The sequence below is a fragment of the Salininema proteolyticum genome (genome assembly GCF_042685645.1).
In the GTDB taxonomy this organism is placed as follows: Bacteria; Actinomycetota; Actinomycetes; order Mycobacteriales; family Micromonosporaceae; genus Salininema; species Salininema proteolyticum.
The window spans coordinates 1,129,238-1,357,962 of record NZ_JBHUNX010000001.1 but is presented as its reverse complement, the minus strand read 5'-3'; the positions used below and the strand labels follow the sequence as shown (position 1 = coordinate 1,357,962).

Here is a 228,725-nt window from a genome sequence, read left to right as displayed (position 1 = left end):
CGCGGAACGGCACACCCTTGCGCACCAGCCAGTCGGCGATCTCGGTGGCCAGCGAGAACCCGGTGGGGGCGGAGGCGGCCGGCCTCTCCGTGTTGAACCGCAGCGTGGCGACCATGCCCGTCGTGGCGGGCAGGAGCAGCGCCAGGTTGTCGAGCGTGTCGAAGACCGGCTCCTTGTCCTCCTGGAGGTCCTTGTTGTACGCGAACGGAAGCCCCTTGAGCGTCACCAGAAGCGAGGTCAGGTTCCCCACGAGGCGCCCGGCCTTGCCGCGGGCCAGCTCGGCGACGTCGGGGTTCTTCTTCTGCGGCATGATCGAGGACCCGGTGGAGAACGCGTCGTCCAGCGTCACCCATCCGAACTCCTGGCTCGACCAGAGGATGACCTCCTCCCCCAGCCGGGAGAGGTGGACGCCGATCTGCGCCCCGATGAAAGCCAGCTCGGCGGCGAAGTCCCGGTCGGCGACCGCGTCGACGGAGTTGGGCGCGGGAGAGTCGAAACCGAGCTCGGCCGCGACGGCGGCGGGGTCGAGCGGCAGGGAGCTGCCGGAGAGCGCGCCCGAGCCCAGCGGGCAGACGGCGGCGCGCTTGTCCCAGTCGCGCAGGCGGTCCAGGTCGCGCAGGAAGCCCTGGGCGTGGGCGAGGAGCTGGTGGCCGATGGTGATCGGCTGGGCGTGCTGCAGGTGCGTCATGCCCGGGGCCGGGTCGTAGAGGTGCCCCTCGGCCTGGGCGGACAGCGCCTCGACGAGCGCGACGAGGTCGGCGGTGAGCCCCTTGGCCGCGTCCCGAGCGTAGAGGCGGAGGTCGGTGGCGATCTGGTCGTTGCGGCTGCGTCCCGCACGCAGCTTCCCTCCCAGATCGCCGAGCTTCTCGACCAGCCCGCGTTCGAGCGCGGTGTGGACGTCCTCGTCGCCCGGCCTCGGGGCGAAGTCGCCGGAGGCGACCTCGGCGCCCAGGACGGCGAGCGCCTCCACGAGAGTGTCGCACTCCTCTTCGGTGAGGAGCCCGGCCCGGCGCAGCACTCGGGCGTGCGCCTGCGAGGCGGCGATGTCGTAGGGCGCCAGGCGCCAGTCGAATCCGATGGAGTCGTTGAGGGCCTGGAGTGCTTCGGCGGGTCCGCCGCTGAAGCGCCCTCCCCAGAGTGCTGCCATGGTGGGTGTCTCCTCTATGTCACTTGTCGTCGCGGACGTGGGCCGGTTCGGCCGGCGGGCTTCACCGGCCGGCGAAGGCGCGGGCGTCGGGCCGATCGAACGAATGGTCTCCGCCGCAGGCGGCGAAGGCTGAGTCGTAGAGGTCCTCCTCGCTCCTCCGGCCGGTGACGGCGATCCGTCCCCGGTGGAGGGTCAGGCGGACCTCGCCGGTGACGCGCCCCTGGGTCTCGTCGATGAACGCCTCGAGGCTGTTCTTCAACGGGGAGAACCAGAGGCCGTCGTAGACCGCTTCGCTCCAGCGCCGGTCGACCGTGCGCTTGAAGCGGGCCTGCTCTCGTTCCAGGGTGACGCTCTCGAGCGCCATGTGAGCGGTGGTCAGGGCGATTCCCGCGGGCGATTCGCCGGCCTCGCGGCCCTGGAGGCCCGCTGGGCGGTCCGAGGCCGCGCCGGTCCGGCCCACGCCCTGGGCCCCGGCCCTGCGGTCGAGGTCGTCGACCAGTTCGCGGGGAGTCTTGGTCTCCCCGTCGAGGGCCACGGGGCGGCCGCCGTCGAAGGTGACGGCGACTTCGTCGGGGTCGAGGTCTTCGGCCGGGTTTCCGGTGCGGGAGAAGAGGTCCTCGAACGAACCGTTCCACCGGTCTTCACGGGGGCCGTGTTCCGCGGCGCGGCCGCGGGGGGTCCCGGTCGGCGGGGCAGGGGGACTCGGCTGCCGCGTCGATCGGGAGGCCCCTCTCCTCGGCGAAGGCGACGGCCTTGTCGCGCGTCCAGCCGGTTTCGGGTACGGGGGCGACGATCTCGAGGTCGGGGGCCAGGGCGGCGAGGCCCGCCTCGAAGCGGACCCGGTCCCTCCCCCGGCCGGCCCAGCCGTGGCCGACGGCGGTGGCGCCGTGCCTCGTCGCGGCGGCCGCGAGGTGCTCGGCGATCAACGGCCCCAACAGCGCCGAGGCCAGCGGACGGTCCATGCCGAGGGAGTTGGCCGCCACCGCCGGAAAGCAGTACTCGGAGGCGAACTCCTCGCGCGCGTCGACCACCTCGGCTTCGACCGCACCGCAGCCCAGCGCCCTCTCCCGCACGGCGTCCAGGCTCGCGCCGCCCCGGCCGACGTCGACGGCCACGGCCACGACCTCGGCGCCGAGCCGCTCGGAGAGGCGGGGGATGGCGACGGAGGCGTCCAGTCCGCCGGAATAGGCGAGGACGATGCGGTCTTTCACGGTGGAGTCCTGTGCGCTCAGTGGTCGGTGTGGTTCTCTTGGGACCACGCCAGCATCTTCCCGGCGATGGTCCGGCCGGTCACGCCGTCCTTGGCGATGACGGCGACGGTGTCGTCCCCGGCGATGGTCCCGATGATGTCGGACAGTCCCGACCGGTCGATGGCGCTGGCCAGGTACTGGGCGGCGCCCGGCGGGACTCGCAGGACGGCGAGGTTGCCGGAGTGGTCGGCGCCGGTCAGCAGTTCGCGGAGGAGGCGTTTGAGCCTCTCGGAGGGGTGTTCGGTGTCCCGGAGGGGGCGCGAGCCCTCCGGGAAGATGGCGTAGACGGGCGTGGACCCGTCGGCCCCCCGCACCTTGACCGCTCCGAGCGCCTCCAGGTCCCGCGAGAGCGTGGTCTGGGTGACGGTGTGGCCCTGCTCGGCGAGGATCTCCTGCAACTCGGTCTGCGAGGAGACCTCGCGCGAGTCGATGGTCTCGGTGATGAGGGCCAGGCGGGCGGCCTTGGTGGGTGAGACGGCCATCAGCGTTCTCCTGTCAGGTAGGTCAACAGCGCTTTCTGCGCGTGCAGTCGATTCTCCGCCTGGTCGAAGACGCGCGACGAGGGGCCGTCGATCACTTCGTCGGTGATCTCCTCGCCGCGGTGCGCCGGAAGGCAGTGCAGCACCACCGCTTCGGGGGCGATCGCGAGGACCTGCTCGTTGAGCTGGTAGTTCCGCAGGTTCGCGAGTTGCTCGGGCGAGGTGGCCTGTCCCATGGAGCTCCACACGTCGGTGTAGAGGACGTGGGCGCCCGTGGCGGCCGTCTCGATGTCGCTCGTGATGTGAACGGCCCCACCCGTTCGGGCGGCGATGGCCTCGGCGCGGGCGACGACCGCCGGGGCGGGGGCCTGATCCTCGGGCCCGCAGACGGTCACCTCGATGCCGGCGGTTGTTCCGGCGACGAGGAGGGAGGCCGCGACGTTGTTGGAGCCGTCCCCGAGGTAGGCGAGCCGGGTGCCCGCGAGGGGCCGGTTCTCGGCGACGGTCTGGAGGTCGGCGAGGGTCTGGCAGGGGTGCCAGCCGTCGGTGAGCGCGTTGACGACCGGGACGCCCGCGCCCTCGGCGAGTTCGGCTATGCGGTCGTCCTCGAAGGTGCGCAGGACGATCGCGTCAACATAGCGGGAGAGGACCTTGCCGAGGTCGCCGATGGTCTCCCCGCGGCCCAGCTGGGTGGTCTGGGCGTCGATCATGACAGGGTGGGCGCCCAGCTGCCGCACGGCCACTTCGAAGGACACGCGCGTGCGGGTCGAGGGCTTCTCGAAGACGACGGCGACGCTGCGGCCCTCCAGCGGCCGGCCGGTCTCCTCGCCGCTCTTGTAGTCGGCGGCCAGCCGCAGGACTTCGGCCTGCTGCGAGGGGGAGAGGTCGCCGTCTTCGAGGAAGTGGAACGGCGCGGGCGAGTCCTTCTCCGGGTGCGGTTCACTCATGGTTCGGTCCTTCCGGGGCGGTGGAGAGCACGTCCTTGAGGATGTCGCAGAAGAGGTCGACGTCCTCGGCGGTGATGGTGAGGGGCGGGGCGATGCGGATGGTGTCGGGGCGGACGGGGTTGGCCAGGACTCCCCTGGCCGCCAAGGCGTCGCACACGGCGGCGGAGTCGGCACCGGCCAGGCCGATGCCCCTCCACAGTGCCTTGCCGCGGACCTCGGTGACGGCGGGGTGGTCGGCGAGGTTCGCCTCCAGCCTCTCGCCGAGGGCGAGCACGTTCTCGAACAGGCCCTCGTCCTCGACGACCCCGATGACGGCCAGGGCGGCGGCGCAGGCGATCGGGTTGCCGCCGAAGGTGGACCCGTGGTCGCCGGGGCCGAACACGTCGCCCCACTTCCCCACTCCGATGGTCGCTCCGATGGGGACGCCCCCGGCCAGTCCCTTGGCGAGGGTCACGACGTCGGGCGTGATGGCGGCGGCGTGGTGGGCGAACCAGGCCCCGGTGCGCCCGAAGCCGGACTGGATCTCGTCGAGGACGAGCGCCGCGCCGTTCTCGCTGGTGATGCGGCGGGCGGCCTTGAGGTAGTCGGTCGTGGCGGGGTGGACGCCGGACTCGCCCTGGGTCGGTTCGAGGAAGACGGCGGCGGTGGAGGCGTCCACGGCGGCCGCGAGCGCGCGAGCGTCGCCGTAGGGGACGAACTCGGCCTCCACTCCGAAGGGCGCGAAGGGCTCTCGGATGGCGGCCTTGCCGGTGATGGCGAGCGCGCCGAGGCTGCGGCCGTGGAAGGAGTTCTCGGTGGCGACGATCTTGGTGCGCCCGTAGGGCTTGCCGGCCTTGAGGACCAGTTTCACCGCCGCCTCGTTGGCCTCGGTGCCGGAGTTGCAGAGGAAGACCTTGCCCCGCGCCTCGACCAGTTCGAGGAGCTTTTCGGCCAGTTCGACCTCTCCGCGGTGGAGGTAGAGGTTGGAGGTGTGGGCGAGGGCGGCGGCCTGGTCGGCGATGGCCTCGACGTAGCGCGGGTGGCCGTGTCCGACGGTGGAGACGGCGATGCCGCCGATCATGTCGAGGTAGACGTTGCCGTCGGCGTCGGTGACGCGGACGCCGGAGCCCGACGCGATGGGCACGGCGGGGAGGCCGTAGTTGCCCATGAGGGCGGCCTCGAACCGGGTCTTGATCTCCTTGTTGGAGAGCGGGGGCCCTATTGCTCATCGGGGACCACCATCGTTCCTATTCCCTTGTGCGTGAAGACTTCGAGCAGGGTGGAGTGGGGGGACGCGCCCGTCGATGACGTGGGCGGCGCCGACTCCCCCCTTGACGGCGTGGAGGCAGGCCTCCATCTTGGGGATCATGCCGGACTGGAGCCCGGGAAGGAGCGCGGCCAGGTCGTCGGCGCCGATCTGGCTGACGAGGGACTCCTTCCTCGGCCAGTCGGTGTAGAGCCCCTCGACGTCGGTGAGGATGACGAGTTTGCGGGCGCCGAGCGCGGCTGCGAGCGCCCCGGCGGCGGTGTCGGCGTTGAGGTTGTAGAGCACGCCGTCGCCGTCGAGGGCCACGGTGGAGACGACGGGGATCCGGCCGGCGGCGATGAGGTCGTCGACGGCGGCGGTGTTGACCCCGGCGACGTCGCCGACGCGTCCTATGTCGACTTTCTCGCCGTCTATGTCGGCCCACCGCCGTTTGGCGGTGAAGAGCTGGGCGTCCTCGCCGCTCATGCCGACGGCGTAGGGGCCGTGGCCGTTGATGAGGCCGACCAGTTCCCGTCCGACCTGTCCGACGAGGACCATGCGGACGACGTCGGCGGCCTCGGGCGTGGTGACGCGCAGGCCGCCCTTGAACTCGCTGGCGATGTCGAGTTTGTCGAGCATGGAGGAGATCTGCGGCCCGCCGCCGTGGACGACGACGGGTTTGAGGCCGGCGTAGCGCAGGAAGACCATGTCGGCGGCGAAGGCGCGCTGCAGTTCGGGCTCGACCATGGCGTTGCCGCCGTACTTGACGACGACGGTGGCGCCGTGGAACTCCTGGAACCAGGGCAGCGCCTCGACGAGCGTCTCGGCCTTGGCGAGGGCCTCGGAGAGATTGCTGTTCATGCGGGACACCTTCAGGTGGAGTAGGCGGAGTTCTCGTGGACGTAGTCGTGGGTGAGGTCGGTGGTCCAGACCGTGGCCGAGTGGCCTCCGGCGTCGAGGTCGACGGTGACGTCGACGGCTCGGGCGGAGAGGTCCACGAGGGACCGGTCGGCGGCGGCGCAGCCGTTCTCGCAGATGCGGACGCCGTTGATGGCGACGGCCAGCCGGTCGGGGTCGAAGGCGGCGTCGGTGCAGCCGACGGCGGCGAGGATGCGGCCCCAGTTGGGGTCCTCGCCGAAGAAGGCGCACTTGACGAGGTTGTCGCGGGCGACGGCCCGGCCGACCTGGACGGCCTCCTCTTCGGTGGCGGCGTTCTGGACGGTTATGGCGATCTCCTTGGTGGCGCCCTCGGCGTCGCCGAGCATGCTCTGGGCGAGGCTGTGGCACACGGAGGCGAGGGCCTCGGTGAACTCGACGGGGTCCGGGGTCACGTCCACGGCCCCGGAGCTCATGAGGAGCACCGTGTCGTTGGTGGAGGTGGATCCGTCGGAGTCGAGGCGGTCGAAGGTCCGGTCGCAGGCGGCGGCGAGGGCGGAGTCGGCGGCGAGGGCGTCGACCTTGGCGTCGGTGGTGACGGTGACGAGCATGGTGGCCAGCGAGGGGGCGAGCATGCCCGCGCCCTTGGCCATCGCGCCGATCGTCCAGCCCTCGTCGGAGACGTACGCGGCCGTCTTGGCGGTGGTGTCGGTGGTCATGATGGCCTCGGCGGCGGCCCGTCCCCCGTCGGCGGCGAGGTTCTTCGCGGCGTCTTCGACGGCGGGCAGCAGTTTGTCCATGTCGAGGCGTTCGCCGATCAGTCCGGTGGAGCAGACGGCGACTTCGACGGCGCCGCAGTCGAGCGCGTCGGCGGTCTTCTCGGCGGTCTTGTGGGTGTCGGCGAAGCCGTCGGGCCCGGTGCAGGCGTTGGCGCCGCCGGAGTTGAGGACGACGGCGCGGAGCGAGCCGGTCGTCATGACCTGTTTGGTCCACAGGACCGGGGCGGCCTGGACGCGGTTCTTGGTGAACCTGGCGGCGGCGACCTGGCTGGGGCCGGTGTTGACCACCAGCGCGAGGTCGGGTTTGCCGCTGGGCTTGAGTCCGGCGGTCACGCCGGAGGCGGTGAATCCCTGGGGTGCGGTGACGCTCACGGGGCGACTCCTTCGGCGGCGAGCCCGGCGGTCTCTTCGAGGCCGAGCATGAGGTTGAGGCACTGGACGACCTGTCCCGAGGCGCCCTTGCCGAGGTTGTCGACGGCGGAGGTCGCGATGAGGCGGCCGGAGTCGAGGTCGGCGGCGCCCTGGAGCTGGGCGGCGTTGGAGCCGTAGACGGACTTGGTGGCCGGCTGGACTCCCTCGGGCAGGACGTGGACGAACGGCTCGTCCTTGTAGGCGGTGGCGAGCGCCTCGCGGACGTCGGCCGCCGTGGCGGCCGGGTCGGCCGGCAGCGCGGTGACGGCGGCGAGGATGCCCCGCGGCATGGGGGCGAGGATCGGCGTCAGGGAGACCGAGGCGGCGCCGGTGGCCTGTTTGATCTCGGGCACGTGCTGGTGGGCGCCGGTCTTGTAGCTGGTCAGGGACCCGGCCACCTCGCTGGCGAGGAGCCTCTTGGAGGGGCTGTTGCCCGCTCCGGAGGTGCCGGAGGAGGCGACGACGACCACGTCGTTCGGGAGGGCCAGGCCGCCGGCGATGAGCGGGGCGAGGGCGAGGATGGTGGCGGCGGCGTAGCAGCCGGTGGCGGCCACGCGCCGGGAGGCGGCGATCTTCTCCCGCTGCCCGGGCAGCTCGGGGAGGCCGTAGGTCCAGGCGCCGGCGTGGGCGCCGGGATAATACTTCTCCCAACCTGCGGAATCCTCGAGACGGTGGTCGGCTCCGAGGTCGACAATGGGGAGGTCGGCGGGAAGCTCGGCCGCGAGCGCGGCGGACTGGCCGTGCGGGAGCGTCAGGACGACGGCGTCGGGCTCGGACTCGAGGATCGCCTCCGGCGTGGTCGGCTGGAAGCGGGTGTCGGCGTATCGCGGCAGGTGCGGGTGGACGTCGGGGATCGGTTTTCCGGCCTGGCTGTGGGCGGTGGCGACGGCGAGCTCCAGCGACGGGTGGCCGGCGATGAGGCGCAGGGCCTCTCCTCCGGCGTAGCCACTGGCTCCGGCGACCGCGATACGGTAATTCACTGACAACCTCCATGTGCATGATTATGCAATAGATTGTATTAGTATGTGATCATTGCAGTCAACAGAGTATTGATATGACACGGAGCACAATCGGAGGACCACCCCCGAGTCCGGATCCTGGGACATAGGCCCCTCGCTCGATATCAGGAATCACCTTGGGTGACAAGCAGTTTGCCGGGAACTTTCCACTGTGATCTTTAATAGAAAACTTTGCTAAATAGTTAAAAGAGCCGCACCATTGTGGAAGTACCACTGCGACAACGGCGTCGGCGACGGCCGCCCCGCGCGGCCACCCCTCACCCATTGCGAACTCCCTCCGTCCTCCCTAGGGGGCACCATGTCCCAGCGTCCCGCACCCGTCACCCCACCCGCACCCCAAACCGGAGCAGGCTCCGCCCGCACAGACCAGACCGCACCCGTCACCCCACCCGCACCCCAAACCGGAGCAGGCTCCGCCCGCACAGACCGAACTGCGGCCGCCGTCCCACCCGCGCCCCGAACCGCGGCCGGCTCCGCCGGCGCCGGGCTTCCCGCACCGCCCGACGACCGCGAGCTGTACTACTACCTCGGACCCCAGCGCCGCTGGGTCCTCCTCGGCATCGCGGGCTCCTACCTCTTCACCGCCGCTAGCCTCTTCCTGTTCTCCCTGCGCACCCCGCTGCTCTGGCCCTTCCTGGCCGTGCTCGGCGTCAACCTCGTCGCCTGGACGCTGGCCCTCCTCGACGGCCAGCGCACCCGCCGCGTCACCGAGGAGGGCCACAAGCTGCTCCTCGCCAACTACCGGCCCGGCACGGCCCCCTCCGTCGACGTCCTCCTGCCCACCTGCGGCGAGGACTTCGACATCCTCCGCAACACCTACCGCCACGTGGCCGCCCTCGACTGGGACGGGCCGGTCGACGTCCACGTCCTCGACGACGCCGACCGCGCCGAGGTCAAGGCCCTGGCGGAGAACTACGGCTTCCACTACTCCGTGCGCGACGACCGGCCCCGGTGGAAGAAGGCCGGCAACATCAACCACGGCTACCGCCTCGGCGACGGCGAGTTCATCGCCGTCTTCGACGCCGACTTCTGCCCCCGGCCGGACTTCCTGCGCCACCTCATGCCCTACTTCGGCGACGAGGACACGGCGATCGTCCAGTCGCCCCAGCACTTCCGGACCACGTCCGGCATGGGCTGGCTCGAGAAGGCCGCCGGGGCCGCCCAGGAGCTGTTCTACCGCTGGATCCAACCCTCCCGCGACGCCGACGACGCGGCCATCTGCTGCGGCTCGTGCGTCGTCTACCGGCGCGAGGCCCTCAAGGAGCTCGACGGATTCCCCCGGATGGACCACTCCGAGGACATGTTCACCTCCATCGAGCTGTCCAAGACCGGCTGGCAAACCGCCTACGTTCCGGTCAACCTCGCCACCGGCGCCTCGCCCGACACGACCTCGGCGTACGTCAACCAGCAGTACCGCTGGGCGATGGGCAACCTGGAGCTCCTGGCCGACAAGGGGTTCCACCGCCGCCCCATGAAGCTGCGCACCCGCCTGTGCTTCTGGAACGGCTTCGCCTCCTACATCGTCAACGCCGTCAACGTCTTCGCCGTGCCGATCCCGGCGATCATCATGGCCGCGGCCTACGCCGACCAGGTCCGGCCCTGGCACATGCTGGCGTTCATGCCCACCCTGTGGGTCTGGTTCGTGCTCCTGCCGGCCGCCCACAACACCAAGTGGAGGCTCGGCGTCGTCCGCGCCCAGCTGCTCTACAGCTACACGCACGTCGTGGCCCTCGCGCACCTCCTCCGGCGCCGGACCGCCACCTGGTCGCCGACGGGCATCACCAAGGGCCGCAACAAACTGGCCACCACCGTCGCGCGCCTGACCATGACCTGGTCCAGCCTCACCCTCCTCGCCCTGTGGGGGTCGCTCCTCTACGGCGCGGCCACCACGCAGCCGCTGAACTACTGGCCCGCGGCGGTGTTCATCGCCATCCACACGGTGCTGCACGCCCCGCTGATCGCCGAGGCGTGGCGGACGCTCCACCCGCCCGCGAGCGAAGAACCGGACTCCCCCACTCCCCTGTCCGCACCGTTGGACACCGACCGCGACCGCGCCGTCGCCGCGAACTGACGAAGGACCGACCCGCATCATGCACGAACCGACCACCGCACGGAAGGACACGGGCCCCGCGCCCGAGACCGACGGTTGGAAGCGCCCTCCCATGGGCGCCGTCCGCCGTTCGGACCGCCCGAACCCCAACTCGCTCGGACCGTCCCAGGGGCTGGCGATCTCGCTGCTCCTGGTGCTGTTCGCCCTGCTCGCCTCCGGACTGCTCGACGGGATCCTGCCATGGGCCGACTGACCGCGACCTCCCCGGCCGTCGCCGGCGGCGGATTCCGCCCCGACATCGAGGGCCTGCGCGGCGTCGCCGTGGCCTCCGTCCTCCTCTTCCATGCCGGAGTCCCCTTCGCCCAAGGGGGCTACATAGGCGTGGACATGTTCTTCGTGATCTCCGGATTCCTGATCACGGGGCTGCTCATCCGCGAGAAGGAGCGCACCGGACGCATCCGGCTCGGCGCCTTCTACGCCCGCCGCGCCCGGAGACTGCTCCCGGCCGCCGGGGCGGTCGTCCTCGCGACCGTCGCCGCCGCCTGGCTGATCTTCCCGCCCCTGCGGCTCAAGGAACTCGCCTACGACGCCGTGGCCTCGGCGCTCTCGGTCGCCAACTGGCACCACATCGGCCGGCAGACCGACTACCTGGCCGGGCACACCGACCCCTCTCCGCTGCTGCACTTCTGGTCGCTGGCGGTCGAAGAGCAGTTCTACCTCGTGTGGGCTCCCCTGGCGGCGCTCTGCGTCCTGGCCGCCTCCTGGAAGAAGGCCCTCGCCCTGGCCATCGCGCTCATCGGCGCGGCGTCCTTCGCGGTCAACCTCTGGTGGGTCGAGGCCTCCGGGCCGCTGGCGTACCTCGGAACTCCCACGCGCGCCTGGCAGTTCGCCCTCGGCGCCGGACTCGCGTTCGTGCCCGCGCTGGCGGCCGCGTGGCCCCGCCGGGCCCGGGTCGGGCTCGCAGTCCTCGCCGGCGCCGGCCTCGCGGCGTCCATCGTCGCCTTCGACTCCGGCACCCCGTTCCCCGGCTACGCCGCTCTCCTCCCCACCCTCGCCACCGGCGCCCTCATCGCTGCCGGAGGCGACTCTGCCAAGCCGCTGTCCTGGTCCTGGCTTCGTCGGGCGGGCCGACTCTCCTACGCCTGGTACCTGTGGCACTGGCCGGTCCTCGTCCTCTTCGAGGCCGCCGCCGGACCGCAGCACTGGGTCGCGAAGCTCGGCCTCGTCGCACTCGCCGCCGCCCCCGCCTGGCTCACGATGAAGCTGGTCGAGGAACCGCTGCGCTTCCGCGCGCCGACGGTCAACCGCACCTCGGCGGGCCTCTCCGTCGGGGCCTCCTCGGTCATCCTCCCCGTCATCGCCGCGCTCATGGTCGGCAGCGGGGCCGTCACGGTCCTCTCGGAGCAGAGCGACCGGGCCGAACTCCAGGCCGGCGAGGCCGGAACCCGCTGGGCAGCCGGACTGCCGGCTTCCACCGACACGACGCTGCCGCTCTACCCCTCCCCCGGCGACGCCGCCGAGGACTACGGGACGGCCGGGGAGTGCCAGCTCGAACCCGAAGAGACGGGCCACCCCGACTGCGTCCGGGGAGAGGGCGGCGGCAGGATAGTCCTCTTCGGGGACTCGCACGCGAGCCAGTGGCTGCCCGCCTTCGAGGCCATGGCCTCCGAGCGCGGGATGTCCGTGGAGGTGCTCGCCAAGTCCGGGTGCCCCGTGGCGGACATGACCGTCGGCAACGACCAGCTGGGCCGCGAGTACCGCGAGTGCGACCGGTGGCGCGAGGACATGGTCGAGCGCATCGAGGACGGCCCGGCCCCCGCGCTGATCGCCGTCGGCACGCTCAACCGGTACACGTGGGACGCGGCGGAGGCAGAGAGCGCCTGGGAGCGGTCGTTCGAACGGCTGACCGCCACCGGGGCGCCCGTCGCCTACCTCCGCGACACCCCGTTCCCCGGTTTCGACGTGCCCGCGTGCCTCTCCGACGAGCCCTCCGACTGGGGCGCCTGTTCCTTCGAACGCGCCGAAGCGGTCTGGGACGACCCCGTGGCCGACGGCATCGCGTCGGGAGGGTTCGACGGCGTCGGCATCGCCGACGTCAGCTCCCTCGTCTGCTCCACCGCTAGCTGCCCGGCCGTCGTGGACAACCTCCTGCTCTACCGCGACGACTCACACCTGACCACCGCCGCCGTCCGCGCTCTCGCTCCCAGGTTGGAGCACGAGCTGGTCACCAGCGGCCTGCTCGCACCCGCCCGGCCCTCCGCGCCGACCGTCGCTCCCGGCGACGGCTGGGAGGTCGCCTTCCGCGACGACTTCACCGGAGAGGCCGGCGAGAGGCTCTCCGACGAATGGGTCTACGACACCGGGACCTGCTACCCGGGCTGCCCGGCCGACAACTGGGGAACCGGGGAGGTGGCCGTCCACACCGACTCGACCGACAACGTCGCCCAAGACGGCAGGGGCAACCTCGCCATCACACCCCTGCGGGACGAGGACGGCGGCTGGACGTCCGGGCGGATCGAGACGGCGAAGGGCGACTTCCTGCCGCCCGAAGGGGGCGTGCTCCGCATGGAGGCGTCGCTGCGGTTGCCCGACGTCGACCCCGCGGACGGCATCGGCTACTGGCCCGCCTTCTGGGCCATGGGGGCCGACCTGCGCGACGGCTACACCGGCTGGCCGGCCACCGGCGAGGTGGACATCATGGAGAACGTCAACGGCTCCGGCGAGACCTGGGGCGCCATGCACTGCGGGACCGTCACCGGCGGTCCCTGCCAGGAGGAGACGGGAGGGCTGGGGTCCGAACCGCAGACCTGCGAAGGCTGCTCGGCGTCCTTCCACTCCTACGCGGCCGAAGTGGACTACGGCGCGGGCGAGGTGCGCTGGTACCTGGACGGGAGCCGGTTCTTCACCGTCACGCGGGAGCAGATCGGCGAGACCGCCTGGAACGACGCGCTGGGGAACGGACTGTTCCTCATCCTCAACGTGGCCGTCGGCGGGAACTTCCCCGACGCGTTCCACCGCGGTCCGGGGTTGACCCCGGACGCCGACACAGTTAGCGGAGAACCCATGCTGGTCGACCACGTCGCCGTGTACACGCGGGGCCCGCGCTAGACCGGCTCCGCCGCGGCCGCGCCCCCTTCCACCGGGGCGCGGCCGTCGCCGCGGGCCCTCCCCTTGCCGGCCGCGTATCCTTTTTCATATGTGGCCCTTTCGATGTAGAGTTCGGTCATGAAACCCGAAACACATCCTTCCGTTGCCGCCTGGATCGAGTCGGCCGAAGAGGGGGACCTCGAGAAGGCCCTGTCCGTTGTCGCCGAGGACTGCACGTTCACCTCGCCCCTGACCGGACTCGTCCGGTTCGAGGGCCGCGAGGCGCTCGGAGAGCTGATCAAGGCCGTCCACGCCTCCATCGACGACATCCGCTTCACCGCCGTCGGCTCCGACGGAGACTCCACGTACTTCCTGCGCGAGACCGCCACCGCGCGGGGCGTCCCCTTCGAGGAGTCCCAGATCGTCGAGCTGAACGACGCGGGCGAGATCGCCGCCGTCACCGGCTTCATGCGGCCGCTGCCGGGCGCCGTCGCCGCCATGGAGGCCATCGGCGGTGCCATAGTCGAGGCTCACCAGGGCCCGAAGGCCGCCAAGAGGCTCTCGTCCAAGTCGAAGTTCGTCGCCAAGATCATCGGCTACGCCGACAAGCAGGGCGCCAAGATGGCCGAGGAGACGGTGGGCGCCGAGCGCACCGCCTAGTCCGGTCGGGAACGCTCGGAGTACTCGCGCGCCAGCCTCTTCGGGGCCCTGGCGAACCAGGCGTCCTCGACGATCTCCGCGAGCCGCTCGCGGGAGGCCTCCTCCAGGCGGACCAGGATCGCGGCGTGGCCGTCGAAATGCGAGACGGTGAAGAAGAGGCGCGGATCGGACTGGAGAAGCGCCTCCTTCTCCCCCAGGTCGGCGACCGCCGCCCCGAGCACCGGCCCGCCGGGCGGGTCGTCCAGCTCCTCCTCGTCTTTGGGGCGCAGCGGCCTCTCCCAGCAGAACTGCCGGCCCCGCACCTTCCACGACGGCAGGCCGCCGTAGCTCGGACGCTCCTCTGACTCGGGCAGCGCCGCGACGATCTCCCGGACGTCGTCCCAATCGGCCATGATCACACCTCCCGCCCCGATCCTAACGGGAGGCACCGACCGTCGGGCCCGTTCGCCCGACGGGTTATGCTCGCCTCCATGACGACAGCCGCTCTCAGAAGCGAGACCGACCGCCTCACAACGGAATTGAGGACACTCTCCGAAGAGGATTGGGGCCTGCCGACCCGGTGCGGGCCGTGGACGGTCGCCGACTTGGTCGCGCACGTCTCCCGGGGAATCGCCCGCGTCTCGGACTGCGTCGCCGGACCCGAACCCCTGTCCTCCGACACCGACGCCGTCGGCTACTTCCGCCCCGGCGACCGATTCTCCGCCGCCACGGACGGCGAGCGCCTCGCGAGCGCCCAGCGCGCCGCCGAGGGGATGACCCCGGACGAGCACGTGTCGCTCTTGGAGCGCCGGCTCTCCGCGGCCCTGGCCGACGCCTCGTCCCGGCCCGGGGGCCGCCGCGTCGTCACGCGCCACGGAGACCGCATGGAGCTCGGCCAGTTCGTCCTCACCCGCGTCATCGAGGTCGCCCTTCACGGAATCGACGTCGCCGACGCGGTCGGCCGGCCGCGCTGGACGACCGACGAGGCCGCCGACGTGCTCTTGCCGCTGTTCCTCAAGGGGCACAATGATATCGACATTCCCGAGGCGAGCGAGTTCCTCGCTCGGGCCTCCGGACGCGCCCCTCTCGGCCCCGACCTGGCCCGCCGCCTGGAGGAAGCCGGAATCGACCTGCCCTCCTTCGGGTGAGGCCGCGTGTATCCGCCCAGACGGCCCCTGCCGCCCAAGCCCGTACGCTGCCGACCGACACCACATAAAGGACGTCCGATCCGTTCCGGCGAGCGCCGCCGCCCTAACCTTCTACACATGGCAGTCGACGCGGGACGGAAGCCGGCGGCGTTGGTCGACCTTTGCCGCCGTATACGGGACTCCAAGCAGTTCCAATACCTTTCCATCAGCATCATCATCCTCAACGGGGCGGCGCTCGGCGCGCTCACGTTCCGGCCGGTGGCCTCGGAGTACCGACCCGCCCTGGAGAGCCTCGACCACGCCTTCCTGGCGTTCTTCGTCTTCGAGCTGGTCGTGGGGATCGTGTCGTACGCGCCCCGGTCCTGGAGGTTCTTCACCAACGCCTGGAACGTCTTCGACTTCGTCATCGTCGTCGCCGCGTTCGTCCCCGGCATCCGCGAGAACGTCACCGTCCTGCGCCTGCTGCGGCTGGCCCGCATCGCCCGGCTGCTGCGGAACATCCCCTCTCTGCGGATCATCCTCCTGGCCGCCAAGAAGGCCATTCCCCAGTCGGCCGGGCTCTTCGCGCTCATGGGCGTCATCATGTACCTGTGGGCGATGGTCGGCTGGATGGCGTTCGGCGGGGAGAACCCCGGCCAGTTCGGCTCGGTCGGACAGTCCCTCCTGACGCTCCTCCAGCTGGTCGCCCTGGACAGCATCGGCGCGGTCATCCGCGAGGCCATGTCCCACAGCCTCTGGGCCCTGCCCTATACGCTCGTCTTCGTCGTCCTGGGGTCGTTCCTGCTGCTGAACATTCTCATCGGCGTGGTCCTGGCCTCCATGGAGGAGGCCCAGGCCCAGACCGCCGCGGAGGACGAGGCCGACGCTAAGGCGGCCCGCGAGGAGGCGGAGAGCTCCTCGGAGCGTTCGCCCGAGGGCTCGGAGGCGGCCGTCTCGGCCGACACCCGGCTCCTGCTGGCGCGGATCTCCGAGCTCCAGTCGACCGTCGACCGGCTGGCCGCCAAGGTCGACGAGCGCGAGTCCGAGGTTCCGGTCCAGACGGCCGGCTCGTCCTGAGCCGCTTCGCCGCGTACGGCCTCGTCCTGGGAGTTGAGGGTCAGCAGGAAGGCGATGGACATGAGCACCACGAGCATGGCGCGCTGCGGAACCCCGCGCCACTCGCCGCCGTCGGCGATCCACGGCAGGAACGTGTTGACCACCGTGACCACGAAGCCCAGGAGTGCCGCATAGGTCGTCACGGCCATGGCCCGGCGCCGCCATCGGGGGCCGTCACCGCCCTTCATGGCGCGGTGGGCCAGGACCCCGACGACGATGAGCAGGACGAAGGCCGCCCCGGCCGCGTAGCGGTGCACCTGGGCCTCCATCGTCACCGGCGCGTCGGGGGCGTTGGTGCGGAAGGCCGCCGTCAGCACGAGCATGCCGGCGGTGGAGGCGAGCAGGAACCGCATGAAGCGGTCCCGGGCCAGCCCCACGCCGCGTACCGCGAGGATGGCGCATGCCAGGGCGAGCCCCAGAACACCGGCGGGGAACAGCACGTTGCCCGGCCGGTAGAGGGCGTAGTTGGAGACCGTGTCGAAGACGGGGTCGACCTCCGCGCCGAGGGCGAAGTGGACGTAGGTGAAGCCCAGGGCCCCCGCGACGATCGAGACCAGGGCGAGGAGGGCGGCTCCCGGAGCGGCGCATGCTTTCTTGACCATGCCTCAAGGCTTCTGCGCGCGGGGCATAGTCGACCTCGGGCGGCGGAGCCGAATTTCCCTCCCCTACGCCGGGGTGAGTTCCCTCCGCCGACCCCCTACCCCGGATCGAGGCGGAAGGGGCTCGGAGCGCCTAGCCTGGAGTGGTGAGCAAGAAGAAGGCGTCTCCCGAACCGCCGGCCAAGCCCCGGCGGCAGGCGTTCCGCCGGGTCGTGTCCGTGCTGATCGACACCGGCCCGGTGTGGGACGGGACGTGGAAGTGGACGTGGCGGCGGTTCCTGGCGATCGTCGGGCCGGGGTCGGTCCCGCTGGCCTACATCCTGACCGTCGGCCAGTTCGACATGGTCCTCGGGTCCTACCACGTGGCCTTCCCGTTCCTGCTCCCCCTGATCCCCGGCGCCGCGCTCGTCCTCGCGCGGTGGCGCCCGATCTCGGCCTGGTTCCTCAGCCTCGTCGGCATAGTCTGGGTCGCGCTGGCCTCCCACCCCTTCGACCCCGCGGACGCCCTGCTGCGCAACCCGGACCAAATGGAAGACCTGGGCAGTCCGCCCTTCATGGTGCGCGAGGACCCCTATTCCCCCCACCCCGCCTCCGAGATAGTCATCCATCCCTACGGCGGCGAACTCTGGCCGGTTTCGCCCAACGCGCTGATCTCCCTGATGATCGTCCAGTTCGCCCTCGCGCGCCGCCTGCGGGTCGCGACGGCCGTCGGGTCCTGGGTCACGTTCGTCGGGCTCATGACGGTGCTGTGGTACTTCGCAGACTATCGCGACCTCGGGTTGCAGCATCTGGCCACCGTCCTCCAGCTGACCGCGCTGGCCACGGTCATCGGCATCACCGTCCGCCTCATCGGGCGCTCGCGGGCGCGGGTGGCCGAGGAGGAGAAGGTCTCCCAGGCCGAGCGGTGGCAGCGCCAGGTCCTCGAGGAGCGGGCGCGGATCGCGCGCGAACTGCACGACATCGTGGCCCACCACATGTCGGTGATCTCGGTGCAGGCCTCCACGGCCGAGTACCGGATCCCCGGTCTGGAGGAGGCGGTCCGGGAGGAGTTCCGGTCGATCGCCGGCCAGGCGCGCCATTCCCTGTCCGAGATGCGCCGCCTGTTGTCGGTGCTGCGCAACGACGACGAGGGCGTGCTGCGCGAGCCGCAGCCCAGTGCCGAGGGGATCGAGGAGCTGGCCGAGTCGGTGCGCCGGTCGGGCACTCCGGTGGAGACGCTGGTGTCGGTCGACCTGGCAGTACTGCCCGAGTCGCTGTCGCTCTTGGTCTACCGGATCGTCCAGGAGGCGCTGTCCAATGTCGTGCGGCACGCGCCCGGAGCGGACACGACGGTCGCCGTCGGGCAGGTGGGGCGGACGCTGCACGTCAGGGTCGAGAACGGTGATCCGCCAGGCCTTCCCCCGTCGGCCGATCCGCAGGCGGGCTCCGGACTCGGACTGGTGGGCATGCGCGAGCGCGTTGCGCTCCATGGCGGTACGCTGGAAACCGGCTCCCGCGGTCTCGGCGGTTTCACTGTCGCGGCGGAGCTTCCCGTGGACGACGACTAGAGAGGCTCCCGGTGGCGACTCGCATCCTCATCGCCGACGACCAGGTCATGGTGCGCGCCGGCTTTTCGGCGCTGCTCGACGCCCAGGAGGACCTCACGGTGGTCGGCGGCGCGTCCGACGGCAGGGAGGCCGTCTCCCAGGCGCGCGAGTTCAAGCCCGACGTGATCCTCATGGACGTGCGCATGCCCGGGATGGACGGTCTGCAGGCGGCCCGCGCGGTCCTGGAGGAGGGCTCCTCTCCCCACGTGCTCATGCTGACGACCTTCGACATCGACGACTACGTCTACGAGGCCCTCCGTATCGGCGCCAGCGGTTTCCTGCTCAAGGACGCCCCGCCCGAGGACCTCATCTCGGCGGTTCGCGTCGTCGCCTCCGGAGAGGCGCTGCTGGCTCCCGCGATCACCAAGCGGCTCATCGAGGAGTTCTTCCGCGACCGGCCGGTCCTCTCCGCCTCCTCGCGCCTGGACCGCTTGACTCCCAGGGAGATCGACGTGCTCCGGCTCGTGGCGCGCGGCCAGGCCAACGGCGAGATCGCCGCGACGCTGTACGTCTCGGAGCAGACGGTGAAGTCGCACGTGTCGAGCATCTTCTCCAAGCTCAGTCTGCGCGACCGGGCCCAGGCGGTCATCGTGGCCTACGAGTCGGGGCTCGTGACGGCCGGCGATCCCAAGGGTTGACCCTCCCGGTGGCTGCGCACGGGACGCCCGCTCACCCGGAGTCCCGGCGGGCCAGGAGGCCCACCGGGAGCGCCGTCAAGGCCCGCGCGTAGAAGGAGACCTGCATTCCCGCCGGGTAGGAGGCCATGCGGCCGTGGTAGGAGACCTTCCGGTCGCCCGAGCGGTGGATCGTCATCTGGAGGTCCTCGGCCTCGAAGACCTCTATGCGGTCGGAGTACACCTGGAAGGTCCATCCTTCGCGCTCGATCACGGACTCGGGCTCTTCGGGCGGTGCGGCGGCCATGGCAACTCCCCTTCTGCGGACGCCTCGGGCGGGCCGGCCGCCGTTCGCGGCGCCGGCGCGGTTCGTCCTCATTGTTCAGGGTTCCGCCGGATTCCGCTGTCGGCTTGTTGTCGCCCTCCTCAATCGACGGGGCGGGGCGTAGCCCGGTCGATGATCGCGTCGAGGTCGAGGCCGTCGCCGAGTCCTCCGTAGTTGAGGCTCCGGTCCTCGCCGAGACGGCCCTCGCAGAAGGCGTCTGCCACGGGTTTCGGCGCGTGCAGGAGCAGGAGCGAGGACTGGAGCGCGAGGCCCATCGCCTCGGCGAGGCGGCGCGCGCCGGCCTGGTCGGCCGAGGGGAGGGCGTCCGCGAGCTTTGTCAGATGGGCGTCGAAGAGCGGGTGGAGCCCGGCCGCCCGGCCGACCTCGGCCATGAAGTCGGATCCGCACCGCGGGTCCTTGGCCAGCGCCCGCAGGATGTCGAGGGCTATGACGTTCCCCGAACCCTCCCAGATGGACATGAGCGGCTGCTCGCGGTAGCGGCGCGCCAGCGGGAAGTCCTCGGTGTACCCGTTGCCGCCGAGGCACTCGAGCGCTTCGGCCGCGTGTCCCGGTCCTCGTTTGCAGATCCAGTGCTTGGCCACCGCCGTTGCCAGGCGGCGGAAGCCCGCCTGGCCGGGGTCGTCGTAGGCGGCGGCCAGGCGCATCATGGTCACGGTGGCCGCTTCGCTCTCCAGGGCGAGGTCGGCCAGAACGGCGCGCATGGCGGGCTGTTCGCGCAGCGGCTTCCCGAAGGCAGAGCGGTGGGAGGTGTGCCAGACGGCCTCGGCGACGCTCTGGCGCATGCCGGCCGCGGTGGCGATGACGCAGTCGACGCGGGTGTGGTTGACCATTTCGATGATGGTTGGCACGCCCCGCCCCTCCTCTCCGACGAGCCAGGCCTCGGCGTCGTGGAGTTCGATCTCGCTGGAGGCGTTGGACCTGTTGCCGAGCTTGTCCTTGAGTCGCTGGATCCTGATCGGGTTGCGGGTGCCGTCGGGAAGGACGCGCGGCATGAGGAAGCAGGAGAGGCCGCCGGGTGCCTGGGCAAGGACGAGGAAGGCGTCGCTCATGGGCGCCGAGCAGAACCACTTGTGGCCGCGCAGAACGTAGTGGTCTCCTACCGGAGTGGCCCTCGTCGTGTTGGCGCGGACGTCGGAGCCGCCCTGCTTCTCGGTCATGGCCATGCCGATGGTCGCGCCCCGCTTCTCCCCCAGGGGTTTCAGTTCGGGATCGTAGTGGCGCGAGGTGACGGTCGGCTCCCAGGAGGCGGCCAGTTCCGGGGTGGCGCGCAGGGCCGGGACGGCCGCGTGCGTCATGGATATGGGACAGCCGTGGCCCGGTTCGACCTGGCCCAGAAGGGAGAAGAGGACCGTCCTCGCCGCGTGGGCGCCTTTCCTCTCCTCCTCCCAGGAGAGGCTGTGCGCTCCGTACTCGGTCGACAGTGCCATGAAGCGGTGGTAGTCGGGGTGGAAGTCGACCTCGTCGACCCGGTTTCCGTAGCGGTCGTGGGTTCTCAGGACGGGTCCGTGGCGTTCGGCATCTTCGGCGGCCCGCCGGATCTCCGCGGTTCCCAGGGTCGCTCCCAGCTTCTCTGCCTCGGCGGCGATCCAACCCGCGCCGGTCCATTCCAGCGACTCGCGCAGTGCCGGGTCGTCCAGGAACGGGTTGTGGCCCTGCAACGGGCGGGACTGGTTGAGCACTTCGTGGGTCTCGAACGGGGCCATGGGCTCTCCTTTCGGCCGCCGCGGCGCCGGCCGCGCTGCCGGGACTGGGAATTACCGATTGGTAGGAGACTAGCAGCCGACCCCCGTCCCCAGTCAATTAAAGAAATCTTCCTATCGGTATTGATCCCGGCGCCGGCATCATGCAATTATCAATACATGGTGAAACGACTATTGAGTGGAGGCGTCCTCTCCCTCGCCGCCGCGGCGGCCCTCACCTTGTCGGGGACCGCGGCGAGCGCCGACCCCGGCGTCCAGTCCGTCCCGTTCCGCGAGTACTTCGACACCTATGCGGAGTGCGACGCGCGCGCCGCCGAGATCGAGGCCGAGGGCCGGTTCGACGTCTGGGTGCGCTGCGAGATCGAGAACGGCCGCTACGCCCTCTACTACTACCGATGAGCTCCGTCGGCTCCGGTCACGGGGAGCCGACGGCCTGAGAACTCCCCTTCTCCGGGGAACGGCGTCACTCACAGCGAGGGGTGCGGAGGTCGGCTCCGCGCCCCTCCTTCGCGTCGCCACCCATAGGCGGCTTCCTGCGGGAACAGGAGCTCGTGCCGACGCGTCGCGGTGCCCGCCGATATGCGGATTCGGCCGGGGCGGGTCCGGGGCGCCTCTAGAATACTGACTGTGCTTCAGAGGCGACGCCAGGCAAGGAGCGCCCCTCGCGAGCAGGGGCGCGGCGGTTCCGAGCGCCGCTACCCCGAGGCCGGCGGCTGGACCTTCCACGGCGACCGCGTGGCGCTCTGCCTGCGAATTCTGCCGCTGATCCTCGTCGCCGTGTTCGCCGTCCTCAATACCATCAATGACGACTTCGTGTGGCTGACCTTCGTCCTCGCCTCGGCGCCGCTGCTCGTAGCGCTGATCAATGGGCCGGTGGTCACCGCCGTCGCCTCAGTCGTCGCGTTCTCCCTGCTGGGACCGGCCGCCACGAACCCCACGCATGTCGAGCAGACGGGGGTGACTCTGCTGAGGCTGTCCACCATCGTGCTGCTCTACGTCCTGGCCGTGTTCTTCTCCTGGGCTCGCGGCAGGTCCCTCCGGCGATTGACAGGCATCACCGAGGTCGCCGAGGTGACCCAGCAGGCCATCGTCCCCGACGTGCCCCGCAAGGTCGGTCCGTACCGCATCGCCACCTTCATGACCACGCCCGAACGGGGGTACAACCTCGTCGGCGGGGACTTCTTCTCCGTGGGCCGGTCGCGAGGTGCGGTCCGCCTGGTGCTCGGCGACGTCCAGGGGCACAATATGGACACCATCATGCTCACCAACGTCCTCATGGGAGCTTTCAGCGAGCGGGTTTCCGACGCCGAAAGGCTGGAGGCCGTCGCGGTGCGCATGCACGAGCGCGTCATGGCGGTCAACCGAGGCCTCGACGATTGGGACGGCAGATTCGCCACGGCCGTTTTCGCCGAGTTGCGTCCCGATGAGGGGACTGCTCGCATTCTCGCCTGCGGGCACCCCGCGCCCCTGCATCTGGGCGAGGCGAGCTGGCCCGTGGAGTTGAGGCCGTTGCCGCCGCTGGGCGTCTCGCACACCCTGGACTTCTCGCACCACACCGTGGAGACGGCGTTTGAGAAGGGCGACATGCTGCACTTCTTTTCGGACGGACTGGTCGAGGCAAGGAACAGTCGAGGGGAGACGTACCCGCTGAGTGAGGCGATAGCCGCCTACCTGGCCGAGGGCAGGACGCGTGATCCGGAGGCACTGGTCTCCTACCTCAGCGCGGACTTCACGCAGAGGGGCTTCACCATCTCGGACGATGTCTCAGCGCTTTCGGTGCTCTTCGGGGAGGGCGAGGAGACGCCGGAGGCGGAGCCGAGGTTAGGCATGCCGGGCTTCTCCGCGCCCTCTCGCCGATCCTCGTTATCTGCACTGCAGGTCTTGCCGGCAAAGAAAGGCCCGCAGAACCTGTACCTGCTCAGGGCCTCGGCATAGCAAAGGTCGCGGAATCCCTCTCCTTATTCTGCGAAACTTGTAGTCATCGACCAGGACCCCATAGTCGCTATCTCAATGATTAATCTTCGACTTCACAATGGTTCCCGCGTGGCGGCTGATGTCACTGAGGCATCCCTCGGAATACCGCATCAATTTCGTCGATCGGTACCCCGACTTCCGCACAGATCAGTTCGATATCGCCACCGCTTCGCCGTAGCAGTTCCAAGCTCACTACCACTACACCCGACAGAAGGGAGTTACCGACGGGATGGCGATAGAGCCCCGACGACACTACGGCTCGAATGAACGCGTCCAGAACGTCCCTGTCAATGTAGATGAAATCATCATGGTTGTCCCGGACGCCCGCAGGCTGCCCGATTTCCCGTTCCAGACCCTCGACCGCGTGCACGTACCACCTTCCGACGCGCATACTTGGAGCCCATATAGTCTCGTCTCCGTGCTCGAACAAGTAACCCATGGTTCACCATCTCACCTTGTCACCCGAGTCCATCACTTCAGCCTTCGCTCAAAATGAAGGGCGAGCGGTACAGTATATACTCTCGCGTTATAATTATGTAGCGCGGGTGAACTCTACCCGGTCTTGCGCCTCAAACTCGTCGGGCGTGAGTCACCCCTGTACTTTCTGCATCCAGTGGCGGTTGCGATCGGCTTCAATGAACTCGAACTGTGCGAGGCGAACCCGGCCCAAATCCTTCCGTTCTTGATGGCTGATCACCTCTTTCTATCGTCGCGTTCGTATTCCCGGCAGTCACGGAATCCCGCGATGGAGAACAGAGATGTCCACAGGGCGTTCATGAAACTCTGATCCCCGGCAACGCGGAACCGAACTGAATTATGCCTGCCCCAGCTCGAAAAGTCGAATAAACATCCAGATGGCAGCAGTAGCTGATACGAGAGCGCCCATCCCGTACAAGCCGGCAGTCTTCGCATATCCGGCCTTGTGGGCGATGCGAGTGACGAGGCTGGGCATGGCGATAAACACTATTCCGGTCCCTGCGGCGAAAACGAGAATCATTAGCCACTGATAATGACGGGACTCTTGGACGATACCGGCCATCGAGAACATTATTGCGAAAGCAAGGAAACCGATAATCGGAGTGAGAATCCATAGAACCGTCAATTGGCTGATCTTTGACACAGCAGTGGGGAATCTGCGTCTGGCTATTGCCTTCTCAAAGCTGGAAATTTCCTCAGAGTGGGGCATATATCGAGAGTACCAGCCGGAAGATATATTGACCGCGCAAGCGTTGCTTACATATTGTCACGATTTAATATATTATGCCATGAAGTGCAGCACCCGGGCTTCGTGCGGCTTCAAGAGGTCGCCGACGTTCTCGTCTACTGTAGGCCTTGGTGTCGACACGAGACTCACGTTCCCTATTTCCATCCCCAACTCACGGGTGCGAATCGAGCTGTGCGGCGGCGAGCGCCTCGCGGCGGAGGCCGTCCCGCCATGCCCGGCTCCGGTTTTTGATTGCCAGGCCGTAGGTGGTGGTCGGCAACTCCCGGCCCTCGAAATTCACCGACAGAGCGAAACGGCAATCAGTGGTGAGGACGGAGACCATGGTGAGATTCTCCTCGGGGCGGAGCACGCTCACCTCGAACTTCTGGCCCTCGTAGGTGATTATCGTCGAGTCAGACACGCGAGCCTCCGTCGACCTGAACGCCGGTCTGGACGGACACAGTGCCGTCTACAGCCACCGTCACCGGCCAGTCCTTGTAGCTGGGCTGGTCGGCATCGAGCCATGCCTGTAGGGCGTCCTCGATGTCCTGCCAGAGCGGCTCGTTGGCGGTGCAGACGTTCCACCAGCTTTCGCGGAGCGGTTCCCGCTCCAGCACCGCCCACTTCTCGCCGCGGGTAAACAGCAGATCCGAGCCGGGCCCATTGAGCGGCCACATGTGCAGTCCCGGGACGCGGTCGGCGATCCACAGGTCTATCGAGGCGACCTCTCCAAAATAATGCGGAGGGATGCGGGTGGTCATCGCTCGGCCGTCCTCGATGCTGACGTGTGGGATCGGTTCGTCTTGCGCGCGGTCCCACATGAACGCGCATTCCCCCACCATCCAGCCCTTCGCTGTCCCGTCGTCGAGTTTCACCAGGCGGAGGATCGTCTGCGACATGAGCGTGTTCTCCCACGGCACGACCAGGACACCACCCGGCGCGAGTTGTTCCAGCCATGCCGGCGCGATCGCGGATACCGCGTGTGTGACGATCCCGCGCTGGTAGGGTCCGGCCCCGGCGTAGCCCTTGGTGCCGTCGCCGGTGAGCACGGCGACTTCGGGGAATCCGGCGGCGGTCAGGTTGGCGACGGCCATGCGGGCGACGCTCGGGTCGATCTCGATTGACAGGACGTGCGCGCCGCCGGCCCGGTGCGCCAGCAGCGCCGCGTTATAGCCCGTTCCGGTACCGATTTCGAGGACGTCCTGCCCGCGTTCGAGGTCGAGTGCCTGGAGCATTTCGGCCATGACGATGGGGTCGGACGACGAGCTGAGCGAGCGCCGATCGTCCGAGCGCTGGGTCACGATGGGCGCCAGCTCGTAGGCGCGGTGCTTGTCCACGTTCGGCACGAAGTAGACTCGATCGACCTTCGAAAACGGTTCCTCCCATTCGGGAGAGAGGACGCCTTCGTCTCGGAGTCCGTCCACCATCGCGGCCCAGTGCTTATTCATAAGGGGTTCACTTCTTCCTGTGTCGTCCTTGGTTGCCGCCCTCGTCGCGGCGGGGGTTCACGATCCGCCCGTGCTCGCGTTTCGAACCGCCCGAGCGAGGGTCGCGGTTGTTCGCGCCTTCGCCCCCAAATTTGCGGTCACCTCGTTTATCCATCGACGAGCCCTCTCAACTGAGGGTGATCGGACAGGGCCAGGCCCAGCGCCCGGGAAAACTCCCTCCGCCACGCGTCGTAGCTCGGCTGGCCCCACTCGCCGTACCAATGCGGGGGTCGGGGCTCATCCAGGACAGCACTCATCACCAAGCGGCTACTGCCCGCAGTCCAGACTGTCAGCCGGTCGGGAATCGCGTTCCATTCGAACCACGTGCCATCGTGCGAGAGCTCACCACGAGTAATCTGTACCTGTCCCATGGGTCTATGATTGGGTAAAGGTGTGATGCCGGTCAACGGAACGACTGCTAAGGAATGCTAATGGCGAGCTTCCCAGAGACCTTGCGGCGGCTGCGAAACGGCCGAGGGCTGTCCCAAATGGGACTTGCCCAGCGGTCGGGATGGTCGCGACAGTACATCGGATTCTGGGAGACGGGCAAGTACACCCCGAACCCGCAACAAGTCCAAGACCTCGACAAAGCGCTCCAGGCAAAGGGCGAACTCGTCGGCGTGGCGCACCTCGACAACATCGACGCCCGAGACATGAGCCCTTTGGAAACAGTGGAGCTTCTCGAGCGGCTGAAAGCGAGCGACACATCGACCCAGACTCTGGAGCAACTCGAAGCGACCGCCTTCGAACTGTGCTGCCGCTACAAGGACACGCCGGCGCCTGTTCTCCGAGCAGAAACTCAGAGGGTCATAGCTGAGGCCGCGGGCCTCCTCCGTCGGCCAGTCGGCTTGAAGGAGCATCGAGAGCTACTCGCCTCTACCGGGTGGCTCGCACTCCTGGTCGGGTGTCTCGAATACGACATGGGCCTTCGCCGAGGAGCTGAAGCAACTCGCCGCGCAGCACACGATCTAGCGCGGGAATCCGGCCACCGAGAAATCGAAGCATGGTCGTATGAGATGTCCGCATGGTTCAAGCTCACCCAGGGCCGATACCACGAAGTTCTAAAGGAGACGAAGGGCGGACTTCATGCCGGGCAGGGCTACTACGTCTCCGCTCAATTGCTATCGCAGGAGGCTAAGGCTCTTGCTCGTCTAGGCGACGCTCGGCAGGTTAGGCAAGCGCTGGAGGCTTCGCGCCGGGTGTTGGAGTCAATGCCGTTGCCCGAGCGTCCAGAGAACCACTTCGTAGTGGATCCCGCCAAACATGACTTCTACGCGATGGACACTTACCGCCTCGCAGGCGCCCATGACCTTGCCTCTGATCACGCTCGCGAGGTTCTTCGGCAAGGCACTGGACCGAACGGCGAAGACCTCAGCCCGATGCGCATGGCGGAGGCTCGACTAACCCTGGGCGTGGTCGCTGCGCACGGAGGCGAGACTGATGAGGCTCATTCTCTTGGCATGCAGGCGCTCGACGGAGCTCGAAAAAGCCTACCGTCACTAGTCATGGTGGCTGCAGAGCTCGAATCGGTGCTGGAGGAACGAGCGCCGACGCTTGCCGCTGACTTCACCGCCAGGATTTCAGCACTCCGCTAGTAGGTCGGCCCTTAAACCGACTATTTATTATGGATATCGAGGCTGCCCAGAGAGGCAAAACTATGCATGATTACACAGGTATCGCCAATTTCCTGTTCGAGATGGGGAACCTGAAACGCATCAAGCGCACTGGCTGGTGGATAGCCGGAGTGAAGGATCCCGAGACGATCGCCGAGCACTCTCACCGCGTGGCACTCCTCGGCTCCATCATCGCCAGCATGGAAGGCGCGGACCCGGCCCGCACCTGCTACCTCGGCACGGTCCACGACATCCCCGAGACCAGGATCGGCGACATCCCCCACGTCGGCCGCGCGTACCTCTCCGCGAAGCCTGCCGAGGACATTACTGCCGACCAGGTCTCCGGGTGCCCGGATGAGCCCGCGCTCGCAATTAAGGGAGCGGTCGAGGAGTTCGAGGCGAACGAGACGCTCGAAGCCCGATGCGCGAAGGACGCCGACAAACTGGAGTGCCTGGTGCAGGCCATCGAGTACAAGCACACCGGCCTCCAGACCACGGAGCCGTGGGTGCAGAACTCGCTTAAAGCTCTCAAGACCGAATCGGCGAAGCGGATCGCGGAGGCCGTCGTCGACGGTGACCCGCTCGCTTGGCAACACACTCGCGCAAACGATTAAAGCAGTCGTGTCCGTGCCACAGGGGCACGGACCCTGCACCTCATGCTCGACGACGTCCAGAACATGTAGAAGCGCGGTCTCCGCCGCGGCTCTTGCGGTGCTGGCCGAATCCATATGAAGACAGGCTCAATGCTCCTGAGGTCTGCCTGGCTCCCTTGCTTTTTGGGCTTCTGAAGGACAACCTCGGCCATGAAGAATAGGTCGGCTAGCTGTCATCCTCGGGACGTGCCTCCTCCCATGTGGCTCAATCCGCTGCGCCCCAGAGGACATCAGAAAAGCAGTGATATCGGGTAACCAATCGCTAACGCTGGCACGAAACTTGCGATCGCCGCCAGGATATCGGCTCTCCGCAAATAGAGCGGCCCTGGGGATCGGTGAAATAGGGACGGTGACAGGTTCCCATCGAACCACCTCTCGTCCGCTCCGCTGTCACCCTGGCCATCCCGCATTCACTCGGGAATGCCGTCGTCACGGAGCCGTAGGGTGACAAGGTCGGCCCACCTACCGGTATCCAGTACTGGTTTACGGGTTAATACCGGTGACCGGTACAAACACTTCGCGAAAAATCGGCAAAGAAAAACAGGGACGGCCGTAACCAGACCGCATCCCGCTCGTTGAACCTCTAAGCAATGAAAAAGGCGCCCAGGTCTTGTCGCCAAACTAGGTCCTGGACGCCTCCACCAAATCAAACTGGTCGCGCGATGCGCGGCCAGAAAGGAGTTCAAATCTATCATGCGTCCAGACCTGATTTCCGCATGCCGTGATCGTGTCCTCAAAAGCCGCGAAAAGGTCGTCCTCCTCATCCTCGCCACCTTCGCCGACGGCGACTCGACTACGCCCCGACTGCTGGTCACGACCCTCGCCGAGCTCTCTGGATTCTCCAAGCGCACGGTCCAGCGAGCGCTCAACGGACTCGCCGACGAAGGCCTCGTCCAGCGACACAGCGCCTACCGGCGCCCCAACAGCTTCACCATTTCGATCGATCTGCCGTCCAAGCTCATTCCGATCATGGGTTCCGCCGAAATGGACCGCACACTGCCGACGTCCGCTTCAGAGTGGGAACCGACAACGCCGCAATCTGCTGATGGTCCGACTCGGGAACCAGCCCGGAACGCTTCCCCAGCGGCAACCCACGAGCCGAAACCCGGTTCGGAGGAAACGCCTGCATCAGAGCCTGCCAGCGAGGCAATGCCAGCGGCAGCGACCAAGGGCGAGGCCGATCCCCAGGTAGAGGCTAAGGTCGAGGTCAGATCCGAGGCAGATCCCGAGATCGAGGTCGATGAGGGTGCTCTCGCGGAAGCGCTCCAGACGGTCGGGGAGTTCTGGGAGATCCATGGGCGCGGCCGGAGATTCATCCGCGACCACGTCGCCCGACTTGTGTCGGCCGGGTGGGACAGCGCCTCCATCTGCCGGTGGCTCGGCCCACGCACCGAAGACGTCCGCAATCCCTTCGGCGTCATCAAACACCGCCTCGACCGCCTCCGAAACCTCGAACCACCCTTCAAGGACGGCCGACTGCCCCAACGCCGCCACCGCTGCTGGACCTGCAACACCCCCACCGACAACGACACCCGCTACTGCGACGTCTGCACCGCCGAACAAACCAAACCACGCACCAAGAACCGCAGCTGGCGCGACATCGCCGCACAGGAGAACCTGGACTTGGACAGGTTAGAGGCGGCCCAGACTCGAATCGGCCCCAGATTCTCCCCCGCCCCGTCAGGTCGACTTGTACGCATGAGAACGGGGGCAAGGCCTAAGCCCTGCCCCCGTTCACCCGAGCGTTCGGCGATCAGGCCGTTCGCACAGGTCCTCCCCGGAGCGTCAGGCCACGGAGATCTCCACGTCGATGTTTCCCCTCGTGGCATTGCTGTACGGGCAGACCTGGTGAGCCTTGGCAACGAGTCCTTCCAGAGCCTCACGCTCTACCTCGGGCGCCGAGACGCCGAGAGCGACGGTCAGGCCGAAACCCTCGCCGTCCTTTCCGATGCCGACAGTGGCGCGAACGGTCGACTCGCCGAGCTTGACCTTGGCCGCACGGGCCACTGTCTGCAGGGCACTGTGGAAACAGGCGGCGTAACCGGAGGCGAAGAGCTGCTCGGGGTTGGTCGCCCCGCCGGGTCCACCCAGCTCCTTGGGGATGGCGAGGTCGAGTTCGAGCCCATCCTGGGTCGCGACCTTGCCGTCGCGGCCGGCGCCGGTGGCGGTAGAGGTGGTGTTGTACAGAACGTTCATGAGTGTTCCCCTTCGGTGTGCGCGGTGATGGATTCGGTCAGGGCGTCCAGTGTTCTCTTCAACTCGCGCAGGTCGTCCGGCGCGAGTCCGGCGGCCTCGGCGATCTGGCCGGGTACGCAGCGCATCTCGTCGCGCAGGTCCCGGGACCGATCGGTGAGGTGCACGGTGACGCGGCGCTCGTCGGCCCCGCCACGCCTCTTCTCCACCTGTCCGGCGGCTTCCAACCGCTTGAGCAGAGGCGAGAGGGTGCCCGAGTCGAGCCGCAGGGCCGAGCCGAGTTCGGAGACGGTCCTCCCGTCGGACTCCCAGAGTGCGAGCAGGACGAGGTACTGCGGATAAGTGAGGCCGTGCTCGTCGAGCAGGGGCCGGTACACGGAGGTCACGGCCCGCGACGCCGAATAGAGCGCGAAGCAGACCTGGTCGCGGAGGAGAAGGCTGTCGTCCATGGTCTTAATGATTGCACACAATTTAGTTGTGCACAACTTAATGAGGGTCACAGGAACCTCAGACCGGCCCGACCACGGTCGTCAGCGCCTTGGATCGTGGCCGGGCCGCCGATTCACTCGCAAAAGAGTGGCTACCAGATGGCGACAGCGTCGGGATCAACCGCACTGTCGCAGTCTAGGTTGATGTGGTTGAGCATCTACGGTGTCGACTAGCCAGCAGAGCCATGACCGAAGGCGCGAGAGTGCCGCGCTGGAGACAAGGAAAAAGCCCTCCTCCGCCGAAGCAGAGAAGGGCAGGACATAATATGGGAGCTGTTATCCGGCCCGACCGGGGGCGCCATCACGTTCAGCGAGTGACCCGAAGTAACCTGCCGCGCCCGGCGCGCCAGCGCTGTCTCCGAGGGCGCCGAAGTGCCCTACTGTGCCCGGCGAACCGGCGCTGTCACCGAGGGTGTCGAAGACACCCGAACGCGTCAGAGACGGCATCCTGACCGACCAGCACGCGAAGGAACTCGCCAGAGTTCGAGTTGACCTGTATGACGGTGCCAGCCGCGCCTTTCCAGGGGCTGAGACCGGTCGGGGTTCATGGGAGAATTCGACCTCCTGGCGGTCCTCGACGATCCTTCGCCTCGGCTTCCCGTCAGGCTGGACTGGGAGTTCGGAGGAGACTTGACGGTGGGCGGTGGCGGGCGCGCCTTCCGGCCACAATAGGGCCTGGATCCTCTCGTGGGGAACGGGTCGGCCCCACTCCAGAGCCAGAAGCGCGAGGATCCGGGGCGCCTGCGTCCCGGACAGCTTCACCGGTCGGCCGTTGACGGTCGCGGAGAAGGAATCGATCATCCGGACGTGCATTGTTCCAAGCTACGCGGATGCCAGAGAGGGATTGACAGTCATCTCCCCAGGGGATTCCCGTCGATGGACAGTCAGTCACCCTGCACGGCAGAATACTCCGTGTCAACGCAGCGGCCACTCGTCCTGACCTTGCCGGTCTGGACGTCGATTCCGGACAGTCGATGTCCGTATACACAGGACGGAAGCACGATAAGGTCGGCTCTGCGACAGCGCAGAGCCGACTTCGGTGCGTCGGGGAAAGTCAGGTCTGCTCTTCTCTGAAGATCTCTTCCGCCTCCGCTGCCACGGCAGCATTGGCGATCCAGCGCTGGAGCTGGTCCACGTCCTCGCTCTCGGAGATCGTCTCCACGTGAGGTGCGGAGAGTTCGATCCGTCGGCGTTGGGCCACGCCGAACAGCACGGTGCGCAGGGATGCGATGCCATCCCTGCGGGCTTCTTCCCGGCCTTCGCTGCGGAGTTGATCGCTCCAAGCGCTGTGATAGGTAGCTGTCATGGTCTTCATAATGGCCTCCAAAAGCTCGCTGGATGGCTTATTCAGCTGGGAACACAGGTGAAGCGCGTAATCCGAGGCGCGACCTGGTTCGATTTTACGGAGCAACTCATCGATTGTCGACAACTGCCGCTCGGTAAGGTCCTTTCGGCGGTGTAGCAGGGCCGCCATCACCGCGCTTTCGGCGCTGGCTCCGTCCTGATCGGCGTCTTCGATCAGAGGCATGTCGGTCGGTCCCACAGCCTGCACCGGCACCCAATGCATGTCGCCGACATGGATTCCCTTGCGGAACCTGGCCGCCAAGTCGTCGCTGGGACAGACCACCAAGGCCTCGACCGAACAGCGATGGTCTTCGAACGCCCGCCCGATATACCCGGGTAGACGATAATATTTGTCCTCGCTCCAGGCGTTCTGGATCTCTACTATGACGGCGATCTCGGACCCGTCGTCGAGTTCAAGGACGATGAGGTTGTCGGCACGGCGTTCCGTGATTCCCACAGAACCCACTGAGGTGCATCCTCCCACCGCACCGACGACCTTCAACTCCCCGAACCGTCCGGGTTCGGCCTTTCGCAGAAGTTCTCCTCCGAACTCCGGCCGGTCCTGGACGACCTTGACGAGGGCCTCATGAAACTCTCCCGGCATCTCACCTCCATCGATTTCATTCCTGTTTAGAGAAACGATCGAGTTCCACCGAAGGTGTGCAATAGTCGGAATCCCGACAGAATGCCGACGCCGCCTCAGGGAGCAAGGTGTCCTTATCAGTAAGGGTGGCAATAAGTTCGCAGAGAACCCCGAGTTCGACCACCTGCTGCACCGCGTCCCCGATCTCGATCGCACGGTGTTGCCCTGACCGCCTCGGGCGGAGATGCGTTCAACTCAGCGGTCAACGTCCGTGACGTCGAGACGACCGCGATCCGAGAACGCGAGCGGATGCTTCGGTATGCCGCGTTCATGCCGGATTTATGCCGCCGTCGATCACTGTGTCGGCATGGCAGATCACGTTCACATGCAGTGCGACGACGTCCGCACCGTCGCCAAGGCCGTCAAGTCCACCGGGTCGGGCCTGAGCGCCGCGGCCGAGTACGCGAAAGAGGCCGATCCGGACCCTTACATGTGGGGAGCGGTGGGAGCGCCGCTCGGCATCGTCTACGAAGAGGCCGCCACCACGGTGCAGGACATGCTGTCCCGGCTTCCCGACGCGCTGAACGGAGTCGCGGACCGGATCAATGCCGCCGTCGACAAGACCGAGGACTGCGACGGCAAAGCGGCCAGGGACCTCGACGGCATCTTGAACGACCTCTTGGAGGCCGGATGACCGACACTTCCTACTACGACAAGGGTCCGCGGCATTCCGGGTTCGGCCAGAACTCGGACGGCTCGGTGTTCAACGATCCCGTGGAGGCGGCCTGGAGCGCGTTGAAAGGGATGCCCGGGCTCAAACAACAGTTCGCGGCCATGGACTTCGTAACCCAAGCGGGCCCCGCCGCATTGAGCCTCTTCGACGGCGAGAACACGTTCGACGAGCTGTTCACCATCTTCGACCAGGCCTTGAACCTGGCGGTCAACGCCATCGAGGCGATAGAGATGATCAAGATGGGAGCCACCGGCACCGATCCCGTGGACTTTCTCGGATTCATACTGTCGACGATGACGACCGCGGGACTGACCTTCGCCATCGAGGCCTTTCAACCGTTGGAGGACGTCGTCGGCCTGGTCACCGGAAACGCCGACCGGATCCGGGTCTCCAAGGACATGTGGGCCTACCTGGTCGAGGGCCTGGTTCCCGTCGCGGAGTCGCTCAAGTCCGGAGCCGCCGACCTCGGGACTGCGTGGGAGGACGACGGATCCACGTCCGCCCGGCTCCGCCTCCTGGAGGGCGCCGACATCGTCACCTACGCGGCGTCCGTCGCAAAAGGCCTCTCGGGGGCGCTGGAATTCTGCGCCGCGACCTTCGACCTGGTCGAGTCCTACCTCATCGCGCGACTCACCGACCTCGCCTACGGGATCGGGCCCATCATCGCGGACTTCCTGACGGGCAAGGTCGCCAACGCCGTCGCCGACCTGATCCTGATGGTCTCGAAGATCGTCCTGGAGCTCACCCGGATAGGCCTGAACATGGCACGGGCCTTCGGCGCCCTGGTGGGCATCATGAACGGCGTCAACGACGCCATGGGGAGGATCGCCCCCTACCTCGACACCATGAGCGGCGAGTGCGGGAGATGAGAAGAGCGGACGGCCCTCGGGGCCGCCCGCTCGCGTGCTTTTCCGAAGGCGCTCTCTACGGCACCCCGGGCGGCACCTCGTCGGGCGCCCGGCGCAGCAGTCCCTCCTGCATCGCCGTGGCGAGATGACCGCCGTCGGCGTCGTAGAAGCTGCCCTGCGCCAGCCCGCGCCCGTGCGAGGCGACGGGGCTGTCGGAGTCGTAGAGGATCCACTCGTCGGCGCGGACGGGCTTGTGGAACCACATGGCGTGGTCCAGGCTCGTGCCGAGGTAACCGCCGCGGCCCCACACCTCGCCGTGCCGGTTGAGCACGGTGTCCAGCAAGGTCAGGTCGCTGGCGTAGGTGAGGACGCAGGCGTGGATGAGCGGGTCGTCGGGCAGCTTCCCGTCGGCCTTCATCCACACGCGCTGGCGGTTCTCCGCCGGGCGGTCGCCGCGAGGGGCGAACCCGGACGTTCCCACGTAGCGGACGTCGATCGGGCGCGGCACGCGCGACCAGATGCCCAGGCGCTCGGGGTGCGTCTTGAGCCGCTCGGGCAGCGTCGGGACGTCCTCGGGCGCGGGAACCTCGTCGAGCGGTCCCGGGTCCGAGTGCTCCATGCCCTTCTCCCCCACGTGGAAGGAGGCGGACATGAAGAAGATCGTCTTGCCGCGCTGCTTGGCGACCGTGCGGCGCACGGAGAACGAACGTCCGTCGCGGATGTTCTCCACCTCGTAGACGATCGGGCGCTCGGAGTCTCCGGGGCGCACGAAATAACCGTGCAGGGAGTGCACGTTGCGCCCGGGGGCGACGGTGCGGCCGGCGGCGATGAGGGCCTGCCCGGCGACCTGCCCGCCGAAGGCGCGCTGAGTTCCCGCCTTCGCCGCCTCGCGGCCGCGGAAGAGGTCCGAGTCGATCTGTTCGAGGTCGAGCACTTCCAGGAGGTCGTCGACCGCCTCCTGTCCGACCAGTACTTCGGGTGCCAAGGGCTAGCTTCCTATCTGGTGGACCCGGACGGTGTTGGTGGATCCGGGCTTTCCGGGCGGGGACCCGGCCACGATGACGACGGTGTCGCCGACCTCGGCCAGGCCCTGCTCCTGCATGGCCTTGTCGACCTGCTGGAACATGGCGTCGGTGTGGTCCACGTACTCGACGATGTAGGCCTGGGTGCCCCAGGACAGCGCCATCTGGTTGCGGACCGACTCGATCGGCGTGAGGCCGATGATGGGGATCTCGGGCTTGAGGCGCGCCAGGCGCTTGACCGTGTCGCCGGTCTGGGTGAAGGCGCACAGGGCCTTGGCGCCCAGGGCGTCGGCGATCTGCACGGCGGCGGCGGTGACCGCGCCGGGCTTGGTGCGCGGGTCGTGGTCGAGGGTCGGGGGCTGGATGGGCCCCTCCTCGGTGGTGCGCACGATCTTGGACATGGTGCGCACGGTGCCGATCGGGTACTTGCCGACCGAGGTCTCGCCCGAGAGCATGACCGCGTCGGAACCGTCCAGGACGGCGTTGGCGACGTCGGAGACCTCGGCGCGCGTCGGGCGGGCGTTGTCGATCATGGAGTCGAGCATCTGGGTGGCGACGATGACCGGCTTGGCGTTGGCGCGGGCCAGGCGGATGATCTCCTTCTGGACCAGCGGCACCTCGTCGAGCGGCATCTCGACGCCGAGGTCGCCGCGGGCGACCATGATGCCGTCGAAGGCCAGGACGATGTCCTCGAGGCGCTCCACGGCCTCGGGCTTCTCGATCTTGGCGATGATCGGGCGGCGCACGCCGACCTCGTCCATGACCTGGTGGCCCTGGCGCACGTCGTTGGGGTGGCGGACGAAGGACATGGCGATGAGGTCGACGCCCAGGTTGAGCGCGAACTTCATGTCCTCGATGTCCTTCTCCGACAGCGCGGGGACGGAGATCTTCACGTTGGGCAGCGAGAGGCCCTTGTTGTTGGAGACGGGGCCGCCCTCCACGACGAGGAGGCGGATGTCGTCGCCCTCGACGCCGGTCACCTCGAGCGCCAGCTTGCCGTCGTCGACCAGGAGGCGGTCGCCGATGGTGACCTCCTCCGGCAGCTTCTTGTAGGTGCAGGAGACGCGGTCGGCGGTGCCCTCGACGTCCTCCGAGGTGATGGTGACGTGGTCACCGGTGTTCCAGACGGCCTCGCCCTCGGCGAAGGTGCCGAGGCGGATCTTGGGGCCCTGCATGTCGGCGAGGATCGCCACGGGGCGACCGGCGGCGGCCGAGGCCTCGCGCACCATCTGGTACACCGCCTCGTGGTCGGCGCGCTTGCCGTGGGAGAAGTTCATTCTGGCCACGTTCATGCCGGCGTTGATGAGGGCGCTCATCCGCTCGGGGGTGGCCGTGGCCGGGCCGATGGTACAAACGATTTTAGCTCTGCGTGTCACTTGTCCAAGTGTATTCCCTCCGCACGTCACCGTGCGGATTCCGGGCCCTCTAAGAGGTCGAGTTCACTGGTGTGATCTTTCTACCCGCACAGCGCCTGACCTGCGAATACACGCACTGACAGCCGCGGGTGGAACACCCGCGGCTGTGCGAACCTATGAAATTCCCGTCGATATCCCGGCGCTGCGCCGGGGCTCAGGCGCGGAGGTCCTGACTGGTCGGGACGACCGGCGCGGGCAGTTCGCTGCCCGAGCCCAGATAGGAGTGTGCGGCGGCCGCGGCGGCGCGGCCCTCCGCGATGGCCCATACGATGAGGGACGCGCCCCGGTGGGCGTCGCCGGCGACGAACACACCGGGCGCGTCGGTCTGCCAGTCGGGGCCGCAGTCCAGCGCGCCCCGTGCGTTGCGCTGGAGGCCCAACTGGCCCAGCATGGGCTGGTCTTCGGTGCCGGAGAAGCCGATGGCGAGCAGGACGAGGTCGGCGGGAACGGTCTGATGAGTGCCCTCGACGGGCTGGACCACGCGCTTGCCGGTGGACTTGTCGACGGTCACCTCGCTCATGCGCATCTGGCGCACGTGCCCGTGCTCGTCGCCGACGAACTCCAGCGCGGCGGCGCCGAAGTTCCGCTCGCCGCCCTCTTCGTGGGCCGGGTAGTTGCGCACGACCAGCGGCCACGTCGGCCACGGGTCCTTGACGCCCTCGCGGACCTCCGGCGGCATCGGGTAGAGGTCCAGCTGGCGGACCGAGGCGGCGCCCTGGCGGTGGGCCACGCCGAGGCAGTCGGCCCCGGTGTCGCCGCCGCCGATGATCACCACGTGCTTGTCCTTGGCGTCGATGGAGGCGAACGGGGCCTTGCCGGCCTGGACGCGGTTGGACTCGGTCAGGTGCTCCATGGCCTGGTGGATCCCGGCGAGTTCGCGGCCGGGCTGGTCGGTCTCGCGGCCCTCCAGGGCCCCGGTCGCGATGACGACGGCGTCGTGGAACTCGCGGATCTCCTCGGCGGAGACGTCCACGCCCACGTTGACGCCGCAGGCGAACTCGACGCCCTCGGCCTCCATCTGCTTGACGCGGCGGTCGACCAGGTGCTTCTCGATCTTGAAGTCCGGGATGCCGTAGCGCAGGAGGCCGCCGGGGGCGTCGTCGCGCTCGTAGACGATGACGGCGTGCCCGGCGCGCGCCAGCTGCTGGGCGGCGGCCAGCCCGGCCGGCCCGGAGCCGATGACGGCGACGAGCTTTCCGGTCTTGCGCGCCGCCGGCTGCGGCTCGAGCGGCGTGTCGAGCCCACCGTGGTCGATGATCGCCTGCTCCATCGTCTTGATGGAGACCGGGTCGTCGCCGATGCCCAGCACGCAGGCGCCCTCGCAGGGCGCCGGGCAGAGCCGTCCGGTGAACTCGGGGAAGTTGTTGGTCGCGTACAGCTGCTCCAGGGCGTCGCCCCAGCGGTCCTGGCGGGCCAGGTCGTTCCATTCCGGAATGCGGTTGCCCAGGGGGCAGCCGTTGTGGCAGAAGGGGATGCCGCAGTCCATGCAGCGGGAGGCCTGCTCCTTGAGCAGTTTGCCGTCCGGCTGCTCGTACACCTCGCGCCAGTCGCGCAGGCGGACGGGGACCGGCCGCTTCGTCGAGGTCTTGCGCGGGTACTCGAGGAATCCGTTCGGGTTAGGCACGGGCGGTCTCCTTCTGCTGCGCCTGGAGTACCGCTTTGTACTCGGTGGGAATGACTCTGGTGAACGCGCGGACGGACTGCTCCCAGTCTCCGAGCAGGCGTCCGGCCAGCGGCGAGCCCGTCTCGGCCACATGGCGGGCGAGGCGCTCGCGCACGTACTCGGCGTCCTCGCCGTCGAGCGCCTCGCACTCGACCAGGGCGGTGTTGGTCTTGGTCTCGTCCAGGCGCCACACGTAGGCGATGCCGCCGCTCATGCCGGCGGCGAAGTTGCGTCCGGTCGAGCCGATGACGATGACGCGGCCGCCGGTCATGTACTCGCAGCCGTGGTCGCCGACGCCCTCGACGACGGCCTCGGCGCCGGAGTTGCGCACGGCGAAGCGCTCGCCCGCGCGGCCGGAGATGTAGGCCTCTCCCCCGGTGGCGCCGTAGAGGAGCGTGTTGCCCGCGATGACGTTGGACTCGCGCTGGAAGGTCGCCGCCTCGTCGGGGCGGATGACGACCCGGCCGCCCGAGAGGCCCTTGCCTACGTAGTCGTTGGCGTCGCCGAAGAGGCGGAAGGTCGCGCCGGTCGGGAGGAAGGCGGCGAAGGACTGGCCGGCGGAGCCGCGGAAGGCCAGGTCCACGGTGTCATCGGCCAGGTCGTCGATCCGCAGGCGGCTCACGGCGGCGCCGAGCAGGGCGCCGACGGAGCGGTCGGTGTTGCGGATGGCCATCTCCGACTTCAGCGGGGTCCGGTTCTCGACCGCGCTCCGGGCGAGGTCGACCACGTGCCGGCCGAGAGACTCCTCGACGCCGTGGTCCTGGACGCGCCTTTGCGTCCGGGGCCCCGCGTCGGGCTCGGCCAGCACGAGGCCGAGGTCGATGTGCGCCGCGGCGTCGGCGGCGTCGGGCCTGCCCTTGAGGCGGTGGACCTTTCCGGTCGCCTCGTCGAGGCTCCGGTAGCCCAGCTCGGCCAGCAGCTCGCGGACCTCTTCGGCGATGTAGCGGAAGAAGTTCTCCACGAACTCGGGCGAGCCGTTGAAGCGCTTGCGCAGCTCCGGGTTCTGGGTCGCCACGCCCACCGGGCAGGTGTCGAGGTGGCAGACGCGCATCATGACGCAGCCGGAGACGACCAGCGGGGCGGTGGCGAAGCCGAAGCCCTCGGCGCCGAGCAGCGCGGCGATGACCACGTCGCGGCCGGTCTTCATCGCGCCGTCCACCTCCAGGCGGACGCGGTCGCGCAGGCCGTTCTTGACCAGTGTCTGCTGGGCCTCGGCGAGCCCGATCTCCCAGGGCGTCCCGGCGTGCTTGACGGAGTTGGCCGGGGCCGCGCCCGTGCCGCCGTCGAAGCCGGAGATGAGGATCGAGTCGGCCTTGGCCTTGGACACTCCCGCGGCGACGGTGCCGACGCCGACCGCGCTGACGAGCTTCACCTGGACCTCGGCGTCGCCGGCCCCGGCGTGCTTGAGGTCGTGGATGAGCTGGGCGAGGTCCTCGATGGAGTAGATGTCGTGGTGCGGCGGCGGGGAGATGAGGCCGACGCCGGGGGTGGCGTTGCGGGTCTCGGCGATCCACGGGTGGACCTTCTGCCCCGGCAGCTGGCCGCCCTCGCCGGGCTTGGCGCCCTGGGCCATCTTGATCTGGATGGCGTCGGCGCTGGCCAGGTACTCGGCCGTGACGCCGAAGCGGCCGGAGGCGACCTGCTTGATGGCGCTGCGGCGCTCGGGGTCGTAGAGGCGGTCGCGCGACTCGCCGCCCTCGCCGGAGTTCGAGCGCCCTCCCAGGCGGTTCATGGCGATGGCGAGGGTCTCGTGCGACTCGGCGGAGAGCGCGCCGTAGGACATGGCGCCGGTGTGGAAGCGCTTCACGATCGACTCGACCGACTCGACCTCGTCGATCGACACCGAGGGGCGCGAGCCGCGCTCGAAGTCCAGCAGCCCGCGCAGGTTGCCGCCCTCCGAACCGAGGCCGTCGACCTTCTCGGTGTACTTCTTGAACACGTCGTACTGGCCGGAGCGGGTGGCGTGCTGGAGCAGGAACACCGTCTCCGGGTTGAACAGGTGGACCTCGCCCTCGCGGCGCCACTGGTACTCGCCTCCCGGCGGCAGCGGGGTCTTCTCCGAGACCTCCGCGTCGGCGTAGGCCTTGCGGTGGCGGGCGGCCACGGCCTTGGCGATGGTCGACAGCCCGATCCCGCCGATGCGGGAGGCGGTGCCCTTGAAGTAGCGGTCCACGAAGTCCGCGTCGAGGCCCACGGCCTCGAAGACCTGGGCGCCGGTGTAGGAGGCCACCGTCGAGATGCCCATCTTCGACATGACCTTCACGATGCCCTTGACCAGGGCCTGGGTGTAGTTCTCGATGGCCTGGGCCGGCTCCTCGGAGAGGACGCCGTCGGCGCACAGCCGCTCGACGGTGTCGAAGGCCAGGTACGGGTTGACCGCCGCGGCTCCGTAGCCCAGCAGGACCGCGGCCTGGTGGACGGTGCGGCAGTCGCCGGACTCGACCACGAGGGCGACCTTGGTGCGGGTCTGCTCGGCCACCAGGTGCTGGTGGACGGCGGCCGTCAGCAGCAGCGACGGGATCGGCGCGAGGTCGGAGTTGGAGTGGCGATCGGACAGGACCAGGATGCGCACGCCGTCCTCGATGGCCTCGGAGACGTGGCGGCGGATCTCCACCAGCCGCTCGCGCAGGCCGCGGGCGCCGTGGCGGGCCTTGTAGAGGCCCGACACCCGGACCGCCTTGAGCTGGTCGCGGTCGCCGTCGTCGTCGATGCGGAGGATCTTGGCCAGCTCGTCGTTGTCGATGACGGGCCGGGGCAGCTCGATCTGGCGGCACGAGTGCGGACCGGGCTGCAGGATGTTGCCCTCGGGGCCGATGAGGTTGCCCGTGGCGGTGACCATCTGCTCGCGGATGGCGTCGAGCGGCGGGTTGGTGACCTGCGCGAAGAGCTGGGTGAAGTAGTCGGCCAGCTGTTTGGGCTGCTTGCTCATGCCCGCCAGCGGCGTGTCGGAGCCCATGGAGACGATCGGCTCGGCGCCGCTGCGCGCCATCGGCTCGATGAAGAGGCGCTGCTCCTCGTCGGTGTAGCCGAAGGTCAGCTGCTGGCGCCGGAGGCTCTCGGAGTTGAAGACCACGCGCTTGCGCTCCGGCAGCTCCTGGAGGCGGGTCAGCTCGCTCTCGAGCCAGTCGCCGTAGGGGTGCTCCGTGGCGAGCGCGTCCTTGATCTCGTCGTCGTCGATGATGCGGTTCTCGGCGGTGTCGACGAGGAACATGCGGCCCGGTTCGAGGCGGCCCTTGGCGGCGATGCGGGAGGGCTCGATATCGACGACGCCCACTTCGCTGGAGAGGATGACGGTGTCGTCGGTGGTGCGCCACCAGCGGGCGGGGCGCAGTCCGTTGCGGTCGAGGACGGCGCCGATCTGGGTGCCGTCGGTGAAGGTGACGCAGGCGGGGCCGTCCCAGGGCTCCATGATGGCCGAGTGGTAGCGGTAGAAGTCGCGGCGCTTGGGGTCGAGGTGGGGGTTGCCCTCCCAGGCCTCGGGCATCATCATGAGCATCGCGTGGGGCAGGGAGCGCCCGCCGAGGTGGAGCAGTTCGACGACCTCGTCGAAGTTCATGGAGTCCGAGGCGTCGGGGGTGATGACGGGGAAGAGCCGGCGCAGTTCGCCGGGCAGGGTGTCGGTGGCCAGTTCGGCCTGGCGGGCGAGGATCCAGTTGCGGTTGCCGCGGATGGTGTTGATCTCGCCGTTGTGGGCGACCATGCGGTAGGGGTGCGCGAGGTGCCACGACGGGAAGGTGTTGGTGGAGAAGCGCGAGTGGACCAGGGCGATGGCGCTGGTGAGGCGTTCGTCGCGGAGGTCGGTGTAGAACTGGGGCACCTGGGCGGGGGTGAGCATGCCCTTGTAGACGATGGTGCGGGCCGAGAGGGTGATGATCGCGCCGCGCTCCAGCGCGCGTTCGCGGATCTCGCGTTCGGCCTGTTTGCGGACGGCGTAGAGGGCGCGGTCGAGGTCGAGCCCGGTCTTGCCGGAGGAGGCGATGAAGGGCTGGCTGACGCGCGGGGCGGTGGTGCGGGAGGCGGCGCCGAGCCCGGCCGCGGCGGCGTCGGTGGGGACGTCGCGCCATCCGAGGACGGTGCAGCCCTCGGCGAGGGCGAACTTCTCGATGACGCGGCGGACCTTGGCGGCCTCGGCGTCGGCGGAGCCGGAGAAGACGAGCCCGGTGGCGTAGGCGCCGGCCTCGGGCAGGTCGAAGTCGACCGCCTCGCGGTAGAGCGCGTCGGGGATCTGGATGAGGATGCCGGCGCCGTCGCCGGAGTCGGGGTCTGGCGCGGTCGCTCCGCGGTGCTCCATGCGGTGGAGGGCCTCGAGTCCGTCGGACACCAGGCCGTGGCTTCCCTTGCCCGTCATGTCGACTACGAAGGCGACGCCGCAGGCGTCGTGCTCGTAAGACGGGTCGTAGAGGTCGGATGCAGGGCGCAAGAGCGGGCCTCCTCGTCGTCAGCTCACCGGGTCGCCGGGGCAGGGCGCTCCGGTGGAGTAGCGGTTTCACGGGACGACGTCGGCCCGAAGTTCTCGTGCAGTGTTGAGCGATCGCTGTGTTCGCCGTGTGACGGGAACGTGACAGGGGTCAAATTCTGCAGTTCGTCGTTTGAGTGTAATCCATGGCTCATCGGTTGGAAACACCGGTCCTACTATGCGGACCACTGCTCAGCGCGGTCGCGGCCTCACCTGGGACGATGTCTACTCATCGGTAACAACCGGCGCCCGCGCGGCCCCTTCGCCGCGAAACTCCATTCTGACACGCGGACGGCCGCGGCACCGAGACGAGTACGTTGGGGATCACCGCTTACACTGTTAAGACCATTCATGTTCCCTTTGCCGGTTTTCGCCAGCCACGGAGTGCACCATGTCCTACCCGCCCCAGCCCTACTCCTCGCCCGACCCGAACCAGCCGGGCGGCGGGCAGCCTTACTCCCAGGACCCCTACCAGCAGCCCGGGGGCGGACAGTACTACACCTCCGACCCCTATCAGCAGCCCGGCGGAGGACAGCACTACTCCTCCGACCCGTACAACCCCGCCGGACCGGGCCCCTCGCAGCCGCAGCACGGCCCGACCCCCTACAGCCCCGGCGCGGGAACGCCGTACAACCCCTCGCAGCCCGGCGGGAGCCTTCCCCCGGCCAGTCCCCCGCCGCCCTACCAGCAGGCCCCCGGCACGCCTCCTCCCGGAGGCAACGGCGGGTCCAGCTTCGGGCTGGTCCTGACCCTCTGCGTGATCGGCCTCGTGGCCGTCGTCGGCATCGTCGTCGCGGCCGTCGTCCTCACCGGCGACGAGGAGACCCCCACGGCCGCCGACCCCACCGAGTCGGCCTCCGCCGAGCCGTCGGAGGAGGAGTCGCCCTCCGAGGAGCCCTCGCAGGACCCCTCTCCCAGCACAGAGCCCGAGGAGAGCGGGGAGCCCGAGGTCGAGGTCCGCCTCCCCAAGGTCGACGAGTGCATCACCGACGCCGTCGAGCAGGTCGAGGTCATCGACTGCGACGAGCCCGAGGCGGCCTTCAAGATCGTCAAGGACGTCTCCGAGCCCGAGGACCCCGACCCCCAGGACCCGGCCCACGCCAAGGCCGCGGCCAAGGCCTGCGAGGGCACCGACTACGTCGACTGGGTCTACCAGGACACCGCCCTCATCTCGGGCTCCGAGTGGGACCCGGAGTCCGACTCGATCATCCGCATCCTCTGCGCCGAGCACAACGACTGAGGCGCCGTCGGGCCCGGAGCCCGGCGGAAACGACGGAGAGGAGGGCCCCGGAGCGATCGCTCCGGGGCCCTCCTCGTCTTCTCCCCCGGCCGAGCCGGGCGCCGCGGACATCGCCGCACCGCTCCGGCCGAGCCGGAGCGCCGCCTACTCGGCGGCCACGATCCCCGGCTTGAGGTCCGCGGCCGGCGGCGTCCACGAGTCCAGGTCCACCGGCTCCTGCTCGCCCGAGCGGATGTCGCGGACCTCCGGCCCGCCCTCCTCGGTCGCGGGGAACAGCACGAACGGAATGCCGCGCTTGTCGGCGAACTTGATCTGCTTGCCGTACTTCTGCGCGGCCGGGGCCACCTGAGCGGCGATCCCCCGCTCCCGCAGCTTCGCGGCGACGTCGGAGGCCTCCCAGCGGCTCTCCTCGTCGCTCAGGGCGACCAGGACGCACGTGGGGACCTCGCGCGAGGCGTCCAGCCTCCCGGCCCGCAGCATCGGCACCAGCAGGCGCGAGACGCCCAGCGAGATGCCCACGCCCGGGTACGACGTCTTCCCGTCGCTGGCGAGGGTGTCGTAGCGGCCGCCCGAGCAGATCGACCCCAGGTCGCGCTGCCCGTCGATGAACGTCTCGTAGACGGTGCCGGTGTAGTAGTCCAGTCCGCGCGCGATCGACATGTCGGCGCGCACCAGGCCCGGGGCGCGCTTGTTCGCCACCTCGACCAGCTCGGTCAGCGCCTCCAGGCCCTCCTCCAGGACGTCGCCCTTGACGCCCAGGGCGCGGACCTCGTCGGCGAACGAGGTGTCGGTCGAGGAGATCTTCGCCAGCGCCAGGCACTTCTCGGCCTGGTCGAGCGAGGCCCCGACCTTCTCCTGCAGCTCGCGGACCACGGCCTCCTCGCCGATCTTGTCGAGCTTGTCGACGATCCGCAGCGTCTCCTCCGGATCGCCGATGCCCAGGCCCTCGTAGAAGCCCTGGGACAGCTTGCGGTTGTTGACGTGGATGGTGATGCCCGGCAGCGGAAGCCCCCGCAGCGCGTCGGCCATCACCAGCGGGATCTCGATCTCGTAGTGCGCCGGCAGGGTGTCGCGGTCGACGATGTCGATGTCGGCCTGCCAGAACTCGCGGTAACGGCCGTCCTGCGGGCGCTCGCCGCGCCAGCAGGGCTGGATCTGGTAGCGCCGGAAGGGGAACTGCAGCTTGCCGGAGTTCTCCAGGACGTAGCGCGCGAAGGGCACCGTCAGGTCGAAGTGGAGCCCCAGGCCCGCGTCCGAGTTCGCGTCGTCGGCCTGCAGGCGGCGCAGGACGTAGACCTCCTTGGAGGTCTCCCCCTTGCGCAGCAGCTGGTCCATCGGCTCGACCGACCGCGTCTGGACGTTGGCGAAGCCGTGCAGTTCGAAGGCGTGCCGGAGATGGTCCACAACCTGCTGCTCGACGATGCGGTGGCGCGGCAGCAATTCGGGGAAGCCCGACAGCGGCTGTGGTTTGGACATGCCTTCTCCTCACAAGTGGACGCGGGCCCGCCCGGGGCCCGTCAGACGAGATTTCTCAAGAACTGATTATTCCTGCGCTCGGCCTCGATGGTGGACCGGGGTCCGTGCCCCGGGAGGATGACGACACCGTCGTCCAGGGGGAGGACCTTGGAGCGCAGGGACTGCGACATCTGGTCCATCGATCCGCCGGGCAGGTCGGTGCGTCCAATGCTACCGGCGAAGAGGACGTCCCCGGTGAAACTGTAGGGCGGTTCATCCCCGCGCTGCGAGGCGTGGAACATGACCGAGCCCGGCGTGTGGCCCGGCGCGTGGTCGACCGACAGGCGCAGCCCCGCCAGCTCGATGTCGGTGCCGTCGCCCATGACGGCCACGTCGTCCGGCTCCGTCCACTCGAAGCCCGACCCCATCAGGCCCGCCATGTTCGGCCCGAAGCCCTTCATGGGATCGGCCAGCAGCTCGGAGTCGTCGGCGTGGATGTAGGCGGGAATGTCGGCGTCCTTGCAGACGGGCGTGACCGAGAAGGTGTGGTCCAGGTGCCCGTGCGTCAGCAGGACGGCGACGGGCTTGAGGTGGTGACGGTGGAACACCTCGTCCAGGCGCGGCGCGATGCCGATGCCCGGGTCCACGACCAGGCACTCGCTGGACCGCGCGTCGGCCACGACGTAGCAGTTGGTCCCGAAGGCGTCGGCCACCAGGGTCTCGATGAGCATGGGCGTCCTCTTCCCGATTGGTTCTCCGGCTCGTTCTTCCGCGCCAATCCACCATACGCGGGAAGGCGCTGAGAAGTGCGCGACAGGCCTCTTATAGACTCCTTGCATAGACCACCTGTTCGCGTGACCCGAAGGAGGAGTGCGACCGTGCCCGCTAAATCCCGGCATATGCAGCGTCGCAAGGAGCGCATCACCGAGGCGAAGAAGAACACCAAGCTCGCCCGGAAGATCCGCCATCGCCGCCAGTGGCAGGCCGGAGGCGGCCTCATCGCCATCGGCGCCGGCGTCACCCTTCTGTTCCTATTCCAGTCGGGTTTCTTCTAAAAAAGGCGCGTTCATCAGCAATTTCCGAGCCGGAGTCGGCCGGCGGTCCTCGCCGGATCCGCCCGTAGCCACTAGACTCGAACAAGCCCGCGAACAGACGGATGAGAAGCCCACAGCATGAACAGATCTAAGAGCAAGAACGACATCACCAAGCGCATGTCGGCCAAGCGCGCCGAGCTGGCCCGCCAGGCCGAGGAGAACCGCCGCAAGGAGCAGCGCAAGACCCGCCTGGCCTATGTCGGCATCGGAATCGTAGGAGTCCTCGTCCTCGGCCTCATCACGTGGGGCGGCTACCGCGTCGCCACCCACGAGCCGGAAGTCCCGGACATGGCCGCCGACGGGGCCGACGACGCCGAGACTCCGGAAGAGCAGGAGATGCCGGAGCCGGAGGGGCCGCAGTTCGACGAGGGGCAGGAGTACACCTCCGTCGAGGCCGGCGAGTGCGCCGTCGACGTCTACACCACGCTCGGCGAGAAGCCGCTGCTGCGCTCCCCCGAGGACTGCGCGGAGCCCACCGAGCTGGTCCGCGAGGTCGTCGGGGAAGGCGACGTGAAGGGCCCCGAGGCCGCCGCCGGCGACCCGATCCAGGCCCAGTACACGCTCGTTCCGTGGGGCAAGGACAAGCAGCAGGAGTCCTCCTGGGACGCCCAGCCGTTCACCATTCCCGCGCTGGGCGAGGGCAACGTCATCCAGGGCTGGGACGAGGGCCTCATCGGAGCCCAGGCCGGCCAGCGCATCCTGCTGGTCGTCCCGTCCGACCAGGCCTACGGCAACGGAGCGCTGACCTTCGCCGTCGACATCCTCGCCGTGGGCGACGACGTCGAACAGCAGGAACAGCAGTAAGACCGCAGTTTAGAGGCCGGCGTCCCGCGCGTCGGCCTCTTTCTCTGCCCCGGGGCCGTCCCGCACGGAAACTCCGTTCGCGGACTTGAGCCCGAGCACGGGTCAGGGCCGTCCCGCACGGAAATTCCATTCGCGGGCTTGAACCCGAGCACGGGTCAGGACCGTCCCGCCCTCGCGCACGGAGGCTCCGCCGGCCGCTCCTGCCAGGCCGCGCGGGCTCCGCACAGCCCCTTTCGCGCGCACGTCCGACGCCCCGCGCACGGCTTGTCGGGAAGGTCACGCACCCGGCGCGCGCCGGGCTGCCCGTCACCTGGGAAGATGATTCCTAGACTGGAGTCCCCCGCCCGGACGGCCGTCATTCCCGCCGCGGCTACGGCGCCGGCTTCCCGGGGGCTACCCTTTAATACATAGTTTCCGCTTATCGAGGGGGCACAGTGGCGACCGACAAGGCCGCGAACACCGGTACCGCCAATGGCGACAAGGACCCGGGTCCGCACACCGGCAGGCGTATGCGCGCGCGGCTGGCGCGGTTCAACTCGCCGTGGCAGTCGCCGAGCGTACCCGAGGTGCTCGAACCGCTCGTCGCCTCGCACCGCGCCGCGCACCCCAGGGCCAACGTCCAGGTCCTGGAGAGGGCCTACGCGCGCGCCGAAGAGCTGCACCGCAAGCAGTTCCGCAAGTCCGGCGACGCCTACATCACCCACCCGCTGGCCGTCGCCCAGATCCTCGCCGACCTCGGCATGGACACCTCGACCCTCGTCGCCGCCCTGATGCACGACACCGTCGAGGACACCGAGTACACCCTCGACGAGCTCTCCGAGGAGTTCGGCGACGAGATCCGGCTGCTGGTCGACGGCGTGACCAAGCTGGACAAGGTGAAACTCGGCGACGCGGCCAAGGCAGAGACGATCCGCAAGATGGTCGTCGCCATGGCCAAGGACCCCCGCGTGCTGGTCATCAAGCTCGCCGACCGCCTGCACAACATGCGCACCCTCATGTTCCTGCCGCCCAAGAAGCAGGAGCAGAAGGCCCGCGAGACGCTCGAGATCCTCGCGCCGCTGGCCCACCGCCTGGGCATGAACACCATCAAGTGGGAGCTGGAGGACCTCTCCTTCCGCACCCTCTACGCCAAGCGCTTCCAGGAGATCAAGCGCCTGGTCGCCGAGCACGCCCCCCAGCGGGAGAAGACGCTCCAGCAGGTCACCGCCCAGGTGGAGGACAAGCTCAAGGAGTCCCACATCAAGGCCGACGTCACCGGGCGGCCGAAGCACCTGTACTCGATCTACCAGAAGATGATCGTGCGCGGCCGCGACTTCGAGGACATCTACGACCTCGTGGGCCTGCGCATCCTGGTGGAGTCCGAGAGGGACTGCTACGCGGCGCTGGGCGTCATCCACGCCAACTGGAAGCCGGTGGCGGGGCGGTTCAAGGACTACATCGCCATGCCCAAGTTCAACATGTACCAGTCGCTGCACACGGCGGTCATCGGGCCGGGCGGGAAGCCCATCGAGCTGCAGATCCGCACGTGGGCCATGCACCGCACCGCGGAGTACGGCATCGCGGCGCACTGGAAGTACAAGGAGTCTAAGAACTCCACCGTGGCCGGCCCCGTCGCGCACATCGACGACATGGCCTGGCTGCGCCAACTCCTGGACTGGCAGCGGGAGGCCAGCGACCCCTCCGAGTTCCTCGACGCGCTGCGCTTCGACCTCGCCTCCAGCGAGCTCTACGTCTTCACGCCCAAGGGCGCGGTGATAGCGCTGCCGGCCGGGTCGACCCCCGTCGACTTCGCCTACGCCGTCCACACCGAGATCGGGCACCGCTGCATCGGCGCGAGCGTCAACGGCAAGATAGTGCCCCTGGAGTCGACCCTGTCCAACGGCGACGTGGTCGAGATCTTCACGTCCAAGAAGTCGGAGTCCGCCTCGCCGAACCGCAGCTGGCTCAACTTCGTCAAGTCCCCCCGCGCCCGGACCAAGATCAAGCAGTTCTTCAACCGGGAGCGCCGCGAGGAGGCCATCGAGAACGGCCAGGACGAGCTCGCGCGCCTCATGCGCAAGCGCCGCCTGCCCGTCCAGCGGCTCCTCTCCGGCGAGAACCTCGTCACCGTCGCCCACGAGCTCAACCAGCGCGACGTGGAGAGCCTCTACGCCGCCATCGGCGAGCACCAGGTCAAGGCCAGCCAGGTCATCACCAAGCTCCTGGAGACCCAGGGCGGATCGGAGGGCGTCACCGAGGACGTCGCCGAGGCCACCCGGCCGACCGAACCGGAGCGGATCGTCCCGGAGGCGCACGGCGACCTGGGCGTGAGCGTCCGCGTCGCGGGCATGGAGAAGGGCGAGGTGCCCGTCCGGCTGGCGCAGTGCTGCTCCCCCATCCCCGGCGACCAGATCATCGGCTTCACCACGCGCTACCACGTCATCAGCGTGCACCGGCGCGACTGCGAGAACGCCGAGGAGCGCATGGCGTTCCAGCCCGACCGCGTCGTGGACGTCTCGTGGGGCGACCGCGGCGACGACTCGACGTTCATCGCGACCGTCCAGGTCGAGGCGCTCGACCGGCACCGGCTGCTGGCCGACGTCACGCAGGCCCTGTCGGGCGAGCGGGTCTCGATCCTCGCGGCGTCGGTGACCACGACCCGCGACCGGGTGGCCTTGTCGCGGTTCACCTTCGAACTGGCCAATCCGGAGCACATCGACCACATCGTCAAGGTCATCCGCAAGATCGACGGGGTCTACGACGCCTACCGACTGCGCGGGGAGGACGGCGCCGAGAACGCCTAGGCGGCTTGGCCTTTCCCGCCGGCGGGAGCCGCCACCGCGGCGCCCGCGTCCGGACCGCTTGGCCCGCCCCGTTTATAGTGGGACCGTTCCCCGATTACGAGGAGGTCCGCCATGGGTTTCGGAAACAAGCTCAAAGGCATGAAGAAGAAGGCCGGACGCGCTGCCGCCGGAGCCGGGAAGAAGGCCGGAGGCGCCGTCGAGTCCGCCAAGAAGGAGGCGTCCGCCAAGGCCGCCGGCGCGGCCGCGGAAGCGGGCGCCCAAGCCCGGAAGCAGGCGACCGAGCACGGTGAGAAGCTGGCCGACAAAGCGACGGAAGCCGCCGCCGCGAAGGCGCAGGAAGCCGTGGAGAAGAAGCTGGGACGCTGAACCCCGCAGCGAAGAACGCCCCCTCCCGTCCCGGGAGGGGGCGTTCTGTCCTCTCCGTCCGATCGGCCGGCCGGAGACGGGGCCAGCGGGCCCGGGAGAACCGCCCGTGCCGCCGCAGAACCCTGACCGGATTTCCGTCAAAACGCCCATCGCACCATGGCGCCCGCTTACAGTGAGGGCAACTCACCTACTAGGAGGTTCGCCGTGGGAATCGGAGACAAGTTCAGGGAGATGAAGGACAAGGCCACCGACAAGGCGTCCGAGGCCAAGGACAAGGCCGAGGACATGGCCTCGGAGGCCAAGGACAAGGCCGAAGACGTCATGGGGTCCGTGAAGGACAAGGCCGGGGACATGATGGGCTCCGCCGAGGACAAGGCCGAGGACGTCAAGGAGAAGGCCGAGGACGCCGCCCCGGACTCGGGCGGCAAGGGCGACGATCTCATGAACAAGGCGAAGGACACCGCGTCCGAGGCCAAGCGCAAGGCCGAGGACGTGAAGGACACCGCCGCCGAGAAGGCGAAAGAGGCCAAGGACAAGATGACCTGACCGGCGCCGGTCGCCCGCACAGCGAAGAGCGCCCCCTCCCCGACGGGAGGGGGCGCTCTCACGCTTGTCCGGTCAGCGCCGACGGCGCGACTTGCGGTTTCCCGCGCTGCCGCCCTGTCCGCCCGCGCCCGCGGCGACCGGCTCGTCGGAGACGGTCACCTCGAAGTCGTCCTCTCCGCTCGCGGAGCGCTCGGCCTTCTCGCCCGACTCGGCCGAGGAGTCGCCCTCCTCGGAGCGGCCGGCGCGCTTGTTGAGCACCTTCTTATTGTGCCGCTTGTACTCCGGCGACCGCTCTGCCAGGTCCACGACCATCGGCGCGGCCAGGAAGATCGAGGAGTAAGTACCGGTGATGATACCGACGAACAGCACTAGGGCCAGGTCCTTCAGCGTTCCGACCCCGAGCATGCCCACGCCGATGAACAGCAGTCCCGCGACCGGCAGCGCGCCGATCAGCGAGGTGTTCAGCGAACGCATGAGGGTCTGGTTGACCGCGTCGTTGGCGGCCTCGGCGAAGGTCTGGCGCCGGGTCGACAGGATGTTCTGCGTGTTCTCCTGCAACTTGTCGAAGACCACGACGGTGTCGTAGAGCGAGTAGCCGAGGATGGTCAGCATACCGACGATCGTCGAGGGCGTGACCTCGAATCCGACCAGCGAGAAGATGCCCGCGGTCAGGACGAGGTCGTGGGCCAGGGCGATCAGGGCCGCCGCGGCCATGCGCCGCTCGAAGCGGATCCAGATGAAGATCGTGACCAGCACCAGGAACACCGCGAGGGCGACGAGGGCCTGCTGGGAGACCGCCTGTCCCCACGTGGCGGACACGGACGTCTCGGAGACGTCGCCGGACTCGACCCCGGCCTCCTCCGCGATGGCGGCGCGGATCTCGGCGGACTCGTCGGCGCTGGTGGCGCCGGTGCGGATGATATAGCCGGTTTCACCGCCCTCGCCCTGGACCTCCTGGCCCGACCCGATCTCGGCCCCCGCCTCGGTGGCGGCGTCCTCGACCTCCACCAGGGTGGACGAGTTGGCCGGGGTCACCTGGAACTGGTTGCCGCCGGCGAAGTCGATGCCCAGGGAGAAGCCCTTGATGAGCATGATCGCGATACACGCGACCATGACGACGCCCGAGAAGACGTACCAGCGCTTCCGGCTGCCGATGAAGTCGAAGTCGTTGCGGCCCCGGTAGAGCTGAGACCAGATGGAGAGTTTCTGATTGCGCGTCATGTCTTCCCCCTAGGACTCGGCCCGGGCGGTCTTGCCGGCCGGCTTCGCGTCGCTCGTGGTCAGGTTGAGCCTCGTGTGGAGGCCGGAGAGGAACGGGTTGTTGAGAACGCGTCCCCGCGCCAGCCACTCGGCGATCGGGTGGGTGAACAGGAAGACCACCAGGATGTTGACCAGGGTCGAGACACCGAGCGCGAAGGCGAAGGCGCGGACCGGTCCGAGCGCGAGCAGGTACAGCACGACCGAGGAGATGATCGAGACGGCGTTCGCCGACAGGATCGTTCTCCTGGTGCGCTCCCACGCCCTGGGCACGGCCGAGCGCGCCGACCTGCCGTCCTTCATCTCCTCCTTGATGCGTTCGAAGTACACCACGAAGGAGTCGGCGGTGATGCCGATCGAGACCACGAAGCCCGCGATGCCCGCGAGGGTCAGCGTCAGGCCCGCCTGGTTGCCCAGGAGGGTCAGGAACGGGTAGAGCACCAGCGTCGCCGAGGTCAGCGAGCCGAGCACGATGAAGCCGAGGATGCGGTAGTAGGCGAGGCAGTAGAGGAAGACCAGCGCGAGGCCGATGGCCCCGGCGATGAGGCCGGCCTTGAGCTGCTGGACGCCGAGCGTCGCCGTGACGTTGTTGATCGTCTCGGTCTTGAAGTTGATGTCCAGGGAGCCGAAGTTCAGCTGGTCGGACAGGAGCTTCGCCTCCGTCGGCGTGAAGTCGCCGGAGATCTGCGTCTGGCTGGTGGAGGCCTCCTGGATCACCGGGGCGGAGACGACCTCGTTGTCGAGGACGATCGCCACGGAGTTCTGGACGTTCTCCTTGGTCAGGGTGCTCCACTTGTCGGTGCCGGCCCCGGTGAACTTGACGTTCACGACGTACTCGTTGCCGCGGTTGGGGTCGGTGCCGATGTCGGCGCTGTCCACGTCGGAGCCCAGGACCTGGGCGGGGGCCATCAGGTACTTGGCCTTGGCATCGTTGCCCATGCCGTCGTCGACGCTTCCGCAGGCGGCGACGGGCTTGGCCGGGTCCTGCACCGATCCGGGCGGGCGGTTGTCCAGCTGCTCGCAGGAGACGGTCGGAACGTAGTACTGGACGGCGGAGGGCAGGAGCGCCACCTCGTCGGCGGTCAGCTCCGCGAACGGCTTGAGCGCTTCGAGCGTGGCCGCGTCGGCCGGGGCGGCGGTGAGGCCGAAGGCCGCCTGCGCGGCGGCGGGACCGACCTTCTCCAGGACGTCGACGAGGGTGTCGCCGGTCTCGATCTGCTCGAGGTTCGAGGAGTCCTCGCGCTCCTCGGCGGCCAGGGCGGCGAGGTCGACGCCCTCTCCGTCGGGCGCGACGCCCTCGGATCCGGCCTCGGTCAACTGCGCGATGGACTCGTCGATGGTCCCGGAGGTGTCCTGGGCCGAAGCGGAGACGATGCGGAACCGCAGGGCCGCCGGAGCGCCGACGGAGCGGAGGGACTCCTCGTCGGTGTCGTCGCCGGCGACGTTCACGATGATGTTGTCCTGGCCCTCGACGAACACCTCGGGCTCGGCGACGCCGGTGGAGTCGACGCGCTCCTCGATGATCTGCCGGGCCTGCTCCATGTCCTCGGCGGTCGGCTCGGCCCCGCCGTCGTCATAGGCGGTGAGGGTCATCGACAGGCCGCCCTGCAGGTCCAAACCGAGCTTCGGCTTGGGGAACGAGTTCCAGGAGCCGCTTCCCGCGAGGGCCGCGACCCACAGGAGCGCGATCACGACCGCCAGAGACAGGAAATAGGGCGCCAGCCGCAGGCGTTTGCCCTGAATCTTCTTCTGCGGGCGTCGTTTGCCCGTTTCACTAGCCAATGCTCAGTCTCTTCCTTGATCCAATTCGACAGACCGGGGGGCGCCGACCGTCTGAGGGGCATGGCCGCAGGCGGTGCCGTAGGCAGTTGTAAGGCGCGCCTCAATGTAACCACAGCCACCTTGCGGCCGCTTCGGCGGCCCGCCTGGGCCGCCGGACCGGATGACCGCGGTGGCGTCGCGTCAACGCCTTAGAATCCCCTAATCGTAGGCCGTCTCACCCGCGCGCCGCCGTGCGGCGGACCCGCGCGCAGGCCCCGATCTAGTAGTCCTTGCCCTTGTCCTTCTTCGGGTCCTCGTCCGCGCTGCGGAGTTTGTCGAGGTCCTCGTCGGTGAGGGTGGGCTCCTCCTCGTCGGAGTCGGCGGACGACTCGGCGGCGGCCTCCTCCTCCGGCGGGATCACGCGGCCGATGGCCTGGCGGGCGAAGACGAGGAAGACGCCGTCGCTGGCCTCGAGGGTGATCGTCTCGTCGTCGGACTCGACGACGGTGCCGTAGAGGCCGCCGATGGTGATGACCTTGGTGCCGGAGGCGACGGTGTTCTGCATTTCCTGCTGCTCCCGCTGGCGCTTCTTCTGCGGGCGGATCATGACGAAGTACAGCAGGGCGAAGATCGCCACCATGAACAGCAGAGTGGGGATCATGCTGCCTCCGCCGTCCTGGGCGAGAGTGGTTGGAACGTCGAGCACGTCTGAGCCTTTCGTTTTGTCAGAATGCGGGCGTGGCCGCAGTCTACCGCGCGGGACCGGCCCGTCTGCGGCAAGGTATTCAGTGGAACGGCAGCTGCTCCGGGGGGTTCTTCCCCATGTGCTGCCAGGCCGCCGCAGTCGCAACCCTACCCCGCGGCGTACGGGCGACCAAACCGGTGCGCACCAGGTAGGGCTCGCAGACCTCCTCCACGGTGTCGGGTTGTTCACCCACGGCGACGGCGATCGTCGTCAACCCTACCGGCCCTCCGCGGAAGGTCCCGGTAAGGGCCTCCAGGACGGCGCGGTCGAGGCGGTCGAGCCCCAGGCGGTCGACGTCGTAGAGCTCGAGCGCGGCGTCGGCCATGGAGCGGTCGACCGATCCGTTGCCCTTGACCTGCGCGTAGTCGCGGACCCGGCGCAAGAGGCGGTTGGCGATGCGGGGCGTGCCGCGGCTGCGCCCGGCGATCTCGGAGGCGCCCTCGGCCGTCACGGGAACGTCGAGGATGGCCGCCGAGCGCGTGACGATGGAGGCCAGCTCGTCGGCGTTGTAGAACTCCAGCTGCCCGAGGAAGCCGAAGCGGTCGCGCAGGGGCCCGGTGAGCAGTCCTGAGCGGGTGGTGGCCCCGACGAGCGTGAACGGCTCCAGATCGAGCGGGATGGCGGTGGCGCCGGGGCCCTTGCCGACCACCACGTCCACGCGGAAGTCCTCCATGGCCGTGTAGAGCAGCTCCTCGGCGGGCCGGGCCATGCGGTGGATCTCGTCGATGAAGAGCACCTCCCCCGGCTCCAGGCTCGTGAGGATGGCCGCGAGGTCGCCCGAGCGCTCGATCGCCGGGCCGGAGGTCTGGCGCAGGCCGACGCCCAGCTCGGCGGCGACGATCATGGCGAGGGTGGTCTTGCCCAGGCCGGGCGGGCCGCTGAGCAGGAGGTGGTCGGGGCTCGCCCCGCGCCGCAGGGCGCTCTCCAGCAGCAGGTGCAGCTGTTCGCGGACCCGCTCCTGGCCGATGACGTCGTCGAGCTTGCCCGGGCGGATGGACGCCTCGAGGTCGGACTCCTCCGGCGACGCGGTGGCCGCCGTCAGGGCCCTGTTCCAGTCCTCTTCGCTGATCTCGTCGGTCATCTACTTCTTTCCCAGGAGTCGGATGGCTTGCTTGAGCAGGGCCGGCACGTCGCCGGGGGTGGCGCCGTCCGTGTCCAGCTCCTTGATGGCGGCCTCGGCCTCCTTGGCGCTCCAGCCCAGCGCCTGGATGCCCTGCGAGACCTGGAGGCGCCACTCGTCGGGCCGGGGCCGGGCCTGCTCGGGGACGTCGGAGGGGAGCGGGCCGATCTTATCGGCCAGGTCGAGGACTATGCGCTCGGCGCTCTTCTTCCCCACCCCCGGAATGCGCGAGAGGGTGGCGGTGTCGCCGCGGCCGATGGCGGTGCGCACCTTCTCAACCCCGAGCGAGTCGACGGCGTCGAGCGCGATCCTCGGGCCTATCTTCTGAGCGGTCTGGAGCAGCTCGAAGAGGTCGCGCTCCTCCAGGCTCAGGAAGCCGTAGAGGGTGATGGCGTCCTCGCGCACGCGGGTGGAGACGTGCACGACGTGCTCGTGCCCGACGGCGAGGTTCGCGAGGGTCGAGGATCCGCAGTGCACCGCGTAGCCGACTCCGCCGACGTCCACCGTCGCGTAGGCCGCCGCCACGGCGGCGACCCTTCCGGTCAGTTGCGCGATCATCGCGGGCTCCTCGCCTGTCGTGCCAGTCGGTTCTTCAGGGCGCCCCTCCACAGGTGGCAGATCGCCAGGGCCAGGGCGTCGGCCGCGTCGGCGGGCTTGGGCGGAGCGTCCAACCGGAGTATACGGGTGACCATCGTCGTGACCTGCCTCTTGTCGGCGGTTCCGCTGCCGCACACGGCGGCCTTCGCCTCGGAGGGCGTGTAAGTGGCGGTGGGCAGGCCGCGCTTGGCCCCTGCGAGCACGGCGACCCCGGAGGCCTGGGCGGTGGGGATGACGCTGGCGAGGTTGTGCTGGGAGAAGACCCTCTCCACGGCGACCTGCTCCGGCTCGTGCTCCTCCAGGAACGCCGACAGGCCGGCGTCCAGGGCCCGCAGCCGTTCGGGCAGTTCGGCCTTCGAGTCGGTGCGGATCACGTCCACGGCGACGAGCCTCCCGGCCTTGCCCGGGCTGCCCTCCACGACGCCGACTCCGCAGCGGGTGAGTCCCGGGTCGATTCCCATTACGCGCATGAGGTTCCGTTCTAGTCAAAGAGTCCGGTCAAGTCTAGTGACCTCGGGCGACACTCGTCGGGCTAACAGTGGCCGGGCACACCGCGGTGTGAGGTAGAAGGCCCCGGCGACCGTCGAAAACTACTTGCCGTCCGGCTAGTTCATTAGTAACCTTCATACAGGGCCTCGATCGGCGGCAGGATCGGCCTTCTCTCAAAACCGACTCAACACTCATACCGGGCCATCACTGCGTCCGGTATCGCGGGGCCGTGTTGGACGCGCCCCCACCCCGAACCCGAACACCACGACCGGAGCGAGCGTAATGACCGTCCAAGCCTCCCAGAGCACCAGCGTGTCCGAGAACGAGATCCCACTCAGCGAGCGCGACCACCCCAAGCGCTACGTCGTCCTGCTCGTCGTCGTCCTCGGCATCCTCACCGCCGTGGGCCCCCTCTCCACCGACATGTACCTTCCGGCGTTCCCGGCCATCGCCGACGGCCTGGGCACCACCGAGGCCTATATCCAGCTGACGCTGACGGCGTCGATGGTCGGCCTCGCCGTGGGCCAGGCGCTCATCGGCCCGCTGTCCGACCGGTTCGGGCGCCGCGGCCCGCTGCTGATCGGGATGACCGTCTTCACGCTGGCCACGGTCGCCTGCGCCTTCGCCCCGACGGCCGGGGCGCTCATCGCGGCCCGCGCCGTGCAGGGCCTGGCGGGCGCCGCGGGCATGGTCGTCTCGCGCGCGGTCATCCGCGACCACTTCACGGGCGACGCGATGACCAGCTTCATCTCCAAGATGATGTTCATCACGATGCTGGCCCCGATGCTGGGGCCCATCATCGGCGGGCAGATCATCCTGGTGGCGCCGTGGCCGGTCATCTTCCTGGTCCTGGGCGCGGTGTCGCTGGTGGCGACGCTCTTGATCGCCAAGTTCCTGCCCGAGAGCCTGCCGGCCGCGCAGCGCCGCGAGATCCACCTCCGGTCGCTGATGTCGGACGTCGGGGTCCTGGTGCGCACCCCGCAGTTCATCTTCCCCGTCATGACCGTCTGCTTCACCTTCGCGACGATGTTCGTGTACATCAGCTCGTTCTCGTTCATCTCGCAGGAGGAGTTCGGCGCCTCGGAGACGGTCTACTCGATCATCTTCGCCATCGGCACCGTCGCGGTGCTGCTGGGCAACCAGGTGAACATCTTCTTGATGAAGAAGGTGAAGATCCCGTCGACGCGGCGGATGATCATCGGCGCGAGCCTGGCGACCGTCGGCGTCCTGGCCCTGTTCGGGCTGTGGGCGACCGGGACGGCGACCCTCGTGTCCATGACGGCGGTCATCGTGGTGATGATGTTCGGCAACGGGATCGTCTTCCCCAACACGGGGGCGCTGGCGATGAGCTCGCAGCCGCCGAACACGGCCGGGACGGCGTCGGCGCTGATGGGTTCGCTGCAGATGGCCGCCGGCGGCGCGCTTCCCGCGCTGGTCATGTTCGGCCAGGTGAACCTGCAGCACATGGCGACCGGCATGCTGATCCTGTTCGTGGGGGCGCTGGTGATGATCACGCTGACCGTCCGGGCGTACCGCGAGCCGCAGGCCCTGGCCGCGTGACCGGTGGGCCCGGGGCGCGCGGCTTTGGAAACGCTTACCGTGTGACCGGTTGAGGCGCAGGCGGAACGCCTGGAACCTGCCGATCGTTTCGGGGCGGGGAGTCCCTCGAGGGACTCCCCGCCCTTTCTGTATCTTGCTGTACAGCGCCGAAATACAGGAGGTTCCCTCATGTCCTTGTCCCTCGGAGTCGCCGGGCTGGGGCTGCGCCGGTCCCTCGCCGTCGAAGCCCACCGCCCCGACCGGGACGTCCTCGTCACCGACGTCTGCGACCCCGACACCACCGTCTTCGACTGGGCGCGGGAGGCATTCGGCGCCTCGGTCAGGACGCACTCCTCCTTCGACGGGCTGCTCTCCTCCTCCGTCGACGCGGTCCTCCTGCTCACCCCCGACCACACGCATATTCACCTCGGGCTGCAGGCGCTCGCCGCGGGGAAGCCCGTGTTCATGGAGAAGCCGCTCGCGATCACCACCGCCGACTGCGACCGCCTGCTGAACGCCGCCCGCACCTACGGCACGCGGCTGTACGTGGGGCACAATATGCGGCACATGCCGGTCGTGAGGACCATGCGCGACCTCGTCCTGGACGGGGCCGTCGGCGAGGTCGAGGCGGTCTGGTGCCGGCACTTCGTAGGGCACGGCGGCGACTTCTACTTCAAGGACTGGCACGCCGAGCGCGCCAACACCACGGGTCTGCTGCTGCAGAAGGGCAGCCACGATATCGACGTCGTCCACTGGCTCGCGGGGGCGTCCACCGAGCGGGTCACCGCCATGGGCAAGCTCAGCGTCTACGACCGCGTCGAGTCGCGCCAGGCAGCGCCGGGTTCCAAGGCCCCCGACTGGTTCTCCCCAGAGACCCACTGGCCGCCGCTCGCCCAGAAGGAGCTCCACCCCGTGATCGACGTGGAGGACCTCTCCATGGTGCTCATGCGGCTGCGCAACGGGGTCCAGGCCTCCTACCAGCAGTGCCACTACACTCCCGACTACTGGCGCAACTACACCGTCATCGGGACCGAGGGCCGGATAGAGAACTTCGGCAACGGGCCGGGCGGGCACGTCAAGGTGTGGAACGCCGGCAGGCGCGGCTGGGATCCCGAGGGGGACCTGACCGTTGCGATCCCCGAGGCCGAGGGCGGTCACGGCGGTGCGGACGCGGCCCTGATCGACGAGTTCCTCCGTTTTGTCGTCGAGGGTGGGAAAACCGATACCTCTCCCGTCGCCGCGCGCGACGCGGTCGCCGCGGGAGTCGCCGCCACAGAGTCGATTCGCAACGGCAGCGAGCCCGTGGACGTCGCCCCGGTGCCGGAGGAGCTGGATACGTACTTCGCCGCGGGACAGGATTAGGGCCGGGCGCTCCCCCGCCCTCGGCCGGTCCCGTTTCGCGCCGAGGGATGCGGGAACGGCGCCCGTGCCGAGGCCGAGTACGGCCCTCCCCCGGATCGGAGTTCAGCCCTCGGACAGTGAGGGCTGTTCGACCGCGCAGGAAGAGGTCAGGGGGCTCGCCTGACCGCGCCCCCCTGACCTCAACTCGCTCGCCTAAAGAGTGCGGGCATACACCTTGATGTTGCTGGTGCCGGAGACGGTCCGGGACCAGATCTCCCGTTCCCCCGAAGGACAGGCCCTGGGCGTGATGAACGAGTTTCCCGATACCGAGCCGTAGACCTGGACGCAGCGGCCGTCGGCCTTGGTGTCCTTGTGCCATCCCGAGATCGTCGTCTCGCCACCGCTGCAGTTGATGGTCCAGTGCGCTTCCCCGCCGTTGATGTAGACGTCCTCGGTATCACCGCAACTGGCCTGTGTACCGATGTCGCCGCCGGTACCCTGAGCCGCCAGCGCGGTAGACGGGCCGGCGACGGCCACCAGTCCTATCACGGCGGCGACCAGCCTTCCGGCAAGACGCCCTCTTCGCCTATCCTTGGTGTGTCCGACCATGGTCTGTCTCCCTTCCGGAGTGATGGCAATGGTTCAGTCCGGTCGGCGGGCTAAAGTCGCAAGCTCGGTCCCGTCGACCGCCATCATCGTATTGATACGTATGACGAGAATGCAATACCGTGCGCACGGAATCGAGCACCAGAGTTCAGGTATTCACTCAGCATCTCGGGTTGCCACTCGGAGAACTCCTCGCTATGGTGTCCACAACGTCCCGAACCCCGAATGCCGAGAACCGAGGACTCCCCCGATGAACCGCACATCCTCGCCGACTTTTCCGTTCACAACGATGCAGCGGCGGACTCTGGAGGCGTATATCGCCGCCGACGACCTCACCGAGGCCGGGCTCTGGCTCGGGGTATCGGAGAGCACGGTCAGACGCCGCCTGGGCGCGATGCGGGCGGCATTTGACTCCGAGAACAACAGGCAGCTGATCGCCAAGGCCACCGCGGCCGGCATGGTCAGCGAACGGGCGTTCCGGTAAGCCCGGCTCGTAAGGCCGTTCCGTCGGCTACGGGCGCCCGGCGCCGGAGGGCTTATGCCGGCGGCTGTTCGACCGCGCAGGCGGGCGTGCCGCCGGGCATGCGGTGCCGATTGCGGGCCACGAGACGGTAGACCGGCCAGGCCAGCCGGGAGACCAGCGAGAGCGACAGCAGCGCCCCGATCGGCTTCCAGTACCACTGGGCCCGGCGCAGCAGCACCGCGATCGCGTCCGGTCCGGCCGCTCGGATGTCGGAGTCGACCCATTGGACGGCGCCCTCGACGTCCTCGAGGGACAGTCCGAGTTCGCCGAGATCGGCCTCCTGCCAGGGAAGCACCTCGGCCTCGGTGCGCACACGCCGCCTAACGAACTCCGCGCACCTGGTGCAGAAAGCACAGTCGCCGTCGAAGACGAACACCGGTCTCACGGTCGCCCTCCTTCCCTGCGGGGTCTCAGTGCCGACTGTACTCCCGGGCGGGCGGCGCTACCAGTCGAGCGCCTCCAGTATCCGCTCCTCCAGGTAGGGCCTCAAGGTCTCGGCGAACGTGGCCGTCATGTGCGCGTCGTCCCGGTAGACGAGCACGTTCCCCACCACGGGACGGCAGACCGACTCGTCGCAGATGAAGTCGGTCAGGTCGATCTTCGACACGCCCTCCAGGATCCCGACCTCGTAGAACTCCTCGGGATCGGGATAGTAGGAGTCGCGGTCGACCGTGCACTCCCCGCTCTCGGGCCCGTTGATGTCCACGCAGGCCGGAATGTCGAATCGGGGGCTGGGGGTGTCGCGCACCGCCACGACGTCGATGTCCCGCTCCATGAACGGCTCCCACCGCTCCTCGAAGTCGGGATGGCTCTCGACGGCGTCATACCCGACGCGCGACCCCAGCATGAACACCATGTCCGGATCCTGCTCCAGGATGGACTCAGTCGCGTCGTCGTTCCACGCGTCGCAGGACTTGTAGCGCTCTTCCCTGTCGTTGGGCTGGTCGATCACCGTCCGGCAGGCGTTCTTGATGTAGGTGACCAGGTGCCAGCCCCGGTCCTCGGCGATCTGCTCCATGGCCGGGAACCAGTGCCAGATCTTCGAGGCCCCGTACATGACGACGGTCTTCTCCGCCGTCTCCCGCTCCGCCCCGAAACGGCACTCGACGACCTCGTAGCCGACCATGCTCTGGTTGCACTCGTCGGAGCGCTTCGGCATGTCGTCCGCGGCGGCGAGGGTCGTGGGCCGGAAGTCGTCCACCGCTTCGGGCTCCTCCTCCGCCAGTTCCTCCGCGCCGGGGTACTCGTGCCCCGCGGCCGGCACCATGCCGTCCTTCGTCTTGACGTGGACGGCGGCGGCGAAGCTCACGCCGACCATCAGCACCGCGGATATGGTCGCTGCGCCGAAGGCGTAGGCGCCGAGGAGGGACCGCTGCCCCCACCCGAGTTTCGGAATGCGCCGGTCGAACAGCCACCGGGTGCCCGCAGCCAGCACCGTGGCGGCCAGGATGATGGCGATCCCGGCGGGAACGGTGGCGGCGTCGCGCCCGGTCCGCGTCAGGTAGAGGACGAGGAGGGGCCAGTGCCACAGGTACAGGGAGAAGGCGTGGTTCCCGAGCCACCGCATCGGCCCGGTCGACAGCAGTCTTCCCGCGCCGGACCGCGGCGCGGCGAGCGCGGACACGAGGATCAGCGAAGCGGCCCCGACGGGGACCAGCGCCCCGACGCCGGGATAGGCGCGTCCCTCAACGAGGAACCCCGCCGCCAGGAGCCCGGCGAGCCCGATCCAGGACAGCGCCCCGGCTCCGCGGAAGGGCCTGACCTTCACCGCGGCCAGCGCCAGAAGCCCCCCGAAGGCGAACTCCCACAGGCGGGCGCGGGTGTCGAAATAGGTGTAGGCCTGGTCGAACCCGATGGCCCACTGGGCGAAGGCGAGGGAGGACGCGAGGATCGCGGCGAACGCGACGGCCGTGACGACGCGGAAGTTCCAGCCCAGGCGCTTCGCCCCGAAGTACAGGGCGCCCAGGAGGAGCGGCCAGATCAGGTAGAACTGCATCTGGACGGCGAGGGACCAGTAGTGCTGGACGACGCTGGCGCCGTTGTTGGTCGAGAGGTAGTCCACCGACTGGTCGGCGAACCACCAGTTGGAGGTGAACAGGGCCGCCGAGAGGGCGTCGCCGATGGTCTGCTCCCACGTGGAGGCGGCCAGCCAGAAGAAGGCGATGGCGAGGCAGCAGAGGACGACGAAGTGGGAGGCGGGGAGGATGCGGCGGACGATGCGGGCGAGGAAGCGGCGGTAGCCGACGCCGCGACCGGACTCGAGGCCGCGCAGCAGGCTGGCGGTGATGAAGAAGCCGGACAGCAGGAGGAAGACGTCCACGCCGCCGGACACGCGGTTGAACCATATGTGGTAGACGGCGATGACGAGGATTGCCAGGCCCCGCAGGCCGTCGGCCTCGGTCAGGCGTCGGTGCTCGGCGGGCGGCCGCGAGTGCTTCGCGACGGAATCCGCCTGGGCGGACTGGGTCATGGGGATACCACCGGGTTCTCTCGGGTTCGGCCCGATAATATCGTGGATTCCCCTTTCCGCCTAGGACATTTTCCCAGTTCAGAAAGTATTTACCGAGTTTTCGTGACCACTCTGTTACCTACTCGGGATCTGCCGGGAGCGGGCGTGCGGGGTGGGTCGCGGAGCGGAAGACCCGCGCCGCCGGACGGTCGTCGGCGACGCGGGTCGGGGCCTCTCCGCTCTATTTGTCGGGGTTGACCGCCATGCCGGCCGTGAAGGGCTTCTGCAGGGCGATGAACACCAGGATCGGGGGGATCGAGGCCACCAGGGCCCCCAGCAGGAGCGGACCGTACATCTGCCCCTCCCCCGCCTGTTGCAGGGTCGCGAGTCCGACCTGGACGACCTGTTCGTCGCGGTCGGTCACCGTCAGCAGCGGCCAGAGGTACATGTTCCATCCGAAGAGGAACTGCAGTACCGCCAGGGCGCCGATGACGTTCCACGACAGCGGGACGAGCACGCGCGTCAGGAACTGGAAGGGGTTGGCCCCGTCCAGTTGCGCGGCCTCGACGAGGTTCCCCGGCAGGTTCGCGAAGTGCTGCCGGAAGAGGAACGCCGCCGTGGCCGAGGCGAGGAACGGGACGGTCAGACCGGCGATGTTGTTGGTCATGCCGAGGTCGTCGGTGATCTTGAACAGCGCCAGGATCGACACCTCGGTGGGCATCATGAGGGTCACCAGGACGAAGAAGAACACGATCCAGCGCCCGGGGAAGCGGAAGTAGACGAACGCCAGTCCCGCCAGGATGCCGGTGACGACCTTGCCCGCGGCGATGATGAGCGCCATGATCAGTGAGTTGAGCATGTAGCGCCACAGATCGCGGTCGCCCCACACCACGGACCAGTTGTCGGCGAGCTTGTCGCCGGGATAGAGCTGGAAGCCCAGCAGCTGCGCGTTGTTCTGGGTGGCGCCCAGGACCGCGTAGAGGATGGGCGCGCACAGCAGGAAGCAGATGAGCGCCAGCGCGAGGTGGACGAGCCAGTTTCTTCTAGTGGCCATAGTGCACCTTTCGACCGGTGGAGCGGAACTGCCAGGCGGTGACGGCGAGGACCATGGCGAACAGGACCAGGGAGCGGGCGGCGCCGGCGCCGATCCACTCCTGGGACAGGTAGACCGAGGTCATCGCGTCGGTGGTCGCCCCGTTGGGACCGCCCTTGGTGAGATAGTCGATGGTTCCGAAGATCTCGAAGAAGGCGTAGGTCACGGTGGTCACGATGAGGAAGAACGTGATCGGCGAGAGGGAGGGGATGATGAAGTGCCGCAGGCGCTGCCAGGCGGAGGCGCCGTCGATGCGGGCGGCCTCGATCATGTCCCGCGAGACGTTCTGCAGTCCGGCCACGTAGAAGACGATGATGAATCCCAGCGTCTTCCACACGCTGGCCATGATGACGAGCGTCCGCGCCAGGGCCGGCTCGGTCCGGTAGTTGGGCATGTCCCACGGCGTCAGGCTCTCCCAGGCGTGTCCGACGATGCCGGTGGCGGGGTCGAACATGACGAAGAAGAGGATGCCCGCGATCGGAGGGCTGATGGCGAAGGGCCAGATCAGGAGCACCCGGTAGACGCTCCTTCCCCTGATCGGCCGGGACACCAGCAGGGCTATGCCCAGTCCTATGGCGAGGGCCAGGACGACCGTTCCCCCGGCCAGGACGAGCGTCGTGAGGAAGACGCCGCGGTAGTCGGGGCCGAAGACGCTGGCGGCCACGGCGACGACGGCCGCGACGACCGCCAGTCCGCTGAAGGTCTTGAGCTTCGGCAGCGGGCTGAGGAAGGGGTCGCTCTGGCGCTTCTCGACGACGACGGTGGCGAGGACGGCGGCCACGGCCAGGGAGGCCAGGGCGACGGCCCACCACTCGAAGCTCGGGTCGAGCAGGGCGGTGTAGTTGTCGACGCAGACGAACCGTTCGACGGCCGTGCCCCGCTTGGTCAGCTGGGTGGAGAGCCGCAGCGTCTCCAGCAGGGGCCAGTAGAGGAACAGGACGAGGACGGCCAGGGTCGGGGCGAGGAAGAGCCAGGCGCTCCGCGAGTGGCGGAAGGTCGGCCCGTGTTCGCCGCTGTCCAGGTTGGCGGCCCCGCCGGGCGAGGTGAGGGCGCGGCCGAACCAGACGGCCAGGGCGGTGAGCACCGCCGCCGGGGCCAGGAACGCGACGACGCCGACGGAGTTGTCCAGTCCGGTGCGGTCGGGCTCGAAGGTGCAGGATTGCAGGGGGATCATGGTCAGGAGGGGGCCGAGGGCCCCGGCCGCGGCGCCGACGCCGGCTCCCGCCCAGGCGCGCGGAAGGCCGGCGCGTCTCCACGCCAGCCATCCCGCCGCGCCCCCCGCGATCGCCGTCGCCGCGAAGAGCGGCAACATGATCGGGTAGATAGGCACTGTGTTCGTTTCCCTCTACTACTCGGTGTAGAGCGTGTTGTAGTCGTCGAGGAGCTTCTGGGACTTCTCCTGCGCCTCCTGGAGCCGCTCGGCCGGGTCGACGTCGGTGGTCAGGACGGCCTCGACGGCCTGGGTGACCTCTTCGCGGATGGAGACGAAGGAGCCCATGAGGGCGCCGGCCGAGGCGGGCGAGCCGTCTGCCAGGGCCAGCTGGTCGTTGGCGGTGCGGTGGTACGGGTTCTCGTCGAACCAGCCCTCGTCCTCGAGCAGCTGCTCGGACTCACCGGTGATCGGGATGTAGCCGGTGGTCCGGTGCCAGGAGGCGGCGTTCTCGGCGTTGTTGAGGTACTGCATGAACGCCAGGGCGCCGTCCTCGTTCTTCTCCGAGAGGCCGTTGGCCAGCCACAGGGTGCCGCCGCCGATGAGGTTGCCGCCGTACTCCTTGGCGTCGTTGTAGGGCATGCGGGCGACGTCGACGCCGTAGCCGGCCTCGGCGCCGGTGTCCACGACGGCGGTGGCGTCGCCGGAGGAGGTCAGCAGGAAGGCCGCCTCCTGGGCGCCGAAGGCGTTGACGGGGCCGTCCCAGTCGTTCTGGACGCCGGAGTAGTACAGGTAGCCCTTGTCCACCATGTCCTGCAGCCAGGTCAGGTAGTCGACGGCGCCGTCGCTGGTGAGGTCGACCTCGCCGGCGCGCCCGGAGCGGCCGTTGTCGTTGTCGGCCAGCAGCTCTCCCTGCTGGGCGAGGGACTGCTCGAAGAACCAGCCGTGGTTGGGCTGGGTGATGCAGTGCTTGGGCGCGTCGTCGGAGGCCATGATCTTCTCGCAGGCGGCCTCGATCTCGGCCCAGGTCTCGGGCATGGCATCGACCCCGGCGGCCTCCATCCGGCTCTCGTTGCCGTAGAAGAGCGTGGTGGAGGTGTTCCACGGCATCGAGGAGAACTCGCCGCCGGTGGTGTAGTAGTTCTGGACGGCGCCGACGACGTCGTCGAGGACGACCGGCTCGTCGAGGATCTCCTCGCGGCCGTCGATGGCCTCTTCGAGCGACTTGAACAGCTTCTCGCCGTCCTGGTCGACCGCGTCGCGGGCGTCCTGGGTGGCCGCCTCGAAGTAGTGGACGATCTCGGGGGTGTTGCCCTGGGCGGAGGCGTTGGAGACGGAGTCGAAGAGCGGCTCGTAGTCGTCGTACCCCTGGACCTTGACGGTGTAGCCGTCGTGGGCGTCGCTGAAGGACTTGGCCACGTCCTTGGCCCAGTCCAGGCGGTAGTCGGTGAACGCGATCCAGACGTCGATCTCTCCGTCGGCGGAGGGTTCGCCGCTGTCGGAGCAGGCGGCCGTGGCCGCCAAGGTTATCGCCGCGGTCGCGGCTAGGGCTGCGCGGTTGGCCTTCATTGGTCTACCTCTTTGCTAATCCGGGTTCTTGCACTGGAGCGATCCTCGTCGACCAGGGAGACGGGTCGGCGAACATCGGGTTACGTGCAATCTACTAGTTAGTAATACCAACTGGGTCACAGCCGTGAATAGCCGGGTATGCGAAATTTACGTCAACTGTACGGAATTAAAACGAATACTCGATAGCCCCGGGCACGCGAAAAGGGCCGGGGCAGTACCCCGGCCCTTCGATGTCTCTCGCCCCTAGGCGTCGAGCTTCGCCAGCACCTCGTCGGGGACGTCGGCGTTGGTGTAGACGTTCTGCACCTCGTCGGAGTCCTCGAGGGCGTCGACGATCTTGAAGACCTTCTTGGCGCCGTCCTCGTCGACCGGGACCATTGTCGAGGCCTGGAAGCCGGCCTCGGCGGAGTCGTAGTCGATCCCGGCCTCCTGCAGGGCGGTGCGGACCGCGACCAGGTCGGTCGGCTCGCACAGCACCTCGAAGCCGCCCTCGCCCAGGTCGTTGACCTCCTCGGCCCCCGCGTCGAGCACGGCCGAGAGGACGTCGTCCTCGCCCAGGCCGTCGGCGTTGGGCACGAGGATGACGCCCCTGCGGCTGAACAGGTAGGAGACGCTGCCCGCGTCGCCGGGGTTGCCGCCGTTGCGCGTCAGGGCCACGCGGACCTCGCTGGCGGCGCGGTTGCGGTTGTCGGTGAGGCACTCGATCAGCAGGGCGACGCCGCCGGGGCCGTAACCCTCGTACATGATCGTCTCGTAGTCGACGCCGCCGCCGTCGAGGCCGCCGCCGCGCTTGACCGCGCGGTCGATGTTCTCATTGGGGACCGAGTTCTTCTTCGCCTTCTGGACGGCGTCGTAGAGCGTGGGGTTGCCCTCGGGGTCGGGTCCGCCCGTGCGCGCCGCGACTTCGATGTTCTTGATCAGCTTGGCGAACAACTTGCCGCGCTTGGCGTCGATGGCGGCTTTCTTGTGTTTGGTCGTCGCCCACTTGGAGTGGCCACTCATCCAGGCAGTTCCCCTCAGTCGGAAATACGGGCGCTCACTCGCGCACCAGGTTCAGGAAATAACGGTGGACTCGCAGGTCGCCGGTCATCTCCGGGTGGAACGACGTGGCGAGGCAGGAGCCCGAGCGCACCGCGACGATACGGTCCTCGTCGGGGCGCGGAGCAGTGTCGTCAACGCTAGCATCCACGGAGTCGCCACTGCGTACAGGCCGTGCGCTCCCGTTCCGGGAGGCCCGCACGACGCCCAGCACCTCGGTGCCCTCGCCGACCTGCTCGACCCACGGGGCGCGGATGAAGATGCCCGGGTACGGCCCCTCCTCCAAACCCTGGAAGTCGATGTCGGACTCGAAGGAGTCCACCTGGCGTCCGAAGGCGTTGCGCCGGACGGTCATGGGGATCGCGCCGAAGGAGCGCTGGTCGGGGCGCCCGTCGAGCACCTGCGAGGCCAGCATGATCATCCCGGCGCAGGAGCCGTAGACCGGCAGGCCCTTCTTGATGAGCTCGGCGAGGGGCTCGAAGAGTTCGAAGACGGAGAGCAGGTGGCTCATGGCGGTCGACTCGCCGCCGGGGATCACGAGCCCGTCCAGGCTCTCGATCTCGGAGAGGCGGCGGACCGACCGGGTCTCGGCGCCGGCGCCCTCGAGCATGCGCCTGTGGTCGACGACGTCGCCCTGGAGGGCCAGGACACCCACGGTCGGTTTCACTTCCACCTCCGGGTCGCGGAATGTGCGCTAACCCCTCAAGGATAGTTCCCACCTGGGCCTAGAGCCCATAACCGCGGCCGGGGAGCGAGATCCCTCACGTTCAATCCACCAGGCGGGGAGGCTCCTCCTCCGCGTTCTTCATCAGGTAGTCGATGAACTCGGCCCTCGCCAGCGGTTCTATGTCGCCCCAGGTGCCGGCGCTGGCCTGGCGCCACATGCCGACCAGCTCCTCGACGGCGTTGCCCACCTCCGCCAGGTCGCTGGTGAGGTCCTCCGTGTCCTTCGCCGCCCCCGTATGGCGCATGAGGTCGACGAAGAAGCGCCAGTCGCCCTTCTCCCGGGCGACGGCGAAGGCCTTGGACTGGAGTTCCGGCGTGGACAGCGCGTCGAGTTCCTCGAAGTTCATACCCTCAGATTAGGCCCGGGACCGGATTCCGAGGCCTGTTCACGGCAAAACGGCGCGCCCCTCGGGGACGCGCCGCCTCGTTCTCGGGCCGTGCGGGCCGGGACTACCAGCCGCGCTTGGCCAGCTTGTCCTCTTCGGGCATCGTGTCGACGTTCAGGCCGACCATGGCCTCGCCCAGGCCGCGCGAGACCTCGGCGACGACCTTCGGGTCGTCGTAGAAGCTGGTGGCCTTCACGATGGCGGCGGCGCGCTTGGCCGGGTCGCCGGACTTGAAGATGCCGGAGCCGACGAAGACGCCCTCGGCGCCCAGCTGCATCATCATGGCCGCGTCGGCCGGGGTGGCGATGCCGCCGGCGGTGAACAGCACCACCGGGAGCTTACCCGTCACGGCGACCTCCTTGACCAGCTCGTACGGGGCGCGCAGCTCCTTGGCGGCGGCGTACAGCTCGTGGTCGTCGAGGATGGTCAGGCGGCCGATGTCCTGGCGGATCTGGCGCATGTGGCGGGTGGCCTCGACGACGTTGCCGGTGCCGGCCTCGCCCTTGGAGCGGATCATGGCCGAGCCCTCGGCGATGCGGCGCAGGGCCTCGCCCAGGTTGGTCGCGCCGCAGACGAACGGCACGGTGTACTTCCACTTGTCGACGTGGTTGGCCTCGTCGGCGGGGGTCAGGACCTCGGACTCGTCGATGTAGTCGACGCCGAGGGACTCCAGGACCTGGGCCTCGACGAAGTGGCCGATGCGGACCTTGGCCATGACCGGGATGGAGACGGCGTCGATGATGCCCTCGATCATGTCGGGGTCGCTCATGCGGGAGACGCCGCCCTCGACGCGGATGTCGGCGGGAACGCGCTCCAGAGCCATGACGGCCACCGCTCCGGCGTCTTCGGCGATCTTGGCCTGCTCAGGGGTGACGACGTCCATGATGACGCCGCCCTTCAGCATGTCGGCCATGCCGCGCTTGACGCGGGCGGTTCCGATCTGGTTGTCGTTGTTCGCTTTGTTCTCAGACACGCTCGTGGCTCCATCCGACGCAGAGTATCAACGGTAGGTTCACTCTCATTCTACGCGGGGAGCGGGCCCCGGCCCGCTATGACGGAGGCCGCGACGTGACCGGCCCAATAGGGAGGCCCACCCCTCCCGACCCGCTTTTTCGGCCCCTGGGACGGGACCGCGCCCGATTCAGGCCGCTGGGTCCTCGATGTCCCAGTACTTCGGGCGCTCCAGGCGGCGCAGCAGGCCCAGCAGCCGGGCGGAGGGGAGGTCGCGGGAGGCCACGGCGTCGCGCACGACGTCGGTGTGGATCTGGCGGGCCAGGGAGACGCGCCGGTTGACCTCGGCGACCTGGTCGAAGCCGGGGGCCCGCTCGTCGACCTCCCGCAGGGCGTGGGTGAGGTCGTTCTCGGCGTACTCCCTCATCTCCCGCTGGGAGGAGGTTCCCACCGGCACGGCCACGACCGACAGCGCGATGGCGCAGGCCTTCTCATAGGCGGGCTGGCCTATGTACTCGAGGATGAGTTCCGCGCGCGAGTCAAGGGCGCTCAAGAGCGCCGACTCCGCGTTGCGGGCACGCTTGTGCAGCCTCTCGACCCGACCGGCCGTCCAGGTCAGGTACGTCCCCGCGGTGGCCGCCAGAGCGACCACGATAATGAGCCACCACATCCCTTACAGGGTAGACGGTTCGGTCGCTCCCCCGTCCGAGCGGCGGGCCGCCTTCGATCCCCGTCACGATCCCCGGTAGACCATGGAGTGGTGTTTTATATTGTGCGGCAGTGGATTTGAGCTATCCGGCGTCGATCGCGGCGCGGTAGACCTCCGCGACGCGCGCGGCCACCGTGGCCCAGTCGTAGCGCTCGACCCACTCGTCGGCACGGTCGGTGTAGCCCTTGCGGACGCCCTCGTCGCCCAGGAGCTCGTCGAGGTTCCGAGCCAGGTCCCCGACGTCCTCGGAGGCGAAGAGCCGCCCGGCGCCACCTCCGTCCAGAACGGACGCGAAGGCCGGGATGTCGCTGGCCAGCACGGCCGCGCCAGCGCTCATGGCCTCGGTGAGGATCATTCCGAAGGACTCCCCGCCCGTGTTGGGGGCCACGTAGACGTCCAGTGTGGAGAGCATGGCGGCCTTGGCGTCGTTGTCGACCGCTCCCAGCAGGTCCACGCGCTCCGCGGCCGGACCCGCGAACATCCTCTCCGCGGCGGCACCGTCCCCGCGGCCCACCACCAGCAGCCGCGCTCGCGGATGGTCCGGGGCGACCCGGTTGAAGGCCTCCGCCAACAGCGGAAAGCCCTTGCGCGGCTCGTCGAAGCGGCCGACGAAGCCCACCGTCGGGACGCCCCCGTACTCCGCCATCGGCCGCGCGCCGCGGAAATAGGGCACGTCGACCCCGTTGGGGATCTCCACCGCGCCCCCGCCCAGGTGCTCCACCTGGACCCTGCGGGCCAGCGGGCTGACGGCTATGCGGGCGCTGATGCGCTCCAGCACCAGCTGCGCCAGGTACTTCCCCGCCTGCAGCATGCGCGAGCGGGTGATCGAGGTGTGGAAGGTCGCCACGACCGGGGTCTCCTTGGCCGCCAGGACGGCCAGGCACGACAGCGAGGGGCTGAGCGGCTCGTGTACGTGGACCACGTCGAAGCGCCCCTTGGCCAGCCACCGGCGCACCTTCGCCGCCGAGCGCGGACCGAACGCCAGGCGCGCGATGGACCCGTTGTAGGGCACCGCGACCGACCGTCCGGCGCCGACCACATAGGGCGGCAGGGAGTCGTCGTCGGCCCCGGGAGCCAGGACGGAGACGGTGTGGCCGGAGGCCATGAGCGTCTCGGCGAGGTCCCTGATGTGGAACTGGACGCCGCCGGCGACGTCGAAGGAGTACGGGCTGACGATCCCGACGCGGAGGGGTCGGCCCATCAGTCCACCCAGAATCTCTGCAGCATGTGCCAGTCGGCCGGGTAGGCGGCGATGGACTTCTCGAAGGCGCGGGCCAGCTCCTGCGTGGTGTGGTCGAGCCGGTCGCGGAAGGGGCCGGTGCCGGTGTCCACCGGCCCGCTGATGTGGCAGACGGCGCGCGGGCCCTCGTAGTGGATCTCCGCGGTGTAGAGGGGGCGGTCGTGGCGCACGGCGAGGTAGGCGGGACCGACCGGGAACGACGCGGTGCCGTCGAAGAAGTCGACCTTGATACCCCTCTCCGAGAGGTCGCGGTCGGCGACCAGGGCGATGACGTCGCCCTCCAGGAGCCTGTCCCCCAGGATCTGCAGGGGCGGCCGGGAGGTGCCGTTGGTGGGGACGACCGTCATGCCCAGCTGTTCGCGGTACTCGAGGAAACGCTGGAAGACGCCCTCGGGCTTCAACCGCTCCGCCGCGGCCGTGACTCCATAGCCGTTGCGGGCCGCCCAGGCCCCCGCGAGGTCCCAGTTGCCCATGTGGGGCAGCGCGATGATCGACCCCCGGCCGCGCAGGGAGTCCTCGGCGACGGGGTCGAACCCGTTCATCTGGAAGGCGGCGTCCTGCTGCTCGCCGCTCATCGACGGAAGGCGGAACGCCTCTTTCCAATAGCGCGCGTAGGACCGCATGGCGTCGCGGACCAGCTCGTCGCTCGCGGGCGAGCCGACGACTCGCGACAGGTTGGAGCGCAGGCGGTCGACGCTCTTGCCGCCCTTGCGGACGGCCCGGTCGGCACCGTATCGGAAGAGCCGGTCGGCAAGGCCCTCCGGCATGAGCCGCACGGTCCTCCACGCGGCCAGGTAGGCCATCTCGTTAATTCTGTCGCGCATCCGCACTGTCCTCGGCTTCGTCCTCGCTCATGGCCTTGTGGGAGTGGATGAGGCGCTGGGCCACCGTCACGGTGGACAGCACGCCCAGAAGACCCAGGCCGACCTCCCAGGCGTACGGGACACCCGCGACCGCCGCGATCGTGACGAGCCCGACGCCGATCAGCCTCTCGGGACGTTCAACTATACCCACCGGGCACTCGGTGCCCAGGCTCTCGGAGCGGGCCTTCACGTAGGAGACGACCTCGGAGGCGATGAGGCACCACAGGGCGAAGGCCCCCGCGAGCGCCATATCGTTGCGCAACAGGTAGAACGCGATTCCCGCGAGGACGGCGCCGTCCGCGACGCGGTCCATCGTGGAGTCGAGGAGCGCGCCGAAGCGGGAGGTCTTGCCCGAGAGGCGCGCCATCGCGCCGTCGAAGAGGTCGGTGAAGGCCGCGCAGGTGATGACGATCGTCGCCGCCACGAGGTGGCCGGAGGGAATGAGCCACACCGAGGCCGCCACGATGACGGCCGTTCCGATGAACGTCATGGCGTTGGCGGTCAACCCGATCCGGAGCAGCCCTCGGGCCGCCCCGTCGAGGAAGCCGCGGAGGCCCGCCCGGCCGGAGGTCTTGAGAAACTTTGCCATGGGTATCCTGCCTAGCGCAGAGGCGACGCTGGGTACGTGAACACTCTAGCTCCCTGGGAGGCCCCGGCGACCGGGTATGGCGCATACGCCGTGCGAAGACACACCTCGTTCACCCGCGCGGATCAGCCCCACTCGGCGGCGAGGCGCTCCCGGGTGTCCTCCAACATCTCCGGAATCGTCTTGGTGCGGGCGATGACCGGCATGAAGTTGGAGTCCCCGCCCCAGCGGGGGACGATGTGCTGGTGCAGGTGCGCGGCGATGCCCGCTCCGGCCACCTGACCCTGGTTGATGCCGATGTTGAAGCCGTGGGGCCCGAGGACGGCCCGCAGCGCCTCCATCGCCCGCTGAGTGAGGGCGCCCATCTCGGCGACCTCGGCGGGGTCGATCGCGGAGTACTCGGCGACGTGCCGGAACGGCACCACCATCAGGTGGCCCGAGTTGTAGGGGTACTTGTTGAGCACGACGTACATCTTCTCGCCCCGTGCCACGATGAGCCCGGACTTGTCGTCGGCCTTCGGGATCTCGCAGAACGGGCAGCCGTCCTCCTCGCCCGGACCGGTCGGCTTTCCTTCTCCCTTAATGTAAGCCATCCTGTGGGGAGTCCAGAGCCGCTCGAATCCGTCGCCGTTGTCGTCTGTCATAGAACGATCGTATGCCACTCGTCTCCCTGCGGCGAACGGAGGAGGCTCGGCCCACAGGGCCGATATCATGACCCTGTGTCGCTCTCCATGCTCTATCTCGTCATCCTCGTCGCCGCCGCCACCGCCCTGGTCGCGGTGGCGGTCGTACGGGCCACGCACCGGCTGGGGCTTCCCGCCCTGCTGGTCTTCCTCGGGATCGGCCTGCTGCTCGGGGAGGGCGGACTGGGCATCGAGTTCGACGACATGGCCGCCGCGCAGACTCTGGGCACCCTGGCGCTGGCGATCATCCTCATCGACGGCGGCCTCTCCACCCGCTTCTCCACGATCCGCGACCAGCTCAGGCCCGCCTCCGTGCTCGCCACCGTCGGCGTCGGGGTCAGCGTCGCGGTCACCACTCTCGCCACGCACTTCGTCCTGGGGTTCAACTGGCAGATCGCGCTGCTGCTCGGGGCGGTCGTCGCCTCGACGGACGCCGCGGCGATCTTCAGCGTCCTGCGGGGCGTCTCACTGCCGCGCAAGGTCTCCGGCGTATTGGAGGCGGAGTCGGGTCTCAACGACGCGCCGGCGTTCATCCTCGTGGCCACCTTCGCCTCCACCGCCGCCACCGGACAGTCCGACGGGTGGGCCGTCCTCGGCCTGATCGTGTGGCAACTGGTCATCGGCGCGGCGATCGGATTCGCCGTGGGGTTCGGGGGCGCGGCGCTCGTGCGGCACCTGGCGCTCCCCGTGGCGGGGCTGTATCCCCTGACGGTGTTCTCCCTCGGCCTGTCGGCGTTCGCGCTCGCGGGGGTGTCGAACGCGTCGGGGATCCTGGCGGCCTACATCGCGGCGCTGATCCTGGGCAACTCCTCGCTGCCGCACCGGGCGGCGACCGCGTCGTTCGGCGTCGGGTTCGGCTGGGTGGCCCAGGTGGGGCTGTTCACCATGCTCGGGCTGCTCGCGTCTCCGACTAGCCTGCCGGCCGCCATCCTCCCGGGCATCGCCGTGGGACTGATCCTCACGCTACTGGCCAGACCGCTGTCGGTCTTCATCTGCCTGCTGCCTTTCCGGTTCAGCCTTCCCGAACAGGTGCTGATCTCGTGGGCGGGACTGCGCGGGGCGGTGCCCATCGTGCTGGCGACGATTCCCGCCGCAGCCCATTTGTCGGGCGCGGGGTACCTGTGGGACATCGTCTTCGTGCTGGTGGTCGTCTTCACCCTCGTGCAGGGCCCCACCCTGCCCTGGGTGGCCAAGCGGCTGACCCTGTCGGGGAAGCGGCACGTCCGCGATCTCGACATGGAGGCCGCGCCGCTGGACACGATCGACGGGGAGGTCCTCTCCGTCGCCGTGCCGCCCGGTTCGCAGCTGTCGGGGATGCACCTGTTCGAATTGCGGCTGCCCGAGCCCACCGCCGTCGTCGGCGTCGTCCGCGAGGGCGTCCTGACGCGCCCCAACGCGGACTTCCGGATTAAAGTGGACGATGAAATGCTGGTCATCACGCCCGGGAGGTTGCGCGAGACGGTCGAGGACCGGCTCGAAGCGCTGTCGCAGGGAGGCCGCCTCACCCGGTGGCACCTGGGGGTCGAGAAGTCCGCTCCGCCAGCGCGGCGCCGCTTCTGGCAGCGCGCCGACCGCAACGGCGACCAGGACACCGCTTCGAACAGGAACGGCGTTTGAGGGGGATCCGGAGCTTCCGGGGCGGTCCACCACAATGCCGCTTGCGCTCCTTGCCGACCGCTCACCGGGCTTTCTCCTCCTGGCGGGAGACTGGGGCCGCCATCGCGCCGCCCGGCGGTTCCAGGCGGTGAGTCCGGGTTCTCTCAGGCGACCGACGCTTCAACCCACCGGCCGCTCCATCGACGTCTCCCTAGGTTCGAAGCCCTCGCTGCGATAGAAGGCGAGCGCCGCCTCGTTGGAGGCGAAGGCCGTCACCGCGATCCGGTCGGCCCCCTTCTCCTCCGCCCAGGCGCCGAACACGCGAACGAGCTCGCGGGCGGCGCCCCGCCGCCGTAGAGTTTCATCGACGTACAGGCTGACCAACGTCGCCACTCTGACCGTCCGCATGCTCGTCGGACCGCCCACCTCGCCGGCCAGGTACCCCGACGCTCCTCCCCCGGGGCCCTCGACCACGCCGAGAAAGGCCTCGTCGTCGCCGATCAGGCCTCTGACCCACCGTCGACCGAACCGTTCCGGCCAGCTCTGATCGACCGTCCCGTCGCGGACGCCGGAGTCCTCTCGGAACAGGCGGCGGACCAGCTCGGCCACCCTTCCGACGTCGTCCGCCGCTGCCCGCCTCACTGCAATGACACTCATATAGGGCACACTACCAGGTGAAATATATATTTATTAATGAAAGGGGGAGGGGTGCGCACCGCATGCGGTGCGCACCCCTCCCCGACAGATGTTCCGGTCAGTCCTCGGAGGACTCCACCTCGGCGCTCGGACCGTGGTTCTGCCGGGTCTCCACGACCTCCACGATGTGCTCGACCGCCTCGGGGATCGGCACGCCGTTCCAGGTCGAGCCGTCCCGGTAGCGGAACGACACGGTGCCGGCGTTCTCGTCCTCATCGCCCACGATCACCATGAACGGGACCTTCTGCAGCTGGGCGTTGCGCACCTTCTTCTGCATGCGGTCGTCGGACATGTCGACCTCGGCGCGGACGCCGCTGACCTTGAGCTGAGCGACGAAGTCCTCCAGGTAGCCGACGTTCTCGTCGCGCACCGGGATGCCCATGACCTGCACCGGGGCGAGCCAGGCCGGGAAGGCGCCGCCGTAGTGCTCGGTGAGGACGCCGAAGAAGCGTTCGATGGAGCCGAACAGGGCGCGGTGGATCATGACCGGGCGCTTGCGCGTCCCGTCCTTGGCGACGTACTCGAGCTTGAACAGCTCGGGCTCGAAGAAGTCCAGCTGGATGGTCGACATCTGCCAGGTGCGGCCCAGCGCGTCCTTCGCCTGGACGGAGATCTTCGGGCCGTAGAAGGCCGCGCCGCCCGGGTCGTCGACGACCTCGAGGCCCGCTCCGGCGGCCACGTCGGCGAGCACCTGGGTGGCCTCCTCCCACGTGGCGTCGTCGCCCACGTACTTCTCCGGGTCCTTGGTCGACAGCTCCAGGTAGAAGTCGTCGAGGCCGTAGTCCCGCAGTAGGTCCAGGACGAACTCGAGGATGGACTCCAGCTCGCGGCCCATGTCCTCGGGGGTGGTGTAGATGTGCGCGTCGTCCTGGGTGAACCCGCGAGCGCGGGTCAGGCCGTGGACCACGCCGGACTTCTCGTACCGGTAAACCGACCCGAACTCGAACAGCCGCAGCGGCAGCTCGCGGTACGAGCGGCCCCGGGAGTCGAAGATCAGGTTGTGCATCGGGCAGTTCATCGGCTTGAGGTAGTACTCGGCCCCCTCCATCTCCATGGGGGGGAACATGCCCTCGGCGTACCACTCGAGGTGCTTGGAGGTCTCGAACAGGTGCTTCTTGGTGATGTGCGGAGTGTTGACGAACGAGTAGCCCGCCTCCACGTGCTTCGCGCGCGAGTAGTCCTCCATGATCATGCGGATGATGCCCCCGTTGGGGTGGAAGACCGGCAGGCCGCTGCCCAGCTCCTCCGGGAAGGAGAACAGGTCCAGCTGGGTGCCGAGCCGACGGTGGTCGCGCTTCTCGGCCTCGGCGAGGCGGGCGAGGTACTCCTTCTGCTCCAGCACGGACGGCCACGCGGTGCCGTAGATGCGCTGCAGCTGGGGGTTCTTCTCCGAACCCATCCAGTAGGCGGCGGCCACGCGCATGAGCTTGACCGCTCCGATGAGCCTGGTGCTCGGCAGGTGCGGCCCGCGGCACAGGTCCGACCAGACGACGTCGCCGGTCTTCGGGTCGAGGTTGTCGTAGGCGGTCAGTTCGCCGCCGCCGACCTCCATGACCTCGTCGGCGTCGATGTCCGAGCCCTTGGTCTCGATGAGCTCCAGTTTGAACGGCTCGTCGGCCAGCTCCGCGCGGGCCTCCTCCTGGGAGCCGTAGCCGCGGCGGCGGAACTTCTGCCCCTGCTTGATGATCTGAAGCATGCGCTTCTCGATCTTCTTCAGGTCGTCGGGGGTGAACGGCTCCTCCACGTCGAAGTCGTAGTAGAAGCCGTCGGTCACCGGCGGGCCGATCCCGAGCTTGGCCTCGCGCAGTTCCTGGACCGCCTGGGCCATGACGTGCGCGGCGGAGTGGCGCATGACGTTCAGGCCGTCGGGGCTGTTTAGCGGGACGGGCTCGACCTTGGTGTCGGCCTCGGGGGCCCACTCGAGGTCCTTGAGCTGCCCGTCGCTGTCGCGCACCACGACGATCGCGTCATTGCCCTTCGTGGGCAGTCCTGCTTCGGAGACGGCATCGGCACACGTAGTGCCCGCACTCACCCAAAGGGGCTCGTACACTTGCGGGCTGACTTGAGAAGGTGCGGATGCCACAGTTCTCCCTCGCTCTCGGCGTTCGGTGAAGATTCGTCCGGCGGGCGTTCCCGCCGCTTGAACCATGATAGACCGTCCACCGGTGTATTCCGAAACAGATAAACCCGCCGTGACGTGTGCGGTGGGCACCGCCGTTGGCGGGGCCGGGGCGCCGACGCAGACGGGGGCCGGAGCACCGACGCGGGCAGAATGGTGTTCACAGCTCTGAGGCGTGTCCTGTCCGCCGTCCCGAGCCGGATCCGAGCACCGGCACCAGCGTCAGTGCCGGCACCAGCACCAGCACCAGCACCAGCACCAGAGACTATCCCGTCGGCCCGGGCCGCGGCCCGTCCACCCCGTTAAGATGGCGGCATGAATTCCGATCGCATTCTGCTCACCGGTTTCGAACCCTTCGGCTCGGACGACTCGAACTCGGCCTGGGACGCCCTCGCCCACGTCACCGAGCTGATCCCCGGGCTGAAGCCCGTCCTCCTGCCGGTCACCTTCGCCGATGCCCAGGTCCGGCTCTTCGAGGAGATCCGGGATCGGAACCCGTCGGTCGTCATCGCCTGCGGACAGGCCACCGGCCGGGCCGCCCTGACCATCGAGCGGGTAGCGGTCAACTTCGCCCAGGCCCCCATCCCGGACAACGCCGGCGAGCAGCCCGGCCCCTCGCCGATCGTCGAAGACGGCCCGGCCGCCTACTTCACCACGCTGCCCATCGATGACTGCGTAACCGCCGGCCGCGAATCCGGCGTACCGACGGCCGCGTCCACCACCGCTGGGACGTACGTCTGCAATTCCCTCTTCTACCACCTCATGCATTTTGTTCAAGGGGAGAATGTTCGAAAAGGCCGACCCGCGAACGAAATAAGCGCGGGTTTCATTCATATTCCCGCCTCCCCCCGGCAGGCCCTCAACGGCTCGGTGGCCACGATGGACTCCCGGCTAGCGGGAGAGGGGCTTGCGGCGATCGTCCGAGCGGCTTCGGACGGCGGCCGGCCCACCGACTCAACGGACGCCGGACGAGACGCGCGACGCGGCCAGGGCACCGCCGGCGGGTCCATCAGCTGACTCACTCATTGGCGGCCATCGTCAACCGATGGGCCTAGGGAACCGGGTCCCGGAACGAAAAGCTTCGAGTCGGCGGAGTCTGTTCGAAGGGATGGACGATCCGCGCCGTCCAGACCGCCAGAGGCTTTCCCCAGGTAATGCGGAACAGGATTCCGCGCCGTAAGAACCGGCACCAAAGGTCCTCTAGCGCGGCGTCCGCCGCGCTACGGGCACTGGGTTCTCGCGCCCCGTACCGAGCCGAAAGACTTTCGATCGCCGGGTGGCCCTCCTGCCGACTTCACCCTCGGGCTTTCGAGCGACCGTCCTTGCCTTCCGCCTTGTGTTGAGCCGCCTTTGCCCTTCCTCCTTAGGATGAGGAGACCGGGAAGCCGACCCGGCGAAACGGCGTCGGCGCGTATCCGGCCGAGGGAAGGGCGATCGGTGAAACTCGACGGACGGAAATGGCGCACCCTCGTCGGCCATGCGCGCCTCGGCGGCGACCGTTACCGCGTGGTCAGGCCCGCCCGCCGCCTTCGCCATTGCTCGCTGCACGAGGGGCGCCTCGGTGCCCAGCTCTCCATCGACAAGGGCGCCGCCAAGGAACTCGCCGCGGCTTGGTGGCTGGCCTCCCGGTCTCCGCGCAGCCTCGTCCACCTGCCTCTCCGCTCGAGCGGTGCGACGTGCGGAGAAGAGTACGGCGGACGCCGCCTCGACCTGGTGCTGCTGCACCACTCCCTGCAGTTCCCCGTCTCCCGTTGGAAGGAGGTCCGCTCGCGGCTTCGATCGCCCCTCCCCCGCACGGTCCGGCTACCGCCCGGCGCCTTCCCCCGGTTCCCCGCAGAAGCGCACCATCGGAAGTTCCACTCCGACTTCACAGACCGCCTCCTGTGGTCCATCGCCGCCGACACGCTCTTCCTCATAGGCAGCCGCCGGGCCTTCGACCTGGAAGGCGACAGCGTTCGCGCTCTCGCCGAAGAGTGCCCCGCGCACCTCGCGGAAGTACCCGGCTCCCATTGCTGCGCCGAGATCGACATGGGACGCAGGGGCACGGCGGCACTCCACGAGCGCCGAAGTCCGCCCGCGACCCTTCACGTCGAGTACTGCAACCGCCATTGCTGAAGACTCCGCCCCGCCGATCGACGGGGCGCGAACGGTGCGTGAAAGGCCCGGGAAGGACCCCGAATCACGGCGAAGGCGGACGGGGACCGACGCCTCACCCACGCACCTGCGGGGAGAGCGTCGCGTGGGAGACGGGGCAAAGCGCATCCGCGCCTCACCCACGCACCCGCGGGGAGAGCTGGCGGCCCACTGGCGCTCGGTGAAGACTTCATTCCTCACCCACGCACCGCGGGGAAAGCTGCCGGCTGAGAGCGATGTCGTTTCCGACGGCCGTTTCACCCACACACCCGCGGGAAGAGCCGGGTTACCGAGGTCGCGGACTATCTCGGGGTTCAACTCACCCACACACCCTCGGAAAGAGCCGGCTTGCCGAGGTCGCGGACTATCTCGAGTGTTCGACTCACCCACGCACCCGCGGGAAGAGCCGTCCGGCCAGGTCCACGCCGGTGACGGAGCCGTCCTCGCCGCGCGTGAAGAAGCCGCGCTGCCCTTCGAACGCGCCGTCGGTGAGCAGGTACTCGTCGCCGGGCCGGTCGAGCAGGCCCAGTGAGAAGGGCTCGTAGTCGGGGACCTCGGCTCCCATGGCCTCGCGCATCTCCGGTTTGAGGACGACCTCCATCGTCGCCTTCCGGCCGGCTTCGGCGATGACCACGTGGAACGCGTCGTTCTCATACTCGCCCAGGAAGTCGGCCATGCGGTCCGCGTCGTACGGCAAGGGCTCGGGGTCGCGGTCGACGACGCCGAGGAATCGCTCGAGGGTCCAACGGACGACGGCCCGGTTGAAGGGGAGCCCGCCGGGATTGGCGTTGGCCACCGACACGACGGCGAAGTCGTGCTCCGGAACGATGAGCAGGTCCCCGTACTGACCGTCGGAGGAGCCGGCGTGGCCGAACGAGCGGACTCCGTCGATATCGCGGACGAACCACGGCATTCCGATCGCGTCGCCCAGCGCGCTGGCCCGCAGTTCGACGGTGGGCCCCTGCATGAGCCGCATCGTCGCGGCCGTCAGCAACCGCGTCCCGTCGGGGGCCGTACCGTCGCCCAGTTGGAAACGGGCCCACTTGAGTTGGTCTTCGACGGAGGAGACCAGCCCTCCGCCCGGGCGGTTGTTCCGGGGCAGCGCCCAGGGCCGCACGACCGCGGGCTCTCCCCCCTCGTCGGGATTGTGGCTCTGGGAGAAGCGGTGGGTCATCACGGTGCTCGGCTCGAAGAAGGTGCGGTCGAGGGAGAGCGGATCCAGGACGAGCTCGGAGACGGCCTCTTCGTACGTCGATCCGGTGGCGTTCTCGATGATCCGTCCGATCAGGTTGAAGCCGATCTGGCTGTAGGAGGCGCGCTCCCCCGGCTCCCCGATCATGTCGAGCTCCCCCATGGAGCGCACGAGTCTCTCCAGAGCGTCGTCGCCGTCCCCGGTGTGGGTCAGGAGGTTCCAGTCGAGGCCCGCGGTGTGGTTGAGCAGCCGGCGCGGGGTGATCTTCTCGCGGGCGCCCTCGTCCTTGAGGCGCAGTTCGGGGACGTAGCGGACCACCGGCGCGTCGAGGTCGACACGGCCGTCCTCGACCAGGCGCAGGAGTGCGGTGGCGGTGTAGGTCTTGGTGATGGACCCGAGTTGGAAGAGGGTCCCGGAGTCGACGGCGAGCGGGTTCTCGACTCCCGTGACACCGCTGCTCGCGTACGTCTCGCTGCCTGCGTGCCAGACGGCGACGGCGGAACCGGGGATGCGGAACTCCTCGGCGGCCTGCTCGAGGAAGCGGTTCAGTTCGCTGTGGATCATGGCCTTCTCCTTGGGACGAAGCTACTTTAACTAAGTTAAATTCAACCGTACGAGCCTTCCCTGGAAAAGGCAAGGGGTTGGCTTAACTTTGTTCAATTCAGTTCGTATACTGGTCGCATGGTTCGAAGGTCACTGACGCTGGAACAGATCGTGGAAGGGGCCGTGGCGGTCCTGGACGAGGAGGGGGTCGAGGGGCTCAACATGCGCCGCCTCGGCAAGCAGCTGGACACCACGGCGCCGGCCCTCTACTGGCACGTCAAGAACAAGGACGACGTCGTGGCCCTCGCCATCGACGCCGTCTGGGCGGAGGTCGAGCTGCCCGACTCGGAGGGCCCCTGGAGGGAGTCGGCGACGGCCCTGGCCTCCAGCGGCTACGCCATGATCGTCGGACACCCGTGGATGGTGACGGCGATGAGCACGACGGCCGGCTACGGCCCCGGGAAGGCCCGCCACGACGACTGCTGCATCGCCGTCTACCGCAAGGCCGGCTTCGCCGGAGAGGAGATCGACCTGGCGATGAACACGGTGTTCTCCTTCCTCCTAGGGCATGCCGTGGGCCCCGCCTCGGAGAAGGCTCTGCGCCGCAAGCTGGACCGCACCGGCAACGCCGAGGAGGAGTTGAAGGTGCTCCTCACCTCGGCGGCGGAAGTGGCGGAGGGCTTCCCCCGCCTGTCGGAGCACCTGGAGTCCTTCGAGGCCGAAACCTTCCACGCCCAGCCGGACGGGGGCTTCCGCTGGGGCCTGGAGAGGGTGCTCGACGGGCTGGAGGAGAGGCTTCGGAAGCCCTGACTGCTCATTCCCCGCGACGGGCCCTCAACCCCGTCGCGCGAGATCGCCGGAACGGGCGGCCGGGGCCGGCGTGCACTGCCGGCAGGCACCGCGCCGACGCCGGTGGTAGGCGATCGCGGCGACGAAAAGGGCGGCGCCCCACAGCACCCACAGCGTCTCGGGGAGTTCCAGCGGCCACGTGCTCGACGTGACCCCGCCCCGGGCGAGGACGACCCGGATGTACATGCCGCCGGCCGACGCGACCAGGACTGCCACGAGGATCGCGGGCACCACCGCCAGCAGCGGGGGAACCCGCCTGCCGCGCAGGCCGACCATCCAGCGGGGGAAGACCTCGCCCCACCGCTGGACCAGTCCGAGGGTGAGGACCGATCCGACCGCGCCCAGGGTCGCCAGGGCCGCTCCGAGGAGCCACAGGCCGCTGTCCCTGCCCTCCTGGTAGAACTCGGGGTCGATACCGAGGCTGAACCCCAGTGCCCAGGCCCACCGCGTCACGCAGTAGGCCAAGGGGATGGCGAAGGCGACCCAGGTGGCCGGACGTCCGATGCGCTCCAGCAGGTCGGCCCGCCCCTCGGACCCGGCCCGTGCCTTCGCCGCGCCGACGGGGCCGCGCCCGACAACCGCGGCTTGTGCGACGCGCCCGCACGAGGTGCAGGCCCCGGTGACCGCGCGCCGGTAGGCCACCGCGGTGAGCGCCCAGGCGATGCCGGCGAGCAGGCAGACCAGGAGGTTCAGCCGGGGCACCAGGAGCAGATCGCTCCAGCCGCTGCCCTCGAACAGGCCGAAGGCCTTGCCGACTAGCATGATCGGGGCGTAGGCGACGACGATGAGCGTGCGGTAGTCCTGCACGACCAGGGCCAGTCCCACGGACATGGTCCAGGCGAAGGCGGGCAGGAGCCACCGGGCGGGGCCGCGCGACCAACCGCGGGCCATGAGGACGCCCGCGCCGGCCCCCAGCAGCCCCAGGACAGCGATGACCGGTCCGGCCGCCTCGGGAGTGGCCTTGCCCAGCAGTGAGACTTTGAAGGCGAAGTCGGGTTCCGCCATGAGTTCCGGGTCCCCGGTGCCGAAGGGGAAGCCGGCGCCGCCGAGGGCCCAGTAAAGTCCGAGCAGTCCGTAGCAAAGGGACCAGGCGGCGGTCGCGTATCCGATCCATTGGTGCCGTTTCATATTCATGATTCCATGGTCGGCCGGGGCGGGTCGCGGGCACAGATGCCGCAGGTAACGGTTCCGCCCCGGACTCGTCCGAAGGGGTGCCGATCGGCACGGGGCCGGAGTGCCGCTACGCCGGTAGACTCTGCTTCGTGTCAGCGAGTCAAATGGAAGACGGCGGTCCCCGAATCCGTTGCCGGGCTTGGGTTCACTTCCCGGCGATCGGCGCCGCGGCAATGTCCGCGACGGCGAGCGCAGCCGTGCTCCACTGGAATGCCCCATGGACGTCGGAGTCGGTGTGGGTGCTCGCCGAGCCGGTTTTGCTGGCCGTGGCGGCCTACTGCTCCGCGCGGTGGTCTTCGTCGGCTCGCGCGGCGGGCTGGGCGGTGGCCGCGACGTGCGCGGCGTCGGGGATGGTGATCCTGCGTTTCTCCGACCTGTCGGTGAGGGAGACGGTCTTGGCGGCGGTGATTTGGGCCCTACTGCCGGCGGCGTTCGCCGGGGCGGCCTGGTATCAGCGTCTTCAGGGCCTGAGGCGGCGGCGGGCCGTCGCGGAGGCGCGGCGGGCGCAGCGCCTCGAACTGGCCCATGACCTGCATGACTTCGCTGCCCATGACATCAGCGAGGTGGTGGCCCAGGCGCAGGCCGGCCGGATGGTGTTGCCATTGGACGATCCGCGCGTCGCTGACCTGCTCGAACGCATCGAGTCGGCGGGGCTCCGCGCTTTGGGCTCCATGGACCGCACCGTGCGTCTTCTGCGCGAGACGGAGGAGGTGGACGTGTCCCCGGTTCGCGGCGTCGCCGACCTGCCCGGCCTGGTCGAACGGTTCAACGCGGCCGGCCGGCCTCGGGCGGTCTTCGACTCGCGTCTGTGCGGGGAGGTCGGCCGGGAGGCCGGGGCGGTGATCCACCGGCTGGTGACCGAGGCTCTGACGAACGTGCGGCGCCATGCCCCCGACGCCGCGGAAGTCAGTGTGGCGTTGGAGGAGTCCGAAGGCATGCTGTCGGCCGTCGTCTCCGACGACGGGAGGGCGAGGCGCCCGCGGGGGCGCTCGTCGTCCGGTTCGGGCCTGGCGGGCCTGTCGGACCGTGTCGAGGCGCTGGGCGGGACGTTCCGAGCGGGGCCCCGCGAAGGAGGAGGCTGGCTGGTCGAAGCACGTATACCGTGGGGGCGGCCAGTGTCGCAGAAGGGAGCGGTATGACCATTCGCGTGCTCATCGCCGACGATCAGTCGGGGGTTCGGGAGGCGTTCCGCATGGTGGTCGACGCGCAGCCGGACATGGCCGTCGTGGCCGACGCCGCCGACGGGCTCAGTGCGCTCGACCAGGTCCGCCGGGTCGGGACCGACGTGGTCCTCGCCGATATCCGCATGCCCGGCCTCGACGGCCTCGAACTGAACCGTCGGCTCGCCGGGGAGGAGGTCCGCGTCATCGTGGTGACGACCTTCGACCTGGACGAGTACGTGCACACCGCGCTGCGCGACGGGGCCTGCGGGTTCATTCTCAAGCGCTCCGGACCCACGCTCCTAGTGGAGGCGATCCGGGCCGCGATGGAGGGAGACGCGTTGATCAGCCCCCGTGTGACCGTCCGGCTGCTCGAGAGGATGGTCCCCGCCGAGGCCTCCGCGCCGGCCGGGAACCTGACCGGGCGGGAGCTGGAGGTGGCCCGTCTCGTCGCCGAGGGACTCACCAACTCCGAGATCGCCGAGCGCCTTTTCATCAGCGCCGGAACGGTCAAGAACCATGTCGCCGCCGTCCAGAGGAAGCTCGCCGTCCGCAACCGCGTCGCGATCGCGGCGTGGGCGTGGTCCAGCGGCCAGATGCCGTCGCTGCCGAGGGGCCGGGAGGCGCCCGGTCCCTCGGAGGGCGGCGGCATCAGCTGACCACGAGGACCGTCTTGCCCCACTGGCCGCCGGTCTCCAGGCTCTGGAGCGCCTCGGAGGCCTGTTCCAGGGGGAGGACCTTGTCGACTTCCGGCCGTATGCCGCGGCCGATGAGGGGCCATACCTCGTCGCGAACGGACGCGATGATCTCGCGCTTCTGCTCGATCGGGCGGGCGCGCAGGGTGGTGCCCCGGACGGTCAGGCGCCGGGGCAGGAGCTGTCCCAGGTTGAGGGTTCCCTTGGCGCCCTTCTGCAGTCCTATGATGACGAGCGTCCCGTCGGGGGCGAGGCCGGCGATGTTCTGCTCCAGGTAGCCGGCGCCGATCACGTCCAGGATGACGTCGGCGCCGCCCTCGGCCTGGATCCTCGGTCCGAAGTCGTCGGTGCGGTAGTCGATCACCTCGGTGGCGCCCAGGTGCTTCAGCCTCTGTGCGAAGTCCTCCCGGGCGGTCGTCCAGACCTCCCCGGCGCCGCGCGAGCGCGCGTACTGGACCGCGAAGGTGCCGATCCCGCCGGATCCGCCGTGGATCAGGACCCGCTCGCCCGTGCCCTCACCGCCCGGGGTTCCGATGAGGTCGCCGAGGTTGGAGTGGACGGTCGCCGCGACCTCCGGCAGTCCGGCGGCCTCGACGAGGTCGACGCCCTCCGGACGGGGCAGCACCAGGTCCGCGTCGACGGTCACGTACTCCGCCCATCCGCCGCCGGGCAGCAGGGCGCAGACCTCGGCCCCGGTCTCCCATCCGGCCCCCTCTCCGCAGGCGACGACCGACCCGGAGACCTCCAGCCCCGGCCACGGGACCGCCCCGGGCGGCGGGGCGTAGTTCCCCGCGACCTGCAGCAGGTCGGCCCGGTTGACTCCGGCGGCCTTCACCTCGATGAGCACCTCGCCCGGCCCCGGCTCGGGGTCGGCCACCTCGTCGACTCGGACTCGTCCCTGCGAAATAGTCATTGCGCGCATGGCGATGATGGTAACGCGCAGGGCGTCCGCGGCCCTCGATGCGCTAGGATGGTTTGCTCATGTCTTCCCGCGGGCCGTTCGGGTCCCTGGACCCCGAGGAGTATCTGTGACCCAGAAGTCGGCCCTGATCACGGGCATCACCGGCCAAGACGGCTCGTACCTGGCCGAGTTGCTGCTCGCCAAGGGCTACGAGGTCCACGGCGTGGTGCGCCGCTCCTCGCAGATCGGGTCGACGACGCGCATCGACCACCTCTACCAGGACCCCCACGAGGCCGGCCGGCGCCTGTTCCTGCACCACGGGGACGTGACCGACGCGGGGTTCCTCGTCAACCTGATCCGGGACGTGCGGCCGGACGAGGTCTACAACCTGGCCGCTCAGAGCCATGTCCGCGTCAGCTACGAGCTGCCCGACTACACCGCCAACGTGACGGCGCTGGGCACGATCCGCCTGCTGGAGGCCGTTCGCGCCTCGGGCGTGGAGACGCGGATCTACCAGGCCTCGACGTCCGAGCTCTTCGGACTGACCCCGGCTCCCCAGAACGAGGGCACGCCGTTCCACCCGCGCAGCCCCTACGGCGTGTCGAAGCTCTACGCCTACTGGTCGACGGTGAACTACCGCGAGGCCTACGGCATGTTCGCGGTCAACGGGATCGCGTTCAACCACGAGAGCCCGCGGCGCGGGGAGACGTTCGTGACCCGCAAGATCTCGCGGGCCGTCGCCCATATCAAGGCGGGCCTGTGGCAGGAGGTCTACCTGGGCAATCTGGACGCCGTCCGCGACTGGGGCTACGCGCCGGAGTACGTGGAGGGCTACTGGCGCATGCTGCAGGCCGACGAGCCGGAGGACTACGTCCTGGCCACGGGCGTGCCGGCGACGGTCCGGGACTTCGCCGAGGCGGCCTTCGCCCACGTGGGGCTGGACTGGCGGGACTACGTGAAGCACGACGAGCGCTATGAGCGCCCCGCCGACGTGCCCGAGCTCACCGGCGACGCCTCGCGCATCCGCGCCGACCTGGGTTGGGAGGCTCGGACCAAGTGGGCGGACCTGGCCCGGATCATGGTCGACGCGGACCTGGCCGCCCTCAAGACGCGCTGAACGGGTCGACGCGGGCCGGTCCGGGCCTAATATCGGAGGCATGGCTGATTTGAACGAACCCATGGAGCTTTCCGACGGGCTGCGCATGCCGCGCATCGGCTTCGGCACTTGGCGGTTGACCGACGAGTCGGCTCCCGCCGCGGTCGCGGCGGCGCTGGAGGACGGCTACCGGCTGATCGACACCGCCGAGCTCTACAAGAACGAGAAGGGCGTGGGCGAGGGGGTCCGCGCGAGCGGCCTGCGCGAGGAGGTCGTCGTCCAGTCGAAGGTCTGGAACGACCACCACGGGACCGAGGAGCCCCGCCGCGCGCTGGAGCGTTCCCTGGAACTCCTCGGGCTGGACCGGATCGACGTTTACCTGGTCCACTGGCCCGCGCCCGCGCAGGACCTCTATGTGGACACGTGGCGGGCGCTGGCCGAGGCCAGGGAGGAGGGCCTGGTGGCCTCCATCGGCGTGTCCAACTTCCTTCCCGCGCACATCGAGCGGCTCATCGCCGAGACGGGCGTGGCGCCCGCGCTCAACCAGATCGAGCTGCACCCCTACTTCAACCAGGCCGCCCTCCGCGACTGGCACGCCGAGAAGGGCATCGCCGTCCAGGCCTGGGGGCCGCTGGGGCAGAGGTCGGGCAGCCTCATGGACGAGCCGGTCCTGCGGGAGGTCTCCGAGGCGCACGGGAAGGACGCCGGGCAGGTCATCCTGCGCTGGCACCTGCAGCACGGGACCGTTCCGGTCCCGAAGAGCTCGAACCCCGAGCGGATCCGCTCCAACCTGGAGGTCTTCGACTTCGAGCTGTCGGACGCGGAGATGGAGGCGATCGACGGGCTCGACACGGGCGTGCGCCAGGGCATGGACCCCGAGACCGTGAACTGACGGCCGACGGCACGCGCTACAAGGGGGCCTCCCGTTCGGGAGGCCCCCTTCACCTTGCCAAAGGTCTCTTCGCCAGCCCTAGTCGACGTAGAGGTCGGGCTGGAAGTCGGTGTTGCCCTCGACCGCGGCGTACTTCGCGAGGTCGGTGACGCCGTTCTCGGCCATCACGTCCTCGGCGAGCATGGCCCTGCCGGTGTGGTCGGCGGGTTTGCGGGAGAGGACGGCCAGGGCCGCGTCGGACATGAGGTCGACGGTGCGGCTGCGCTCCATCATGTCCTGTCCGCCGAGGCCGAACTCGACGGCGGCGGTGGCGATGGTGGTCTTGGGCCACAGGCAGTTGGCCGCGACGCCGTTCTCGCCCTCGCTGACGGAAACGCCGAGCGTCATGATGGTCATGCCGTACTTGGACATGGTGTAGGGCCCCATGGCGAACCACTTGGGGTCGGTGTTGAGCGGCGGCGAGAGGGTCAGCACGTGGGCGTGGGAGCTCTCGCGCAGGTGGGGCAGGGCGGCGTGCGTGGCCACGTAGGTGCCGCGCGCGTTGATCTGCTGGATGAGGTCGTAGCGCTTGACCTCCATCTCCCCGAGCGTGGAGAGGTTGAGGGCCGAGGCGTTGTTGACCAGGATGTCGATGCCGCCGAACTGGGAGGCGGTGCGGTCGACGGCCTCCTGCACGGAGTCCTCGTCGCGGATGTCGCCGACGATGGGCAGGGCGCCGGCTCCGGCGGCCTCGACCTCTCGCGCGGTCTCGTAGATGGTGCCCGGCAGCTTCGGGTGCGGCTCGCCGGTCTTGGCGAAGAGGGCGACATTGACGCCCGACTTCGCGAGCGCCACGGCGATCGCCTTGCCGATCCCGCGGCTCGCCCCTGAGACGAACGCGGTCTTGTCCTTGAGAAGTGCGGTGTCGATCAACTTGTTCTCCTTCGAACTGGGCCTGCCGACGTCGTGCGCCAACCCTTCCGCCCCTAATTTACCGGTCGGTAACTTGAGGGTGTGACGCACCCCCCGGTCCGGTCCTTCCTGCGGTCGCGAAGCTGTGAGCTTGCTGAAAACCCCATGGGAAAACGGATGGAAAGGGGCTCGGCGCCTTTTTACCACCTCCGTAGGGAGTTACGATGGCGGAACGGCCGTCCGCCTCCCCTGCGCGCCGCGGCCTCCGACCAGCCGTCCCGAGAGCGAACGAGAGTGCAGTGACCGACAGCAACACGCCGCCCGAGGCCCTCACCAGGCCCGACGGGTCCCCCGCCAAACTCCTGGTCGTCGACGACGAGGACAGCCTGGCCCACCTGCTGGTGGAGGCGCTCGCCTTCCAGGGGTACGACGTGTCGGTGGCCCAGTCCGGATCGGCCGCGCTCGAGGCGGTCGAGGAACACGACCCCGACCTGGTCGTCCTGGACGTCAACCTCCCCGACTACGACGGCTTCAGCGTCGCCGGCCGGCTCCGGGAGGCGGGCAAGGACGTGCCGATCATCTTCCTGACCGCCCGCTCGGGCACCGACGACCTGCGCGACGGCTACGACGCCGGCGGGGACGACTACCTGACCAAGCCCTTCCGCCTGGAGGAGCTTTCGCTGCGCGTGGCCGCCGTCCTGCGCCGAACCCTGGCCGTCTCGGCCGCGGGACGCGAGGGCGACACTGTCACCGTCGCCGACCTGACGCTCGACCTCGCCACGCACACCGTCACCCGCGACGGGAACACGGTGGAGCTCTCGCCGACCGAGTTCCGGCTGCTGCGGTACCTGGCCGGGCAGGCCGACCGCGTGGTGACACGCCCCGAGCTGCTCAAGCACGTCTGGGGCTACCACTTCGAGGTGGAGACGAACCTCGCCGAGACCTACATCTTCTACCTGCGCCGCAAGCTCGAGAAGCTCGGCCCCCGCATCATCCACACCGTCCGCGGCGTCGGCTACATGCTTCGCACCCCGAAGGACGCGAAGGAATAGCCCCTTGTCGATCAAAGCCAAGATCTCCGCTTCGATCGCGCTGCTGGTCATCGTCGCGGTGACGGCCATCGGGCTGGTGACGGTCAACGTCGTCTCCACCCAGCTCACCCAACAGGTCGACGATCAGATCCAGAAGTACATCCAGCAGAGCTTCGAGGACAGGAAGGTGAGCCCGGACCTGATCAGCAAGGAGGACGGGCGCGACTACAGCGTCTTCGCCCTCATGCTCTTCGAGGGCGACGAGCTGGTCGGCCTGGTCGAATCGGGCTACGTGGACCAGTCGGACCCCGCGCCGGACATCCGCTCGGCGCCCGAGCCCGGAGAGTTCTTCACCGCTCCGAGCGTCGGTCACGGCCCCGGATACCGGGCGTACGCCATGTACGACCCGGCCTCGAACCAGACCCTGGTCGTCGCCGAGTCGCTGAGCAATGTGGAGAACGCGGTGAAGGCGCTGACGGCGACGATCGTCATCACCGGCTCGCTCGTGGCGCTGGCGACGATCATGATAGCCTGGATGGTCATGCAGCGCGGCTTCCGCAGCGTCGACCGGATGGTCCAGGACGCCGAGACCGTGGCCGGGGGCAACCTCGACCACCGCATCACCCCGCAGCCGCCGGACTCCGAGATGGGGCGCCTCTCGGCCGCCCTGAACCTCATGGTCAACCGGCTCGCCTACTCGATCACCGAGGGCGAGGCGCAGCGCCAGCGTCTCAAGCAGTTCGTCGCCGACGCCGGCCACGAGCTGCGCACTCCTCTCACCGCGATCGGCGGTTACGTGCAGCTGTACCAGAACGGCGCCGCGCGGGAGGGAGAGAAGCTGGACCGGGCCATGGACCGCATCGGCGCGGAGAACGCGCGTCTGGCGCACCTGGTCGACGACCTCATGGTGCTGGCCCGCCTGGACCGGAACGTCCAGGCCGAGCAGACGCCGGTGGACCTGTCCCAGCTGGCCGCCGACGCCGTCGACGACGCGACCGCCGCCGACTCCGGCCACGTCTTCGAACTGGGCGGCCCCCCGGCCGACCCCGACGCGGACCCGAGGATCGTGGTCCTGGCCAACGAGGGCCAGATCCGCCAGATCCTGGTCAACCTCATCACCAACGCCCGGGTGCACACGCCCGAGGGCTCCACCGTCTCCGTCACGGTGCGCGACGAGGGGGAGACGGCGGTGATCGCGGTGTCCGACAACGGGCCCGGCATCCCCGAGAAGCACCGCAGGCGCATCTTCGACCGCTTCTACCGCGCCGACCCGTCGCGGTCGCGCAACACCGGCGGCACCGGCCTGGGCCTGTCCATCGTGTCGGCCATCGTGGCCGGGCACCACGGGACGATCGACCTCGACTCCCGGGAGAACGAGGGCACCACGATCACCGTCCGGCTGCCGAAGGTGTGGATGGGCGCCCCCGAGGCTTAGGGGAACGGCCGTGCCCCGGGGCTGGCGGCCGGTCGTCCAGCCCGCGAGTGCCCACTGGCCATGTATCGACGTCCATGACATCCTGTAGGGCATGGATTATTCGGAATACCGGAAGTTCGACGCGATCGGCCTGGCGGATCTGGTGCGACGCAAGGAAGCGCGCGCCTCGGAACTGCTGGACTGCGCGCTGGAGCGGACGGAGCAGGTCGACCCGGTCCTCAATGCCGTCGTGCACCGCATGGACGGCGTGGCCAGAGAGCGCGCCGCCCGTCCCCTCTCCGGGAAACTGGCCGGTGTGCCGTTCCTTCTGAAGGACCTCCACCAGGACTATCGCGGCGAGCCCACCGGCTCGGGCACGAAGGCCACGCGCGGCAGCGTCGCCGACCGCCATTCGGCGGCCGTCGAGCGGTGGCTCGAGGCCGGGCTGATCGTGTTCGGGCGGACCAACACCCCCGAGTTCGGCGCCAAGGGGATCACCGAGCCGACGGCGAACGGCCCGTCGCGCAACCCCTGGGACACCTCGCGCACGCCCGGCGGATCCTCCGGCGGGAGCGCCGCGGCGGTGGCAGCCGGGATCGTCCCGGTCGCCGGCGCCAGCGACGGCGGCGGGTCGATCCGCATCCCCTCGGCCCTGTGCGGAGTGTTCGGGCTCAAGGCCGGGCGGGGGATCGTCCCGGCCGGACCCGACTTCGCCGAGCTGCTGCACGGTACTGCCACCGACGGAGTCGTGTCGCGGACCGTCCGCGACAGCGCGCTCATGCTGGACGTGCTGACGTCCAAGGTCGACCGGGGAGGGCCGTACCTGCCCGCCAGGCCCCGCGACTCCTACCTCGAGCTCTCCCGGCAGCGTCCTCCGCGCCTGCGCGTCGGGTACTCCTGCAAATCCCCCCTGGGCTCCCCGATCAGCGAATCGGCCGAGGCGGCCGTGCAGCACGCCGTGACGCTATTGGGCAACCTCGGGCACGAGGTCGTCGAGTGCGAACCGGAGATCGACGGCCTCCAGATGGCGCGGGACTTCCTCACCTTCTGGTACGCGCAGCTGGCCGGCACGGTCGAGCGCCACCGCGAGGAGCACGGCGCCCGCATCAGAGACTTCGAGCTGGACACGCTCATGCTGGCCGCCGGCGGACGGCGCACCCGCGCCGTCGAGTACGCGGCCGTCATGCAGCGGTGGAACGACTACAATCGGGCGCTCGCCGCCTACCACCAGCGGTTCGACCTCTTCCTGACACCGACCGTCGCCTTCCCTCCCGCCGAGATCGGATCGCTCGACCCCTCCCCCGCCCTGCGGGCGAGCATGGCCGTGGCGCTGCGTCTCGGCGTGGCCGGCCTGATCTCGCGCCTGAGCGTTGTCGACAAGGTCGTCCTCCGCAACCTCGAACAGGTCCCGTTCACCCAGCTGGCGAACACCACCGGGCGCCCGGCCATGAGCGTCCCGCTGTACTGGACTCCCGGGGGCTCCCCCTCGGAGTGCAGTTCGTCGGCGGCCTCGGGAGCGAAGGGCTGATGCTCTCGCTGGCCTCCCAGCTCGAAGAGGCCGAGCCGTGGGCGCACCGGGAGCCCGAGCTGCCATGACATCACCCCTGCTCATACCCCTAGGGGGTATGTTATCATCATCGCGATGACTGACCTCCGCTCACTTTCCGCCTCCGACTACGTCGGCCCCCGCCTCCTCTCACCCGAGGACGGCGACCCCGCCGACTGGTTCACCCTGACCGAGCTCTACGAAGGACCCGTCCGCGACCACATGCGGGCCTTCTCCGAGAGATCGCAGGCGCCGGCCGACACCACCGCCGCCTACTTCACCGGCTGGATCGCCGGACTCTACATCCGGCCCGCCGTCTGGGCGTGGACTCGGCACCGGGTCCTCCCCGACTACGACCCCGACCGGATCGCCGCACGGCTCAATGCCGGACACTGGTACGACGCCGTCTCCCTCGGCGAGGGACGCGACCTGTCCGGGCACGCGCCCGACGTCGCCCGCAAGGCGCTCGCCGAGGCCGTGAAGGGGCTCGGGACCGACCTCGTCGCGGCCATCGGACCGCACGCCCGCCTGGGCAACCGGGCCCTGTGGGCCCACGTCACCGACACCTTCGCCACCGCGTTCCTGCCGCGGCCGCCGCTGGGCGAGGAGGCCGTGACCGCCGCCGCGGAGGCCGACCGGATCCTGGCCGCCGCGTCCTTTCCGACACCCGGACCCCGCTGGATCCACTACGAGGGCGCGACCACCTCCGTCGGCCAGTCCTGCTGCCTTTCGTACAAGGTTCCCGGCGACTCCAACTGCGCCCCGGTCTGCCCCAAGATCAAGGACGAAGACCGCCCGGCCGACCTCGCCGCCTGGCGGGACGGCCTGCCCGACCGCAAGGGCGGCGGCGAGAGCTGCCACTGACCGGATCGGCGGCGCGTCGAAGCACCTCCGATCGAACCGGTGACCCCTGCCGCGTGAAGGCAGAAGGCACTGGTTCGGCAGAGCGCTCGTCCGGAAAGTGTGGCCTGCCTCCACTTTCCGGACCCGTTGAGAGGGCGACCGGCCGGGTGCGGTACAGTAGTTGTCGTTGAGGACGATTAGCTCAGCGGGAGAGCACTGCCTTCACACGGCAGGGGTCACTGGTTCGATCCCAGTATCGTCCACCATGTATCAGCCGACTTATGTCGGCTCTCAAACGGGGCGGGGACTCGATATCCCAGCCCCGTTCGTCATTCCCGGTGGAAGCCGCAGTCGGAATATTGCGGGCCTCGTCATTTCCGGCAACTCAGATCTCTCCGAACCACCGATGACCGCGTTTTCTTCAGGACTCCCAGAAGGCGATAGCCTCGATCCGCCACTCGATCGCGCGGATCGCCGCCCTTCTGCCATCCCGGAGAACGCCGAGACCGTCGTCGAGATCCCGCGTAAGCTGAACGCGCACAACCGGGTCGCTCTCGCTTCATGAATCCCGTAGTCCGGACGGAGGCGGCCCCTCTCCCGAAAGGCCTCGCCGATGAGCCTATCTCCCCGACTGTCCCCCTATTGGTCAGGTTTCGACGGCACTGTCGCTGCTCAGCGACGGACAACTGGGCGAGCTGGTAGACGGGGAACGACTCTGTTGCACCGATTTCGGCCTCGCACTGAGCTCCCGTTTCGATCTGTCCACCGCCGAATCGGCGTTCTTCGCCGAGCATTCGGCCTACGATCGGTGCGAAACGGCCACGACTCTGATGAACACCCTCGTGAGGAAGTTCTTCGGCCCCTCGGACCAGGCACGGACGTTCGAGTTGGTCCGCGAATGCGCACAGGGGGAGACTCGAAGAGCTGCCGCCCAATGCCTCGAGCATCATCGGCCGTTACGCCCCGATGCCCGCCCTGGGCAATGAGTTCGTCCACCGGCTGCTCACCGAAAGCAGACGCACCGAGTACCCCGCCGAAGAGATCCATGCGATCGAGGCCGACCTTCGAGGAGAATGAAGTCACCGACCTCATCACTCCGAAGTGGAAGCGACCGAGAACGCGGAGCGCGGGCCTGTTATCGAAGTGTTTCACCGGAATCCGTTTCGTTCCTGATCAGCGCCCCTGAACACCGGGCACTGAGAAGTGAGCGGCGCGGGAGCGAGGGCCCGAGCGGCATTTCCCGCAAGGCGCCGAATCAGAACACAGTGGAATTGCGAAGACGGGCCGCCGCGTGATTCCGGCGTGCCCGGCCGCCGCCGAACGGGCTCGCCCCGACCGGGTGCGTACACCCCGCACCCGATCGTCGCATACAGCCTTTTCCATAAATATTGCCGGAAACGCCATTGCCCGTCCGAACCCGGTTCACGTGGGGGTCACGTCCTGCGGACACTCTGTGTCACATGGATATCCCGTCTCAAACACGCGCACCGGGACGCCGGCGGACCGCCTCGGTCGCGCTCGTGTTCGCGGTCCTGTTCGCCGCCTTCGCCGTGCCGGGCACGGCGCTGGCCGACCCCGATCCCACGGTTCTCGTCAGCGAAGTGAGCAACGCCGGCCCCGACGGAAGCGCCGACGAGATCATCGAACTGACCAACTACGGAGACGCCCCGGCCGACTTGAACGGCTGGGGCGCCTACCGTTGCACGGCAGTGGGATCCCGTGCCTACGACCCGCAGATCCCCCTGCTGGAGGGCGTCACGCTCGCCCCCGGCGAGACCTACCTGATCGCCAACCGGAACGGCACTGTGCCCGACGCGGACGCGTACTACGACGTGAGCCTGGCCAATGCCGGCTTCGGCGTCCGGCTGGAGGACGAGCGGCGCGCCATAGCGGACGCGGTCGCGGTCTACGCCTCCCCGACCGACAGCGAGTGCTCCCTGGACGACGAGCCGCTTCCCAACGACCTCAACGGCGTCCGGAACCAGACCTGGCAGCGGACCGGCCACACCGGGACCGACGCCGACGACTTCATCCGCGCCGAGCGCACCGCCGGCGAGCCCAACGCGACCGAACCGGACGAGGGCGTGCAGCCCGGCGACGTGCTCGTCAGCGAGCTGACCAACCTCGGACCGAACGGGTCCGCCGACGACTTCGTCGAGTTCGCCAACTACGGCGACGAGACCGCCGACATCGGCGGCTGGGAGTTCTACCGCTGCTGGGGAAGCGGCCGCACCACCCCCGGCAGCCTGCAGGCGACCGTCCCCGCCGGCACCCGCCTCGCCCCCGGCGAGGTCTTCGTCGCCGCGCACGACTCGGTGGAGGTGCCCGAGGGCGTGCCGCACGCGCGCTACCCAGTGAGCCTGTCGAACGCCGGGTTCGGAGCCATGCTCGTGGACACGTCGGGAACCGTCCGCGACTCGGTCGGCGTCTACGAGACCGACGGAGTCCACCAGGCGTCCACCGGAAGCCCCTGCACGCGGGGCGAGGCCCTGCCCAACCGCCTCGACGGCGGCTCCGGCCAGAGCTGGCAGCGCACGGACGCGACGGGTGACAACGCCGCCGACTTCGTCAAGGGCGAGCGCACCATCGGCGAACTGACCGAACCGGTGGAGGTCCCCGACCCCGAACCCGTCGAGACGGGCGTCCGCGTCACCGAGCTGGTCAACGCCGGCCCGGGCGGCGGGGCCGACGAGTTCTTCGAACTGGCCAACCTGGGCGAGGAGGCCGTCTCCCTTGAGGGGTGGAGCCTCCACCGCTGCCAGGGGGACACGCGGCGCAACCCGGGACGGCAGGCGGAGATCCCCTCCGGAACCGTCCTCGAACCGGGTGAGACGTTCACCGCCGTCCACAGCGGATCGGACTACGAGGGCGACGCCTCGTACGATACCGGGTTCGCCGCCGAGGGCTTCGGCCTCATGGTGCTGACCGGGGACGGCGGCCTCGCCGACTCGGTGGGCGTCTACGACGACGGCTACAGCCCCTGCACCCGGGGCCTGTCGATCCTCAACCTCGTCGACACCGCTGACGGCGAGACGCTGCAGAGGGTCGACTCCACCCGGCGCAACTCCCGAGACTTCACCGCCGCCCCCGCGAGCCCCGGCACCCTGCCCGACGACCTGCGCCGACCCGCCGACGTCGAAGAGGGCGAGCTCGACGACGTGGCCGTGGAGCCCGCTCCCCGGCCCCTCTCCCCCGAGGCGTCGGACGAGGTCGACGGGACGTCGGCGAGCCTGACCGCCGCCGCTTCGCACACCACGGGCGGCGACTCGGAGGTCGGGTTCATCGGCGCCGAGGCGATCGACTTGAGCCGCAAGGCCTCGCGGGTGTTCACGGGCGTCTCCGAGGACCCCGTCCCCCAGAGCCGCAAGATCGCCGAGGAGGAGGCCCGCAAGGACGGCTGGGACGCGCCCGTCGTGACGGAGGCTGTGGACGGCTACCCCTTCCAGCGCTTCGAGCTGACCCTGGCCGAACGCCCGAAGGAGGACTTCTCCCTGACCTGGAGCGGTTCCTCCACCGGCACCAACGAACTGCAGATGTACGCCTGGAACAGGCACGCCGACCGGTGGGACCCGCTGACGCACGGGGGCGGAGTCACCGGCGGCGCCATCACCCTCACCGGCGAGGCGAGCGCCTCCGACCACGTGCGGGGCCGCACGGCCGACATCCTGGTGATCGACGGCCCTGCGGTGGGGGCGGCCTTCTCCGACGACGGGGCGGAGCCGAACCGGTCCTTCAAGGATCCCGCCGAGTACGACGTGGCCTTCGGGCACGTCTCCGACACCCAGTTCCTCAGCGAGGGATACCGGTCGACCTACACCGACATGGTGAAGTGGCTGGCGGCCAACGACGAGGGCCGCGGGATCGCCTACACGTCGCACACCGGCGACGTGGTCGAGAACTGGCTCAACGGCACCCATTCCGAGCGGAGGGCCGTCGACGAGTTCGAGTTCGCCTCGGAGGTCATGTCCCTGCTGGAGGAGTCCGACCACCCCTACGGGATCCTGCCGGGCAACCACGACAACAAGTGGGGCCGCGACGGCGGCCTGTACGAGGAGTACTTCCCGGCGGAGCGTTTCGAGGACGAGCCCTGGTACGGCGGGTCCTGGAAGGACGGCGACGCGCAGAACCACTACGACGTGGTCGAGGAGGGCGGGGCGAGGTTCCTCTTCCTCTCCCTGGGCTATCTCGGCGGCGACGAGTCGGTCGAGTGGGCCAACGAGGTCATAGCCGCCCACCCCGACCACAATGTGGTGCTGGCGACGCACGAGTACCTCAACACCGACGGGTCCCTGTCCACTCCGGACAGCTACCGGTGGACGTCCATGGCCGACCGGTACTGGAGCGAGATCGTGGAGCCCAACGCGAACGTGTTCATGGTCCTCTCCGGACACCACTACGGCACGGCCACCAACGTCAAGGAGGGCGTCGGTGGCGACGAGGACCGCAAGGTGGTCGAGATGATGGCCAACTACCAGGGATTCCAGGACGGGGACCACTTCGACACCGGTTTCCTCCGCCTCCTGCAGTTCGATCTGGACGCGAGCCTGATGGCCGTGAACACCTACTCCCCCTCGCTGGGGGAGCACAACGCGTGGAACTACGGCAAGGACGAGGAGGGCCTGCCCGAGTACACCGACGCCGACGACGAGTTCACGGTCGAGGTCAGCCTGACCTCGGGCTATGACAAGCGGGTGGCCACCGAGTCGCTCGTCCCCCACGGCGCGCCCACCGACCTCGGCGGCGCGGCCGCCGGCGACGGGGAGTCCGCCACCGTGGTGTGGGACGGGTTGACGCCCTGCGGGACCTACCTCTGGTACGCCTCCGCGGAGGCCGACGGCCGGTCGGCGCTCTCGCGGGCGCGGACCGTCGCCGTCCCCGCGAGGGACGGTCGCGGCTGCTGAGGGAGCCGTGGAGGGGACCGCCGGGCGCCGCCAGCGCCCGGCGGTCCTTTTCTCTGCCCCGACCGGGACCGGAACCGTTCGGGAACCTTTCCGCAACCGCTTCGGGCGACAGTCGTACCAGTTCGACAGAGCACCGAAGAGAAGGAGACCGAGCATGTCCGCCGACGAGAAGATCCGAATCGCCGTCATCATCGGAAGCGTCCGCACCGACCGCTTCTGCCCCACGCCCGCCCGTTGGTTCGCGGGGCTGGCCGGTTCCCGCGACGACGTCGAGGTCGACCTGATCGACCTGGCCGAGCTGGAGATCCCGACCGTCCTGGGCGGTGACGACCCGGAGTGGCGGACTCCCCGGCCGGTCGAGGAACTGGGGCGCCGTCTGGAGGCCGCCGACGCCTTCACCGTCGTCACTCCCGTCTACAACCGCAGCTACCCCGCCTCGCTGAAGAACGCCGTCGACTGGTTCTACGGCGAGTGGGTGCTCAAGCCGGTGGCCTTCGTGTCCTACGGCGGCATCACCGGAGGCCTGCAGTCCATCGACCACCTGCGCGGGGTGTTCACCGAGTTCAACGCCGTGCCGCTGCGCGACTCCATCATGTTCCCGAACTTCTGGAAGACGTTCGACGAGGAGGGCCGCGTCGCCGGCGACCCGGGCGCGGACTCTCGCGCCTCCAACCTGGTGGACCAGCTGCACTGGTGGGCCGTGTCCCTCAAGGAGGCGCGCGCCGCCCGCAAGTACCCCGAAGCCGCCGGGGAATAGCCCGGAATCCGAGAGCCCCGAGGAGACGACCATGCCTTCCACCGAATCCAATCCCCGGGCGGGCCTGCGCGAATGGCTCGGCCTGACCGTCCTCGCCCTGCCCGTCTTCGTCCTCGCCCTGGACCTGACCGTCCTCCACCTGGCGCTGCCGCACCTGGTGGAGGACCTCCGCCCCAGCGGATTCCAACAACTGTGGATCCTGGACGTGTACGGATTCCTGGTGGCGGGCTTCCTGGTCACCATGGGCGGCCTCGCCGACCGGATAGGGCGGCGGCGCCTGCTGATGATCGGTGCCGCGGCCTTCGGACTCGCGTCCCTGGCCGCGGCCTACGCCCCCAACGCCGAGGCCCTGATCGCGGCCCGGGCCCTCCTGGGCGTCGCCGGGGCCACTTTCACGCCCTCCAGCCTCGCGCTGATCCGCGACCTCTTCCGCCATCCCGGCCAGCGCGGCTTCGCGATGGCGGTGTGGATGGCGTGCTTCGCCGGCGGCGCCGCCCTGGGACCCTCCATCGGAGGGCTCCTGCTGGAGAACTTCTGGTGGGGCTCGGTGTTCCTGCTGGGCGTGGTCGTCATGGCCCTGCTGCTCGCCACCGGCCCCTTCCTCATCCCCGAGCACCGCACCGCGGCCGGAGGCCGGATCGACCTGTACAGCGCGCTGCTCTCGCTGGCCTCCCTGCTCCTGATCGTCTTCGCGGTCAAGGACTCCGCCAAGAACGGAGTCGGGCCCGCCGCGGCCGCCGCGCTGGCGGCCGGGATCGCCCTGGGGTGGGTCTTCGTCCGGCGCCAGAGGCGCCTGGAGAGCCCGCTGGTGGACGTGCGGCTGTTCCGCATCCGCGTCTTTTCGCTCGGACTGGTCTCCCTGCTGGCCTTCGGACTGTCCGCCGGGGCGCTGACCATGCTGTTCGCCCAGTACCTGCAGTTGGTGGAGGGGTTCTCGCCGTTCACGGCGGGCCTGTGGATGCTGCCGCAGGGGTTGGCGAGCGTGGTCGCCTCCCTGGCCGCGCCCGGCGTCGCGGGCCGGATCGGTCGAGGCAGGACGGTGGCGCTGGCGGCGGGCACCTCCACTCTGGGGCTCGTCGTCTTCGCGGCCGCGGGACTTTCGGGCGGATTCACCGCCGCCTTCGCCGGGGCGCTGGTCTTCGCGATCGGCATGGGCGCCATGTCAGCGGTCCTGGTGGACCTCGTCGTCAACTCCGCTCCGGAGGAGCACAGCGGCTCGGCCTCCTCGATCTTCGAGACGGTGGGCGAACTGGGGCAGGCCGCCGGCATCGCGATCCTGGGCGCCGCGGCCACGGCCGTCTACCGGGGCGGTGTCACCGCGACCATGCCCGACGAGGTGCCCGACGGTGCCGCGTCGGACGCGAGTGAAAGCCTGTCCGACGCCGCCGCGGCGGCCGACGGGCTGGCGCCGGAGGCGGCGGAACGGCTGATGGAGACCGCTCGGGAGGCCTTCTCCGGCGGACTGGCGGCCACCATGCTCGCCGCCGCGGCGGGGCTCGGCGTCATCACCGTCCTCGCGTGGCGGACGCTGCCGAACACGCCGTCCGGCGGGGAGGAGCCCGCCCCCGAGTCGGAAAGTCCCTTGTCGACGCAGTTATTCGTACAGGTGTTTGCATGAAATCATATGCCCCGCAAGCACATACGAAACAATGACATTTAGTATTGGTGATGCGTTGGATAGTCGATATTTCCAATGTCGAAATCGCGGTCGCACGCACGAGCGCGCGACCGTTTTACCCATTGACCATCCCAAAGGGGAGACATGCGACGAACTGCTGTCGGACTGGCCGCGGCCGCGACACTGATGACTTCCGCCTGTGTTCAAAGCTCATCGGGGAAAGCCGAAGAAGACGACACCCTCATCGGCACGGGGACGGGCGCCAACTGCACCATCGACGAAGTGGTGAAGATCGGCGCCGTCCTCAGCCTCGACGGAGGGGCCGCCTTCGCCGGCTCCTACCAGCAGCAAGGCCTGGAGCTGGCCATCGACGAACTCAACCAGAAGTCGGGCATCACCTACGAGCTCATCCTGGAGGACGACAAGACCGACCTCCAGACGAGCATCAGCGCGACCGAGAAGCTCCTCGAGCGCGACGAGGTCCACGCGATGATCGGTCCCACCCTCTCCAACATGGCCTTCTCAACCTACGAGGACGCCCAGGACGCCGGCGTCCCGACCGTGGGCATCTCCACCACCGCCGCCGGCATTCCCGAGATCGGCGAGTACATCTTCCGCGTCTCGCTGCCCGAAGAGGTCGCCCTGGCCTCCTCCATCCCCGCGGCCGAGGCGTCGCTGGAGTTCGAGACGGCCGCCGTCATGCACGACAACGAGGACGAGTTCACCACCTCGGCCTTCGAGTCCATGCACCAGGAGCTGCAGGACCTCGGGACCGAGATCGTGGCCAACGAGACCTTCCCGACCTCGGAGACCGAGTTCCGCGCGCAGCTGACCAAGATCGACGAGTCGGGCGCCGACGTGCTGGTCCTCTCGGCCCTCCCGGGCGCCACCATCCCGCTGGTCAAGCAGGCCCGCGAGATGGGCATCGACATTCCCATCGTGGGCGGCAACGCCTTCAACTCGCCGGTCATGATCGGCAACCTCGAGGACGCCTCCGAGAACCTCGTCGTGGGAGGCGCCTGGAGCGCCGAGGCCGACACCGAGGGCAACATCGCCTTCACCGAGTCCTTCCAGGACGCCTACGACCGCCCGGCCGACCAGTTCGCCGCCCAGGCCTACACCGCGGCCTACACCATCGACGAGGCGATCCGCGCCTCCTGCAACGCCAACCGCGACTCGATCCGCACCGAACTGGGCCGCCTCAGCGACTTCGAGACCGTCCTCGGCCCGATCACCCTCTCGCCCGACGGGGAGATCACCCAGGACCCCTACATCCAGATCGTCAAGGACGGCGAGTTCACCCTGCTCAACGCGGAGTAGACGCCCCCGTGCGGCGCCTTCCGGAAAGGCGCCGCACGGTCCTCCCCGCACGGCACTCTCGGATTGGACAAGTCCTCTTCTCATGCTGCAACAAATCGCCAACGGGCTCTTCCAGGGCTCGATATACGCGCTGTTCGCCATCGGATTCACTCTCGTGTTCGGAATCCTGCGACAGCTGAACCTCGCCCACGCCGCGGTCTTCACGGCCGGGGCCTTCGCCGCCGTCGAGGCCACCGACCAGGGCTTCCCGGCCTGGCTGGTCTTCCCTCTGGTGGCCGTCGCCGGACTGGCTCTGGGAGCGCTCCTGGAGACGGTCGCCTTCCGGCCGCTCGCCGGCCGACGCGACGAGCACTTCGCCGGACTCATCTCCTCGGTGGCCTTCGGCGGCATGCTCATCGCCCTGCTGCGCGGCTACTTCGGCTCCGAGCCCGGCTCGCTCCCGTCGGGGACGCTCCCCAGCACGGTGCTGGAGGTGGCCGGAGTGACGGTCACGTTCACCCAGCTGCTCACCCTCGCCTGCTCGCTGGCGCTCATGGTGGCACTGACGTGGCTGGTGCGGCGGACGACCTTCGGCTCCTCCATGAGGGCCGTGGCCGAGAACCCGGAGGCCGCCAAGGTCCTCGGGGTGAACGTCCGCCGGGTCACCCTGTCCACCTACGCCCTGTCGTCCATGCTGGGCACCCTGGCCGGGACGCTCATGGCCGTCAACGTCGGCCAGGCCGACCTCGACATGGGCCTCAACATCGAGCTGACCGGCTTCGCCGTGATCATCCTCGGCGGCCTGGGCTCGCTGTGGGGCGCGGTCGCCGCCGGGCTCCTCCTCGGCCTCGCCGAGGCCCTCACCATCCACTTCATCGGCGCCTCGTGGCAGGACGTCGTGGCGTTCTCGCTCCTGTTCGCCGTCCTGCTGATGCGCCCGCAGGGCCTGTTCGGCGCCGGCAAGACAAGGGAGGTCTTATGATCAGCGGATACGACAACCTCCTGACGATCATCGCCCTCACGGGAATCCTGGGGTACTCCTTCTACATCGTCCTCAAGGCCGGTCAGCTGAGCCTGGGCCAGGCCGGGTTCGCGGCGCTGGGCGCCTACTTCTCCACCCTCGTCGTGCCCGAAGAGCCGCTGTTCGGCGCTCTGAGCCCGGCGCTCATCGGCATCCCCGTCGGCGCGCTCGTCGGCGCGGCGGCGGCTTTCCTGCTGGGACTGCCGGTGCTGCGGTTGAGGGGCGTCTTCCTCGCCATCTCCACCATCGCCTTCACCGAAGTGGTGCGCATCCTGATCCTCAACGCCGAGTGGACCGGCGGCCCCAAGGGCATGCGCCTGGAGAAGTGGGTGACCGTCGACCTCGCGTGGATGGCGCTCGCCCTCCTCGCCTACGCCCTCTGGCGGTTCGGGCGCACGCGCACCGGCCGCGCCTTCGACGCGGTGCGCGAGGACGAGACCGCCGCGAGCGCCATGGGCATCAACGTGGCCCGCACGCGCATGATCTCGTTCGTCATGTCCGGAGCGGTGGCGGGGACGTACGGAACGCTCTACGCCTACTTCGTCCGGCGCCTCATTCCGGCGGACTTCGGCTTCTCCATGATGCTCGACGGGCTCGTGACGGCCATCGTCGGCGGCATCGCGGTGTTCCTGGGGCCGATCCTGGCGTCCCTCCTGTTGACGCCGTTGCCGGACGTCCAGTCGGCCATGGGGATCGAGGCGGGCTGGATTCCCGCCTTCGTCTCGGCTGCCATCCTCCTGCTGATCATCCTGTTCCTGCCGGGCGGGCTGTCGAGCCTCCTGGCGAAGCTGCGCCCCCGGCGCACGCCGCCCTCCGGCGAGGCCACCCCCGACCTGCCGGACCTTCCCGAGAAGGGGACGGTGCTGGTCGACCTGAAGGGCGTGTCCAAGCATTACGGCGGCGTCAAGGCCGTCGACGGCGTGGACCTCCGCCTGGAGGCCGGCGAGGTGCGCGGGATCGTGGGCCCCAACGGGGCCGGGAAGACCACTCTGGTCAACATGGTCAGCGGGCAGATCGCTCCGACGGCGGGCACCGGCACGGTGGCGGGCGTGGACCTGTCCGGGTCGGCCGCGCCGCACAAGGTCGCGCGCGCGGGAGTGGCGCGGACGTTCCAGCACTCGCGGCTCTTCGAGCGGCTCAGCGTGCTGGACAACGCCCTGTCGGGGACGCACAAGTTCGCGCCCTCGACGTTCTGGCGGCGGCTGGTGTGGCTGCCCTCGGCCCGGGCCGACGAGCGGAGGCTCGCGGCGCAGGCGATGGCGCAGTTGAAGCGGGTCGGCCTGGAGGAGAAGGCGTCCCTCGACGCGGCGCAGTTGTCCTACGGGGACCAGCGGCGGCTGGAGATCGCGCGGGCACTGGCCTCGCACCCGTCGGTTCTGATCCTCGACGAGCCCGCTGCCGGGATGAACCCCAGCGAGGTCGTGGAGTTGGGCCGCCTGATCCGCTCGATCGCCGACGAGGGCGTCGGAGTGATCCTCATCGAGCACCGCATGAGCATGGTCGCCGAGGTCTCCGACCAGGTCACCGTGCTCGATTTCGGAAAGTGCATCGCCGACGGCGACCCGGAGGAGGTCCTGTCGGACGCGAACGTCGTCGAAGCCTACATGGGGAGTGCCGCTGATGAGTGAACCGCTGCTTTCGGTGGAGGGCCTGGAGGTGTCCTACGGGCGCGTCCGGGCCGTCCAGGGCGTGTCCTTCGAGGTGGAGGCCGAGTCGCTGGTGGCCCTGATCGGCGCCAACGGGGCGGGGAAGACCTCCGCCATGTCCGCCGTCGCGGGGCTTCTGAAGCCTTCCGGGGGACGGATCCTGTTCCGGGGCAAGGACGTCACCAAGACCCCGGCGCACCGGATGGTCGCCCAGGGGCTCGTGCTGGTCCCGGAGGGCCGCCAGATCCTGACGACGCTGACGGTCGAGGAGAACCTCAAGCTGGCGCGGACGGCGCGGACGTCGGGGCCGGGCAAGATCGACGACGTCTACGGGATGTTCCCCATCCTGGGCGAGCGCCGGTCGTTCTCGGCGGGCTCGCTGTCGGGCGGCGAGCAGCAGATGCTGGCCATCGGCCGGGCCCTGGTGGCCGAGCCGGAGATGATGCTGCTGGACGAGCCGACTATGGGGCTGGCGCCCAAGATGGTCGACGTGGTCTTCGACGCTGTCGAGGAGATTCGGGAGTCCGGTGTGACCGTCGTGCTGGTGGAGCAGAACGCGCAGCGCGCCCTTCGCGCGGCCGACAAGGGTTACGTGGTCGAGGGCGGCCGCGTCTCGCTGTCGGGCGATCCGGAGGAGCTCTTGGAGTCCGACGAGGTCCGCAAGGCCTATCTGGGCCTGTAGAGGGCGAAGAATCGAGGGCGGTCCCGGTCGCGGGGCCGCCCGTTCCCGTACCACGCGGGTTCACAGGTAGCGCCAGCACACCGTGTAGCTGAAGTCGGAGACGGTGTTGCTCTCCCACCACGTGCTCCCGTGGTCGCCGCAGAAGCCCTTGTCCACTCCGGAGGTCCGCCCGGTGACGTAGGCGTCGGCGCGGTCGCAGTCGTCGAAGTAGAAGTAGTTGCCGTCGATGCGCAGGCACTCGTTGACCTTGGCGTAGCCGGCGTCGTCCGGATAGACGAATTTGAGGCAGAGCGTGCGGTCAAGAAAGCCGTAGGCCGTCTCGTACCAGCGCATCCAGTGCAGCCACCGGTCGTCGGTGCAGGCGTCGCCGTCGGCGGTGCCCTCGATCCGCTCGACGACCTCGAAGGTCCCCGTCACGCAGGAGGAGGCGACGACCCAGTCGCCGTCGTCGGGCTGCCAGACGCAGTCGCCCGTCCGGGCGTGGTAGGCGGCGTCCTTGCCCAGGTACGTCAGGCACAGGACGCGGTCGTAGGCGGACAGTGAGACGCTGTAGTCGAGTTCGTCCCCTGAACAGCGCGAGAGGTCGGTCGTGCCGTCGTGGTAGTCGATGACCTCGAGGTAGCCGGAACCGCAGGAGACGGAGACCAGGTCGGGGCTCGTCTCGGTACCTTCGTTGTCGAAGCAGTCGCCGACGGCGGCGTCGCGGTAGGGGTCCGGTTCGGGGGAGCGGGTCGTCTCGCGGTCGTCCGAGTCCTGTTCCGTGTCGGTGTCCGGCCTGCCGTCGTAAGGGTCCGCCTCTTTCTCCTCCGACGAGGTGGTCTCCTCGGCCCCGGAGGAGTCGTCTTCGCCGCCGCCCCCTCCTCCGTCGGCGGAGTTGACCAGGCCGATGACGAGGAGGAGGGCTCCGATCACGCCCGCGACCACCTTGGCCGCCGTCGTGTCGCGGCCGGGCGCGGGACCTGCGCCGTCCATGTCGGACGAGGTGCGGACGTCCTCCTTCTCGCCGTTTTCGTCGTCCTCCTGGTTCTCGTCGTTCGCCGGCTCCGGTCCGCTCTGGGCCTGCGGGTCCACTCTGGTGGGCGGCACCCGCTCCTCTCGGACGGTCTCGGGTTCCTCGGCGCCGACTCGCCCGGCGCTGAAGAACGGCCCCGTGGGGCCGTCGTCGACCGCGAACCCCGCTTTTGCCACGATGTCGGCGACGGCGGACTTCTGCCGCGCCGCCTGCCGCCGGACCGAGCGCGGCCAGGGGTCGGCCGTCGGTGCGACGGCTCCGATCAGTGCCGCCAGCTCACTCGTGCGGGGGCGGTCGGCCGGGTCCTTCTCCTGGCAGGCCTCCACCGCCTCGCGGAGGCCTGCGGGCAGGACGCCGAAGTCGGGGCGCTCGTTGACGACGGCGTTGAGCGTCGGGAACGGGCCCTCCCTCTCGTAGGGGTTCGTGCCGGACGCCGCAGTCAGGAGCATGGTGCCCAGGGAGAAGACGTCGCTCGCCGGGGCGGCCGTCCGGCCCTGGACCTGTTCGGGGGCCATGCAGGAGGGCACGCCTATGAGGAAGCCCGTGCCGGTCAGGGTCGTCTCCCGCACCGTGTCCGTGGCGCGGGCGATGCCGAAGTCGATGACCTTGACCCCGGAGGAGGCGAGGATGATGTTGCTGGGCTTGAGGTCTCTGTGGACGAGGCCCTCGCCGTGGACGTGGTCGAGGGCCGAGGCGAGGCCGGCGGCCAGGTGGCGCAACGGGCGCTCGTCGAGCCCGCCGGACTTCTCCAGGGCCTCGCCGAGGGTGGGGCCGTAGAAGAACTCCGTGGCGAACCAGGGGATGTCGTCGTCCACCCCGTCGTCGACGACCGCGGCGGTGTGGACGCCGGCCGCGACGCGCCGCGAGGCCCGCACCTCGCGGCGGAACCTCTCGCGGAACTGGGGCTCGTCGAGCAGGTGCGGGTGGACGACCTTGAGCGCCACCAGGGCACCGTTCTCCGCCCCGGCCAGGAGGACGCGTCCCATGCCGCCCCGGCCCAGCTCGGCGAATATCCGGTAGCCGCCGAGAGTCCGCGGGTCTCCTTCTTCGCGCCGCCTCATGGTCCCCCCTTCTCGCACTGCCGACCCCGAAAGTGGAAGGTCGTTCTACTCGCAGTGTAGGGCGGGGCGGCCAGTCCGCCTCGGCCTCAGCGCCTCAGGCGGAATCCTCCGTCGGTGCGGTGGCGGCCCTCCGGCGGCAGCGGGCAGCGGACGGCCGTCTCGTCGAAGTCCGTCCACGGCACGCGAAGCGCTCCCCTCCCTCCGCGCAGGACGTGTTCCACGACGGCGGAGACTCCGACGGGATAGGTCCCCGCGTCGGCCTCGCGGAGGCGGTCGGCGCTCATCCACGCCCAACCGGTGGACTCCCCGTCCTCGGCCTGCTCCATCCCGCCGAAGTCGGGTTCGAAACGATCCACCCGCAGGGCGTAGAAGTGCTCGTCGTTGCGGTAGCGGCGCCCGTCGGAGCGGTTGTGCCAGGCCCCGGCGGTGCGGGCCACCGGATCGCCCAGCCGCTCGGGCGTCGTCCGCAGGCCGGTCTCCTCGAAGACCTCCCGGACGGCGGTCTCCACAGGGGACTCGCCGGGTTCGGCCGCGCCGCCGGGGACGAGGAAGTACTCGATTCCGGGGCCGTAGTACTCGCTGGAGTGCAGCAGGAGCGTGCGGTGCTCGCGATCGATGAGGAGCACGCGGGAGCAGGGGCGGGGGATCGGGCCGGGTTCCATCGCGACAGGGCCTCTCTTCTCGGCTTCGGGCCGTGCGCGGCGCGGGCCCGGCCCGTCGGGGAATTATCCGTTCCGGGCGACACCCGGAACCCGCCAATAGTAACCTCCAGGGGACGCAGGCCCGCCACCTCGACCGATGAGAGAAGGACACCATGAGCCCGACACCCTCGCTCTCGCGCAGCGCGCGAAACCGGTCCGAAGTGGGCCCGGTCGAGCTGTTCTTCGACCTCGTCTACGTCTTCGCCATCATCCAACTCTCGCACCTGCTTATCGAGCACCTCTCCTGGACGGGCGCGGCCCAGACGGCCATCGTGTTCGCTGCGGTGTGGTGGGGGTGGAATTACACCGCCTGGGCCATGAACTGGCTCGACCCCTCGCGGACCTCCGTGCAGGTAATGTCGGGAGCGCTGATGCTGGCGGCGCTGGGCATGGCGACGGCGATCCCCGACGCGTTCGGCGACGGCGCGTGGCTCTTCGTCGGGTCCTACCTCTTCATGGGCGTCCTGCGGCCGGTCTTCATGATGGTCGCCTACCGGGGACAGCAGCTCGGCTCGAACTACCGCATGCTGCTCATCTGGACGCTCGGCGCGGGCGTGTTCTGGGTAGCGGGCGCCTTCGCCGAGTCCGAACTGCGCCTGCTCATATGGGCCGTCGCCGTGATCATCGACTATCTCGCCCCCAAACTGGAGTTCCGCGTGCCGGGCGTGGGCATGGCCCCGTCGGAGACCTGGGACACCGACGCCGAGCACCTGGCCGAGCGCAACCGGCTGGTCTTCATCATCGCCCTGGGCGAGTCGATCCTCCTCATGGGAGGCGTCATCTCCGTCGCCGAACTGGACGCCTCCCTCGCACTGAGCGTCTTCGTCGGTTTCGCCGGCCTCTTCGTGCTGTGGTGGAACTACTTCGCCCTCGCCGGACCGGAGACCCAGGGCGGGGACGGCTCGACCGCCGCCTTGCGGGACGGGTACGCCTACGCGCACGCGTTCATGGTCCTGGGGGCGATCCTCGTCGCCGTCTCGACCGAGCTGCGGCTCTCCCACGAGCACCTCGACACGGCGATCGTCCTGGTCACCGTCGCCGGACCGCTGGTGTATCTCGTCGGCAACGTCCTGTTCCTCCGTTCCCGCTTCGGGAAGATCGCCCAGTCCCGCTTCATCGCCATGACCGTGCTAGTGCTCATAGGGGCCGTCGGCATCGTCCTCGTCGACTCGCTGCCGACCATGGCGCTGAGCCTCGCGGTCCTCGCCGTGACGTCGACTCTCGCCGCCCTCACCGTTCGCTCCCGCCGGACTCGCACCGCCTGAGGGCCGTCCGCGGCGGTGTCGCTGTGTCGGCACCCGGTGATATCGTCGGGCGCGATGGTTAAGCGGAACGGGGCCGCCGAGCGACCGCGCCTGGAGCGCGATCTGCTGGTAGAGGCCGAGATGGAAGCGGAGATGGAGGCCGACGAGGCGCTCCTGTCGGGTCTCGAGTGGACGGGCGGCGAGGTCTCCGGCCACTGGCGCTCGGTCCTGGCGGAGAACTCCGACTTCTCCGGCTCGGTCTTCGACGGCATGGAACTGGCCGACACCGCGTTCGAGAAGTGCGTGCTGTCCAACTCCGCCTGGAGGGAGGCGACCGCCCGGCGCGTCGCCCTCTCTCACTGCCAGGCCATCGGCTGGGAGGCGCAGCTCGACGTGGCCGAGGACCTGGTCGTCACCGACTCGCGCCTCGACTACGCGGGGCTGTCCCTGGACATGGTCCGCGGCGCGGTCCGGTTCGAACGCTGCCGGTTCAAGGGCGCGCGGTTCGTCGGGAACCTCTCGCGGGTCCGGTTCGTCGACTGCGACCTCGGCGAGGCCGACTTCTCACGCGTCAATCGCGCCCGGGACCTGGACCTCCGTGGAACGTCGATGGACGGGGCCACGGGCGTCATGGCGCTCAAGGGGGCCGTGATCTCACCCGACCAGGCCATCGCCATGGCGGGAATGCTCGCCGCCGAGGCGGGTTTCACGATCGCCGGCGAGGACGGACATGAGCGGTGAGGCGCTCTTCCCGCTTCCCGGGACCTCACGGCGCACGCCCGGCCCGGGATCCCTTGCGCGCCGGGACGCTGACGCCGGCGTCCCCTACGCCGACTGGGCCGTCATCGACTTCGAGACGCTCAACAGGCATCCCGCCAGCGCCTGGGAGGCCACCGTGGTCCTGCCCGGCACCGACCCCGAGGTCCACCACCTCTACATCCGCCCCGACACGCCGTACCTGCGCCGCCGCGACTGGGGCCCGGACTACCCCAGCCCTCCCGCCGAGTGGGACCGGGAGGCGGTCGACTTCGCCGAGGCCTTCGACCGGCTCCACGAGCTGCTGGACGGACGCCTCGTCCTGGCGCACAACGCGCGCTTCGAGATGGGCGTCTTCGAACAGGCCGCCGCCGCGCGCGACATGAAACCCCCGGCGCTCGACTTCGGATGCACCGTCCGCATGTCGCGGCGCGTCTGGCCCGGGCTGGGGCGCTACGGGCTGGGCGCGCTGTGCCGCACGCTCTGCATCGCCAACGGCGACGCGCACCGGTCCACGGGCGACACCGTGGCCACCTACGAACTCGCGCTGCGGGCAGCCGGCTCGTCCGCCTGCGACGTGCCGGAGCTTTTCGACCCGTGGCGGCTCGACCCGTCGCCCGCCCTGCAGGAGCCGGACGCCGGCTGGAGCGGATTCGGCCGCTCCCAGGCGCCCACGCGCGGCGCTCCGGACTGGATGGACAAGGTCGGCGGCTCGGGGCCCCTGGCCGGCAAGCGGATCTTCGTCAGCGGGAACCCCGGCGGGATCGCCAAGGAGAGCTGGTGGGAGGCGCTCGGCAGGGCCGGCGCGACGGTGGCGTCCAATCCGACGCAGAAGGACGACTACTTCTGCACCGACGGCGTGGCCCCCGGCCGGATCAAGGTCTTCGAGGAGAACAACGCGAAGCGGATCGCCCGGGGCCGCAGGCCGGCGGAGCGGCTGCAGCCCGAGGCCCTGCTCGCCCTGCTCAAGGAGCACGCCGCCTGAGCGGCTGCGACCCGAGGCTTTGCTCGCCTTACTCAAGGAGCACGCCGCCTGAGCGGCGGACGGACTCCCCTCGGCCGCCTCGGCCCTCACTTCGCGTCGGCGTAGCTGCGGACGGTCTTGGGGCGCAGCGGTATCCGGACCGGAATGTCCCCGAACAATGTACGCGTGGCCTCCTCGGCCGACTCGGTCACCGCCCGGCCGACGGCCTCGGCCCTCTCCTCCGGACAGTAGACCATGACCTCGTCGTGGAGGAAGAACACCAAGTCCCCCAGGCTCTCCTCGTACAGGCGGCGGCGCAGGGCCGCCAGCACCACCAGCGCCCATTCGGCCGCCGTGCCCTGAACGATGAAGTTGCGCGTCAGACGCCCCCTCCTCCGGGCCGCCTGGAGGCCGTCGTCGGAGTAGATCCTCTTCCACCACTTCTCGGAGGGCGCCGGCACGGTCCTCCCCCACCAGGTGCGGACCTGGCCGCCCCGCTCTCCCGTCCGCGCGGCCGACTCGACGGTGTCGAAGGCGCGCGGGAAGCGGCGGCGCATGAGCACCACGAGGGACGCCGCGTCGCCGGCCATGCCGCCGTACATGGCCGAGATGAGCGCGATCTTCGCCTTCTCCCGTTCCCCGCCGAGCTGCGGCGCCAGCTCCGTGTAGAGGTCGTCGGCCGCCGTCGCCGCGATCATCTGCTCGTCTCCGCTGATGGCCGCCAGGAGCCTCGGCTCCAGCTGGGCCGCGTCGGCCACGACCAGGGCCATGCCCTTTTCCGCCCGGAAGGCCTCCCTCACCGCGTGCGGCAGTTGCAGCGCCCCGCCCCCGTCCGTGCCCCAGCGGCCCGTGTCCGCGCCGCCGACCGTGTACACCGGGTGGAAGCGGCCGTCGCGCACCCATTCGTCGGCCCATTTCCAGCCGAACGCCGTCCAGATGCGGGCCTGTTCGCGGTAGGCCTTGAGCGCCTTGACGCCCGGGTGGCCGTGGTCGTGCAGCTCCCACGAGTGGGTCGAGTGGACCTCCAGCCCGTCGGCGCGGAAGGCCGCGAGCATCTGCTTCGGGGAGTCGGGGTTGACCGGGCGGCCGAAGGCCTCATTCACCTTGTCCGCCAAGGCTTGAAGCTTGCGCGGGCGGAATCCGGCGGTCGGTTTGGGTCCGATGAGCTCGGTGAGGACTCGGTTGTGGACGGTCTGGTCGAAGGGGATGCCCTGAGCGGCCATCTCCACCGCGACCAGTCCCCCGGCCGACTCGGCCGCGAAGAGGCGCGGGAGGGTGGCGATGCCGGTGGACTGGGCCCGGCGCATCTGGTCGAGGTGTCGGGATTGGAGGTCGACCAGGAGGGACTCCCCGTCGAGGGGCTCGGGTTCGCGTTCGAACAGGGTTCCGGCGTCGGTGTCGACCTCTTCGGGGGCGAAGCGCGGTTCGCGGTTCTCGGCGCGGGAGGCGATCCGCTCGACGAGGCGGAGGTCCCAGGCCCGTTCCAGGCGGGCGCCGCGCCGGTGCAGGAGGGCGTAGTCCTTCGAGAGGTCGGCGAAGATCCAGCGGGGCCGGTCTCGCTCCTCCGCCTCGGTCAGGGCAGCGACGAGGTCCGGGTGGTACTGCGCCGCGCCCCCGGGGATCTCCATGGTCCAGCCGTCGCCTCGGTGGCCGACGACTACCGCCTTCTTCACCCCTCCATCTGAGCACAGGAGTACGACAGCGGGCGTTCGATCACCGAAAGCCCAGTAGATGCGGGGTCCGCGCGCAACGCGGGGAACGCGCCCCGCGCCGCTGGGTCCCGTCTCCCACCGCGGGGGATTCCGCATGGGCCGCAGGGAACGCGGCGGCCGGCGCCGGAACGGGCGCCGGCCGATCTCTCAGCCCGCCGACTCGCCGTGCGGCGCTCGGCGGGCCGCCGCGAAGCCGGCTGTAGCTCCGCGGCGGTCTCCGCTCACCGGCGGCCGATGACGGCCTTCCAGTCGGCGGCCGAAACGCTCAGGACCGGGCTGTCGGTCAGCTTCGAGTCCTTGACCTGCACCGCACCGGTGTCGGTCACGCGAGCTTCGACGCAGCCTCCGCCGTTGCTGTAGGACGATTTCTTGAAAGTCCCCGTCAACATGTCTGTTCCTCCAAAATAGATTCCGGCGGCACGCCCGCTCCCGGCGATGCCGGGGTCGGTATCGGCGCGCCTCGGGCGCGACGCGGCCGCTCTGATGTTGTGTCGCGGAGCGGAAGGGGTCCGGCAGCGGTGAGTCGGTTCCGCCCGGGACCCCGTCCGGCGCGTTCGATCCGTCCCGACCCGTTCACGGGCTTGGGATCGGTGCGGTTCGGCTTTCCGGACCGGGCCGGAAAAGACCCCTTCTTTGAGCTCCGGTGCGCATCATTACATGCCGCCGGTCTCAATGCAAGCAAGGAGATTCCACAGGATTCGAGTGTCATGTTCACGTCAACCCCAACGCGGTCCGCCCACCGCCCGAACGCCTTTGGCGACCAGCGCCTCTCACCGCCATGGAGACGGCTTGCGCGCCGCGGGATTTCCCTCGAACGATGCACGCCGCCCGCGACGGGCCCTTCCGCCCGACCGGCCGTCGGGACGGGTCTCAGGCGGGGCAACGCGAACGCCGACCCGCTTCCCCTCCGGGCGGCGGGCCGGCGCGGAATTTCGGTCCGGGGGCCGGCCCTATCGCTGTCCGGCGTAGTTGCAGGCGTGCCTCTGGTGGAAGGCGGAAACCCCGGCCCGGTCCAGGTAGTCCAGGCACTCGGAGAACGACGGGGAACCGCAGCCGCGAACGATGAGCTCGCCGGCGGGGTAGCCGTTGTCGGACAGGTACGACTCGCAGGTGACGGTCGGCTGGGAGGCGTCGTTGCAGGCGTGGCGCTGGTCGAACTGGGCCACTCCGGCAGCCCCGAGGTGGCTCTGGCACTGGGAGAACGAGGTCTCCCCGGCCTCGCACCCGTCTCTGACCCCGGCCGAGATCTCGTAGCCGCGGTCGGCGAGGTAGGACTCGCACTCGGCCGCGGCCGCCTGGGCCGGAGAGGCGGAGAGGAGCGGGAGGGCGAGGGCGACGGCGGCGACCGCGAGCAGGGCGTAGAGGGTCCGCTTGAGGGACAGGGACATGGGGTCTCCTTCCAGGTGAGGTGACAGTGGACCCAGATAGATAATAGGAAACTTACCAATTTGTCAAGACCGCCGTCGGAAACCCCTTTGCGATGAGAGCGAAAACTAGGTACTCTAGTTTTATTCCTAGTAGCTCTAGTTTCGGGAGGTTCCATGCCCCGCGCCGGTCTGACGAGGGACAGCGTCATCGAGAGCGCCGCCGCCCTGGCCGACGAGAGAGGACTCGACCGGCTCAGCATGTCGGCGCTGGCCCGGGAACTCGGCGTCAAGGACGCCAGCCTCTACGGGCACGTCAAGTCGCTCGCGGACCTGAAACTCGGCATAGCCCTGTCGACGGCGGCCGCGTCCGCCGAACGTCTCGCCGCGGCACTGGCAGGCCTGTCCGGCGCCGACGCCCTGCGGGCCTTCGCGAACGACTACCGCGCCTTCGCCCGCGAGCACCCCGGACGGCACGCCGCCACCCGCCTCCCCGTCCCGCTCGACGAGGTCTCCGACCTCGCCGTGTTCCGCCGCTACGTCGACCTCGTCCACTCCGTCCTGCGCGGATACGGGCTCGACGAACCCGACCGCACCGACGCCGTCCGCTTCATCCGCAGCATGGTCGACGGGTTCACCGGGCTGGAGGCGAGCGGCGGCTTCAACGATCCCCGCGCCGCCGACGAGTCGTGGCAGGCCTGCGTGGAAGCGCTCGACGCCGCCCTGACGCACTGGCCGATACGAACCGCCCCCTGAAGCCCCCTCCGACACCGATCCGCACCTTGGAAAGGCCTACCCGTGACCACAGACCTCAGAACCGGACGCCTCCCCGTCCCCGGAGCCGACCTCTACTACGACGTCAGCGGCGAGGGCCCTCCCCTCGTCCTCGTTCCCGGTGGGGGCGGCGACGCCGGAGTCTTCGACGCCATGCGCCCCCTGCTCGACGAACACCACACGGTCATAAGCTACGACCCGCGCTGCTGTTCCCGCTCCACCGAGCACGACCCCGCCACGCAGGACGTCGCCGTCCACGCCGACGACGTCCGACGCCTCATCGAGCACACCGCCGAGGGGCCGGTCCGACTGTTCGGCACCAGCGCCGGCGCCATCGTCGGCCTCGCCGCGGCCCGCGACCGCCCCGGCCTGTTCAAGCGGACCGTCCTCCACGAACCGCCGCTGTTCGAGCTCCTCCCCGACGCCGAGAGCCACCGGGCCATGGTCGACCGCACGGTCGAACTTTTCCACGCCGAGGGCCCCGGACCCGCCATGGCCCACTTCGGCGAGGCCAACGGCCCCGAAGAGAGCCCGGAGCCGGTCGCCCCTCGGCTGAGCGGCGAAGCGGCGACCCGACTGGCGGGGAACACCGAGGCCTTCCTCGCACGCACCCTGCCGTCCTTCACCCGGTACCTCCCCGATCTGGATTCCCTGCCGAGCACGGGGATCACCGTCGGAGTCGGCCGGAACTCACGGAACCAAACGGCCGGCCGCGCCGCGGTGGAACTGGCCCGCCGACTGGGCTCCGATCCCGTCGTCTTCCCCGGGGGCCACCTGGGGACCGTTGAACACCCGGAGCGGTTCGCCCGCCTCCTCCTGGACCTCTTGAACGGCGCTCCCTCCCGGCCTTCCTGAAAGGCAGCCCCGAACGGGCGCGGCGCTCGTCCGGGGCTAGGCCCCGAGCCTTCCGCAGCCCGGGAAAACGACTTGCCGGTCGACCGTCCGGTCCGGAGAATGGTACGGATGCGCTTCTGGAAGTCCTCCACCATCCCCTACCGAGATCCGGGCAGCCCGCCGCGCTCGCTCAGCGCATGGGGGCTCTTCCGCTGGGTCGGCCGGAAAGAGCCGTTCCTGGCCACCGTCTCCATCGTCAGCGGCGCGCTCGGACTGGGCTCCATCCCCCTCATCTCGCTGTTCCTCAACGGCGCGGTCGACTCCGGACTGGGAGCCCGCGACGGTGACGCCCTCGTCCGGTGGGTCGTCGGGCTCGTCCTCGCCGGGGCGGCCTCCTCCGCCCTCATCCTCGTCAACGAACGCTCCCGCACCCTGTGGACCATAAAATCGGCCTCCCGCGTCATCCAGCTGGTCGACCGGAAGGCCAACCGCCTCGGCTCGGCGCTCACCGGCCACGCCGACGCGGGCAAGGTCGTGGCCGTGGGCGTGGTGGACGCCACCGCGATCGGAGCCGGCCTCAACAGCCTGGGAGTCCTGGCCGGGGCGGTCTTCTCGATCGCCCTGGTGGGCGGGCTCCTCTTCGCTATCTCCCTGGAACTGGGCCTGACGATCTTCGTCGGCACGGCCGTTCTGGCGGTCATCAACGGCCCCCTCGTCAGCCGCCTGCGAAAGAAGCAGGCCGGCTACCGCGAGGCCAAGGGAGAACTGGCGTCCACGGCGAGCGACATAGTCGCCGGGCTGCGCGTGCTGCGCGGCATCGGAGGAGAGGACCGGTTCTCGGCGCACTACCGGAACCGGTCGCGGTCGATGATGCACTCCGGGATCCGGCTGGCCAAGACCGACGCGACGATCCGCTCGCTCACCGAGGCGGGCCTCACCGCCCTGCTGGCCGCCGTCGTCTGGGTCGGCGCGCGCCAGGCCGTGGCCGGGGACATCACCACCGGCCAGCTCATCGCCTCCTTCTCCTACTGCACGGTCCTGCTCCTTCCGGTCGCCTGGAGCACCTACGTGCTCCGCAACGTCCTCGAAGGGGGCGTGGCGGCGGCCAAGCTCAGGGACTTCCTGGCCCTGCCCGAGCCGGAGACGCCGGCCGAGCCGGCCGCGTTCCCCGACGGGGCGCGCGTCCACGAGCCCGAGTCCGGGCTGGAGCTGACCGACGGGTTGACCGTGATCGCCGCGGAGTCGCCGCGCGAGGCGGTGGAGGCCTTCGCCCGCATCACGGCGCACAGCCCCGGCGCGGCGACCGTGGACGGCGTGAAGGCCACCGATATCGACCGGGCCGAGCTGCGCCGCCACGTCCTCCTCGGCGACCACGACGCCTACCTCTTCGCCGGAACCGTCGGCGAGAACATCGCCGAGACGCCCGGAGGGGTGAAGGCCGCGCTGGAGACCGCGAACGCGTCCGACATCGTCGAGGCGCTCGCCGAGGGCACCGACACGAAGGTCGAGAACCAGATCCGCACCGTCTCCGGGGGCCAGCGCCAGCGCCTCCGGCTGGCCCGCGCCGTCGCCTACGACTCGCGCGTCCTGCTGCTCCCCGAGCCGACCTCGGCCGTCGACTCGCACACCGAGGCTCGGATCGCGCAGCGGGTGGCGAAGGCCCGCCGTGGGAAGACGACGGCCGTCGCCTCCACGTCGCCGCTGTGGCTGGCCGAGGCCGACCGCGTCGCCTTCCTCCGCGACGGGAAGGTCGCCGCGACGGGTACGCACGCCGAACTGCTGCGGGACTGCGAAGAATACCGCCGACTCGTCGCGAGGGAGAGCCGATGAGCACCGAGAAGCGCCTGCCCGTCGCCGACCGCCGACAGACCCGCCGCGCCTTCTGGCGCGCCTTCCGGCAGGAGAAGGGCCTGGTCGCGGTGGCGTTCCTGTTCAACGCCCTGTCGACCGGCGCCGCCATCGTCGCGCCGCTGTACCTCGGCTACATCGTCGACGACATCGCCGCCGGCGCCTCTATGTCCACAGTGGACGACAAGGCCGTCGTCCTGCTCGCCTCGATCGCCGTGAGCGCCGTCTTCACATGGCTGGGCACCTGGGCCCTCGGCATGCTAGGAGAGAGGATCTCCGCCTACCTGAGGGAGCGGTTCATCGACTCCTCCCTGGCGCTGCCGCTCTCGGTCGCCGAGGCCGGCGGCACCGGAGACCTCCTGACCCGCACGGTCAACGACGTTCCCTTGGTGGCGTTCCTGTTCCGCGACGGGCTCAACCGCGTCGCGTTCAACGGCATGAAGGCCGCCGCCTACCTGGGGGCGATGCTGTGGCTGTCGCCGCTCCTCACCCTGTGCCTGCTGGCCTCGGTGCCGATCTCGTGGGCGGGCATGCGCTGGTACCTGAAGCGGGCCCGCGACGGCTACCTGAAGGAACGCGCCAGCGAGGCGGAGGTCAGCGAGGTGCTGACGGGGACGGCCGAAGGAGCGCGCACCACCGAGTCCTACGGGCTGCAGCGCCGCCGCACCGCCGTGGCCGAGGAGTCGGTCGGGAACTTCTACCGGGCCAACCGCTACACCCTCTACCTGCGGTCGTGGATGTTCCCGACCCTGGACGCGTCCTACCCCCTGTCGACCGCGGCGGTGCTTCTGCTGGGCGGATACCTGTACTTCCAGGGCTCGGTGAGCCTGGGAGTGGTGGCCACCTGTGCGATCCTCTCGCGGCAGATCAGCTACCCCATCGACTCGATCCTCATGTGGATCGAGGGCCTGCAGAAGGCCTTCGCCGCGCTGTCCCGCGTGGAGGGGGTGCTGGTGATGTCGGAGGACGAGCCCGAGTACGGCCGGCCGCTGCCCTCCGAGGGCACGGTGGAGATCGCCGGCGCTCACTACGCCTACGGCGACGGGCCGGACGTCGTCTCCGACGTGACCATGTCGATCGCCGCCGGAGAGCACTTGGCCGTCATAGGGCCGTCGGGAGCGGGGAAGTCCACTCTGGCCCGCCTGGTCGCCGGAATCGACCATCCCCGGGCCGGGGAGATCCGGGTCGGCGGCACCGATCTGGCGGAGATGCCCATGTCGGCGCGCCGCAGGCTGGTCACCCTGGTCACCCAGGACAACCACGTCTTTCACACGTCCATTCGCGACAACCTCCGCCTCGCCGCGCCGCACGCGGGCGACGACGACCTGAAGGAGGCCCTGGCGACGGTGGGCGCGGAATGGTTCGACGACATGCCCGACGGGCTGGACACGGTCGTCGGCGGGACCGAGCGGGAACTTGACGCCGCCGCGGCGCAGCACCTGTCGCTCGCCCGGGTGGTTCTGGCCGATCCCGTGGTCGTCATCCTCGACGAGGCGACCTCCATGCTCAATCCGCAGTCGGCGCGGACCGCCGAGCAGTCGCTGGGGCAGGTCCTGGAGGGGCGGACGGTCATCGCGATCGCGCACCGCCTGCACACCGCCCACGACGCCGACCGGATCGCCGTCATGGAGGAGGGGCGCCTGACCGAGATCGGCACGCACGACGAGCTTCTGGAGCGGGAAGGGGCCTACTCGTCCCTGTGGCACACCTGGCTGGGAGACCGCGCCGCCGTGTGACCACCGTCGTGCCCGGGCGGGGACCGCGCCCCGTTCCGGAAGGCCGGGCGCCGTTCCGGGAGGCCGGGCGCCGTTCCGGCTGGGACCCGCTCCAGGCGGCCGGGCGCCATTCCGGAAGGCCGGGACCCGCTCCAGGAGGCCAGCCGCCGACGTCCGAGGCGGCTCCGCCGCCTCGGGTGGACTCTCCCCCGCCTACGTCCCGACCACGTCTATGCAGCACCGCGAGTCGCCGCGGAAGCACTCGAAGGCCAGCCGCCTGAGTTCGTCCCGGTCGCTGGGCACCTGACCCACGTACACCCGCCAGGACTCGACGGGGTTCTCGTCGTAGGGGTCGGTGACGGTGAGGACAAGGCGGTCGACCTCGTCGGCCCGCTCCTCGTAGAGCTTGAGCCGCCCCGGGTCGTCGAACGTGAACGTCATGGTGAAACGCCTGCCCCCCTGGTCGAACCGCCCGATGGTCGCCTCCATCGACGCCGGGCGCCCCGCTCCATGGGAGAGCATGGCGGCGTGTCTCTCGGTGACCATGTCTCCTCCACTCTCCTTCCGGCGTGCCGCGCGCCCCGACCGTCCTCGGCGCACGCCCTCGGCCCGTGATGTCGGCACGGGCCGGGGATAAGGCACGACCGCACTGTCCCCACCTCTTGTGTCGGTCCTGACTCCAAACTAGGGTGTTCTGAAAAGGAAGGCAAGAGTGTCGCGTCGACGACGGGATTGGCCCGCCCTCATCGGTACAGTAAAAGCGGACCTATGTAATCAAGCCGATTCGATAGGGGGTGGAAGATTTGGCCGACTCTAAATTGACGCGGTGGCTCATAGCCACCGAACTCGCCTCCATTAGAGAGGAAGCGGGTCTCAGCAGAACGGAGGCCGCGCGCGTCGTGGGAGTGGGTTCCTCCGAGACGATACGCAAGTGGGAGGTGGGTGAGAACCAGCCCTATCCCTACGCCGTCAAGGGGATCTGCGATCTGTACGGAACCGACGGGGGAACGGTGGAGTACCTCCGGTTCCTCTACGGCCAGAGGGACAGCAAGAACATCTTCCCGCAGGTGTACGAGCCGAGGCCGCTCCTGCGGGCCGAGAAGCACTACGACGCGTTCTACAAGTTCGAACCGCAGTTCATACCGAACGTGCTCCAGGTAGAGGGGTACCATTTCGCTCCCGAACTGCGCGACCGGCGCTTCGACGACCGGAGGCACCAGGAGGGCTGGATCCTCAAGCAGCAGCGCCGCAAGGAGCTCAAGGGCCGGGGGGAGAAGGCCCGGGTCGTGCTCATCGTCGGCGAGGCGGCGATGCTCGCCCTCGACCAGCTCTCCTGCCGCGAGCACCAGGTAGAGCGCATGAAGAGGGCCGTGTCCGGCGGCTGGGACATCAGGGTCGTCCGCATTCCCCACCCCTACATGTACCCCGGCTACGAGATCTTCTCGTCGGGGGTGGCCGGACCGCCGGCCAAGCCCGCCTTCGTCTACTCGGAGATGCCGGACAAGTCCGAGTACATCGAGGAGGCCGACCGCGTCGACTCGTTCACGACCATGTTCGACATCGTCCTCGGCATGTCCATCTCGCTGCGGGACTACCTCGCGCTGACCGGCGGAGCCGACACCTGATCCACGGACCGGCGGAGGCCGGCCCACCGACACGGGCCGGCCTCTCACCCCGCCAGCCCGCTCTCATAGGCCGCGATGACCGCCTGCGTCCTGTCGCGGACCTCCAGCTTGGCGTAGACGTTGCCCATGTGCGTCTTGACCGTCTCGCGCCCCAGGTGCAGGCTCTCCGCGATCTCCCCATTGGACAGCCCCCGGGCGGCCAGGCAGAGGACCTCCCTCTCCCTGTCCGTCAATCGGCCCACGCGCGTCGGCCTCCTGCTGCGCACGTGCGATGCCAGGCGGCGCACCGAGTCGGGGAAGAGCAGGGTGTCGGTGCGCACCACGAGCCTGACGGCTGCCACCAGGTCGGCGACGGGGGTCCGCTTCAGAAGGAAGCCGTCGGCGCCTGCCCTCAACGCCTCCCACACGTAGTCGTCGTTGTCGAAAGTGGTCACGACGATGATCTTGGGCGGCGAGGACAGTTCGGACACGATGGACTCGGTGGCCCGCAGTCCGTCGACCTTGGGCATGCGCACGTCCATCAGGAGCACGTCGGCCTTGCCCGAGCGGGCGATGGACACCGCGTCCACGCCGTCGCGCCCCTGCGCGGTGACGGCTATGTCGTCCTCGCGCCCCAGGATGGCGGCGAAGCCGGTGCGGATGAGCTCCTCGTCGTCGATGAGCGCGACGCGGATCGCGGAGTCGTTCACGGTCTCTCCCAGGGAAGTTCGGCGGTGACGACCCATTGTCCCCCATCGCGTCCGGCGTCGGCCGACCCGCCCAGGAGCGCGGCCCTCTCGCCGATGCCGATGATCCCCGCCCCTCCGGCGCGCGGCGCGGTCCGGTTCGAACAGGGGCTCTCCACAGCCAGGCCGAGCCGGTCGGCCTCCGCGTCGATCCGGACGGCCGCCTCGGCCCGGTCGGCGTGTCGCAGCACGTTGGTGAGGCTCTCCTGGAGGATGCGGTAGGCCTCGCGCGAGACGGCCCTGGGCACGGCGTCGAGGTCGCCCGACGCCTCCAGGTCCACGGCCACGCCCGAGGAGGCGATCAGGTCGTCCAGCCCGGAGAGGCCGACGTCGGCGGCCGGCGCGTCCCGTTCGCCGTTGCGCAGCACCCCGATGGCGGCGTCGAGCTCCTTGAGGGCGCCGGTGGCCTTGTCCCTCATGGCCGCGAGCGCCCGGCGGGTGAACTCGGGGTCCTCCTCGACCAGCAGCGAGGCGGCCTCCGCCTGGACCGCGACGGCGGAGAGGGCGTGGCCCACCGAGTCGTGCAGCTCGGTGGCGATCCTGTTCCTGGCGGCGAGGCGTGCGTTCTCCTCTTCGGCGAGCAGGCGCCGGTCGCGGTCGCCGGGGCCGAGGAGCCTCCGCTCCACGGGTTTCGCCGCGGCCGCGACGGCCGCGGTGACGATCCACAGTGTCACGAGCATGGCCGGTCCGGTGAGGAGTCCGTACCGCGTCAGCCAGGCGGGCTCGACGAGGCCGAGGTCTTCGACGAAGCCCGCTCCATGGAGCGCCAGGTAGAGGGAGAAGGGGACCGTCGCCAGGGACATGCCGGCGACGATGCCGCCCACCGCCACGTGGAAGGCGAAGCCGAGGCCGGCCCTCCAGCGGGTGTTCCAGGATTCGGCGCGGGGCGGGTCGGGGAGGTCCAGGCGCAGGAGCGTCCGGGCGGCGCTGCGCTCGACGGGTCCGACGGGCAGGAAGGGCGCGGTGAGGACGATGAAGGGCAGCGTGGCGAGGAAGACGCCGGGGTGGAAGATCCCTCCCGCGGCCTGCGCCGTCGCGTCGTTCCACCCGTAGAGCAGGCCTCCGAGGATCATATAGGGCATGAGCAGCGCTCCGCCCAGGGTCAGCCACAGCCATCCCCTCCCGACGGCGGCGGGGGCCAGGAATTCGAGTGCGCGCACCGCTCTATTGTGGCAGAGGGGGACCAGTACCGCTCGCGATGCAGATATTGACATTGGTATTTAACTCATGTTACCAATGAGTCATCTTACTCGAGAGTCAGGAGTGTTCATGGGAGCCGGAAAAGGGACGCGGACCGTCGACGTCGCCGTCATTGGGGCCGGATTCGGAGGCATAGCCGCCGGGGCGCAGCTCAAACGCAACGGCTTCCACGACTTCGCCATCCTGGAGAAGCACGGCGAAGTGGGCGGGACCTGGTGGGAGAACACCTATCCCGGCTGCGCCTGCGACGTGCCGAGCCACCTCTACTCTCTGTCCAGCCACCTCAACCCGGACTGGTCGGACACCTTCGCGAGCCAGCCGGAGATCCTCCAGTACCTCAAGGACTCCGCCCGCGCCCTCGGAATCACGCCCCACATCCGCTTCCGCTGCGAAGTCGAGGACGCCCGCTGGAACGACGAGGCGTCACTCTGGGAACTGGAGACGAGCCGGGGCCCTCTCCGCGCCCGGTTCCTCGTCTCCGCCTCCGGCCCGTTCGCCGAGCCCTCCGTCCCCAAGATCGACGGTATCGCCGACTACCGCGGGAAGACCTTCCACTCCTCCCGCTGGGACCACGACTACGACCTCGCCGGAAAGCGCGTCGCCGTCGTCGGCACCGGCGCCTCCGCCATCCAGTTCGTGCCCGAGATCCGCCGCAGGGCCGCCCGCGTGACCGTCTTCCAGCGCACCGCGCCGTGGATCATGCCCCGCGGCTCGCGCCCCATGCGCGGCTGGGAGAAGGCCCTCCTCCGCGCCGTCCCCGGGGCCAACCGTCTGCGCCGCACCGCACTCTACTGGGGACGCGAGTCCTGGGCCGTCGGGTTCCTCAACCCCTCGGTCATGCGCCGCGCCCAGCGGCTCTCCCACCTCCACCTCCGCCGCCAGGTCCGCGATCCCGAGACGCGGCGCCGGCTCACGCCGGACTACACGATGGGATGCAAGCGGGTCCTGCTGTCCAACGACTACTGGCGGGCGTTCAACCACGACGACACCGAACTGGTCACCTCGCCCCTGCGGCACATGGACGCGGACTCCCTCACCACAGCCGACGGAGTCCGCCACGAGGCCGACGCCGTCATCTGGGGAACCGGCTTCCACGTCACCGACCCGCCCGTCGCCCACCTCATCACCGGACGCGGAGGCCGCACCCTCGCCGAGCGGTGGACGCCGACGATGAGCGCCTACAAGTCCACCACCGTCCCCGGCTTCCCCAACCTGTTCATGCTCTTGGGGCCCAACTCCGCGCTCGGCCACAACAGCGTCGTCCTGATGATCGAGGCCCAGCTCAAACAGGTCATGAAGGTGCTCAAGCACATGCGCAGGACCGGGAGCCGCTCCATAGAGCCCACCGAGGCGGCGCTCGACGACTACCGCGCCTCAGTGGGACGGCGCATGAAGGGCACCGTCTGGGTCGCGGGCGGCTGCGACAGCTGGTACCTCGACTCCGCCAAGAACCCCTCCACCGTCTGGCCCGGCTTCGTGCCGCAGTTCTGGGCCGCCCAGTCCCGCCTCCGCCTCGACCACTACACCGTCCGATAGGGAGCCGCGCCATGCCCGAACGCCGACTCGTCCTCAACCACCACCGCACCGGCCGCGGCGAGCCGCTCCTGCTGCTCCACGGGATCGGACACCGCTGGCAGGCCTGGGAGCCCGTCATCGACCTGCTCGCCGCCCACCACGAGGTCATCGCCGTCGATCTCCCCGGGTTCGGGCGCTCGCCCGTGCCGCCCGAGGGCATGCCCGCCACCATGGACAAGGCCGTCGCCGCCGTACGCCGGTACCTGGAGGAGAACGGGATCGAGCGGCCCCACGCGGCCGGCAACAGCCTTGGCGGCGGCATCGCCCTCGAACTGGCCGCCGCCGACGTCGCCGCCAGCGCCACCGCCCTGTCCCCGGCGGGCTTCTTCACCCCGGAGGAGGCCCGGGCCGGGCTCCGGAGGCTGACGGCCATGCGCGCCTCCACCTACTTCCCGAACCCCCTGCTGTCCCTGGCCCTGCGGGTTCCGACGGTGCGGAACTCCAGTTTCGGGCAGATCCACACGCGGCCCGAGGCCCTGGACCACCGCCGCCTGGTCGGCGACGCCCTGTCCCTCCGCCGGGGACGGGGGTTCCGGCCGGTCAAGAGGACCGGGCCGTCCTACGTGTTCCTGGGCAGGCCCAGCGTGCCGGTGACGGTCGCCTGGGCCGAGCACGACAGGATCCTACCGATCGCCCAGGCCGAGCGAGCCCGCGAGCGCCTGCCCGAGGCACGGCACGTGACCTTGTCCGGGTGCGGGCACGTGCCGATGGGCGACGATCCGGAAGCGGTCGCGAAGGCCATCCTGACCACGACCGGCGCCGCCCGGGACTGAGGACGGCCGCGGCCGGCGGGCGGTTCCCGTGTCCGGGGGGGGTTACTCCCCCAGCGGCGCGATGGTGAAGCGTCCGCCCACGTACCGGTGCGCGGGGTCGGCCGGGTCGATCGGCCCTTCGGCGGCCAGTATCCGCTCGGCGAAGGCCTCCGCGTCGTCCTCGGGGCGGTAGCCGATGGCGTCGCCCCCGGCCGTCGACCACCAGCGCCTCGTATTGGCCGACACGCCCCACACCTGGCGGAAGCCGGGAGAGGGGGCGTCCAGGGCGGCCTCCACCAGCCTGGCGCAGTCGTCGAGCGAGAGCCAGGTGGACAGGGAGCGGGCGTCGTGCGGGGTCTCCCGGCACGTTCCGATGCGCAGGCAGAGGGCGTCCATGCCGAAGCGGTCGGCGTAGAGGCGGCAGAGGGCCTCGCTCGCCACCTTGGTGACGCCGTAGTAGGTGTCGGGGGCGAAGTCGACGTCGTCGGGGAGGCCGCCCTCGGGCAGGTCGTCGCGTTCCTGGAATCCGCTCGCGTGGTTCGAGGAGGCGTAGACGAAGCGGTCGATGCCCTGCGAGCGGGCCGCTTCGAGGGCCACCTGGGTGGAGTGGAGGTTGGCCTCGCTGATGTCGTTCCACGGCGCTTCGCCGGGGATGCCGGCGAGGTGGACGATGGCCGACACGCCTTCGGCCGCCGCCTCCATGGCCTCGGGGTCGGTGGCCGATCCGCTGACGATCTCGACGTCCTCACCCGGGGCCGGGGGTTCGGCGGCGGCGATGTCCAGGAGCCGGAGGGGCCGGTTCAGTTTGCGGCGCAGGGCGGTCCCAATCAGCCCGGCGCCGCCTGTGACGAGTACTGGTTTGCTGCTCATGCCCATAGCGTATCTCTTGGGCGTGCGGCGCACGCCGCCCATGCGCGCTTGGACGTCGAGTGCGCATGGGAGGGGCGGGGATCGGGTCCGGGCTACCGGTAGCGGGCCCGGCCGGGGCGCGTTCGGCCGCGCAGGCCTTCGCGCGCATGGGGAACGGCGTTCCCTCCGCCGGGAGTCCCCCCTGCATGGGCGGCGGGTCGTCTAGGCGTTCGGCGCCGCCTCGGTTCCGGCACCCCTCTTTCGAGGCTGGGGTTTGCTCCGGCCCTCCTCCAGGGTGTTGCCCTCTTCGGGGACCAGTCCCGCGTCGGCGATCAGCTCGCGGTCGGCCGCGGCGGCCTGTCCTTCGCTGGTGAGGTAGTCGCCGAGGAAGATCGAGTTGGCGATGTGCAGTGCCGTGGCCTGGTAGCCGCGCAGGTGCGCCTCGCGGCCGGCGGCCAGGCGGATCTCCGTGGCGGGGTGGGCCAGGCGCATCATGGCCACGATCCGCAGGCACTGGCGCGGGGTGAGCTCCCAGGTTCCCTCCAGGGGAGTGCCGTCGAAGGGCAGCAGGAAGTTGACCGGGATGGAGTCGACGTCGGACTCCCTCAGCTGCAGGGCGACGTCGACGAGGTCCTCGTCGTCCTCCCCCATTCCCGCGATGAGGCCCGAGCAGGGCGACAGTCCCGCCCCTTTGGCCTTTTCCACAGTCTCGAGCCGGTCGGCGTAGGTGTGGGTCGTGCAGATGTCGTCGTAGTGGCGCTGCGAGGTGTTGACGTTGTGGTTGTAGGCGTCGGCGCCGGCCTCGGCGAGCCGCCGGGCCTGGCCCTCCTTCAGCAGTCCCAGGCAGGCGCAGACCTCGACGTCCGGGTTCTCGCGTTTGACCTGTTCGATGGCCTCCCCCACGCGCTCGACGTCCTTGTCGGTCGGGCCGCGCCCGGAGGCGACCATGCAGACCCGGCTGGCGCCGCCGGCGACGCCGGCCTTCGCGGCCTCGGCGGCCTTGTCGGTGCTCAGCCACGTGTACTTGAGGACGTCGGCCTCGGAGCCCAGGCGCTGCGAGCAATAGGTGCAGTTCTCGGGGCACAGGCCGCTCTTGAGGTTGACGAGGTAGTTCAGCTTGACCCGGTTGCCGAAGTGGCGGTAGCGGAGTCGGGAGGCGGCGGCCACCACGTCCATGAGCTCCGGGTCGGGGCTCTTCAAAACGGCGAGAAGGTCCTTCGCGTCGGGGGCCGCACCGGTGTCGGCGGCTTCCAGCAATCGCGGCAATGCGGTCGAGGTGTCGCTCATGCCCTCATGCTGACACATCGACGGTCGCCATTTTTTGGAGGATCCCTCTAATGCGAGTTGTGGGGACTCTATAGGTGCCGACATGCCCATTGCCGGGCCGGGAACCCCGGACGAGAACGGAGGCGGGCGACTTTCCTCGCGAATTCTTATCCGCTCGGTCCCGGCGGGCCCTCGACGCCGGGCGCCGACCGGTTCATACTGGGGGTCGAGGAGGTGTCGGCGACAATGATGGACGGAATGGGCATGGGAGGCGGATTCGCCATGATGCTCGGAATGGTCGTCTTCTGGGGCCTGGTCATCTGGGGCATCGTCGCCTTGGTGCGCACGAGCCCCCAGAGCCGGCGGGTCACGGGCGGCCGCGACGCGGAGAAGCTGCTCGCCGACCGTTACGCCCGCGGCGAGATGGACGAGAACGAGTACCTGGAGCGACTGGGGATCCTGCGGGGCACCCGAGGCTGACCTCCCGACCCGAAGACGGCGGTCCGACCTGCGTCCAGAGGCTCGGCGACCGGGCCCCGCCCGAGCACGGCGACCGGTCCCGCGTCACGACCCGGCCGCAGAGGACGCGATCGCCTCGCCCGCCGTCGTCCGGGAATAGTGCACGTACCGGCCGACGCGGAACCGCCGGACGACGCCCGCCGCGTGCAGTACCTTCAAATGCTGGGACACCGCTCCCGGCGTCAACCCCGTCGCCTCGGCGAGCCCCGTGGTCGTCGCCGGGTCGGCCAGTGCGGTGAGCACGGCGGCCCTGCCCCTCCCGAGCAGCGCCGCGAGCGCCTCCGTCGGTTCGCGCGGCCCCGAGTTCCAGAGTTCGGCCGTGCCGCGCGGCCGGTAGCGGAGGACCGCCGTTCCCGGCGGGTGGACATAGGAGTGGACGCTGTCCCCGGCGAAGACCGAGGGGACCAGGACCAGGCCCCGTCCCTCCAGGGCGACGTCGCCGGAGAAGCGGCGGTGGCGGACCGAGAGCACTCCGTCGCGGTAGGAGACTTGCTCGGAGAGGTCGGAGAACACCGCCGCGAAGCCGCCTTCGACGAGCATTCTGGTGCGGTAGAAGATGTCCCGTTCGTTCACCCGCCGGATGGCGGGCCAGTGCGGGGCGACGGCGGCGTTCCAGTACCGGCGCAGCCGGCCGGTCAGGTCCGCGTCGTCCCCGGCCATGTCGCGCAGTTCGGTCGCGAAGTCCGGGCCCGATCCCAGCGGCACCGGGACCAGTTCATGGGGTATCCCCCTCTCCTCGTCCGGTACGAGGTCGAAAAGGGGCCGAAGCTCCGTTCCCGCGACGCGGCGGGCGACCTCCCGCCTCCACGGGGCGAACTCGGCGCTCCGCGGGCGACGGAGCTGCCGCAGGCTCGCGATCGCCTCCCAGAGCGGCGAGATCGCGAAACGGGTCGTGGCGAGGTCCTCGGCTCCCAGGGCGATCGTCAGCATGCGGCCTCCCACAGTGAGTCGTTCCGGTCGCGGCCCTCCTCGGGCGCGACTCGGGGCGCCGTTCGCGCCGGCCCCGGAACCACGGCGTCCCCCCAGTCAATTTAGCAGCGGCTTAATCCTCAGGATTCCCGCCCTGCGGGGCACACCATGGGCGCATGTCGACCGCTTCTCTCTCACCACGACGCGAACCCCCTTCCCTCCGTTCCCATCGCGGCTTCCGCACCCTCTTTCTGGCCGGGGTCGGGTCCAAGCTCGGCGCGAACCTCGGCGCCGTCGCCTTCCCGCTCGTGGCCATCCTCGCCCTGGACGCCTCGGAGGGCCAGGCGAGCGCCGTGGCGGTGTCGACCACGGTCGCCGCCCTGCTGCTCGGGCTCCCGGCGGGGCCGTGGACGGACGGGCACTCCAAGCGCGCCATCATGATCGCCTCGGACGTCGGCAGGGCCGCGGCCCTCGTGTCGGTGCCCTTGGCGTGGTGGTTCGAGGTCCTGACCCTGCCGCACCTCTTCGCGGCGGCCTTCCTGGCCGGCACCGGTCGGCTGTTCTTCGACGTGGCGCAGCAGAGCGCGCTTCCCTCGCTGGTGGGCCGCGATGGACTGACGTCGGCGAACTCCGCGATCGTCTCGCTCGACGCCGTTCTGCACGTGGGAGGGCGGGGCCTGGGCGGGTTCCTCGTCCAGGCGCTCACCGCTCCGGTGGCGCTGCTCGTCGAGGCGGCCGGCTACCTGTGGTCGGCACTCCTGCTGACCAAGCTGCCCGCCGACCGCGCCGCGAACCGGGGGAAGGCCCTCCCGTTCGGTGCGGCCCTGCGCGAAGGCGGGCGTTTCGTCTTCTCGCACCCCGTGCTGCGGCCCCTCGTCCTCGCCGGCGGGCTCAACAACCTGGCCTCGCAGACGATCGTGGTCATGCTGCCGTTCGTGGTGCTCCGCGACCTGGGCCTCTCGGCCGCGTGGTTCGGCGCCTTCCTCGCCGTCGGCGGTGTCGGGACGTTCTTGGGCGCGAGCCTGGCCCGGCGGCTGACCGACCGGCTCGGCCAGGGCCGACTGCTGTGGGCGACCGGCGCCTTCGCCGCCCCTTTCGCCCTGGCGGTGCCGACCATGGCGTCTCCTCTCGGATTCGGCCTGGCCACAGTGGCCTGGGTGGTCGTGTGCGCGTCGTTCGGGGTCGACAACGTCGTCAAGGTGTCGCTGCGCCAGCGCCTCACCCCAGACCGGTTGCTGGGGCGGATGAACTCGGTGTTCCGGTTCGTCCTGTTCGGGACGATTCCACTGGGCGCGGCGCTGGGCGGTTTCGTCGGCGCGACGTGGTCGGCCCGTTCGGCGCTGTGGACCGGCGCGGCGATCATGGCCGTGCAGTGGCTGATCGTCTTCTTCTCCCGCGCCAGGAGGTCCGACGAGTTCGAGTCGACGGAGGCCTAGTCCGGCTCCGACCGCTCACGCGGCGGTTCGCGACGGAAGGGGGGCGCCTCCAACGGCGATCGGTCTTCCGCCGCCCCCTGATCGCGGTACGGTGTGGGTGACATGCGGGAGCAATGGAGGCGGATGGTCGCGGCGCTGCGGAGGCGCGGCTCGCTCACCCCGGACCTGGAGGCGGCCTTCTCCGCCGTGGACAGGGCCGACTTCCTCCCCTTCGCGCGCTCGGACGAGGCTTACTCGCTGCAGCCGCTCATCACGCAGACCGACGGCGCGGGGGTCCCCACCAGCACCTCCTCCGATCCCGAGATCATGGCCGACATGCTCGGCGCACTCCGCCTCTCCGAGGGGACGAGGGTGCTCGAGGTCGGCACCGGCACGGGCTACAACGCGGCCCTCCTCGCCCACGTGACCGGAGCGGAGTGCGTGACCACCGTGGAGGTCGACCCCGAACTCGCCGACCGCGCGGCGGAGAACCTGGAGCGGGCCGGGTTCGGCGGGGTCGACGTCGTCTGCGGCGACGGCAAGCGGGGCTTCGCCCCGAACAGCCCCTACGACCGGGTCATCGTGACCCACGCGGCGGGCGACGTGGCGCCGGCGTGGCTGGAGCAGACCCGCGCCGGCGGTGTCGTCCTGCTGCCGTGGGAGAGTCCGATCGGCGCGCAGGTGCTGGCCCGGATGGTCGTCGGAGAGGACGGCGCCGCCGACGGAGGGGTGATCACGCCCTGCGTGTTCCTGCCCGACCGGGCCGCGGCGCGGCGCCGGCTCTCGGACTCGGAGAAGAGCCGTTTCCTGCTGTCCCTGGACAGTTCGTACACGGAGTGGGCGCTGCACTGCGAATCGGACGGCCGCGTGTCGGTGGGACGGCAGTAGGGGGAGCCGCCTTGTGGGCGGCTCCCCCTGTTCATGTGACTGGAGTGAAGTCTTTCCGCCGCGGCGGGCGGCGTGGACGGACCGGACTGTCTCAGGGCTTTCCGTAGCTTCGCCCGGCGGGTGCTACGCGGCCCGGGCCAGGCGCTCTTCCACCTCGACGGGCCGCACATTGGCTCCGAAGGCCCACAGGCTCATGAAGGAGGCCAGGGCCGCGAGCCCGAACAGGCCCCTCCATCCGTAGTACGGCTCGATGGCCATGGCCCCCAGGACGGCCGCGGCGGCGACGCCCAGGGCGAGCGCGACCACCCAGCGGACCCCGAAGACGTCCAGGGCCTCCCGGCCCGCCGCGATGGCGAATCCGGCCGCCGCGCCCGAGGCTGCGGCTCCCGCGAAGTAGAGGGCCGGGTGGTGGGACAGGGCCGTCAGGACGGAGGTTCCCATGAGCGCCAGGAGAGCGAGGTATCCCATATCCCGGGAGGCCGAGAGCGCGGCCGTCCGCTTCCCCGCCAGGGCGACGGCGATCGCCGCGACGAGGGCGGTGCCGGCCGGGAGGAAGCGGAGGGCGGGGCTCATGCCCAGGTCCGCGGTCGCCGCGGGCGTCGTGGCGGCGAGCAGGGCTACGGTGGCGGCCGGGGTGGCGACCGCCGTTCCGGCGGAGGCGGCGATGGTGGCGATGGTGGCGATGCGTGTTCTCATGGCCTCCACGCTAGGGGCGTTTCCCTTTGCGCCCATAGGTAAGACGTCCGGGTTCGGCGACCGGGTTCCCCGGTCCCCGGTCGACCCCAGTCACTTGACAGATGCGGTCCGGGCGCGGCGCGGGATACTCTGGTTCTCCTTGGTGACGTCTGCGAATGTTGGGAGTTCCCGTGGTCTACACAGCCCCGTCCCGAGATGATGCCCCCGCCCTCCTCCCGTCCGGCGACCCGCTCGCCCACCTTCCGGCACCCCGGTCATCCCAACTATTGGGACGCGACGACGAGCTCGCGGGTCTCCGGAACCTCTTGGACGGGGCCCGGATCGGCCACGGCGGCGCGGTCATCGTCCGCGGCGAGCCCGGCATCGGCAAGTCGGCCCTCGTGGACGAGGCCGTGGAGTCCGCCCAGGGTGTCACGCTGTTGAGGACCATGGGCGTGGAGGCCGAGCACACCTGGTCGTGGGCGGGGCTCTCCATGCTGCTGCACCCCCTCCTGCACCATGTCGACAAGCTTCCCGAGGCTCAGGCCGCCTCCCTGCGCAAGGCGCTCGGACTGGCCGGCGAGACCCAGTCGACGCCCCGCCTGCAGGTGGGGCTGGCGGTGTTGAACCTGTTCGCGGAGGCGAGCGCGGAGCGGCCGGTGTGCGTGGTGATCGACGACGCGCACTGGCTGGACTCGGACTCGACCGAGGCGCTGCTCTTCGCCGCCCGGCGCCTGGGCACGGAGTCGGTGGCGATGATCCTGGTGGCGCGCGAGGGGTTCGCTCCGGAGTTCCCCGCCCCGGGGATCCCGGAGCTCGTGGTCGGGCCGCTGAACACGGCGTCGGCGGAGAAGCTCCTGGACCGGCGCTCGGAGGACATGTCCTATTCCGGTCGCGACTGGATCCTGCGGCTGGCCAGCGGCAATCCGCTCGCGCTCCTGGAGCTTCCGGTGGGCGACCACGACGACAGCCTGACCGTGTCGAGCAACTCGCGCTTTTCGACGACCTCGCGCATCCGCCAGGCGTTCACCGAGCGCATCATGGCCCTCGACGACGCGACCCAGACCCTGCTGCTGGTGGCCGCCGCCGAGGAGACCGGCGAGACGGCGGTCATCGTGGAGGCGGCCGAGACGATGGGGGCGTCCATGGAGGACCTCGCCCCCGCCGAGAGGGACGGCCTGGTCCGCTTCCAGGGCGGGCGCATCGAGTTCGTCCACCCTCTGATCCGTTCGGCGGCCTATCATTTCGCTCCGCGGCACCGGCGCATCGACGCCCACCGGGCGTTGTCGGAGACCTTCGGCGGCGAGGACATCCGCCACGCGCGCCACCTCGCCGCCGCCACGACGGGCAAGGACGAGAAGGCGGCCGCCGCGTTGGAGTCCATCGCCTCCTACGAGTCGGAGCGCGGCGGCTGCATCGCGGAGATGCAGGCGCTGGAGCGGGCCGCGTCGTTCACGCCCGACCCCGAGGCCCGAGCGCGCCGCCTGGTCCGCGCCGCCCAGAAGGCCTACTCGGCGTGCCTGACGGAGAAGGCCATCGCGTTGGCCGGGAGGGCCGAGAGCCTGACGAAGAACCGGGAGCTGCTGGCGCGAACGGCCCTGATCGAGGCGACGGTGCTCTCCTGGACCGGCGATCCGCGGGCGTTCGACATCTGGATGCGGGCGGCCGACCACTACGCGGCCGGCGGGCACGAGAACACCGGCTACCCGCTGCTGCGCGGCGTGTGGCACGCGTGGGAGACGGGCGACTTCGCACAGATCGACTACGCCGCCCGGCTGGCCGAGTCCTACGGCGGCGCGAACAACACCTGGGCGCGCCGTTTGGCCCGGGCGGCGGCCGGGTTGAACCGCCGCGAGTCGAGCTCCCCGGCCGAGTCCGTCGACGCCCTGCGCAGCCTCTACGACTACTACCAGCCGCTTCACGAGGACTTCACCCGTTTCGACGCCATCCTCTCCGCGCGGTGGCGCCTCCTGGCCGGAGAGGTCCGCAAGGCCTACGAGACCGCCGCCGAGCAGGTCCGCGAGTGCCGCGCCAAGGGAGCGACCTCGCCCCTGGTGCAGGCGCTGCTCGTCCAGGGCGAGTCGCAGCTGATCTTCGGCCGCTACGCCGACGCCACCGCCGCGGCCACCTCGGCCGTCGAGATCCTGCCGGAGCAGGGCGACCAGCGCGCGCTCATGCAGGCGCGCATCTGGATCCTGTTGCCCATCGCCGCCGTCAGGGGCGACGAGAAGCGCTGCCGCGAGATCCTCTCGGCCGCCATCGAGGACGCCCCGGCAGACTCGACGCTCCCGGCCGACATGCACCTGGCGATCCTCGACCTGGGTCTGGGGCGCTTCGAGGCGGCCTATGAACGGCTGCGCCGCCTGGCCTACGGCGACTCGCCGATGTTCTTCATCCGGCAGGTGCCCAGCCTCGTCGAGGCCGCGTTCCGCTGCGGGAGGACCGGCGAGATCGCCGACGTGGTGGACTGGTTCGCCGACTGGGCCGCCGCCACCGGGCAGCGGCACTGGGAGGCGCTCGTGGAGCGCTGCCGGGGCCTGATGGTCGCCGAGGACGAGGCCGGGGCGCACTTCGCCCGGGCCGTGGAGCTGCACCGGGCCGACGACCTGGACCCGTTCGAGAGGGCCCGCACCAGCCTCCTCTACGGGGAGTGGCTGCGGAGGTCCCGCCGGGTCAGCGAGGCCCGCCTGCACCTGCGCGACGCCGTCGAGGTCTTCGAGCGGCTCGGGGCCCGGCCGTGGAACGCGCGCGCCCAGGCCGAGCTGCGGGCCGCGGGCGACTCGGCGGGCGTCGAGTCCGCCCCGGAGCTGGCCGACAGCCTCACCCCGCAGGAGCTCCAGGTGGTGCGCCTCGCCGCCGACGGGCTCACCAACAGGCAGATCGGCGAGCAGCTGTTCATCAGCCCCCGGACCGTGGGCTACCACCTGTACAACGCCTACCCGAAACTCGGCGTCTCGTCGCGCACCGAGTTGGCGCGCATCGAGTTCTGACACGGCGGCGGGGTCGCGGGACTCTCGTCCCCCGACCCCGCCGGCGCGTGGGAGCCTTCCGGGTCAGACCGTGCTCGCGACTCCGAACACGGCCCAGGCGAGGGCGAAGCCGATGACGCCGATGAGCGTCTCCAGCACCGTCCAGGTCTTCAGGGTGGTCTTGACGTCCATGTTGAGGAAGCGTCCGACCAGCCAGAATCCGGAGTCGTTGACGTGGCTGGCGATGACCGATCCGGCCGAGAGGGCCAGCACGATCGCGGCCAGCTGGCCGCCGTTGTAGTCGCCCAGGACGACCAGCGGCTGGACGATGCCCGCCGCCGTGGTCAGCGCGACGGTGGCCGAGCCCTGGGCCACGCGCAGGGCCCCGGCGATGAGGAAGGCGGCCAGGATGACCGGGACGCCCAGGTCCGCCATGGCCCCCGACAGGGCGTCGCCGATTCCGCCGGCGCGCAGCACCGCGCCGAACATGCCGCCGGCGCCGGTGATCAGGATGACCGCGCACACCGGGGCGAGGGCGGAGTTGAGCAGCTTCTCCACCATGTCCTTGCTGCGTCCGCGTGCCGTCCCGAGGACGACGCTGGCGACGAGCACCGTGATGAGCAGGGCGATGGGCGTGGCGCCGACGGCCCGCAGGAAACCGACCCACGAGGCGTCGCCGTCCACCCAGCCCGACTGGGAGGCCATGTCGAGGCCGGTGTTCATGAAGATCAGGACCAGCGGCAGGAGCAGCAGCAGGAGCACCGTGGAGGGCTTGGGCGGGTTCTCGTCGTGCTCGGCCTGTTCGCCGCCGGAGAGGATGTCCGGGACCGGCAGGACGAAGCGCTTGCCCGCCCAGAGGCCGAAGAGGTACGACGACAGGTACCAGGTCGGGATGCCGACCAGCAGGCCGAGCGCGATGACCAGGCCCGGGTCCGCACCGAGCAGGCCGCTCGCGGCGACCGGCCCGGGGTGGGGCGGCACGAAGACGTGCATGACGGAGAAGGCGCCGGCGACCGGGAGGGCGTAGCGCAGGACGCCTCCGCCCAGGCGCCGCGCGACGGTGAAGACGATCGGGAGCATGACGACCAGTCCCGCGTCGAAGAAGATCGGGAAGCCGAACACCAGGCTGGCCACTCCGAGCGCCAGGGGCGCCCGCTTCTCGCCGAAGCGCGAGATCAGGGCGTCGGTCAGCGCTTGGGCGCCGCCGCTGACCTCGACCAGGCGGCCGAGCATCGCTCCGAGGCCTACCAGCAGGGCCACGCTCGCCAGTGTCGAGCCGAAGCCGTCGGTCAGGGTGTCGACGATCGCGCTGGACGGGATGCCCGTCGCGAAGGCCGTCAGGACGCTGACGAGCACGAGCGCCAGGAAGGCGTGCACTCGCAGTTTCACAATGAGGAAGAGCAGCAGGGCCACCGCTACCGCCGCAATGGCGAGCAGCGGGCCGGCGCCCATGGTCTGGGTCCACCCGTCGGTGTTCATCGGGTAAAGCTCCTTTGCTTTAACGGTTCGGGCTGTCCGGGGTGCGTCAGGCGGGGAGTCCGAGCTCCTTGACCGTTCGCTCCGTGATCTCCTCCGGCGTGCCGATCGCGTGCACGGAGGCCCCCGGTTCGTCGTCCCCGAGCGGTTCGAGGGCGGCGTACTGGGACTCGAGCAGGCTGGTCGGCATGAAGTGGCCGGTCCGCTCGGCCAGGCGCGGGCCCACCTCTTCGCTGGCGGCGCTGAGGTGGACGAACCGGACGTCGGCGTCGGCCTGCCGGAGGATGTCGCGGTACGAGCGTTTCAGGGCCGAGCAGGTCACCACGGCGTTGCGCCCCGCTTCGGACTGTTCCGAGATCCAGTCGCGGAGCGCGGCTAGCCAGGGCCGGCGGTCGGTGTCGGTGAGCGGGGTGCCCGCGGCCATCTTGGCGATGTTCTCCGCGGGATGGAACGAGTCGCCCTCGGCCAGGATCCATCCGAGTTCCTCGGCCAGCAGCGCCGAGACGGTGCTCTTGCCCACCCCCGAGACGCCCATGACCACCAGACACGACGACATTCGACCACTCCCCATTGAAAGGTAATATCTTTGAAACAAAAAGGTAGCACTTAATTGAACGACTGTCGACTGATGGCCGGTAGACTTCACATATGCCGACGAACCGCACCACAACCGTCCTCCACAGCCCAGTCGTCGACTCTCTCGGCAAAGGCATCGCGAACGGGCGGTTGTGCCCCGGCCACGTTCTCACGCTCGAGGAGATACAGGATCGCTTCGGCGTGTCGCGAACCGTCGCGCGCGACTCCATGCGGATCCTGGAGTCGATGGGGCTGGTGCGGTCCAAGCGCCGCGTCGGCATCATGGTCCAACCGCCGGAGAACTGGAACGTCTACGACCCCAAGCTCATCTGGTGGCGCCTTTCGGGAGAGAACAGGGACGCCCAGCTGCGCACGCTCACCGAGCTGCGCATCGCCGTGGAGCCCATGGCGACCAGCGCGGCCGCGATCAAGGCCTCCGGCGACCAGCGCGAGCGACTGGTCGAGCTGTCACGCGAGATGCGCCGACTGGGAGAGAAGGGCGACCTGGAGGAGTTCATGGAACGCGACCAGGAGTTCCACCGCCTGCTCCTGGAGGCCAGCGGGAACGAGATGTTCGCGGCGCTGTCCGATGTGGTCGCGATCGTCCTGGAGGGGCGGACCCAGCTCGGGCTCATGCCGGAGCACCCCGAGCCCGAGGCTCTCGACCTCCACGAAGAGGTCGCGCGCTACATCTCTCGCGCCGATTCCGAAGGCGCCGAAACGGCCATGAGGGAGCTGCTGAGCGAAGTCCGCGCCGCGATCCTGGAGCACTGAGAACGATAACGGTCCGCCCGGCGGAGACCCGGCTCGAATCTCAAACTTACCGATGTCCGGCCACCCCTGTGAGCCATACTCAATCACTTATCGGATTGCCCGAACAATTGCCAACTGTTGAAAACACCTGTTCCATTCGATGGTCGCTCTTTGTGCTACAAGGGATCCGATAAGAGTTCGAATATCCGGTCCTTTTATAATCGCCTCACCGGCTTCGCGTCCCGTGGAGCCGGCGCCAACTCTCATAGGAGAAGGGGTGAATTAATGAAAGGTGGCGATTTGGCCGCGGCTTTGGCGTATTCCTTGAGGGACTTCGGAATTCCAACCGAACTCCTCCCAGACCGTTTGGAATGGGTTAAGTTCCAGGAGAACGAAGGTCGGCAGAGGATACAAAAAAGCCCGTCGACGTTGACACCGCTCGGCGGATCCTCAAGTCGACGAGGCCATACAAAACAACCATTAGTTAATTTACAGGTTCCGGGAGGGGCTGTCAAGCCGCTCCCGGAACCCACACGGGACACGTCATGGCGGGGGCCGCGCCCCCGCCATGAGCTTCCGTGCGGCATGTCGGACTGCCGAAACCCCAGGACAACATCGACCTCGCTCCTGCAATACACGGGGAACATCGCACCAAACAACCCCTCATCGGTAATGCCACGCCGTCATTGAGCTTTACATGCGCACCCCATCAAAAACAACTGTTCTATCCAATAAAGATTGACGCGTATACAAGGGATCCGATAAGAGTTCGAATATCCGGTCCTTTTATAATCGCCTCACCGGCTTCGCGTCCCGTGGGGCCGGCACCGACTCTCTGAAGAGAGGAGGTGATTTGATGTGGAAGGAAGACTGGGCACCGGCCTTGGCGTACACCTTGAAGGACTTCGGAACTCCGACCGAACTCCGCCCGGACCGTTTGGAATGGGTCGAGTACCGGGATAACGAAGGAATTCCAAGGATACAAAAAAGGCCTGTTGACGTCGAGACCGCAATGCGGATACTCAAGTCAACAAGCCCAACAAAAAACAACACATTAAAATTATCAGGTCCCGGGAGGGGCTGTCAAGCTTCTCCCGGAACCCACACGGGACATGTCATGGCGGGGGCCTGGCCCCCGCCATGAACATATCCACGGCGCTTCAGCCTGTCGGTTCTGTCAGCCGCGCATCTGGGCGCCGAACCGCTCGGCGGCCACCGCGACCGCGCGGTCGCGGACCTCGACGCCCTCCTCGTTCGTCAGAGTCCGGTCGCCGGCCCTCAGCTCCATCTTGAACGCCAGGGACTTCTTGCCCTCGCCGAGCTTCTCACCGCGGTAGACGTCGAACAGCTCCAGACCGTCCAGCAGCTCCCCCGCGCCCTCGGTTAGCGCGCGGCCGACCTCTCCGGCCGGGACGTCCTCGCCCACGACCAGGGCGACGTCGATGAGCGTCACCGGGTAATGCGAGATGACCGGCGCCTGCGCGGTGCCGGGGAACGGCACGGCACTCAGGTCCAACTCCATCGCCGCGGTCCGCTTCGGCAGTCCGAGCGCCTCGCACACCTCCGGGTGCAGCTCGCCGGCGTAACCGACGACCTCTCCACCGCAGAGGACCTCGGCGCACCGGCCCGGGTGCCACGGTGCCCGCTCGCCTTGGCGCACGGTGAACTCGACACCGCACGCGTCGGCCACGACGTCGGCGACGTCGACCGCGTCCGACCAGTCCCAGGCCCGCGCCTCGCTGCCGACCCCGGCGCTCTGCGCCTGTCCGGTCAGGACGGCCGCGACGTGGCGCGGCTGCTCGGGCAGGCGCTTCATGGCCAGCTCGATGTACTCGTCCTCCGGACGCCGTGACACCGGCAGGTCCACGACCTCCCGCTCGCCCCAGCCGTTCTGGGGGCGGAACACCAGGCCGTCCTCGAACACCGCGACGTCCTTGGCGCCCCGGTCCAGGTTCAGCCGCACCGAGTCGACCAGCGTCGCCAGAACGCTCGTGCGCATCTGGGAGGCGGAGGAGTCCAGCGGGTTGAGCACTGACAGGGCGCTGCGGCGCTCGTCGTCCGAGCCCAGTTTGAAGTCGTCGTGCCGCTTCGGGTCGACGAACGGGAAGGTGTACAGCTCCACCAGCCCGTTGTCGGCCAGCGCGGTCGCCACGGCGCGGCGGCGGCGCTGCGGCCGGGTCAGGCCCGTGCCCTCGGCGGCGCGCGGCAGCGTGCTCGGCACATGCTGGTAGCCGTCCAGGCGAACGACCTCCTCCACCAGGTCGGCGGGGTCAGTCAGGTCCGGACGCCAGCTGGGCGGCGTGACCATGAGGGGGTCGACGCCATCGACCGCGCAGCCGGCGGCCTCCAGCATCGCGACGACCTTTTCGCGCGAGTACTCGACGCCGACGATCCGGGTCGGCTCGGTGACCGGAAGCAGCACGTGCTCGCGCGGCTTGCGCTCGTCCCAGTCGGTCACGGCCTCGACGAGCCTTCCCCCGCCGTGCCGCACCAGCAGGTCGGCGGCGTACTGGATCGCGATGGCGCACAGGTCCGCGTCCGCGCCGCGCTCATAGCGCTTGGACGCCTCCGAGATCAGCTTGTGGCGCCTGCTCGTTCGCGCGATCGCCGTCGGGTCCCAGTAGGCGCCCTCCAACAGCACGTTCACGGTGCCGTCGCCGACTTCGCTCGTGGAACCGCCCATGACGCCGGCCAGGGAGATCGCCCCGGTGTCGTCGCAGATGACGGTGTCCTCCGCGTCGAGCGGGCGGACCACGTCGTCCAGGGTGGTCAGCTTCTCGCCCTGTTCGGCCTGCCGCACCACCAGCCCGCCCCGGAGCTTGTCGCGGTCGAAGGCGTGCAGCGGCTGCCCCAGCTCCAGCATGACGTAGTTGGTGACGTCCACCGCCAGGCTGATCGGACGCATGCCCGCCTGCGTCAGGCGCTGAGCCATCCACCCCGGGCTCTTGGCGTCAGGGTCGACGCCCTCCACGGCCCGCAGAGCGAAGCGCGAGCAGTTGGCGGTCTCGACCGACAGCGGCCACGGGCCGGCCTCGGTGGCCTTGGGTTCCTCGGCGCGGGTGGCCGGATCGGTGAACGCGACCCCCAGCTGGTGGGCGGTCTCGCGCGCGACCCCGCGCAGCGAGAAGCAGTAGCCCATGTCCGGGGTAATGTTCAGTTCGAACACCGTCTCGTCCAGGCCGATGACCGGTCGGGCGTCCTCGCCGGGCGTGCCCTCCTCCAAGACGATGATGCCGGAGTGCTCGTCGGACAGGCCCAGCTCGCGCTCGGAGGCGATCATGCCCTCGGACATGCGCCCGTAGGTCTTGCGCGCGCCGATGGCGAAGTCGCCGGGCAGCACCGAGCCGGGCAGCGCCACGACGACCAGGTCGCCCTCGGCGAAGTTGCGGGCGCCGCAGATGATCGACTGCGGCTCGTCGTTGCCCACGTCGACCATGCAGTGGCGGATGGGCTTCTTGAACTCGGTGAGCTCTTCGATCGACCGGACGCGGCCGACCACGAGCGGGCCGGTGACGCGCTCGCGGAGGTTCTCCACGGACTCGACCTCGAGGCCGGCGTCGACGAAGGCCTCGTCGAGGCGCTGTTCGCTCAGCCCCTCGGGAAGGGCGGCGTACTCTCTGAGCCAGGAAACGGGAATGTACATGTCTCTCTTATTCCTCCACTCGCAGGCCCGCCGGGAAGCGGACGTCGCCGTCGATGATGTCTCGCAGGTCTCCGATGCCGTGGCGCAGCATGAGGGCCCGCTCCACGCCCATGCCGAACGCGAAGCCGGAGTAGACGTCCGGGTCGATGCCGCAGGCGCGCAGGACGCGCGGGTTGACCATGCCGCAGCCGCCCCACTCGATCCAGCGGGGGCCGTCCTTGTGCTCGGAGAACCACACGTCGACCTCGGCGCTGGGCTCGGTGAACGGGAAGTAGGACGGGCGCAGGCGCGTCTCGGCCTCCGGGCCGAACAGCGCGCGGGCGAAGTGGTCCAGGGTGCCGCGCAGATCGGCCATGGTGATGCCCTTGTCGACCACCAGGCCCTCGGTCTGGTGGAAGACCGGCGAGTGCGTCGAGTCGACCTCGTCGGTGCGGTACACGCGGCCCGGCGCGACCGTGTAGATCGGCGGCTCCTGGTTGAGCATGGTGTGGATCTGGACGGTCGAGGTGTGCGTGCGCAGCACCAGGTTCGACCCCTGCCCGCCCTTGGCGTCGGCGATGTGGAAAGTGTCCATCATCGTCCGCGCCGGGTGGTCGGGGTGGATGTTGAGCGCGTCGAAGTTGAACCACTCGAGCTCGAGCTCGGGGCCGTCGCCGATGGAGAAGCCCATGGCGGCGAACAGGTCGGCGATGCGGTCCATCTGGACGTTCACGGGGTGGCGGGCGCCCTGGCGGCGGCGCGGGGTGCGCGCGGTGACGTCGACGGTCTCCTCGTTGAGGATCCGCAGCGCCTCTTCGGCCTCCAGGCGGGCCTTGCGGGAGTCGAAGGACTCCTGCGCGGCTTGGCGGGCGGCGTTCACGCGCTTGCCGGCCGGGCCCCGCTCGGGCCCGGGGATAGAGCCGATGGCGCGGCGCGCCAGCAGGATCGGGGACTTGTCGCCCAGGTGCGCGCTCTTGGCCGCGGCCAGTTCGTCCAAAGTGTCCGCCGCGCCGAAGGCCTTCTCGGCCTCGGCCAGCGCGGAGTCCAGCGCCTCCGGCTCCAGCAGCGCGGCGGGCTCGCCGCTCGCACCGGGTGCGGGCGGGGAGGCGGGTGCGGGCTTGTCGCTCATCAGATTCTCTCCTGGTGGGATCGTCTACAAAAGAAAGACTAAGACGGAGTCGTGCGGTTCCACCGCAGCCCACCCGGAGCGCGTCGCGTACTACGAGATCGCGAGCCCGCTCCGAGCGGGCCGCATAAACTCTCCACGACGCATAAGCACGGGACCAGTATAGCGCAGCCGGGCCTAAGAGGGCTTCCGCTGCTCGGCCGCCGTGGTGTAGAGGCACACTCCCGCGGCGACGCCCAGGTTGAGGCTCTCGGCCCCTCCCCAGATCGGCACGCCCACCTTGCGGTGCGCCAGCCCGGCGGTGTCGTCGTCGAGGCCGTGGGGCTCCGAGCCGAACAGCCACACCGTGGGCGCGGCCAGGTCGCCGGAGTCGCGCAGGGCGAAGACGTCCTCGCCGTCGGCGGCAGCCGCCAGCACCTGCGCGTCGAAGAGGCTCAGCGCCTCCCCTGTGTCGGCGCCGCGCATGACGGGCAGGTGGAAGAGGCTCCCCGCTGAGGAGCGCACGCACTTGCCGTTGTAGGGGTCCACCGAGTCCGAGCCGAAGACGACCAGGTCGGCTCCGGCGGCGTCGGCCGCCCGCAGGATCGTCCCGGCGTTGCCCGGGTCCGAGATCCGGTCCAGCACGACCACCAGGCGCGGGTCGGGCGGCAGGAGGCACTCGAGGTAGTCGCAGACGGCCACCATGCCCTGCGGGGTCACGGTCTCGGCGAGCGCGGCGAGCGCCTCCTCGGTCACCAGAGCGGAGCGCGGGGCCTCGCGGACCAGGTCGGCGTGGCGGGAGAGCACCCGCTCGGTGTAGAACAGCTCGCGGACGGCTCCGGCGGCCAGCGCCTCGCGGATCGCCTGCGGCCCTTCGGCGAGGAACTTGCGCTCCTTGTCGCGGGCGCGGCGGCGCACCAGTTTGCGGGCAGCGGAAACCCGGGACGAGCGTATGGTGAACGCCTCGGTCCCGGGTTGCGAATCCGTCATTCTGCCGTTTACTTCTCGGCCGGCAGGGCCTCGCGCGCGACGGTCACCAGAGCGGCGAAGGCGTCGGCGTCGTTGACGGCCATGTCGGCGAGGATCTTGCGGTCGACCTCGACCTCGGCGAGCTTCAGGCCCTGCATGAAGCGGTTGTACGTCATGCCGTTCGCGCGGGCGGCCGCGTTGATGCGCGTGATCCAGAGCTTGCGGAACTCGCGCTTGCGGGCCTTGCGGTCGCGGTAGGAGTACGTGTAGGAGTGCAGCAGCTGCTCCTTGGCCTTGCGGTAAAGGCGCGAGCGCTGGCCGCGGTACCCCTTGGCCTCCTCGAGTACGGTGCGACGCTTCTTCTGGGCGTTCACCGAACGCTTCACACGTGCCACAGTTCTTCTCCTCGGATGTTCACAGTTTCAAAGTCAACGGGTTGTTCGGAGCGCCCTAGCGGCGGCCCAGCAGACGGTTGATCTGCTTGTGGTCGGCCTTGGAGACCTCGCCACCGCTGTTGAGGCGGCGGCGGCGCTTGGAGCTCTTGTGCTCCAGCAGGTGGTTCTTGCCGGCCTTGCGGCGCAGCAGCTTGCCCGAACCGCTGACCTTGAAGCGCTTCTTGGCGCCGCTGTGCGACTTCTGCTTCGGCATCGCTCTTACTCCTATTTATCGGCGTGTGCTCCCCCGCTATTGCGGGGGATCTCTCACTCGGCTCCGGCGAGGCCGGGTCCGTCGAGCGGTTCCGGCGCTCTCGCGCCGTACCTCTCTGCCCCGGCGGCGATGCCGGGTGTCGGGCCGGGAACCCGCTTCTCGGCGCCGGGCGCCGGTCGGGTTCCTCGCGGCGCTGTGCGCCGGGCCCTAATCCTGGGGAGTCTCGGTGGTGTAGGACGACCCGCGCTCACGGCGCGAGGGACGCTCCTGGCGGCCGCCCTTGCGGCCCGATCCCTTGCCTCCGCCGTCGCCCTTGGGGCGGGTCGGGGTGACCACCATGATCATGTTTCGGCCGTCCTGCTTGGGCTGGGACTCGATCGTGCCGAGCTCGCTGATGTCGTCGGCGAGCTTCTCGAGCAGACGGCGTCCGATCTCGGGGCGGGACTGTTCGCGGCCGCGGAACATGATGGTGATCTTGACCTTGTCGCCGGCCTTGAGGAAACGCTCGACGTGACCCTTCTTGGTGTCGTAGTCGTGCGTGTCGATCTTCGGCCGGAGCTTCATCTCCTTGATGACGGTCTGCTGCTGGTTCCGGCGGGAGGCACGGGCCTTCTGGGCGGCCTCGTACTTGTACTTGCCGTAGTCGAGCAGCTTGCAGACCGGCGGGCGAGCGTTGGGCGCGACCTCCACCAGGTCCATGTCCACGTCGGCGGCCAACTGGAGAGCCTTTTCTATCGGCACGATGCCAACCTGCTCGCCCTGCGGGCCGACCAGACGTACTTCACGTACCCGGATCTGGTCGTTAACGCGCAAGTCGCTGATGAGTCCTCCTAAATCATGCGCCGCGAGATTCCTTCGCGGCGGAACCGGTCAGTTGCCTGACATCTGCAACAAGCAGGACCCGGAGAATTGCCGGGGCGGCGGGGAGAACCCGGATGCCCGTGGCAATAAAAAAGACCCCGTCTCTGAGAGAACGAGGCCCAATCTCCACACGCGTACGACGGCTCTGGGCCGCGCCTCCGGATGACCGGATCGGCGTGTGTACCCGTTTCCGGTCGAGCCGGTGCGGGTGGGAGCTGGGCTCCGCTTGTCTATGGTCAACACTACCACCGACCGGTGCGCGCCCCAAGACCAGGGCCTGCTCTTTGACCGGCGCCACAGGCGGCGGCCCCGGCCGGGCGCGCGAGCGCCCGCCCGTGCGGCGGTCCGGCACCGGGAGTCGGCCGTCCCCGATGGGGGACGCCTCGCCGCCGTTCGGCCGTCTAGCGCTGTTTGTGCTCTTCGAGCAGTGTGCGAAGCCGCTTGGTCGCTTCGAGGGCGCGGGCCTTGTCGGTGGTCTGGACCGCCATGAGGGAGATCTCGTCGTCGTCGGCCAGCTCCAGCGTGGCCCACGGGACGCCCTTGGGGAAGGACAGCCCCTCGACGACCTCCCAGGGGAGGAAGGTGGGCGAGCCGAGGTTGCGCACCTCGATGCCGCGGTCGGTGACCCGGACGCGCGGGCGGGTGAAGATCAAGACGACGAACGCCGCCACCGCTCCCAGCCCCCACATGCCGAGGTGGTCGGCCGTGGTCACGGCCCCGCCTCCGGCAGTGGTCGCCCCGAACGTGAAGGACAGTCCGCCGAAGGTCAGGAAGAGGACCGCGGCGGTGGCCCAGGCGCCGACGCGGGCCTTGAGCGGGCGGTACTCGAAGAGGATCGGGGCCGTCTTCATGGGTTTCTCCTCCAGAACGGTGCTGCTTCCCATTGTCCCTCTCCTACGGCAGGTGGTCTATCTCCAGGTTCGAGTCAAATGCAAGCAGAGTCTTGGGCTCTCCGGTGACGATGGGCCACCCGGGGCGCTTCAGGCCACACCAGGCGACGTGACCGGCCGCGACATTGCCCGACTGGCGGGAGCGGGAGAGCATGAGGCCGATGTCGCGGGCCGAGCGCCGGTCGAGGTCCATGACGACGGTGACGGGGAGTCCGAGCAGCACCTGGAGGGCGTCCCGGTCGCGCCGGCGGGCCTGGCACCAAGCCTCGGCGAGCGCGCTGGAGGGGATCGCGAGGACGAAGTTCTCCTTGTTGGCCGTGAAGACCACTGCCTGGGGATAGGGCATGGAGGCGGCGAAGCCCACTATCGCGGAGACGTCGAGGATCCTCCCTCCGATCACAGACGGTCCTCTCCTTGCTCCCGGTCCACCCCGAGCACTTCCCGCGCCCATGCGAGATGCTCCGCGCTGGGGCCCTGCCCCTTGCGCTCGAACAGCTCCTGCAGGTCGCCGAGGGACCGGTCCCGCTCGAGCCGGTCGGCCACGGCGCGGGCGACGTAGTCCTCGACGCTCTCGGCCCCGCCGGCCTTGACCAGACGGGCGATCTCGCGGGCCTGGTCGGGGTCCAGGTCCACGCTCACCGCGTCGGTTCCGGGCCCGTGCCCGCCGGCCCGGTGCCGCGACCGGGCCCCTCCGGACCGGTCGTCTGCGTGTCTTCCGCTCACGTCCCCAGGGTATCCCGCGGCGTTCGGGGGCCGTCGCCTCGCCCTCCCCTTTGAGGCGGCCCCGTGAGGCGGCCCCGTGAGGCGGCCCAGTGAGGCGGCCCAGCGGTTTCCCGGGCCGGGCCGTCCTCACCCGGCCCGCGGTGCGGAGTCACGGGGAGTGCCGGACCTCTCCCGCGATGCGGGAGGAGGCGCTCCGCTAGCCGGGGAGCTAGTGTAGTGGGGTACCCGATTCCAGTCTTGGGAAGGACTCATCGCATGAACGATCAGGTCAAGGCCGACCAGTCCGCCGGGCAGCCCGCTCAAAAGGCGGGAGAGCGCCCACACGACCCTAAGTTCCCCCAGAAGTTCCTCGACTTCATGGCGTCCGGGTGGGGCCCGGCCGACGTGAGCGTCTCGGAACTGGAGCAGGCCCGGTGGCACCGGCTGCACCGTGAGCGCCTCTCCGCGGTGTTCCCGGGCGAGACCCTGATCGTTCCGACCGGCGAGGAGAAGGTCCGCGCCAACGACACGTTCTTCCGCTTCCGCGCCTCTTCCGACTTCGCGTGGCTGACCGGCGACCTCGACCCCGAGGGCGTGCTGGTGATGACCCCGAGCGGCTCGGGCCACGACGCGGTGCTCTACCGCCGTCCGCGCAAGGGCACCGACTCCGACGAGTTCTTCCGCTCGGCCAAGTACGGCGAGCTGTGGATCGGCCGCCGCTTCGGGCTGGAGGAGACCGCCACGCGCCTGGGCGTGGAGACCAAGGACGTAGAGGAGCTCGACGGCCTGCTGTCGAGCCTCAAGCGCGACAAGGTCCGCGTCCTGCGCGACGTCGACGCGGCGATCGACGCCCGCTTCGAGGACCAGGAGCGCGACAAGGAGCTGGCCGTGGCCATCGGCGAGCTGCGCCTGGTCAAGGACGAGTGGGAGCTGGCCCAGCTGCAGCAGGCGGTCGACGCGACCGTGCGCGGCTTCGAGGACGTCGCCCGCATCCTGCCGAAGGACGGCTCGATCAACGAGCGCCTGCTGGAGGGCGTCTTCCACACGCGCGCCCGCTTTGAGGGCAACGGCCTGGGCTATGACTCGATCGTCGGCGCCGGCGCGCACGCGACCACGCTGCACTGGATCGAGAACACCGGCGCCACCCGCCCGGGCGAGCTGATCCTCATGGACATGGGCGTGGAGAACAACAACCTCTACACCGCCGACGTCACCCGCACCCTGCCGGTGTCCGGGCAGTTCTCGCCGCTGCAGCGCCAGGTCTACGACATCGTGCACGCCTCGCAGGAGGCCGGGATCCAGACGATCAAGCCGGGCGCCAAGTTCGCCGACGTGCACGAGGCCTGCATGCGCGTGCTGGCCGAGGGCCTGTACGACCTGGGCATCCTTCCGGAGACGGTCGAGGAGGCCATGCAGCCCGACTCCATGCTGTACCGCCGCTGGACGCTGCACGGCTTCGGCCACATGCTGGGCCTGGACGTGCACGACTGCGCCCAGTCGCGCCCGGAGAACTACCACAAGGGCGAGCTGAAGGAGGACTTCGTCCTCACCGTCGAGCCGGGACTCTACTTCCAGGCCAACGACGAGCTCGTTCCCGAGGAGCTGCGGGGCGTGGGCGTCCGCATCGAGGACGACGTGCGGGTCACCGCCGACGGCTGCGAGAACCTGTCGGAAGGGCTGCCGCGCAAGGCCGAGGACGTCGAGTCCTGGCTGGCCGAGCAGCGCGAGGCCGGTCCGCGCCTGCCGCAGTAGGCTCGCCGCGCTTCCGCGCAGACCATGGAGGGCGTCCGCTCCGGCGGGCGCCCTTTTCCATGCGCGCGAAGGCCTTGCGACGGAGGACGACCCCTGTGCCGCACGGTGCGGATAGCGGCGTATAGTGCGTTTTAAGACTTTGATCACCGCACCGGGTCGGCGGCGGCGCAATCACCGCACACCAACCGCCAGCCGCCGCCGACCTTTACTCTCTCCTCCGGCTTTCCCTTGGGTGCCTTGCCCATCGCCGTATCACTCCCGCGGTTCTCCCCACCGCTTCCTGCTGAAGAACACACGGCCCGCGTCGCGTCCGCCTCCGACAGAGCCTCCGCACCCCGGGCCGCCGGGGTTCGAGCGAGGGCGACCCGGAGGCGGAGAGCGGCCCCGGCCCGCGTGTCGCGAGGGGGTCTCCGATGCCGCCCTTCTCACGCTCCCCGGCAGCTCGAAATGGCCGTTGGGCCAGTGTGTTACTCTGGAGAAAACTAAACAAGACGGACGTACTGTTTATTTCACGAGTGCGGTCGATCGCGTTCGCTCCAGCCTCCCCGCGCCGGGACCGGCCATGGGCGACACTAGACAAGCAAGCATAGAATCCCTATAGGAGTACCCATGGTGAGCAAAGACTCCTTCCAGGCACGCGACACCCTTTCGGTGAGCGGCCAGGACTACGACATCTACCGCATCGACAAGGTCGAGGGCCACGACAGACTGCCCTACAGCCTCAAGGTCCTCCTCGAGAACCTGCTGCGCACCGAGGACGGCGCCAACATCACCGCCGACCACATCCGCGCCCTCGGCTCCTGGGACCCCAAGGCCAAGCCCAGCACGGAAATCCAGTTCACCCCCGGCCGCGTCATCATGCAGGACTTCACCGGCGTGCCCTGCATCGTCGACCTGGCCACCATGCGCGAGGCGGTCCGCGACCTGGGCGGCGACCCGGCGCAGATCAACCCGCTGGCCCCGGCCGAGATGGTCATCGACCACTCCGTCATCGTCGACTTCTTCGGCCACGCGGACTCCTTCAAGCGCAACGTCGAGCGCGAGTACGAGCGCAATCGCGAGCGCTACCAGTTCCTGCGCTGGGGACAGACCGCCTTCAACGAGTTCAAGGTCGTCCCCCCGGGAACCGGCATCGTCCACCAGGTGAACATCGAGCACCTGGCCCGCGTCGTCATGACCCGCGACGGAGCCGCCTACCCCGACACCTGCGTCGGCACCGACTCCCACACCACGATGGAGAACGGCATCGGCGTGCTCGGCTGGGGCGTCGGCGGCATCGAGGCGGAGGCCGCCATGCTCGGCCAGCCGATCTCCATGCTGATCCCGAAGGTCGTGGGCTTCAAGCTCTCCGGCGACCTGCCCGCCGGCGCGACCGCCACCGACCTGGTCCTGACCATCACCGAGATGCTCCGCGAGCACGGCGTGGTCGGCAAGTTCGTCGAGTTCTACGGCGAGGGCGTCGGCTCCGTTCCGGTGGCCGACCGCTCGACCCTGGGCAACATGAGCCCCGAGTTCGGCTCCACCTGCGCCATCTTCCCGATCGACGACCGCACCGTCGACTACCTGCGCCTGACCGGCCGCGACGAGGACCACATCGCCCTCGTCGAGTCCTACGCCAAGGAGCAGGGCCTGTGGCACGACCCGGAGCGCGAGGCCGAGTACTCCGAGTACCTGGAGCTCGACCTGTCGTCCGTGGTCCCGTCCATCGCCGGGCCGAAGCGCCCGCAGGACCGCATCCAGCTCGACCGCGCCGACTCCCAGTGGCGCCGCGACGTGGTCAACTACGTCGAGGACGAGGCCGAGCGCGAGTCCTTCCCCGCCTCCGACTCGCCCGCCGAGAAGGGCAACGGCGACCGCCCGCACAACCCGCAGACGGTCACCAACGACGACGGCACCTTCGAGGTCGACCACGGCGCCGTCGTGATCGCCGCGATCACCTCGTGCACCAACACCTCCAACCCGTACGTCATGGTGGGCGCGGGCCTGCTGGCCAAGAACGCCGTCGAGGCGGGCCTGGCCACCAAGCCGTGGGTCAAGACCTCCCTGGCGCCCGGATCCCAGGTCGTCACCGGCTACCTGAAGCGCGCCGGCCTCGACACCTACCTGGACAAGCTGGGCTTCAACCTGGTCGGTTACGGCTGCACCACCTGCATCGGCAACTCCGGTCCGCTGCCGGAGGAGATCTCCGACGCGGTCAACGCCGGCGACTTGGCCGTCACCTCGGTCCTGTCGGGCAACCGCAACTTCGAGGGGCGCATCAACCCCGACATCAAGATGAACTACCTCGCCAGCCCGCCGCTGGTCGTGGCCTACGCCCTGGCCGGGTCGATGGACATCAACATCACCACCGCGCCGGTCGGCAAGAACGCCGACGGCGAGGACGTCTTCCTGAAGGACATCTGGCCGAGCCCCGAGGACGTCCGCGAGGTCGTCGACTCCAACATCGGCCGCGAGATGTTCCTGGAGGAGTACGCCTCCGTGTTCGAGGGCGACGACACCTGGAAGTCCCTGCCGATCCCGACGGGCAACACCTTCGAGTGGGCCGACGACTCGACCTACGTCCGCAAGGCGCCGTACTTCGACGGCATGCCCGAGAACCCGGACCGCGTGGAGAACGTCGAGGGCGCCCGCGTCCTGGCCAAGCTCGGCGACTCGGTGACCACCGACCACATCTCGCCCGCCGGCGCGATCAAGGTCGACTCGCCCGCCGGCAAGTACCTCAAGGAGCAGGGAGTCTCGCTCAAGGACTTCAACTCCTACGGTTCGCGCCGCGGCAACCACGAGGTAATGGTGCGCGGCACCTTCGCCAACATCCGCCTGCGCAACCAGCTCGCCCCCGGCACCGAGGGCGGCTGGACCCGCGACTTCACCCAGGCCGACGGCCCGGTGTCGACCATCTACGACGCCGCGCAGAACTACGCCGCGGAGAACACCCCGCTGGTCGTGTTCGCGGGCAAGGAATACGGCACCGGATCCAGCCGCGACTGGGCCGCCAAGGGCACCCGCCTGCTGGGCGTCAAGGCCGTCGTCGCCGACAGCTACGAGCGCATCCACCGTTCGAACCTGATCGGCATGGGTGTTCTGCCGCTGCAGTTCCCCGAGGGCAAGTCGCACTCCTCGCTCGGCCTGACCGGCGAGGAGACGGTGACCATCACCGGCATGGACGCCATCAACGACGGCATCCCGGAGACCGTGCGGGTCAAGGCCGTCGCGCCCGACGGCAAGGAGACCGCGTTCGACGCGGTCGTCCGCCTGGACACGCCCGGCGAGGCCGAGTACTACCGCAACGGCGGCATCCTGTCCTACGTGCTGCGGGGCCTGCTGAAGAAGTAGCTTCACAGACGTAAGAACCTCAGGGGGACAAGTGAATCGCCGCTTGTCCCCCTTTTTCATCCCCAGAGAACGGAGAACCCCGGTGAACGACTACCAGAGCGAACGCGGAACCTCGGAATTCGACTACCGGCTGCACCACGTGCAGCTGTCCATCCCCGCCGGAGGCGAGGACCGCGCCAGAGAGTACTACGCGGACGTCCTAGGGATGACCGAGGTCCGCAAGCCCCCGGAGCTGGAGAAGAACGGTGGGCTGTGGGTGCGTACGGACTCGCTGGAGATCCACCTGGGCATCGAGCCCGACTACTCCCCCATGGTCAAGGCCCACCCCGGAATCATCGTCGGCGACCTCGACAGGCTCGCGGCTCGTCTCGAGGAGAAGGGCTGCGAGGTCGCCTGGAACAGCGACTTCATCGGCTTCCGCCGCTTCCACACGCGTGATCCTTTCGGGAACCGGTTGGAGTTCATGATGCCGCAGGCATCATGAACCAGGAAGCTCAGCATGATGCCTTCGGCATCCTGAACCGGCTTGCCCGGCATGGAGCCTTCGGCTCCATGAACCAGAAAGCTCAGCATGATGCCGCAGGCATCATGAACCGGCTTGCCCAGCATGACGCCTTCGGTGTTACGAACAGGTAGGCAGGGCATGGCGCCTGTGGCGTCATGCCCGCGCGGCGCAGCGCGCCACGTCCTTTCCCCCAGACACCATCCGCTCCTAACGGCGTCGGGCCCGGAAGGTGCGGCGGCGGACAGCGCACAGCCGTGCCGGCTTCCGCCGCCGCTCTCGTCACCGCTTGAACCGCCGGAAACTCTTGACGGCCGCCAGCGCCGCGAACGCCGTCGCGGTGGTCGTCAGGACCAGGGCGATATCAGGCAGCCAGCGCCACAGGAACACCAGCGGCAGGCCCCCGAAGTGCGGCAGAACGACGAGCAGACTACCGGAGACCAGCACTCCCCCGGCCGCCCACGCGATTCCCCCGGCCACGGACCGCGTCACAGACCGACCCCGCTTCAATGAGACGCCCAGCCAGACCGCGACGACGACGGTCAGGCCGGCCCCGACCCACGGTATCCAGGTCAGCGCCGGGTCCGGACCGCTGTCCTCCCTCTCGGCCCCCGTCAGCACCGCGGCGGCGTTGAGTGAGGCGTTCACCAGTTGCGATCCCCTCGCCAGCCCGAAGGTGTTCTGCATGACGGCCACCGCCTTGCCCGCTTCCGGCATGACGATCAGGACCGACTCGTATCCGACTGTCGCGCCGGTGTGCCAGACGGCGGGTTCGCCGCCCGCCAACTCCCCCACGCTCCATCCGTATCCGTAGTTCTGAACGCTCGAGTCGACGTGCGGTTCCCAGGCTTCGGCCACCGATTCCTCTGTCAGGACGCGAGATCCGTCCAACTCGCCCCGACCCAGCATCGCCGCGGCGAAACGGCTCAGCGATTCCAGATCCCCGCCCGTCGTTCCGCCGTAAGGAAGGCCGGAGACGTCGGTCGGCGACTCATAGGTGACGGGAAATCCGAAGAACTGGCGGTGTCCGGGCGGCATGCGGTCGTCGCCGGCCAGGACCACGTCCATGCCGAGCGGGTCGAACACCCGCACCCGCATCTGTTCGGCGAAGGTCGCTCCGGTCACCGACTCCACTATGGCGCCCAGCAGGAGGTAGTCGGCAGAGTTGTACTGGTAGCCGGTGCCGGGCGCGTATGCGAGCTCGACTTCGTCCAGCAAGGACGCGGCTTCGCTCACCGCGTCGGGCTCCGTTCTACCGAGGTCCACGGCGTCGGTGAACTGGTCCGGCGGCGTTCCGGCGGAGTGCGACAGGAGCTGGGCGATGGTCGGGTCGGCCGGTTCGCCCTCGTACACCGGGGCGAAGTCGGGCAGGTGGGCGGACACGGGATCCGCCGTGTCGAGCAGTCCGTCCTCTTGAAGGGACAGTATGAGGGTACTGGTCATCGGCTTGCCCACCGATCCCCACAGGAACGGGGTGGTCTCCTTGACGGGTTCGCCGTCTCCGTCGTCGCCGAAGGTGCCTGTGTGGACTACGCCGGGTACGTGGTGGACCGCATCGACGGAACTCTCGTCCGACGGACCGGCCGTGTCCTTCTGTTCCTTCCCTCCTGGGCTCTCGCCGTGCTCACCGTCGGATTCACCGCCCGGATCAGCGTCCTCTCCCGAACCGGCCTCCCCGTTCGGATCAGTGGCTTCTCCCTCCGAACCGGTCTCCTCGCTCTCCTCGGCCCCTTCACCAGTGCCGACATCGAGCACCGCCCAAGCGGCCCCTGGCGTACCGGTCTCCTCCAGCGCCTCCCTGACCGCTCGATCCAGTTCCGCGTACGTCCCGTCCGTCGGCCCTTCGGCCGTCCCCTGCGCCACTCCGGCGTGAGGAAGTGCGAATACTCCCAGGACCGCCGCTCCGGCCGCCAATGTTCGTCGTATCATGAAACCCTTCCAATCTTTATAATACGACCATATTAATACGAGCATATTGTAAAAGAAGGGGCGGGGCATGCCTAAGGTCGTCGACAGGGCGCAGAGGCGCCGTGACATCAGTGCGGCGGTACGGGAACTCATCGACCGCGACGGACTGGAGGCCGTGACGATGAGCCGGGTGGCCGACAGGGCCCGGATCTCTGTCGGGCAGGTGCAGCACTACTTCCACGCGAAGGAAGAGCTTCTCCGACATGCGTTCCAGTCGACGATGGAGCGCACCTGGGAACGCGTCGAAAAGCTGACCGCCGCGAACGAGGCGAACAAACGGCCCATCCGCGACGGCGTCGTCGAAGGGTTGGAGACGCTCCTGCCCTTGGACGCCGAGCGGACCACCGACCTCAAGGTCCGACTGGCCTTTCTCGGTGCGGCGGCCAACCGCCCGGCGATCCTGGAGGAGTACCAGGAGTCCCAGCTGCACGCCATCGGCCGGGTCGCCCGAGCGGTGACAAACGGCAAGGAATGCGGCGAAGTACCGGACGGCACCGACGAGCACGGCGAGGCGGTCCGGCTGACGGCGCTCGCCAACGGACTCGCCTTCCAGATCCTCGAGCCGGCGGCCGTCACCCGGGAGGAGGCCCTCGACCTGCTGCGGCGGGACGTCCGCCGCACGTTCCCCCACGAGTGCCGCAACTGGAGTTGAGGCGGCGAATCCGCCAGGCACCCGTCACTACCGATGAGGAGGCAGGCCCGGCCGCTCCGCTGCGAGGTCGCGAACGCGAGCCGTGAGCGTGAGCGCTACGAAGCAGCCGGCGGAAGGTAGACGACAACGCGAGAGGGCAGAAGGCGTTTGCGCTGTTCGGTAGCTCTGGTTTGTGCCAGGACTTCATCGACTGGCGACGGCGGGACCAGACGGGTCAGCTCACCGAGGTGTCCCGGAGCGAACCGGACCCCGAAAAGCTCGACGGTTCCGGGAGCGGGAGCATGTAGCAACAGGGATTCCTTGTCTTCGGTCGTATTGGCGTACAACCGCTTTACCGGGAATTCCTTCTGTTTTACCCTGAGGAACAAGTGATTTGACCTGCGTCGCTAGTCTTAATCTAGCGGCATTGAGACTAGTCGGAATTCTCACCCCGCCGAAAGGTGCAGCACGATGGAAACACCCCGACAGGACCACGAGTCCAGCATTCCGACCGAGTCGGTATTCAGGGCGAAACGCATCAGCCCTAGGTCGCGCATCCCCGGTGACGTCGTCGATGCCTACCGCCTAGAACCTGTGGGATCAGATGAGCAACTTCCGCCTCGGCTTCCAGGCCAATCGATTCGGGACTGGGCGGAAGAGCACGGCTTTGTTCTACGCCCTCGTCGACAGCCGACAGTTTCCGGTGACACCAGCGACGCCTAAGCTGACGGGATCCGGACGTCCAGGCACCTCACGTTTCGCGAGCTTGTAAAACGTCTAGTCGCATTGTCGCTCGGTTAAGGGCCTGGCAGCACGGTGATGGTCAGGGTGGCTTTGCAAGTTCGTCTGTCGATATCGTTGGATCGGGCGTGGTACTTGGAGATCGCTCGTTTGAATCCGCGTGGTGCTGTGCGGAGCCGTCGGTCGGGCAGCGGGTTGGCGCAGACATGTTGCCTGATCAGGTGACCGACGATCACTGAGGCCGCGCCGCCGAAACTCGGGCGCCTTTCACTCCGAACCGGAGGCGTGAAGGTGGCAGGCGACGGCACGGTCGGCCGTATCGGCCCGCAGCACGGGCAGTTCGCTCCCCCGGCAGGCTCCATCCACTCCGGCCCGGGCCGCCGCACCCGAGGCGAGTTCCTGGCAGCGCAGGTGGAATCGGCAGCCGCCCGGAATGAGCGTCGCGTCGGGCGTCTCACCTTCGAGGACGATCGGCTCGGGTACCGGCGAGTTCGGGAGAACGGACACCAGCGCCCGGGTGTAGGGATGCCGCGGATCGGTCAGCACCTGGTCGGCCGGTCCTTGTTCCACGATGCGGCCCAGGTACATGACGGCGATCCGGTCGGCGATAGACCACGCGAGCCCGAGGTCGTGCGTGACGACGAGTGCGCCCAGCCCCGCCTCGTCGCGCAGGCGCAGCAGGAGCGCCAGGATCTCCCCGCGTACGGAGGCGTCGAGGGAGGCGACCGGTTCGTCGGCGACGATGATCTCCGGTTCGAGCGCGAGCGCCCCGGCGATGACGACGCGCTGCCGTTGTCCGCCGGACAGTTCGTGCGGGTAGGCGAGGAAGTACTTCTCGGCCGGCCGCAGCCCGGCCTGGGAGAGGGCTCGTGCGACGCGTTCGCGCTCGTCGCCTCCGCAGCGGTGGATGCGGGGACCTTCGGCGACGGCGTCGTAGACGGTGTGGCGCGGGTTGAGCGCCCCGGTGGGATCCTGCAGGACGAGTTGGACCTTGCGGCGGAAGGCCTTGAGCGCCTTGGTCTTATAGCGGAGCGGGCTGCCGTTGTGGGTGACGGTTCCGGCGGTGGGCCTCTCCAGTCCGAGGAGGGCTCGGGCGAGGGTGGTCTTGCCGCAGCCCGACTCTCCGGCGAGCGCGACGATCTCGCCGGGGGCGATGTCGAGGTCGACGCCGTCGACGGCTCGGGCGGTCCGCCCGCCGGGGAGGCCGTATCCGACGTGGAGTCCGCGCGCGGAGAGCGCTCCGGCGACGGTTCCGGGCGCGGCGGTCTCGACCGGTGCGGGGGCGGGTCGGCGGTCGATGCTCATGCGGCCTCCTCGGGGATGGACGTGGTGCGGGTGTCGGGGACAATCACGCGGTCTCCTCGGCGGCTCGCGCGGCGGAGCGGCGGGACTGGGTGACGAGGCAGGCTGACCGGCGGGAGTCGCCGAGGTCGAGGAGGGCGGGGCCTTCGCTCCGGCAGCGGTCTTCGGCGGCGGGGCAGCGGGGGTGGAAGGCGCACCCGCCGGGTAGGTCGGCGGGGTCGGGCGGGTCGCCGGGAAGTCCGCTGGGGCGCAGGCGGGCGGCGGGGTCTCCGATGGCGGGGAACGAGTCGCCGAGCGCTCCCGTGTAGGGGTGCAGGGGTTCGCTGAATACGGCGCCGGCGGGTCCCTGTTCGACGACGCGTCCGGCGTACATGACGGCGACCTCGTCGCAGTGGGCGGAGAGGACGGACAGGTCGTGGCTGATCATGACCAGTCCCGCTCCGCGTTCGGTGACCAGTTCGGAGAGGAGGCCGAGGATCTGGGCCTGGACCATGACGTCGAGCGCGGTGGTGGCCTCGTCGGCGATGATGAGGTCGGGGTCGCAGGCCAGGGCCATGGCGATCATGACGCGTTGGCGCTGGCCGCCGGAGAGTTCGTGGGGGTAGCTGCGGGCGCGCCAGGCGGGCAGGCCGACGCGGCCGAGGAGTTCTTCGGCCTTCTCGGCGGCCTCGCGTTCGGTGGTGTCGCCGTGCAGGAGGATCGGTTCGGCGATCTGGCGTCCGACGCGGTGGACGGCGTTGAGGGAGTGCATGGCGCCCTGGAAGACGATCGAGGCGTCGGCCCAGCGGACGGCGCGCAGGCGTCCCCAGCCCATGGTGAGGACGTCTTCGCCGTTGAGGAGGATCCTCCCGGCGACGTCGGCGCTTTTGGGCAGGAGCCGCAGGAGCGCCAGGGCGAGGGTGGACTTGCCGCAGCCGGATTCGCCGGCGATGCCGAGTGTGCGCCCTTTGGCGAGGGTGAGGTCGACGCCGCGCACGGCGGGCACGTCGCCGCGTCCGCCCCGGTAGGTGACGTGCAGGTCGTCGAGTGCGAGCAGGGTCATCGGCCTCCGCCTCTCAGTCGGGGGTTGAGCACGGCCTCCAGGGCGCGGCCTACCATCATGAAGGCCGAGACGACCAGGAGGATGGCGAGCCCGGGCGGCAGGAGGTACCACCAGGCGCGGGCGGAGACCGCTCCGCTGCTCCAGGCGCGGTTGAGGATCGATCCCCAGGAGACGACGTTCGGGTCGCCGAGGCCGAGCCAGGCGAGCGCGGACTCGGTGAGGATGGCGGTGGGCACCAGGAGGGTCGCGCTGGCGAGGACGAGCGGCATGACGTTGGGCAGGATGTGGCGGGTCATCTGGTGCCAGTGTCCGGCGCCGAGGGCCCTCGCCCGTTCGAGGTAGGGCCGCGCCTGGACGGAGAGGGTCTGGGCGCGGACGAGTCTGGTCGTCCCGGCCCAGGAGACGAGTGCGATGACGGTGATGGTGGTGGCGACGCTGCGGCCGAGTACGGCGAGGAGCGCGATGGCGACGACGAGTCCGGGGAGGACCATGAACCAGTCGGAGAGGCGCAGCGCGATCCAGGCGTACCAGCCTCCGAAGTGGCCGCTGGTGAGGCCCAGGACGGTTCCGATGAGGACGGCCATGACGGTGGCGGTGAGGCCGATGACCAGGGAGAGGCGCGATCCCCAGATGGTGAGGGCGAGGACGCTGCGGCCGGTCTCGTCGGTGCCGAGCGGGTATCCGGCGCTGGGCGGGTCCATGCGTCCTCCGGTGGCCTGCGTGACGCTGAGGGCCGACCCGTCGGCCAGCAGCGGTGCGCACAGGGCGAGGAGAACGATGGCGCTCAGGAGGATCAGTCCGGTCACGCCGGCGCGTTGGCGGCGGTACTGCGCCCAGAAGCGGGCGGCCGATTCCCGGCGGCGGCGCCGGGCGAGGGCGCGCGGGGAGGCGGGCGGTCCGGCGCTGTCGGTGTGCGTGTCTGTCATTGCTTTCGAACTCTCGGATCGATGAACCAGTAGAGGATCTCGGCGCACAGGACGGCGAGGATGGTGCTGGCGGAGAACAGGACGAAGAGGCTCTGCAGGACCGGGAGGTCGGGGTAGAAGATGCCCTGGACGAAGAGGCGCCCCAGTCCCGGCCAGGAGAAGACCGACTCGGTGACGATGGCGCCGTTGACGATGTTGCCCATGGCCAGGAAGATGAGCGTCACGGTGGGCAGGAGGGCGTTGGGGACGGCGTGGCGGCGCCGGACCTCGTCGTCGCGCAGGCCTTTGGCCCGGGCGGTGGTCAGGTAGTCGGATCCGGCCTCGTCGAGGACGCTGGAGCGCATGACCATGAGGTAGCCGGCGTAGACGACGGCGGTGTAGGTCAGCACGGGCAGGACGAGGTGGTGGGCGACGTCCACCGCCTGCGACAGCGCGTCGGGCGGCGTCTCCGCCGAGCGCATCCCGTTGACGGGGAACAGCCCCAGGTAGCGGGCGAAGACGAGGATGACGATCATGCCGAGCCAGAAGGTGGGCGCGGAGTAGAGCAGGAGACCGGTCGTGGTGTGCGCGCGGTCGTAGCGGCTGCCGCGCTTCCATCCGGCGCGGGAGCCGATCCACAGGCCGAGGGTGACGGCCAGGGCGAGGCCGGTGCCGGAGAGCAGGAGGGTGGCGGGCAGGTGGTCGAGGATGAGTTCCGAGACCGGTTGGCGGTATTGGAAGGAGGTGCCCAGGTCTCCGGTGAGGGTGCCGGTGATGTAGTCGGTGAACTGGAGGGCGAGGGGCTGGTCGAGGCCGAGTTCGGCCCGCATGGCCTCGCGCTGTTCGGGTGTGACGGGGCGTTCGCCGGTGAGCTGGTCGACGGGGTCGCCCCCGATGAGGCGGAAGATGAAGAAGGAGCTGAAGAGCACGAGCAGGAGGGAGACGAGCGCTCCGGAGACGTGCTTGAGGAGGTAGCGGCCGAACCCGGTGGTGGCCTTGGGGATCTCGGAGCCGGCGTCGGCCTCGCCGTCCGCGCCGGGGCCCTCTCGGCGGGGCCCCGGCGCGGTGGTTTCGTCTGTCATGGCGGAGCGTTCACTCTCGTTCGTCGGCGGTGGCCCTGCGGCGGCGGGCGATGAGGAACGCTCCGGCACCGATCACCACGGCCGCGGCGGCGGCGATGAGGATCGTGGCCGTCGGGTTGTCCGAGGCGGCCGTCGCGCCGGAGCCTTCGGACCCCTCGACGGGCGTCGCGGAGTGGTAGGCCCACAGGAAGCCCTGCTGTCCGGTGATCATGCCGCCGTCGGCGGGCTGCGGGGTCAGGTTCGCGACCTTGTCGCTGTTGTAGGCCTCGATGTTGTTCTGGTAGTAGAGCCAGATGGTTCCGGCGTGGTCGTAGAGGATCTCCTGCTGGCGCTCCACCATGGGCCGGCGCTCGGCGGCGTCGGCGACGAGCTTCTGCTCGGCCTGCAGCCTGTCGTACTCCTCGTCGCAGAAGTAGTTCTCGTGGCTGCGCTCGGTGCCGTCGGTCTTGGTCGGGAGGACCGCGCAGGTGTACATGCCCATGATCTCGGAGGGGTTGGGCCCCACTCCCCAGCCGGAGAAGACGATGTCGTACTCGCCGAGGTAGGCCTTGTCGTTGAGGGTGCCCATCTCGATGGGCTCGGGCTCGATCTCCAGGCCGAGCTCCTCCCACCACTCGGTGAGGAAGGAGACGACGGTGGCGTAGTCGGTGTTGTCGGCGTGGTGGTAGAGGCGGAAGGTGAGCTTCTCGCCGCCGTCGGGCATGGTCCTGATTCCGTCGGGGCCCTTCTCGTAGCCGGCCTCGTCGAGGATCCCATTGGCCTCGGCGATGTCGAACTCGACGAGGTCGCCGCCTCCGTCCCAGTGGTAGTCGGTGAAGATCTCGGGCATGATGCCGACTCCGGGGTCGCCGCTGCCGTCGAGGACGCGGTCGACCAGCGCCTCCTTGTCGATCGCGGTGTGCAGGGCGGTGCGGACGGCCTGGTCGCGGAGCGCCGGGTGGCCGTCGCCGAACCCGTCGCCGTCGGCGGTGGCCGCGCGGTGGTTGATGTTCAGGGAGGTGAAGCGGCGGTTCTGGGCGTTGTTGACCGTCACGTGGTCGGCGTTCTCCAGCGCCTCGGCCTGGGCGGGGTTGAGTTTGGAGACGATGTCGACCTCGCCGGCCTCGAGGGCGGCGACGGCGGCGTCGGGTTCGCTGTAGACGACGTAGACGATCTCGTCGAAGCCGGGCGCGCCGTCCCAGTAGCCGGGGTTGGCCTCCAGGCGGATGAACTCGTTGATCTGGTACTCGACGGTCTGGAAGGGCCCGGAGCCGACTATGGGCAGCGCGTCGTTGGCCGTGGGGTCGGCCGGGTCGTCGAACCCGGACCAGATGTGCTCGGGGACGATGTAGGTGCCGCCGTAGAGGATGTCGTTGGGCGCGGGCTCTTCGAGGGTGAGGACGAAGGTGGTGTCGTCGGGGGCCTCGGCGTCGACGAGGTTCCCGGCGAAGTCGATGTTCCAGTCGCGGATGTCCTCGTTCTCGATGAGGAGGTCGTAGGTGTACTCGACGTCCTCGGCCGTCAGGGGCTCCCCGTCGGACCACTCGGCGCCCTCGCGGATGGTGAACGTCCACGTCAGACCGTCGTCGCTCTCCTCCCACTCGGTCGCCAGTCCCGGCGAGGGGGCGAAGCTCTCGGCGTCGGTGCGGATCAGCGTGTCGTAGGCGAGGAGGCTGAGGTTGTAGCTGATGACGAACTGCTGCTTGAACGGGTTGAAGGTGTCCAGCTCCTGATCGTAGGCGATCATGAGGCGGTCGGTGTCGTCGTCCTGGGCCTGCGCCGGGCCCACGGGGGCGAGCCCGGCGGCCAGGACCGCCGCGGCGGCCGCTCCCGGCAGCCTTCCCCTCCGTCCCGGGCTCTTCTTGGCGGTCATGCTCTTTCCTCGCATTCGTCGGCTGGTCTGGGGACGCCCCGGCAAGGCGCGGCGAGGCGGAAATCTTCACCGCCTTCCGAGGTCATGAAAAATTTATACAGGTGTGATAGAAATAGTTCAATAGCCGACGGCGTCCCGGTTCCGGGGCCCCGTCCGCACAGCCTGACAGAAAGGTCCGCCGAACGCATCATGAAGATCCTCGTCAGCGCCGACATGGAGGGCGCCACCGGCACCACGTGGCCGGCCGACGTCCTGCCCGGCAGGCCCGAGTGGGAGCGGTGCCGCAAGCTCTTCACCTCCGACGCCGACGCCGCGGCCAAGGGGCTCTTCGACGGCGGCGCCGACGAGGTGCTCGTCAACGAGGCCCACTGGAGCATGAGGAACCTCCTCCTCGAGGATCTGGACGAGCGCGTGGCCATGCTGACCGGGCGCCACAAGGAATTGTCCATGATGGAGGGCGTCCAGTACGGGGACGCGGACGGCGTGGTGTTCCTCGGATACCACACCGCCGCCGGGACGGAAGGGGTTCTCGCCCACACCTACCTGGCCAACTCCGTCACCGGGACCTGGCTCGACGGGGCCGTCGCCTCCGAGGGGCGGCTGAACGCGGCCCTGGCCGCCGAGTACGGGGTCCCCGTCATCCTGGTGACCGGCGACGACAAGACCGTCGAGGACGCGGCCGAGTACGCTCCCCGGGCCGTCGGCGTGGCGGTCAAGGACTACGTGTCGCGCTACGCCGCCGTCTGCCGCCCGCCCGCGCGGACCCGCGCCGACATCCGCGCCGCCGCCGCGAAATCGGTCGCGCAGGCCGGACGAAGGGAACCGTCCCTCCAAGGGCCCCACCGCTTCGAGCTCGAGTTCGACGCCGAGCACCTCGTCGGTTCCGCGAGCGCCGTGCCGGGCGTGGAACCGTGCGGCGAGCGCCGGGTCGGCTACACCTCGGAGACGATGTACGAAGGGATGCGGTGCTTCAAAACCGTCACTACAGTGGTGAGCGCGGCCGTCGAAGAGCAGTACGGCTGAAGCCGGACACGGGATAGGACGCCGAGGGAGGCATATGGACCCGAATCAGACCCCGCTGGACGACAAGGCCCTCGACGAGGTCGTGCGCCTGACGTCCGACCTCATCCGCCGCGACACGACCAATCGCGGCGGGGGCGAGGGCGACGAGCGGGAGGCGGCCGAGTACGTCGCCGCCGAGCTGGCCGAGACCGGCCTGGAGCCCGCGATCCTGGAGAAGGCGCCGCGGCGCACCAACGTGGTCGCGCGCGTGGAGGGCACCGATCCGTCGGCTCCGGCGCTCCTCGTCCACGGGCATCTCGACGTCGTTCCGGCGGCGGCCGAGGACTGGGCCGTCGACCCCTTCTCCGGGGAGGTGCGCGACGGGGTGGTCTGGGGCCGGGGCGCGGTGGACATGAAGAACATGGTCGCCATGACCCTGGCGGCCGTCCGCTCGTGGCACCGCACCGGCGCCCGCCCGCGCCGCGACATCGTGCTGGCCTTCACCTCCGACGAGGAGGACTCGGCGCGGTACGGCTCGGAGTTCCTCGCCGAGGAGCACTCCGAGCTCTTCGCCGGCTGCGAGGCCGGCGTCAGCGAGGCGGGCGGCTACACGTTCCACGACGGGCGGGGCAACCGCCTCTACCCGATCGGCGCCGGGGAGCGCGGCACCGCGTGGCTCGACGTGGTCGCGAAGGGGACCGCCGGGCACGGGTCGAAGGTGCACCCCGACAACGCCGTGGCGCACCTGTCGCGGGCCCTGGCCCGGATCTCCGACCACCGTTGGCCGGTGCAGCTGAGCCCGACGGTGAGGGCGGCGCTCAGGTCGCTGGCGGAGATCTACGGGACGCCTTTCGACGAGGACGACGTGGACGGTTTCATCGCCCGGCTGGGCTGCGAGCGCTACCTGGTCGAGGCGACCGTGCGCAACAGTTCCGCGCCCACCGTCCTGGACGCGGGCTACAAGGTCAACGTCATTCCCGGGCAGGCGCGCGCCATGGTCGACGGGCGCGTCGTCCCCGGCGGCACCGAACTGTTCGAGGCGACGTTGGACGGCTTGACCGGACCGAACGTGGACTGGTCGTACCACCACCGCGAAGTTCCGCTGACCGCCCCGGTCGACGGCCCTCTGTTCGGGGCGATGCGGGATTCGCTCCTGCGCTTCGACCCCGAGGGAAGGGTGGTCCCCGTCTGCCTGTCGGGCGGGACGGACGCCAAGCAGTTCTCGCGCCTCGGGATCACCGGGTACGGCTTCTCGCCCTTGAGGTTCCCCGAGGGCTTCGCGTTCGAGAAACTGTTCCACGGGGTCGACGAACGGGTCCCGGTCGAGGCTCTGCGCTTCGGTGTGAGGGTGCTCGACGATTTCCTCCGCAGCGCCTGAGAGCGGCCCGGCTCCTCCCGAGCGCCCCAGTACTCAACACAATGGAGTGGACATGACCCGAACGGCCCCTTACGGAACCTGGGACTCCCCCATCACGGCCGAGACCGCCGCGGCGTCGGACGGAGCGCCCGCCTTCCTCGGCACCGTCGGAGACGAGGTCTGGTACACCGCGCCGCGCCCGGACGAGGGCGGGCGGCGCGCCCTCATGCGCTCGCACGGCGGGATCGCCGCCAGCGTGCTGCCCGCCCCGTGGAACGTGCGCAACCGCGTGCACGAGTACGGCGGCCGCCCGTGGCACGGGGTGATCACCGACGGGGACCTCTCGATCGTGTTCACCGACTTCTCCGATCAGCGGATGTACTCCTACTTCCCCGACGACTGCTCCGCCGAGCCGCGCCCGTTGACGCCGCTGTCCGACGTCGGCGAGGGGCTCCACTGGTGCGAGCCGCTGATCCTGCCCGAGCGCGGCGAGGTCTGGGCGGTGCTCCAGGAGTTCACCGGCCCGAACCCCACCGACGTCCGCCGCGTCCTGGCCGCCGTGCCCGCCGACGGCTCGGCCGCCGGGGACCGCTCGGCGGTCCGCGAGCTGACCGGCGACTCGCACCGCTTCGTCACCGGCCTGCGTGTGAGCCCCGGCGGGGACAAGGCCCTGTGGATCACGTGGGACCACCCGCTCATGCCGTGGGACGGAACGGAGGTTCACGTCGCCGACATCGTCGACGGGAGGTTCGCGAACGTCCGGACCGTCGCCGGGGGCCCGGAGGAGTCGATCCCCCAGGCCGAGTGGGACGGCGACGGCGCCCTCCTGCTGGCCTCGGACCGCGGCGGCTGGTGGAACCTGCACCGCCTCGACCTCGCCTCCGGCGAGGCGGAGAACCTGTACCCGGCCGACGAGGAGTTCGCCGGTCCGCTGTGGACGCCTGGGCGCACCTGGTTCGCCCGGCTGGACAGCGGGCGGATCGCCGCGCTGCACGGCATCGGCCCGCAGCGCCTGGGCCTGCTCGATCCGGACACCGGCGAGCTCGCCGACGTACCCGGTCCGTGGGAGAGCTGGACGGGGAGCATCGGGGTCGCGGGCGACACGGTCTACGGCGTCGCCGGGAGCTCGGCGTCCGCCTCGGAGGTGGTCGCCTTCGACACCGCCGCCATGACCGCGGACGCCGTCGTCCCCGCCGGTCCGCCGGCGGTCCCTTCGGTTTTCCTCTCCCGACCCGAGCAGAGGGTCTTCACCGATCCCTTCGGGCGCGATGTCCACGCCCGCCTCTACCCGCCGACCAATCCCGGTTTCGCCGGGCCCGAGGGGGAGCCGCCCCCGTACGTCGTGTGGGTCCACGGCGGGCCGACCGGAATGTCCCTGCCGCAGCTGGACTACGAGCTCAATTACTTCACCTCGCGGGGCATCGGGGTCGCCGAGGTCGACTACGGCGGGTCGACCGGGTACGGCCGCGAATACCGCGACCGCCTGCGCGGGCAGTGGGGCGTGGTGGACATCGCCGACTGCACGGCCGTCGCCAAGGCCCTGGCGGCGGAGGGGCTGGCCGACCCAGGGCGGATCGCCATCCGAGGCGGCAGCGCCGGCGGTTGGACCTCGGCGGTCGCGCTGACGTCCGACCTCGCCGCGGGGGTGTTCTCCTGTGCGGTGATCCTCTACCCGATCCTCGACCTCTCCGACTGGTCCTTCGACGGAACCCACGACTTCGAGTCGCGCTATGTGGAGTCCCTCATCGGCGACCGCGAGAAGGTCCCCGACCGCTACCGCGAGCGCTCGCCCGCCTCCCATCCGGACAAGGTCTCCCGGCCCTTCGTCATCCTGCAGGGGCTCGACGACCGGATCTGCCCGCCCGAGCAGTCCGAGGGGTTCCTCCGGGGCGTGGCCGGGCGGGGAGTGCCGCACGCCTACCTGGCGTTCGAGGGCGAGCAGCACGGCTTCCGCAGGGCCGGGACGATCGTGCGGGCCGTCGAAGCCGAGATGGCGCTCTACGCCGAGGTGTTCGGCTTCGACGCCGCCCACCTGCCGCCGCTGGACCTGCGATACTGAGCCGTTTCACGAGGAGGACGCCCATGATCCGCGAGCTCGCCCGGCCGCCCCGTCTGAAGCGGGGCGACAAGGTCGCCGTCGTGGCCCCGAGCGGTCCGGTCGCGCGGGAGTCGCACGCCGAGCGCATGGCGGTGCTCTCCGGTTGGGGCCTCGAACCGGTCGTCATGCCGCACGTCTTCGACGAGCACCCCGACCTCTGGTTCCTGGCCGGGAACGACCGCGACCGGGCGGCGGACTTCCAGGCCGCCTGGTGCGACCGGGAGGTGGCCGCCGTCTTCTCCGACCGCGGCGGCTACGGGGCGGGGCGGATCATCGACCTGCTCGACTGGGAGGCGATGGCGAAGGCGGGTCCCAAGCTCTACGTCGGTTACAGCGACGCGACGGCCCTGCACGAGGCGATCGCGGCCCGGCTCGGGTTGGCGACCTTGCACGGCCCCATGCCGGGCGTCTCGGCCTTCGCCGACGACCGGACCCGCGAGCACTTGCGGCGCACGCTGTTCGAGCCGGAGTCGGTCCGGACGATCCGGGCGGAGTCCTCCAAGGCGTTGGTCTCCGGGCGCGCCGAGGGGGTGACGCTGGGCGGCTGCGCCAGCCTGCTGGGGTCCACCGTCGGCGGGCCCCACTCGCTCGCGAGCGCCGCCGGAGGCCTGGTGTGCCTGGAGGACGTCGAGGAGGAGGACTACCGGCTCGACCGGATCCTCACGCAGTTGCGCCGCAGCGGATGGTTCGACGGGGTCGCGGGGGTGCTGCTGGGTTCGTGGAAGGACTGCGGTCCGTACGAGAGGGTTCGGGCGGTGCTGGCCGACCGTCTCGGGGACCTCGGCGTGCCGGTCGTGGAGGAGTTCGGTTTCGGGCACGGGCTTCCGGCCCTGACGATCCCCTTCGGGGTTCGGGCGTCCCTCGACGCCGACGCCGGCGTTCTGGAGCTCGAAGAGCCGGCGCTGCTCTAGGCCGAAGGCCGCCGCCGTGCGGCGTGGGGTGGGTCCGGACGCGGAAGGCCTGGTCATCTCCGCTCCCGGCAGGTCCGTGACCTTGCCTGGCAGGCCCGGACGCGGAAGGCCTTGGCCGGGGCGGAGATCCCTGTAACGAGCCGGTGTCGCACCAACCGCGCCGGCGTTCGGTCCGGTCTCAGAAGGCCCTGTTCGGCTCCACTGCGCCCCGTTGGAAGCGGGCACCGCACTAACTGTGCGGACGTTCCGGCCTTCCGGGTCTCACCGCCCTTCGCCGGACCGTTCGTCGTACTCGGCCTGGGCGGCCTTGATCGCGTCGAAGTTGTCCTCCAGCAGTCCTATGAGGGCCGCGAGGTGCCCCGAGACCTTCCTGCCCAAGGGGGTCAGCTCGTACTCGACGTGGGGCGGGATGGCCTGGCGGACTTCGCGGTGCACCATTCCGTCGCGTTCCAGGCGCTGGAGGGTCTGGGACATCATCTTCTCGCTCACGCCGCTGACCCTGCGGCACAGTGCGTTGAACCGGAGGGGCCGTTCGCGCAGGGCCGCCACCGCGAGGAGGCCCCATTTCCCGCCTATGTGCTCCATGGTCTTCCGGGAGGGGCAGTCCTTGTCGAAGACGTCGGCGACCAGTGCGCCGTCGGGGGCGGGCTCGTCGATTCCGGAGGTCATGGCTCCACGGTACACCGATCAGCGCTGCGGGGAAAGAAGGCGCTTACCAAAGCCTTGACACTTTCTGAAAGTTAGCGCATTCTGGAACCTCAGTAATTCTCCCCCAGAGAAAGGCAACGAGCACATGATCGCGATAACCGGTGCCACAGGGAATCTCGGCAGACTCTCCATAGCGGAGCTCATCCGGCGGGGCACCGACCCCTCGGACATCAGGGCCCTCGTCCGCGACCCGGAAAGCGCGCGGGATCTCGACGCCCAGGGCGTCACGGTCGTCCGGGCCGACTACGACGAACCGGACGGCCTCCCCGAGGCCCTCAAGGGGGCCGAAAAGCTCCTGTTCATCTCCGGAAGCGAGATCGGGCGCCGCGTCCCGCAGCACCGCAACGTCATCGAAGCGGCCCAGGCGAGCGGAACGGAGTTCATCGCCTACACCAGCCTGCTGCGCGCCGACACCTCCCGGATCGGCCTCGCCGCCGAGCACCGCGCGACCGAGGCGCTCCTGGCCGACTCCGGCATCCCGCACACCCTCCTGCGCAACGGGTGGTACCTCGAGAACTACACCGAGAACCTCGGCCCCTCCCTCCACCACGGCGTCCATCTGGGAAGCGCCGGAGAGGGACGCGTCTCGGCCGCCTCCCGCGCCGACTACGCCGCGGCGGCCGTCGAGGTCCTCACCGGCTCCGGCCACGAGGGCGAGGTCTACGAACTGGCCGGCGACCGGTCGTTCACCTACGCCGAGATGGTCGCGGAGGTCTCGCGGGCCCGGAAGACCGCGCTGGCGTACCGCGACATGGACTCCGACGGGCACCGCGCCGCCCTCGCCGAGGCCGGAGTCCCGGAGGACTTCGCCGCGCTCCTGGCCGACTGGGACGCCGGCGTGAAGAGGGGCGACCTCTTCGCCGAGGACGACGCCCTCCACCGCCTCATCGGACGCGACACCACGAGCCTGGCCGAGGCGGTCGCCCGGATGTAGCGGCCGGATCCCCCTGGTACGGCGGAGGGGCCCGCGGTTCTCACCGCGGGCCCCTCCGCCGCGCTCAGGCGGCCTCGGTCAGGGTGGCCCTGGCCAGGCGGCCCTCGCGGTCGGCCGGCTCCTCGCCGGGGAAGGTCAGGAAGGCCCGCACTTCCCCTGCCGCCAGGTCCATGACGTGGCTGACGGTCACGCCGCCCGACTCGGTCCAGCTGACGAAGTAGCGCCCCCGTGCGAGGTCGTCGACGTGCAGCTCCTCAGTCCCGCAGTCCCCGGCGGCCGGGCCGGCCACGGCCCTCCAGTACAGGGTGAAGCCGTCCGGCGAGTACTCGTTCTCGAAGACCATGCCGTCGCCGAAGTCCAGTCGGTAGGCCTTCCCCGCGAACCCGGGGACCGGCACGCCCGGCCCGCCCTCGGACTGCTCGTGCTCGTAGCGGCCGAACCTGGTGTGGTCGAGCAGGTCGGCCGGGGTCACCTCCCAAGGCGGGAGCTTCTCGCAGAGGCTGATCACCTTCCCGTGCTGGGGGTCCCAGTCCGGGATCGGGTCGCGCGGCACGTAGTCCTCCTCGGGGTTCAGGTGCCGCCAGTCCGCCCAGAGCTTGTCGACGAAGGCGTGCAGCAGCCAGAAGGCCGGGTCGTTGGGGGAGGTCCCCCCGGACATCTGGCCGCCGATCCACACGTGTGCCCGGTTGTGCATCTGGAAGCCGCCCTCCTCGCCGCCGCCGTCCCAGCCTTCGAGCGCGTTGCGGAAGCCCCGCTTCGCTGTCGAGTCGTAGGGCCAGACCTCGAAGGGGACGGCCATGAGGGCCCGGGCGGTCTCGGCGCGGGTGGGCAGCTCGACCGGATCGTCGGGGCGGCCCATGCGGCGCATGAGGAAGTCCTCGTCGGTGGCCTTGACCCTGATGGGCCAGTTGCCGTGCCGGTGGGCGAAGGGCCCGTCGACGACCTGCCAGTCCTCGGCCCTGCCGTCGCCGCCGAGGAAGTCCTTCGTCCACGGGGCCCGCGTGCCGGCGCGGTCCCGCGTGAAGTCCCAGTAGGGCACGGTGACCGATTCGTCGACGGATCGCAGCGCGTTCTCGAAGTCCAGCAGGAATTGCCGGTGCCAAGGGGTGAAGGACGGGGCCATGTGGGCCACCCTCCGCTCGCCCTCGCCGTCGGCGATGAAGTACTCGTTGTGGAGCCGGACGTACTCGTCGTACTCGCCGCGGCGCTTGAGCTCCAGGACGGCCTTGACGAAGCGCTTGCGTTCCAGTGCGGTCAGGTTGCGGACGTTCTTGCGCAGTCTCATCACTCGGCTCCTCCCCGGTTCCGGGCCTGATCGGCGGGTTCGGGGACGGAGTCCTCGGTGGAACCGTGTCCGGTCCCTGCGAGGCCGCCGGTCCTCATCTCGTCGACGGCGGCGCGGGCGACGCGGACCGGGTCGGCATGGGGGACGTAGTGGCACACCTGGGAGATGTGGGTGCCGTCGGCGAGGCGCATGGTCCGCAGGCGGCGGCCGTCGATGTGGACGGCGAACTCCGAGCCGTCCGGCCGGGGGCCGATCTCGACGCGGATCCGCCGGCCTCTGTAGGTCTCTTCGCGGTGTTCGATGGGTCGGTTGTCGTCCATGGTCAGTACCTTTCTGGGGGGATTCTCTGCGGAGGGTTCTCAGACGGCGTCGCGGCGCGCCGCGGTCAGCGGTGCCGTGCGCCGGGTGTCGGCGGAGTCGGCCGCCAGGGCGCGGGCGATGTTGGCGGCCCGGTCGACCACCGAGGGCATGCCGGAGGTGAAGTAGAGCGTCCCGGCCGCCAGGTCCCCGATGACGAAGACGGGCGATTCGGCGCGGCCCGGCGCCAGGGCGCGGCTGGTGTCCGGGTCCACGGACAGGCCCCCGGCGGGGTGGCGCTCGGCCAGCCCCGCGGAGACGAGGCCGTCGACCAGCTCCTTGGCGCGCGGCGGGTTCCGGTGAGAGGGGGCGGCCACGGCGTTGACCACCTCGGCGGCGTGGAAGACCCCGTCGTCGGTGAAGACGTCGACGCCGCCCACCGCCGTCGGCTTGGCGTTCCACAGTCCCGAATGGACTGTCAGCCGTCCGGAGTCGATCGCCTCCAGGAGGATCCGGGCGTTGCCCGGCGGCACGGGGCAGCACAGCGACTGGAGCACGCGGTGGTACCGGGTGCGGACGAGGCGCTGCGCCTCCGGGGTGAGTCGGACCCACAGGTCGGGCCCCGAGGCGGGGATGGCCTTCTGCGCCAGTCGGACCCCCGGGTCCGGGTCGCCGATCCGGCCGAGCTGCCGGCGTAGGCGCCTGGCCGCCGGCTCGCACTCCACGGCCTCGATCTCGGTCAGGAGCGACCCCGGGTCGCCGCCCTCGGCGCGGATGTCCCCGGCCAGGAGGCGGGCGACGTCGTCCAGTCCGAGGCGGCGCCCGTCGGCGGTGATGCCCCTGAGCATCTCCGGGGCGCAGGCGGTCAGACTCACTTCGGCCGGAGTCTGCCGGACGGCCGGCAGCGAGCCCGAGCGCGAGGCCATGACGACGCGGCCGCGGTGGCCGGCGGCGAGGAGGGAGACGGCGGTGTCGACGGCCGCCAGGCCGGTGCCCAGGACGGCCACGTCCGCCTCGGAGTCGATCCTCCGGAGGGTCCTTTCGAGCGGGTAGGGATCGGGGTGGAAGCCCTCGGTCCCGGTCAGGCCGTAGTGGTCGGCCGGGCGTCCGGCGCCGACGGCGAGCACGACGCGGTCGGCGCGGCTGACTCCTCCGGTGGTGGTGGAGAGCCAGACGCCGCCGATCTCGCCGGCGTCGTCGGCGACTCCCTCGCCGTCGAGGGTGAACGCCGAGACCACCCTCTGGCGGACCAGCTCGACGCGGCAGCCGCGTTCCTTCAGGCGCGCGGCGGCCTCGCCGGCCGTCTCGCTCAGGTAGCGCCCGTAGACGCGGCGCGGGGGAAAGCGGTCGGCCGCGGCGAAATCGAGGTCCTCGCCCCCCATTCCGCGCGAGCGCAGCCAGGCGCTGAAGTGTCCGGACTCGCCGGAGCGGACGGACATGTGCTCGGGGAGGATGTTGACGCGGACCGACGCGAGGTCGTCGCCGTAAGGCCTTCCGCACCAGGGCCGTTCGGCCGGGTCGAAGACGGTGATCCGCTCCGGCGGGGGTGCGGCCGCCCGGGATATGCCGTCTAGGAGCGCGACCGCGGAAGCGCCCGCGCCCACAAGGGCCAGTTTCATGGATGGTGTCCCTTCTTCTGTTCTGAAGCTGCACGGGTTCCGTGCCGCCGACGGGGGCCGACGGCGGCACGGGACGCCGGACGGCCGCTGTCGCCGTCCGGTGGGAAGGTGTCATGCTCCAGTGAGAAAAGGGAGGTTCGAGTCGTCGTTCGGAAGGAGTGCTTCCGGGCTGCGGCTCCAGCCTACAGCTAACTATTGGTAAGCGCCAAGGCTCTGTACATTGCCCGACAGAAAAACACCTTGGCGCACACCGAAAGTCATTGCCGCGACCCCGAGAGTCACAGCACCGGAGCGCAAGTCCGCGCAAAACCCGAGGTCATAGACGTTTCTCATCCTTTCGATACACCCTCCCCGTATCGACCGTTCCGCGTTCGAACCCTTTCGCCCGAGCCCCCGGATTACGATTTCGGAGCGCGATGCCCCGTGGAAGTGATACGATTGGTCGAACGACCAAGGCGATTGACCAAGACGGGACGACCCACATGACACCGACCTCCGCCGAACGGGGCCGCGACGCACGCGAGCGCCTCCTGACCGCCGCCGCCGAACTAATCCCCGAGCTGGGATGGAACGCCGTCAGCACCCGCGTCCTGGCCGAGCGGGCGGGAGTGCGGCCCGGGCTCGTGCACTACCACTTCTCCTCGCTGTCCGAACTGCTGCGCCTCGCCGCGCTGCAGGTCATCCGCCAGACGATGGACATGGTCGGACTGGCCCTGTCGCAGATCGACTCGCCCGAGGACGCCGTCGACGCCATGCTCGCCCAGCTGGACGCGTTCTCCGGGCTCGACCCGACCTCGGTGCTGTTCGCCGAGTCCTACCTGCAGGCGACCCGCGATCCCGAGCTGCGCGAGCAGTTCCGGGAGACGACGGTCGCCTTCGAGACGACCGTCTCGGCGTTCTTCGCCCGCCACGGCGTCGACTCCCCCGGAGCGGCGCTGACTTTCATGGCCGCGCTCGACGGGTTCGTGCTCCACAAGGCGCTGAACCCCGACCTCCGCGCGGCCGACCTCGCCCCCTCCCTCAAATCCATCCTCGACACCGAAAGGCGACGGACATGAAGGCTCTCGTCAGCGGCGCCGGAATCACCGGACTGGCCGCGGCACAACGACTCGCGCACCACGGCTGGGAGGTGGCCGTCGTCGAGAAGGCCGGCGGACCCCGGCCCCAGGGGTACATGATGGACTTCTTCGGCCCCGGCTACGAGGCCGTCAGGCTCATGGGACTCGAAGACCGGCTCGTCGAGCTGGGGCAGCGGGTGCGGACGGCCGACTTCGTCGACCGCCGCGGCAAGGTCACCTCCAGCATGGACTACTCGGTGTTCGAGAAGGCGGCCGGCGACGGGCTGGTCAGCATCATGCGGCCCGACCTCGAACTGCTGCTCCGCGAAGCGGCGCGGAGCTCGGCCGACCTCCGCTACGGGACCGTCGTGGAGCGGGTCGACCAGCGGCCCGACGGGATCACCGCGGAACTCTCCGACGGCACGACCGCGGAGGCCGACCTGCTCGTCGTCGCCGAGGGCCTCCACTCGCCCACGCGCGCGCTGATGTTCGGCCCCGAAAGCGACCACCTCCACCGCCTGGGGATGCACACCTCGGCGTTCGTCTTCGACGATCCGGAGCTCTTCGCGGAGGTGCGGGGGCGGTTCGTCATGACCGACTCCGTCGACGCCCAGCTAGGCATGTACGGCACGCGCGAAGGGAGGGTCGCGGCCTTCACCGTGCACCGCACCGACGACCCGCTTCCCGGCGATCCGCGCGAGACGCTCCTCGCCCGGTTCGGGGGCATGGGGCCGTTCACCGACCGCGTGATGGGCCGGTGCCCCGCCTCCGAGGATCTGTACTACGACGAAGTCGCGCAGATCGACATGCCCTCGTGGACCGACGGCCGGGCGATCGTGCTGGGCGACGCGGCCTACGCCGTGTCCCTCGTGGCGGGCCAGGGCGCGTCGCTCGGCGTCTCCGGCGCCTACGTGCTCGGCGAGATCCTGGGCTCCCTGTCCGATTCCGACGGGGTTCCCGGCGCGCTCGAGGCGTTCGAGTCGCGGTTCTCGCCGGTGGTGCGCGACCGGCAGTCGACGGTGCGGCGCAACGGGGCGAAGGTGTTCCTGCCGCACTCGGAGTTCCAACTGCGGCGGCGGAAATGGCTGACCCGGCTCATGCGGCTGCCCGGAACGAGCCGGCTGCTGCGCAGCGGCCTGATCGGCAAGGACCACACGTCGGTGGCGGCGTTGAGCGAGCTCTGACCCCTCGGCGGAGGCAGGCGCCGGGGCTCAGCGGGAGAGGAGGTCCGCCCTCTCGCGGAGGGACTCCTCCCGCTCGGCCCGCAGGCGCCGCGCCGCCCCGTCCAGATCGTCCAACCGCTGCTCGATCCACTTGACCAGGCCGTCCAGGACCGCGCGGGCACCGTCGACCTCGTCGTGCGTGGCGATGTCGGTGAAGAAGTCGTCGAGGAGGACGTCGCCGAACCAGTCGGTGTTCAGCAGCGGCAGACGGAACTCGACCTCCAGGCCCACATCGGCAAGCTCGCGGGCGAAGCGGTCCAGGACCTCCTGCGCCCGGAGGGACTCCGCCGACGCCTTCTCGATCTCGTCGGCCTTCGCCGCGCTGGTGAAGACGCCGCCGCCGAAGACGTCGGCCTGAGCCAGTTCGCGGGCCCGTTCGACCTGCCCGGCCGCCTTGCGGACGGCCTCCAGGGACCGCCGGCCCTCTTCCACGGCCTCGTCGTGCTCCCTGAGGTCCTCCTCGAGGTCGGTCACACGGTTGTCGACGGCGTCCAGCTCCGGCACGGCCGGGTGGCCGCCGGCGCGGAGGCGCTCCTCCTTCTCCGCCAGGACCCGTTCGTACTCCGACTCGGCGGCGGCGCGGGTCTCCAGCTCGCGGTCCATGGCCTCGGCGTCCAGGCCGAGTCGCTCCAGGCGGCCGCGCTGGTGGCGCACCTTCTGCTCGGCCCGGGCGGCCTCCAGGCGTTCGCGGTCCATCCGCTCGGCCTTCTCGCCTTTGACCGAGGCCAGCAGCGAGGTGAGGGACGGCTTCTCCAGGCGGTGGACGTCGCGCCGCTCCTCCTCCAGTTCCCGCTCCAGCCCGGCCAGTTCCGACTCGGCTTCACCGCGCTGCCGATCGAGCGCGCGCCGCTGAGCGTCTACGTGGTCGAGGTGGCGGAGCCGGGTTCTCAGTTCGCGGATACGGATGTCGATGTCGGTGAGGGAATCGTCCATGGAGCGATCGTAGCCAGGAAGTGCCAGGGGCCGCGCGACGGCGTCCGGCGGTTCCGGCGGAGGTGAGGATCGGGCCACAGGGGAAATACCGGCCCCCTCCCCCGGCGTTTCCCCCGCATGAGCGAAACCATCCACATCGACGTCTGGTCGGACATCGCCTGCCCGTGGTGCTACGTGGGCAAGGCCCGCCTGGACCGGGCCGTCGCGGAGTTCGAGCACGGCGACCGGGTCGAGATCCGGCACCGTTCCTTCGAACTCGACCCGAACTTCCCGAAGGACAGGGTCGGGCCCGTCATTCCCCTCATCGCCGAGAAGTACGGCGCGACCGAGGAGCAGATCGAGGAGAACGAGGACCGGCTCGGATCGCTGGCCGGCGAGATGGGGCTCGACTACCGCACGCGCGGCCGCGACCACGGCAACACCTTCGACCTGCACCGCGTCCTGCACCTCGCCCGCGACAAGGGGCTGGAGAAGGAGGTCTGGGACGCGTTCTACCGGGCCAACTTCGCCGAGGAGGAGTCGGTGTTCGACAACTCCCGCGCCGCGGAGGTCGCCGTCGGAGCCGGACTTGCCGAGGAGGACGTCAAGGCCGTCCTCGACGACCCCGACGCCTATGCCGACGCCGTCCGCGAGGAAGAGCGGCGGGCCTCCGACCTCGGGGCGACGGGCGTGCCGTTCTTCGTCCTCGACGACCGCTACGGGATCTCGGGCGCCCAGCCCGTGGAGCTGTTCCGGGAGGCGCTGGACAAGGTCTGGGCCGAGAAGGCCCCGAAGCTGGAGAACCTCGGTTCCGGAGACGACTCCTGCGGCCCCGACGGCTGCGCCGTCTGACGGCGGGGAGACGGGGACCGGCCGTGCGACTGGTCCCCCAGCCGGCACGGGGCGTCGTTGAGCGCCCGCGGAACCATGGCCGGGAACGGCCTTGAAACCGTCGGTCCCCTCTCCTATTATTGCCGCCGACTCGCATTAGGAGGCGCCATGGACACCGACACCGCACACGACATTCCGAACCTGGTCATGGAGTGGGGGCGCGGCTGGTCCCGCTCCCGCCGCACCGAGCGGCCGACGCCGGTCGAGGGCGGGTTCCGCATCCACGTGGGCGACCGCGGGCACCGCGACCGCCACATCTTCCACACCTACACGCTCGATTCCCTGCGCTCCTGGGCCGAGCGGCTCGACGGCCCGGGGCAGTGGATCAAGGTCGCCGGTTCCCAGGAGGAGGTGCGAGAGGCCCTCCCCGACCATTGGCGGATCGACGCCGACGGCCACTACATGACCACGCGCCTGGTGAAGTCCGGGCACTCGCTCTCCCCCGAATACCGGATGGAGGTGGAGGAGTCCGACCACCGGCTCGTGGCGAAGGTCTACGACTCCGCGGACGAGGAGGCCGCCTCGGCCAACCTCGGGCTCACAGGCGAGAGCGCGATCTTCGACCGCGTCAGCACGTCGCCCGCCCACCGGCGCCGGGGACTCGGCACCGCGGTCATGGCCGAACTGGCCGACCGTGCTCTCGCCCTGGGCGTCTCGCGGGGCATCCTCGGAGCGACCAATGACGGGCGGGCCCTGTACGAGAGGCTCGGCTGGGTCGCGGTCGCCGAGCTGTCCGGGGCCTTCGTCCCCGAAGGGGACTGACGCGACGACCGAATCGGCGCGCCGGGCTTCCCGCCGGTGCCTTCGTCCCGGAAAAGGGCGGACTCCGCGTCCATATCGGCGTGCCAGGCCTCCTACTGTCGGCCTTCGACTCCGAGGAAGGCCGACGGCGGGTCCCGGACATCGCCGGGCGGCGCCCCGGCCGGGGGCGTCCCTCAGATGACGGCCCCCGGCTGCCCCTCGTCGTCCACGACCGGGCGTCCGGCGGCCTCCCAGTGCTGCATGCCCCCGGCGACGTTCACGGCGTCGACACCGTGCTGCCCGAGATACGCCGCCACCTGGGCGGACCGTCCCCCAACGCGGCAGATGACGTAGACCTTGCCGTCTCGCGGCGCGGCCTCGGTCAGCTCGCCGTAGCGGGCGGCGAACTCGGACATGGGGATGTGCAGGGCGTCGGGGGCGTGGCCCGCCCGCCACTCGTCGTCCTCGCGGACGTCCAGGAGAAAGTCGCCGTCGGAGAGCGCGTCGACGCCGACGGCGGGAACAGAAGAGCCGTAATCCATGTCCCGGATACTACCGCGCGAACCGGGCGCGCCCGATCCGTTCCGCCGTCGCACGGGCGTGAACCACCGCTCGTGGCGGAGACCGCGCCCCGGCCGGGATCCGGTCACCCCTCCGGCCAGATGCGCATGGCGATGTCCGCCATGGTGCGCAGCTCCTCCTCGCCGGCGCCGTCCACGGCCTGCACGGACATGCCCTGGACCATCGCGCCGAAATAGCGGGCGATCGCGTCGACGTCCCCGCCGCAGAGCCCGCCGCCCTCCTGTGCCTCCACGAGCCGGCGCCGGATCAGCCGCAGGGTCGCCGCGCGGCGCATCGCCGTCTCGGCGCAGACGGAACCCTCCCCGTCCTTGACCGCGAGCGCGGCGGTGGAGATCATGCACCCGCGCGGGTGCTCCCCCGAGGAGAAGGTCTCGGCGGCGCGGTGGAGGAACCGCTCTATGGCCTCTCGCGGAGGCAGGTCCGGGTCGGGGGCGAAGCCGTAGACCTCGGCGTAGCGGTCGAGGACCCGCCGGTAGAGCTGCTCCTTGGACCCGAAGGCCCCGTAGAGGCTCGGCGGGTTGAGGCCGGTGGCCTTCTGCAGCTCGGCCATGCTGGTCCCGTCGAACCCGTGCCGCCAGAACACCTTCATGGCGGCGTCCAGGACTGCCGCCTCGTCGAATTTGCGCGGTCGCCCGCCCGGTCCCCGTTGTTTCATAACGAACACTATGATACTCTCGCCCCACGTTTTATATCAACCACTACAAAACAGGAGTCGACATGTCGGACACCAAGACCGCACTGGTCACCGGGGGAACGAGGGGAATCGGGCGCGCCATCGCCCTGGCGCTGGCGGAGGACGGATACGGGGTCGTCGGACTCCACTACGCCGGGAACGAAGACGCCGCACGGGAGACGGCCCGGGAGATCGAGAAGAAGGGCGCCACACCGCTCCTCCTGCGCCGCGCCTTCGGAGACGACACCGTCGCCGCCGCGAAGGCGCTCGCGGCCGACTTCCTCGACAAGGTCGAGGGAGAGACCGGCGAGCGCCGGGTGCACGCGCTGGTCAACAACGCCGGCATCGGGGAGCCCCAGGGGCTCGGCGAGATCGACGAGGAGACGTACCGCCGGGTGGTGGACGTCAACCTGACCGCCCCGCTGTTCCTGACCCAGGAACTCGCGCCACAACTGGCCGACGGAAGCGGACGGGTCGTCAACATCTCGACGGGCTTCACGCGCATCGCCGCACCGACGCACGTGGCCTACGCGGCGTCGAAGGGCGCCTTGAACACCCTGACCCTGGCGCTCGCGCCGGTCCTGGGGCGCCGGAACATCACCGTCAACGCCGTCATGCCCGGCGTGATCGAGACCGACATGAACGCCGGCTGGCTGGGCGACCCCGAGGCGCGCGCCGGGGCGGAGGCCTACTCGGTCTTCGGGCGGATCGGGCAGCCCGAAGAGGTCGCGGAGCTGGTCGCGTACCTGGCCTCGGAGCGGAGCCGTTGGACGACGGGGCAGATTCTCGACGCGACGGGCGGCAGCGCCCTGTGACGGCGCGCCGGCCGGCCGGAGGGGGCACGCTCTACGGCCGCGCCGGTGTCCCGGAGGGCAGGAGGTCGAAACTCGACAAGTGCTCGCGCGCTATATGGCCGCGCCGGTGCTCCGCGGTCGCGGCCTACGCGGTGCGGCCGACGGCCCCACGGCCCGCGGCCTCCCGTGGTCTATTCTTCGACCTGTCCGCCGCTCGTCCCGGCGCGGCCGTGCCCCGCGGCCGCCCGGGGTCTACCGGAGGAAGCCGAGCCGGCCGTAGTCGCCGAACGCCTCGTCCACGGCGGAGTCGTCCAGTCCGTAGTGCGTGAGGTCGTACTCGTGGGCGCGGCGCGTCCCCGGTCCGGCCACCACTTCGGCGAGGTTCCGCTCCTCGTGCTCGGTCCAGGTCATGCCGAGGCGGGCGAAGAGCTTCGGCATCTCGCGGTGCGGGTCGGCCGAGAGGGAGTGGTATCCGACGTCGACGAAGCGGCCGGCGGATGCGGTGGAGCGGACGTCGCGTGCGGCGCCCACGCCCTCGGACAGGAGCCGCAGCCAGTCCGCGCCTATCTGCTCGGGGTCCCAGCGGCGGTTGTGGAGCGCCATGCCGGTCTCCACCAGGCTGCACCAGGAGCCCAGAACGGTCATGGGGTCGCGGTGGGTCCACAGGACGGTCGCGTCGCCGAACACTTCCAGAACCTTGTCGAGGTTGTAGAGGTGGAAGGGCGACTTGAGGATCCACCGGGTCCGGGGCCGTCCCCACTGGAGCACCTGGAGGACCTTCTTCAGGAAGCGGTAGTCCAGGGCGAAGTCGTGGGTCTTGAGCCATTCGAGGTAGCCGGGCACGCGGGCCCGCGTGTAGAACTGCGGGCCGTGGGGCAGGGCGAAGACGCACTCCTCGGGCTGGTGGGCGTCCATGGGGTGGATGAGGTTCCACATGGGCGAGGCCTTGCCGGCGAGGCGGGCCATCCGGGCGGTCGACTTGATCCGCTTGGCCTTCAGCGCGGGGTCGATGTCGGAGCGGTCGGTGTAGATGAGCTCCCACATGAGAGGGCCGCGGTTCTCTTCGGGCACCACGAGGATCTTGTGCGCCAGGGTGGTCGCGGTCCGGGGCAGCCCGACGACGAAGACGGGGCTCTCCACCGGCTCCTCGAGGATCGCGGGGTTCTCGGCGCAGATCCGCTCTACCCGCAGGTAGTTGGTGATGCGGCGTTGCAGGTCGTCGACCATGGCCTTCCAGCCGAGGGTGGAGAGGTCGTCGACGCCCGCGAAGTGTCCGAGCAGCAGCCGGTAGGACGCGATGAAGTCGGGGTGGTCGGCCGCCCGTCCGCCGGACTCCGCCTCGGCCTTGGCGACCATGCGGTCGAAGACGGCGTCGTGGCGCTTCATCTGGCGTGCGGTGGCGAAGGCGGTGACCGTGTTGGCGGCTCCGACCCAGGGGGCGACTCGTCTCATCGGGGTTCCTATGCGTCTCCGGAGGCTCGTGGCGGACAGGGAGATTCTTTCACATCCAGCGCGGCGGGCGTATCGGTGCCCGCCGGACCCTCGGCGGGGATGAGCCGCGAGAAGCAGCCCGCACCTCCCGCTCCGCCCGGTGCGGACCGGTTCGGGCGGGCCCCGCGCGCCGGTGCCGGCGCGCGGGGCCCTGGCGGCCGGCGGAGGGGTCCGCCATTCCCCCTGGTGCGCCCCTCCGCCGGCGGATCACCGCACCCGCTTCTCCATTCTCCTGAGCGCCTGGCCGATGCCGAAGGCCATGACGAACAGGGCGCAGTGGTCGGACATGTCCCCGCGGCGCCACTCCTCCATGAGGCCGGCGGTGATCGCGTGGGGCCGTTGGCCGCTGGAGAAGGCGATTTCGAGACCGCGGCGGGCCTGAGCGGGGAGGTAACGGGCCGCGTCCCCGATCTCGGAGGCGTCTTCGGCGACGCGTTCCTCGAGGATGACGGCGGCCTCGGGGCTCATCAGCCGCCGCCCCATGCCGGCGACGGCCTGGAAGTGGGCGTACGCCGAGCCGACAGGCGATCCGGCGGCCCAGGCCGGCTCGTTCGGCGTCAACCGGACCGGATCGCCCCAGAGGCCGTTCTCCAGGCGCTCGCGGAGGTCGTTCACCTCAGCGAGGCTCTCACCGGGCACGAGGTCCCTGGCGAGGGCCGCCTTGACGGAGGCGTAGAACGCGGCCTCCTGAGAAGGGGAGGAGAAGGACGGGTCGCCGGGGGCGACGAGGACGTCGACGAACCGGGTGACGACCTCCTTGGCCAGAAGGGTCCCCGTGTAGCGGGGGACCTCGCCCGGCTCGCACGGCGGCGGCCCGGAGGGGTCGCGGGCCCAGGCCGTGAGGGCGGCGTACTCAGCCGGGTCTTCCCCCTTGGCGATCCGGGTCCCCAGCTGATCGTCGGTCAGCAGGTCGAGGAACCCCGCATGGGCGGCGGTGCAGAAGGAGCAGCCGTTGCGCAGGGACACCGTGAGCGCGACGACCTCCTTGCCGACGCGTTCGGCGGGCCCGCCGACCAGCAGGGACTCTCGCAGGAGGGACCAGACGGGGGCGAGCAGCTCAGGCGCGGGCGAGAGCATCCGGACGACGGGCCCGGCGGTGCCGAGCTCGGTCTCCGACCGGGAATAGACGGCGGCGACAGGCCCCTCCGCGCGGGAGGGACGAACCGGGGTGACGTGCTGGACTCTGGCGTTCATGGCGGCTCCTCGGACGTTGTTTCCCATGACGTCCGACGCTACGGGCCGCGGCGGCCGGGGGCATCTGCCCCGCGGCCGAAATCGCCGCTACTCCCCTTGCACGACAACGCGGTCCGCCGTACTCCCCCAGCGGTACGGAATCAGGCGAGCCCGGGAATGACCGCCAGGGCGATCGAGAAGTAGATCAACAGCCCGGTGGCGTCGCAGAGCGTGGCGATCAGCGGCGCCGAGACGACGGCGGGGTCCACCCCGACCTTGTTCGCCAGCAACGGCAGCATCGACCCCACGAGGGTGGACCAGGTGCAGACGGCCAGGAGCGTCAGGCCGATCACCAGTCCCACGGCGGGGTCGTAGAGCAGGGCGACGATGGGGCCGCCCAGCGTCCCGAGCATCAGGCCGAGGGTGAGCCCCACCCGGCCCTCGCGCCACATGATCCGCAGCGCGTCGGAGAACCTCACCTCGCCGACGGCCATGGCGCGGATGATGACCGCCGAGGCCTGCGCGCCCGAGTTGCCCCCGGTGCCGGTCAGGAGGGTCATGAAGAGGGCCAGGACGGGAGCGGCGGCGAGGGCGTCCTCGAAGCGGGACAGCACCGAGATGCTCAGCGTCGCGGCCGCGGCCAGGACCGTCAGCCACATCGCCCGCGAACGGGCCAGCCGGAATACGCCGGCCGCCAGGTAGGGCCGCTCCAGCGGGACGGCCGAGCCGAACCGCGCCGCGTCCTCGGTGTCCTCCTCCTCCAGGATCTCCATGGCGTCGTCGACGGTGACCAGGCCGACCAGGCGGCCCTCGTGGTCGACGACGGGGAGGGCGTTGAGGTTGGCCTCCTGGATGAGGCGCGCGGCGTCCTCCTGGTCGACGTCCGTGTCGACCTCGTGGTGCTCCAGTGAGACGAGGTCGGCGATGACGGTGTCGGGGTCGGCGGCGACGAGGTCGGGGAGGTCGACGACGCCGAGCAGCTTGCGGTGCCCGTCGGTGACGGGCAGGACGTCGAGGTGTCGGGGCCGGCTGCGGAGGGAGCGGATCCGCTCGATGGCCTCCGCGGCGGTCATGGTGGCGCGCAGGGACACGTAGTCCGGCGTCATGATGCGCCCGGCCGACTCGGGCGGATAGCCCAGGAGCTGGGCGGTGGCACGGCGCTCGGACGGCGAGAGCTGGGCCTGGAGCCGGGTGGCGACCGTGGCCGGGGCCTCGTCGAAGAGCTTGGCGCGGTCGTCGGCCTCCATGGAGTCGAGCAGGTCGCGGACGTACTCGTCCTTGAGGGCGTCGAGGAGTTCCTGCTGGTGGACGGGGTCGAGTTCTTCGAAGACCGCGAGGGCGCGGTCCTTGGGGAGCAGCCGGAAGCGCAGGGCCTGCTCGGTCACCTCCATACGGGGCAGCTCTTCGGCGAGTTCTACTGTGGAGATGTCGCCGAGGTGCGCCCGCAGGGAGGTCAGGGAGTCCACTGCGGCCGGTGAGATCGGTGCGGTGCGGTTGGTCATCAGCCACCTCTATCCGGGGTCGGGCCGTGCCAAGCAGCCTCCGGTGGACGGAGTCCGCGCGAGCCGGTTCGGGCATGCCTGCGTGCGGGCGCGACGGGGCGCCGGCGCGTTGCGTGTGCTGGCTATACCTTAGGCGGGTCGCAGGGCACGGTGAGAGCCATTGCGGGAATTTTCCGAGTTCACGTCGTACTCGCGACTATCTCCGGGGTCGTCGTTCACAGCCCCCACCTCCCCTCCGCGGGATTCGGCGCGCTGCGAGCCTGCCGGCTCGGGCGCCTTTCATTCGGTGCCTGGAACGAGGCCCAGGCGGGTGATCGCTCGCTCCGGGCAGCGGGACTGCCTCGGAACACGGTGGCCCTTCTCAGGGATGGATTCCAGTCCGGTGTGTCGGATCCGCCCGCTCGCGGGGCTCGGACGTCCCGGAGGGCGCCAGCCAGGCGAAAGGGCGGAGACGGCGTACCGGGGCGCGGGCCGCGGTCGCCGCCGACGGCGGTCAATCCCCTAGGGCCGGCCCCCGACCGGGGCCGTCAGTGAGAATTACTCCCCAAGGGTAGCAACAGGGCAGGGCCGCCGGCCGCATTCGACCCGCCGAGGACTCGCAGCTCACACCTTTCGGGGACGCGAAAGGGCCGGAGCGAGGAGCCCCGGCCCTTCCCGCGTTCACACTCAGCTGAGCTTGGCGATGATCAGCTCGCGGACGGCCTTGGCGTCGGCCTGCCCCTTGGTGGCCTTCATGACCTGGCCGATGAGCACGCCGGCGGCCTGGTGGGCGCCGCCGCGGATCTTCTCGGCGACCTCGGCGTTGGCCGCGATGGCCTCGTCGACGGCCTTCTCCAGCGCACCGGTGTCGGAGACGACCTCGAGCCCGCGCGCGGAGGCGACCTCGGCCGGACCCCCCTCGCCGGCGAGCACGCCGTCGATGACCTGGCGGGCCAGCTTGTCATTGAGCCTGCCCTCGTCGACCATGCCCTGGAGCTCGGCGACCTGGGCGGGAGTGACGGACATGGCGTCCAGTTCGAGGCCCGCCTCGTTGGCGCGGCGGGAGAGCTCCCCCAGCCACCACTTGACCGCCGACTGGGGAGCGGCCCCGGCAGAGACGGTCGCCCCGATGAGGTCGAGGGCCCCGGCGTTGTTCACCGAGTCCATCTCCTTCTCCGAGAGTCCCCACTCCTCCTGGAGGCGGGCGCGGCGCTTGGACGGCAGCTCCGGCAGGCGCTCGCGCAGGGACTCCACCCATTCGCGGGAGGGCTCCATGACGGCCAGGTCCGGCTCCGGGAAGTACCGGTAGTCGGTGGCCGTCTCCTTGGAGCGGCCCGGGCTGGTCTCTCCGGTGGCCTCCTGGAAGTGGCGGGTCTCCTGGTGGATCTTCTCGCCCTTGTCCAGCAGCGCCGACTGGCGGCGGATCTCGTAGCGGACCGACCGCTCGACCGAGCGCAGCGAGTTGACGTTCTTGGTCTCGGTTCGGGTGCCCCACTCCTCGCCGGGCTTGTTGAGGGAGAGGTTGACGTCGCAGCGCATGCTGCCCTGCTCCATGCGGACGTCGGAGACGTTCAGGGAGCGGAGGATGTCGCGCAGCTCCGTCACGTAGGCGCGGGCGACCTCGGGGGCGAGCGCGCCGGCGCCCGGGACGGGCTTGGTGACGATCTCGACCAGCGGGATGCCGGCGCGGTTGTAGTCGAGGAGGGACTCGGTGGCGCCGTGGATGCGGCCGGTGGAGCCGCCGACGTGGAGGCTCTTGCCGGTGTCCTCTTCGAGGTGGACGCGCTCGATCTCGACGCGGTAGGGCTTTCCGTCGACGCTGACCTCGACGTACCCGTCCTCGCAGAGCGGCTCCTCGTACTGGGAGGTCTGGAAGTTCTTGGGCATGTCGGGGTAGAAGTAGTTCTTGCGCGCGAAGCGGGTCCACTCGGCGATGCGGCAGTTGAGCGCGAGTCCGATGAGGATGGTCGACTCGATCGCGGTCTTGTTCGCCACGGGCAGCGCCCCGGGCAGGCCCAGGCAGACCGGGCACGTCTGCGTGTTGGGCTCGGCGCCGAAGACGGTGGTGCAGCCGCAGAACATCTTGGTGTTCGTGCCCAGCTCGACGTGGGTCTCCAGGCCGAGGACCGGCTCGTAGTCCTTGACGGCGGTCTCGTACTTGTTGAGTGCGGTCATCAGGCTTCCTCAGCTTCCGGTGCGGTCTCGGCCAGGATCGGGCTCTGGGTCGACTCGAGGGCGGCGGCGACGCGGTAGCAGACCTCGTCGCGCATGACCGGCCCCATGACCTGGAGCCCCACGGGCATGCCCTCGGACAGTCCGGCGGGGACCGAGACGGCCGGGCCGCCGTAGAGATTGGAGGGGATGGTGTACAGGTCGGAGAGGTACATCTGGTACGGGTCGGCGGTGCGCGACCCGAACGGGAAGGCGATGAACGGCGTGGTCGGGCTGACCAGGGCGTCGACCTCGGCGAACGCGGCCTCGAAGTCGCGCTTGATGAGGGTGCGGACCTTCTGGGCCTGGCCGTAGAACTGGTCGATGTACCCGGCGCTCAGCGCGTAGGTTCCCAGGATGATGCGGCGCTTGACCTCGGGGCCGAAGCCGGCCTCGCGGGTCTTCGACATGACCTGCTCCAGGGAGTTGTCGCCGTCGTCGCCGACGCGCAGCCCGTAGCGGACCGAGTCGTAGCGGGCGAGGTTGGAGCTGGCCTCGGAGGGCGCGATCAGGTAGTAGGTCGGCAGCGCGTAGGCGAAGTGCGGGGCGCTGATCTCCTTGACGGTGGCGCCCAGCTTGACCAGCTGCTCGACGCCGGCCTGGTAGGCCTCGATCACGCCGGGCTCGGCGCCCTGGGCCGAGCCCTCGGCGAACTCTTTGACGACGCCGAGCGTGACGCCGGACAGGTCGCCGCCGGAGCCCTCGCGGGCGGCGTCGGCGACGGGGCGGACGTCCTGCGGGATCGAGGTCGAGTCCTTCGGGTCGTGGCCGGAGATGACCTCGTTGAGCAGCGCGCCGTCCAGGACCGTGCGGGTCACCGGGCCGGGCGTGTCCAGCGAGGAGGAGAAGGCGATGACGCCGTAGCGGGAGTTGGAGCCGTAGGTCGGCTTGCCGCCGAAGGTGCCGGTGACGGCGCCGGGCTGGCGGATCGAGCCGCCGGTGTCGGTGCCGAGGGCCAGCGGGGCCATCTTGGCGGCGACGGCGGCCGAGGAGCCGCCGCCGGAGCCGCCGGGGATGCGGTCGGTGTCCCACGGGTTCTTGGTGGCGCCGAACGCGGAGTACTCGGTGGAGGAGCCCATGGCGAACTCGTCCAGGTTGGTCTTGCCCAGGATCGGCAGCCCGGCGGCGCGGACGCGCTCGACGATGGTGCCGTCGTAGGGCGGGATCCATTCCTCCAGCATCTTGGAGGAGGCGGTGGTGCGCAGGCCCTTGGTGACGAAGAGGTCCTTGACGGCGATCGGCACGCCCGCCAGCGGGGAGAGCTCCTCCCCGGCCTTGAGCTTCGCGTCGACCTCGGCGGCCTGGGCGAGCGCGCCCTCGGCGTCGACGGTCGTGAAGGCCTTGATCTCGCCGTCGACGGCGGCGATGCGGTCGAGGAACGCCCGGGTCACCTCGACGGAGGTGAGGCGGCCCTCGCGGATGTCCTCGGCCAGGGCGGCCGCGGTCTTGTCGATGATGCGTTCGGTCATTACTCTTCCTCGCTCAGGATCTGCGGGACGCGGAAACGGTCTTCGGCGGAGTCCGGCGCTCCGGCCAGGACGTCGTCGCGTTGGAGCGAGGGCTGCGGCTGGTCTTCCCGGAACACGTTGACGAGCGGCACCGCCTGCGAGGTGGGGGGCACCCCGTCGGTGTCGACCTCGGAGAGGGTCTTCATGGACTCGAGGATCACGTCGAGCTGGCCGGCGAAGGCGTCCAGCTCTTCCTCGGTGACTTCCAATCGGGCCAGGTGCGCCAGGTGCGCGACTTCGGCGCGAGAGATCGTGCTCACGGTTTCGTCCTTACGGGTTTCTCGTTTTGGGAAGACCCATTGATTCTAGGCCTGGTAAGGGGTGATCCGCGAGCGGGTTGCGGTGTGGCGGCATGGCGCACGGCCCGATCGGGCGGATGCGCGCTCCGCTCCGGTGCCGCCGAAGCGCTCCGCTCCGGCGGGCCCGTCGGGCTCATCCCGCATAGCCGACGACGAGCCACATCGCTCCCATGGCCCCGGCGGTGAGGAGCAGGGAGAGGCCCCTCCGGCTGGAGTGCGCCTGCGGCAGGACCTCGGCGGTGGCCAGGTAGAGGAGGACTCCGGCGAAATAGCCGAGGTAGAGGCCCGCCAACTCTTCGGGGACGACGAGGAAGGTGCCGAGGGCGGCGCCGACGACCGGTGCGGCGGCGTCGGCATAGAGGATCCGGTAGGCCTTCCTGCTCTCGTTGCCGTAGACGCTCGGCAGGGTGAAGGCGTTGAAGCCGTCGGCGAAGTCGTGGGCGATGACGGCGAGCGCGACGGTGAGGCCCAGGCTGGAGCCGACTTGGAAGGCCATGCCTATGCCGAAGCCATCGAGGAGGGAGTGGAGCACGAGGCCGGATCCGGCGAGGAGGCCGAGCCGCTTCACGCTGTGGGAGTGCGCCGGGTAGCCCTCCTCGTGGCCGGGGTGGCCCAGGAGGCGCTCGAGGACGTGGAAGGTGAGGAAGCCGGCGGCGACGGCGAGCATGGCGGCCGGTATGCCGTGGGGCTCTTGGGGAGCCTGTTCGAGGGACTCGGGGATGAGGTCGAAGAGGACCACGCCGAGCATGAGTCCGGCGGCGAAGGACATGACCAGGGCCCGGCCGCGCTTGATGCGGGAGGCGGTGATCCCTCCGAGGAGGGTCGTGCAGGCGGACACGAGTCCGAGGCCTATGGGGGCGAGGTGCTCCCACCCGGAGGTCGGAAGGGACATGAGGCCTCCTTGTTCGAGGATCCTTCACTATCGACGATGATTGTCGTTAGCCGTTTCCGACCAGCATGCACCACAGGGCGAAACATTCGGAGGGCGACCCGCCGAACACCAATATGAACCCCCTTCCCTTTCGTTGCGGACATGGTCTATGATGGTGGTCACTGGTTCAGGGAATAGACGGCGAGCTCCGGTCCTCCGGGATCGAGGCGAGCCGAAGTTCTGGTTTCCTTTCTGTTTCCTTGCTGATGTGCGAGCAGTGGGGCCCGCTAGCCGGGAACCGCTGCTTGTGGTGGTGTTCTATTGAGCCAGTAGGGGGTCGCGATTGGGTGTTGCGCGACCCCCGTTATCTTTTCCGGACACGGCGGACCGCACGGCCGCGCGTTCTCATCCCTCCCCGGGGCGCGCCGAACGGCCGGGCCCGCGAGCCCGGTCGGAATCGGAGAGTTCAGAGGCCGGCGTCCTGCAGGTCGCGGATGCGCTGGTTGTAGTCGCGCAGCCAGACGTCGAAGCGCACCGGGTCCATCGGGCGGGCGAAGTGCCAGCCCTGCGCCAGATGACAGCCCCAGTCCTTGAGCAGCTTGCGCGTCTTCTCGTCCTCCACCCCTTCGGCCACGACGCTCAGGTCGAGCGCCTTGGCCAGGTCGATGGTCGAGGAGACGATCGCGGCGTCGTCGTTGTCGGCGGTCAGGTTCGACACGAAGAGGCGGTCGATCTTGATCTCGCTGACGGGCAGGCGCCGGAGGTGCTGCATGGAGGAGAAGCCGGTGCCGAAGTCGTCGAGGCTGATGTTGACGCCCATGTCGGCGATCTTCTCCACATTGCCCACCACGCGGCGGGGATCGTCCATCAGGGCGCTCTCGGTGATCTCCAGGCGCAGCTTGGAGGCCTCCACCCCGAGGTCGGTGAGCCGGTCGGTCAGGTAGCCGGTGAACTCGGCCGACTGGAGGTCGCGCACGGAGACGTTGATGGCCATGCCCAGGTCGAACCCGGACTCCTCCCAGCGCTTGAGCTGGCGGAGGGCGATGTCCACGACGCGCTCGGTCAGCATGCGCATGACGGAGGACTGCTCGGCGGCGGCGATCAGGTCGGAGGGCTGGATGTGGCCGCGGGTGGGGTGGGTGTACCGCAGCAGGGCCTCGGCCCCCGTGACGCGGCCGGTGGAGAGCTCGATCTGCGGCTGGTAGAACAGCTCCACCCCGGGCGAGCCCGGCTCTTCGAGGGTGCGGCGGAGGTCGGCGAGGAGCATGATCCGCTGGGGCGAGGGGTGGTCGAAGTCCGGGGTGTACCGCATGTAGTTCGAGGAGCGCCGCTTGGCCTCCCGCAGGGCGATGTTGGCGTGCTGGAGGAGGGCCTCGAACTCCTGCCCGTCGTGCGGGTAGACGGCGACGCCGACCGAGGTGTCCACCTCGACGCTGAACTCCTCCAGGTTGATCGGGGCGTCCATGGCGGTCTTGATCGCGCGGGCGCATTCGAGGGGGTCGGTCATGCCGTCGAGCTCCGACCAGACGAAGGCGAACTCGTCCCCGCCGTGGCGGGCCAGGATGCCGCCGGGGCCGGCCTCGGCGGCGAAGCGCTTCGACAGCTCCTTGAGGACGCGATCTCCCGTGTCGTGGCCGAGGGCGTTGTTGATCTCGCTGAAGCGGTCGACGTCGATGACGAGGACGGCGAGCTTGGTGTCGGTCTCGGCGGCGTCGATGATCTTGCGGACGCAGCCGGTCTGGAAGCCGCGGCGGTTGAGCAGGCCGGTGAGGGCGTCGGTCTCGGCCTCCTTCTCCCGCTGAGCCATGACGCGCAGGAGGTAGTGCAGCCCGAACATGGGCAGGGCGACGGTCGTGACCATCCAGACGGAGGCGGTGGTCGCCATGGCGACGATCGGGGAGGCGGCCACTAGAAGGCCGCGGAGCTTCCACTCTCCCTTGGTCCAGCTGGCCATGTGCGAGTGCCAGGTCCCTCCGAGGCGGAGCGTCAGGGCTCCCGCGACCAGGCTGAAGCTGACCGCTCCCCAGGCGACGCCGGCGCCGATGAGGACGAGGATCTCGGCGGGGGCGCCGGTCCAGTGGTCGGCCGGGGAGAAGACGTCCCAGACGAACCAGGAGGCGGCGAGCGAGGCAGCGGTCTGACCCAGGTTGAAGACGAGCCGGGCGGGCGAGGAGCCGAGGCGGAGGCTGACGATGCCGACGGCTATGGCCTGCACGATGAGCGCGGGCACGAACGCCCACACGGCCATGAGCGCCAGCACGAAGGAGAGGGACACCAGCGCGGCGGCGGTGGAGTGGACGCCCTTCCAGCGGATCGGATCGTACTCGGCGATGACTCCGAGGAGCGCGCACACGATGAACGCCGCCGTGGGCTCCGGCAGCACGTCGGTGCCCGCCGGGCGGGTCACGACGGCGCCGACCACGGCCACGACCGCGAGGAGGCACACGAGGGCGAAGTACGTGTAGTACCTGCGCGGGTGCTCTCTCGGCGCCGTGTTGCGCATCAGAGTTGTCGCCATCCATCCTCCTGGTCAAGGCCCTGTGAGAACACCTTATCCGTTCCACGGCGGCGGCCCCCAGGGCGAGTCGAGCCTCATCCCCTCTCACGCACAGGATAAGTGCCATCACACTATCCCCTTGTCCCCCTTTGGAAACAGATAATGTCGTCGCTTCCCCCGCGAGAGTTACCATCTGGTGACAATTTATGAGGTTCCTTACCCGCACCGGGGCCGAACTATTTCCTACATCACATAGCGCAATTCACATTACAACGACATCCTGCGCGAACCCCGCAAAACGAAAGGAGCCGGGCGCGCCGACTCCAATCGTTATGAATTCGTTATTGTTTTGTGGCGCAGTCGAGTCGTGGCCGTCGACGGAAAGTGCGCGTCCAGTGCCGATTAGGCGTTTTCACAGGGCCGTAAGGAGTTCTCCGGCGACGGGAGGCCGTTCTCCAGCAGCTCCGCGAAACCCTCCCCGGACACGATCGGGACCTCCAGCTTGACGGCCTTGTCGTACTTCGATCCGGCCGCTTCCCCGGCGACGACGACCCCGGTCTTCTTGGAGACGGAGGAGGTGACCTTCCCGCCCCGGGCCTTGACCGCCGCGGCGGCGCTGTCCCTGGTGTGGCCCGGGATCGCGCCGGTGATGACCACCGTCGTCCCCTCGAGCACCTGAGGCTGAGAGTCGGCCTCGGACCTCTCCTCGCGCATGCGCACGCCCGCCTCGCGCCACCTCTCGACGATGTCGCGGTGCCAGTCGACCGCGAACCACTCCTTGACGGCCCTGGCGATGGTCGGCCCCACGCCGTCGATGTCCGCCAGCTCCTCCTCGTCGGCCGCGATGATCGCGTCGACGTCGCCGAAGTGGTCGGCCAGCGCCTGGGCGGAGACCGGCCCCACGTGCCGGATCGACAGGGCGTTGACGACCCGCCACAAATCCTTGGACTTGGCCTTCTCGAGGTTCTCGAGCATTTGCAGCGTCGTTTTCTTCGGCTCACCCTTTTGCGTGGCGAAATAGGTGACGACTTTCTCCTCACCGTCCTCCTTGCGTTTCGGAAGTCCGGTGTCCGGATCACGCACAAGCGTTTGAATGGGGAGCAATTCGTCCAATTCCAGAGAGAAGACGCCCGCCTCGTTGTCGAGCACGCGCTCCTGGGACTCGATCGGCTGCACCAGGGCCGTGGCGGCCACGAACCCCATGCCGTCGATGTCGAAGCAGGAGCGGCCGGCGAGGTACGACAGGCGCTCGCGCAGCTGGCCGGGGCAGCCCTTCGCATTGGGGCAGCGGAGGTCCACGTCGCCCTCCGAGGCCGGGGCCAGGTCGAAGCCGCACTCCGGGCACTTCTCGGGCATCCGGAACTCTCGCTCCTCCCCCGTCCGCACCGCCGCGACGGGGCCGACGACTTCGGGGATCACGTCGCCGGCCTTGCGCACGACGACCAGGTCGCCGACCAGGACTCCCTTGGCGCGCACCTGGTCGGCGTTGTGGAGGGTCGCGAACTCCACCTCGGACCCGGCGACGCGCACGGGCTCGAGCACGGCGTAGGGCGTGGCCCGGCCCGTGCGCCCGATGGAGACCTTGATGTCCAACAGGCGGGTGTTGACCTCCTCGGGCGGGTACTTGTAGGCGACGGCCCAGCGGGGGACGCGGGCCGTGGCGCCCAACGCGTTCTGGACGGCGATGTCGTCGACCTTCACCACCACGCCGTCGATCTCGTGGAGGAGCCCGTGGCGCAGTCTACCGTAGCGGTGGATGAAGTCGAAGACCGCGTCGACGGTGTCGACGGCCTGCCAGTACGGGCTGACCGGAATGCCCCAGGCCGCCAACGCGGCGTAGGAGTGCGACTGGCTGTCGGGCTCGAACCCGACGCGGACGCCGAGCCCGTGCGCGATGAAGCTCAGGGGGCGCTTCGCCGTGACCCCCGGGTCCTTCTGCCGCAGCGATCCGGCCGCCGCGTTGCGGGGGTTGGCGAAGGGGTTGGCCCCTGCGGCGACCTGGTCCTCGTTGAGCTTCGCGAAGTCCTCCACAGCGATGAAGACCTCGCCGCGGACCTCGAGCCGCTCCGGCACCGGGTAGTCGGGGTGCTCGGTCAGGCGCTGCGGCACCGAGTCGATGGTGGCGACGTTGGAGCTGACGTCCTCTCCGGTGACGCCGTCGCCGCGCGTGGCGGCGGAGGTGAGGCGCCCCTTCGTGTAGACGAGGTCGACGGCCAGGCCGTCGATCTTGACCTCGCACAGGTACTGAGAGTCCTTCATGTGCGGGGCCATGCGCTCGGCCCACGCGCGCACCTCGTCCTCGTCGAAGACGTCCTCCAGGCTGAGCATCCTCTCCAGATGGTTCACCGGGGCGAAGGCCTCGGAGAAGGTGCCGACCTGCTGCGAGGGCGAGTCGGCGCGCACCAGCTCGGGGTAGGACGTCTCGATGCCTATCAGCTCGTGCATCAGCCGGTCGAACTCGGCGTCGGAGACGATCGGCGCGTCGTCGACGTAGTAGCGGCGCCGGTGCTCGGTGATCTCCGCGGCCAGCTCCTCGTGCCGGACCTGCGCCCGGCTGAAGTCTGCAGTGCTCTCTGTGCTCACTCGACCATTGTGCCACCGGGGTACGACAAGCTTCGGGAAGTTCCGCTGGTCGTAGCGCGGGGCTCACCCGATCGCGATGCCGAAGAGGCTGCCGACGCCGTACGTGACCGCCATGGTGAGCAGGCCGACCGACACATTGCGCAGCACCGGCTTCCGCGGTGGCGCCCCGCCCAGCCTCGACGAGCTGTAACCCGTCGCCAGCAGGCCCGCGGCCACCGCCACCGCGCAGCCCCAGACGCGGACGGGCGGGGGCAGGAACAGGATGGTCAGCAGCGGAAGGAGGGCGCCCACCGAGAAGGCCACGAAGGACGAGAGGGCCGCGGCCCACGGATTGACCAGCGCGTGCGGGTCGAGGCCGTACTCCGCCTGGGCGTGAGCCTCGAGGGCGTCGCTGGCGGACAGCTCCGAGGCGACCAGGCGGGCCGTGCCCTCGCTGAGCCCCTTGTCGACATAGGCCTGTGCCAGCTCCCGCTCGGCGGCGCCGGGATCGGTGGAGAGGAGCCGGCCCTCGGTGGCCACCACCTCTTCCTCCGTGTCCCGCTGGGCCGAGACCGAGGCGAACTCGCCGCCGGCCATGGAGAAGGCCCCCGCCACGAGCGTCGCCACCCCGGCCACCGCGATGGCGGTCCGCTCGTTGGTCGCCCCGGCCACGCCGATGACCGTCCCGGCCGTCGACACCACTCCGTCGTTGGCCCCGAGCACTCCGGCGCGGAGCCAGTTGAGGCGACCCGCGAGCCGCGCCATCCCGTCATCACCCATAGTCGCCATTCAACCACGGTGCCCGGGGGCTCCACCGCGACACGCCTTCGAACAGGCCTGCTAATGTACTAGCCAAGCGGCTAGTAACCGAGTACAAGGGAGTTTTCACATGGGCACCTTCGCTCTCACCGGAGCCACCGTCCACCCCGTCACCTCCGAGAAGATCGACGGCGGCACCGTCGTCGTCCAGGACGGCCTCATCACCGCCGTCGGCGGCCCCGACACCCCGGTCCCGGACGGCGTCCCGACCGTCGACGCCTCCGGCAAGCACGTCCTCCCCGGCCTCGTCGACGCCCACACCCACCTCGGCGTCCACGAGGAGGCGACCGGCAACGCCAACTCCGACACCAACGAGATGACCGACCCCGTCACCGCCGACGTGCGGGCCCTCGACGCGATCAACCCGGCCGACATCGGCTTCCGCGACGCGGTCGAGGGCGGCGTCCTCACCGTCGGCATCATGCCCGGATCGGGCAACGTGGTCGGCGGGCAGGCCGTCGCGGTCAACTGCCACGGCCGGACCGTGGAGGAGATGCTCCTCCGCGAGCCGACCGGCATCAAGTCCGCCCTCGGGGAGAACCCCAAGCGGGTCTACGGGGGCAAGGACAAGAAGCCCTCGACCCGCCTGGGCACCGGGGCGATCCTGCGCGGCGCCTTCGTCGAGGCGCAGAACTACCTCGCCAAGCAGGAGCACGAGGAGCACCCCGAGAGGGACCTCAAGCTGGAGGCCATCGGCAAGGTCCTCAAAAGAGAGATCCCCTGGCGCCAGCACTCGCACCGCGCCGACGACATCGCCACCGCCGTCCGGGTCGCCGAGGAGTTCGGCTACCGCCTCGTCGTCGACCACGGCACCGAGGGCCACCTCATCGCCGACATCCTGGCCGAGAAGGGCATCCCCGTGGCCAACGGCCCGCTGATGACCTCCCGCTCCAAGATGGAGCTGCGCAACCGCACCCCCGAGAGCCCCGGGCTGCTGTACAAGGCCGGCGTGGAGGTCTCCATCATCACCGACCACCCCGTCATCCCCATCAACCACCTGATGACGCAGGTCATCGTCGCCATCCGGGCGGGACTGGACCGCGACTACGCGCTCAAGACCGTCACCGTCAACCCCGCGCGGATCATGGGGATCGACGACCGGGTCGGCTCGCTGGAGACCGGCAAGCACGGCACCATCGGCGTGTGGAGCGGCGACCCGCTCGACATCTACTCCACCGTGGAGAGCGCCTACGTCAAGGGCGAGCAGGTCCTCGGCGACTGAACCGAAAATGCCGACCGGCGCCGGGCCCGCATATGGCGGGCCCGGCGCCTCGACTCGTATAAGCGGTTGACCGCGAACACCAACGCGCGCACAATATCCCCACGGCCGCCGCACTCCCGCGCGGTCGTCCCCACCCGCTCGAAGGTTTCCGCGATTTCCCCATGGCCACCGCACTCCCGCTCGGCCTCTCCGCCCTGATCCGCGACACCGAAGCCGGTCGGACCTACCGCCACCTCCGCTTCTGGAGTCACCGGCCCACACATCCGACTCGCCCCGGGCGCCAGTGTCTGAGCCAGTGGCGCCCCTCCCCCTTCACCGAAGACGGGATCACCTACCCCACCGCGGAGCATTACATGATGGCCCGCAAGGCGCGGCTCTTCGGCGACGAGCGCTCCGCTGAGAAGATCCTCGGCAAGGACCACCCCGGAGCCGCGCAGGGCATCGGCCGATCGGTGCGCGGATTCGACGAGCAGACCTGGCGCCGCCACCGGTTCGACATCGTTGTCGACGGCAGCCTCCTCAAATTCCGCCAGAACCGCGCCATGGGCGAGTACCTGGTCGCTACAGGGGACCACGTGCTGGTCGAGGCCAGTCCCATCGACCGGAACTGGGGCATCGGAATGGCCGAGGACGATGAGGGGGTGGACGATCCACGCCGCTGGAGAGGAGCCAACCTCCTCGGTTTCGCCCTCATGGCGGCCCGTGAGGTCCTACTCGCCGAAGGCTTCTCCGGCTGACGCGCGCCCCTTCGCTTCCATAAGGGAATTCACGATCGCACTCCCGATTGTCACCGTGCGGAATTGAATCGCCACTCCAATTCGGAGCCCCGCTATGACCGGCGCAACCGGTTTTTGGAGAGGTACACAACGATCCCGTTGAAACTTACTGTACTGGACGGTACAGTCTTGGACTTATGCCCGAGCTATTTATCAACGGAAGCTGGGTGGACCCGATCGAGCCGTCCACCCGCGCCGTCATCGACCCCGCCAACGCGCAGCCGCTCGCCGAGGTCGCCGAAGCCTCCGCGCAGGACGTGGACGCCGCCGTCGCCGCCGCCCGAGCGGCGTTCGACTCCGGCCCGTGGAGGAGCACGACCGCCGCCGAACGCGGCACCGTCCTCCGCTCCGTCGCCGACGGCCTGCAGGAGAAGAAGTCCGAACTGGTCCGGATCGAGTCCCTCGACACCGGGAAGACCCTCGCCGAGGCCGAGGCCGACGTCGACGACATCACCGCCGTCTTCCGCTACTACGCGGACATGGCCGGAAAAGACGCGGGCCGCATGGTCGACACCGGTGTTCCGAACTCGATCAGCCGTGTGGTCTACGAGCCGATCGGCGTGTGTTCGCTGATCGCGCCGTGGAACTATCCGCTGCTGCAGATGTCGTGGAAGCTGGCGCCTGCTCTGGCGGCGGGTAACACTTGTGTCATCAAGCCTTCGGAGGTGACTCCGCTGGCGACGGTGGAGCTGGTGAAGATCATCGAGGCGGCCGGGGTTCCGGCCGGGGTGGTGAACCTGATGCTGGGCGACGGTCCGGGGGTGGGTGCGCCCATGACGTCCCATAAGGGCGTGGACATGGTGTCGTTCACCGGGGGCCTGGAGACGGGTAAGCGGATCATGGCCACCGCCGCCGCAGACGTGAAGAACATCGCGCTGGAGCTGGGCGGGAAGAACCCGAACGTCGTGTTCGCCGACGCCGACTTCGACACGGCGGTGGACTTCGCGCTGAACGCGGTGTTCTTCCATTCCGGGCAGGTCTGCTCGGCGGGCGCCCGCCTGATCATCGAGGAATCGGTCAAGGACCGCTTCGTCGACGCCGTCGTGGAGCGTGCCGGGAAGATCAAGCTGGGACGCGGCCAGGACGAGGGCGTCGAGGTCGGCCCCATGGTCTCCGAACAGCACCGCGACAAGGTCGAGGGCTATATCCAGTCGGCCCTGGACGAGGGCGCCACACTGCGCTGCGGCGGCAAACGGCCCGAAGGGGACCAGTACCGGGACGGCTATTTCCTGGAGCCGACCGTCTTCGACGACTGCACGAGGGAGATGACCATCGTGCGCGAGGAGGTCTTCGGCCCCGTCCTGTCTGTGGAGACCTTCACGACCGAAGAGGAGGCCGTCGCTCTCGCCAACGACACCGAGTACGGTCTCGCCGGCGGCGTGTGGACCTCGGACGCCTCGCGCGGCCAGCGGGTCGCCGGCGCGCTGCGCCACGGCACGGTGTGGATCAACGACTTCCACCCCTACGTCCCCCAGGCGGAGTGGGGCGGCTTCGGCAAGTCCGGCGTCGGACGCGAGCTGGGGCACCACGGGCTCGACGAGTACCGCGAGGCCAAGCACATCTGGCAGAACACGGCGCCGGAACCCATGCGCTGGTTCCAGGGAGAGGACTGAGACCCATGGCAGTGAAGAAATACGACTACATCGTCGTCGGCGGAGGCTCCGCCGGCTGCGTGCTGGCCAACCGCCTCTCGGAGGACCCGAACAACTCCGTGCTCATGCTGGAGGCCGGCCGTGCCGACTGGATCTGGGACATCTTCATCCACATGCCGGCGGCGCTGACGCAGATCATCGGCAACCCGCTCTACGACTGGCGCTACGAGTCGGAGCCAGAGCCCTATATGGGCGGACGGCGCGTCTACCACGGCCGCGGGAAGGTGCTGGGCGGTTCCTCGTCGATCAACGGCATGATCTTCCAGCGCGGCAACCCGATGGACCTGGAGCGCTGGGCCTCCGACCCGGGCATGGAGACGTGGGACTACGCCCACTGCCTGCCCTACTACAAGCGCATGGAGAACCTCTCGGTCGGCCCTGACGACTGGCGCAGCGACGAGGGCCCGCTCTGGCTGGAGCGCGGCCCCGCCGGGAACCCGCTGTTCAAGGCGTTCCTGAACGCCGCACAGCAGGCCGGCTATCCGATCACGAAGGACGTCAACGGCTTCCAACAGGAGGGCTTCCAGCACTTCGACCGGAACATCAAGAACGGCCGCCGCTGGTCGTCGGCGCGGGCCTACTACCACCCGGTCAAGCACCGTCCGAACCTCAAACTCAAGACCCTCTCGATGGTCACCAAGATCCTCATGAAGGGCAAGAAGGCCGTCGGCGTGCAGTACCGCCAGGCCGGCGTCACCCACACCGCCATGGCCGGCGAGGTCGTCCTCGCGGGCGGCGCGATCAACACGCCGCAGCTGCTCCAGTTGTCGGGCATCGGCGACCCCGAGCACCTGGAGAGCGTCGGCATCAAGGCCCGCCACGAGCTCAAGGGCGTCGGGCAGAACCTCCAGGACCACCTGGAGGTCTACATCCAGCACGCCTGCTCCCAGCCGGTGAGCTACAACCCGATCTACAACCCGCTCTACTATCCGGTCATCGGCGCGCAATGGCTGTGGGGGCAGCGGGGTCCGGCGTCGACCAACCACTTCGAGGCCGGCGGCTTCGTGCGCGGCAACGACGTGGTCGACTACCCGAACCTCATGTTCCACTTCCTGCCGATCGCGGTCCGCTACGACGGCACCAAGGTCGACGCCAAGCACGGCTACCAGATCCACATCGGACCCATGTACTCCGACGTGCGCGGCGATGTGAAGATCAAGTCCGCCGACCCGAAGGAGAAGCCGGCGCTCCGGTTCAACTACCTGTCCACTCCCAACGACCGCAAGGAGTGGATCGAGGCCGTCCGCGTCGGTCGCGAGATCCTCGCCCAGGACGCCTTCAAGGAGTTCGACTCCGGCGAGATCAGCCCCGGACCCTCCGTCGAGACCGACGAGGAGATCCTCGACTGGGTCGCCAAGGACGCCGAGACCGCCTACCACCCCTCCTGCACCGCCAAGATGGGCGTGGGCGAGGACGCGGTGGTCGACCCGACCTCCATGAAGGTCCACGGCCTCGAGGGACTGCGCGTCGTCGACGCCTCCGCCATGCCGTATCTGACCAACGGGAACATCTACGCCCCGGTCATGATGCTCGCCGAGAAGGCATCCGACCTCATTCTCGGCAATACCCCGCTTCCGCCGTCCGAAGTGCCCTACTACCAGCACGATAAGACTGCTGCGGCCGAAGCGAACTGACGGTTGAAAGGCGCCTCCCGACCCGGGAGGCGCCTTTTCCGTCTCCCACCCGGAAAACCGACAAAGGAGCAAATGTGCCCGAAGAACCCAACGATACCGCGACCCGTCCGTCGCGAACTCCCGTGAAGCACACCGTGTTCTGGGGTTCCGCGATCGCGCTCGTGGCCTTCTCCGTCTGGGCGATCGCCGCCCGCGGACAGGCCGAGTACGCGATCGGTGAGATGGTCGGATGGGTCTCCCACTATTTCGGCTGGTATTACATCCTCACCGGCACCCTGGTCTTCGCCTTCGTCATCATCCTCGCCTTCTCCAAGTACGGGAAGGTGAAGCTGGGACCCGACCACTCCAAGCCCGACTTCAGCGTCTTCGCCTGGGCGGCCATGCTCTTCGCCGCCGGCATCGGCGTCGACCTCATGTTCTACTCGGTGGCCGAGCCCGTCACCCAGTACCTGGCGCCGCCGACCGGCGACGCGGAGACGGTCGAGGCGGCCCGCCAGTCGATCGTCTGGACCCTGTTCCACTACGGCCTCACCGGCTGGGCGATGTACACGCTCATGGGCATCGCCCTGGCGTACTTCTCCTTCCGGCACGGCCTGTCGCTGACCATCCGCTCCGCGCTCTACCCGATCTTCGGCAAGCGCGTCGAGGGCGCGGTCGGCGACGCCGTCGACATCGCCGCCGTCCTCGGCACCGTCTTCGGCGTGGCCGTCAGCCTCGGCATCGGCGTCGTCCAACTCAACTTCGGCCTGCACCACTTGTTCGGACTGCCCCAGAACGAGACCATGCAGATCGCGCTGATCGCCGTCGCCGTGCTCATGTCGACCGCCTCGGCCGTGGCCGGCATCGACAAGGGCATCCGGCGCCTCTCGGAGCTCAACGTCATCCTCGCCATCGGCCTGGTCGTCTACATGATGGTCGTCCAGGGCCCGATCGACGCGCTGAACAAGCTCGTGCTCAACGTCGGCGACTACGCCACCCGCTTCGCCACGATGACGCTCGACACCATGGGATACAACAGCGGCGCCGACGAGTGGATGAACGCCTGGACGCTGTTCTTCTGGGCCTGGTGGATCGCCTGGGCGCCGTTCGTCGGCCTGTTCCTCGCGAAGATCTCGCGCGGACGCACCATCCGCCAGTTCGTCGGCGCGGCCATGATCGTGCCGTTCATCTTCACCCTGTTGTTCCTGTCGGTCTTCGGCAACGCGGCCCTCAACCGGGTGCGCGGCGGTGACGCCGCCTTCGGCGAGACGACCATGGCGACCCCCGAACAGGGGTTCTACACTCTGCTGAGCCAGTACCCCGGCGCCACCTTCGTGGCCGGCCTGGCCACCTTCGTGGGCCTGCTGTTCTACGTCACCTCGGCCGACTCCGGCGCCATCGTGCTGGGCAACTTCACCTCGAAGCTCAGCGACCCTACCAAGGACGCCTCCAAGTGGATGCGCGTCTTCTGGTCGGTCGTGCTCGGCCTGCTGACGATCGCCATGCTGTGGGTCAACGGAGTGACCGCCCTGCAGAACGCCACCGTGGTCATGGGCCTGCCGTTCTCGTTCGTCCTCTACCTGGTCGCCTACGGGCTGTGGAAGGCGCTGCGGGTCGAGACCTACCGCGCCGAGGCTAAGAAGGCGTCGCTGCACGCGTTCCTCTCCGAACGCTCCACCGAGGCCAAGGGGCCGGAACGCTCCTGGCGCAGCCGTATCGGGCGGGCCATGAGCTGCCCGTCGCGCAAGCAGGTCGAGCGCTACATCGAGACGACCGCCCTTCCCGCCTTCGAGTCCGTCTCAAAGGAGCTGGAGGGCCAGGGCGTCGAGGTCGCGCTGCACCGTGTCGACTTGGAGGACGGCTCGCCGTACCTGGAACTCCAGGTGGGCATGGGCACCGAGCAGTACTTCACCTACGCGCTGCTCGGGGAGGCCGCCCAGAAGCCGTCCTTCGCGGCCCGGACCGTGTCCGAGTCCGACGAGTACTGGCGCCTGACCGTCCAGCTCTCCGAGGGGCACATGGACTACGACGTCATGGGCTATACCTCGACGCAGCTGATCAGCGACGTGCTCGACCACTACGAGAACCACCTCGAGTTCCTCCGCCTCTCGCGCGAGGCTCCGGGCAGTTCTCCCATCCCGCAGGACAACTCGGGATTCGGGGAGCCCGACCTCCCCGGACAGGCCGAGGCCAGGGACGACGAGACCGTCTCCTAGGCGCTCCGCGCTGAATTGAACGGCCCCGACGCCGCGGCGTCGGGGCCGTTTCCGTACAGCGACCGATCTCTGGGATGCATTATTGCGAATTCTTCGATACAGTGTGGCCACCGAGAACCAAAGAAAGGACAACCCCATGAAACGACCGGTGATCCGAAAGACCGCCACGGCGCTCGCCACCGCCACTGCGGGCGTAGCGGCGTCCCTGCTCCTCGCCGGAAGCGCCGCCGCCTTCTCTCCGAGTGCTTCGTCCCCCGCAGCCGCGGACGGGCCGTCCGCCGCCACCAGTGACGTCGGCGCGCAGGCCCATCTCGCCGGACCCTTCGGCAGCAAATCGGACTGCCGCTACAACGAGGGCGTCACCGCCGGCAAGGGATACACCATCGTGATGAGCTGCTCGCAGATGAGCGGCGGCTGGTACTTCAGCTTCCGCTGAACCGCACCGTGAATCGGGGCGGCGCCGTGAACGGCGCCGCCCCGGTCTTCGTTCAATTCGCTGCGGGTGCCCGACGACTCACTGCCGGGCGATCGCGTCGGCGACCTCGTCGCGGAACTGCGTCAGGTCTTCGATCCGGGTTCCGTCGACGAACGCGGCCGGCGTCCCGTTCACGGACTCGAAGGCGTGCTCGGTCGCCTCGGCGACCCATCCGTTGTAGCGCCCTTCTTCGACGCAGACTTCGAAGCCCGAGAGCTCCATGCCCTGGGCCAGGGAGATGAACTGCTCGGCGTCGAACTTCACGCCGGCGCCCTCGGGCGGCTGGTTCTCCATCAGCTTTCCGGCGTACTCGGAGAAGGCCCCCTGCCCGCCCCCGTCGTAGGCGCAGATCGCGGCGTTGGCCGCGCCCGTGGAGAATCCGTTGTTCTTGTCGTCGAGGAACGCCATGGGGTGCACCTTCAGCGTGATGTCCCCCTGATCCGTCCAGTCGGCGAGCGCGCCGCCGTCGGACTGCTCGAAGCCGCGGCAGGGCGGGCAGCCGTAGTCCACGTACACGTCCACCTCGGTCGCGCCTTCGCCGAGCACCACGGCGTAGTCCTCGGTGCGAGCCTCGGGCTCCATCACTTCGCCCGAACCCCCTTCCGAGGCGCCCCCGCCGGATTCGTCGGCGGCGGACGAGTCACCGTCGGCGCTCAGGAGGTAGTAGGCGCCGAAGCCTCCGCCGACCGCCAGGACCAGTGCCAGGGAGAGCGCCACCCACAGCCCGGCGTTCGACTTCCGAGGCGGGGGCGCGCCGTAGCCCTGCGGCTGGGCGTACTGCCCGTAACCCTGTTGCGGCCCGTAGGGACCGTTTCCCGGTTGCTGGTAGGTCACTGCGTCTCCTCGCCTTCCTTGTACGCGTGTATCACTATTGAATACGGTGGCGCCGCTCGCGGCGCCACCGGCCCCGGAGGGAGGAGGTCAGCGGGCCCTGGCCTCCAGTTCGGAGGCGGCCGCGGTGGCGGTCGTCAGCTTCGCCGCGGCCTCGGCGGGGGTGTTCCCGGCGAGTCCGCAGGCGGGAGAGAGGATCAGCTGGCGGTGCAGGCGCTCCTCGCCGAACCCGAGGACGTTCCACAGGTCGTGCAGGTTTCTCAGGACGGCGGCGGTGCGCTCGTCGGGCGGTCCGGAGTAGTCGCCGACGACTCCGGCGACGAGGGTCCTGCCGTCGTCGAGGTACTCGCCGAGGCGGTCGTAGCCGCGGGGCGTCCGGAACTCCGGGAGCGTGAGGTCGACGGCGGCGACCGCTCCGGCGTCGGTGGCGAGGGATAGGTCGAACTCCGGTGCGCAGCAGTGGATCACGGTGTCCACGTCGACGGTCGCGATGAGGTCGCGCAGCTGCCTGGTGACGGTGTCGCGTTCGACGGGCCGGTAGAAGCCGAACTCGGATTCGGTGCGCACGCGTCCGGCCAGCACCGCGGGCAGCCGGGGTTCGTCCAGCTGGAGGCTCCAGCGTCCTCCGGGGACGCGGTCGCGAAGCTTGCCGATCAGTCGTTTCAGTCCTTCGGCCAGGGATTGCGCCAGGTCGGCGGCCGCTCCCTCGTCGGCGAGCATGGCTCCGCCCCTGCGCCGCCACACGTTGGCCGCGAGGGTCCACGGGCCGGTCGCAGTGAGCCGGACCGGCCCCGTGTAACCGTCGCCGACCTCGCCGAAGGCGTCGATGTCGCGTTCCAGGTAGTCGATGGCGCGCTGGAGGTCGAGGCCGGGCCGGTCGGCGATCTCCCAGTCGCTGCCCCACCGCTGGACGGGCAGGTCGACCAGGATCGCCGCCCCGCGTCCGATCATGTCGGCCCCGACGCCCCGGGCGGGCAGTTCGGGGACGTGCGGCCAGCCGAGCTCGCCGAGGACGAGGCGGGAGGCCTCGAACGGGTCGGTGCCGGGAAGGGATCCTATCCCGGTGGAGGTTCCGGTGGGAATCTCAGACACTGGCCAGGGTCTCCGCGGCGTCGATGGTCCCCGAGGCGAGGACGGCGTCGCCCTCCTCGGAGGGGTCGTAGACGACGAGGGTCTGTCCGGTGGCCACGCCGTAGGCCGGCTCGTCGAGAGTGGCGACGAGCTTGCCGTCCTCGGCGGTCACGGTGGCGGGGAGGACCGATCCGTGGGCGCGAAGCTGCACCTGGGCCCGGAACGGTTCGGTACGCTCCGGGGAAAGCCAGACGGGCGCGCCGGTGGTGATGCGGTCGATGCGCAGCGCCTCGCGCGGACCGACCTCGACGCGGTTGTCGACCGGTGTGATGGACAGGACGTAGCGGGGCTTGCCGTCGGCGGCGGGGCGTTCGAGGCCCAGGCCGTGGCGCTGGCCGATGGTGTACTGGTGCGCTCCGTCGTGGGTGCCGAGGACCTCGCCGGAGGAGGAGTCGACGATCTCGCCCTCGCTGGTTCCCAGCTTGCGCTTGAGGAAGCCGGAGGTGTCCCCGTCGGAGATGAAGCAGATGTCGTGGCTGTCGGGCTTGCGGGCGACGGCCAGGTCGCGGCGCTCGGCCTCGTCGCGGATGTCGGACTTATGGGTGTCGCCGAGCGGGAACACGGAGTGCGCCAGCTGCTTCGGGGTGAGGACGGCGAGGACGTAGGACTGGTCCTTGCCGGGGTCGACGGCGCGGCGCAGGAGCCCGTCGGAGCCCTTGCGGGCGTAGTGCCCGGTGACGACGGCGTCGAAGCCCAGGGCGATGGCGCGGTCGAGCACGGCGGCGAACTTGATCTTCTCGTTGCACCGCAGGCACGGGTTGGGTGTGCGGCCGGCGGCGTACTCGCTGTAGAAGTCCTCGACGACGTCCTCGTGGAAGCGTTCGGACATGTCCCAGACGTAGAAGGGTATGCCGATGACGTCCGCGGCGCGGCGCGCGTCGCGGGAGTCCTCGACGGTGCAGCAGCCCCTGGCTCCGGTCCGGTAGGTCTGCGGGTTCTTCGAGAGCGCCAGGTGGACGCCGGTCACGTCGTGCCCGGCCTCTACGGCGCGGGCGGCGGCGACGGCTGAGTCCACTCCTCCGCTCATGGCGGCCAATACTCGCATCAGTCCAGCATAACGCGCGGGTTCAGGTGAGGCCCGCGGAGCGAGCGCGTTTCACAGCGTCGGGCAGGGCGGCAAGGAGGGCGTCGACGTCCTCCTGTGTGGTGGACCAGCCGAGGCTGAACCGCAGGGAGGAGCGTGCGGTGTCCTCGCTGCGGCCCATGGCGAGGAGGACGTGGCTGGGCTGGGCGACTCCGGCGGAGCAGGCCGATCCGGTGGCGCATTCCACTCCGGCGGCGTCGAGGAGCATGAGGAGCGCGTCTCCCTCGCAGCCGGGGAAGGAGAGGTGGGCGTTGCCGGGCAGCCGGCGGTCGGGGTCGCCGTTGAGGACGGCTTCGGGGACGGCTTCGCGGACGCGGGCGATGAGCTGGTCGCGCAGGGCGGTCAGGCGGCGGGCCTCGGCCTCCAGTTCGGCGGTGGCGGTCTCGACGGCCTTGGTCAGCGCGCGGATCCCGGCGACGTCGAGGGTGGAGGAGCGGATGTCTCGTTCCTGGCCGCCGCCGTGGAGGAGGGCGGTGACGGGGGTGGCCTTCTTGATGAGGAGCGCTCCGGTCCCGGTGGGGCCGCCGAGTTTGTGGCCGGAGAGGGTGAGGGCGGTCAGTCCGGTGGCGGCGAAGTCGACGGGGAGGTGCCCGACGGCCTGGATGGCGTCGGCGTGGACGGGGACGCCGTGCCTCTCGGCGGCGGCTACGACCGGCCCGAGGTCCTGGACGGTGCCGACCTCGTTGTTGGCCATCATGGTGGAGACGACGGTGACGGTCTCGCCCTCTTCGTCCAGCAGCCGGGTGAGGTCGTCGGCGAGGAGGTGCCCCTCGTCGGTCACGCCGATCTCGGTGGTGCGGGCGGATTCGTGGTCGGCCAGCCAGTGGACGACGTCGGAGACGGCGTGGTGCTCGAAGGCGGTGGAGACGACGTGGTCGCGCTCCGCGGTGCGCCGGGCCCAGTGGAGTCCCTTGACGGCCAGGTTGTTGGCCTCGGTGCCCGATCCGGTGAAGACGATCTCGGAGGGCTTGGCGCCCAGGGCCTCTCCCAGGCTCTCGCGGGCCTCTTCGACCATGCGGCGGGCCTCGCGGCCGGCGCGGTGGAGGGAGGAGGCGTTGCCGAGGTGGCGGGCGGCCTCGACGTAGGCGTCGAGGGCCTCGGGCCGCATGGGCGTGGTGGCGGCGTGGTCGAGATAGGCCATGGCGTTCCCTTCTCTTCCTAGTAGTCGCCGAGGACGGTGTTGCGGAGCGGTTCTCCCGCGTGGAGCCGGCGGATCTGGTCGCCGACCGGAATGTACTCGCGTTCGAGGAGGTCGTCGGTGGAGCCGCCGATGTGCGGGGTGATGGTCACCCCGGGGACGTCCCACAGCGGGTGTCCGGCGGGGAGCGGCTCGGGGTCGGTGACGTCCAGGAAGGCGCGGACCCGTCCGCCCTCGGCGACCAGGGCGTCGGTGTCCACCACGGGGCCGCGGGCGGCGTTGACGAGGAGGGAGCCGTCCCTCATGAGGGAGAGGAACCGGGCGTCGACCATGCCGCGGGTCTGGTCGGTGAGCGGGACGGTGAGGGCGACGACGTCGGCCTCGGGAAGGAGCTCGTCGAGTTCGGCGATCGCGTGGACGCCCTCGCGGGCCTTGCGGGCCACGCGGGTGACGTGCGCTCCGAGCGTCTCGAGGACGCGAGCGGTGTGCTCGCCGATGTCCCCCGCCCCGACGACGAGGACCCTTCGGTTCGTGACCGTCGGGGTGGAGTGCTTGCGCCACTCGTGGCGGTCCTGGTCGCGGACGGAGTCGGCGAAGCGGCGCATGTCGGCGAGAATGGCGCCGACGGTCCACTCGGCGGTGACGCCGGTGTGGGTTCCCTTGGCGTTGCAGAGGACCACGCCGTCGGGCACCTTGCCGACCCACACCTCGGCGCCGGCGCTGAGGAGCTGGACGACCTTGAGTCCCGAGAATTCTCTGAGAATCCGGGGAACGTCGCCGCCGGCCAGGAAGGGCGGCACCCAGAAGTCGACGGAAGCGGGATCCGAGGGAGGGGAGTCACCGGCCCGGTACACTTCGACGACCGTGTCGTCGGGGAGTTCTCCCAGGTAGTCGCGACCCTTGGTATGCGGAATCCAGACCTTCACGGATCCGATGGTACTCGCCGTTCCGGAGCGCCGACGGCGCCGAGGGGCGGCGCGGTCCGGAACACCACGTCGGCCTCCATCCTCTACCCTTGACACATGCGCCGCGCCCTTTTGACCGCATCCGCCACATCCGTACTCATGCTGGCCTCCTGCTCGTTCGGCAGCCCTCCCCCGCCGGAGGCCGGGCAGCCCCCGAAACTGCCCACCCCGTCGGGCGATCCGGAGCTGGAGGCGTCGGCCATGATCGCCGAGGCGGCCGTGGGCGTCGACCAGCCGTGGGACATGGACTTCCTCCCCGACGGCACGGCCCTGTTCACCGAGCGGGAGAGCGCGCGGCTGATGTCGATCCCCTTCAACGAGGAGGACAACACGACCGGCGACCCGGCCGAGGAGCTGGCGGTCGAGGACGTCGCGACCGAGGGCACCCAGGGCCTGCTGGGACTGGCCGTCTCCCCCGACTTCGAGGACGACGAGACGGTCTTCCTCTACTACTCGACGGACTCGGACAACCGGGTGGCCGCGTGGGAGTACGGCTCCGGCGACCAGCCCGAGCCGATCCTGACGGGCATTCCCACCGGCGTGCAGCTCAACGGGGGAGCGCTCGAGTTCGACGAGGAGGGTCTGCTGTGGGTGGGCACCGGCGACGCCTCCTACCTCAGCGAGGCCCAGGCGGAGGACTCCCTGGGCGGCAAGATCCTCCGGGTCACCACTGACGGCGAGCCGGCCCCCGGCAACCCGGACCCCGACTCCCCCGTCTACTCCAGCGGCCACCGCAGCGTGAATGCCATCGCCTTCCGCGAGAGCGACTCCGAGCCCGTCGCCATCGACTCCAGCCCCAACGTGGACGACTACGTCGTGCAGGTCCGCGCCGGAGCCAACTACGGCTGGCCGCGCTTGGAGGAGGAGTTCGACTCCGACTCCTACTCTCCCCCGATCGGGCGACGCGAACCCCAGATCGGCGAGTGCTCCGGGTCGGTCTTCCTCGGCGAGCTGCTCGCCTCGACCTGCCTGCGCGGACAGCGCCTGTGGCTCGCGGAGCCCAACGCCTCCGGGTCGGAGTTGGAGGATGTCACGGAACTGTTCATGAACGAGTTCGGTCAACTACGATCTATAGCCATGGGACCCGATGGGCTGCTGTGGGTCGGCACCTACAACCGTGGCGACCAGTGCAACAGCGAAGTCGGATGCTATCCGCAGGAAGAGGACGACCGGATCCTGCGGATCTCCCTGCCCGGGCACACCAGCGGAATAGGACTGACTTAATTGAAGCGACTCGCCTTGGCCAGAGGGTGGATCCGCGCTAGGCGCTGGACGCGGCGGCACAGGACGTCCCTCAGACGAACCGCCGTGGCCGTGGCCGTCGTCGCCCTGGCGGTCGTCTCGGCGGCCGTGGCCACGGCCGCCTTCAGCCCCACCCAGGCCCAGATCGGGCCGTTCGCGACGACCGTCGGAATGCACCCCGAGCTCGGCGGCGGGACCAAGGTGGAACTCGCCCCGCTGGGCAACGCGCGCTTCGAAAGCCACAGCGGGCCGCTGGGCCTGACGGTCTCCCTCGACTCCGTCGACCCCGAGAGCGCCCAGACCCTGGTCACCGACCCCGACGGGATATCCACGGTCACCAGGGACATCGAGGGCGAGCTGACCGCCGCGGTCAAGACCGCCGTCACCGCCGGGCTGGCCGGGTCGCTGGCGCTCGGGCTGCTCCTCGGCGGCGTCGTCTTCCGCGACCGCAGGCGCGCCCTCGCCACCGGAGGCCTGGCCGTGGCGGTGACGCTCGCGGCGGTGCTCAACGCCGCCGGGACGGTCAGGCCCGAGTCGATCTCGGAGCCGACCTTCGACGGTTCCCTCGTCTACGTGCCCGGCATCGTCGGCGACGTCCAGTCACTCTCGGACAACTACGACGAGCAGCTGGCGAACCTGCAGAAGTTCGTCACCAACGTCTCCGGCCTCTACGCCACGGCCACCCGCCTGCCCATGGGGCAGATCGACGACGACTCCGTGCGCGTCCTCCACGTCTCCGACCTCCACCTCAACCCGCTGGCGTGGCAGCTGATCGAGACGGTCACCGAGCAGTTCGACATCGACGTCGTCGTCGACACCGGCGACATCTCCGACTACGGCAGCGAGCGCGAGGCCGAGGTCTACACCAAGGGCGTGGAGAACGTCGACGCCCCCTACCTGTGGGTCAAGGGCAACCACGACTCGACCACCACCCAGGCGGTCATGGGCACCTACGGGAACGTCACCGTCCTGGACGACGACGTCGTGGAGGTCGCCGGGCTGCGGTTCGGCGGAGTCGCCGACCCGCGCTTCACGCCCGACAAGTCCGCCAAGCCCTCCAGCGAGTACACGCAGCAGATCCTGCTGGAGTCGGGCGACCGCCTGGCCGAGCTGATCCGCCGCCAGGGCGGCGCGGACGTGGCCATGGTCCACGAACCGCAGATGGCGCCGCCCCTGGCCGGCGAGGTGCCCCTCGTCCTGGCCGGGCACACGCACCGGTCGGCGGTGCAGGACCTGGGCGACGGCACGACGCTGATGATCACCGGTTCGACCGGCGCGGCGGGGCTGCGGAACTTCGAGTCCTCCGACCCGATGAACATGGAGCTGGAGGTGCTCTACTTCGACCCCGAGTCCAAGGCCATGCGCGCCTACGACACGATCTCGGTCAGCGCCCGCGACCAGACGGACATCTCGCTGAAGCGGACCGTCGTCCCCGAGGACGACCGCGTGGCGCGCACCGACTTGACCGACGGAGACGGCGAGGGCGATTGACCGACCGGTGGACGGCTCTTGAATACCGGTTGAAATATCCTGCCCGCGTTCGGGAAACCGTGCGCGGTCGGCTTAGTCTTAACGGGTGGACCTTTTGGCGGCGGTGATCGGAGAGGACGCGCTCGTGCGCGGCGCGTTGGCCGACGGCCTGCGCGCGAAGGGGTACGGCGCGGTGGAGGCCGGGGCGGCCGAGCCGGCGCGGGCCCTGGACGAGCGCCCGGACATCGTCGTGCTCGTCCTCGGGTCGAGCGACTTCGAGTCCTTGGAGGCGGTGGCCCGCCTGCGGTCGGCCGTCGACGTGCCGCTGGTGGTGGCGACGGCGCGCGCCGAGGAGGCGTTCATCGTGACGGCCCTGGAGCTGGGCGCCGACGACTATGTCGTGAAGCCCTACAGCATGGGGCAGTTGGACGCCCGTCTGCGGGCGATCCTGCGGCGCTCGCGGCGCCGCGCGGTCTGAGTGAGCCGGTCTCACGACTGAGTTAGCCCGTCTCGCGGACGAGGAAGCCGTCGAGGCGGGAGGCCACGTCGCTGATCTCCTCTTGGGCCTCGACGTCGGTGACGCGGTCGGGCCAGTGGGCGAGGACGACCACGATCCACTCCCCTTCGACGATCCCGGCGGTGTTGAGCCAGCGGCGGTCGAGGTCGCAGCACGACCATCCCTGTTTGACGGCCCAGTCGCGGTCGGCGAGCCCGTCGGGGATGCCGAAATGCTGGTAGTAGCCGTCGGCGCCGTGGTCGGTCGTGGCGGCCATGCCCGTCAGGACCGGGTCGGCCAGCTCCGGTTCGGCCTCCCGGAGGAGGTGTTCGAGCATGCGGCGGACGTCGTCGGCCGTCGTGGGCGAGTGCCCCCACCAGGACGGGTCTTGGGGCCCCGCGGTCGATTCCATGCCGATGCGGTCGGCCCAGTCCCCTATGATCCCGGGGCCTCCGTACCGGCCCCAGAGCGCGTTGGCGGCCTCGTCGTCGCTGCGGGCGATGAGCTCCGCCATGTCCTCGGCGGCGGCGCCGTCCCCGAGGGCGGTCAGGGCCATGGGGATCTTGGCGAGGGAGTGCATGCGGAAGGCCTCGTCGGCCCGGTGCGAGTAGACCGTCCTGCCGGCGGAGGCGTCGTAGACGGTGATGCCCCAGGTGGCCTCGGACTCCGCCAGGAACTCTCTCAGCGAAGGCCCTTCGTGCGCTTCGTCCGCGGCGGGCTCGGCGGATCCGGCTTCTCCCCCGGACTCCGCCGGGGTCCGGGCGGCGCCGGAGGAAGCGAGGAGGGCCGTGCAGAGCAGGGCGGTCAGGAAGAGGGGGACGCCCTGTCGGGCGCTCATGCCGGGGGTGGACATTCCTCCATTATCGGGGGCTCGTATGTGAATTGGGCGGCGCGGACGTCACCGTCCGGTAACAATGTTCGCCGTTGCCCGTTGGGGCGCAGGGTGATCAGAGCCTGCACCGCCCAGTGGTCGGAGGGCGTGTCCTTGCCTTGGGCGTAGGTGTTCACCCCCGCCTTCTCGACGGCCGCGTCGCCGCTGACGAGGATCCAGTCGATGCGGGCGCCCTCCTCGGTCGGTTCGGGGCGCCATCCGTTGTGGGTGCGCCATTCGGGGGTGAGGCGGATCTTGGCGGTGTCCCACGAGTCCTCGAGCCGGCCGCGGGTGACGACCTCGTGCGGGGCGGAGTCGGGTCCGCAGTTGAAGTCTCCGGTGACCACCACGGGCGTGTCGGCGCGCCGGGCCGTGGCGGCTATGGCGTCCGCGCTGCGCCTCCGGGCCGGGACGGAGCCGTTGTCCAGGTGGGTGTTGACCACCAGGAGGGCCCGTCCGGTGGAGCGGTCGGTGAGGGGCACCTCGGTGGTCATGCGGGGAAGCCTGTTGCCCCAGGTGCGCGAGCCGACGACGGTCGGGGTGTCGGAGAGCCAGGCGAAGCGCGGGCGCCCGCCGCTGAAGCGGTTCTTGAGCCAGAGGACGGGCACGGCCTCGTCGTTGCGGCGGTGGGACCGGGGCTTGACGGCGACGGCATAGTCGGGGAAGGCGCGGGCCAGCGACCGCACCTGCCGGGGGCGCGCTTCCTGAAGGGCGAGGATGTCGGGTCTCTCGGCCGCGATGAGGCGGCGCACCAGGCGGGAGCGCCACCACCACTGGCGGCGCAGGCGCGGCCATTCCCTGACGTAGGCGAAGGGCACGGAGCGGCGGAGGTTGAACGTCATGACGTGGATGTCGGGAGGGGAAGAGGGCCCGATGAGCCGCTGGGGAAGGGGGCGGCCTCGAAGAATAGGCGAGGCTTCGGAGGAGGTGAGCGCCTCCGAAGCCCCCGTTGCCCTATATCCAGAACTTAGCATAGCCTAACCTAACCAGAGGGGCAAGGGCGGGTCCGGATTTTCCGTGCGCCCGCCGCGCCCCGGCCGGATCACCAGCGCAGGATCGCGCCGACGCCCCCGGTCCCCTCCGGCAGGCCGCCGTTGCCGGCCAGGACGGCGACCTCCGCGTCGGTGGCTATGGCGCGCTCGATCATCTGCTCGCCGAGCTCCGCCTGCGCCGCCGCCTCGGACTGGTCCTCGTCCTCCAGGGCGACCTGCTCGGCCAGGACCGTCCCCGGGGCGATCGTCTGCCCGCTCCATACCGTGTCGCGCTCCAGGTAGAGCTTTTCGACGCGCTTCTCCAGCAGGGCGTTGAGCACTTCCTCGGCGCCCGAGGCCTTGCGCGAGGGCTTCTCCCTGAACTCCTCGATCCGCCGGTCGTCCCGGCGGCGGCGCGCCTCGGCGAGTTCTCCCGCCACCGCCTCGCCGACCTGGGGCGCGGTGAAGTTCCCGAGAACGAGCTTGGAGGGGACCACGGTCGCCTTGACGGAGCCCTTGCCCAGGTGTTTGGCCGTGGCCTCGACGAGGTCGGGCTCCCCGGTGACGACGAGGAACTCCCAGCCGTAGGTCTCCACGTACTCCGACAGGCGCGTGTGCGCCGCCGCGAGGAACCTCTGCAGGTGCTCGGCGACCTTGTAGTCGAACAGGTCGGTCTGCGAGTTCGAGCTCTGCCCGCTCTGCCCGCCTCCGACGCTGCGGGCCTTGGACGGGCCCTGGAGACGGCGCCATTCACCGGTGTCCAGGACGAACTCCAGGTCGTCGACGTCCTCGGCGATCCCGAAGCGGTAGTCGACGACTCGCAGGCCCTTGCCGTCGACGAGCACGACGCCGGAGGGGGAGCCCTCCGCCCAGGCGCCGATCATGGGGCTCAGGTGGGCCCTCGGGGCGAGGGCGATGCGGTCGGTGAGGGCGTTCTGCATCTCGACGGCGAAGTCCCTGCCGTCGCTGAGGGTCACGAAGAGGGCCCGCCCGCGTCCGGGCGAGGAGGGGCGAACCAGCCTCTCCAGGTCGAGACTCCGTTCGTCCAGCCGTTTGACCAGGAGTTTCCGGGTGTGGTTGTCGCTGGCCTCGACGAGCTTCTTGAGCCCGTGCTCCAGCCGGACCGCCCAGGGCGGCTGGCTCGCCTCCTGCTTGGGGTCGGCGTTGACGTAGAGGGAGAGGACTCCCGCGTCGTCCTGGAGAGAGATGAGACTCCTGCGCGTCTCAGCGTCCATTGGCATGTGATGCCTCCTCGAAAGCGCCTGGCGTGCGCGGTCGCTGCCCCGTCGGGGATGTGCCGGACGGCGCCGCCGCGGGCGGGCCGTCCCCGTGCGGTTATCGTAGGACGGCGCGGACCCCGGCGGGTAGGTTTCCCGTGCTTTGACGTCTAGGGCCGGTGTCGCTACCAGGGGCCGTGGAGGCCTCCCTACAGCATCTGGACGGCCAGGTAGAGGTCCACGCGGTCGCGGATCTTGGCCATGTCCCGGCCGGTGAGCTTCTCGATGCGTTCTATGCGGTACCTCAGGGTGTTGACGTGCAGGTGGAGGTGGGAGGCGCAGCGGCTCCAGGAGCCGTTGCCCCGGAGGAACTCGGTGAGGGTCTTGGTCAGTTCGGAGCGGTGGCGGCGATCGTAGGCGAGGACCGGCTCCAGGGTCCGGCGGAGGAAGGCCTGTTTCAACTCGTCGGGCACGACCGACAGGAGCAGCTCGTGGGAGGTCAGCTCACTCTCGTCGGCGACGGTGACGCCGGCGCCGCGCTCCCCGGCCAGGCGGCTGGCGAAAGAGGCCTCGGCCAGGGCTGCGGTGAGCTTGGCCGTGCCGGAGACCGGGCTGGCGATGCCCACCCGGACGGTGTCGTTCATGCCGGCCGACAGGGCGGCGGCCCGGGCGCGGACGGCGCGGTAGAACGCCTCGTACTCGTCGTCCAGCTCGGCGACGGCTACGGTCGTGTCCCCCTTGGTCAGCCACGCGCAGTGCACCGACTGCGAGCCGACGACCTCCTCGACGGCCGAGGCGGCCAGGTCCGGCGAGTCGCAGCGCACTACGCAGACGGTCAGGTGTCCGCCCGGGTCGATGCCCGCGCGGCGGCACGAGGCCTCCAGGACGGACTCGGGGGCCTCCGCTTTGAGGTCGGCGATGAGGTCGAGGTCGGCCTGCGGGCGCTGCCTCGCCTGGCGCGGGCCCCAACCGACGATGGTCGTCAGCTGGTCCATCAGCGAGCGCCGTTCGGGGGTCCAGGCGCGGTGGTCCTCTTCCACGAGGACGAACCACCCGGTGTGGCGGGAGTCCCCGGCGCCGAAGGCGGACAGTATCCGTCCGCTGGAGGAGCGCACCCGCCTCGGCAGGGTTCCTCCCTTGAGGAGTTTGGCGGCTACTTCGACGCTCTCCGCGCCGCCCAGGGGCAGGAAGTTCTCCGTCTCGCTGCCGTGGACGGTGCGGCCGGTCGGGGAGATGACCTGGCACTCGATGCCGGCCTCCTTGGCCACCAGATCGAGCACGGACTCGAGGCTGCGCCCGCCCATGATGACGCGGCGGTAGCGGTCGAGCAGCTCGGCCAGGTCGCCCGAGCGGTCGGCGACGAGGCGGCGGGCCACGAACTCGGTGATGTCCGAGAAGGCGACCGTCGGCTCCACGGCGAAGAGGGGCAGCCCCCATTTGCGGCAGGCCTCGCGGAGGTCCTCGGGGATCGCGCCCCCTTCAGGCCCGCAGGCGCCCAGGGCCGTCGCTCCGGCCTCGGCCAGTTCGGCCACGAACCTCTCGGAGTCGCCCGGCTTCTCGTGCCACAGCAGGCGGGTGAGGACGAGTTCTCCCCCGCTGAGGTAGCGTCCCGGGTGGCCGAGGTCGGTCGGGACCACCCAGCGGATGGAGCGGCCCAGTCGTGCGCGGCCCTCCACCACTGTCATTCCCAGTTCGGGAGCGGCGGTTAGGGAATCCAGTCTCATGACGCACCTCCTCGTGACGTGGTCCACATGCTAACAAGGGGGTCTTCCGGAACCCGGTTCGGCCCCGAGTCCATGAAATCACCGGTTCAGGGGACGACCCATGGAGAATCCTCCGAAGAGAGGGCCCGAAGCGGCGCTCCTATTCGTAGGAATCTACATTGCTGCAAAAAGAAATATCGATTTAACTCGTGGTGAACCGAATGTCGGGGGTCACACTCTCGATCTTCCATTGCCGCAAGACCATGGAGAGCGCCTTCGGGCACCGCGTCGGCTCTCCCGACAACCGACCGGAGATCCTATGACAGCGACCGAGCCGGAACAGAAGACCCGACCGAGGGGCGTCGACCGCTTCTTCGGCCTGACCTCCCGGGGGACGACCGTCCCGCGCGAACTGCGGGCCGGGCTGACGACGTTCATGTCGATGGCCCAGATCATCATCCTCAACCCCCTCATCCTCTCTGGCGCCGCCGACGTCAACGGCGAGTACCTCTCCCACTCCGCACTCACCACCATGACCGCCCTCTCTGCGGGCCTGGCGACCATCGTCATGGGCCTGGTGGGCCGGGTGCCCCTGGCGCTGGCGACGGCCCTGTCCGTCACCGCCGTCCTCACCTACCAGGTCGTGCCCCAGGTGACCTGGGCTCAGGCCATGGGGTTGATCGTCATCGAGGGCCTCATCGTCTTCGTCCTGGCGCTCACCGGGGTCCGGACCAAGATCATGAACGCCATCCCCAAGGACCTCCGCTTCGGCATCACCATGGGGCTGGGGATGTTCCTCTCCCTCATCGGCCTGGTCCACGCCGGGTTCGTGACCCGCCGGCCCGACTCGGCAGGCACCGAGGTGCCCGTCCAGCTGGGGCACGACGGCGTCCTGGGCGGCTGGCCCATCGCCGTGTTCGTCATCGGGTTGATCATCATGATCTCCCTGTTCGTCCGCCACGTCCCGGGCGCCATGGTCATCGCCATCCTCTCCGCCACCGTCGCCGCGATCGTCGGGTCGTCCCTGGCCGAGCCCGAGGAGTGGGGACTGGTGGAGCCCACGGTGCCCTCCAGCGTGACCAGCCTGCCGGACTTCTCGCTCCTCGGTTCCGCCGACCCCATCGGCGCCATCACCGGCATCGGCGTTCTCACCCTGCTGCTGTTGACGTTCACCCTGCTGCTGTCCGGCTTCTTCGACGCCATGGGCGCCATCATGGCCTGCGGCCACGACGCGGGCATGACCGACGAGAACGGGAAGGTGCGCAACCTCCGCCGGCTGCTGTCGGTGGACGGAGCAGCCCACGCCTTCGGCGGCCTCACCTCGTCGGGCGCCAACGCCGTCTACGTCGAGTCGGTGACCGGCGTCCACGACGGGGCGCGCACCGGGCTCGCCAGCCTCATGGCCGGGGGAATGTTCCTCGGGACGATGTTCTTCACCCCCGTGGTGGAGCTCGTCCCGCAGCAGGCCGCCGCCCCCGCCCTGGTGCTGGTCGGTTCGCTCATGATCATGCAGGCCAAGAACATCGACTGGGGCGATTTCGAGATCACCATCCCGACCTTCCTCATCGTCGCCCTCATCCCCTTCACCTACTCGGTGACGGCCGGAGTCTCGGCGGGCGTGATCGCCTACGTCGTCATCAAGGCCGTCAAGGGCAAGTGGCGAGAGCCCGGGCTGTTCCTCTGGGGGCTGTCCGTCGTGTGCGCGCTGTACTTCGTGCTCCCGATGATGGGGGCCTGACACAGTCCCCGGCCTCCGGGCCGGGGCCAACGGACTTCCGCTCGCCGACCAGTGGCCCGGCGCGCGGAGGAGCGGGACCGGCAAGGGGAACAGCCGGTTCCGAGGCAGACCGGGGGCCGCGCTCTCCACAGCGGACCAATTCGGAGGGCGCGGCGCCCGGTCGCGGCCGACTCTCACCGCCCTGACCGTGCCTCCATAGGAAACGCCCGGAGGCGGACTCCCTCCGCCCCGGTCCGGGTGTGCGGTCCGGTCACCGACGGCGAGCTGCGGCGCCCACCGAGACGGTGATCGCTAGACTCGGGCACTATGACCGATCGACCCGCGGCCGCCTATCCCGCCGGCCCCGCCGCCGCCCTGCGCGAACTGGTCGTCACGCTGTCCCTGCTCAACCACCACGTCAGCGCCGACCTCGGAATCCAACCGGTCGACCTGGACTGCCTCGACGTCATCAACCGCAAGGGGCCGCTGCAGCCCAGCCGGCTGGCCGACCTGACCGGCCTGCACCGGGCCACCGTCACCGGCATCCTGTCGCGACTGGAGAAACGCGACCTGATCGTGCGGGAACCCTCCCCGAAGGACCGGCGGTCGGTCACAGTCTCCTTCAACCTCGAGCGCGAATCGGAGATCCTGCGGAAGTACGCCGCCCTGACCGCCGACGTCGACGGGATCCTCGCCTCCTACGGCGAGGGCCAAGTCGCCGCGATCGGCTCGTTCCTGGAGCGTGCGGTCGCCACCGTGCAGCGCTCGGTCTCCGCCGAAACGGACGGCTGAGGCCTCACCAGGCCGCTATCGGGGCCTCCCTCACGGCACGCTTGTCGTCTATCACATCGATCATGAAGCGCGCCAGGTCCTCCCGGCATATGCTGGAGCCGTTCTGAGGGGACGATCCATAGCCGGTGCGGTATTCGCCCCGGGGCGGTTTCCCGACCAGGTTCGGCGGCCGCACAACCGTCCACTCAAGACTGCTATCGGCCACTACGCCCTCCATTTCCGCCAGATCCGCGTAGTGCTCGCGAAGAATCCCCTTGACGATTCGAACGCCGATTCTCATGCCGAACCCGTGCCCCGGGTCGTGCTTCGGGGGTTCAGGGCGGCGCTTCGTCGGGATCGTGAGAAGGGGTGCGGCACTGAGTACTACCAAGCGTTTCACCTCCGCCTCCCCCATCGCGTCCACGATGGCCCGGGTGCCGCGGGCGGCGATGCGGGCTCTGGCCTGATCCTTCGACGTAGCCCCCAGGGCCGAGACCACCGCGTCGACTCCGGAGAAGGCCCCTCCCAGAGACTCCATGTCGGGGTCGGAGAGGTCCACGCGGACCTTCTCCACGCCCTGGGTGATCTTCTCCGGAGTCCTCGCCACGGCGACGACCTCGTGCCCGGCTTCCAGAGCCCTGTCGACGACCTTCCGGCCCGTGGCGCCGGTTGCGGCCACTATCGCGATCTTCACGAAACCTCCTCAAGTAGTATGAGACTCATACTATCAGGGACGTGAACCAACGGCCATGCTGCGACGATCGCAAATCCGCGCAATCCTCGAAATCACGTGACACTCTGTACTCCAACAATTCCGGAGGGCTGATAAATGGTGCTTTGCGGTGAATTGTTATGGGTTTTTAATGGACATGACTGCTGACCCCCGGTAGCCTCTGGGCGGTACCCGAAAAATTTCTGGAGTGATTTCAGTGTCCCAGCGCACCAACCTCAACCGACGCACCGTCATCAAGGCAACCGGAGGAGGGGCGGCGGCACTTGCCCTGGCGACCAGCGGATGTTCCAAAGCGGGACGCGACGAGCTGAGCGAAGATCTGAGCGACACCAAGATCAAGATCGCCTACGGCAACGAGAACCCCTACGCCTACTTCGACCCGGAGCTGGACGATGTCGTAGGCACCGCGGTGTCCGTCCATAACTACATCCTCAAGCAGTTCGGCGCCAAGGAGGAGAACATCGAATGGGTCGACCCGGGTTGGGACGGACTCATTCCCGGTCTCGGAAACGGCCACGACATCGTCATCGCCGGCATGTTCATTAACGAGAAGCGCTGCGCCGCTGCGGCCTTCGCCGATCCTGACTACGTCATGCCCGACCGCCTCATGGTTCCCAAAGGCAACCCCAAGAATCTTAGCGACATTCAGAGCATCGTCGCCCACGAGGATGCTGTCATCGGTGTCATGAACGGCACAACCGAGCAGGACAACGCCAAAGAACTCGGCCTTGCTGACGAACGAATCAACACGCAGTCCGACCTGGCGGCGCTAATCCTTGAACTCAAGGCCGGCCGTTGCGATGCAATCGCGCTTACCGCCATCAACCTGCAGATCGAAGCGGATTCCGAGCCCGATCTCGAGGTGACCGATGCGTTCTATCCGACCACCGCTGATGGAGAAGAGATCATCGGCGCTGGAGCAGCTGTTTTCCACGCCGACGACAAGGATTTCCGCGACAAGTACAACGAGAAGATCGCCGAGCTTCTCTCTGATACTGCTAAGTGGGAAGAGTTGGTGGGTCCGTTCGGTTTCACCGCAGAGGACAACCTCCCAGACGACGGCCAGAACGCCGAGCACTTCTGCCCGGAGAACTACCAGTAGGTTCCCCGAACGTCACGCCGCCCTGCGGCCAACGGCGCTGAGGCAGTGCCTGGCTGAAACGCCCCCGGCCACTACCTCCCCCGACCGATGACGGACAGTCCTTCTATCGAGTACCGCAGTGCAGTTCCGGCACTGCGGTATTCGTGCTGTCCGCAAGTCCTGACCTACGAGGAAATCCAGTCTTGAGAGACGTATTCGAAATTATTCCTAACTACGCGGAACCCCTGCTCGTCACCCTTATAGTGACAGTCGGATCGGCCGCGTTGGCGCTCCTGCTGGCCTTCGGGCTGGGCGCCATGACCCATTCGCCGAAGATCGCCCTCCGGGGCCCGGCCCGCGCCTTTGTCGAGCTGATCCGCGGTTCCTCCGTTGTAGTCCAGCTCTTCTTCTTCTACTATGCGCTCCCAGTCGTCCTGGGCTTTGAGTTCGACCCGCCAATCATCGCCGGAATCGTGGCGCTAGGCATCAACTACGGAGCCTACTCCAGCGAAGTGGTCCGAGGGGCACTTCAAGGTGTCCCCAAGGCACAGCACGAAGCCTGCACGGCCCTCGGCATCCACGGCGTCAAGAAGTTCTTCCGGGTGGTCTTGCCCCAGGCCTGGCCCGAAATGATCCCTTCACTTAGCTCTTTTGCCGTCATGCTGGTCAAGGCAAGTTCGCTGGTCTCCATGATCACCATCGTCGACTTGACGAAGATGGCCCAGGACATCGGCAAGGCCCCCGGACAAGACCGCCTGGTCCAGTTCTCCATCATCCTGGTCGTCTATTTCGTCTTGGCCTGGCTCATCGCGCGAGGGATGCGCTGGCTCGAATACCGTGCGAAGCGCAACGTGGGCATTGACCCAACCCTCCGTCTCGCCGCTGGAAATGGAGGCAAATAATGGATTCCAAGTGGAGTAACGCAGTCGCCGCCGAAGTCTGGCCCTACGTCCTCAAGGGCTTCCTAGTGGTCCTACAGGTCGCCGCTATTGCGGGAATCATCGCCTTCGTACTGGGACTAGCGCTGGCTATCGCGGTCCAGATGCTGCCTAATGCCTGGGCAAAGACCGTCAGCGGAGTCATGACATTCATCCGCAACACACCAATCCTCGTGCAGGCACTGCTGGTATGGACCTTCGTCAGCCTCTACCTGCCACTCAATTGGAGCGCTCTGGGCGTCGGAGCAGTCGTCCTGGGCGTTCACTATGCCTCATACACCATGGAGTCGTTCCGCGCGGGGATCGAGGCAATCCCGAAGGGCCAATGGGAGGCCGCTACGGCTCTGGCGCTCCCCCGCACGCGCACTTGGCTGGCCGTCATCGGACCCCAGATGTTCAAGCGGTCCCTGCCGGCCGTCACCAACTGGCTGGTGGCCATGTTCAAAGAGGTCCCGATCCTCAGCGCCATCGGTGTCGCCGAAATGATCTTCCTGATCAGGGAATACACCACTAACGAATGGACCGGTTTCGTCGAGGGCTACACCCTCGCCGGCCTGCTGTTCCTCGCCGCCTCCTACCCCATTGCGTTCGCCTCGAGAAGACTGGAGATCCGCCTTGAGCAATCACACCGCTAACGACCGCAAGTTCATCGACTTCGACCGCGTCGTCAAGCGCTTCGGTGACCTGACCGTCCTCAACGAGCTGTCGCTCGGCATCGACAAGGGCGAGCGCGTGACGCTGATCGGACCCTCCGGTTCCGGCAAGACGACGATCCTGCGCCTGCTGATGACGCTGGAGCACGTCACTCCGATCAAGCACGCCGAGGAGAACGGCGGCGTCATCTACCTGGACGGGAAGCCGTACAGCCACACCGAGAAGAACGGGAAGCTGCACGTCGCCCACGAGTCCGAGCTGCGCGACCGCCGCAAGAAGGTCGGAATGGTGTTCCAGCAGTTCAACCTGTTCCCGAACATGAACGTGCTGCGCAACGTCACCGAAGCTCCTGTCCACGCCCTCAAGCAGGACAAGGACAAGGCCGCCGAGCGCGCCAAGGAGCTGCTGGACATGGTCGGGCTCTCCGACAAGCTCGACCACTACCCGAGCCAGCTCTCGGGCGGTCAGCAGCAGCGCGTGGCCATCGCCCGCGCGCTCGCGATGGACCCGGAGGTCCTGCTCCTCGACGAGGTGACCTCGGCCCTCGACCCCGAGCTGGTGGCCGACGTCCTGGACGTCCTGCGGGACGTGGCGTCCTCCAGCGACATCACGATGCTGATCGTGACCCACGAGATGTCCTTCGCCAAGGACGTCTCCAACCGGGTCATGATGTTCGACAAGGGCGTCATCGTCGAAGAGGGCGCCCCGGAGCAGATCTTCAACAACCCCCAGGAAGGGCGGACGCAGGACTTCCTGCGCGCCGTCTCCAGCGACTGATCACCGCTCGCAGGCGGCGTCCCACTTCCCGTGGGGCGCCGCCTTTTTCGTGCCCGTGTGACGTCCGTCAACCGGGACAACCTCCGAATCCCGTGTCGATCCGGGCGCGGGTCTTTGTGCGATCAGCCAATTGAAGTTCTCTCGTATTTGGGTTTTCATAGCAGTCGCACAACGGTAAGCAGTGTATGTTCCACCCCGGTTCCCCGGGGTGCCGAATGGGTCCGCGCTAGCGAATATACGGCTTGCCTCGACGAACTCTGACAGCCAGTCGGAGCGCGCCGCGGACCCTTCCAGGCCCGGCCGCGCCGACTCGATCGGAACCGAGAGGTAAAACCATGGCCATCGAACTGGGCTACAACCAATACGGCAAGGCCGAGACCCGCGTGGTGCGGGTCGTCCGCGACACCGACCGCCACGAGATCACGGACCTCAACGTGAGCTCCGCCCTCCGGGGCGACCTCACCGCCGTGCACCTTGATGGCAGCAACGCCAACGTACTCCCCACCGACACCCAGAAGAACACCGTCTTCGCCTTCGCCCGCGACGGCATCTCCTCCCCCGAGGAATTCGGCGTGCGCCTGGCCCGCCACTACGTGGACTCCCAGGAACCCATTCACGGCGCGCACCTCAAGCTGGAGCAGTACACCTGGACCAGGCACGGCGACCACACCTTCAGCCGCGGCGACGGCGGCGAGCACCGCACCGCCGAGATCGACTACGACGGCACCGACGTCAAGGTCACCCAGGGCCTGCGCGACCTGCTGCTGATGAACTCGACCGACTCCGAGTTCACCGGGTACATCGTGGATAAGTACACCACCCTCGCCCCGGCGACCGACCGCATCCTCGCCACGTCGGTCAACGCCGAGTGGAAGGTGTCGGACCTGGACGTGGACTACAACAAGGCGTACGAGACCGCGCGGAACGCGCTCATCGCCGCTTTCCGGGACACGTACTCGCTGTCGCTGCAGCAGACGCTCTACGCCATCGGCGAGCAGATCATCAAGGAGGTCCCGCAGGTCTCCGAGGTGTCGCTGACGCTGCCGAACAAGCACCACTTCCTGGTCGACCTCGCCCCGTTCGGGCTGGAGAACCCCGGCGAGGTCTTCTACGCCGCCGACCGCCCCTACGGCCTGATCGAGGGAACCGTCAAGCGGAATTGAACGCCTTACTCCTTGCACTGACGGGCCGGCCCCAGGCACCGGGGCCGACCCTTTCCGCGCTACTCCGGGGGACTACCCCTCGGCGCGCCTACCTTCACCGCGGTAGACCCGGTTTCGGCGCTCGGATCGACGCGGAACCTCCTCGAGCGCGGGACGATGGAGTCCCATCGCGAAAGGAGCGGAAATGATCAGCATCGAGGTGAACGTACCCGCCGAAAGGCTCGACCGGATGGAGCGCGTCAGGCTGGCAGAGAGCCTGACAGCGCACCGATTGCTGGGGTCGGCGGAGGAGACCGGGGAGATCGGCGCGGACCCCGGGGTTCTCGCCCTCTACGAGTCCCTGACGACCGTGTCGGTCCGCGAACACGATGTCTGGATCGCCGACCGCGTCACGGTGGACCTGACCGTGGGCACGTGGGCCAAGGATATGGCTTCGCACCTGGTCGCCGCGGTGTCCCGGCGACTGGAGGAGGCGGGGTTCGAACAGTCGATCGTCTACGTTCGCGGAATAGCCGAGGGCTGCTACGGCCTCGACGGCGAGATCGTCGGGATCTCCGCCTTCACCGGCATGATCGACCGGGCCAAGGTCAACAGTACCGAGGACGCCCCCGAGGGGAGCTTCATCGACCCGGTGTGCGGCGCCGTCGTTCCCGCCGAGCAGGCCGTCCTGTTGGAACTGGACGGTGAGGTCCACGGTTTCTGCTGCCCGGGGTGCCGCGGCCATTTCGCCAAGAAGCGCAGGAAGACACTCTGACGGGCTAGAACGCGGCGAGCGAGCGCTCTCGCTCCCACAGCCCGTCGAGGACGGGGCCGAGGGCCTCGACCGTCGCGCTCTGGTCGCCGCCGCCGTCGTGCAGCAGCACGATGGAGCCGGGCACTGCCTTCTGGACTACGGCGTCGCGGATGGCTCCGCTGCCGGTGCCGCTGCTCCAGTCGGAGGCTTCGACCGTCCAGTGCAGAGAGTCCATGCCGAGGTCCTCCGCGGCGGCGACGACCGTTTCGGTCCAGCGTCCGCCCGGCTGGCGGAAGTACTCGATCGGGGTGTCCTCGCCGGCGGCGGCCCGGATGGCCTCGTTGGTGCGCTCCAGGTCCTCCCGGATCCGCTCCGGGGGTCTCCAGCCGAGTTCGAAGTCGTGGTCCCAGGAGTGGTTGCACAGGGTGTGCCCCTCGTCGGCCATGCGCTTGACGAGGTCGGGGTGCTCGGCGGCGTTGGAGCCTATGACACAGAACGTGGCGCGGACTCCGTAGTAGGCGAGGATGTCCAGCACTTCGGCGGTCCAGGCGGGGTTCGGGCCGTCGTCGAAGGTCAGGGCGATGTCCTCCGTGCCCGTCACCGAGCGGGATCCGGCGGGCCCATCGAGGGTCTCGGCGTGCGCGGCCTTCTCCCCTATGGGCACGTGCCCGGTGTCGTCGAACATCCTCGGGTTCGCCTCCTCCGGCTCGGCCTCGGCGGCCTCTCGCGGCTCGGCCAGGCGTGCCAGTCCGCCGGCCCCGGCGATGAGGAGGACGGCGGCCAGGACGGCCGGCAGGATGGCTTGCAGTCTCCGCTTCACGGTCTCCGACCCTAGGCGGCGCCGGGAGCTTTCAGGGCGCATCCGCGCGATCCGCCCCCGACGTCCAGGCACTCACTCTTTCGGGGGACAACACGCTCGGCGTGGCGCCACAGTGGAGCGCGATTCAGCGCGGTATCGCGAGCGCGAAATGCGCCGTCTGGAACTCCTCTGCGGACAGGTTCGGGTCGCGTTCGTCGCAGACGAGCTCGCCGTACCTCTCCCAGAAGGGGACGGCGCCGGGGACTCGGGCGTCGGTGTGGAGGTAGACGCCGGTGTAGACGTCCCGGGTGGCGACGAATTCCAGGCATTCGCGGACCAGGGCCCCGGCCATGCCGCGGCGGCGCCATTCGGGCCGGACGTAGACGCGGTAGAGGGTGGCGGTCCGGCCTTCCTCGAAGCGGTCGACGGCCTCGCGGGGGTGCGGCGGGGAGGCGGGCGTCGCCTTGCGTACGCCGGCGGTGCCCACGATTTCGCCCTTCTCGGTCTCGGCGACGAGGAGGCAGTGGTCTTCCGGTTCGAGGTAGTAGGCGGCGGGGTCGATGATGTCGTCGTGCCATCGGGGCAGGTAGCCGTACCCGAAGTCGCGGTAGGCCGTGTCGAGCATTACCGATCGGGCGGCGGGGAGGTCTTCGACCGTGGCCTCGCGTATATAGTAACGACTATCGTTTTCAATAACTGCGGTCTCGGCTGTGCTCGACATGCCCGCTATTATTGCAGACGATTTGCAACAAGCAACAGAGTGCGTTCCGTGTCCGACGTCCGTCACAGACGCCGCCCCGGACACGTGCCCGACCACCCGGCGGGCTCCGCTCAGCCATAGGAAGGCCCGATCCACATGTCCCCCAGCCTCACCCGCAGAACCCTCCTCACCTCCGGCGGAGTCGCCGCCGCCGGAGTGCTCGGCCTGACCGCGTGCGGCGGCGCCGAAGACGGCGAGCTGGTCGTCGCCATGGCCCAGACACCGCTCGCCGGCCTCTCTCCCCTCAGCGACGACGCGTTCCACCTCTCCCGCTGGGCGGTCGTCGAGTCCCTCGTCGGCCTGGACGACCAAGGCGCCCCGGTACCGGCCCTAGCCGAATCGTGGGAACAGCGCGACGACACCACCTGGTCCTTCACACTCCGCGACGGCGTCGTCTTCCACAATGGCGAGAAGCTCACCGCGGAGGCCGCCGCCACCGCCCTCACCGCCGCCTTCGAGGCCACGGCACGGCCCCGCGCCATCTCCGGCCTGGAACTGGCCGCGACCGCCGCCGACGATCGGACCGTCGCGATCACCCTCGACGCACCGGACCCGACCCTGCCCCAACGGCTCTCCAGCCCGCAACTGTCCATCCTCGCCCCGACCGCCTACGAGGGCGACTCGATCGACCCCGTCGGCAACGGCACCGGCCCCTTCGCCATCACCGACGCCTCCCGCGACAGCGCCACCATGAAGCGCTTCGAGGACTACCACGGCGAGGCGGCCGCCCTGCCCGGATTCCGCGCCGACTACGTCCCCGACGCCGCCACCCGCGTGGCGGCCCTCAAGTCCGGCGAGGCCGACGTCATCGAGGCCGTTCCCTACGGGCAGACCGGTTCCCTGCCCGAATCGCAGCGATCCAGCGCGCCGACCGCCCGCACCGTGGGCCTGTACCTCAACACCGCCGGAGGCCCCCTGGCCGACGAGGGCCTGCGGTCCGCCGTCGCCTCGGCGATCGACGCGGAGCCGATCGTCGAGGACATATACGAGGGCCAGGCCGACCGGCCCGCCGGCCTGTTCGGACCCGCGCTGGCCTGGGCCGACGACCACCTCCCCGTCGAACTCCCCCGGGCGGCCGAACCGTCCGGCACCGCCCTCGCCATCGCGACCTACTCCAACCGCGCCGAACTGCCCGAAGTCCTCACCGTCCTGGCCGACCAGCTGACCCGGGCCGGCTTCGACGTGGCCACCGAGGTGCGCGACTACGACGACATAGAGTCCGACATGCTCGCCGGCGAGTTCGACGGGTTCCTCCTGTCCCGCTCGGTCGTCCTGGACTCGGGCGATCCGCAGACCTTCTTCGCCAGCGACTTCACCTCCGGAGGGGACTTCAACATCTCGCGACTGTCCGACTCCGCGATCGACTCGGCCGTGGCGGGCATCGCCCCGCTCGAGGACCTCGGCGAGCGCCACGCCGCGATCCTCGACGTGGAGGCCGAGATCCTGTCGCGGGCGGCCATCGTCCCGGTCGCCCACGAACGCCTCGTCGCGGGGGTCGGCGACCGGGTCTCCCATGTGGCGGCCGACCCCCGCGAGAGAGACCTCGTCACCGGCGCGACAGAGATGGAACAGTGAGCGGCCCCGTCAAATCGGCGCTCGCCCGCGTCGCCGCCTTGGCCGGGATCACCGTCCTCATCGGCGCGATCCCCTGGCTCGCCCACCGCGATCCGGCGCTGACGGTCCTCCGCGCGCTCTACCCCGACCGCGAACCGGACCCCGAGGCCCTGGCCGAGATCCGTGCCGACCTGGGGCTCGACCGCGGCCCGTTGGGCGCGCTCGCGGACTGGCTCGCCGGCCTCCTCCGCGGGGACCTCGGCACGTCATGGGTGACCGGGAGGGCCGTCGGCGAGGACCTGTGGCCCGCGCTGGGAACCTCTCTGGTGCTCATGGGGACCGCGATTCTCGTCGCCCTTGCGATAGCCGCCGCGTTCAGCGTCCGCCCCCTCCGTCGAGCCGCGACCGGGCATGACGCGCCTTCTTCCGGCATCGGGCTGGGGCTGCTGGTCTCGCTGCCCGAGTTCGCCATCGCCGCCCTCGGCGTGGCCGTCTTCGCCTCCTGGCTCGGATGGCTCCCCGCCTACGGCTACGGGTCGGCCGACACCGCGATCCTGCCGGCGTTGGCCCTCGGCATTCCCGCCGGCGGCGTGCTGTCGCGGTTGTGCCGTGACGGCATCGCGCAGGCCGCGGGAGAGGAATGGGTGCGCCAGTGGCGCAGTGAGGGCATTCCGAGCACCGATATCCAGCGGGCGCTGGCCAAACGGGCGCTGCCTCCCCTGGTCCCGCAGGTCGGGGTCATGTCCGTGGCCCTGACCGGCGGCGCCGTGGCCGTCGAGACCGTCTTCGCCGTTCCCGGCCTGGGCCGCGAGGCCCTCCGTGCCGCCGAGGCCCA

At 69.4% G+C, this 228,725-nt stretch carries 199 protein-coding genes, 1 tRNA gene and 7 pseudogenes (2 of these 207 running past the window's edge); 94 read left to right on the top strand and 113 right to left on the bottom strand.

Features of this window, described 5'->3' with window-relative positions:
* From argH to argC, 8 genes and pseudogenes are all read right to left on the bottom strand, one after another.
* Window positions 1-1,147 carry the 5' portion of an argininosuccinate lyase gene (gene argH / locus ACFTE1_RS06370; RefSeq protein ID WP_380625431.1) on the bottom strand. It extends 335 nt beyond the left edge of the window, so the window shows 1,147 of its 1,482 coding nt (coding positions 1-1,147); it begins with the start codon at window positions 1,145-1,147; its stop codon lies beyond the left edge, outside the window.
* A gap of 61 nt (window positions 1,148-1,208) precedes the next feature.
* Window positions 1,209-2,358, bottom strand: a pseudogene (locus ACFTE1_RS06365) (argininosuccinate synthase).
* A gap of 17 nt (window positions 2,359-2,375) precedes the next feature.
* On the bottom strand, window positions 2,376-2,879 hold the full coding sequence (locus ACFTE1_RS06360) for an arginine repressor (protein ID WP_380625426.1): 504 nt from the start codon (window positions 2,877-2,879) through the stop codon (window positions 2,376-2,378).
* The gene (gene argF, locus ACFTE1_RS06355; RefSeq protein ID WP_380625424.1) at window positions 2,879-3,823 is read right to left on the bottom strand and encodes an ornithine carbamoyltransferase; all 945 of its coding nucleotides are present in this window, start codon (window positions 3,821-3,823) and stop codon (window positions 2,879-2,881) included. The genes ACFTE1_RS06360 and argF overlap by 1 nt, the downstream gene beginning before the upstream one ends.
* A complete protein-coding gene (locus ACFTE1_RS06350; RefSeq protein ID WP_380762907.1) occupies window positions 3,816-4,997 on the bottom strand; it encodes an acetylornithine transaminase in 1,182 nt (393 codons plus the stop codon). Before ACFTE1_RS06350 ends, argF begins: the two co-directional genes overlap by 8 nt.
* Before the next feature lie 23 nt (window positions 4,998-5,020).
* Window positions 5,021-5,909 (bottom strand): annotated as a pseudogene (gene argB, locus ACFTE1_RS06345) (acetylglutamate kinase).
* Window positions 5,910-5,920: 11 nt separating this feature from the next.
* Window positions 5,921-7,075 carry a bifunctional glutamate N-acetyltransferase/amino-acid acetyltransferase ArgJ gene (gene argJ / locus ACFTE1_RS06340; RefSeq protein WP_380625418.1) on the bottom strand — a complete coding sequence of 385 codons (1,155 nt, stop codon included), beginning with the start codon at window positions 7,073-7,075 and terminating at the stop codon, window positions 5,921-5,923.
* Window positions 7,072-8,094 carry an N-acetyl-gamma-glutamyl-phosphate reductase gene (argC, locus tag ACFTE1_RS06335; protein WP_380625416.1) on the bottom strand — a complete coding sequence of 341 codons (1,023 nt, stop codon included), beginning with the start codon at window positions 8,092-8,094 and terminating at the stop codon, window positions 7,072-7,074. Before argC ends, argJ begins: the two co-directional genes overlap by 4 nt.
* 337 nt (window positions 8,095-8,431) lie before the next feature.
* Between argC and ACFTE1_RS06330 the strand changes: the two genes are divergently transcribed.
* The 3 genes from ACFTE1_RS06330 to ACFTE1_RS06320 are packed head-to-tail and all read left to right on the top strand — an operon-like array spanning window position 8,432 to window position 13,291.
* Window positions 8,432-10,204: a glycosyltransferase gene (locus ACFTE1_RS06330; RefSeq protein WP_380625413.1), complete on the top strand. Its 1,773-nt coding sequence runs from the start codon at window positions 8,432-8,434 to the stop codon at window positions 10,202-10,204.
* A 19-nt stretch (window positions 10,205-10,223) separates the two neighbouring features.
* A complete protein-coding gene (locus ACFTE1_RS06325; RefSeq protein WP_380625411.1) occupies window positions 10,224-10,436 on the top strand; it encodes a hypothetical protein in 213 nt (70 codons plus the stop codon).
* A complete protein-coding gene (locus tag ACFTE1_RS06320) occupies window positions 10,424-13,291 on the top strand; it encodes an acyltransferase family protein (RefSeq protein WP_380625407.1) in 2,868 nt (955 codons plus the stop codon). The genes ACFTE1_RS06325 and ACFTE1_RS06320 overlap by 13 nt, the downstream gene beginning before the upstream one ends.
* Here ACFTE1_RS06320 and ACFTE1_RS06315 read toward each other — a convergent pair.
* Window positions 13,288-13,410 carry a hypothetical protein gene (locus ACFTE1_RS06315; RefSeq protein WP_380625405.1) on the bottom strand — a complete coding sequence of 41 codons (123 nt, stop codon included), beginning with the start codon at window positions 13,408-13,410 and terminating at the stop codon, window positions 13,288-13,290. The genes ACFTE1_RS06320 and ACFTE1_RS06315 overlap by 4 nt on opposite strands.
* Here ACFTE1_RS06315 and ACFTE1_RS06310 point away from each other — a divergent pair.
* Complete coding sequence (locus ACFTE1_RS06310) at window positions 13,409-13,930, top strand: nuclear transport factor 2 family protein (protein ID WP_380625403.1); 522 nt, start codon at window positions 13,409-13,411, stop codon at window positions 13,928-13,930. The two genes, ACFTE1_RS06315 and ACFTE1_RS06310, sit on opposite strands and share 2 nt — an antisense overlap.
* On the opposite strand, the gene ACFTE1_RS06305 is transcribed toward ACFTE1_RS06310, so the two are convergent.
* A complete protein-coding gene (locus ACFTE1_RS06305; protein WP_380625401.1) occupies window positions 13,927-14,322 on the bottom strand; it encodes an MmcQ/YjbR family DNA-binding protein in 396 nt (131 codons plus the stop codon). The genes ACFTE1_RS06310 and ACFTE1_RS06305 overlap by 4 nt on opposite strands.
* Before the next feature lie 78 nt (window positions 14,323-14,400).
* Here ACFTE1_RS06305 and ACFTE1_RS06300 point away from each other — a divergent pair, with 78 nt between their 5' ends.
* Together ACFTE1_RS06300 and ACFTE1_RS06295 are read left to right on the top strand one after the other, a co-directional pair.
* Window positions 14,401-15,057 carry a maleylpyruvate isomerase family mycothiol-dependent enzyme gene (locus ACFTE1_RS06300; RefSeq protein ID WP_380625399.1) on the top strand — a complete coding sequence of 219 codons (657 nt, stop codon included), beginning with the start codon at window positions 14,401-14,403 and terminating at the stop codon, window positions 15,055-15,057.
* Between the two features lie 117 nt (window positions 15,058-15,174).
* Window positions 15,175-16,113 carry an ion transporter gene (locus ACFTE1_RS06295; RefSeq protein WP_380625397.1) on the top strand — a complete coding sequence of 313 codons (939 nt, stop codon included), beginning with the start codon at window positions 15,175-15,177 and terminating at the stop codon, window positions 16,111-16,113.
* Between the two features lie 47 nt (window positions 16,114-16,160).
* Here ACFTE1_RS06295 and ACFTE1_RS06290 read toward each other — a convergent pair.
* Window positions 16,161-16,754 (bottom strand): annotated as a pseudogene (locus ACFTE1_RS06290) (DUF998 domain-containing protein); the annotation flags it as partial.
* 143 nt (window positions 16,755-16,897) lie between these two features.
* On the opposite strand from ACFTE1_RS06290, the gene ACFTE1_RS06285 reads away from it, so the two are divergent.
* Window positions 16,898-18,298 carry a sensor histidine kinase gene (locus tag ACFTE1_RS06285; protein WP_380625395.1) on the top strand — a complete coding sequence of 467 codons (1,401 nt, stop codon included), beginning with the start codon at window positions 16,898-16,900 and terminating at the stop codon, window positions 18,296-18,298.
* Between the two features lie 11 nt (window positions 18,299-18,309).
* The gene (locus ACFTE1_RS06280; RefSeq protein WP_380625393.1) at window positions 18,310-18,975 is read left to right on the top strand and encodes a response regulator; all 666 of its coding nucleotides are present in this window, start codon (window positions 18,310-18,312) and stop codon (window positions 18,973-18,975) included.
* A 31-nt stretch (window positions 18,976-19,006) separates the two neighbouring features.
* On the opposite strand, the gene ACFTE1_RS06275 is transcribed toward ACFTE1_RS06280, so the two are convergent.
* Window positions 19,007-19,258 carry a hypothetical protein gene (locus ACFTE1_RS06275; RefSeq protein WP_380625391.1) on the bottom strand — a complete coding sequence of 84 codons (252 nt, stop codon included), beginning with the start codon at window positions 19,256-19,258 and terminating at the stop codon, window positions 19,007-19,009.
* Between the two features lie 119 nt (window positions 19,259-19,377).
* Complete coding sequence (locus ACFTE1_RS06270; RefSeq protein ID WP_380625389.1) at window positions 19,378-21,000, bottom strand: acyl-CoA dehydrogenase family protein; 1,623 nt, start codon at window positions 20,998-21,000, stop codon at window positions 19,378-19,380.
* Window positions 21,001-21,156: 156 nt separating this feature from the next.
* Here ACFTE1_RS06270 and ACFTE1_RS06265 point away from each other — a divergent pair, with 156 nt between their 5' ends.
* A complete protein-coding gene (locus ACFTE1_RS06265) occupies window positions 21,157-21,396 on the top strand; it encodes a hypothetical protein (protein ID WP_380625387.1) in 240 nt (79 codons plus the stop codon).
* A 228-nt stretch (window positions 21,397-21,624) separates the two neighbouring features.
* Window positions 21,625-22,932 carry a PP2C family protein-serine/threonine phosphatase gene (locus ACFTE1_RS06260; RefSeq protein WP_380625385.1) on the top strand — a complete coding sequence of 436 codons (1,308 nt, stop codon included), beginning with the start codon at window positions 21,625-21,627 and terminating at the stop codon, window positions 22,930-22,932.
* Between the two features lie 121 nt (window positions 22,933-23,053).
* Here ACFTE1_RS06260 and ACFTE1_RS06255 read toward each other — a convergent pair whose 3' ends face one another.
* The 4 genes from ACFTE1_RS06255 to ACFTE1_RS06240 all read right to left on the bottom strand — a co-directional run bounded on the left by ACFTE1_RS06255 (window position 23,054) and on the right by ACFTE1_RS06240 (window position 25,623).
* Complete coding sequence (locus ACFTE1_RS06255; protein ID WP_380625383.1) at window positions 23,054-23,410, bottom strand: DUF6086 family protein; 357 nt, start codon at window positions 23,408-23,410, stop codon at window positions 23,054-23,056.
* A gap of 375 nt (window positions 23,411-23,785) precedes the next feature.
* Complete coding sequence (locus ACFTE1_RS06250; RefSeq protein WP_380625381.1) at window positions 23,786-24,157, bottom strand: hypothetical protein; 372 nt, start codon at window positions 24,155-24,157, stop codon at window positions 23,786-23,788.
* 190 nt (window positions 24,158-24,347) lie between these two features.
* Window positions 24,348-24,596, bottom strand: coding sequence for a hypothetical protein (locus tag ACFTE1_RS06245; protein WP_380625379.1), 249 nt, complete (start codon window positions 24,594-24,596; stop codon window positions 24,348-24,350).
* A complete protein-coding gene (locus ACFTE1_RS06240) occupies window positions 24,589-25,623 on the bottom strand; it encodes a protein-L-isoaspartate O-methyltransferase family protein (protein ID WP_380625377.1) in 1,035 nt (344 codons plus the stop codon). The genes ACFTE1_RS06245 and ACFTE1_RS06240 overlap by 8 nt, the downstream gene beginning before the upstream one ends.
* A gap of 464 nt (window positions 25,624-26,087) precedes the next feature.
* Here ACFTE1_RS06240 and ACFTE1_RS06235 point away from each other — a divergent pair, with 464 nt between their 5' ends.
* The 3 genes and pseudogenes from ACFTE1_RS06235 to ACFTE1_RS06225 form a co-directional block, all read left to right on the top strand.
* Window positions 26,088-27,257: a helix-turn-helix transcriptional regulator gene (locus ACFTE1_RS06235; RefSeq protein ID WP_380625375.1), complete on the top strand. Its 1,170-nt coding sequence runs from the start codon at window positions 26,088-26,090 to the stop codon at window positions 27,255-27,257.
* Window positions 27,258-27,286: 29 nt separating this feature from the next.
* Window positions 27,287-27,889, top strand: a complete 603-nt coding sequence (locus tag ACFTE1_RS06230) for an HD domain-containing protein (RefSeq protein WP_380625373.1) — start codon at window positions 27,287-27,289, stop codon at window positions 27,887-27,889.
* A gap of 732 nt (window positions 27,890-28,621) precedes the next feature.
* A pseudogene (locus ACFTE1_RS06225) lies at window positions 28,622-28,762 on the top strand (hypothetical protein); the annotation flags it as partial.
* Between the two features lie 294 nt (window positions 28,763-29,056).
* On the opposite strand, the gene ACFTE1_RS06220 reads toward ACFTE1_RS06225, so the two are convergent.
* From ACFTE1_RS06220 to ACFTE1_RS06205, 4 genes are all read right to left on the bottom strand, one after another.
* Window positions 29,057-29,491, bottom strand: a complete 435-nt coding sequence (locus ACFTE1_RS06220; protein WP_380625371.1) for a hypothetical protein — start codon at window positions 29,489-29,491, stop codon at window positions 29,057-29,059.
* 222 nt (window positions 29,492-29,713) lie between these two features.
* Window positions 29,714-30,124: an organic hydroperoxide resistance protein gene (locus ACFTE1_RS06215; RefSeq protein ID WP_380625369.1), complete on the bottom strand. Its 411-nt coding sequence runs from the start codon at window positions 30,122-30,124 to the stop codon at window positions 29,714-29,716.
* Complete coding sequence (locus ACFTE1_RS06210; protein WP_380625366.1) at window positions 30,121-30,570, bottom strand: MarR family winged helix-turn-helix transcriptional regulator; 450 nt, start codon at window positions 30,568-30,570, stop codon at window positions 30,121-30,123. Before ACFTE1_RS06210 ends, ACFTE1_RS06215 begins: the two co-directional genes overlap by 4 nt.
* Window positions 30,571-31,663: 1,093 nt before the next feature.
* Window positions 31,664-32,557 carry a hypothetical protein gene (locus tag ACFTE1_RS06205; protein WP_380625364.1) on the bottom strand — a complete coding sequence of 298 codons (894 nt, stop codon included), beginning with the start codon at window positions 32,555-32,557 and terminating at the stop codon, window positions 31,664-31,666.
* A 346-nt stretch (window positions 32,558-32,903) separates the two neighbouring features.
* On the opposite strand from ACFTE1_RS06205, the gene ACFTE1_RS06200 reads away from it, so the two are divergent.
* Window positions 32,904-33,230 carry a type VII secretion target gene (locus ACFTE1_RS06200; protein ID WP_380625361.1) on the top strand — a complete coding sequence of 109 codons (327 nt, stop codon included), beginning with the start codon at window positions 32,904-32,906 and terminating at the stop codon, window positions 33,228-33,230.
* A complete protein-coding gene (locus ACFTE1_RS06195; RefSeq protein ID WP_380625359.1) occupies window positions 33,227-34,138 on the top strand; it encodes a hypothetical protein in 912 nt (303 codons plus the stop codon). The genes ACFTE1_RS06200 and ACFTE1_RS06195 overlap by 4 nt, the downstream gene beginning before the upstream one ends.
* A gap of 55 nt (window positions 34,139-34,193) precedes the next feature.
* Here the strand turns inward: ACFTE1_RS06195 and ACFTE1_RS06190 are convergent, their stop codons facing one another.
* From ACFTE1_RS06190 to gltB, 4 genes are all read right to left on the bottom strand, one after another.
* Complete coding sequence (locus ACFTE1_RS06190; protein ID WP_380625357.1) at window positions 34,194-35,102, bottom strand: acyl-CoA thioesterase; 909 nt, start codon at window positions 35,100-35,102, stop codon at window positions 34,194-34,196.
* 3 nt (window positions 35,103-35,105) lie between these two features.
* On the bottom strand, window positions 35,106-36,515 hold the full coding sequence (gene pyk / locus ACFTE1_RS06185; RefSeq protein ID WP_380625355.1) for a pyruvate kinase: 1,410 nt from the start codon (window positions 36,513-36,515) through the stop codon (window positions 35,106-35,108).
* A 193-nt stretch (window positions 36,516-36,708) separates the two neighbouring features.
* Entirely contained in the window at window positions 36,709-38,178 is a 1,470-nt protein-coding gene (locus tag ACFTE1_RS06180; protein ID WP_380625353.1) for a glutamate synthase subunit beta, read from the bottom strand.
* Window positions 38,171-42,637, bottom strand: coding sequence for a glutamate synthase large subunit (gltB, locus tag ACFTE1_RS06175; protein WP_380625351.1), 4,467 nt, complete (start codon window positions 42,635-42,637; stop codon window positions 38,171-38,173). Before gltB ends, ACFTE1_RS06180 begins: the two co-directional genes overlap by 8 nt.
* 427 nt (window positions 42,638-43,064) lie before the next feature.
* Between gltB and ACFTE1_RS06170 the strand changes: the two genes are divergently transcribed.
* Window positions 43,065-43,913, top strand: coding sequence for a hypothetical protein (locus ACFTE1_RS06170; RefSeq protein ID WP_380625349.1), 849 nt, complete (start codon window positions 43,065-43,067; stop codon window positions 43,911-43,913).
* A 144-nt stretch (window positions 43,914-44,057) separates the two neighbouring features.
* Here ACFTE1_RS06170 and hisS read toward each other — a convergent pair whose 3' ends face one another.
* Both hisS and ACFTE1_RS06160 read right to left on the bottom strand, forming a co-directional pair.
* Complete coding sequence (gene hisS, locus ACFTE1_RS06165; protein ID WP_380625347.1) at window positions 44,058-45,389, bottom strand: histidine--tRNA ligase; 1,332 nt, start codon at window positions 45,387-45,389, stop codon at window positions 44,058-44,060.
* A gap of 41 nt (window positions 45,390-45,430) precedes the next feature.
* Complete coding sequence (locus ACFTE1_RS06160; RefSeq protein WP_380625345.1) at window positions 45,431-46,099, bottom strand: MBL fold metallo-hydrolase; 669 nt, start codon at window positions 46,097-46,099, stop codon at window positions 45,431-45,433.
* A gap of 147 nt (window positions 46,100-46,246) precedes the next feature.
* On the opposite strand from ACFTE1_RS06160, the gene ACFTE1_RS06155 reads away from it, so the two are divergent.
* From ACFTE1_RS06155 to ACFTE1_RS06135, 5 genes are all read left to right on the top strand, one after another.
* Complete coding sequence (locus tag ACFTE1_RS06155; protein WP_380625343.1) at window positions 46,247-46,423, top strand: hypothetical protein; 177 nt, start codon at window positions 46,247-46,249, stop codon at window positions 46,421-46,423.
* Window positions 46,424-46,540: 117 nt separating this feature from the next.
* Window positions 46,541-47,266, top strand: coding sequence for an FKBP-type peptidyl-prolyl cis-trans isomerase (locus tag ACFTE1_RS06150; protein WP_380625340.1), 726 nt, complete (start codon window positions 46,541-46,543; stop codon window positions 47,264-47,266).
* A gap of 407 nt (window positions 47,267-47,673) precedes the next feature.
* Entirely contained in the window at window positions 47,674-50,049 is a 2,376-nt protein-coding gene (locus ACFTE1_RS06145) for a RelA/SpoT family protein (protein WP_380625810.1), read from the top strand.
* A gap of 111 nt (window positions 50,050-50,160) precedes the next feature.
* A complete protein-coding gene (locus ACFTE1_RS06140) occupies window positions 50,161-50,415 on the top strand; it encodes a hypothetical protein (protein WP_380625338.1) in 255 nt (84 codons plus the stop codon).
* Between the two features lie 204 nt (window positions 50,416-50,619).
* Window positions 50,620-50,961, top strand: a complete 342-nt coding sequence (locus tag ACFTE1_RS06135) for a hypothetical protein (protein ID WP_380625336.1) — start codon at window positions 50,620-50,622, stop codon at window positions 50,959-50,961.
* A gap of 72 nt (window positions 50,962-51,033) precedes the next feature.
* Here ACFTE1_RS06135 and secF read toward each other — a convergent pair whose 3' ends face one another.
* From secF to ruvC, 6 genes are all read right to left on the bottom strand, one after another.
* The gene (secF, locus tag ACFTE1_RS06130) at window positions 51,034-52,182 is read right to left on the bottom strand and encodes a protein translocase subunit SecF (protein WP_380625333.1); all 1,149 of its coding nucleotides are present in this window, start codon (window positions 52,180-52,182) and stop codon (window positions 51,034-51,036) included.
* Between the two features lie 9 nt (window positions 52,183-52,191).
* Window positions 52,192-54,000: a protein translocase subunit SecD gene (secD, locus tag ACFTE1_RS06125; RefSeq protein WP_380625331.1), complete on the bottom strand. Its 1,809-nt coding sequence runs from the start codon at window positions 53,998-54,000 to the stop codon at window positions 52,192-52,194.
* Window positions 54,001-54,259: 259 nt separating this feature from the next.
* Window positions 54,260-54,685 (bottom strand): preprotein translocase subunit YajC, encoded by a 426-nt coding sequence (yajC, locus tag ACFTE1_RS06120; RefSeq protein ID WP_380625329.1) that lies wholly within the window; start codon window positions 54,683-54,685, stop codon window positions 54,260-54,262.
* Between the two features lie 79 nt (window positions 54,686-54,764).
* Window positions 54,765-55,805: a Holliday junction branch migration DNA helicase RuvB gene (ruvB, locus tag ACFTE1_RS06115; RefSeq protein WP_380625327.1), complete on the bottom strand. Its 1,041-nt coding sequence runs from the start codon at window positions 55,803-55,805 to the stop codon at window positions 54,765-54,767.
* Window positions 55,806-56,402 (bottom strand): Holliday junction branch migration protein RuvA, encoded by a 597-nt coding sequence (ruvA, locus tag ACFTE1_RS06110; protein WP_380625325.1) that lies wholly within the window; start codon window positions 56,400-56,402, stop codon window positions 55,806-55,808.
* Entirely contained in the window at window positions 56,399-56,911 is a 513-nt protein-coding gene (gene ruvC / locus ACFTE1_RS06105; RefSeq protein ID WP_380625323.1) for a crossover junction endodeoxyribonuclease RuvC, read from the bottom strand. Before ruvC ends, ruvA begins: the two co-directional genes overlap by 4 nt.
* Before the next feature lie 301 nt (window positions 56,912-57,212).
* Between ruvC and ACFTE1_RS06100 the strand changes: the two genes are divergently transcribed.
* Both ACFTE1_RS06100 and ACFTE1_RS06095 read left to right on the top strand, forming a co-directional pair.
* Window positions 57,213-58,490 carry a multidrug effflux MFS transporter gene (locus ACFTE1_RS06100; protein ID WP_380625320.1) on the top strand — a complete coding sequence of 426 codons (1,278 nt, stop codon included), beginning with the start codon at window positions 57,213-57,215 and terminating at the stop codon, window positions 58,488-58,490.
* Window positions 58,491-58,658: 168 nt separating this feature from the next.
* A complete protein-coding gene (locus ACFTE1_RS06095; RefSeq protein ID WP_380625318.1) occupies window positions 58,659-59,831 on the top strand; it encodes a Gfo/Idh/MocA family protein in 1,173 nt (390 codons plus the stop codon).
* 192 nt (window positions 59,832-60,023) lie between these two features.
* Here ACFTE1_RS06095 and ACFTE1_RS06090 read toward each other — a convergent pair whose 3' ends face one another.
* Window positions 60,024-60,419 carry a hypothetical protein gene (locus tag ACFTE1_RS06090; protein WP_380625316.1) on the bottom strand — a complete coding sequence of 132 codons (396 nt, stop codon included), beginning with the start codon at window positions 60,417-60,419 and terminating at the stop codon, window positions 60,024-60,026.
* A 247-nt stretch (window positions 60,420-60,666) separates the two neighbouring features.
* Here ACFTE1_RS06090 and ACFTE1_RS06085 point away from each other — a divergent pair, with 247 nt between their 5' ends.
* The gene (locus ACFTE1_RS06085) at window positions 60,667-60,900 is read left to right on the top strand and encodes a hypothetical protein (RefSeq protein WP_380625314.1); all 234 of its coding nucleotides are present in this window, start codon (window positions 60,667-60,669) and stop codon (window positions 60,898-60,900) included.
* Window positions 60,901-60,952: 52 nt separating this feature from the next.
* Here ACFTE1_RS06085 and ACFTE1_RS06080 read toward each other — a convergent pair whose 3' ends face one another.
* The 14 genes from ACFTE1_RS06080 to ACFTE1_RS06015 form a co-directional block, all read right to left on the bottom strand.
* Window positions 60,953-61,324 carry a thiol-disulfide oxidoreductase DCC family protein gene (locus ACFTE1_RS06080; RefSeq protein ID WP_380625312.1) on the bottom strand — a complete coding sequence of 124 codons (372 nt, stop codon included), beginning with the start codon at window positions 61,322-61,324 and terminating at the stop codon, window positions 60,953-60,955.
* Window positions 61,325-61,381: 57 nt separating this feature from the next.
* A complete protein-coding gene (locus ACFTE1_RS06075) occupies window positions 61,382-63,409 on the bottom strand; it encodes an acyltransferase family protein (protein ID WP_380625310.1) in 2,028 nt (675 codons plus the stop codon).
* 220 nt (window positions 63,410-63,629) lie between these two features.
* The gene (locus ACFTE1_RS06070; RefSeq protein WP_380625308.1) at window positions 63,630-64,442 is read right to left on the bottom strand and encodes a carbohydrate ABC transporter permease; all 813 of its coding nucleotides are present in this window, start codon (window positions 64,440-64,442) and stop codon (window positions 63,630-63,632) included.
* On the bottom strand, window positions 64,432-65,811 hold the full coding sequence (locus ACFTE1_RS06065) for a carbohydrate ABC transporter permease (RefSeq protein ID WP_380625306.1): 1,380 nt from the start codon (window positions 65,809-65,811) through the stop codon (window positions 64,432-64,434). Before ACFTE1_RS06065 ends, ACFTE1_RS06070 begins: the two co-directional genes overlap by 11 nt.
* 18 nt (window positions 65,812-65,829) lie before the next feature.
* A complete protein-coding gene (locus ACFTE1_RS06060) occupies window positions 65,830-67,200 on the bottom strand; it encodes an extracellular solute-binding protein (RefSeq protein WP_380625303.1) in 1,371 nt (456 codons plus the stop codon).
* A 243-nt stretch (window positions 67,201-67,443) separates the two neighbouring features.
* Window positions 67,444-68,202 carry a YebC/PmpR family DNA-binding transcriptional regulator gene (locus ACFTE1_RS06055; RefSeq protein ID WP_380625301.1) on the bottom strand — a complete coding sequence of 253 codons (759 nt, stop codon included), beginning with the start codon at window positions 68,200-68,202 and terminating at the stop codon, window positions 67,444-67,446.
* Between the two features lie 34 nt (window positions 68,203-68,236).
* Window positions 68,237-68,911, bottom strand: coding sequence for a pyridoxal 5'-phosphate synthase glutaminase subunit PdxT (pdxT, locus tag ACFTE1_RS06050; protein ID WP_380625299.1), 675 nt, complete (start codon window positions 68,909-68,911; stop codon window positions 68,237-68,239).
* 94 nt (window positions 68,912-69,005) lie between these two features.
* A complete protein-coding gene (locus tag ACFTE1_RS06045; RefSeq protein ID WP_380625297.1) occupies window positions 69,006-69,311 on the bottom strand; it encodes a hypothetical protein in 306 nt (101 codons plus the stop codon).
* Window positions 69,312-69,414: 103 nt separating this feature from the next.
* On the bottom strand, window positions 69,415-70,323 hold the full coding sequence (pdxS, locus tag ACFTE1_RS06040) for a pyridoxal 5'-phosphate synthase lyase subunit PdxS (RefSeq protein ID WP_380625295.1): 909 nt from the start codon (window positions 70,321-70,323) through the stop codon (window positions 69,415-69,417).
* A 168-nt stretch (window positions 70,324-70,491) separates the two neighbouring features.
* Window positions 70,492-70,971: a hypothetical protein gene (locus ACFTE1_RS06035; RefSeq protein ID WP_380625293.1), complete on the bottom strand. Its 480-nt coding sequence runs from the start codon at window positions 70,969-70,971 to the stop codon at window positions 70,492-70,494.
* Window positions 70,972-71,092: 121 nt separating this feature from the next.
* Window positions 71,093-72,211: a glycosyltransferase family 4 protein gene (locus ACFTE1_RS06030; RefSeq protein WP_380625290.1), complete on the bottom strand. Its 1,119-nt coding sequence runs from the start codon at window positions 72,209-72,211 to the stop codon at window positions 71,093-71,095.
* Window positions 72,211-73,074, bottom strand: coding sequence for a phosphatidylinositol mannoside acyltransferase (locus tag ACFTE1_RS06025; protein WP_380625288.1), 864 nt, complete (start codon window positions 73,072-73,074; stop codon window positions 72,211-72,213). The genes ACFTE1_RS06030 and ACFTE1_RS06025 overlap by 1 nt, the downstream gene beginning before the upstream one ends.
* Complete coding sequence (gene pgsA / locus ACFTE1_RS06020; RefSeq protein ID WP_380625286.1) at window positions 73,058-73,702, bottom strand: phosphatidylinositol phosphate synthase; 645 nt, start codon at window positions 73,700-73,702, stop codon at window positions 73,058-73,060. Before pgsA ends, ACFTE1_RS06025 begins: the two co-directional genes overlap by 17 nt.
* A 122-nt stretch (window positions 73,703-73,824) precedes the next feature.
* Entirely contained in the window at window positions 73,825-74,343 is a 519-nt protein-coding gene (locus ACFTE1_RS06015) for an HIT family protein (protein WP_380625284.1), read from the bottom strand.
* A 75-nt stretch (window positions 74,344-74,418) separates the two neighbouring features.
* Here ACFTE1_RS06015 and ACFTE1_RS06010 point away from each other — a divergent pair, with 75 nt between their 5' ends.
* Window positions 74,419-75,999 carry a potassium/proton antiporter gene (locus tag ACFTE1_RS06010; protein WP_380625282.1) on the top strand — a complete coding sequence of 527 codons (1,581 nt, stop codon included), beginning with the start codon at window positions 74,419-74,421 and terminating at the stop codon, window positions 75,997-75,999.
* A gap of 159 nt (window positions 76,000-76,158) precedes the next feature.
* On the opposite strand, the gene ACFTE1_RS06005 is transcribed toward ACFTE1_RS06010, so the two are convergent.
* Window positions 76,159-76,635, bottom strand: a complete 477-nt coding sequence (locus tag ACFTE1_RS06005) for a GNAT family N-acetyltransferase (RefSeq protein WP_380625280.1) — start codon at window positions 76,633-76,635, stop codon at window positions 76,159-76,161.
* 97 nt (window positions 76,636-76,732) lie between these two features.
* A complete protein-coding gene (gene thrS, locus ACFTE1_RS06000) occupies window positions 76,733-78,706 on the bottom strand; it encodes a threonine--tRNA ligase (RefSeq protein ID WP_380625278.1) in 1,974 nt (657 codons plus the stop codon).
* A gap of 402 nt (window positions 78,707-79,108) precedes the next feature.
* Between thrS and ACFTE1_RS05995 the strand changes: the two genes are divergently transcribed.
* The gene (locus ACFTE1_RS05995) at window positions 79,109-79,810 is read left to right on the top strand and encodes a pyroglutamyl-peptidase I family protein (RefSeq protein WP_380625276.1); all 702 of its coding nucleotides are present in this window, start codon (window positions 79,109-79,111) and stop codon (window positions 79,808-79,810) included.
* A gap of 420 nt (window positions 79,811-80,230) precedes the next feature.
* Entirely contained in the window at window positions 80,231-80,908 is a 678-nt protein-coding gene (locus ACFTE1_RS05990; RefSeq protein WP_380625274.1) for a hypothetical protein, read from the top strand.
* A 400-nt stretch (window positions 80,909-81,308) separates the two neighbouring features.
* Here the strand turns inward: ACFTE1_RS05990 and ACFTE1_RS05985 are convergent, their stop codons facing one another.
* Complete coding sequence (locus ACFTE1_RS05985; RefSeq protein ID WP_380625272.1) at window positions 81,309-82,682, bottom strand: serine hydrolase domain-containing protein; 1,374 nt, start codon at window positions 82,680-82,682, stop codon at window positions 81,309-81,311.
* Window positions 82,683-82,799: 117 nt separating this feature from the next.
* On the opposite strand from ACFTE1_RS05985, the gene ACFTE1_RS05980 reads away from it, so the two are divergent.
* A complete protein-coding gene (locus tag ACFTE1_RS05980; protein ID WP_380625270.1) occupies window positions 82,800-83,471 on the top strand; it encodes a TetR/AcrR family transcriptional regulator in 672 nt (223 codons plus the stop codon).
* 24 nt (window positions 83,472-83,495) lie between these two features.
* On the opposite strand, the gene ACFTE1_RS05975 is transcribed toward ACFTE1_RS05980, so the two are convergent.
* Window positions 83,496-84,638, bottom strand: coding sequence for a hypothetical protein (locus tag ACFTE1_RS05975; RefSeq protein ID WP_380625268.1), 1,143 nt, complete (start codon window positions 84,636-84,638; stop codon window positions 83,496-83,498).
* Between the two features lie 242 nt (window positions 84,639-84,880).
* Between ACFTE1_RS05975 and ACFTE1_RS05970 the strand changes: the two genes are divergently transcribed.
* The gene (locus tag ACFTE1_RS05970; protein ID WP_380625266.1) at window positions 84,881-85,822 is read left to right on the top strand and encodes a sensor histidine kinase; all 942 of its coding nucleotides are present in this window, start codon (window positions 84,881-84,883) and stop codon (window positions 85,820-85,822) included.
* Window positions 85,819-86,502, top strand: a complete 684-nt coding sequence (locus ACFTE1_RS05965; protein ID WP_380625264.1) for a response regulator — start codon at window positions 85,819-85,821, stop codon at window positions 86,500-86,502. Before ACFTE1_RS05970 ends, ACFTE1_RS05965 begins: the two co-directional genes overlap by 4 nt.
* Here ACFTE1_RS05965 and ACFTE1_RS05960 read toward each other — a convergent pair.
* Window positions 86,495-87,460: an NAD(P)H-quinone oxidoreductase gene (locus ACFTE1_RS05960; protein ID WP_380625262.1), complete on the bottom strand. Its 966-nt coding sequence runs from the start codon at window positions 87,458-87,460 to the stop codon at window positions 86,495-86,497. The genes ACFTE1_RS05965 and ACFTE1_RS05960 overlap by 8 nt on opposite strands.
* Window positions 87,461-87,566: 106 nt before the next feature.
* Between ACFTE1_RS05960 and gmd the strand changes: the two genes are divergently transcribed.
* Both gmd and ACFTE1_RS05950 read left to right on the top strand, forming a co-directional pair.
* On the top strand, window positions 87,567-88,556 hold the full coding sequence (gmd, locus tag ACFTE1_RS05955; protein WP_380625260.1) for a GDP-mannose 4,6-dehydratase: 990 nt from the start codon (window positions 87,567-87,569) through the stop codon (window positions 88,554-88,556).
* Between the two features lie 40 nt (window positions 88,557-88,596).
* Window positions 88,597-89,427, top strand: a complete 831-nt coding sequence (locus ACFTE1_RS05950; RefSeq protein ID WP_380625259.1) for an aldo/keto reductase — start codon at window positions 88,597-88,599, stop codon at window positions 89,425-89,427.
* 78 nt (window positions 89,428-89,505) lie between these two features.
* Here ACFTE1_RS05950 and ACFTE1_RS05945 read toward each other — a convergent pair whose 3' ends face one another.
* Window positions 89,506-90,339 (bottom strand): SDR family oxidoreductase, encoded by an 834-nt coding sequence (locus ACFTE1_RS05945; RefSeq protein WP_380625257.1) that lies wholly within the window; start codon window positions 90,337-90,339, stop codon window positions 89,506-89,508.
* A 278-nt stretch (window positions 90,340-90,617) separates the two neighbouring features.
* On the opposite strand from ACFTE1_RS05945, the gene ACFTE1_RS05940 reads away from it, so the two are divergent.
* The 13 genes and pseudogenes from ACFTE1_RS05940 (at window position 90,618) to ACFTE1_RS05880 (ending at window position 107,076) form a co-directional block, all read left to right on the top strand.
* Window positions 90,618-91,370, top strand: coding sequence for a response regulator transcription factor (locus ACFTE1_RS05940; RefSeq protein WP_380625256.1), 753 nt, complete (start codon window positions 90,618-90,620; stop codon window positions 91,368-91,370).
* A 4-nt stretch (window positions 91,371-91,374) separates the two neighbouring features.
* Window positions 91,375-92,784, top strand: coding sequence for a sensor histidine kinase (locus ACFTE1_RS05935; RefSeq protein WP_380625254.1), 1,410 nt, complete (start codon window positions 91,375-91,377; stop codon window positions 92,782-92,784).
* A gap of 91 nt (window positions 92,785-92,875) precedes the next feature.
* A pseudogene (locus ACFTE1_RS05930) lies at window positions 92,876-94,359 on the top strand (amidase).
* Between the two features lie 46 nt (window positions 94,360-94,405).
* Entirely contained in the window at window positions 94,406-95,173 is a 768-nt protein-coding gene (locus ACFTE1_RS05925) for a hypothetical protein (RefSeq protein ID WP_380625252.1), read from the top strand.
* 170 nt (window positions 95,174-95,343) lie between these two features.
* Window positions 95,344-95,418: transfer RNA gene (locus ACFTE1_RS05920), tRNA-Val, on the top strand.
* Window positions 95,418-95,717, top strand: a complete 300-nt coding sequence (locus ACFTE1_RS05915; RefSeq protein ID WP_380625250.1) for a hypothetical protein — start codon at window positions 95,418-95,420, stop codon at window positions 95,715-95,717. The genes ACFTE1_RS05920 and ACFTE1_RS05915 overlap by 1 nt, the downstream gene beginning before the upstream one ends.
* A gap of 895 nt (window positions 95,718-96,612) precedes the next feature.
* On the top strand, window positions 96,613-100,053 hold the full coding sequence (locus ACFTE1_RS05910) for a lamin tail domain-containing protein (protein ID WP_380625248.1): 3,441 nt from the start codon (window positions 96,613-96,615) through the stop codon (window positions 100,051-100,053).
* 154 nt (window positions 100,054-100,207) lie between these two features.
* On the top strand, window positions 100,208-100,810 hold the full coding sequence (locus tag ACFTE1_RS05905; RefSeq protein ID WP_380625246.1) for an NADPH-dependent FMN reductase: 603 nt from the start codon (window positions 100,208-100,210) through the stop codon (window positions 100,808-100,810).
* Window positions 100,811-100,841: 31 nt separating this feature from the next.
* Window positions 100,842-102,428, top strand: a complete 1,587-nt coding sequence (locus ACFTE1_RS05900) for an MFS transporter (RefSeq protein WP_380625244.1) — start codon at window positions 100,842-100,844, stop codon at window positions 102,426-102,428.
* Between the two features lie 144 nt (window positions 102,429-102,572).
* Window positions 102,573-103,748, top strand: coding sequence for an ABC transporter substrate-binding protein (locus tag ACFTE1_RS05895; protein ID WP_380625241.1), 1,176 nt, complete (start codon window positions 102,573-102,575; stop codon window positions 103,746-103,748).
* Between the two features lie 82 nt (window positions 103,749-103,830).
* Window positions 103,831-104,709 carry a branched-chain amino acid ABC transporter permease gene (locus tag ACFTE1_RS05890; protein ID WP_380625239.1) on the top strand — a complete coding sequence of 293 codons (879 nt, stop codon included), beginning with the start codon at window positions 103,831-103,833 and terminating at the stop codon, window positions 104,707-104,709.
* Complete coding sequence (locus ACFTE1_RS05885) at window positions 104,706-106,376, top strand: branched-chain amino acid ABC transporter ATP-binding protein/permease (RefSeq protein ID WP_380625237.1); 1,671 nt, start codon at window positions 104,706-104,708, stop codon at window positions 106,374-106,376. Before ACFTE1_RS05890 ends, ACFTE1_RS05885 begins: the two co-directional genes overlap by 4 nt.
* A complete protein-coding gene (locus ACFTE1_RS05880) occupies window positions 106,369-107,076 on the top strand; it encodes an ABC transporter ATP-binding protein (protein ID WP_380625235.1) in 708 nt (235 codons plus the stop codon). Before ACFTE1_RS05885 ends, ACFTE1_RS05880 begins: the two co-directional genes overlap by 8 nt.
* Window positions 107,077-107,136: 60 nt before the next feature.
* Here the strand turns inward: ACFTE1_RS05880 and ACFTE1_RS05875 are convergent, their stop codons facing one another.
* Complete coding sequence (locus ACFTE1_RS05875; RefSeq protein ID WP_380625233.1) at window positions 107,137-109,149, bottom strand: serine/threonine protein kinase; 2,013 nt, start codon at window positions 109,147-109,149, stop codon at window positions 107,137-107,139.
* A gap of 86 nt (window positions 109,150-109,235) precedes the next feature.
* Window positions 109,236-109,811 (bottom strand): NUDIX hydrolase, encoded by a 576-nt coding sequence (locus ACFTE1_RS05870; RefSeq protein WP_380625231.1) that lies wholly within the window; start codon window positions 109,809-109,811, stop codon window positions 109,236-109,238.
* 152 nt (window positions 109,812-109,963) lie between these two features.
* Between ACFTE1_RS05870 and ACFTE1_RS05865 the strand changes: the two genes are divergently transcribed.
* From ACFTE1_RS05865 to ACFTE1_RS05855, 3 genes are read left to right on the top strand one after another with little or no spacing between them, the layout of a single operon-like run.
* The gene (locus ACFTE1_RS05865; RefSeq protein ID WP_380625229.1) at window positions 109,964-111,115 is read left to right on the top strand and encodes a low temperature requirement protein A; all 1,152 of its coding nucleotides are present in this window, start codon (window positions 109,964-109,966) and stop codon (window positions 111,113-111,115) included.
* A 54-nt stretch (window positions 111,116-111,169) separates the two neighbouring features.
* Entirely contained in the window at window positions 111,170-111,835 is a 666-nt protein-coding gene (locus ACFTE1_RS05860; RefSeq protein WP_380625227.1) for a pentapeptide repeat-containing protein, read from the top strand.
* Complete coding sequence (locus tag ACFTE1_RS05855) at window positions 111,825-112,835, top strand: 3'-5' exonuclease (RefSeq protein WP_380625225.1); 1,011 nt, start codon at window positions 111,825-111,827, stop codon at window positions 112,833-112,835. The genes ACFTE1_RS05860 and ACFTE1_RS05855 overlap by 11 nt, the downstream gene beginning before the upstream one ends.
* 86 nt (window positions 112,836-112,921) lie before the next feature.
* Here the strand turns inward: ACFTE1_RS05855 and ACFTE1_RS05850 are convergent, their stop codons facing one another.
* The 3 genes from ACFTE1_RS05850 to ACFTE1_RS05840 form a co-directional block, all read right to left on the bottom strand.
* Window positions 112,922-114,487 (bottom strand): bifunctional 3'-5' exonuclease/DNA polymerase, encoded by a 1,566-nt coding sequence (locus tag ACFTE1_RS05850; protein ID WP_380625223.1) that lies wholly within the window; start codon window positions 114,485-114,487, stop codon window positions 112,922-112,924.
* 260 nt (window positions 114,488-114,747) lie between these two features.
* Window positions 114,748-114,915, bottom strand: a complete 168-nt coding sequence (locus tag ACFTE1_RS05845; RefSeq protein ID WP_380625221.1) for a DUF397 domain-containing protein — start codon at window positions 114,913-114,915, stop codon at window positions 114,748-114,750.
* A gap of 561 nt (window positions 114,916-115,476) precedes the next feature.
* On the bottom strand, window positions 115,477-115,914 hold the full coding sequence (locus ACFTE1_RS05840; protein WP_380625219.1) for a hypothetical protein: 438 nt from the start codon (window positions 115,912-115,914) through the stop codon (window positions 115,477-115,479).
* Between the two features lie 153 nt (window positions 115,915-116,067).
* Between ACFTE1_RS05840 and ACFTE1_RS05835 the strand changes: the two genes are divergently transcribed.
* The 4 genes from ACFTE1_RS05835 (at window position 116,068) to ACFTE1_RS05820 (ending at window position 121,082) form a co-directional block, all read left to right on the top strand.
* Window positions 116,068-116,646 carry a TetR/AcrR family transcriptional regulator gene (locus ACFTE1_RS05835; protein WP_380625217.1) on the top strand — a complete coding sequence of 193 codons (579 nt, stop codon included), beginning with the start codon at window positions 116,068-116,070 and terminating at the stop codon, window positions 116,644-116,646.
* 42 nt (window positions 116,647-116,688) lie between these two features.
* Window positions 116,689-117,519 carry an alpha/beta fold hydrolase gene (locus ACFTE1_RS05830; RefSeq protein WP_380625215.1) on the top strand — a complete coding sequence of 277 codons (831 nt, stop codon included), beginning with the start codon at window positions 116,689-116,691 and terminating at the stop codon, window positions 117,517-117,519.
* A gap of 108 nt (window positions 117,520-117,627) precedes the next feature.
* A complete protein-coding gene (locus ACFTE1_RS05825) occupies window positions 117,628-119,328 on the top strand; it encodes an ABC transporter transmembrane domain-containing protein (RefSeq protein ID WP_380625213.1) in 1,701 nt (566 codons plus the stop codon).
* Window positions 119,325-121,082 carry an ABC transporter ATP-binding protein gene (locus ACFTE1_RS05820; RefSeq protein ID WP_380625211.1) on the top strand — a complete coding sequence of 586 codons (1,758 nt, stop codon included), beginning with the start codon at window positions 119,325-119,327 and terminating at the stop codon, window positions 121,080-121,082. The genes ACFTE1_RS05825 and ACFTE1_RS05820 overlap by 4 nt, the downstream gene beginning before the upstream one ends.
* Before the next feature lie 192 nt (window positions 121,083-121,274).
* Here ACFTE1_RS05820 and ACFTE1_RS05815 read toward each other — a convergent pair whose 3' ends face one another.
* On the bottom strand, window positions 121,275-121,607 hold the full coding sequence (locus tag ACFTE1_RS05815) for a hypothetical protein (RefSeq protein ID WP_380625209.1): 333 nt from the start codon (window positions 121,605-121,607) through the stop codon (window positions 121,275-121,277).
* A 257-nt stretch (window positions 121,608-121,864) separates the two neighbouring features.
* On the opposite strand from ACFTE1_RS05815, the gene ACFTE1_RS05810 reads away from it, so the two are divergent.
* On the top strand, window positions 121,865-122,686 hold the full coding sequence (locus tag ACFTE1_RS05810; protein ID WP_380625207.1) for a Scr1 family TA system antitoxin-like transcriptional regulator: 822 nt from the start codon (window positions 121,865-121,867) through the stop codon (window positions 122,684-122,686).
* A 44-nt stretch (window positions 122,687-122,730) separates the two neighbouring features.
* Here the strand turns inward: ACFTE1_RS05810 and ACFTE1_RS05805 are convergent, their stop codons facing one another.
* On the bottom strand, window positions 122,731-123,375 hold the full coding sequence (locus tag ACFTE1_RS05805; RefSeq protein ID WP_380625205.1) for a response regulator transcription factor: 645 nt from the start codon (window positions 123,373-123,375) through the stop codon (window positions 122,731-122,733).
* Complete coding sequence (locus ACFTE1_RS05800) at window positions 123,372-124,571, bottom strand: sensor histidine kinase (RefSeq protein ID WP_380625203.1); 1,200 nt, start codon at window positions 124,569-124,571, stop codon at window positions 123,372-123,374. Before ACFTE1_RS05800 ends, ACFTE1_RS05805 begins: the two co-directional genes overlap by 4 nt.
* A 109-nt stretch (window positions 124,572-124,680) precedes the next feature.
* Here ACFTE1_RS05800 and ACFTE1_RS05795 point away from each other — a divergent pair, with 109 nt between their 5' ends.
* Together ACFTE1_RS05795 and ACFTE1_RS05790 are read left to right on the top strand one after the other, a co-directional pair.
* A complete protein-coding gene (locus ACFTE1_RS05795; RefSeq protein WP_380625201.1) occupies window positions 124,681-126,147 on the top strand; it encodes a flavin-containing monooxygenase in 1,467 nt (488 codons plus the stop codon).
* Between the two features lie 11 nt (window positions 126,148-126,158).
* Window positions 126,159-126,959: an alpha/beta fold hydrolase gene (locus ACFTE1_RS05790; RefSeq protein WP_380625198.1), complete on the top strand. Its 801-nt coding sequence runs from the start codon at window positions 126,159-126,161 to the stop codon at window positions 126,957-126,959.
* 42 nt (window positions 126,960-127,001) lie between these two features.
* Here the strand turns inward: ACFTE1_RS05790 and ACFTE1_RS05785 are convergent, their stop codons facing one another.
* Window positions 127,002-127,808 carry an NAD-dependent epimerase/dehydratase family protein gene (locus tag ACFTE1_RS05785; protein WP_380625196.1) on the bottom strand — a complete coding sequence of 269 codons (807 nt, stop codon included), beginning with the start codon at window positions 127,806-127,808 and terminating at the stop codon, window positions 127,002-127,004.
* A gap of 201 nt (window positions 127,809-128,009) precedes the next feature.
* The gene (gene bioB / locus ACFTE1_RS05780) at window positions 128,010-129,074 is read right to left on the bottom strand and encodes a biotin synthase BioB (RefSeq protein ID WP_380625194.1); all 1,065 of its coding nucleotides are present in this window, start codon (window positions 129,072-129,074) and stop codon (window positions 128,010-128,012) included.
* Between the two features lie 225 nt (window positions 129,075-129,299).
* Between bioB and ACFTE1_RS05775 the strand changes: the two genes are divergently transcribed.
* Window positions 129,300-129,533, top strand: a complete 234-nt coding sequence (locus ACFTE1_RS05775) for an SHOCT domain-containing protein (protein WP_380625192.1) — start codon at window positions 129,300-129,302, stop codon at window positions 129,531-129,533.
* A gap of 84 nt (window positions 129,534-129,617) precedes the next feature.
* On the opposite strand, the gene ACFTE1_RS05770 is transcribed toward ACFTE1_RS05775, so the two are convergent.
* Window positions 129,618-130,502: an ArsR/SmtB family transcription factor gene (locus ACFTE1_RS05770; RefSeq protein ID WP_380625191.1), complete on the bottom strand. Its 885-nt coding sequence runs from the start codon at window positions 130,500-130,502 to the stop codon at window positions 129,618-129,620.
* A 155-nt stretch (window positions 130,503-130,657) separates the two neighbouring features.
* Here ACFTE1_RS05770 and ACFTE1_RS05765 point away from each other — a divergent pair, with 155 nt between their 5' ends.
* Window positions 130,658-131,917, top strand: coding sequence for an MFS transporter (locus tag ACFTE1_RS05765; protein ID WP_380625189.1), 1,260 nt, complete (start codon window positions 130,658-130,660; stop codon window positions 131,915-131,917).
* A 102-nt stretch (window positions 131,918-132,019) separates the two neighbouring features.
* Window positions 132,020-132,784 (top strand): protein-L-isoaspartate O-methyltransferase family protein, encoded by a 765-nt coding sequence (locus ACFTE1_RS05760; protein WP_380625187.1) that lies wholly within the window; start codon window positions 132,020-132,022, stop codon window positions 132,782-132,784.
* 123 nt (window positions 132,785-132,907) lie between these two features.
* On the opposite strand, the gene ACFTE1_RS05755 is transcribed toward ACFTE1_RS05760, so the two are convergent.
* Complete coding sequence (locus ACFTE1_RS05755) at window positions 132,908-133,480, bottom strand: hypothetical protein (protein WP_380625185.1); 573 nt, start codon at window positions 133,478-133,480, stop codon at window positions 132,908-132,910.
* Between the two features lie 170 nt (window positions 133,481-133,650).
* Between ACFTE1_RS05755 and ACFTE1_RS05750 the strand changes: the two genes are divergently transcribed.
* Window positions 133,651-136,449, top strand: coding sequence for a helix-turn-helix transcriptional regulator (locus ACFTE1_RS05750; RefSeq protein ID WP_380625183.1), 2,799 nt, complete (start codon window positions 133,651-133,653; stop codon window positions 136,447-136,449).
* Between the two features lie 63 nt (window positions 136,450-136,512).
* Here ACFTE1_RS05750 and ACFTE1_RS05745 read toward each other — a convergent pair whose 3' ends face one another.
* Together ACFTE1_RS05745 and ACFTE1_RS05740 are read right to left on the bottom strand one after the other, a co-directional pair.
* Window positions 136,513-137,907 (bottom strand): GntP family permease, encoded by a 1,395-nt coding sequence (locus tag ACFTE1_RS05745; RefSeq protein ID WP_380625181.1) that lies wholly within the window; start codon window positions 137,905-137,907, stop codon window positions 136,513-136,515.
* A 46-nt stretch (window positions 137,908-137,953) separates the two neighbouring features.
* Window positions 137,954-138,460 (bottom strand): gluconokinase, encoded by a 507-nt coding sequence (locus ACFTE1_RS05740; protein WP_380625179.1) that lies wholly within the window; start codon window positions 138,458-138,460, stop codon window positions 137,954-137,956.
* Window positions 138,461-138,552: 92 nt separating this feature from the next.
* Between ACFTE1_RS05740 and ACFTE1_RS05735 the strand changes: the two genes are divergently transcribed.
* A complete protein-coding gene (locus tag ACFTE1_RS05735; RefSeq protein ID WP_380625177.1) occupies window positions 138,553-139,254 on the top strand; it encodes a FadR/GntR family transcriptional regulator in 702 nt (233 codons plus the stop codon).
* A 1,156-nt stretch (window positions 139,255-140,410) separates the two neighbouring features.
* On the opposite strand, the gene pheT is transcribed toward ACFTE1_RS05735, so the two are convergent.
* The 9 genes from pheT to ACFTE1_RS05690 form a co-directional block, all read right to left on the bottom strand.
* Entirely contained in the window at window positions 140,411-142,876 is a 2,466-nt protein-coding gene (gene pheT, locus ACFTE1_RS05730) for a phenylalanine--tRNA ligase subunit beta (protein ID WP_380625175.1), read from the bottom strand.
* Between the two features lie 7 nt (window positions 142,877-142,883).
* Complete coding sequence (pheS, locus tag ACFTE1_RS05725) at window positions 142,884-143,984, bottom strand: phenylalanine--tRNA ligase subunit alpha (RefSeq protein ID WP_380625173.1); 1,101 nt, start codon at window positions 143,982-143,984, stop codon at window positions 142,884-142,886.
* 174 nt (window positions 143,985-144,158) lie between these two features.
* Window positions 144,159-144,950, bottom strand: a complete 792-nt coding sequence (locus tag ACFTE1_RS05720) for a TrmH family RNA methyltransferase (protein ID WP_380625171.1) — start codon at window positions 144,948-144,950, stop codon at window positions 144,159-144,161.
* A gap of 8 nt (window positions 144,951-144,958) precedes the next feature.
* A complete protein-coding gene (gene rplT, locus ACFTE1_RS05715) occupies window positions 144,959-145,324 on the bottom strand; it encodes a 50S ribosomal protein L20 (RefSeq protein ID WP_380625169.1) in 366 nt (121 codons plus the stop codon).
* A gap of 55 nt (window positions 145,325-145,379) precedes the next feature.
* Window positions 145,380-145,577 (bottom strand): 50S ribosomal protein L35, encoded by a 198-nt coding sequence (gene rpmI, locus ACFTE1_RS05710; protein ID WP_380625167.1) that lies wholly within the window; start codon window positions 145,575-145,577, stop codon window positions 145,380-145,382.
* Window positions 145,578-145,784: 207 nt separating this feature from the next.
* Window positions 145,785-146,390, bottom strand: a complete 606-nt coding sequence (infC, locus tag ACFTE1_RS05705; RefSeq protein WP_380625165.1) for a translation initiation factor IF-3 — start codon at window positions 146,388-146,390, stop codon at window positions 145,785-145,787.
* 449 nt (window positions 146,391-146,839) lie between these two features.
* Window positions 146,840-147,322, bottom strand: coding sequence for a PH domain-containing protein (locus ACFTE1_RS05700; RefSeq protein WP_380625163.1), 483 nt, complete (start codon window positions 147,320-147,322; stop codon window positions 146,840-146,842).
* Window positions 147,323-147,332: 10 nt separating this feature from the next.
* Window positions 147,333-147,728, bottom strand: a complete 396-nt coding sequence (locus ACFTE1_RS05695; RefSeq protein WP_380625161.1) for a hypothetical protein — start codon at window positions 147,726-147,728, stop codon at window positions 147,333-147,335.
* Window positions 147,725-148,051 carry a hypothetical protein gene (locus tag ACFTE1_RS05690; protein WP_380625159.1) on the bottom strand — a complete coding sequence of 109 codons (327 nt, stop codon included), beginning with the start codon at window positions 148,049-148,051 and terminating at the stop codon, window positions 147,725-147,727. Before ACFTE1_RS05690 ends, ACFTE1_RS05695 begins: the two co-directional genes overlap by 4 nt.
* Window positions 148,052-148,306: 255 nt before the next feature.
* Between ACFTE1_RS05690 and ACFTE1_RS05685 the strand changes: the two genes are divergently transcribed.
* The 4 genes from ACFTE1_RS05685 (at window position 148,307) to ACFTE1_RS05670 (ending at window position 153,751) form a co-directional block, all read left to right on the top strand.
* Entirely contained in the window at window positions 148,307-149,782 is a 1,476-nt protein-coding gene (locus ACFTE1_RS05685) for an aminopeptidase P family protein (protein WP_380625157.1), read from the top strand.
* A 612-nt stretch (window positions 149,783-150,394) separates the two neighbouring features.
* Entirely contained in the window at window positions 150,395-153,115 is a 2,721-nt protein-coding gene (gene acnA / locus ACFTE1_RS05680) for an aconitate hydratase AcnA (RefSeq protein WP_380625808.1), read from the top strand.
* 82 nt (window positions 153,116-153,197) lie between these two features.
* On the top strand, window positions 153,198-153,599 hold the full coding sequence (locus ACFTE1_RS05675; protein ID WP_380625155.1) for a VOC family protein: 402 nt from the start codon (window positions 153,198-153,200) through the stop codon (window positions 153,597-153,599).
* A complete protein-coding gene (locus ACFTE1_RS05670) occupies window positions 153,596-153,751 on the top strand; it encodes a hypothetical protein (protein WP_380625152.1) in 156 nt (51 codons plus the stop codon). The genes ACFTE1_RS05675 and ACFTE1_RS05670 overlap by 4 nt, the downstream gene beginning before the upstream one ends.
* A 148-nt stretch (window positions 153,752-153,899) precedes the next feature.
* Here the strand turns inward: ACFTE1_RS05670 and ACFTE1_RS05665 are convergent, their stop codons facing one another.
* The gene (locus ACFTE1_RS05665) at window positions 153,900-155,546 is read right to left on the bottom strand and encodes a serine hydrolase domain-containing protein (RefSeq protein ID WP_380625150.1); all 1,647 of its coding nucleotides are present in this window, start codon (window positions 155,544-155,546) and stop codon (window positions 153,900-153,902) included.
* Between the two features lie 67 nt (window positions 155,547-155,613).
* Between ACFTE1_RS05665 and ACFTE1_RS05660 the strand changes: the two genes are divergently transcribed.
* Window positions 155,614-156,237, top strand: coding sequence for a TetR/AcrR family transcriptional regulator (locus tag ACFTE1_RS05660; RefSeq protein WP_380625148.1), 624 nt, complete (start codon window positions 155,614-155,616; stop codon window positions 156,235-156,237).
* 104 nt (window positions 156,238-156,341) lie between these two features.
* Here the strand turns inward: ACFTE1_RS05660 and ACFTE1_RS05655 are convergent.
* The 6 genes and pseudogenes from ACFTE1_RS05655 to ACFTE1_RS05630 form a co-directional block, all read right to left on the bottom strand.
* Window positions 156,342-156,527: pseudogene (locus tag ACFTE1_RS05655) on the bottom strand (transposase domain-containing protein); the annotation flags it as partial.
* A 697-nt stretch (window positions 156,528-157,224) separates the two neighbouring features.
* Window positions 157,225-158,262: an ABC transporter ATP-binding protein gene (locus ACFTE1_RS05650; protein ID WP_380625146.1), complete on the bottom strand. Its 1,038-nt coding sequence runs from the start codon at window positions 158,260-158,262 to the stop codon at window positions 157,225-157,227.
* A 43-nt stretch (window positions 158,263-158,305) separates the two neighbouring features.
* Complete coding sequence (locus ACFTE1_RS05645; protein WP_380625143.1) at window positions 158,306-159,301, bottom strand: ABC transporter ATP-binding protein; 996 nt, start codon at window positions 159,299-159,301, stop codon at window positions 158,306-158,308.
* Window positions 159,298-160,227, bottom strand: coding sequence for an ABC transporter permease (locus ACFTE1_RS05640; RefSeq protein ID WP_380625141.1), 930 nt, complete (start codon window positions 160,225-160,227; stop codon window positions 159,298-159,300). The genes ACFTE1_RS05645 and ACFTE1_RS05640 overlap by 4 nt, the downstream gene beginning before the upstream one ends.
* Window positions 160,224-161,288, bottom strand: a complete 1,065-nt coding sequence (locus ACFTE1_RS05635) for an ABC transporter permease (RefSeq protein ID WP_380625139.1) — start codon at window positions 161,286-161,288, stop codon at window positions 160,224-160,226. The genes ACFTE1_RS05640 and ACFTE1_RS05635 overlap by 4 nt, the downstream gene beginning before the upstream one ends.
* Window positions 161,289-161,298: 10 nt before the next feature.
* Window positions 161,299-163,140, bottom strand: a complete 1,842-nt coding sequence (locus tag ACFTE1_RS05630) for an ABC transporter substrate-binding protein (RefSeq protein WP_380625137.1) — start codon at window positions 163,138-163,140, stop codon at window positions 161,299-161,301.
* A gap of 189 nt (window positions 163,141-163,329) precedes the next feature.
* Between ACFTE1_RS05630 and ACFTE1_RS05625 the strand changes: the two genes are divergently transcribed.
* From ACFTE1_RS05625 to ACFTE1_RS05610, 4 genes are read left to right on the top strand one after another with little or no spacing between them, the layout of a single operon-like run.
* Window positions 163,330-164,163 (top strand): M55 family metallopeptidase, encoded by an 834-nt coding sequence (locus ACFTE1_RS05625; RefSeq protein WP_380625135.1) that lies wholly within the window; start codon window positions 163,330-163,332, stop codon window positions 164,161-164,163.
* Between the two features lie 34 nt (window positions 164,164-164,197).
* Window positions 164,198-165,520: a M20/M25/M40 family metallo-hydrolase gene (locus ACFTE1_RS05620; RefSeq protein ID WP_380625133.1), complete on the top strand. Its 1,323-nt coding sequence runs from the start codon at window positions 164,198-164,200 to the stop codon at window positions 165,518-165,520.
* Between the two features lie 52 nt (window positions 165,521-165,572).
* Window positions 165,573-167,558 carry a prolyl oligopeptidase family serine peptidase gene (locus ACFTE1_RS05615; RefSeq protein ID WP_380625131.1) on the top strand — a complete coding sequence of 662 codons (1,986 nt, stop codon included), beginning with the start codon at window positions 165,573-165,575 and terminating at the stop codon, window positions 167,556-167,558.
* 23 nt (window positions 167,559-167,581) lie between these two features.
* Window positions 167,582-168,508: a S66 peptidase family protein gene (locus tag ACFTE1_RS05610; RefSeq protein WP_380625129.1), complete on the top strand. Its 927-nt coding sequence runs from the start codon at window positions 167,582-167,584 to the stop codon at window positions 168,506-168,508.
* Window positions 168,509-168,769: 261 nt separating this feature from the next.
* Here the strand turns inward: ACFTE1_RS05610 and ACFTE1_RS05605 are convergent, their stop codons facing one another.
* Window positions 168,770-169,177: a winged helix-turn-helix transcriptional regulator gene (locus tag ACFTE1_RS05605; RefSeq protein ID WP_380625127.1), complete on the bottom strand. Its 408-nt coding sequence runs from the start codon at window positions 169,175-169,177 to the stop codon at window positions 168,770-168,772.
* 124 nt (window positions 169,178-169,301) lie between these two features.
* Here ACFTE1_RS05605 and ACFTE1_RS05600 point away from each other — a divergent pair, with 124 nt between their 5' ends.
* A complete protein-coding gene (locus ACFTE1_RS05600) occupies window positions 169,302-170,150 on the top strand; it encodes an SDR family oxidoreductase (protein ID WP_380625125.1) in 849 nt (282 codons plus the stop codon).
* Window positions 170,151-170,214: 64 nt separating this feature from the next.
* On the opposite strand, the gene ACFTE1_RS05595 is transcribed toward ACFTE1_RS05600, so the two are convergent.
* The 3 genes and pseudogenes from ACFTE1_RS05595 to ACFTE1_RS05585 all read right to left on the bottom strand — a co-directional run bounded on the left by ACFTE1_RS05595 (window position 170,215) and on the right by ACFTE1_RS05585 (window position 173,351).
* Complete coding sequence (locus tag ACFTE1_RS05595) at window positions 170,215-171,435, bottom strand: tyrosinase family protein (protein WP_380625123.1); 1,221 nt, start codon at window positions 171,433-171,435, stop codon at window positions 170,215-170,217.
* A pseudogene (locus ACFTE1_RS05590) lies at window positions 171,435-171,776 on the bottom strand (tyrosinase family oxidase copper chaperone); the annotation flags it as partial. The pseudogene ACFTE1_RS05590 and the gene ACFTE1_RS05595, both read right to left, overlap by 1 nt.
* A gap of 18 nt (window positions 171,777-171,794) precedes the next feature.
* Window positions 171,795-173,351, bottom strand: coding sequence for an FAD/NAD(P)-binding protein (locus ACFTE1_RS05585; protein ID WP_380625121.1), 1,557 nt, complete (start codon window positions 173,349-173,351; stop codon window positions 171,795-171,797).
* Window positions 173,352-173,833: 482 nt separating this feature from the next.
* Between ACFTE1_RS05585 and ACFTE1_RS05580 the strand changes: the two genes are divergently transcribed.
* Together ACFTE1_RS05580 and ACFTE1_RS05575 are read left to right on the top strand one after the other, a co-directional pair.
* Window positions 173,834-174,409, top strand: a complete 576-nt coding sequence (locus ACFTE1_RS05580; RefSeq protein ID WP_380625119.1) for a TetR/AcrR family transcriptional regulator — start codon at window positions 173,834-173,836, stop codon at window positions 174,407-174,409.
* Window positions 174,406-175,593 carry an FAD-dependent monooxygenase gene (locus ACFTE1_RS05575; RefSeq protein WP_380625117.1) on the top strand — a complete coding sequence of 396 codons (1,188 nt, stop codon included), beginning with the start codon at window positions 174,406-174,408 and terminating at the stop codon, window positions 175,591-175,593. The genes ACFTE1_RS05580 and ACFTE1_RS05575 overlap by 4 nt, the downstream gene beginning before the upstream one ends.
* Window positions 175,594-175,620: 27 nt before the next feature.
* On the opposite strand, the gene ACFTE1_RS05570 is transcribed toward ACFTE1_RS05575, so the two are convergent.
* Window positions 175,621-176,565 (bottom strand): hypothetical protein, encoded by a 945-nt coding sequence (locus ACFTE1_RS05570; RefSeq protein WP_380625115.1) that lies wholly within the window; start codon window positions 176,563-176,565, stop codon window positions 175,621-175,623.
* Between the two features lie 129 nt (window positions 176,566-176,694).
* Between ACFTE1_RS05570 and ACFTE1_RS05565 the strand changes: the two genes are divergently transcribed.
* Both ACFTE1_RS05565 and ACFTE1_RS05560 read left to right on the top strand, forming a co-directional pair.
* Entirely contained in the window at window positions 176,695-177,396 is a 702-nt protein-coding gene (locus ACFTE1_RS05565; protein WP_380625806.1) for a DsbA family oxidoreductase, read from the top strand.
* A 147-nt stretch (window positions 177,397-177,543) separates the two neighbouring features.
* Entirely contained in the window at window positions 177,544-178,197 is a 654-nt protein-coding gene (locus tag ACFTE1_RS05560; RefSeq protein WP_380625113.1) for a GNAT family N-acetyltransferase, read from the top strand.
* Window positions 178,198-178,370: 173 nt separating this feature from the next.
* Here ACFTE1_RS05560 and ACFTE1_RS05555 read toward each other — a convergent pair whose 3' ends face one another.
* Both ACFTE1_RS05555 and ACFTE1_RS05550 read right to left on the bottom strand, forming a co-directional pair.
* Complete coding sequence (locus ACFTE1_RS05555; protein WP_380625111.1) at window positions 178,371-178,718, bottom strand: rhodanese-like domain-containing protein; 348 nt, start codon at window positions 178,716-178,718, stop codon at window positions 178,371-178,373.
* A 104-nt stretch (window positions 178,719-178,822) separates the two neighbouring features.
* Complete coding sequence (locus ACFTE1_RS05550) at window positions 178,823-179,413, bottom strand: TetR/AcrR family transcriptional regulator (protein WP_380625109.1); 591 nt, start codon at window positions 179,411-179,413, stop codon at window positions 178,823-178,825.
* 62 nt (window positions 179,414-179,475) lie between these two features.
* Here ACFTE1_RS05550 and ACFTE1_RS05545 point away from each other — a divergent pair, with 62 nt between their 5' ends.
* Window positions 179,476-180,246: an SDR family NAD(P)-dependent oxidoreductase gene (locus ACFTE1_RS05545; protein ID WP_380625107.1), complete on the top strand. Its 771-nt coding sequence runs from the start codon at window positions 179,476-179,478 to the stop codon at window positions 180,244-180,246.
* Window positions 180,247-180,477: 231 nt separating this feature from the next.
* Here the strand turns inward: ACFTE1_RS05545 and ACFTE1_RS05540 are convergent, their stop codons facing one another.
* From ACFTE1_RS05540 to ACFTE1_RS05495, 10 genes are all read right to left on the bottom strand, one after another.
* Window positions 180,478-181,677 (bottom strand): sulfotransferase family protein, encoded by a 1,200-nt coding sequence (locus ACFTE1_RS05540; RefSeq protein ID WP_380625105.1) that lies wholly within the window; start codon window positions 181,675-181,677, stop codon window positions 180,478-180,480.
* A 246-nt stretch (window positions 181,678-181,923) separates the two neighbouring features.
* Window positions 181,924-182,910, bottom strand: coding sequence for a hypothetical protein (locus tag ACFTE1_RS05535; RefSeq protein ID WP_380625103.1), 987 nt, complete (start codon window positions 182,908-182,910; stop codon window positions 181,924-181,926).
* Between the two features lie 140 nt (window positions 182,911-183,050).
* Window positions 183,051-184,391 (bottom strand): magnesium transporter, encoded by a 1,341-nt coding sequence (gene mgtE / locus ACFTE1_RS05530; RefSeq protein ID WP_380625102.1) that lies wholly within the window; start codon window positions 184,389-184,391, stop codon window positions 183,051-183,053.
* Window positions 184,392-185,057: 666 nt separating this feature from the next.
* Window positions 185,058-186,545 carry an Asp-tRNA(Asn)/Glu-tRNA(Gln) amidotransferase subunit GatB gene (gatB, locus tag ACFTE1_RS05525; RefSeq protein ID WP_380625101.1) on the bottom strand — a complete coding sequence of 496 codons (1,488 nt, stop codon included), beginning with the start codon at window positions 186,543-186,545 and terminating at the stop codon, window positions 185,058-185,060.
* Window positions 186,545-188,050, bottom strand: a complete 1,506-nt coding sequence (gene gatA, locus ACFTE1_RS05520; protein WP_380625099.1) for an Asp-tRNA(Asn)/Glu-tRNA(Gln) amidotransferase subunit GatA — start codon at window positions 188,048-188,050, stop codon at window positions 186,545-186,547. Before gatA ends, gatB begins: the two co-directional genes overlap by 1 nt.
* Window positions 188,050-188,349: an Asp-tRNA(Asn)/Glu-tRNA(Gln) amidotransferase subunit GatC gene (gatC, locus tag ACFTE1_RS05515; protein WP_380625097.1), complete on the bottom strand. Its 300-nt coding sequence runs from the start codon at window positions 188,347-188,349 to the stop codon at window positions 188,050-188,052. Before gatC ends, gatA begins: the two co-directional genes overlap by 1 nt.
* 172 nt (window positions 188,350-188,521) lie before the next feature.
* Window positions 188,522-189,157, bottom strand: a complete 636-nt coding sequence (locus ACFTE1_RS05510) for a ZIP family metal transporter (protein WP_380625804.1) — start codon at window positions 189,155-189,157, stop codon at window positions 188,522-188,524.
* A gap of 568 nt (window positions 189,158-189,725) precedes the next feature.
* Window positions 189,726-191,777: a putative bifunctional diguanylate cyclase/phosphodiesterase gene (locus ACFTE1_RS05505; RefSeq protein ID WP_380625095.1), complete on the bottom strand. Its 2,052-nt coding sequence runs from the start codon at window positions 191,775-191,777 to the stop codon at window positions 189,726-189,728.
* Between the two features lie 381 nt (window positions 191,778-192,158).
* Window positions 192,159-194,339, bottom strand: a complete 2,181-nt coding sequence (ligA, locus tag ACFTE1_RS05500; RefSeq protein ID WP_380625093.1) for an NAD-dependent DNA ligase LigA — start codon at window positions 194,337-194,339, stop codon at window positions 192,159-192,161.
* Window positions 194,340-194,402: 63 nt separating this feature from the next.
* Window positions 194,403-195,107, bottom strand: a complete 705-nt coding sequence (locus tag ACFTE1_RS05495) for a VIT1/CCC1 transporter family protein (protein WP_380625091.1) — start codon at window positions 195,105-195,107, stop codon at window positions 194,403-194,405.
* Between the two features lie 100 nt (window positions 195,108-195,207).
* Between ACFTE1_RS05495 and ACFTE1_RS05490 the strand changes: the two genes are divergently transcribed.
* From ACFTE1_RS05490 to ACFTE1_RS05465, 6 genes are all read left to right on the top strand, one after another.
* Window positions 195,208-196,359 (top strand): amidohydrolase, encoded by a 1,152-nt coding sequence (locus ACFTE1_RS05490; RefSeq protein WP_380625089.1) that lies wholly within the window; start codon window positions 195,208-195,210, stop codon window positions 196,357-196,359.
* 161 nt (window positions 196,360-196,520) lie between these two features.
* Entirely contained in the window at window positions 196,521-197,096 is a 576-nt protein-coding gene (locus tag ACFTE1_RS05485) for an NADAR family protein (protein ID WP_380625087.1), read from the top strand.
* 176 nt (window positions 197,097-197,272) lie between these two features.
* Complete coding sequence (locus ACFTE1_RS05480) at window positions 197,273-198,748, top strand: aldehyde dehydrogenase family protein (protein ID WP_380762622.1); 1,476 nt, start codon at window positions 197,273-197,275, stop codon at window positions 198,746-198,748.
* Between the two features lie 5 nt (window positions 198,749-198,753).
* On the top strand, window positions 198,754-200,421 hold the full coding sequence (gene betA / locus ACFTE1_RS05475) for a choline dehydrogenase (RefSeq protein ID WP_380762620.1): 1,668 nt from the start codon (window positions 198,754-198,756) through the stop codon (window positions 200,419-200,421).
* Window positions 200,422-200,495: 74 nt separating this feature from the next.
* A complete protein-coding gene (betT, locus tag ACFTE1_RS05470) occupies window positions 200,496-202,616 on the top strand; it encodes a choline BCCT transporter BetT (RefSeq protein ID WP_380618285.1) in 2,121 nt (706 codons plus the stop codon).
* A 136-nt stretch (window positions 202,617-202,752) separates the two neighbouring features.
* Window positions 202,753-203,052 (top strand): hypothetical protein, encoded by a 300-nt coding sequence (locus tag ACFTE1_RS05465; RefSeq protein ID WP_380618284.1) that lies wholly within the window; start codon window positions 202,753-202,755, stop codon window positions 203,050-203,052.
* A 78-nt stretch (window positions 203,053-203,130) separates the two neighbouring features.
* On the opposite strand, the gene ACFTE1_RS05460 is transcribed toward ACFTE1_RS05465, so the two are convergent.
* From ACFTE1_RS05460 to ACFTE1_RS05440, 5 genes are all read right to left on the bottom strand, one after another.
* Window positions 203,131-203,925 carry a DsbA family protein gene (locus ACFTE1_RS05460; RefSeq protein WP_380618283.1) on the bottom strand — a complete coding sequence of 265 codons (795 nt, stop codon included), beginning with the start codon at window positions 203,923-203,925 and terminating at the stop codon, window positions 203,131-203,133.
* Window positions 203,926-204,012: 87 nt separating this feature from the next.
* A complete protein-coding gene (locus ACFTE1_RS05455) occupies window positions 204,013-205,014 on the bottom strand; it encodes a methionine synthase (RefSeq protein ID WP_380618282.1) in 1,002 nt (333 codons plus the stop codon).
* Window positions 205,007-206,098 (bottom strand): tRNA 2-thiouridine(34) synthase MnmA, encoded by a 1,092-nt coding sequence (mnmA, locus tag ACFTE1_RS05450; RefSeq protein ID WP_380618281.1) that lies wholly within the window; start codon window positions 206,096-206,098, stop codon window positions 205,007-205,009. Before mnmA ends, ACFTE1_RS05455 begins: the two co-directional genes overlap by 8 nt.
* Before the next feature lie 22 nt (window positions 206,099-206,120).
* Window positions 206,121-207,278, bottom strand: a complete 1,158-nt coding sequence (locus ACFTE1_RS05445; RefSeq protein ID WP_380618279.1) for a cysteine desulfurase family protein — start codon at window positions 207,276-207,278, stop codon at window positions 206,121-206,123.
* 17 nt (window positions 207,279-207,295) lie between these two features.
* A complete protein-coding gene (locus ACFTE1_RS05440) occupies window positions 207,296-208,201 on the bottom strand; it encodes a 2-hydroxyacid dehydrogenase (protein ID WP_380618278.1) in 906 nt (301 codons plus the stop codon).
* Window positions 208,202-208,297: 96 nt separating this feature from the next.
* Here ACFTE1_RS05440 and ACFTE1_RS05435 point away from each other — a divergent pair, with 96 nt between their 5' ends.
* The 3 genes from ACFTE1_RS05435 to ACFTE1_RS05425 all read left to right on the top strand — a co-directional run bounded on the left by ACFTE1_RS05435 (window position 208,298) and on the right by ACFTE1_RS05425 (window position 211,430).
* Window positions 208,298-209,464, top strand: a complete 1,167-nt coding sequence (locus tag ACFTE1_RS05435; RefSeq protein ID WP_380618277.1) for a PQQ-dependent sugar dehydrogenase — start codon at window positions 208,298-208,300, stop codon at window positions 209,462-209,464.
* On the top strand, window positions 209,465-210,973 hold the full coding sequence (locus ACFTE1_RS05430; RefSeq protein WP_380762616.1) for a metallophosphoesterase family protein: 1,509 nt from the start codon (window positions 209,465-209,467) through the stop codon (window positions 210,971-210,973).
* An 85-nt stretch (window positions 210,974-211,058) separates the two neighbouring features.
* Entirely contained in the window at window positions 211,059-211,430 is a 372-nt protein-coding gene (locus ACFTE1_RS05425; protein WP_380618274.1) for a response regulator, read from the top strand.
* A gap of 22 nt (window positions 211,431-211,452) precedes the next feature.
* Here the strand turns inward: ACFTE1_RS05425 and ACFTE1_RS05420 are convergent, their stop codons facing one another.
* The 4 genes from ACFTE1_RS05420 to ACFTE1_RS05405 form a co-directional block, all read right to left on the bottom strand.
* Window positions 211,453-212,301 (bottom strand): serine hydrolase, encoded by an 849-nt coding sequence (locus ACFTE1_RS05420; protein ID WP_380762613.1) that lies wholly within the window; start codon window positions 212,299-212,301, stop codon window positions 211,453-211,455.
* Complete coding sequence (locus ACFTE1_RS05415; protein ID WP_380618271.1) at window positions 212,283-213,161, bottom strand: endonuclease/exonuclease/phosphatase family protein; 879 nt, start codon at window positions 213,159-213,161, stop codon at window positions 212,283-212,285. The genes ACFTE1_RS05420 and ACFTE1_RS05415 overlap by 19 nt, the downstream gene beginning before the upstream one ends.
* 200 nt (window positions 213,162-213,361) lie before the next feature.
* A complete protein-coding gene (locus tag ACFTE1_RS05410; RefSeq protein ID WP_380618269.1) occupies window positions 213,362-214,531 on the bottom strand; it encodes a VLRF1 family aeRF1-type release factor in 1,170 nt (389 codons plus the stop codon).
* 185 nt (window positions 214,532-214,716) lie between these two features.
* Window positions 214,717-216,231 carry a PucR family transcriptional regulator gene (locus ACFTE1_RS05405; protein WP_380618268.1) on the bottom strand — a complete coding sequence of 505 codons (1,515 nt, stop codon included), beginning with the start codon at window positions 216,229-216,231 and terminating at the stop codon, window positions 214,717-214,719.
* A gap of 298 nt (window positions 216,232-216,529) precedes the next feature.
* Here ACFTE1_RS05405 and ACFTE1_RS05400 point away from each other — a divergent pair, with 298 nt between their 5' ends.
* Together ACFTE1_RS05400 and ACFTE1_RS05395 are read left to right on the top strand one after the other, a co-directional pair.
* Window positions 216,530-217,948 carry an NCS2 family permease gene (locus tag ACFTE1_RS05400; protein ID WP_380618266.1) on the top strand — a complete coding sequence of 473 codons (1,419 nt, stop codon included), beginning with the start codon at window positions 216,530-216,532 and terminating at the stop codon, window positions 217,946-217,948.
* Between the two features lie 306 nt (window positions 217,949-218,254).
* A complete protein-coding gene (locus ACFTE1_RS05395; protein ID WP_380618265.1) occupies window positions 218,255-218,719 on the top strand; it encodes a MarR family winged helix-turn-helix transcriptional regulator in 465 nt (154 codons plus the stop codon).
* A gap of 4 nt (window positions 218,720-218,723) precedes the next feature.
* Here the strand turns inward: ACFTE1_RS05395 and ACFTE1_RS05390 are convergent, their stop codons facing one another.
* Window positions 218,724-219,392, bottom strand: a complete 669-nt coding sequence (locus ACFTE1_RS05390; RefSeq protein WP_380618264.1) for an NAD(P)-dependent oxidoreductase — start codon at window positions 219,390-219,392, stop codon at window positions 218,724-218,726.
* 235 nt (window positions 219,393-219,627) lie between these two features.
* Here ACFTE1_RS05390 and ACFTE1_RS05385 point away from each other — a divergent pair, with 235 nt between their 5' ends.
* From ACFTE1_RS05385 to ACFTE1_RS05360, 6 genes are all read left to right on the top strand, one after another.
* Window positions 219,628-220,533, top strand: coding sequence for a transporter substrate-binding domain-containing protein (locus ACFTE1_RS05385; protein WP_380618263.1), 906 nt, complete (start codon window positions 219,628-219,630; stop codon window positions 220,531-220,533).
* 182 nt (window positions 220,534-220,715) lie between these two features.
* Window positions 220,716-221,414 (top strand): amino acid ABC transporter permease, encoded by a 699-nt coding sequence (locus tag ACFTE1_RS05380; protein ID WP_380618262.1) that lies wholly within the window; start codon window positions 220,716-220,718, stop codon window positions 221,412-221,414.
* Window positions 221,414-222,085 carry an amino acid ABC transporter permease gene (locus ACFTE1_RS05375; RefSeq protein ID WP_380618261.1) on the top strand — a complete coding sequence of 224 codons (672 nt, stop codon included), beginning with the start codon at window positions 221,414-221,416 and terminating at the stop codon, window positions 222,083-222,085. Before ACFTE1_RS05380 ends, ACFTE1_RS05375 begins: the two co-directional genes overlap by 1 nt.
* A complete protein-coding gene (gene ehuA, locus ACFTE1_RS05370) occupies window positions 222,066-222,881 on the top strand; it encodes an ectoine/hydroxyectoine ABC transporter ATP-binding protein EhuA (protein WP_380618260.1) in 816 nt (271 codons plus the stop codon). Before ACFTE1_RS05375 ends, ehuA begins: the two co-directional genes overlap by 20 nt.
* Window positions 222,882-223,216: 335 nt before the next feature.
* On the top strand, window positions 223,217-224,044 hold the full coding sequence (pucL, locus tag ACFTE1_RS05365) for a factor-independent urate hydroxylase (RefSeq protein ID WP_380618258.1): 828 nt from the start codon (window positions 223,217-223,219) through the stop codon (window positions 224,042-224,044).
* A 184-nt stretch (window positions 224,045-224,228) separates the two neighbouring features.
* A complete protein-coding gene (locus tag ACFTE1_RS05360) occupies window positions 224,229-224,798 on the top strand; it encodes a hypothetical protein (RefSeq protein ID WP_380618257.1) in 570 nt (189 codons plus the stop codon).
* 4 nt (window positions 224,799-224,802) lie between these two features.
* Here the strand turns inward: ACFTE1_RS05360 and ACFTE1_RS05355 are convergent, their stop codons facing one another.
* A complete protein-coding gene (locus ACFTE1_RS05355) occupies window positions 224,803-225,597 on the bottom strand; it encodes a polysaccharide deacetylase family protein (protein WP_380618255.1) in 795 nt (264 codons plus the stop codon).
* A gap of 124 nt (window positions 225,598-225,721) precedes the next feature.
* On the bottom strand, window positions 225,722-226,297 hold the full coding sequence (locus ACFTE1_RS05350; protein WP_380618253.1) for a GNAT family N-acetyltransferase: 576 nt from the start codon (window positions 226,295-226,297) through the stop codon (window positions 225,722-225,724).
* Window positions 226,298-226,432: 135 nt separating this feature from the next.
* On the opposite strand from ACFTE1_RS05350, the gene ACFTE1_RS05345 reads away from it, so the two are divergent.
* Both ACFTE1_RS05345 and ACFTE1_RS05340 read left to right on the top strand, forming a co-directional pair.
* Window positions 226,433-227,911 (top strand): ABC transporter substrate-binding protein, encoded by a 1,479-nt coding sequence (locus tag ACFTE1_RS05345; RefSeq protein ID WP_380618252.1) that lies wholly within the window; start codon window positions 226,433-226,435, stop codon window positions 227,909-227,911.
* Window positions 227,908-228,725: the 5' end (the start) of an ABC transporter permease subunit gene (locus ACFTE1_RS05340; protein WP_380618250.1), read on the top strand. The gene runs 985 nt beyond the window's last position; only the first 818 of its 1,803 coding nucleotides appear in the window; it begins with the start codon at window positions 227,908-227,910; its stop codon lies beyond the right edge, outside the window. The genes ACFTE1_RS05345 and ACFTE1_RS05340 overlap by 4 nt, the downstream gene beginning before the upstream one ends.

Coding starts and splice junctions, on each gene's coding strand:
- ACFTE1_RS05645 (WP_380625143.1), bottom strand. CDS start 159,301: ATGACCCTGCTCGCACTCGACGACCTGCACGTCACCTACCGGGGCGGA.
- ACFTE1_RS05510 (WP_380625804.1), bottom strand. CDS start 189,157: ATGTCCTTCGCCGCCGGACTCATGCTCGGCGTGGTCCTCTTCGACCTC.
- ACFTE1_RS05415 (WP_380618271.1), bottom strand. CDS start 213,161: ATGACGTTCAACCTCCGCCGCTCCGTGCCCTTCGCCTACGTCAGGGAA.
- bioB (WP_380625194.1), bottom strand. CDS start 129,074: ATGAGCGACACCTCGACCGCATTGCCGCGATTGCTGGAAGCCGCCGAC.
- ACFTE1_RS05610 (WP_380625129.1), top strand. CDS start 167,582: ATGATCCGCGAGCTCGCCCGGCCGCCCCGTCTGAAGCGGGGCGACAAG.
- ACFTE1_RS06305 (WP_380625401.1), bottom strand. CDS start 14,322: ATGGCCGATTGGGACGACGTCCGGGAGATCGTCGCGGCGCTGCCCGAG.
- mnmA (WP_380618281.1), bottom strand. CDS start 206,098: ATGCGAGTATTGGCCGCCATGAGCGGAGGAGTGGACTCAGCCGTCGCC.
- ACFTE1_RS05895 (WP_380625241.1), top strand. CDS start 102,573: ATGCGACGAACTGCTGTCGGACTGGCCGCGGCCGCGACACTGATGACT.
- ACFTE1_RS05890 (WP_380625239.1), top strand. CDS start 103,831: ATGCTGCAACAAATCGCCAACGGGCTCTTCCAGGGCTCGATATACGCG.
- ACFTE1_RS05755 (WP_380625185.1), bottom strand. CDS start 133,480: ATGAGAACACGCATCGCCACCATCGCCACCATCGCCGCCTCCGCCGGA.
- ACFTE1_RS05555 (WP_380625111.1), bottom strand. CDS start 178,718: ATGGATTACGGCTCTTCTGTTCCCGCCGTCGGCGTCGACGCGCTCTCC.
- ACFTE1_RS05870 (WP_380625231.1), bottom strand. CDS start 109,811: ATGGAACCCGGCCCGATCCCCCGCCCCTGCTCCCGCGTGCTCCTCATC.
- ACFTE1_RS05860 (WP_380625227.1), top strand. CDS start 111,170: ATGGTTAAGCGGAACGGGGCCGCCGAGCGACCGCGCCTGGAGCGCGAT.
- ACFTE1_RS06200 (WP_380625361.1), top strand. CDS start 32,904: ATGGCAGATCACGTTCACATGCAGTGCGACGACGTCCGCACCGTCGCC.
- ACFTE1_RS05790 (WP_380625198.1), top strand. CDS start 126,159: ATGCCCGAACGCCGACTCGTCCTCAACCACCACCGCACCGGCCGCGGC.
- ACFTE1_RS05670 (WP_380625152.1), top strand. CDS start 153,596: ATGAACCAGGAAGCTCAGCATGATGCCTTCGGCATCCTGAACCGGCTT.
- ACFTE1_RS05485 (WP_380625087.1), top strand. CDS start 196,521: ATGGCCACCGCACTCCCGCTCGGCCTCTCCGCCCTGATCCGCGACACC.
- ACFTE1_RS06210 (WP_380625366.1), bottom strand. CDS start 30,570: ATGGACGACAGCCTTCTCCTCCGCGACCAGGTCTGCTTCGCGCTCTAT.
- ACFTE1_RS05885 (WP_380625237.1), top strand. CDS start 104,706: ATGATCAGCGGATACGACAACCTCCTGACGATCATCGCCCTCACGGGA.
- ACFTE1_RS05745 (WP_380625181.1), bottom strand. CDS start 137,907: ATGAACACCGACGGGTGGACCCAGACCATGGGCGCCGGCCCGCTGCTC.
- ACFTE1_RS06170 (WP_380625349.1), top strand. CDS start 43,065: ATGTCCTACCCGCCCCAGCCCTACTCCTCGCCCGACCCGAACCAGCCG.
- ACFTE1_RS05855 (WP_380625225.1), top strand. CDS start 111,825: ATGAGCGGTGAGGCGCTCTTCCCGCTTCCCGGGACCTCACGGCGCACG.
- ACFTE1_RS05765 (WP_380625189.1), top strand. CDS start 130,658: ATGTCGACCGCTTCTCTCTCACCACGACGCGAACCCCCTTCCCTCCGT.
- ACFTE1_RS06075 (WP_380625310.1), bottom strand. CDS start 63,409: ATGACCCAGTCCGCCCAGGCGGATTCCGTCGCGAAGCACTCGCGGCCG.
- gatB (WP_380625101.1), bottom strand. CDS start 186,545: ATGACCGCACTCAACAAGTACGAGACCGCCGTCAAGGACTACGAGCCG.
- pucL (WP_380618258.1), top strand. CDS start 223,217: ATGGCCATCGAACTGGGCTACAACCAATACGGCAAGGCCGAGACCCGC.
- ACFTE1_RS05395 (WP_380618265.1), top strand. CDS start 218,255: ATGACCGATCGACCCGCGGCCGCCTATCCCGCCGGCCCCGCCGCCGCC.
- ACFTE1_RS05865 (WP_380625229.1), top strand. CDS start 109,964: ATGAGCCCGACACCCTCGCTCTCGCGCAGCGCGCGAAACCGGTCCGAA.
- ACFTE1_RS05880 (WP_380625235.1), top strand. CDS start 106,369: ATGAGTGAACCGCTGCTTTCGGTGGAGGGCCTGGAGGTGTCCTACGGG.
- secF (WP_380625333.1), bottom strand. CDS start 52,182: ATGACGCGCAATCAGAAACTCTCCATCTGGTCTCAGCTCTACCGGGGC.
- ACFTE1_RS05770 (WP_380625191.1), bottom strand. CDS start 130,502: ATGCTGACGATCGCCCTGGGAGCCGAGGACCTCGCCACGACCCGTTTC.
- ACFTE1_RS06195 (WP_380625359.1), top strand. CDS start 33,227: ATGACCGACACTTCCTACTACGACAAGGGTCCGCGGCATTCCGGGTTC.
- ACFTE1_RS05465 (WP_380618284.1), top strand. CDS start 202,753: ATGAAACGACCGGTGATCCGAAAGACCGCCACGGCGCTCGCCACCGCC.
- ACFTE1_RS05435 (WP_380618277.1), top strand. CDS start 208,298: ATGCGCCGCGCCCTTTTGACCGCATCCGCCACATCCGTACTCATGCTG.
- ACFTE1_RS06240 (WP_380625377.1), bottom strand. CDS start 25,623: ATGAATAAGCACTGGGCCGCGATGGTGGACGGACTCCGAGACGAAGGC.
- ACFTE1_RS06030 (WP_380625290.1), bottom strand. CDS start 72,211: ATGGGCCGACCCCTCCGCGTCGGGATCGTCAGCCCGTACTCCTTCGAC.
- ACFTE1_RS05575 (WP_380625117.1), top strand. CDS start 174,406: ATGAAGGCTCTCGTCAGCGGCGCCGGAATCACCGGACTGGCCGCGGCA.
- mgtE (WP_380625102.1), bottom strand. CDS start 184,391: ATGACCAACCGCACCGCACCGATCTCACCGGCCGCAGTGGACTCCCTG.
- pgsA (WP_380625286.1), bottom strand. CDS start 73,702: ATGGCAAAGTTTCTCAAGACCTCCGGCCGGGCGGGCCTCCGCGGCTTC.
- ACFTE1_RS05405 (WP_380618268.1), bottom strand. CDS start 216,231: ATGAGACTGGATTCCCTAACCGCCGCTCCCGAACTGGGAATGACAGTG.
- ACFTE1_RS06070 (WP_380625308.1), bottom strand. CDS start 64,442: ATGGCCACTAGAAGAAACTGGCTCGTCCACCTCGCGCTGGCGCTCATC.
- ACFTE1_RS05605 (WP_380625127.1), bottom strand. CDS start 169,177: ATGACCTCCGGAATCGACGAGCCCGCCCCCGACGGCGCACTGGTCGCC.
- ACFTE1_RS06025 (WP_380625288.1), bottom strand. CDS start 73,074: ATGCGCGACAGAATTAACGAGATGGCCTACCTGGCCGCGTGGAGGACC.
- rpmI (WP_380625167.1), bottom strand. CDS start 145,577: ATGCCGAAGCAGAAGTCGCACAGCGGCGCCAAGAAGCGCTTCAAGGTC.
- ACFTE1_RS05965 (WP_380625264.1), top strand. CDS start 85,819: ATGACCATTCGCGTGCTCATCGCCGACGATCAGTCGGGGGTTCGGGAG.
- ACFTE1_RS06205 (WP_380625364.1), bottom strand. CDS start 32,557: ATGCCGGGAGAGTTTCATGAGGCCCTCGTCAAGGTCGTCCAGGACCGG.
- ACFTE1_RS05600 (WP_380625125.1), top strand. CDS start 169,302: ATGATCGCGATAACCGGTGCCACAGGGAATCTCGGCAGACTCTCCATA.
- ACFTE1_RS06035 (WP_380625293.1), bottom strand. CDS start 70,971: ATGTGGTGGCTCATTATCGTGGTCGCTCTGGCGGCCACCGCGGGGACG.
- gatA (WP_380625099.1), bottom strand. CDS start 188,050: ATGACCGAACGCATCATCGACAAGACCGCGGCCGCCCTGGCCGAGGAC.
- ACFTE1_RS05735 (WP_380625177.1), top strand. CDS start 138,553: ATGCCGACGAACCGCACCACAACCGTCCTCCACAGCCCAGTCGTCGAC.
- ACFTE1_RS05950 (WP_380625259.1), top strand. CDS start 88,597: ATGGCTGATTTGAACGAACCCATGGAGCTTTCCGACGGGCTGCGCATG.
- ACFTE1_RS05375 (WP_380618261.1), top strand. CDS start 221,414: ATGGATTCCAAGTGGAGTAACGCAGTCGCCGCCGAAGTCTGGCCCTAC.
- ACFTE1_RS05625 (WP_380625135.1), top strand. CDS start 163,330: ATGAAGATCCTCGTCAGCGCCGACATGGAGGGCGCCACCGGCACCACG.
- ACFTE1_RS06230 (WP_380625373.1), top strand. CDS start 27,287: ATGGATATCGAGGCTGCCCAGAGAGGCAAAACTATGCATGATTACACA.
- pheS (WP_380625173.1), bottom strand. CDS start 143,984: ATGAGCGACAAGCCCGCACCCGCCTCCCCGCCCGCACCCGGTGCGAGC.
- ACFTE1_RS05480 (WP_380762622.1), top strand. CDS start 197,273: ATGCCCGAGCTATTTATCAACGGAAGCTGGGTGGACCCGATCGAGCCG.
- ACFTE1_RS06235 (WP_380625375.1), top strand. CDS start 26,088: ATGCTAATGGCGAGCTTCCCAGAGACCTTGCGGCGGCTGCGAAACGGC.
- argF (WP_380625424.1), bottom strand. CDS start 3,823: ATGAGTGAACCGCACCCGGAGAAGGACTCGCCCGCGCCGTTCCACTTC.
- ACFTE1_RS05630 (WP_380625137.1), bottom strand. CDS start 163,140: ATGACCGCCAAGAAGAGCCCGGGACGGAGGGGAAGGCTGCCGGGAGCG.
- ACFTE1_RS06310 (WP_380625403.1), top strand. CDS start 13,409: ATGAAACCCGAAACACATCCTTCCGTTGCCGCCTGGATCGAGTCGGCC.
- ACFTE1_RS05585 (WP_380625121.1), bottom strand. CDS start 173,351: ATGAAACTGGCCCTTGTGGGCGCGGGCGCTTCCGCGGTCGCGCTCCTA.
- ACFTE1_RS05660 (WP_380625148.1), top strand. CDS start 155,614: ATGCCTAAGGTCGTCGACAGGGCGCAGAGGCGCCGTGACATCAGTGCG.
- ACFTE1_RS06270 (WP_380625389.1), bottom strand. CDS start 21,000: ATGGCCCCGTTCGAGACCCACGAAGTGCTCAACCAGTCCCGCCCGTTG.
- ACFTE1_RS05540 (WP_380625105.1), bottom strand. CDS start 181,677: ATGAGACGAGTCGCCCCCTGGGTCGGAGCCGCCAACACGGTCACCGCC.
- ACFTE1_RS05980 (WP_380625270.1), top strand. CDS start 82,800: ATGGTTCGAAGGTCACTGACGCTGGAACAGATCGTGGAAGGGGCCGTG.
- ACFTE1_RS05360 (WP_380618257.1), top strand. CDS start 224,229: ATGATCAGCATCGAGGTGAACGTACCCGCCGAAAGGCTCGACCGGATG.
- ACFTE1_RS06100 (WP_380625320.1), top strand. CDS start 57,213: ATGACCGTCCAAGCCTCCCAGAGCACCAGCGTGTCCGAGAACGAGATC.
- ruvC (WP_380625323.1), bottom strand. CDS start 56,911: ATGCGCGTAATGGGAATCGACCCGGGACTCACCCGCTGCGGAGTCGGC.
- ACFTE1_RS06330 (WP_380625413.1), top strand. CDS start 8,432: ATGTCCCAGCGTCCCGCACCCGTCACCCCACCCGCACCCCAAACCGGA.
- ACFTE1_RS05820 (WP_380625211.1), top strand. CDS start 119,325: ATGAGCACCGAGAAGCGCCTGCCCGTCGCCGACCGCCGACAGACCCGC.
- ACFTE1_RS05825 (WP_380625213.1), top strand. CDS start 117,628: ATGCGCTTCTGGAAGTCCTCCACCATCCCCTACCGAGATCCGGGCAGC.
- ACFTE1_RS06215 (WP_380625369.1), bottom strand. CDS start 30,124: ATGAACGTTCTGTACAACACCACCTCTACCGCCACCGGCGCCGGCCGC.
- ACFTE1_RS05995 (WP_380625276.1), top strand. CDS start 79,109: ATGAATTCCGATCGCATTCTGCTCACCGGTTTCGAACCCTTCGGCTCG.
- ACFTE1_RS05840 (WP_380625219.1), bottom strand. CDS start 115,914: ATGTCCCTGTCCCTCAAGCGGACCCTCTACGCCCTGCTCGCGGTCGCC.
- ACFTE1_RS06015 (WP_380625284.1), bottom strand. CDS start 74,343: ATGACAGACGACAACGGCGACGGATTCGAGCGGCTCTGGACTCCCCAC.
- ACFTE1_RS05635 (WP_380625139.1), bottom strand. CDS start 161,288: ATGACAGACGAAACCACCGCGCCGGGGCCCCGCCGAGAGGGCCCCGGC.
- ACFTE1_RS06315 (WP_380625405.1), bottom strand. CDS start 13,410: ATGACCGAACTCTACATCGAAAGGGCCACATATGAAAAAGGATACGCG.
- ACFTE1_RS06360 (WP_380625426.1), bottom strand. CDS start 2,879: ATGGCCGTCTCACCCACCAAGGCCGCCCGCCTGGCCCTCATCACCGAG.
- ACFTE1_RS06160 (WP_380625345.1), bottom strand. CDS start 46,099: ATGCTCATCGAGACCCTGGTGGCCGACGCCTTCGGGACCAACTGCTAC.
- ACFTE1_RS05845 (WP_380625221.1), bottom strand. CDS start 114,915: ATGTTGACGGGGACTTTCAAGAAATCGTCCTACAGCAACGGCGGAGGC.
- ACFTE1_RS05900 (WP_380625244.1), top strand. CDS start 100,842: ATGCCTTCCACCGAATCCAATCCCCGGGCGGGCCTGCGCGAATGGCTC.
- ACFTE1_RS05535 (WP_380625103.1), bottom strand. CDS start 182,910: ATGAACGCCAGAGTCCAGCACGTCACCCCGGTTCGTCCCTCCCGCGCG.
- ACFTE1_RS05665 (WP_380625150.1), bottom strand. CDS start 155,546: ATGATACGACGAACATTGGCGGCCGGAGCGGCGGTCCTGGGAGTATTC.
- ACFTE1_RS05875 (WP_380625233.1), bottom strand. CDS start 109,149: ATGAGGCGGCGCGAAGAAGGAGACCCGCGGACTCTCGGCGGCTACCGG.
- ACFTE1_RS06255 (WP_380625383.1), bottom strand. CDS start 23,410: ATGGGTTACTTGTTCGAGCACGGAGACGAGACTATATGGGCTCCAAGT.
- ACFTE1_RS05915 (WP_380625250.1), top strand. CDS start 95,418: ATGTATCAGCCGACTTATGTCGGCTCTCAAACGGGGCGGGGACTCGAT.
- ACFTE1_RS05985 (WP_380625272.1), bottom strand. CDS start 82,682: ATGATCCACAGCGAACTGAACCGCTTCCTCGAGCAGGCCGCCGAGGAG.
- ACFTE1_RS06095 (WP_380625318.1), top strand. CDS start 58,659: ATGTCCTTGTCCCTCGGAGTCGCCGGGCTGGGGCTGCGCCGGTCCCTC.
- ACFTE1_RS06005 (WP_380625280.1), bottom strand. CDS start 76,635: ATGAGTGTCATTGCAGTGAGGCGGGCAGCGGCGGACGACGTCGGAAGG.
- ACFTE1_RS05495 (WP_380625091.1), bottom strand. CDS start 195,107: ATGGCGACTATGGGTGATGACGGGATGGCGCGGCTCGCGGGTCGCCTC.
- ACFTE1_RS05760 (WP_380625187.1), top strand. CDS start 132,020: ATGCGGGAGCAATGGAGGCGGATGGTCGCGGCGCTGCGGAGGCGCGGC.
- ACFTE1_RS05615 (WP_380625131.1), top strand. CDS start 165,573: ATGACCCGAACGGCCCCTTACGGAACCTGGGACTCCCCCATCACGGCC.
- ACFTE1_RS06250 (WP_380625381.1), bottom strand. CDS start 24,157: ATGCCCCACTCTGAGGAAATTTCCAGCTTTGAGAAGGCAATAGCCAGA.
- ACFTE1_RS06265 (WP_380625387.1), top strand. CDS start 21,157: ATGGTGAAACGACTATTGAGTGGAGGCGTCCTCTCCCTCGCCGCCGCG.
- ACFTE1_RS05620 (WP_380625133.1), top strand. CDS start 164,198: ATGGACCCGAATCAGACCCCGCTGGACGACAAGGCCCTCGACGAGGTC.
- ACFTE1_RS05960 (WP_380625262.1), bottom strand. CDS start 87,460: ATGCGCGCAATGACTATTTCGCAGGGACGAGTCCGAGTCGACGAGGTG.
- ACFTE1_RS05400 (WP_380618266.1), top strand. CDS start 216,530: ATGACAGCGACCGAGCCGGAACAGAAGACCCGACCGAGGGGCGTCGAC.
- ruvA (WP_380625325.1), bottom strand. CDS start 56,402: ATGATCGCGCAACTGACCGGAAGGGTCGCCGCCGTGGCGGCGGCCTAC.
- ACFTE1_RS05975 (WP_380625268.1), bottom strand. CDS start 84,638: ATGAAACGGCACCAATGGATCGGATACGCGACCGCCGCCTGGTCCCTT.
- ACFTE1_RS06055 (WP_380625301.1), bottom strand. CDS start 68,202: ATGAGTGGCCACTCCAAGTGGGCGACGACCAAACACAAGAAAGCCGCC.
- hisS (WP_380625347.1), bottom strand. CDS start 45,389: ATGTCCAAACCACAGCCGCTGTCGGGCTTCCCCGAATTGCTGCCGCGC.
- ACFTE1_RS05910 (WP_380625248.1), top strand. CDS start 96,613: ATGGATATCCCGTCTCAAACACGCGCACCGGGACGCCGGCGGACCGCC.
- ACFTE1_RS05815 (WP_380625209.1), bottom strand. CDS start 121,607: ATGGTCACCGAGAGACACGCCGCCATGCTCTCCCATGGAGCGGGGCGC.
- ACFTE1_RS05650 (WP_380625146.1), bottom strand. CDS start 158,262: ATGAGCATCGACCGCCGACCCGCCCCCGCACCGGTCGAGACCGCCGCG.
- ACFTE1_RS06320 (WP_380625407.1), top strand. CDS start 10,424: ATGGGCCGACTGACCGCGACCTCCCCGGCCGTCGCCGGCGGCGGATTC.
- ACFTE1_RS05570 (WP_380625115.1), bottom strand. CDS start 176,565: ATGGACGATTCCCTCACCGACATCGACATCCGTATCCGCGAACTGAGA.
- ACFTE1_RS05490 (WP_380625089.1), top strand. CDS start 195,208: ATGGGCACCTTCGCTCTCACCGGAGCCACCGTCCACCCCGTCACCTCC.
- ACFTE1_RS05580 (WP_380625119.1), top strand. CDS start 173,834: ATGACACCGACCTCCGCCGAACGGGGCCGCGACGCACGCGAGCGCCTC.
- ACFTE1_RS05785 (WP_380625196.1), bottom strand. CDS start 127,808: ATGAGCAGCAAACCAGTACTCGTCACAGGCGGCGCCGGGCTGATTGGG.
- ACFTE1_RS05505 (WP_380625095.1), bottom strand. CDS start 191,777: ATGGCGACAACTCTGATGCGCAACACGGCGCCGAGAGAGCACCCGCGC.
- ACFTE1_RS05700 (WP_380625163.1), bottom strand. CDS start 147,322: ATGGGAAGCAGCACCGTTCTGGAGGAGAAACCCATGAAGACGGCCCCG.
- ruvB (WP_380625327.1), bottom strand. CDS start 55,805: ATGACCGACGAGATCAGCGAAGAGGACTGGAACAGGGCCCTGACGGCG.
- ACFTE1_RS05410 (WP_380618269.1), bottom strand. CDS start 214,531: ATGCCAATGGACGCTGAGACGCGCAGGAGTCTCATCTCTCTCCAGGAC.
- ACFTE1_RS05775 (WP_380625192.1), top strand. CDS start 129,300: ATGATGGACGGAATGGGCATGGGAGGCGGATTCGCCATGATGCTCGGA.
- ACFTE1_RS06090 (WP_380625316.1), bottom strand. CDS start 60,419: ATGGTCGGACACACCAAGGATAGGCGAAGAGGGCGTCTTGCCGGAAGG.
- ACFTE1_RS05925 (WP_380625252.1), top strand. CDS start 94,406: ATGACTGACCTCCGCTCACTTTCCGCCTCCGACTACGTCGGCCCCCGC.
- pheT (WP_380625175.1), bottom strand. CDS start 142,876: ATGTACATTCCCGTTTCCTGGCTCAGAGAGTACGCCGCCCTTCCCGAG.
- ACFTE1_RS05595 (WP_380625123.1), bottom strand. CDS start 171,435: ATGAGACTGCGCAAGAACGTCCGCAACCTGACCGCACTGGAACGCAAG.
- ACFTE1_RS06060 (WP_380625303.1), bottom strand. CDS start 67,200: ATGAAGGCCAACCGCGCAGCCCTAGCCGCGACCGCGGCGATAACCTTG.
- ACFTE1_RS05550 (WP_380625109.1), bottom strand. CDS start 179,413: ATGAAACAACGGGGACCGGGCGGGCGACCGCGCAAATTCGACGAGGCG.
- ACFTE1_RS06045 (WP_380625297.1), bottom strand. CDS start 69,311: ATGAACTTCGAGGAACTCGACGCGCTGTCCACGCCGGAACTCCAGTCC.
- ACFTE1_RS05345 (WP_380618252.1), top strand. CDS start 226,433: ATGTCCCCCAGCCTCACCCGCAGAACCCTCCTCACCTCCGGCGGAGTC.
- ACFTE1_RS05545 (WP_380625107.1), top strand. CDS start 179,476: ATGTCGGACACCAAGACCGCACTGGTCACCGGGGGAACGAGGGGAATC.
- ACFTE1_RS05640 (WP_380625141.1), bottom strand. CDS start 160,227: ATGACAGACACGCACACCGACAGCGCCGGACCGCCCGCCTCCCCGCGC.
- ACFTE1_RS06085 (WP_380625314.1), top strand. CDS start 60,667: ATGAACCGCACATCCTCGCCGACTTTTCCGTTCACAACGATGCAGCGG.
- ACFTE1_RS05685 (WP_380625157.1), top strand. CDS start 148,307: ATGAACGATCAGGTCAAGGCCGACCAGTCCGCCGGGCAGCCCGCTCAA.
- ACFTE1_RS06295 (WP_380625397.1), top strand. CDS start 15,175: ATGGCAGTCGACGCGGGACGGAAGCCGGCGGCGTTGGTCGACCTTTGC.
- ACFTE1_RS05350 (WP_380618253.1), bottom strand. CDS start 226,297: ATGTCGAGCACAGCCGAGACCGCAGTTATTGAAAACGATAGTCGTTAC.
- ACFTE1_RS06150 (WP_380625340.1), top strand. CDS start 46,541: ATGAACAGATCTAAGAGCAAGAACGACATCACCAAGCGCATGTCGGCC.
- ACFTE1_RS05905 (WP_380625246.1), top strand. CDS start 100,208: ATGTCCGCCGACGAGAAGATCCGAATCGCCGTCATCATCGGAAGCGTC.
- ACFTE1_RS06325 (WP_380625411.1), top strand. CDS start 10,224: ATGCACGAACCGACCACCGCACGGAAGGACACGGGCCCCGCGCCCGAG.
- betA (WP_380762620.1), top strand. CDS start 198,754: ATGGCAGTGAAGAAATACGACTACATCGTCGTCGGCGGAGGCTCCGCC.
- ACFTE1_RS06275 (WP_380625391.1), bottom strand. CDS start 19,258: ATGGCCGCCGCACCGCCCGAAGAGCCCGAGTCCGTGATCGAGCGCGAA.
- ACFTE1_RS05835 (WP_380625217.1), top strand. CDS start 116,068: ATGCCCCGCGCCGGTCTGACGAGGGACAGCGTCATCGAGAGCGCCGCC.
- ACFTE1_RS05560 (WP_380625113.1), top strand. CDS start 177,544: ATGGACACCGACACCGCACACGACATTCCGAACCTGGTCATGGAGTGG.
- ACFTE1_RS06300 (WP_380625399.1), top strand. CDS start 14,401: ATGACGACAGCCGCTCTCAGAAGCGAGACCGACCGCCTCACAACGGAA.
- ACFTE1_RS05720 (WP_380625171.1), bottom strand. CDS start 144,950: ATGACGGATTCGCAACCCGGGACCGAGGCGTTCACCATACGCTCGTCC.
- ACFTE1_RS05795 (WP_380625201.1), top strand. CDS start 124,681: ATGGGAGCCGGAAAAGGGACGCGGACCGTCGACGTCGCCGTCATTGGG.
- ACFTE1_RS05445 (WP_380618279.1), bottom strand. CDS start 207,278: ATGGCCTATCTCGACCACGCCGCCACCACGCCCATGCGGCCCGAGGCC.
- ACFTE1_RS05740 (WP_380625179.1), bottom strand. CDS start 138,460: ATGTCGTCGTGTCTGGTGGTCATGGGCGTCTCGGGGGTGGGCAAGAGC.
- ACFTE1_RS06140 (WP_380625338.1), top strand. CDS start 50,161: ATGGGTTTCGGAAACAAGCTCAAAGGCATGAAGAAGAAGGCCGGACGC.
- ACFTE1_RS05420 (WP_380762613.1), bottom strand. CDS start 212,301: ATGTCCACCCCCGGCATGAGCGCCCGACAGGGCGTCCCCCTCTTCCTG.